The 230,686-nt window shown below is 47.0% G+C and carries 198 protein-coding genes, 1 tRNA gene and 3 riboswitches (2 of these 202 only partly in view); of the genes, 69 read left to right on the plus strand and 130 right to left on the minus strand.

Annotation, left to right across the window (positions count from 1 at the left end):
- From JYJ62_RS08450 to JYJ62_RS08470, 5 genes are all read right to left on the minus strand, one after another.
- On the minus strand, nucleotides 1-162 hold the 5' end (the start) of the coding sequence (locus tag JYJ62_RS08450; protein ID WP_205341773.1) for an NAD(P)(+) transhydrogenase (Re/Si-specific) subunit beta. It extends 1,290 nt beyond the left edge of the window; the window shows 162 of its 1,452 coding nt (coding positions 1-162); its start codon is at nucleotides 160-162; the stop codon falls past the left edge of the window.
- Between the two features lies 1 nt (nucleotide 163).
- Nucleotides 164-475 (minus strand): NAD(P) transhydrogenase subunit alpha, encoded by a 312-nt coding sequence (locus JYJ62_RS08455; protein WP_205341774.1) that lies wholly within the window; start codon nucleotides 473-475, stop codon nucleotides 164-166.
- A gap of 14 nt (nucleotides 476-489) precedes the next feature.
- Nucleotides 490-1,611 (minus strand): Re/Si-specific NAD(P)(+) transhydrogenase subunit alpha, encoded by a 1,122-nt coding sequence (locus JYJ62_RS08460; protein WP_205341775.1) that lies wholly within the window; start codon nucleotides 1,609-1,611, stop codon nucleotides 490-492.
- Nucleotides 1,612-2,068: 457 nt separating this feature from the next.
- Nucleotides 2,069-3,259 (minus strand): NnrS family protein, encoded by a 1,191-nt coding sequence (locus tag JYJ62_RS08465; protein ID WP_205341776.1) that lies wholly within the window; start codon nucleotides 3,257-3,259, stop codon nucleotides 2,069-2,071.
- A 220-nt stretch (nucleotides 3,260-3,479) separates the two neighbouring features.
- Nucleotides 3,480-4,085 carry a c-type cytochrome gene (locus JYJ62_RS08470; protein ID WP_205341777.1) on the minus strand — a complete coding sequence of 202 codons (606 nt, stop codon included), beginning with the start codon at nucleotides 4,083-4,085 and terminating at the stop codon, nucleotides 3,480-3,482.
- 231 nt (nucleotides 4,086-4,316) lie between these two features.
- On the opposite strand from JYJ62_RS08470, the gene yihA reads away from it, so the two are divergent.
- Nucleotides 4,317-4,997, plus strand: a complete 681-nt coding sequence (gene yihA / locus JYJ62_RS08475; RefSeq protein ID WP_205341778.1) for a ribosome biogenesis GTP-binding protein YihA/YsxC — start codon at nucleotides 4,317-4,319, stop codon at nucleotides 4,995-4,997.
- Nucleotides 4,998-5,117: 120 nt separating this feature from the next.
- Here the strand turns inward: yihA and JYJ62_RS08480 are convergent, their stop codons facing one another.
- The 34 genes from JYJ62_RS08480 to JYJ62_RS08645 all read right to left on the minus strand — a co-directional run bounded on the left by JYJ62_RS08480 (nucleotide 5,118) and on the right by JYJ62_RS08645 (nucleotide 40,567).
- A complete protein-coding gene (locus JYJ62_RS08480) occupies nucleotides 5,118-7,325 on the minus strand; it encodes a patatin-like phospholipase family protein (protein ID WP_205341779.1) in 2,208 nt (735 codons plus the stop codon).
- 122 nt (nucleotides 7,326-7,447) lie between these two features.
- Nucleotides 7,448-8,221, minus strand: a complete 774-nt coding sequence (locus tag JYJ62_RS08485; RefSeq protein ID WP_205341780.1) for a nuclease-related domain-containing protein — start codon at nucleotides 8,219-8,221, stop codon at nucleotides 7,448-7,450.
- A 152-nt stretch (nucleotides 8,222-8,373) separates the two neighbouring features.
- Nucleotides 8,374-8,448, minus strand: coding sequence for a hypothetical protein (locus tag JYJ62_RS15970; RefSeq protein WP_420042835.1), 75 nt, complete (start codon nucleotides 8,446-8,448; stop codon nucleotides 8,374-8,376).
- Nucleotides 8,449-8,488: 40 nt separating this feature from the next.
- On the minus strand, nucleotides 8,489-8,638 hold the full coding sequence (locus JYJ62_RS08495) for a lmo0937 family membrane protein (protein ID WP_205341781.1): 150 nt from the start codon (nucleotides 8,636-8,638) through the stop codon (nucleotides 8,489-8,491).
- A 586-nt stretch (nucleotides 8,639-9,224) separates the two neighbouring features.
- Nucleotides 9,225-9,300: transfer RNA gene (locus JYJ62_RS08500), tRNA-Thr, on the minus strand.
- A gap of 138 nt (nucleotides 9,301-9,438) precedes the next feature.
- A complete protein-coding gene (locus tag JYJ62_RS08505; protein ID WP_205341782.1) occupies nucleotides 9,439-10,677 on the minus strand; it encodes a methyltransferase in 1,239 nt (412 codons plus the stop codon).
- Entirely contained in the window at nucleotides 10,678-11,367 is a 690-nt protein-coding gene (locus JYJ62_RS08510; RefSeq protein WP_205341783.1) for an ABC transporter permease, read from the minus strand.
- Nucleotides 11,364-12,059 (minus strand): ABC transporter permease, encoded by a 696-nt coding sequence (locus JYJ62_RS08515; RefSeq protein ID WP_205341784.1) that lies wholly within the window; start codon nucleotides 12,057-12,059, stop codon nucleotides 11,364-11,366. Before JYJ62_RS08515 ends, JYJ62_RS08510 begins: the two co-directional genes overlap by 4 nt.
- A gap of 74 nt (nucleotides 12,060-12,133) precedes the next feature.
- On the minus strand, nucleotides 12,134-12,889 hold the full coding sequence (locus JYJ62_RS08520) for an ABC transporter substrate-binding protein (protein ID WP_205341785.1): 756 nt from the start codon (nucleotides 12,887-12,889) through the stop codon (nucleotides 12,134-12,136).
- Nucleotides 12,890-12,899: 10 nt separating this feature from the next.
- The gene (locus JYJ62_RS08525; protein WP_205341786.1) at nucleotides 12,900-13,676 is read right to left on the minus strand and encodes an ABC transporter ATP-binding protein; all 777 of its coding nucleotides are present in this window, start codon (nucleotides 13,674-13,676) and stop codon (nucleotides 12,900-12,902) included.
- Between the two features lie 153 nt (nucleotides 13,677-13,829).
- Nucleotides 13,830-14,249 carry a hypothetical protein gene (locus tag JYJ62_RS08530; protein ID WP_205341787.1) on the minus strand — a complete coding sequence of 140 codons (420 nt, stop codon included), beginning with the start codon at nucleotides 14,247-14,249 and terminating at the stop codon, nucleotides 13,830-13,832.
- A 30-nt stretch (nucleotides 14,250-14,279) separates the two neighbouring features.
- Complete coding sequence (gene gspD, locus JYJ62_RS08535) at nucleotides 14,280-16,421, minus strand: type II secretion system secretin GspD (protein WP_205341788.1); 2,142 nt, start codon at nucleotides 16,419-16,421, stop codon at nucleotides 14,280-14,282.
- Between the two features lie 59 nt (nucleotides 16,422-16,480).
- Entirely contained in the window at nucleotides 16,481-16,987 is a 507-nt protein-coding gene (locus tag JYJ62_RS08540; RefSeq protein ID WP_205341789.1) for a hypothetical protein, read from the minus strand.
- A complete protein-coding gene (gene gspM, locus JYJ62_RS08545) occupies nucleotides 16,984-17,574 on the minus strand; it encodes a type II secretion system protein GspM (protein WP_205341790.1) in 591 nt (196 codons plus the stop codon). The genes JYJ62_RS08540 and gspM overlap by 4 nt, the downstream gene beginning before the upstream one ends.
- Complete coding sequence (locus JYJ62_RS08550) at nucleotides 17,571-18,650, minus strand: PilN domain-containing protein (RefSeq protein ID WP_205341791.1); 1,080 nt, start codon at nucleotides 18,648-18,650, stop codon at nucleotides 17,571-17,573. The genes gspM and JYJ62_RS08550 overlap by 4 nt, the downstream gene beginning before the upstream one ends.
- 48 nt (nucleotides 18,651-18,698) lie before the next feature.
- The gene (locus JYJ62_RS08555; RefSeq protein ID WP_205341792.1) at nucleotides 18,699-19,502 is read right to left on the minus strand and encodes a type II secretion system protein GspK; all 804 of its coding nucleotides are present in this window, start codon (nucleotides 19,500-19,502) and stop codon (nucleotides 18,699-18,701) included.
- Nucleotides 19,499-20,092: a prepilin-type N-terminal cleavage/methylation domain-containing protein gene (locus tag JYJ62_RS08560; protein WP_205341793.1), complete on the minus strand. Its 594-nt coding sequence runs from the start codon at nucleotides 20,090-20,092 to the stop codon at nucleotides 19,499-19,501. Before JYJ62_RS08560 ends, JYJ62_RS08555 begins: the two co-directional genes overlap by 4 nt.
- The gene (locus JYJ62_RS08565) at nucleotides 20,089-20,511 is read right to left on the minus strand and encodes a type IV pilus modification PilV family protein (RefSeq protein WP_205341794.1); all 423 of its coding nucleotides are present in this window, start codon (nucleotides 20,509-20,511) and stop codon (nucleotides 20,089-20,091) included. The genes JYJ62_RS08560 and JYJ62_RS08565 overlap by 4 nt, the downstream gene beginning before the upstream one ends.
- Nucleotides 20,501-20,974 (minus strand): GspH/FimT family pseudopilin, encoded by a 474-nt coding sequence (locus tag JYJ62_RS08570; protein WP_205341795.1) that lies wholly within the window; start codon nucleotides 20,972-20,974, stop codon nucleotides 20,501-20,503. The genes JYJ62_RS08565 and JYJ62_RS08570 overlap by 11 nt, the downstream gene beginning before the upstream one ends.
- Nucleotides 20,949-21,374: a type II secretion system major pseudopilin GspG gene (gene gspG, locus JYJ62_RS08575; protein ID WP_205342080.1), complete on the minus strand. Its 426-nt coding sequence runs from the start codon at nucleotides 21,372-21,374 to the stop codon at nucleotides 20,949-20,951. Before gspG ends, JYJ62_RS08570 begins: the two co-directional genes overlap by 26 nt.
- 66 nt (nucleotides 21,375-21,440) lie before the next feature.
- A complete protein-coding gene (locus JYJ62_RS08580; RefSeq protein WP_205341796.1) occupies nucleotides 21,441-22,652 on the minus strand; it encodes a type II secretion system F family protein in 1,212 nt (403 codons plus the stop codon).
- A gap of 9 nt (nucleotides 22,653-22,661) precedes the next feature.
- Entirely contained in the window at nucleotides 22,662-24,350 is a 1,689-nt protein-coding gene (gene gspE / locus JYJ62_RS08585) for a type II secretion system ATPase GspE (protein ID WP_205341797.1), read from the minus strand.
- Between the two features lie 83 nt (nucleotides 24,351-24,433).
- A complete protein-coding gene (locus tag JYJ62_RS08590; protein ID WP_205341798.1) occupies nucleotides 24,434-27,808 on the minus strand; it encodes a class I SAM-dependent methyltransferase in 3,375 nt (1,124 codons plus the stop codon).
- Nucleotides 27,809-27,931: 123 nt separating this feature from the next.
- The gene (locus JYJ62_RS08595) at nucleotides 27,932-29,416 is read right to left on the minus strand and encodes a phospholipid carrier-dependent glycosyltransferase (RefSeq protein WP_205341799.1); all 1,485 of its coding nucleotides are present in this window, start codon (nucleotides 29,414-29,416) and stop codon (nucleotides 27,932-27,934) included.
- 31 nt (nucleotides 29,417-29,447) lie between these two features.
- On the minus strand, nucleotides 29,448-30,740 hold the full coding sequence (locus JYJ62_RS08600) for an ABC transporter ATP-binding protein (RefSeq protein WP_205341800.1): 1,293 nt from the start codon (nucleotides 30,738-30,740) through the stop codon (nucleotides 29,448-29,450).
- Nucleotides 30,730-31,512 carry an ABC transporter permease gene (locus JYJ62_RS08605; protein WP_205341801.1) on the minus strand — a complete coding sequence of 261 codons (783 nt, stop codon included), beginning with the start codon at nucleotides 31,510-31,512 and terminating at the stop codon, nucleotides 30,730-30,732. Before JYJ62_RS08605 ends, JYJ62_RS08600 begins: the two co-directional genes overlap by 11 nt.
- 44 nt (nucleotides 31,513-31,556) lie before the next feature.
- Nucleotides 31,557-32,441 carry a hypothetical protein gene (locus JYJ62_RS08610; RefSeq protein ID WP_205341802.1) on the minus strand — a complete coding sequence of 295 codons (885 nt, stop codon included), beginning with the start codon at nucleotides 32,439-32,441 and terminating at the stop codon, nucleotides 31,557-31,559.
- A 144-nt stretch (nucleotides 32,442-32,585) separates the two neighbouring features.
- A complete protein-coding gene (locus JYJ62_RS08615) occupies nucleotides 32,586-33,482 on the minus strand; it encodes a peptidylprolyl isomerase (protein WP_205341803.1) in 897 nt (298 codons plus the stop codon).
- A 4-nt stretch (nucleotides 33,483-33,486) separates the two neighbouring features.
- Nucleotides 33,487-34,251 (minus strand): hypothetical protein, encoded by a 765-nt coding sequence (locus JYJ62_RS08620; protein WP_205341804.1) that lies wholly within the window; start codon nucleotides 34,249-34,251, stop codon nucleotides 33,487-33,489.
- A 155-nt stretch (nucleotides 34,252-34,406) separates the two neighbouring features.
- The gene (locus tag JYJ62_RS08625; protein ID WP_205341805.1) at nucleotides 34,407-35,864 is read right to left on the minus strand and encodes a hypothetical protein; all 1,458 of its coding nucleotides are present in this window, start codon (nucleotides 35,862-35,864) and stop codon (nucleotides 34,407-34,409) included.
- Between the two features lie 411 nt (nucleotides 35,865-36,275).
- Nucleotides 36,276-37,823: a glycosyltransferase gene (locus JYJ62_RS08630; protein WP_205341806.1), complete on the minus strand. Its 1,548-nt coding sequence runs from the start codon at nucleotides 37,821-37,823 to the stop codon at nucleotides 36,276-36,278.
- Nucleotides 37,817-38,707 (minus strand): NAD-dependent epimerase/dehydratase family protein, encoded by an 891-nt coding sequence (locus JYJ62_RS08635; protein ID WP_205341807.1) that lies wholly within the window; start codon nucleotides 38,705-38,707, stop codon nucleotides 37,817-37,819. The genes JYJ62_RS08630 and JYJ62_RS08635 overlap by 7 nt, the downstream gene beginning before the upstream one ends.
- A gap of 13 nt (nucleotides 38,708-38,720) precedes the next feature.
- Nucleotides 38,721-39,605: a glycosyltransferase family 2 protein gene (locus JYJ62_RS08640; RefSeq protein WP_332461635.1), complete on the minus strand. Its 885-nt coding sequence runs from the start codon at nucleotides 39,603-39,605 to the stop codon at nucleotides 38,721-38,723.
- Between the two features lie 236 nt (nucleotides 39,606-39,841).
- On the minus strand, nucleotides 39,842-40,567 hold the full coding sequence (locus tag JYJ62_RS08645) for a hypothetical protein (RefSeq protein ID WP_205341809.1): 726 nt from the start codon (nucleotides 40,565-40,567) through the stop codon (nucleotides 39,842-39,844).
- Between the two features lie 904 nt (nucleotides 40,568-41,471).
- Between JYJ62_RS08645 and JYJ62_RS08650 the strand changes: the two genes are divergently transcribed.
- The 4 genes from JYJ62_RS08650 to JYJ62_RS08665 are packed head-to-tail and all read left to right on the plus strand — an operon-like array spanning nucleotide 41,472 to nucleotide 45,628.
- Nucleotides 41,472-41,819, plus strand: coding sequence for an EamA family transporter (locus JYJ62_RS08650; protein ID WP_205341810.1), 348 nt, complete (start codon nucleotides 41,472-41,474; stop codon nucleotides 41,817-41,819).
- Nucleotides 41,820-41,828: 9 nt separating this feature from the next.
- A complete protein-coding gene (locus JYJ62_RS08655; protein ID WP_205341811.1) occupies nucleotides 41,829-42,800 on the plus strand; it encodes a glycosyltransferase family 2 protein in 972 nt (323 codons plus the stop codon).
- Nucleotides 42,784-44,559, plus strand: coding sequence for an ArnT family glycosyltransferase (locus tag JYJ62_RS08660; RefSeq protein WP_205341812.1), 1,776 nt, complete (start codon nucleotides 42,784-42,786; stop codon nucleotides 44,557-44,559). Before JYJ62_RS08655 ends, JYJ62_RS08660 begins: the two co-directional genes overlap by 17 nt.
- A gap of 1 nt (nucleotide 44,560) precedes the next feature.
- The gene (locus JYJ62_RS08665; RefSeq protein ID WP_205341813.1) at nucleotides 44,561-45,628 is read left to right on the plus strand and encodes an acyltransferase family protein; all 1,068 of its coding nucleotides are present in this window, start codon (nucleotides 44,561-44,563) and stop codon (nucleotides 45,626-45,628) included.
- Here the strand turns inward: JYJ62_RS08665 and JYJ62_RS08670 are convergent.
- From JYJ62_RS08670 to hexR, 4 genes are all read right to left on the minus strand, one after another.
- Nucleotides 45,623-46,639, minus strand: a complete 1,017-nt coding sequence (locus JYJ62_RS08670) for a hypothetical protein (protein ID WP_205341814.1) — start codon at nucleotides 46,637-46,639, stop codon at nucleotides 45,623-45,625. The genes JYJ62_RS08665 and JYJ62_RS08670 overlap by 6 nt on opposite strands.
- Entirely contained in the window at nucleotides 46,614-48,032 is a 1,419-nt protein-coding gene (locus tag JYJ62_RS08675; RefSeq protein ID WP_205341815.1) for an MBOAT family O-acyltransferase, read from the minus strand. Before JYJ62_RS08675 ends, JYJ62_RS08670 begins: the two co-directional genes overlap by 26 nt.
- 17 nt (nucleotides 48,033-48,049) lie before the next feature.
- On the minus strand, nucleotides 48,050-49,744 hold the full coding sequence (locus JYJ62_RS08680; protein WP_205341816.1) for a hypothetical protein: 1,695 nt from the start codon (nucleotides 49,742-49,744) through the stop codon (nucleotides 48,050-48,052).
- A 91-nt stretch (nucleotides 49,745-49,835) separates the two neighbouring features.
- Nucleotides 49,836-50,702, minus strand: coding sequence for a transcriptional regulator HexR (gene hexR / locus JYJ62_RS08685; protein ID WP_205341817.1), 867 nt, complete (start codon nucleotides 50,700-50,702; stop codon nucleotides 49,836-49,838).
- Nucleotides 50,703-50,808: 106 nt separating this feature from the next.
- Here hexR and zwf point away from each other — a divergent pair, with 106 nt between their 5' ends.
- The 7 genes from zwf (at nucleotide 50,809) to JYJ62_RS08720 (ending at nucleotide 58,718) form a co-directional block, all read left to right on the plus strand.
- Entirely contained in the window at nucleotides 50,809-52,242 is a 1,434-nt protein-coding gene (zwf, locus tag JYJ62_RS08690) for a glucose-6-phosphate dehydrogenase (protein WP_205342081.1), read from the plus strand.
- A gap of 462 nt (nucleotides 52,243-52,704) precedes the next feature.
- Nucleotides 52,705-53,574, plus strand: a complete 870-nt coding sequence (locus tag JYJ62_RS08695; RefSeq protein WP_205341818.1) for a decaprenyl-phosphate phosphoribosyltransferase — start codon at nucleotides 52,705-52,707, stop codon at nucleotides 53,572-53,574.
- Nucleotides 53,571-54,527, plus strand: coding sequence for a lysylphosphatidylglycerol synthase transmembrane domain-containing protein (locus JYJ62_RS08700; RefSeq protein ID WP_232365750.1), 957 nt, complete (start codon nucleotides 53,571-53,573; stop codon nucleotides 54,525-54,527). Before JYJ62_RS08695 ends, JYJ62_RS08700 begins: the two co-directional genes overlap by 4 nt.
- The gene (locus tag JYJ62_RS08705) at nucleotides 54,524-55,825 is read left to right on the plus strand and encodes an FAD-binding oxidoreductase (RefSeq protein ID WP_205341819.1); all 1,302 of its coding nucleotides are present in this window, start codon (nucleotides 54,524-54,526) and stop codon (nucleotides 55,823-55,825) included. The genes JYJ62_RS08700 and JYJ62_RS08705 overlap by 4 nt, the downstream gene beginning before the upstream one ends.
- On the plus strand, nucleotides 55,822-56,577 hold the full coding sequence (locus tag JYJ62_RS08710) for an SDR family oxidoreductase (RefSeq protein ID WP_205341820.1): 756 nt from the start codon (nucleotides 55,822-55,824) through the stop codon (nucleotides 56,575-56,577). Before JYJ62_RS08705 ends, JYJ62_RS08710 begins: the two co-directional genes overlap by 4 nt.
- Nucleotides 56,574-57,227 carry an HAD family hydrolase gene (locus JYJ62_RS08715; RefSeq protein WP_205341821.1) on the plus strand — a complete coding sequence of 218 codons (654 nt, stop codon included), beginning with the start codon at nucleotides 56,574-56,576 and terminating at the stop codon, nucleotides 57,225-57,227. The genes JYJ62_RS08710 and JYJ62_RS08715 overlap by 4 nt, the downstream gene beginning before the upstream one ends.
- Before the next feature lie 27 nt (nucleotides 57,228-57,254).
- The gene (locus JYJ62_RS08720; protein ID WP_205341822.1) at nucleotides 57,255-58,718 is read left to right on the plus strand and encodes a hypothetical protein; all 1,464 of its coding nucleotides are present in this window, start codon (nucleotides 57,255-57,257) and stop codon (nucleotides 58,716-58,718) included.
- Between the two features lie 98 nt (nucleotides 58,719-58,816).
- Here the strand turns inward: JYJ62_RS08720 and JYJ62_RS08725 are convergent, their stop codons facing one another.
- The 7 genes from JYJ62_RS08725 to ompR all read right to left on the minus strand — a co-directional run bounded on the left by JYJ62_RS08725 (nucleotide 58,817) and on the right by ompR (nucleotide 68,706).
- Nucleotides 58,817-61,108, minus strand: coding sequence for a hypothetical protein (locus JYJ62_RS08725; protein ID WP_205341823.1), 2,292 nt, complete (start codon nucleotides 61,106-61,108; stop codon nucleotides 58,817-58,819).
- 22 nt (nucleotides 61,109-61,130) lie between these two features.
- Nucleotides 61,131-63,509 (minus strand): sulfatase-like hydrolase/transferase, encoded by a 2,379-nt coding sequence (locus JYJ62_RS08730; protein ID WP_205341824.1) that lies wholly within the window; start codon nucleotides 63,507-63,509, stop codon nucleotides 61,131-61,133.
- A gap of 113 nt (nucleotides 63,510-63,622) precedes the next feature.
- Nucleotides 63,623-65,164, minus strand: a complete 1,542-nt coding sequence (locus JYJ62_RS08735; protein WP_205341825.1) for a phosphoenolpyruvate carboxykinase — start codon at nucleotides 65,162-65,164, stop codon at nucleotides 63,623-63,625.
- Nucleotides 65,165-65,267: 103 nt separating this feature from the next.
- On the minus strand, nucleotides 65,268-66,161 hold the full coding sequence (gene hslO / locus JYJ62_RS08740; protein WP_205341826.1) for an Hsp33 family molecular chaperone HslO: 894 nt from the start codon (nucleotides 66,159-66,161) through the stop codon (nucleotides 65,268-65,270).
- A gap of 86 nt (nucleotides 66,162-66,247) precedes the next feature.
- Entirely contained in the window at nucleotides 66,248-66,637 is a 390-nt protein-coding gene (locus JYJ62_RS08745) for an RNA-binding S4 domain-containing protein (protein WP_205341827.1), read from the minus strand.
- Nucleotides 66,638-66,658: 21 nt separating this feature from the next.
- Entirely contained in the window at nucleotides 66,659-67,987 is a 1,329-nt protein-coding gene (locus tag JYJ62_RS08750) for an ATP-binding protein (protein WP_205341828.1), read from the minus strand.
- On the minus strand, nucleotides 67,984-68,706 hold the full coding sequence (gene ompR, locus JYJ62_RS08755) for a two-component system response regulator OmpR (protein WP_205341829.1): 723 nt from the start codon (nucleotides 68,704-68,706) through the stop codon (nucleotides 67,984-67,986). The genes JYJ62_RS08750 and ompR overlap by 4 nt, the downstream gene beginning before the upstream one ends.
- A gap of 186 nt (nucleotides 68,707-68,892) precedes the next feature.
- On the opposite strand from ompR, the gene JYJ62_RS08760 reads away from it, so the two are divergent.
- The gene (locus JYJ62_RS08760) at nucleotides 68,893-71,208 is read left to right on the plus strand and encodes a Tex family protein (RefSeq protein ID WP_205341830.1); all 2,316 of its coding nucleotides are present in this window, start codon (nucleotides 68,893-68,895) and stop codon (nucleotides 71,206-71,208) included.
- A 121-nt stretch (nucleotides 71,209-71,329) separates the two neighbouring features.
- Nucleotides 71,330-72,901, plus strand: coding sequence for a glutamate--cysteine ligase (gene gshA / locus JYJ62_RS08765; protein ID WP_205341831.1), 1,572 nt, complete (start codon nucleotides 71,330-71,332; stop codon nucleotides 72,899-72,901).
- 94 nt (nucleotides 72,902-72,995) lie between these two features.
- On the opposite strand, the gene JYJ62_RS08770 is transcribed toward gshA, so the two are convergent.
- The 4 genes from JYJ62_RS08770 to polA form a co-directional block, all read right to left on the minus strand.
- Entirely contained in the window at nucleotides 72,996-73,694 is a 699-nt protein-coding gene (locus tag JYJ62_RS08770; protein WP_205341832.1) for a PolC-type DNA polymerase III, read from the minus strand.
- A complete protein-coding gene (locus JYJ62_RS08775; protein ID WP_205341833.1) occupies nucleotides 73,691-75,628 on the minus strand; it encodes a DUF294 nucleotidyltransferase-like domain-containing protein in 1,938 nt (645 codons plus the stop codon). Before JYJ62_RS08775 ends, JYJ62_RS08770 begins: the two co-directional genes overlap by 4 nt.
- A 232-nt stretch (nucleotides 75,629-75,860) precedes the next feature.
- Entirely contained in the window at nucleotides 75,861-78,038 is a 2,178-nt protein-coding gene (locus JYJ62_RS08780) for a malate synthase G (protein ID WP_205341834.1), read from the minus strand.
- Nucleotides 78,039-78,361: 323 nt separating this feature from the next.
- Entirely contained in the window at nucleotides 78,362-81,163 is a 2,802-nt protein-coding gene (polA, locus tag JYJ62_RS08785) for a DNA polymerase I (protein WP_205341835.1), read from the minus strand.
- 220 nt (nucleotides 81,164-81,383) lie between these two features.
- Here polA and JYJ62_RS08790 point away from each other — a divergent pair, with 220 nt between their 5' ends.
- Entirely contained in the window at nucleotides 81,384-81,605 is a 222-nt protein-coding gene (locus JYJ62_RS08790) for a hypothetical protein (protein WP_205341836.1), read from the plus strand.
- Nucleotides 81,606-81,759: 154 nt separating this feature from the next.
- Nucleotides 81,760-81,990, plus strand: coding sequence for a hexameric tyrosine-coordinated heme protein (locus JYJ62_RS08795; RefSeq protein ID WP_205341837.1), 231 nt, complete (start codon nucleotides 81,760-81,762; stop codon nucleotides 81,988-81,990).
- A 42-nt stretch (nucleotides 81,991-82,032) separates the two neighbouring features.
- Here the strand turns inward: JYJ62_RS08795 and JYJ62_RS08800 are convergent, their stop codons facing one another.
- The 4 genes from JYJ62_RS08800 to glyQ all read right to left on the minus strand — a co-directional run bounded on the left by JYJ62_RS08800 (nucleotide 82,033) and on the right by glyQ (nucleotide 86,413).
- Complete coding sequence (locus JYJ62_RS08800; protein WP_205341838.1) at nucleotides 82,033-82,809, minus strand: lysophospholipid acyltransferase family protein; 777 nt, start codon at nucleotides 82,807-82,809, stop codon at nucleotides 82,033-82,035.
- A gap of 12 nt (nucleotides 82,810-82,821) precedes the next feature.
- On the minus strand, nucleotides 82,822-83,352 hold the full coding sequence (gene gmhB, locus JYJ62_RS08805; protein ID WP_205341839.1) for a D-glycero-beta-D-manno-heptose 1,7-bisphosphate 7-phosphatase: 531 nt from the start codon (nucleotides 83,350-83,352) through the stop codon (nucleotides 82,822-82,824).
- Nucleotides 83,353-83,414: 62 nt separating this feature from the next.
- Nucleotides 83,415-85,469 carry a glycine--tRNA ligase subunit beta gene (gene glyS, locus JYJ62_RS08810; RefSeq protein ID WP_205341840.1) on the minus strand — a complete coding sequence of 685 codons (2,055 nt, stop codon included), beginning with the start codon at nucleotides 85,467-85,469 and terminating at the stop codon, nucleotides 83,415-83,417.
- Nucleotides 85,466-86,413 (minus strand): glycine--tRNA ligase subunit alpha, encoded by a 948-nt coding sequence (gene glyQ / locus JYJ62_RS08815; protein ID WP_205341841.1) that lies wholly within the window; start codon nucleotides 86,411-86,413, stop codon nucleotides 85,466-85,468. Before glyQ ends, glyS begins: the two co-directional genes overlap by 4 nt.
- A 287-nt stretch (nucleotides 86,414-86,700) precedes the next feature.
- On the opposite strand from glyQ, the gene JYJ62_RS08820 reads away from it, so the two are divergent.
- The 4 genes from JYJ62_RS08820 to JYJ62_RS08835 all read left to right on the plus strand — a co-directional run bounded on the left by JYJ62_RS08820 (nucleotide 86,701) and on the right by JYJ62_RS08835 (nucleotide 91,762).
- The gene (locus tag JYJ62_RS08820) at nucleotides 86,701-88,107 is read left to right on the plus strand and encodes a coniferyl aldehyde dehydrogenase (RefSeq protein ID WP_205341842.1); all 1,407 of its coding nucleotides are present in this window, start codon (nucleotides 86,701-86,703) and stop codon (nucleotides 88,105-88,107) included.
- Nucleotides 88,108-88,131: 24 nt separating this feature from the next.
- Entirely contained in the window at nucleotides 88,132-88,677 is a 546-nt protein-coding gene (locus JYJ62_RS08825) for a twin-arginine translocation signal domain-containing protein (RefSeq protein WP_205341843.1), read from the plus strand.
- A 54-nt stretch (nucleotides 88,678-88,731) separates the two neighbouring features.
- Nucleotides 88,732-90,324, plus strand: coding sequence for a GMC family oxidoreductase (locus tag JYJ62_RS08830; protein WP_205341844.1), 1,593 nt, complete (start codon nucleotides 88,732-88,734; stop codon nucleotides 90,322-90,324).
- A gap of 136 nt (nucleotides 90,325-90,460) precedes the next feature.
- Nucleotides 90,461-91,762 carry an MFS transporter gene (locus JYJ62_RS08835; RefSeq protein ID WP_205341845.1) on the plus strand — a complete coding sequence of 434 codons (1,302 nt, stop codon included), beginning with the start codon at nucleotides 90,461-90,463 and terminating at the stop codon, nucleotides 91,760-91,762.
- Nucleotides 91,763-91,834: 72 nt separating this feature from the next.
- On the opposite strand, the gene JYJ62_RS08840 is transcribed toward JYJ62_RS08835, so the two are convergent.
- A complete protein-coding gene (locus tag JYJ62_RS08840) occupies nucleotides 91,835-93,604 on the minus strand; it encodes a putative bifunctional diguanylate cyclase/phosphodiesterase (protein WP_205341846.1) in 1,770 nt (589 codons plus the stop codon).
- Nucleotides 93,601-96,234: an ATP-binding protein gene (locus tag JYJ62_RS08845; RefSeq protein WP_205341847.1), complete on the minus strand. Its 2,634-nt coding sequence runs from the start codon at nucleotides 96,232-96,234 to the stop codon at nucleotides 93,601-93,603. Before JYJ62_RS08845 ends, JYJ62_RS08840 begins: the two co-directional genes overlap by 4 nt.
- 284 nt (nucleotides 96,235-96,518) lie before the next feature.
- Between JYJ62_RS08845 and JYJ62_RS08850 the strand changes: the two genes are divergently transcribed.
- The 9 genes from JYJ62_RS08850 to JYJ62_RS08890 all read left to right on the plus strand — a co-directional run bounded on the left by JYJ62_RS08850 (nucleotide 96,519) and on the right by JYJ62_RS08890 (nucleotide 103,981).
- The gene (locus JYJ62_RS08850) at nucleotides 96,519-97,016 is read left to right on the plus strand and encodes a GNAT family N-acetyltransferase (RefSeq protein WP_332461636.1); all 498 of its coding nucleotides are present in this window, start codon (nucleotides 96,519-96,521) and stop codon (nucleotides 97,014-97,016) included.
- Between the two features lie 87 nt (nucleotides 97,017-97,103).
- Complete coding sequence (locus JYJ62_RS08855; protein ID WP_205341848.1) at nucleotides 97,104-97,889, plus strand: sulfite exporter TauE/SafE family protein; 786 nt, start codon at nucleotides 97,104-97,106, stop codon at nucleotides 97,887-97,889.
- A gap of 9 nt (nucleotides 97,890-97,898) precedes the next feature.
- Nucleotides 97,899-98,696 carry a prolipoprotein diacylglyceryl transferase gene (lgt, locus tag JYJ62_RS08860; RefSeq protein ID WP_205341849.1) on the plus strand — a complete coding sequence of 266 codons (798 nt, stop codon included), beginning with the start codon at nucleotides 97,899-97,901 and terminating at the stop codon, nucleotides 98,694-98,696.
- Nucleotides 98,693-99,487 carry a thymidylate synthase gene (locus JYJ62_RS08865; protein ID WP_205341850.1) on the plus strand — a complete coding sequence of 265 codons (795 nt, stop codon included), beginning with the start codon at nucleotides 98,693-98,695 and terminating at the stop codon, nucleotides 99,485-99,487. Before lgt ends, JYJ62_RS08865 begins: the two co-directional genes overlap by 4 nt.
- 87 nt (nucleotides 99,488-99,574) lie before the next feature.
- Nucleotides 99,575-100,381, plus strand: a complete 807-nt coding sequence (locus JYJ62_RS08870; RefSeq protein ID WP_205341851.1) for a BPSS1780 family membrane protein — start codon at nucleotides 99,575-99,577, stop codon at nucleotides 100,379-100,381.
- A gap of 65 nt (nucleotides 100,382-100,446) precedes the next feature.
- Entirely contained in the window at nucleotides 100,447-101,397 is a 951-nt protein-coding gene (locus JYJ62_RS08875) for an adenosine deaminase (RefSeq protein WP_205341852.1), read from the plus strand.
- An 8-nt stretch (nucleotides 101,398-101,405) separates the two neighbouring features.
- Nucleotides 101,406-102,401, plus strand: a complete 996-nt coding sequence (locus JYJ62_RS08880; protein ID WP_205341853.1) for a DUF2157 domain-containing protein — start codon at nucleotides 101,406-101,408, stop codon at nucleotides 102,399-102,401.
- Entirely contained in the window at nucleotides 102,394-103,461 is a 1,068-nt protein-coding gene (locus tag JYJ62_RS08885) for a DUF4401 domain-containing protein (protein ID WP_205341854.1), read from the plus strand. The genes JYJ62_RS08880 and JYJ62_RS08885 overlap by 8 nt, the downstream gene beginning before the upstream one ends.
- Complete coding sequence (locus tag JYJ62_RS08890; RefSeq protein WP_205341855.1) at nucleotides 103,454-103,981, plus strand: GDYXXLXY domain-containing protein; 528 nt, start codon at nucleotides 103,454-103,456, stop codon at nucleotides 103,979-103,981. The genes JYJ62_RS08885 and JYJ62_RS08890 overlap by 8 nt, the downstream gene beginning before the upstream one ends.
- Before the next feature lies 1 nt (nucleotide 103,982).
- On the opposite strand, the gene JYJ62_RS08895 is transcribed toward JYJ62_RS08890, so the two are convergent.
- On the minus strand, nucleotides 103,983-104,426 hold the full coding sequence (locus tag JYJ62_RS08895; protein ID WP_205341856.1) for a DUF2269 family protein: 444 nt from the start codon (nucleotides 104,424-104,426) through the stop codon (nucleotides 103,983-103,985).
- 70 nt (nucleotides 104,427-104,496) lie between these two features.
- Nucleotides 104,497-106,011 carry a threonine ammonia-lyase, biosynthetic gene (ilvA, locus tag JYJ62_RS08900; RefSeq protein ID WP_205342084.1) on the minus strand — a complete coding sequence of 505 codons (1,515 nt, stop codon included), beginning with the start codon at nucleotides 106,009-106,011 and terminating at the stop codon, nucleotides 104,497-104,499.
- Between the two features lie 123 nt (nucleotides 106,012-106,134).
- Here ilvA and rpiA point away from each other — a divergent pair, with 123 nt between their 5' ends.
- From rpiA to JYJ62_RS08925, 5 genes are all read left to right on the plus strand, one after another.
- Nucleotides 106,135-106,815, plus strand: a complete 681-nt coding sequence (rpiA, locus tag JYJ62_RS08905; protein WP_205341857.1) for a ribose-5-phosphate isomerase RpiA — start codon at nucleotides 106,135-106,137, stop codon at nucleotides 106,813-106,815.
- Nucleotides 106,816-107,241: 426 nt separating this feature from the next.
- A complete protein-coding gene (locus JYJ62_RS08910) occupies nucleotides 107,242-109,479 on the plus strand; it encodes a TonB-dependent receptor (protein WP_205341858.1) in 2,238 nt (745 codons plus the stop codon).
- Nucleotides 109,480-109,481: 2 nt separating this feature from the next.
- Nucleotides 109,482-113,555 (plus strand): cobaltochelatase subunit CobN, encoded by a 4,074-nt coding sequence (gene cobN, locus JYJ62_RS08915; RefSeq protein WP_205341859.1) that lies wholly within the window; start codon nucleotides 109,482-109,484, stop codon nucleotides 113,553-113,555.
- Between the two features lies 1 nt (nucleotide 113,556).
- Complete coding sequence (locus JYJ62_RS08920; protein ID WP_205341860.1) at nucleotides 113,557-114,042, plus strand: MotA/TolQ/ExbB proton channel family protein; 486 nt, start codon at nucleotides 113,557-113,559, stop codon at nucleotides 114,040-114,042.
- Between the two features lie 4 nt (nucleotides 114,043-114,046).
- The gene (locus JYJ62_RS08925; RefSeq protein WP_205341861.1) at nucleotides 114,047-114,367 is read left to right on the plus strand and encodes a DUF2149 domain-containing protein; all 321 of its coding nucleotides are present in this window, start codon (nucleotides 114,047-114,049) and stop codon (nucleotides 114,365-114,367) included.
- A gap of 185 nt (nucleotides 114,368-114,552) precedes the next feature.
- On the opposite strand, the gene JYJ62_RS08930 is transcribed toward JYJ62_RS08925, so the two are convergent.
- Nucleotides 114,553-115,110 (minus strand): nitrous oxide reductase accessory protein NosL, encoded by a 558-nt coding sequence (locus JYJ62_RS08930; RefSeq protein WP_205341862.1) that lies wholly within the window; start codon nucleotides 115,108-115,110, stop codon nucleotides 114,553-114,555.
- 216 nt (nucleotides 115,111-115,326) lie between these two features.
- Nucleotides 115,327-116,250 carry an SdiA-regulated domain-containing protein gene (locus JYJ62_RS08935; protein ID WP_205341863.1) on the minus strand — a complete coding sequence of 308 codons (924 nt, stop codon included), beginning with the start codon at nucleotides 116,248-116,250 and terminating at the stop codon, nucleotides 115,327-115,329.
- A 160-nt stretch (nucleotides 116,251-116,410) separates the two neighbouring features.
- Between JYJ62_RS08935 and JYJ62_RS08940 the strand changes: the two genes are divergently transcribed.
- Complete coding sequence (locus JYJ62_RS08940; protein WP_205341864.1) at nucleotides 116,411-117,607, plus strand: class I SAM-dependent rRNA methyltransferase; 1,197 nt, start codon at nucleotides 116,411-116,413, stop codon at nucleotides 117,605-117,607.
- 193 nt (nucleotides 117,608-117,800) lie between these two features.
- On the plus strand, nucleotides 117,801-119,648 hold the full coding sequence (ilvD, locus tag JYJ62_RS08945; protein WP_205341865.1) for a dihydroxy-acid dehydratase: 1,848 nt from the start codon (nucleotides 117,801-117,803) through the stop codon (nucleotides 119,646-119,648).
- Between the two features lie 102 nt (nucleotides 119,649-119,750).
- Here ilvD and JYJ62_RS08950 read toward each other — a convergent pair whose 3' ends face one another.
- Both JYJ62_RS08950 and mgtE read right to left on the minus strand, forming a co-directional pair.
- Nucleotides 119,751-120,455, minus strand: a complete 705-nt coding sequence (locus JYJ62_RS08950; protein WP_205341866.1) for an MgtC family protein — start codon at nucleotides 120,453-120,455, stop codon at nucleotides 119,751-119,753.
- 164 nt (nucleotides 120,456-120,619) lie between these two features.
- Entirely contained in the window at nucleotides 120,620-121,975 is a 1,356-nt protein-coding gene (gene mgtE, locus JYJ62_RS08955) for a magnesium transporter (protein WP_205341867.1), read from the minus strand.
- 343 nt (nucleotides 121,976-122,318) lie between these two features.
- Here mgtE and hemF point away from each other — a divergent pair, with 343 nt between their 5' ends.
- Nucleotides 122,319-123,239, plus strand: coding sequence for an oxygen-dependent coproporphyrinogen oxidase (hemF, locus tag JYJ62_RS08960; protein ID WP_205341868.1), 921 nt, complete (start codon nucleotides 122,319-122,321; stop codon nucleotides 123,237-123,239).
- Nucleotides 123,236-124,048 carry a shikimate dehydrogenase gene (aroE, locus tag JYJ62_RS08965; protein ID WP_205341869.1) on the plus strand — a complete coding sequence of 271 codons (813 nt, stop codon included), beginning with the start codon at nucleotides 123,236-123,238 and terminating at the stop codon, nucleotides 124,046-124,048. The genes hemF and aroE overlap by 4 nt, the downstream gene beginning before the upstream one ends.
- A 3-nt stretch (nucleotides 124,049-124,051) precedes the next feature.
- Here aroE and JYJ62_RS08970 read toward each other — a convergent pair whose 3' ends face one another.
- From JYJ62_RS08970 to JYJ62_RS09025, 12 genes are all read right to left on the minus strand, one after another.
- Nucleotides 124,052-124,609, minus strand: coding sequence for an L-threonylcarbamoyladenylate synthase (locus JYJ62_RS08970; RefSeq protein ID WP_205341870.1), 558 nt, complete (start codon nucleotides 124,607-124,609; stop codon nucleotides 124,052-124,054).
- A 41-nt stretch (nucleotides 124,610-124,650) separates the two neighbouring features.
- Complete coding sequence (gene bcsC, locus JYJ62_RS08975; RefSeq protein ID WP_205341871.1) at nucleotides 124,651-128,196, minus strand: cellulose synthase complex outer membrane protein BcsC; 3,546 nt, start codon at nucleotides 128,194-128,196, stop codon at nucleotides 124,651-124,653.
- On the minus strand, nucleotides 128,189-129,292 hold the full coding sequence (bcsZ, locus tag JYJ62_RS08980) for a cellulose synthase complex periplasmic endoglucanase BcsZ (RefSeq protein ID WP_205341872.1): 1,104 nt from the start codon (nucleotides 129,290-129,292) through the stop codon (nucleotides 128,189-128,191). Before bcsZ ends, bcsC begins: the two co-directional genes overlap by 8 nt.
- Nucleotides 129,285-131,603 (minus strand): cellulose biosynthesis cyclic di-GMP-binding regulatory protein BcsB, encoded by a 2,319-nt coding sequence (gene bcsB, locus JYJ62_RS08985; RefSeq protein ID WP_232365751.1) that lies wholly within the window; start codon nucleotides 131,601-131,603, stop codon nucleotides 129,285-129,287. The genes bcsZ and bcsB overlap by 8 nt, the downstream gene beginning before the upstream one ends.
- A gap of 16 nt (nucleotides 131,604-131,619) precedes the next feature.
- Complete coding sequence (gene bcsA, locus JYJ62_RS08990; protein WP_205341873.1) at nucleotides 131,620-134,193, minus strand: UDP-forming cellulose synthase catalytic subunit; 2,574 nt, start codon at nucleotides 134,191-134,193, stop codon at nucleotides 131,620-131,622.
- Nucleotides 134,193-134,915 carry a cellulose synthase operon protein YhjQ/BcsQ gene (locus JYJ62_RS08995; protein ID WP_205341874.1) on the minus strand — a complete coding sequence of 241 codons (723 nt, stop codon included), beginning with the start codon at nucleotides 134,913-134,915 and terminating at the stop codon, nucleotides 134,193-134,195. The genes bcsA and JYJ62_RS08995 overlap by 1 nt, the downstream gene beginning before the upstream one ends.
- A 42-nt stretch (nucleotides 134,916-134,957) precedes the next feature.
- Nucleotides 134,958-135,152 (minus strand): BcsR/BcsP family cellulose biosynthesis protein, encoded by a 195-nt coding sequence (gene bcsR, locus JYJ62_RS09000; RefSeq protein WP_205341875.1) that lies wholly within the window; start codon nucleotides 135,150-135,152, stop codon nucleotides 134,958-134,960.
- Nucleotides 135,142-136,782: a cellulose biosynthesis protein BcsG gene (bcsG, locus tag JYJ62_RS09005; protein ID WP_205341876.1), complete on the minus strand. Its 1,641-nt coding sequence runs from the start codon at nucleotides 136,780-136,782 to the stop codon at nucleotides 135,142-135,144. Before bcsG ends, bcsR begins: the two co-directional genes overlap by 11 nt.
- Nucleotides 136,772-136,942: a cellulose biosynthesis protein BcsF gene (locus JYJ62_RS09010; protein WP_205341877.1), complete on the minus strand. Its 171-nt coding sequence runs from the start codon at nucleotides 136,940-136,942 to the stop codon at nucleotides 136,772-136,774. The genes bcsG and JYJ62_RS09010 overlap by 11 nt, the downstream gene beginning before the upstream one ends.
- A 10-nt stretch (nucleotides 136,943-136,952) precedes the next feature.
- The gene (locus JYJ62_RS09015; RefSeq protein WP_205341878.1) at nucleotides 136,953-138,554 is read right to left on the minus strand and encodes a BcsE family c-di-GMP-binding protein; all 1,602 of its coding nucleotides are present in this window, start codon (nucleotides 138,552-138,554) and stop codon (nucleotides 136,953-136,955) included.
- Between the two features lie 151 nt (nucleotides 138,555-138,705).
- Nucleotides 138,706-139,803, minus strand: a complete 1,098-nt coding sequence (dprA, locus tag JYJ62_RS09020) for a DNA-processing protein DprA (protein ID WP_205341879.1) — start codon at nucleotides 139,801-139,803, stop codon at nucleotides 138,706-138,708.
- Nucleotides 139,804-139,948: 145 nt separating this feature from the next.
- Nucleotides 139,949-140,968, minus strand: a complete 1,020-nt coding sequence (locus JYJ62_RS09025; RefSeq protein ID WP_205341880.1) for a LysM peptidoglycan-binding domain-containing protein — start codon at nucleotides 140,966-140,968, stop codon at nucleotides 139,949-139,951.
- A 151-nt stretch (nucleotides 140,969-141,119) separates the two neighbouring features.
- On the opposite strand from JYJ62_RS09025, the gene def reads away from it, so the two are divergent.
- From def to JYJ62_RS09050, 5 genes are read left to right on the plus strand one after another with little or no spacing between them, the layout of a single operon-like run.
- Nucleotides 141,120-141,629 (plus strand): peptide deformylase, encoded by a 510-nt coding sequence (def, locus tag JYJ62_RS09030; RefSeq protein WP_205341881.1) that lies wholly within the window; start codon nucleotides 141,120-141,122, stop codon nucleotides 141,627-141,629.
- 58 nt (nucleotides 141,630-141,687) lie between these two features.
- Entirely contained in the window at nucleotides 141,688-142,632 is a 945-nt protein-coding gene (gene fmt, locus JYJ62_RS09035; protein ID WP_205341882.1) for a methionyl-tRNA formyltransferase, read from the plus strand.
- Nucleotides 142,629-143,942, plus strand: coding sequence for a 16S rRNA (cytosine(967)-C(5))-methyltransferase RsmB (gene rsmB / locus JYJ62_RS09040; RefSeq protein WP_205341883.1), 1,314 nt, complete (start codon nucleotides 142,629-142,631; stop codon nucleotides 143,940-143,942). Before fmt ends, rsmB begins: the two co-directional genes overlap by 4 nt.
- 9 nt (nucleotides 143,943-143,951) lie before the next feature.
- The gene (gene trkA / locus JYJ62_RS09045) at nucleotides 143,952-145,325 is read left to right on the plus strand and encodes a Trk system potassium transporter TrkA (RefSeq protein WP_205341884.1); all 1,374 of its coding nucleotides are present in this window, start codon (nucleotides 143,952-143,954) and stop codon (nucleotides 145,323-145,325) included.
- 34 nt (nucleotides 145,326-145,359) lie between these two features.
- On the plus strand, nucleotides 145,360-146,811 hold the full coding sequence (locus tag JYJ62_RS09050) for a TrkH family potassium uptake protein (protein WP_205341885.1): 1,452 nt from the start codon (nucleotides 145,360-145,362) through the stop codon (nucleotides 146,809-146,811).
- Nucleotides 146,812-146,860: 49 nt separating this feature from the next.
- Here the strand turns inward: JYJ62_RS09050 and JYJ62_RS09055 are convergent, their stop codons facing one another.
- The gene (locus tag JYJ62_RS09055) at nucleotides 146,861-147,397 is read right to left on the minus strand and encodes a gamma carbonic anhydrase family protein (RefSeq protein WP_205341886.1); all 537 of its coding nucleotides are present in this window, start codon (nucleotides 147,395-147,397) and stop codon (nucleotides 146,861-146,863) included.
- 99 nt (nucleotides 147,398-147,496) lie between these two features.
- Between JYJ62_RS09055 and prlC the strand changes: the two genes are divergently transcribed.
- Together prlC and JYJ62_RS09065 are read left to right on the plus strand one after the other, a co-directional pair.
- On the plus strand, nucleotides 147,497-149,548 hold the full coding sequence (gene prlC / locus JYJ62_RS09060) for an oligopeptidase A (protein WP_205341887.1): 2,052 nt from the start codon (nucleotides 147,497-147,499) through the stop codon (nucleotides 149,546-149,548).
- 11 nt (nucleotides 149,549-149,559) lie between these two features.
- Nucleotides 149,560-149,847 (plus strand): YheV family putative zinc ribbon protein, encoded by a 288-nt coding sequence (locus JYJ62_RS09065; RefSeq protein ID WP_420042836.1) that lies wholly within the window; start codon nucleotides 149,560-149,562, stop codon nucleotides 149,845-149,847.
- Between the two features lie 50 nt (nucleotides 149,848-149,897).
- Here the strand turns inward: JYJ62_RS09065 and JYJ62_RS09070 are convergent, their stop codons facing one another.
- From JYJ62_RS09070 to nudE, 9 genes are all read right to left on the minus strand, one after another.
- The gene (locus tag JYJ62_RS09070) at nucleotides 149,898-150,902 is read right to left on the minus strand and encodes a cytochrome-c peroxidase (protein WP_205341889.1); all 1,005 of its coding nucleotides are present in this window, start codon (nucleotides 150,900-150,902) and stop codon (nucleotides 149,898-149,900) included.
- Between the two features lie 144 nt (nucleotides 150,903-151,046).
- On the minus strand, nucleotides 151,047-152,786 hold the full coding sequence (locus JYJ62_RS09075; RefSeq protein ID WP_205341890.1) for a SulP family inorganic anion transporter: 1,740 nt from the start codon (nucleotides 152,784-152,786) through the stop codon (nucleotides 151,047-151,049).
- Nucleotides 152,783-154,525 (minus strand): bifunctional protein tyrosine phosphatase family protein/NAD(P)/FAD-dependent oxidoreductase, encoded by a 1,743-nt coding sequence (locus JYJ62_RS09080; protein WP_205341891.1) that lies wholly within the window; start codon nucleotides 154,523-154,525, stop codon nucleotides 152,783-152,785. The genes JYJ62_RS09075 and JYJ62_RS09080 overlap by 4 nt, the downstream gene beginning before the upstream one ends.
- Nucleotides 154,526-154,541: 16 nt before the next feature.
- On the minus strand, nucleotides 154,542-155,405 hold the full coding sequence (locus JYJ62_RS09085; RefSeq protein ID WP_205341892.1) for an MBL fold metallo-hydrolase: 864 nt from the start codon (nucleotides 155,403-155,405) through the stop codon (nucleotides 154,542-154,544).
- 160 nt (nucleotides 155,406-155,565) lie between these two features.
- Nucleotides 155,566-155,769, minus strand: coding sequence for a YgaP family membrane protein (locus tag JYJ62_RS09090; RefSeq protein WP_205341893.1), 204 nt, complete (start codon nucleotides 155,767-155,769; stop codon nucleotides 155,566-155,568).
- Between the two features lie 114 nt (nucleotides 155,770-155,883).
- Nucleotides 155,884-156,210, minus strand: coding sequence for an ArsR/SmtB family transcription factor (locus JYJ62_RS09095; protein ID WP_205341894.1), 327 nt, complete (start codon nucleotides 156,208-156,210; stop codon nucleotides 155,884-155,886).
- Between the two features lie 244 nt (nucleotides 156,211-156,454).
- Nucleotides 156,455-157,636: a YbfB/YjiJ family MFS transporter gene (locus tag JYJ62_RS09100; protein ID WP_205341895.1), complete on the minus strand. Its 1,182-nt coding sequence runs from the start codon at nucleotides 157,634-157,636 to the stop codon at nucleotides 156,455-156,457.
- 90 nt (nucleotides 157,637-157,726) lie between these two features.
- Nucleotides 157,727-158,551 (minus strand): 3'(2'),5'-bisphosphate nucleotidase CysQ, encoded by an 825-nt coding sequence (gene cysQ / locus JYJ62_RS09105; protein ID WP_205341896.1) that lies wholly within the window; start codon nucleotides 158,549-158,551, stop codon nucleotides 157,727-157,729.
- On the minus strand, nucleotides 158,548-159,114 hold the full coding sequence (gene nudE / locus JYJ62_RS09110; RefSeq protein ID WP_205341897.1) for an ADP compounds hydrolase NudE: 567 nt from the start codon (nucleotides 159,112-159,114) through the stop codon (nucleotides 158,548-158,550). Before nudE ends, cysQ begins: the two co-directional genes overlap by 4 nt.
- Before the next feature lie 69 nt (nucleotides 159,115-159,183).
- Here nudE and yrfG point away from each other — a divergent pair, with 69 nt between their 5' ends.
- Nucleotides 159,184-159,846, plus strand: a complete 663-nt coding sequence (yrfG, locus tag JYJ62_RS09115; RefSeq protein ID WP_205341898.1) for a GMP/IMP nucleotidase — start codon at nucleotides 159,184-159,186, stop codon at nucleotides 159,844-159,846.
- A gap of 39 nt (nucleotides 159,847-159,885) precedes the next feature.
- On the opposite strand, the gene JYJ62_RS09120 is transcribed toward yrfG, so the two are convergent.
- The 8 genes from JYJ62_RS09120 to JYJ62_RS09155 all read right to left on the minus strand — a co-directional run bounded on the left by JYJ62_RS09120 (nucleotide 159,886) and on the right by JYJ62_RS09155 (nucleotide 166,540).
- A complete protein-coding gene (locus JYJ62_RS09120; RefSeq protein ID WP_205341899.1) occupies nucleotides 159,886-160,395 on the minus strand; it encodes a YgjP-like metallopeptidase domain-containing protein in 510 nt (169 codons plus the stop codon).
- 91 nt (nucleotides 160,396-160,486) lie between these two features.
- The gene (locus tag JYJ62_RS09125; RefSeq protein ID WP_205341900.1) at nucleotides 160,487-161,062 is read right to left on the minus strand and encodes a YceI family protein; all 576 of its coding nucleotides are present in this window, start codon (nucleotides 161,060-161,062) and stop codon (nucleotides 160,487-160,489) included.
- 35 nt (nucleotides 161,063-161,097) lie between these two features.
- Entirely contained in the window at nucleotides 161,098-161,655 is a 558-nt protein-coding gene (locus JYJ62_RS09130) for a cytochrome b (protein ID WP_205341901.1), read from the minus strand.
- A gap of 205 nt (nucleotides 161,656-161,860) precedes the next feature.
- Nucleotides 161,861-162,580 carry a pseudouridine synthase gene (locus JYJ62_RS09135; RefSeq protein ID WP_205341902.1) on the minus strand — a complete coding sequence of 240 codons (720 nt, stop codon included), beginning with the start codon at nucleotides 162,578-162,580 and terminating at the stop codon, nucleotides 161,861-161,863.
- Between the two features lie 30 nt (nucleotides 162,581-162,610).
- Nucleotides 162,611-163,324 (minus strand): RluA family pseudouridine synthase, encoded by a 714-nt coding sequence (locus JYJ62_RS09140; RefSeq protein ID WP_205341903.1) that lies wholly within the window; start codon nucleotides 163,322-163,324, stop codon nucleotides 162,611-162,613.
- A gap of 2 nt (nucleotides 163,325-163,326) precedes the next feature.
- On the minus strand, nucleotides 163,327-164,373 hold the full coding sequence (locus tag JYJ62_RS09145) for a DUF748 domain-containing protein (protein ID WP_205341904.1): 1,047 nt from the start codon (nucleotides 164,371-164,373) through the stop codon (nucleotides 163,327-163,329).
- Nucleotides 164,374-164,450: 77 nt separating this feature from the next.
- Nucleotides 164,451-165,767 (minus strand): LLM class flavin-dependent oxidoreductase, encoded by a 1,317-nt coding sequence (locus JYJ62_RS09150; RefSeq protein ID WP_205341905.1) that lies wholly within the window; start codon nucleotides 165,765-165,767, stop codon nucleotides 164,451-164,453.
- A complete protein-coding gene (locus JYJ62_RS09155) occupies nucleotides 165,767-166,540 on the minus strand; it encodes a 3-oxoacyl-ACP reductase (protein WP_205341906.1) in 774 nt (257 codons plus the stop codon). Before JYJ62_RS09155 ends, JYJ62_RS09150 begins: the two co-directional genes overlap by 1 nt.
- A gap of 46 nt (nucleotides 166,541-166,586) precedes the next feature.
- Nucleotides 166,587-166,682: riboswitch (TPP riboswitch) on the minus strand.
- Nucleotides 166,683-166,762: 80 nt separating this feature from the next.
- A riboswitch (TPP riboswitch) is annotated at nucleotides 166,763-166,870 on the plus strand.
- A gap of 95 nt (nucleotides 166,871-166,965) precedes the next feature.
- Here JYJ62_RS09155 and JYJ62_RS09160 point away from each other — a divergent pair.
- On the plus strand, nucleotides 166,966-168,405 hold the full coding sequence (locus JYJ62_RS09160; protein ID WP_205341907.1) for a sodium:solute symporter family protein: 1,440 nt from the start codon (nucleotides 166,966-166,968) through the stop codon (nucleotides 168,403-168,405).
- Nucleotides 168,406-168,493: 88 nt separating this feature from the next.
- Here JYJ62_RS09160 and JYJ62_RS09165 read toward each other — a convergent pair whose 3' ends face one another.
- The 3 genes from JYJ62_RS09165 to JYJ62_RS09175 form a co-directional block, all read right to left on the minus strand.
- Nucleotides 168,494-169,039, minus strand: a complete 546-nt coding sequence (locus JYJ62_RS09165; RefSeq protein ID WP_205341908.1) for a cytochrome b — start codon at nucleotides 169,037-169,039, stop codon at nucleotides 168,494-168,496.
- Nucleotides 169,036-170,100: a catalase family peroxidase gene (locus tag JYJ62_RS09170; RefSeq protein WP_205341909.1), complete on the minus strand. Its 1,065-nt coding sequence runs from the start codon at nucleotides 170,098-170,100 to the stop codon at nucleotides 169,036-169,038. Before JYJ62_RS09170 ends, JYJ62_RS09165 begins: the two co-directional genes overlap by 4 nt.
- Nucleotides 170,101-170,606: 506 nt before the next feature.
- Nucleotides 170,607-170,894 (minus strand): encapsulin-associated ferritin-like protein, encoded by a 288-nt coding sequence (locus JYJ62_RS09175; RefSeq protein ID WP_205341910.1) that lies wholly within the window; start codon nucleotides 170,892-170,894, stop codon nucleotides 170,607-170,609.
- Between the two features lie 263 nt (nucleotides 170,895-171,157).
- On the opposite strand from JYJ62_RS09175, the gene JYJ62_RS09180 reads away from it, so the two are divergent.
- On the plus strand, nucleotides 171,158-173,404 hold the full coding sequence (locus JYJ62_RS09180; protein WP_205341911.1) for a peptidase U32 family protein: 2,247 nt from the start codon (nucleotides 171,158-171,160) through the stop codon (nucleotides 173,402-173,404).
- A gap of 14 nt (nucleotides 173,405-173,418) precedes the next feature.
- Here JYJ62_RS09180 and JYJ62_RS09185 read toward each other — a convergent pair whose 3' ends face one another.
- The 10 genes from JYJ62_RS09185 to JYJ62_RS09230 form a co-directional block, all read right to left on the minus strand.
- Nucleotides 173,419-174,117: a glutathione S-transferase gene (locus JYJ62_RS09185; protein ID WP_205341912.1), complete on the minus strand. Its 699-nt coding sequence runs from the start codon at nucleotides 174,115-174,117 to the stop codon at nucleotides 173,419-173,421.
- A 101-nt stretch (nucleotides 174,118-174,218) separates the two neighbouring features.
- Nucleotides 174,219-175,634, minus strand: coding sequence for an FAD-dependent monooxygenase (locus tag JYJ62_RS09190; RefSeq protein WP_205341913.1), 1,416 nt, complete (start codon nucleotides 175,632-175,634; stop codon nucleotides 174,219-174,221).
- A 298-nt stretch (nucleotides 175,635-175,932) separates the two neighbouring features.
- A complete protein-coding gene (locus tag JYJ62_RS09195) occupies nucleotides 175,933-176,730 on the minus strand; it encodes a PhzF family phenazine biosynthesis protein (protein WP_205341914.1) in 798 nt (265 codons plus the stop codon).
- A gap of 161 nt (nucleotides 176,731-176,891) precedes the next feature.
- Nucleotides 176,892-177,206 carry a HigA family addiction module antitoxin gene (locus JYJ62_RS09200; protein ID WP_205341915.1) on the minus strand — a complete coding sequence of 105 codons (315 nt, stop codon included), beginning with the start codon at nucleotides 177,204-177,206 and terminating at the stop codon, nucleotides 176,892-176,894.
- A gap of 14 nt (nucleotides 177,207-177,220) precedes the next feature.
- Nucleotides 177,221-177,502, minus strand: coding sequence for a type II toxin-antitoxin system RelE/ParE family toxin (locus JYJ62_RS09205; protein WP_205341916.1), 282 nt, complete (start codon nucleotides 177,500-177,502; stop codon nucleotides 177,221-177,223).
- Nucleotides 177,503-177,641: 139 nt separating this feature from the next.
- Nucleotides 177,642-177,959, minus strand: coding sequence for a hypothetical protein (locus JYJ62_RS09210; protein WP_205341917.1), 318 nt, complete (start codon nucleotides 177,957-177,959; stop codon nucleotides 177,642-177,644).
- A 90-nt stretch (nucleotides 177,960-178,049) separates the two neighbouring features.
- Nucleotides 178,050-178,562: a hypothetical protein gene (locus JYJ62_RS09215; protein ID WP_205341918.1), complete on the minus strand. Its 513-nt coding sequence runs from the start codon at nucleotides 178,560-178,562 to the stop codon at nucleotides 178,050-178,052.
- The gene (locus JYJ62_RS09220) at nucleotides 178,559-179,611 is read right to left on the minus strand and encodes a hypothetical protein (RefSeq protein WP_205341919.1); all 1,053 of its coding nucleotides are present in this window, start codon (nucleotides 179,609-179,611) and stop codon (nucleotides 178,559-178,561) included. Before JYJ62_RS09220 ends, JYJ62_RS09215 begins: the two co-directional genes overlap by 4 nt.
- 52 nt (nucleotides 179,612-179,663) lie before the next feature.
- Nucleotides 179,664-180,338, minus strand: coding sequence for a hypothetical protein (locus JYJ62_RS09225; protein WP_205341920.1), 675 nt, complete (start codon nucleotides 180,336-180,338; stop codon nucleotides 179,664-179,666).
- A gap of 93 nt (nucleotides 180,339-180,431) precedes the next feature.
- On the minus strand, nucleotides 180,432-181,589 hold the full coding sequence (locus JYJ62_RS09230; RefSeq protein ID WP_420042837.1) for an IS91 family transposase: 1,158 nt from the start codon (nucleotides 181,587-181,589) through the stop codon (nucleotides 180,432-180,434).
- Between the two features lie 425 nt (nucleotides 181,590-182,014).
- On the opposite strand from JYJ62_RS09230, the gene JYJ62_RS09240 reads away from it, so the two are divergent.
- A complete protein-coding gene (locus JYJ62_RS09240; protein ID WP_269751408.1) occupies nucleotides 182,015-182,149 on the plus strand; it encodes a phage integrase N-terminal SAM-like domain-containing protein in 135 nt (44 codons plus the stop codon).
- Nucleotides 182,150-182,220: 71 nt separating this feature from the next.
- On the opposite strand, the gene bfr is transcribed toward JYJ62_RS09240, so the two are convergent.
- The 7 genes from bfr to JYJ62_RS09275 form a co-directional block, all read right to left on the minus strand.
- Entirely contained in the window at nucleotides 182,221-182,685 is a 465-nt protein-coding gene (gene bfr, locus JYJ62_RS09245) for a bacterioferritin (RefSeq protein WP_205341922.1), read from the minus strand.
- A 333-nt stretch (nucleotides 182,686-183,018) separates the two neighbouring features.
- Complete coding sequence (fba, locus tag JYJ62_RS09250) at nucleotides 183,019-184,083, minus strand: class II fructose-bisphosphate aldolase (protein WP_205341923.1); 1,065 nt, start codon at nucleotides 184,081-184,083, stop codon at nucleotides 183,019-183,021.
- An 81-nt stretch (nucleotides 184,084-184,164) separates the two neighbouring features.
- Complete coding sequence (locus JYJ62_RS09255; RefSeq protein ID WP_205341924.1) at nucleotides 184,165-185,328, minus strand: phosphoglycerate kinase; 1,164 nt, start codon at nucleotides 185,326-185,328, stop codon at nucleotides 184,165-184,167.
- Nucleotides 185,329-185,333: 5 nt separating this feature from the next.
- Nucleotides 185,334-186,395: an erythrose-4-phosphate dehydrogenase gene (gene epd, locus JYJ62_RS09260; protein WP_205341925.1), complete on the minus strand. Its 1,062-nt coding sequence runs from the start codon at nucleotides 186,393-186,395 to the stop codon at nucleotides 185,334-185,336.
- Between the two features lie 84 nt (nucleotides 186,396-186,479).
- Nucleotides 186,480-188,480 carry a transketolase gene (gene tkt, locus JYJ62_RS09265; protein ID WP_205341926.1) on the minus strand — a complete coding sequence of 667 codons (2,001 nt, stop codon included), beginning with the start codon at nucleotides 188,478-188,480 and terminating at the stop codon, nucleotides 186,480-186,482.
- A gap of 268 nt (nucleotides 188,481-188,748) precedes the next feature.
- Nucleotides 188,749-189,939, minus strand: coding sequence for a methionine adenosyltransferase (gene metK / locus JYJ62_RS09270; protein ID WP_205341927.1), 1,191 nt, complete (start codon nucleotides 189,937-189,939; stop codon nucleotides 188,749-188,751).
- 14 nt (nucleotides 189,940-189,953) lie between these two features.
- Complete coding sequence (locus JYJ62_RS09275; RefSeq protein ID WP_205341928.1) at nucleotides 189,954-190,955, minus strand: ArsR/SmtB family transcription factor; 1,002 nt, start codon at nucleotides 190,953-190,955, stop codon at nucleotides 189,954-189,956.
- 214 nt (nucleotides 190,956-191,169) lie between these two features.
- Here JYJ62_RS09275 and JYJ62_RS09280 point away from each other — a divergent pair, with 214 nt between their 5' ends.
- Nucleotides 191,170-191,361: a hypothetical protein gene (locus JYJ62_RS09280; protein ID WP_205341929.1), complete on the plus strand. Its 192-nt coding sequence runs from the start codon at nucleotides 191,170-191,172 to the stop codon at nucleotides 191,359-191,361.
- A gap of 95 nt (nucleotides 191,362-191,456) precedes the next feature.
- Nucleotides 191,457-193,625 carry a YccS family putative transporter gene (gene yccS / locus JYJ62_RS09285; protein WP_205341930.1) on the plus strand — a complete coding sequence of 723 codons (2,169 nt, stop codon included), beginning with the start codon at nucleotides 191,457-191,459 and terminating at the stop codon, nucleotides 193,623-193,625.
- Here yccS and JYJ62_RS09290 read toward each other — a convergent pair.
- The 4 genes from JYJ62_RS09290 to JYJ62_RS09305 form a co-directional block, all read right to left on the minus strand.
- Nucleotides 193,622-194,296 carry a DNA-3-methyladenine glycosylase gene (locus tag JYJ62_RS09290; protein ID WP_205341931.1) on the minus strand — a complete coding sequence of 225 codons (675 nt, stop codon included), beginning with the start codon at nucleotides 194,294-194,296 and terminating at the stop codon, nucleotides 193,622-193,624. The genes yccS and JYJ62_RS09290 overlap by 4 nt on opposite strands.
- Nucleotides 194,297-194,535: 239 nt before the next feature.
- Nucleotides 194,536-195,576 (minus strand): NADP-dependent oxidoreductase, encoded by a 1,041-nt coding sequence (locus tag JYJ62_RS09295; RefSeq protein ID WP_205341932.1) that lies wholly within the window; start codon nucleotides 195,574-195,576, stop codon nucleotides 194,536-194,538.
- A gap of 20 nt (nucleotides 195,577-195,596) precedes the next feature.
- Nucleotides 195,597-196,754, minus strand: a complete 1,158-nt coding sequence (locus JYJ62_RS09300) for an iron-containing alcohol dehydrogenase (RefSeq protein ID WP_205341933.1) — start codon at nucleotides 196,752-196,754, stop codon at nucleotides 195,597-195,599.
- A gap of 102 nt (nucleotides 196,755-196,856) precedes the next feature.
- The gene (locus tag JYJ62_RS09305; RefSeq protein ID WP_205341934.1) at nucleotides 196,857-197,444 is read right to left on the minus strand and encodes a TetR/AcrR family transcriptional regulator; all 588 of its coding nucleotides are present in this window, start codon (nucleotides 197,442-197,444) and stop codon (nucleotides 196,857-196,859) included.
- Between the two features lie 206 nt (nucleotides 197,445-197,650).
- Between JYJ62_RS09305 and JYJ62_RS09310 the strand changes: the two genes are divergently transcribed.
- Nucleotides 197,651-198,055: a DUF4878 domain-containing protein gene (locus JYJ62_RS09310; protein WP_205341935.1), complete on the plus strand. Its 405-nt coding sequence runs from the start codon at nucleotides 197,651-197,653 to the stop codon at nucleotides 198,053-198,055.
- A 30-nt stretch (nucleotides 198,056-198,085) separates the two neighbouring features.
- Nucleotides 198,086-198,739 carry a YiiX/YebB-like N1pC/P60 family cysteine hydrolase gene (locus JYJ62_RS09315; RefSeq protein WP_205341936.1) on the plus strand — a complete coding sequence of 218 codons (654 nt, stop codon included), beginning with the start codon at nucleotides 198,086-198,088 and terminating at the stop codon, nucleotides 198,737-198,739.
- Between the two features lie 60 nt (nucleotides 198,740-198,799).
- Here JYJ62_RS09315 and JYJ62_RS09320 read toward each other — a convergent pair whose 3' ends face one another.
- On the minus strand, nucleotides 198,800-200,089 hold the full coding sequence (locus tag JYJ62_RS09320) for a ferric reductase-like transmembrane domain-containing protein (RefSeq protein ID WP_205341937.1): 1,290 nt from the start codon (nucleotides 200,087-200,089) through the stop codon (nucleotides 198,800-198,802).
- A gap of 126 nt (nucleotides 200,090-200,215) precedes the next feature.
- Here JYJ62_RS09320 and ligB point away from each other — a divergent pair, with 126 nt between their 5' ends.
- Complete coding sequence (gene ligB, locus JYJ62_RS09325; RefSeq protein ID WP_205341938.1) at nucleotides 200,216-201,913, plus strand: NAD-dependent DNA ligase LigB; 1,698 nt, start codon at nucleotides 200,216-200,218, stop codon at nucleotides 201,911-201,913.
- A 267-nt stretch (nucleotides 201,914-202,180) separates the two neighbouring features.
- Nucleotides 202,181-203,656 (plus strand): DUF3360 family protein, encoded by a 1,476-nt coding sequence (locus tag JYJ62_RS09330; protein WP_205341939.1) that lies wholly within the window; start codon nucleotides 202,181-202,183, stop codon nucleotides 203,654-203,656.
- A gap of 64 nt (nucleotides 203,657-203,720) precedes the next feature.
- Here JYJ62_RS09330 and JYJ62_RS09335 read toward each other — a convergent pair whose 3' ends face one another.
- Nucleotides 203,721-204,131 (minus strand): c-type cytochrome, encoded by a 411-nt coding sequence (locus JYJ62_RS09335; RefSeq protein ID WP_205341940.1) that lies wholly within the window; start codon nucleotides 204,129-204,131, stop codon nucleotides 203,721-203,723.
- 267 nt (nucleotides 204,132-204,398) lie between these two features.
- On the opposite strand from JYJ62_RS09335, the gene ccoG reads away from it, so the two are divergent.
- Nucleotides 204,399-205,799 carry a cytochrome c oxidase accessory protein CcoG gene (ccoG, locus tag JYJ62_RS09340; RefSeq protein WP_205341941.1) on the plus strand — a complete coding sequence of 467 codons (1,401 nt, stop codon included), beginning with the start codon at nucleotides 204,399-204,401 and terminating at the stop codon, nucleotides 205,797-205,799.
- 36 nt (nucleotides 205,800-205,835) lie between these two features.
- The gene (locus JYJ62_RS09345; protein WP_205341942.1) at nucleotides 205,836-207,254 is read left to right on the plus strand and encodes a PLP-dependent aminotransferase family protein; all 1,419 of its coding nucleotides are present in this window, start codon (nucleotides 205,836-205,838) and stop codon (nucleotides 207,252-207,254) included.
- Here the strand turns inward: JYJ62_RS09345 and JYJ62_RS09350 are convergent.
- Nucleotides 207,251-207,637 (minus strand): MAPEG family protein, encoded by a 387-nt coding sequence (locus tag JYJ62_RS09350; RefSeq protein WP_205341943.1) that lies wholly within the window; start codon nucleotides 207,635-207,637, stop codon nucleotides 207,251-207,253. The genes JYJ62_RS09345 and JYJ62_RS09350 overlap by 4 nt on opposite strands.
- A 153-nt stretch (nucleotides 207,638-207,790) precedes the next feature.
- A riboswitch (S-adenosyl-L-homocysteine riboswitch) is annotated at nucleotides 207,791-207,891 on the plus strand.
- Nucleotides 207,892-207,915: 24 nt separating this feature from the next.
- Between JYJ62_RS09350 and ahcY the strand changes: the two genes are divergently transcribed.
- The 7 genes from ahcY (at nucleotide 207,916) to JYJ62_RS09385 (ending at nucleotide 219,222) form a co-directional block, all read left to right on the plus strand.
- The gene (ahcY, locus tag JYJ62_RS09355; RefSeq protein WP_205341944.1) at nucleotides 207,916-209,316 is read left to right on the plus strand and encodes an adenosylhomocysteinase; all 1,401 of its coding nucleotides are present in this window, start codon (nucleotides 207,916-207,918) and stop codon (nucleotides 209,314-209,316) included.
- A gap of 80 nt (nucleotides 209,317-209,396) precedes the next feature.
- On the plus strand, nucleotides 209,397-210,242 hold the full coding sequence (gene metF / locus JYJ62_RS09360; RefSeq protein WP_205341945.1) for a methylenetetrahydrofolate reductase [NAD(P)H]: 846 nt from the start codon (nucleotides 209,397-209,399) through the stop codon (nucleotides 210,240-210,242).
- A gap of 165 nt (nucleotides 210,243-210,407) precedes the next feature.
- Nucleotides 210,408-212,213, plus strand: a complete 1,806-nt coding sequence (locus JYJ62_RS09365; protein ID WP_205341946.1) for a DEAD/DEAH box helicase — start codon at nucleotides 210,408-210,410, stop codon at nucleotides 212,211-212,213.
- 193 nt (nucleotides 212,214-212,406) lie between these two features.
- Nucleotides 212,407-214,392: a BCCT family transporter gene (locus JYJ62_RS09370; protein ID WP_205341947.1), complete on the plus strand. Its 1,986-nt coding sequence runs from the start codon at nucleotides 212,407-212,409 to the stop codon at nucleotides 214,390-214,392.
- Nucleotides 214,393-214,530: 138 nt separating this feature from the next.
- Nucleotides 214,531-216,540 carry a DNA helicase Rep gene (gene rep / locus JYJ62_RS09375; protein WP_205341948.1) on the plus strand — a complete coding sequence of 670 codons (2,010 nt, stop codon included), beginning with the start codon at nucleotides 214,531-214,533 and terminating at the stop codon, nucleotides 216,538-216,540.
- 72 nt (nucleotides 216,541-216,612) lie between these two features.
- Nucleotides 216,613-217,797 carry a multidrug effflux MFS transporter gene (locus JYJ62_RS09380; RefSeq protein ID WP_205341949.1) on the plus strand — a complete coding sequence of 395 codons (1,185 nt, stop codon included), beginning with the start codon at nucleotides 216,613-216,615 and terminating at the stop codon, nucleotides 217,795-217,797.
- Between the two features lie 258 nt (nucleotides 217,798-218,055).
- Complete coding sequence (locus tag JYJ62_RS09385; protein WP_269751412.1) at nucleotides 218,056-219,222, plus strand: multidrug effflux MFS transporter; 1,167 nt, start codon at nucleotides 218,056-218,058, stop codon at nucleotides 219,220-219,222.
- Between the two features lie 95 nt (nucleotides 219,223-219,317).
- On the opposite strand, the gene JYJ62_RS09390 is transcribed toward JYJ62_RS09385, so the two are convergent.
- Nucleotides 219,318-219,800 (minus strand): hypothetical protein, encoded by a 483-nt coding sequence (locus tag JYJ62_RS09390; RefSeq protein WP_205341950.1) that lies wholly within the window; start codon nucleotides 219,798-219,800, stop codon nucleotides 219,318-219,320.
- 525 nt (nucleotides 219,801-220,325) lie between these two features.
- Between JYJ62_RS09390 and JYJ62_RS09395 the strand changes: the two genes are divergently transcribed.
- From JYJ62_RS09395 to JYJ62_RS09405, 3 genes are read left to right on the plus strand one after another with little or no spacing between them, the layout of a single operon-like run.
- Nucleotides 220,326-222,092, plus strand: coding sequence for an SLC13 family permease (locus tag JYJ62_RS09395; protein WP_205341951.1), 1,767 nt, complete (start codon nucleotides 220,326-220,328; stop codon nucleotides 222,090-222,092).
- 46 nt (nucleotides 222,093-222,138) lie between these two features.
- Complete coding sequence (locus JYJ62_RS09400; RefSeq protein ID WP_205341952.1) at nucleotides 222,139-222,351, plus strand: hypothetical protein; 213 nt, start codon at nucleotides 222,139-222,141, stop codon at nucleotides 222,349-222,351.
- Nucleotides 222,348-223,157 (plus strand): DnaJ domain-containing protein, encoded by an 810-nt coding sequence (locus JYJ62_RS09405; RefSeq protein ID WP_205341953.1) that lies wholly within the window; start codon nucleotides 222,348-222,350, stop codon nucleotides 223,155-223,157. The genes JYJ62_RS09400 and JYJ62_RS09405 overlap by 4 nt, the downstream gene beginning before the upstream one ends.
- Before the next feature lie 47 nt (nucleotides 223,158-223,204).
- On the opposite strand, the gene JYJ62_RS09410 is transcribed toward JYJ62_RS09405, so the two are convergent.
- The 6 genes from JYJ62_RS09410 to ftsY all read right to left on the minus strand — a co-directional run bounded on the left by JYJ62_RS09410 (nucleotide 223,205) and on the right by ftsY (nucleotide 228,929).
- Complete coding sequence (locus tag JYJ62_RS09410) at nucleotides 223,205-223,804, minus strand: pentapeptide repeat-containing protein (RefSeq protein ID WP_205341954.1); 600 nt, start codon at nucleotides 223,802-223,804, stop codon at nucleotides 223,205-223,207.
- A gap of 40 nt (nucleotides 223,805-223,844) precedes the next feature.
- Nucleotides 223,845-224,558, minus strand: coding sequence for an SDR family NAD(P)-dependent oxidoreductase (locus JYJ62_RS09415; protein ID WP_205341955.1), 714 nt, complete (start codon nucleotides 224,556-224,558; stop codon nucleotides 223,845-223,847).
- Between the two features lie 165 nt (nucleotides 224,559-224,723).
- Nucleotides 224,724-225,584, minus strand: a complete 861-nt coding sequence (rpoH, locus tag JYJ62_RS09420; RefSeq protein WP_205341956.1) for an RNA polymerase sigma factor RpoH — start codon at nucleotides 225,582-225,584, stop codon at nucleotides 224,724-224,726.
- A 128-nt stretch (nucleotides 225,585-225,712) separates the two neighbouring features.
- A complete protein-coding gene (ftsX, locus tag JYJ62_RS09425; protein ID WP_205341957.1) occupies nucleotides 225,713-226,729 on the minus strand; it encodes a permease-like cell division protein FtsX in 1,017 nt (338 codons plus the stop codon).
- Nucleotides 226,729-227,397 carry a cell division ATP-binding protein FtsE gene (ftsE, locus tag JYJ62_RS09430; protein ID WP_205341958.1) on the minus strand — a complete coding sequence of 223 codons (669 nt, stop codon included), beginning with the start codon at nucleotides 227,395-227,397 and terminating at the stop codon, nucleotides 226,729-226,731. The genes ftsX and ftsE overlap by 1 nt, the downstream gene beginning before the upstream one ends.
- Nucleotides 227,394-228,929 carry a signal recognition particle-docking protein FtsY gene (gene ftsY, locus JYJ62_RS09435; RefSeq protein ID WP_205341959.1) on the minus strand — a complete coding sequence of 512 codons (1,536 nt, stop codon included), beginning with the start codon at nucleotides 228,927-228,929 and terminating at the stop codon, nucleotides 227,394-227,396. Before ftsY ends, ftsE begins: the two co-directional genes overlap by 4 nt.
- A 148-nt stretch (nucleotides 228,930-229,077) precedes the next feature.
- On the opposite strand from ftsY, the gene JYJ62_RS09440 reads away from it, so the two are divergent.
- On the plus strand, nucleotides 229,078-230,418 hold the full coding sequence (locus JYJ62_RS09440; protein WP_205341960.1) for a M16 family metallopeptidase: 1,341 nt from the start codon (nucleotides 229,078-229,080) through the stop codon (nucleotides 230,416-230,418).
- Nucleotides 230,415-230,686, plus strand: partial view of a M16 family metallopeptidase gene (locus tag JYJ62_RS09445; RefSeq protein WP_420042831.1) — the beginning only. It continues 1,195 nt past the right edge of the window; the window shows 272 of its 1,467 coding nt (coding positions 1-272); the start codon lies at nucleotides 230,415-230,417; its stop codon lies off the right edge, out of view. Before JYJ62_RS09440 ends, JYJ62_RS09445 begins: the two co-directional genes overlap by 4 nt.

The following is a 230,686-nucleotide window of genomic DNA, read 5'->3' on the forward strand; positions in this document are numbered from 1 at the left end:
TTTCATAATCAGCGCCAACGTGGTCAGTACAGCAATGGCCATACCAATCATGCCAAACAGATTGCCACGTCGAGAGGATGTTGGGTGCGACAGACCTTTTAACGCCTGAATAAAGCACACAGAGGCGATCAAATAAAAGATCGTGATTACATTCATACTCATCTTATCCTTTCTCCACGGGCGCTTTAGCAGCCTTCTTCTTAAACATTTCCAACATACGGCGTGTCACTAAGAAACCACCAAATACGTTCACTGCCGCTAAAGCCACAGCCAAGGTACCCATGGTTTTACCCAAGGGCGTCACTGTCAACGCAGCGGCCAACATCGCGCCAACAATCACAATGGCGGAAATCGCATTGGTGACTGCCATTAAGGGCGTGTGTAAGGCTGGTGTCACATTCCAAACCACGTGATAACCGATATAAATAGCCAGCACAAAAATAATTAAATTGTAGATACCGTCAGCAATGTCCATCTATGCACCCTCTATTAAGCGTTATTACGGATGATTTCGCCGGCATGGCACATTAAACAAGCCGCCACGATGTCATCGTCTAAATTAAGGTGGAACTGGCCGTCTTCAGCAATCACCAGCTTTAAAAAATCCAGCACATTACGCGCATACAAAGCCGAGGCATCAGCAGGCACCTGCGCAGCTAGATTGGTGTAGCCAACGATGGTCACACCGTTATGGCTGATCACTTGCTCAGCCACAGTTAATGGACAATTACCGCCTTGTGCAGCCGCCAGATCGATCACCACGGAACCAGGCTTCATCGCTGCAACCGTGTCCGCTTGCAATAAAGTAGGGGCTTTACGGCCAGGAATCAGCGCCGTAGTAATGACAATATCGGCTTGTTTCGCACGCTCATGCACCGCTTGTGCTTGGCGCTCCATCCACGAGGCCGGCATAGGGCGGGCATAACCACCGACACCTTCGGCACATTCACGCTCTTCATCTGTAATAAAGGGCACATCAACAAATTTTGCACCCAAGGATTCAATTTGCTCTTTCACTGCAGGACGCACATCCGAGGCTTCAATCACCGCACCCAGACGTTTAGCCGTAGCAATCGCCTGTAAACCAGCAACACCAGCACCTAGAATTAAAATACGCGCCGCTTTAACCGTACCTGCAGCCGTCATCAGCATGGGCATAAAGCGGGGGTAATAATGCGCCGCCAGCAACACCGCTTTGTAGCCAGCAATATTGGCTTGCGAAGAAAGGACATCCAAGCTTTGTGCTCGCGAAGTACGCGGCGCTGCTTCCAATGCAAAGGCCGTCACCTGTCGTGCATTGAGCGCGGCAATGGTGGCATTACAAAAAGGGTTGAGCATCCCGACAACGACAGCCTGAGGCTGAATATACTCAAGCTCAGCAGTACTCGGGGCCACCACTTTAAGAACGATATCTGCAGCTAGAGCATCTTCTTGGCTGGCAATGCTTGCACCAGCCTCAGCATACGCTTGATCGGCAATGCTGGCGGTCAAGCCCGCTCCGCTCGCAACAGTGATGCTGTGACCTTGATTAATCAGTTTCTTTATCGTTTCAGGGGTTGCCGCTACCCGCGACTCACCGACCTGTGTTTCTCTTGGAATACCAATACGCACGACATGTCTCCTGCATTTTTTATAAATAGTAGGCGACACACTACGAATGGCATGTCGCTGTACGCGCCTCAAAGCCAACAAGCAGTTGAACACTGGATAAGTGCATCAATGAATAAGCGTGAAGTGGTCAAGCAGCGAGTGCTTGATACCTATGGCTGCAACACTAAAGATCGCACACCGAAACGGTACTTGTATAATATTCACACTATGACTTTTTGTTGTTATTAAGTCTAAGTACTATTATTTTAAACATAAAGCCTCGACAAATAAAACTAAAGTTTTATTGCTAAGCGCTAATCACTCTGAAAATCAGCGCTGAATAGCGCTAGAGATGGCGTACTTTGTGAAAGATAGGCAATTGCAAGAGCCTCTTGTCTATCTAGCGCGCTTTTATCGGTATAAAAAAACCACCCGAAGGTGGTTTTTTTAAGTAACAAGGTTAAAACTGCCTGCCAAACTAGCCTGGATGGCCATCCACGCGCGCTCGCCAAAGCATCGGTCCATAGCCCCAAACGTACGCAGCAAAACTCAGCGCCCAGCAAGTCGCCGCCAGCCACAAACCTGGCATATACGCCCAATCGACCAACACCACACGTGATAACGCGCCGAGATTAAACAGAACAAACGCCCACGTCATATATTTTGGTGGCTCTAGTTGCCGCCCAGTATGGCCCAGCGTCACACGAGCAATCATGCCTAAAATCAAACCACCCATCGCCCCAACAGTTAACGCATGCACCGCAAGACTCATATTGGCCAGCACTGAAAAGTGCCACAACGCCATTGCTATACATGCCACACCGATCCACGCATTAGCAATATGCAAAGACCACAGCAAAGGAACGTGCCAAATACCCGCGTCATACCAACGTACAATGCGGATCAGATGGGCAACACCTAAACCGAAAAAAGCGATCCCAATCAGGCTATTCGTCTGCATGGCCCAACCCAACATCAAGGTCACTGATAGCAATGCAGTACCCACTAATATAGCCCAGTCTAACGTCGGCCAAGGCGTCACACCGTCTTTACGTAGTAAGCCACGCTGAGTAAAGAACGGGATCACTCGCCCACCAATCATGCTCATCAGTGCTGCGACAAACCACACCCCGCCGACAGTGGCTTGACGTTGCAACTGATCATTGCCAGTAGCAATACCATACAAGGTGACGCCATTCGCGATGGCCAGCAGCACTAACACCACCACCAGCGGATAGTTACGTACCTGTCGTACAGGCCAGACACTACGCGCCATTTGTGCGGCCACCAGCGGCAAAAACAAACCATCCAATAACACTACGCACCAGACTGGCGCGCCGACCAGCCAAGCCACGCGCGCAGCAACCCAGAGCGCAGTCAACACCATCAACGGCTTACCTGAGAGCCCTGGAAACCCAGTCCAAGTTTGTACCGCCGTTAACAAAAAACCGGCAATAATCGCCGCAGCGAAACCAAACAACAACTCATGTCGATGCCACGACAACCAACCACCAGTCGGTTGCCAATCAGCAAACCAACCGTTTAAACCCATAATCCACAAAGGAATCGCCAGCATTGCTAAAACGCTGCCAAACAAGAAAAAAGGCCGAAAGCCTAAGCGGAAAAAAGGCGTAATAGCTAACGCCTGACGCCGATCAATTACATTCACAATCATTCTCCTCAACCCTGCCTGCAGGTTTTTACCTACCGGTAGAGCATACGTGTGCTCTATGAGGTACAGCATAGACCTGTTAATAAGAATTATTGCTAGATCAGGATCAAGAAGAATATCTTTTCTTTAAGCGTATGCAGCCTGCACAACGCACAGACATAAAAAAACCGCCGAGCAAATGAGCTGCTGGGCGGTTTTTTATTAATAGGCTAAGCTATTAATTCAAGCCATGAATGTAGCTTGATAAGGCTTTAATATCTTTATTGCTCAGCTTGGCAGCGATTGAACGCATTATCATTGCATCACCATCATTGCTACGATCGCCTTCACGGAAATCCGTCAGCTGTTTAGCAAGATACGCTTCATGCTGTCCATTGAGTTTTGGGTAAACTGCTAAATCAATACCAGCACCATTAGGCGAGTGGCAACCGGTACAGGCAGGCAGGCCATTAGCAATTTTTCCACCTTGGAAAAGCTGTTCGCCTTGCTTAACAACAGCAGGATCAGCTGCACCGACAGTACCTTTCTGACTTGAGTACCAAGCAGAAATATCTGCAAGGTCTTGCTCAGTCATGGCATCGAGCATACCGGTCATTTCTACCACTGGACGCAGACCAGACTTAATGTCATTCATTTGCTTAAGCAAATAACGCTCGCCTTGACCGGCTAGCTTGGGAAAGTTTGGTATCATGCTGTTTCCATCAGCATTATGACAGGCAGAACACATAGCAATTTTACCTTGACCTGCAACTGCATCTCCAGCGGCATGGGCTAAACCACTGATGCCTAAGGTCAACAACAGACTTACAATTAGTTTGTTCATCAGCTCTTCCAACTACGGCTAAACGTTATTTTTCCCCAGATTTAGTCAGTCATTATGCTGATCCGACTAATCTCGGCGCTTATAAATTATGCAAACAGTACCACAATCTACCACACAGACAACCTTTACAAATTGACCAGTAGCAATACGCACTTACAATCCGAAGCATTATATACTGCTCAGACTGAAACGGAAACGAACCTCTTGCAGCACTTTTTACTTGGATAACTTATGCAGCCTAAAAACCCCATTATTGGCCTGTGCCAACAAGCCAGCTTTCTCACCAGCGCGGCTCGTGTTGAGCAGTGTCCTGAAGATGAAGGCTACGAAGTCGCCTTTGCAGGTCGCTCGAATGCAGGCAAGTCCAGCGCACTCAATACTCTGACCCGCGCCAGCTTAGCGCGCACGTCAAAAACCCCGGGTCGTACACAACTGCTCAATTTCTTCAGTCTTGACGAAGATCGGCGTTTAGTGGACTTACCCGGCTATGGCTATGCCAAAGTACCTATTCCGCTAAAACTGCACTGGCAGCGTCACTTAGAAGCCTACCTCGGTAGTCGTAACAGTCTAATGGGCTTGGTGTTGATGATGGATATCCGTCATCCTCTTACACCTTTTGATTGCTTAATGCTGGATTGGGCGGCAGGCAGCCGTATGCCCATGCATATTTTGCTCACCAAAGCTGACAAGATGACTTTTGGTGCAAGTAAAGCCGCTCTGTTAAAAACGCAAAAAGATATACAGCAGAAATGGGGTGATACCGCCAGCATCCAATTGTTCTCCTCGACCAAGCGCATTGGTATTGATGAAGCACAGTATGTTTTAGCGGGATGGTTGCAGCTACTCGAGCCAACCGACTCTGACCTAACAGATGAAGATGATGACGACGAAGATGACTTTCTAGAGTCATAAGGCATCAGCCAGCGGCGCTGCACTGTCGTGACTTTGACCCTGCAGCGCCAGCCCATTTGATCATAAAACGGATTAACTCAGCCTACTGCGCCAGCGATGTTAAAAACCATCGTCACTCAACTAAAAGCTACGCCCTAAATTCAGATATAAGGCACTTTCATCGTCATCATTAATGCCATAACTTAAGTTCAGCGGCCCTAATGGGGTATCCACCGCAACAAACACACTCATCGCATTGATATAATCGCTGTCTAAGTCGTTAGCCTGATTCCATACCCGGCCACGCTCCAGAGATAAACCGGCATATACCGGCAATCTCAGTGAAAAAGAACGCACTGGCGTTAAACGGCGATAATAAATTAGGCGACCAATACTGACATTCTGCCCCGCTAAAGCATTTTCGCGATAACCCGATAACTTCTGCGCACCACCGATTTGATAGCTTGAGGTCACAACTTCCTTAGCATCCAAGGTTCGCCCATAACGCCCACCCACAATCCAAGTATTAGCGCCCCAATTTAGAGGCTTATTAAGCTCTATCAACCACTGTCGGTAACGCTCATCGGAACCCAATTCAGTAGCATGTTGTGTGGCAGAAAGGCGCAGCTCTTCGCCACTACGTGGGAAATTAACATTATCTAAACTATCAAACGCATATTGCAGCTGGTAATAACCTTCTTTAAAACTAAAATCGGGTAAAGCAGGGTCACCAATGCGCACATCAGCATTCCCCCAACCTGACCCCACACCAAAACGCACTTCCGCATTGGTGGCAATTTGTCGACCTAAATTAAAACCATAACGTATTCGCTGCAGTCGATATTCTGCAATCGGCGCACGCGCTTCGGTAAATTTAAGATTACGCACTTCACCATGCAGCCAGGACGAGAGAAAGTAGCGTGAGCCTATGTCCAACGGCTGATAAAACTCAGTATAGAGTTCTTGGTGGTCACCCATCTGCAGACGACTAAGCCACTCCGCACCCAAACGATTGATCCCGTTCATCCGAAAACTAGCACCAATATTAAAGACACTATCGCCGCGCAAATCATCCGACAAATTAAGACCTAAACGTAAATAATCAGTGCCGGTGCGCTTATCAGAGGCATTGATTACTAGCGCATGACCATCCTTTTCAGGCTGCAAACGGTACTCTACTCGATCAAAATATTCCAAGCCGTACAGCGTCCCCATATCTTTTTGTAACTGCTCAATATCCAACGGCTCACCAAGCGTTTGTCGGATGTAATAGCGAATCACTTCATCACCGACTTTCGAGGTATTTTGGATACGTACCGCGCTAATCAATGGTGCATTTTTAATTTTTTTAGCATTACTGGGTATCTTTGGCTGCTCTTGCAGAGGCTGAGTTAATCCAGCAAAACGCCATTGCAACGCATCAGTCGCGCGGTAACCGGCATCCATCATATCTTGCGCACGGGAAAAATCAGTCACAGCAAAACCGCTCAATGTTGGCTGCACTAAAATGTCGTGCGCCTGTAATGTCGCCAATTGCGCCTCAGAGTTACGCCTCGTGAGTAAGGCCACCGACTGATTTAGGATATTGAATACCGTTTGCAACGATTCTGTGGAGGCCAAGGGCGAACCAATATCCACAACGATGACCCGATCAACGCCCATCTGTCGAGCAATATCCACTGGGATATTATTAGCGATACCGCCATCCACCAATAGACGACCATCCACTTCAACCGGGGTTAATACCGCCGGAATAGACATGCTTGCGCGCACAGCTAAAGCCAGATGCCCTTGCGAAAACACCACCGCTTCACCACTAGCGATATCTGCGGCAACCGCTCGAAACGGTATAGGTAACTGATCAAAATCCTCTATCGCACCGGCACGGGCAAAGAGTTTTTCTAATAACAACGCGAGGTTTTGCCCTTGTAGCACGCCTAACGGCAAACCTAAGCTGCCATCATCACGAAAGCTGAGTTTTTGTTTGACTAAAAAATCACGATCATCTTGCTTACGTCGAAAGGGAATATCCTCACGCGGTGGCGCATCCGACAATGCTTGCTGCCAATCCAAGTCAGTCGCCAGCTTTTCTAATTCAGCAACCCGATAACCCGCGGCATACAAGCCACCAACCACCGCCCCCATACTGGTACCGGCAATCGCATCAATAGTCACGCCTTGCTCTTCTAAAGACTTAAGCACGCCAATATGCGCCAAACCACGCGCAGCACCACCAGACAACACCAGTCCAACGCGCTCGCGCTCAGCGTCAACGACAGGCTCAGCAAGGGTTGCAGTGGCTATAGAAAAGATAAGAATACTGGCAAACCAGCTTAAAAATCGATGCATATACTTCATCTCACAACAGCGCGGTCATGTTTAATAAAATAAGTCTAGCAGTTACGCAGCACTATGCATGAGCACAACACATTAGTTAAACATCAGCTCTGCTCGTTATAAACCTAGTATCACTAGGTCATACTTTGCACAGCTCGACAGGCTGGATAAGCCGAACAGCCCCAAAATGAGCGGCCTATATTGCTTCCGCGTTGAGCGGTGCGTAGAACCATGCTGCGGTCACATTTCGGACACTTTTTCTGAGCGCTCGGATGCAAGCGTTTCTTCAGCTGTTTAATATGCCGACGGTTTGTTGCCCGCGTCGGCTCAAGACGCGCGGACTGAATGGTAGCCAAAACCCTCTGCACTTCAGCCTCCGAAAGCACCTCCTCGCGAAATGACTTGATATAGGTTATGTAACCCCACCCACGTGTAACGTTAGCAGGCATCGCCGATTTAAACGTGCTGCGACCGACAAAAGCCACAACCGAATAAATAACCCGTGACGGCACGTCAAGCGTCGCTCTCAAGACCATAATATGTTTGTAATTTTGGCGCAGAGGGTTTTGAAATTTAAACGATGTATTAAAGAGTTGCTGAGTCCATTGTGCTTGATTTTGCGCGCCAAAAACCCACCCTTTTATATTTTTCGTTTCCACAACAAAGATACCAAAGCGAGATACAAAAATATGATCTATCTGCGTCGAACCCTCCTGTGTCGGCAAGGTTATATTGTGAATAGGGTGATATGTGCCGGCAGGAAGTCGAATTTTAGCAGCAAACTTGACCATAGTTTCACCAAGCACACCTTTAAACCAACGTGTTTTGAGGAAACCTATAATCAGTACAATAGGGATCAGCCCGTACAATGCCTGCAGAACAGCATATGCGGCTGGAGAATAGCTCATTAATTTTTACAACCTAACACTGCATATGAAATATATGCGCCAGAAATAAAAAATGTACGGCAACCCTTCGAGGAGTTCACCGTACATTTTAGGTAGCAGGCAATATTACTTGTTGCGGCGCAAACGTCCAAACAATTACGGCAACGAGACCGTCAACCAGAACTAAAGGACTCCATAATGCTCTCGCCCCATAAAACCAGAACTACACCAAGGACAAGTAGTACCACAGATATACTTTTGTTTATCTACGCTCCTAATGTCTGGAGGTCAAAGCGGCTTTCGGCCACTAATCACACGCAGCAAGACGATAATGACTGCGACGACCAAGAGAATGTGAATAAATCCACCGATGGTATAGGACGAAACCAATCCCAAAAACCATAAAATGATAAGTACCAATGCAATTGTATATAACATAGTTTGTATCCTTCCTTTGTTCGTTGTTACCACCGAACGCCAGACTCAGCGGTACAACAGCGGCAATAAATTGTTGTTAGTTTTCAAACTGTCCCTTTTGTTTAGCAAACCTTTTTCTATTTCGTTTCTTTTAGTTTTAGCGTTAGGTTCTCACGAAAATAAAAATCCGCTTTAACTCGTTTAAACCCACTTACTAGTGAGACCATGATCTTTTTATATTGTTCAAAAACTATTTACTATAACTTACGTACTAGTATCAACACACTCATAACCACCTTTCACTCCTCTAATGTCAAGTGTTATTTCTTATGACGACTCAACATGAGAGGAGTAAAAAACAAAACGTAGACAATGCACATCAAAAAGCTCAAGCGTAAAACGCGCTTCACAGATGGCAGTATCGGTGTTTCTCAGGAAGGGGCGACGAAGGAGGTGAGAAAAATATTACGCAAAGATGTACAGCGTAAGAAGCTGTGAGCTTAGCATTTTGACAGCAAACATGTCATGTGCACGACGTGCTGAGCGATGCCAAAACTCAAATAGCAGATACAAAAAAGCCCCGCATTTCTGCGAGGCTTTGTTTGTTTGGTGCCGGCACCAAGAGTCGAACTCGGGACCTACTGATTACAAGTCAGTTGCTCTACCAACTGAGCTATACCGGCAATGGCGGCTATTATATAGATTCAAAGCACCTTGTAAAGCCTTTCTGTAAATATTTTTAATTCTAGCAAATTCAAGCAGTTACTGAGGTTAAGTGAAATACGCTGTAACTCAGTAATGGCAGCATGTTGCGTAGTTTTTTAGGCGCGATGCGCAAGCAATAAAAGATTACGAGGCGTCAGCTCAGCCGCGCAAAACTCGCCCAGTTTAACAATAAAGCCCTGCTCTTGTAAGAACAGCGCTTGATCAAGCACAAGCCACAACTCCAGCGGCCGCCGAAATAGTCCGCGCACCAACTCTAAGTTACGCACCTGAGCTAAACGCTGCCAACCTTGCGCCTCCAGTATCGACCAGTTCTGCCCAGGTAGCGCAGGCAAGTTTTTTAACTTTGCAAGATCACCGCACCACTGAGCAAAAGATTTATTAAACCACGTTGAAGGTAATGAAGGGGTCGACAGGTATTCATCAACACCCCGTAACTCACGCTGTAAGAGATCAAAAGCTAAACGCCAAGCCATGGACTGATCACGCAAACGGCGCTCACGGATTGTCGCAGTAACGGTTGCCGTCAGCGGTAAGCCTAGATCGTCACGATCAAGTTGCAGTGCTGATGCTTGTCCTTGCTTGGAAAGCGCTTGATAGAAGTCCGCCTGAGTTCGGTTATAACAACAAGGCACCAAAGCTAAAGCAACAGTCTGTTGTGCACTGACCTGGCGAACTAAGTGAGTGTGCAAATCACCACAAGCATGCAAGGCCACTACCGTGCCACTGCGCTGCAACGGCACGGTACTCTCAATACTTATCACATCACACAAAGTATGTTGCGCATGCGTCAGATACTTTTGACTAATAGCTCGACCACTGCTGACCAGATCAGGGTTAAATTCTAAACATTCAAGCTTGGCATCTGGCCAAGCCAAGTAACGGCCAAGATGACCTTTACCTGCGCACCAATCCAACCAACCCTGAGTCTGCGTAAAAGATTGCTCAGTATCGCCATGCACAGCACGAGCAAACGCTTCGATCTGTTGCCATTTACGCTCAGTCACACCATTTTGCATACGCAGCGGGCGCGCACCCAGTACAGCCTGACTAAAAGTATCAACACTGCAGAGCTGCTGCGCTCGCTGCGCCCAACCGCCAAAAGGATGCGGTGCGGGTATAGAGTAGGGGTCAGCATGACTGTCTTCAGCATGAGCGAGACTGCGCGCCTGCAACCAGCTGGACAACTCTGGAAAATCTGCCTCCCAGCTTAACTGCTGCTGAATGAAAGGTTTTTCACGCCAAATACTGTGCTGCTCCAGCAAGAAAGTATTGAGCGCTACAAACCGCTCGTCCAGAGTGTCACCGCTTAAAAGCGAGGTATGGGTGGTTAGCACTTACCTGCCCTGCAACGCATCCACGCGCAGTTTGCGTTCAAGCCAACGAAAGACCTGAACCAAGATAAACGTCATCACCAAGTAGAACAGCCCCGCAGCAAAGAAGATCTCTACCGGCAAATAGGTGCGAGCAATAATAGTACGCGCCATCCCGGTCAGCTCCAGCAAAGTAATAGTGCTGGCCAGCGAACTGGCTTTCAGCATTAAAATCACTTCATTACTGTAGGCCGGCAAACCAATACGTGCTGCGCGTGGCAAAATAATATGCCACATGGTTTGCGCACGACTCATGCCTAAGGAACGCGCAGCCTCGACTTCACCCGGAGGCACCGCTTGAATCGCCCCGCGAATAATCTCGGCAATATAAGCAGCCGTATGCATGGTCATGGCAATCAGCGCACACCAGTAGGGATCGCGCAAATAGGGCCACAATGGTCCTTGGCGTATCGCATCAAACTGTGCCAAACCGTAATAGACCAAAAACAACTGCAGTAATAATGGCGTGCCGCGGAAAAAGAAAATATAACTAAACGGTAGTGCACGCACATACCAATGCCGTGAGGCACGCGCCATACCCATTGGGATAGCGATCAGCAAACCAACTAAAACAGCAATGGCAACCAGCTCTAAGGTTAAGTAGGCGCCTTCCAGTAATTTTGGCAGCCATTTAACAATCACATCCCACTTCATGCTGCACTCCTGCTAAAGCCGCGGTTGGCGCGTTTCTCAAAGGCGTGCAAGGCCAACATACTTAAAACGGTTAAGGTCAGATAAATGCAGGCTGCGACCATAAAGAAGGTGAACGGTTGTTTCGATGAAGTCACCGCAACTTGTGCAGTACGCATCACTTCCTCTAGTCCGACGACCGATACCAACGCCGTATCTTTCATCAGAATCATAAAGAGATTACCTAATCCCGGAATAGCAATGCGCCACATTTGCGGCAAGACCAATCGAAATAAAATCCGCGGCCGCGATAAACCCAGCGCTAAACCCGCTTCACGATGACCACGCGGGATAGCCAGCAAGGCGCCACGAAACACTTCTGTGGCGTAAGCGCCAAAGCATAAGCCCAACGCCAAGACACCAGCGGAGAAAGCACTGAGCTCCAATTCGGGGTAACCAATGCTTTCACCCAGCGCACGCACAAAACCGACTGAGCCATAATAAATCAACAACACCCAGAGCAATTCAGGAACACCGCGCACCATAGTTGAATAGGCATCGCCCAACAAGCGCAGTACACGATAGGGAGACGTTTTTGCTAATGCCCCGCCCAGCCCTAGACACAGACCTAATGCTAATGAGCACAGAGCGAGTTTAATTGTCATCCAAGCACCAGCAAGCAGTGCTGGGCCAAAACCATAGAGTTCGAAATTCATCAGAAATACTTGTGTAGGTCGTAAAGTAAAACCGCCACAACAAGGTGGCGGCTTTTTACAGCACGGTCTTAAAATTAATACACGTTAAATGGGAAGTACTTGTCATTGATGGTTTTGTAAGTACCGTCTGCAACAATTTCTTTTAACGCTGTATTTAAACGCTCACGTAACTCATCGTTGCCTTTACGCAGTGCGATACCGATTTTATCGTTATCAAACACTGGCTCACCTTTAAACTCATAGCTGGCACCGGCATCGCTTTTCAGCCATTCCCAGTTAACAAACTTGTCTGCTAGCACCCCATCTAAACGACCTGAAGCTAAATCAAGATAAGCATTTTCATTGGTATCGTACAGCTTGATATCAATTGCTTTGCCTAGATTATCTTCCAGCCAGTTACCGGCGATGGTTGCACGTTGTGCACCAATCACTTTACCTTTGAGGCTATCTTTGTCGACCTTAAAATCACTGCTCTTTGGCGCAATAAACTGCAAGCCGTTGGTGTAGTACGGATCGGTGAAATCTACTGCTTGCAAACGCTCTTCGGTAATTGACATCGACGCGGCTAAGAAATCAAATTTCTTAGCATTCAGCGCAGGAATAATGCCATCCCAATCGGAGATTACAACGCTACACTCAACTTTCATTTTTTCGCAGAGTGCTTTAGCAATATCCAAGTCAAAACCGACCACTTCACCACTGGAATCGATCAGGTTAAACGGAGGATAAGCACCCTCAGTACCAATTTTAAGTTTCTCCACAGCAAAACTTGCCGTAGCAAAGGACAAACTGGCCGCCGCCACTAAGAGTATTTTTTTATATTTCTTCATAGTTATTGCCTCAATGGTTATGACTGGACATAAATTGTTTACACCGCTCAGATTGCGGATTATTAAACACCTGCTCAGGTGTTCCCTGCTCTTCAACTAAACCTTGATGCAAAAATACAATTTCACTGGACACTTGTCGCGCAAAGCTCATTTCATGGGTCACCAACAACATGGTACGACCTTCATCAGCCAGCGCTCGAATCACACCGAGTACTTCTTGTACCATTTCAGGATCTAATGCAGAAGTAGGCTCATCAAACAAAATCACTTTAGGCTGCATCGCTAGCGTACGCGCAATCGCTGCACGTTGCTGCTGTCCACCCGATAACTGATTAGGGTAAACATGGCGCTTGTCAGCAATGCCAACTTTCGCTAGCAAAACCTCAGCAGTGGCAATGGCCTCATCTTTACTTAAGCCCAACACACGACGCGGCGCTTCAATAATATTATCGAGCACACTCATGTGCGGCCATAAGTTAAAGTTTTGGAAAACAAAACCGACTTGCGTGCGTAAGCGATTGATCTGCTGATTATTCGCAGCAACCAGCTGACCTTCACGATCAGTTTTCAACTGTAACTCTTCACCAGAAAAGAAAATTTGCCCACGATGTGGGTTTTCTAGCAGATTAATACAGCGCAAAAATGTTGATTTACCTGAGCCAGAAGAACCCAGAATCGAGATCACATCGCCATCATTAGCTGTTAAAGAAATCCCTTTTAAAACTTCTAAGTCGCCGTAGCGCTTGTGTAAATCACGTATTTCTAAGGCAGGGATGGCCTCAGCCATAAAAGGTCCTCTTTGAACGAAGCGCATAGTCATATACTAAGAACTATACTGATTGTGCATTATAAAAAACAAAAGCAGCTCTAAAGCCGCTTTTGTAGAACATATTTATGCAAAGTATACGTGTCGTCCACCCAAAAACAACACAATAAAGACCTAGTCGCCTTTAACGAACCACCACTTCCCTTCAGTACGAATCCATGTTTCTTTGCTAGCTCGCTCAATAGCCAAAGGTTTTTTAACCGAAAACCCAGGTCCAACGATAGTGATTTTATAAGTACTATCAACTAAAACATTGCACGTGTCTTCAACACACTCTGCAGTCTGCACATTAAAATCGAGTAAGTTTACCGAACCAGCATAATCAAGCTTAAACCTATCGAGTCCTTTAACACTACGGTATCCAGGCGACATATATGTATAAGCTTTCTCAAAATCAAGCTTCTTCAACGCCTCTAAACGTAATGCCGAACGGTGTTCAACAATCTCAGCATCAGTTTTTGTAGGCAATACGCTGCATGCTGAAAAAAATAAAACAGCCGTCAATAGCAGCCCAGTTTGTACAACAACTCTCATTATGCTTTCCTCTTCTGTATCGCCAAAATATTATTGATTCTGCGCTTCAAACTGCTCACGAAAGGCGTCAGCGACCCCTTGCATTTTACCTTGGAACTCTTCACCTACTTTAGCAAAGTCTTTGTATTGGTTAATCGCTCGTGGGCTGATCGTAATAAGCAACTCAGTGCGGTCGCCCCCTTCATTTTTAGAGCCAAACAATGGCCCTATAATAGGTAATTTAGACAAATAAGGTATGCCACTATCACCGTCTGTTGTTCGATCTTGAATTAACCCACCTAAAATAATCGTATCGCCACTTTGAATAGCGACGGTGCTTTCAATGCTGCGCTTCAAAAACGTACGCTGGCCTGTTGCCGCATCAGTAGCGCCAACATCGGTGACCTCTTGCAAGATGTCCATAACAACTAAGCCCCCAGCATTCACTCGAGGCTTAACTTTCAACTGCACACCGGTATCTTTTAACTCAACATTCTGAGTCAACACCCCAGTATTACTGGTATTCACTGTTTGACTGGTTTGAATAGGCTGCTGGTTACCAACCTGAATTGACGCCTCACGGTTATCTTGCACCAACACTGAAGGCGATGATAATGATTTTACTTTCGAGCGGCTCGCCAACATATTAATGACCGCACGCCAGTCAGAACCTGAGAACATATAAGAGAACCCAGGCACGGAGCGGCCCACAGTTCCGCCATCATTCATTGATAGCAAGCCACCTTTCTTAGCTAAGCCATCAACGCCCCCCTTAGAGTTAAAGAACCACTCAACACCGTAGTTCAACTCATCTTTAAGAGTTACTTCCCAAATTGACACTTCAACCAACACCTGCGCTGGCATTTTATCAACTTTATCTAATGCGGCACGAATACTGCGCCACTCTTTTGCGGAGGCCATAATCAGTAAACTATTATTGGCTTCATCAGCAACAATTCGTGTACCACCAGAAGTGGTTGCACCGCTGACACCCGAGGATTTTCCAGCACCACTGCCAAAAGAGCTGCCATCACCACTATTCAGCTCTGTTTGCTCTAAGCCTGGCGCTGTTGAACCGCTTGTAGAAGAAGACGCCGAGCCAGAACCTGAACCGCCAAAGATACGTCCTAATAAATCCGCTAGAACTTTAGCCTCGCCATTTTGCACGTTATAAACGTACAACTGCTCGCCCGCTTGCTCATCATCACTACCGCCTAAACCGACATGATCCAGTTTTTTCAACCAGGCACTAACGGTTGATAGTTGACTATTATTAGGGGCAACGATCATCACACTGTTGATTTCTTCAAGCGCCACCAGCTTTGCAGAACTGACCAAACCTCCCGCTTCAGTATTACCAAGCAATTGATTTAGACGTTCAACCAGCAGCTTAGAGTCCATATTAATCACTTCGTAAATACCGAATGACATACCGCTGAGCACATCGACATCAAGCATGCTCAATGTGCGTAATGCATTTTTCATTTGCGGAGCAGACGCGCCCAAAACTAAAATATTACGCAGTGGATCAACGCGCAGAATACTATTTTTCATACCTAGCGGAATGAGTATTTTCTCAGCCTCAACCGCTGACAAATAACGTAACGGTATAATACGTACACTGTAGCCTCGGGTTGCAACGGCTTCTTGCAGAGCGACAGGTACTTCACTGCGCAACCCTGTTGATTCGCCAACACGGTAAATACCATTCGTGCCTTGCACTAAGGCAATACCTTGAGCTTCAAGCGCTGACTCAAGCATATCTAGCATGGCATCTTCAGGGACAGGGTTCGTTGATACCAACGTAATCCGTCCTTTAACATCGCCCTCGATGGTGTAAGGCACTTTCAACATATCGCCTAAAATAACTGATAAGACAGCATCTAAAGGCGCATCTTCAAAGTTCACATTCACTGCGCCTTTAGTGGCGGTGGAGATAGGTGCGCGATTCGGGGCTTTTACAAAACCGCCTGTGCCACGCTGCTCCAGCAGTGTCTTACCCGCACGCTTAGGCTCATAAACATCCTCTAGCGCATCATGAGATACTTGCTCGTTAACTTTTACAAAGGGTGCTGGCTGCTGTTCAACAGTCGTTTTCGGAGGAGTTGCACAGGCGGATAAGACAGTAGCTGCACATACTAAAAACAAAGAGCGTAAGCGAAAACCAGCACGCATAGGGTTATATAAAGCCATTAATGAATCTCTCTAAAAAAACCAGCAAACGATAAAAGTATGTTTACTTAATACTTGTCTTATTGCGCTACAGACTCGAGCTTTATACTGTCTGGACGTTCACGGACAATACTCAACTCTACTATCTGATCACTCCCCTTTAGCATAACTTTATCCGCAGACACTTGATCAACAATCCAGCCATTCACCTCATCATCCTTGACAACCTTTTTAACTTTTTTATCAATGTCAAGCAAAGCAGTACGAACAGCACCTTGAACGATAATACCAAGCAACTTTACGCCATCAATTGAGCCCATTTCGATTACGCTAGACTCTCCATCAGCACTCTCAGGTTCAGCCACAGGAAGCCGTCCATCCCAAAATAGCGGAGACTCTAAAGCAATACTCGTATCGATTTCGACTACAGTATTTTCTTCAGGTAAGTCATACGGTTGCATATACGGAACTCTTACTGGCTGGACAGTAATAAAGTACCAAAACAATCCAGCTATCAAGCAACATGCAAAAATGCTTGAAATAAGCACGCGCGTCACTATCACTGAAAGCCTATTGTGTTTACTCATAGCTCGCCTCCTTGAGTAAACTCTGCCCGCACAAATGTTGTGACGCTCATCTGTACATTAAGTTGCTGTCGCTCAAGTTCGCCTGCTCGCGCCCTATAGGCTATTGGTGCAAAGCGTAACGTATCGATAGCTAATAACGGCTTATCAGTTTCTAACTCTTTTAAAATCTGCAACACAGATTCATAATCTGCAGTAAAATTAACTTGCACGCCCACGAGTAAATAATCATCTTTACGCTTTGCAGGCATGGGAGAAATCGTACGTAGTTGGCCATTGTTTTTGGCAACCTCAGCAGAGACACGCCGCTGCACATCTAGAGCAACAGCAGCGGGTTCCTCCAAGTCATACAACCAACTTGATAGTTCCTGTGTTTCAAACATCTGGAAAGCTTGTTGTAACTCTTGTTTAGATTCAGCAACAGCACCAAGCTGCTGCAATAACCGCGCGTCCTTGGTCAGCTCTAGCTGATACTGTTCATATTGACTCACTAATGGCGAGACAATAAAAGAAGCAGCCACTAACAGTATTAAAAGTAGAAGTGCGACACTAATCAAACTATCTCGATGATTTAAAAGACGAGCCTTCATTGCGTTTCATCACCTAATTTTTTCAAGGAAAACATAGCTGTAAACTGATCTTGTTCAGTACGCACATTCCTGTTTAACGACGACGTAAACTTAGCTCCAAAAAAGAACGGTGATGAATTTATTTGCTCAATTAAATCAACGACACTGGTACCTGTACCACTAATTGTTACGCTATCGTCCTGCAATGTTAAGTTTGTAATATAAATATTCTGTGGAACAACACGAGATAACTCATTAATAATTTGACTGGACCTAGCGTGCCGCTCACGATACTTAACAAAGTCATTTAGAGGCGTCAGCTTATCATCAAGTTTATTGCGCACATCCAGCAAGCCGACAACTTGCTGATCCAACAGAGCAATCTCCTGCTTACGCTCAAGCACCAAGACACGGGCTTTATACACAGGCGTAATCGCAGTCATCAGTAACGCTAATATTAAAACAATCAACAAAATGCCATTACGATTTAAACGTCGCCACCACTGCCCTGATACTCGAGGTTGGCCGAACAAATTACATGACTGCACACCCTCCTCATTGCTGTACACCCCTAAACAAGAGACAGTGCATCCCGTTAAGCGCTCTAAATGATCAACCCAAGGCTGCGCAACTGTTTTTAATATGGCAACAAATTCAACTTCAATCGTTCCAATCTCGCGATTTTCGCGTAACAATTGCACATCAAAAAATAGCTTATCAACTCCGAATGGTGTTAAACGACTTGCTTGATAAGCGACAATATCTCGTAAATTGTGGCGAGCTTGATAAGGCAATGTCAGCGTACGTCGCATAATTTGCGGCTCAGGCATTAGCAACTGCACTTGTAACATGCGCGGCGATTTAATATTACGAATCACATCGGCCCGTAAACTGTTATCTAAAGCAATATCAAGAGCATCTTCACCCAAAGAGGCAACAGCTGTGCGCCGCCCAGTTGCATCAACTTGTATAATATCAAGCTGCTGCCCCATCACTCGTGCTTCAATGCTGGGCGCCGGACGTAAAAAAGCAGCACCCAAGCCTGCAGGCATAATATCGCGAATACCACGCAGCCAGCGCTGAAACAAAGCGCTCAAATCAAATCCAAATAGCTGCAAATTGCCGACTTCAAATCGCATCAACATTTATTCCAATGAAAAATGTGCATTGTACTCATTCCAGCGAGCGATACGATAGCCTAACTCACCGTCTCCGAATGCAACACTGGCCTCTATTTTACGTTTATTCGCTGTACTGCTTAATTCAACCTGTACGCGAAAAACATCACCACCCTCTTCTTGAGCAGCCACATCAACGACTTCTTGCTCAGTTTGCTCAGCCAGCAGCGGATCAGTATCTGTCCCACCTAAGGCACGAACAAGAGCTGCTTCTGCAAAGTTAACATTAACACCTTGATGATCACTATCAACCGTAAACCAGCTTTGTACTTGCTGATAAACATCTGAAGTAATGTTTGGTAATTGCGATAGTTCAATAGTCGACAGCCATGGCCGCGCCTCAATAGTCGCACCTGACTGGCTATCATTACTTCCTTCACGTCGCTGCACAATGGACTCTGCGATAGCTGCTGCATCTTTAGCACCAGCGGCATTAAACACAGATTCTAAATCTTCAACAGATGCTGCATTTAAACTTAGAAAAGCACTTTCAGGTATAAAACGAAAACGCACCTGCATTGTGTTAAGACTTAGCTTATACACTTGACCTGTCATTTCTGACCAGTCGTAGGCCTCTGATTGCCGTATCGCAACCAAATAACTTAGTACGGCCTCAGCACCTGCGCGAGCTTGTACGCGCTGGACAATATCACTGGCAATATTACGATCAACTTTGACAGTTGCGGTAAAAGCCACTAACAATACTGTTAATAGCACTGTTATCCACAGCACAACGATCAGTACGACGCCTCGCTGCTCAACCACTTTCACTGATCTAACCCCAATGTACTGAGCGCAAACACCATACTTGGCCACTGCTTATCAGCGGCAGTTAGATGGACAGAAACCAGTTTAGGCAGCTCACCCTCAGGCATTTCATCAAGCCACTCGTCATTATAAAAATATGAAAAGCGCACAGACCACTTTTTACTGATTTGGGTGTACTCTGCTAACGCTAAAATATCATCAGCCGTGAGTCCTTCGGTTACGGGAGCAAAACGCGCCCAAATACCACCTCGCCCTTCAAAGTTATTGATCATTTCAAATAGAAAGTAGGCATCACCCACTGACATCGACAAAGGTGCAACATAGCGAATTCGTTCTGCACTTGCCGCAAATGCTGGTCGAGATAACATATCACCACCACCAACCAACATTGGCACAACTTGACCCAAATGACGATACAACAAAGCGCTCAACTGGCGCGGTTCTTCGGCATCAGCAATATAGTTTTCAGACGCTTGCCAACTGCGTACCCCCGCTCGAAAACCACCAAACAACACCATAATTAGTAGGCTCATTAGAGTCATAGCTACCAGAGTTTCAATCAGCGTAAATGCTTTTTGCTGTTTGAAAATCATAGTAGCTCCTCTTGCCCAAGACGCAGCGAGCTCAGTAAAAAGCTTTGAGTTTTCTCGCCAGATGGCCAAAACACTTCAACATCGACACGATACATAATGCCGCCTACCGCAGCTAATGGACCGGCAAACTCCCACGTAAATGGCACAATATCTACTTGCCAGTAAAACTCAGAGAACTGCTCATCACGTCCCTTATACTGAGCAGCTTGCAACGGTTGTAAGACCCCAACCTCAGCAAGCCTTGACTGCGCAACGATAGCAGCTTGACTGATTCGATCAACACGCACTAACTGGCTCATGCCTGAAGAAAAACCACTTAAAATCACTGATAAAAGTAATGCAGCCACCAAAAAAGCCACCAACACTTCTAGAATAGTAAAACCGCGCTGACTTTTTATAGTGCAGCCATTAGCTTTCATCAGTCACACTAACTCGGCCTGTCAGCCAATCAATATCAATATATACGGTGACCTTAGCGTCATTGATCGTCAGACGTCCTCCTGTAGACGAGCCATCAGGAAAAAAACGCACGCCGGCTTTACGCCCCCGAACCTCACGGCTTGCTACTTTTGCATGCATATTTATATCTTCAGGAAAAGCTTTTGTTTTATTTTTATGAGTCAAATATTGATGCTGCTCAACATCCACCCAAAACAACGTACTCTGTTGCTCGCTAACCGCTTTAGCTCGCGCTTGGCGCAAGCTAATTTGTACGTCACGAGCAACATCATCTACGGAAAGAACCATACTTTTACTGACATTAGGCACGACAACGGCCAAAGCCAAAGCAACAATAGTAAGTACAACCAGCATCTCAATTAAAGTGAAGCCGGCTATCCTAGATGACGTAGGACCTTTACTCCCAACTGCCAATTTCTGCATCTTCACCTTCGCCACCAACTTGTCCGTCCGCACCTAAAGAGTACAGATCAAAAGCGCCATGCTGGCCAGGAAAACGGTAAATATACTCATTACCCCAAGGATCTTTAGGTATTGCTGATTTACGTAAATAAGGCCCTTTCCAACGCGTTGCACCAGCCGGCTGCTCAACCAAAGCAAGCAAGCCAGCCTCTTGAGACGGATAACGCCCTACTTCAAGATGGTACATATCCAATGCGCCCGCGAGCTCTTGAACCTGCATACGAGCAGTATCAGTTTTTGCGCCACCAACGTATTTCATCACTCGCGGCCCAACCACAGACATCAGCAGTCCTAAAATAACCAAAACTACCAGCAACTCAATCAACGTAAAACCACGTTGACGTTGTCCATACTTTTTCATCATAAACCTCGTAAATAAACTTAAACACTATGGGCTAATGCCCACACAATCACCAAAACTAATCGCTTAACCAATCAATTCATTGACGCCTAAGATTCCCAATAAGATGGAAACAATAATTCCCGCAATTAAGACGCCAAGACTCAAAATCAATATAGGCTCTAATAAGGCCAATAAACGCTGAGTAACAGTGCTCACTTCGTCTTCATACAAATTAGCAACCTTCATTAGCATTTCTTCAAGCTGCCCCGTTTCCTCACCGACTTGCATCATATGCAGCGCTAAATCAGGAAATTGCTGACCCGCCAACAAAGAAGCACTTAACGATTTACCCTCTTTAAGAGCACCAACCGCAGTATCAAGTTCCTTACGTAACGTACGATTACTCACAGTTTCTCGTGCAATAGCTAAACCAGCCACTAGTGGCACGCCACCCTGCAGTAAAACACCCAAGGTTCTTGCGAAGCGTGTGATTTCCAGATTGCGTACTAACTCACCTGCCAACGGCCAGGAAAGTACTTGCTTATCAAATTTCTCGCGGAAATTTTCTTGTGCAAACAGATGCTTAGCAAAATAAAACAAACCGACACAACCACCGATTACCAACCACCACCAGTCGGCCATAAAGTCGCCCATGTTCATCACAATCCGGGTTGGCGTAGGTAATTGACCGCCCATATCGGTAAACAAATCGGCAAAGCTTGGCACTACATAGGCCAACAAAAAGACCAATGACAACACGGCCACTGATAATAAAATCAATGGGTAGGTTAACGCTGAGCCAATCATCTTACGCAAAGCTTTAGCGCGCTCTAAATACTCGCTCATACGTGTCAACGAAGCTTCTAAGCTACCGCTGGCTTCACCGGCTCGAATCATATTGATGTAAAAAGGTGAAAATTCAGCGCGTCCAGAGAAGGCTTCAGCGAGAGATTTACCCTTACGCACCTCATTACGAATATGCTGAATCAGTTCAACAGCACCTTCGTCACTCAGCCCCTCTAAAATATTTAAGCTGCGATCCAGCGGCAAGCCGGATGAGAGCATCACGGCTAACTCTCGAGTAAAATGCAACACGCGATCGCGCTCATTGCCTTTTTTACGGCTGCGCCTTTTTTTAACACCTTTAGCGGCCGGCTGACGTGTCTCACTGACGTCCATCGCCATTAGGCCATCACGGCCTAATGCCTCAACGACTTGCTCGGCAGAGGCCAATTCCATAACACCGTCAATCACTTTACCCGATGCATTAACAGCACGGTATTTAAAAAAAGCCATGCGGATGCCTCATCGAGAAGCCTGCGCAACACGCAATATTTCGGCAGTGGACGTTAGGCCTGCAAGAACTTTACTAAAGCCATCTTCAAACATACTCAGCATGCCATTCTCACGTGCAGTGCGATAAATTTGCTCGCTACTGGATCTCTGCAATACTTGATGGCGTACTTGATCGTTCATCAGCAATAACTCATGAATCCCCATACGCCCTCGATAGCCTGTATGTGCGCACTCATCACAACCTGTTGGACCGTACACGGTGACAGACTGGTCTGCCTCAACCATATGAGCAACGCCCATATTAGCGACTTCTTCGGCATTCATACTATGCGGCTGCTTGCAATGCGGACATAAAACACGCACTAAGCGTTGTGACATCACCGCATTCACTGTCGAGGTCAGCAAATAATCTTCCATGCCCATATCTAACAAACGGGTAATGGCACTGGGTGCATCATTGGTGTGCAACGTTGATAGCACGATATGCCCGGTCAAAGCCGCTTGAATCGCAATGCCGGCGGTCTCTTTGTCTCGAATTTCCCCGATCATCACCACATCAGGGTCTTGACGCAAAATCGAACGTAAAGCACTGGCAAAACTCAAACCTACTTTACTCGCGGTTTGAATTTGATTGACCCCTTCAATCTGATACTCAACGGGATCTTCCACGGTAAGGATTTTTCGATCTATAGTATTAAGCCGACTCAGCGCAGCATAGAGCGTGGTGGTTTTACCACTACCAGTTGGACCAGTAACCAAGAAAATACCGTTAGGACGTGCAAGTACCGCTTTAAAATCTTTTAAAATCTGTGGCGATAAGCCAATTGCATCCAAATCAAGATTGATACTTTGCTTATCCAGAATCCGCATCACCACACTTTCACCATGCATGGTTGGCACTGTAGAGACCCGCAAATCAATTGGGCGCCCTTGCATGCGTAGCTGAATCCGCCCATCTTGTGGTAAGCGTCGCTCAGCAATATTCAGCTTTGATAAGATTTTTAAGCGTGAAATTACCGCAGGCGCGAGTTGTGCTGAAGGTGTTTCCACTTCTTGCAGAACGCCGTCAATCCGGAAACGAATCGATAAATGGTGTTCAAAAGGCTCAATATGAATGTCAGAAGCGCGGCTGTCTAAAGCGCGAGAAAAAATACTATTCACCAGTCGAATCACCGGCGCTTCACTGGCCATATCACGCAAGCGCTCAACATCATCAACACCCGCAGATAGCGAAGAGTCAATTAGCGCTTCATTTTCTTCACGCTGCGCTGCTCCAGCGCCATATAAACGCTCGTAAGCATTTTCAAGCTCAGAACTGAGGGCTAAAACTGGCTCAATAATACGCTCTGTCGCCATGGCTAAAGCGCGCAAGATAAATGTATCTGAAGGATCAAGCATGGCCACTTGCACTGTCTTACCATCATCAGCAACAGGTAATACATGCTGTTCACGCATAAATGCTTTAGAGATAAGATCCTCAGCAAGAACAGGTTCTTGCGGGTACTCATCAGCTGTTAGCAACCGATACTCAAACCGATCAACTAAAATTTGTGCGATATCTTTCTCAGCGACTAAGCCAAGACGTACTAAAATTTGTGTGAGTTTACCACCGGATAGCTTTTGCACCTGGATGGCTCGCTGCAAATCTGCATCTGACAACTTTTTGGCAGCGACTAACCATTCGCCCAAATGCTGCATAGCTTATTTCACCTTTCTCTGTACATGCTGATTAACGAATGATTATACCTTTATAACGCCACAAATACCCTGTATCGAAACCGCTAAGAGCGCAGTAGCTTCTTAATATTTTGTTTCAAATTGTGCGGCATACGTGCAATTAATGGCCCAAGCAACTGATTGTGCAAGATCGCTGGCAACGCCTTACGAATAAAAGGCGAACGCACATCAGCGAAGGCAATATCTGCTTGCGAAGCGGGTAACGTACGCCAAAGACTATGCAGATCAAGATCCTCATTCAAACTGTAGCGAGGCTGTTCGATAGTCGCGGTATAATCTGCAGAATAGCCAAAAGCGGCAGTATCAGCGTCAACGATGACAAGCGGCTCTGGTGCACTGCCTTGCAGCAGCATGCGCTGAATTTCTAAAAAATGCGCGACAATATCAGTTGTAGACCGATCTGGCTGTACTAACCATGTCCACTCACGATCAACTAAGCGTCCGGGGAAGGCACCAATATCTGTAGCAACGACAGGTAAACCCGCCTCTAAAACGGCTGACAATGTGTAGCTGTAAGTTTCAGGACAACTGCCTGGAAACCAAACCACATGCGGTTTGATCTCGGCTATCAACTCCGCCAATTCGGCTTCTTGATAAGCACCGTGTGCCTGTAGATTGCTAAATGGCTTCGTGCGTAAAGGACGATAGGCATAGCCTAATAAGTGAAACTCTAAAGGCGCACGTAAGGCTCGAGCTTGCAGCGCACACGCTTCTAAAGTATCTGCACCTTTAAAGACACTCAACGCTCCTAAGACCAAAATACGTAACGGCTCATCAAGAGTACGACTTGGAACTGTCACGGCAATAGGCTTGAGTGATGGCTCATGCACAGCCCAAATAAAATTCGCACGAGGAAAATAACGCTGCATGCGCTGCAAGGTATCAGTGCTCGGTACAAATACACGTTCTGCACCATTTAAAAACTGTTCACCAAACTGACGCCACTCTTGAATACTCTGGTTTTCAGGGGCCGGACGTTTAACCAAGCACTGATTACAACCCTCTTCATCAGGCGCACCACAATAACGTCCATTTTCATCGGTTAACGTCACTTGTGGACATGCCAAGTAGTAGTCATGCACAGTGACATCGTAGCTGCAGGGTAACTCTTCAGGCATGAGCAAAATCGATTGTGGCATGCCGATCGTATGGTGATAATGCAAACGTGCCACCCCCATCCAGCGCAACGTATCCAATAGCTGTGGCATTTGCGAATAGGGGTCAAAGACTAAGCCTGCACGTTGCGGGTCAGAAAACGGTCGCAAATATACAGGGCCATTTTCATACTCTGGCGTCAACAGATACACATGTGCCTGTCCATTAAGCTGTGCAGCAAAATCGATCACATGCCGTTCTGTGCCGCCGCCGCGGCAGTGATTAACAACAACAACAACAGGTAATTCACTACGCTTAGCCAGAGCAGCATCAACGGCGAAACGCATAGAACGCGCAGGATTTTCAGCGATATGCTGCTGGATAACGGCATCGTAATGTGGATATAAACGTGTGAGTACTTTATGTCCATGACGTTGATGCTCGCTTTGCGTTTCAGCAAAACTAACGCCGCCTTTGTGGTAAACAAAGGTATCTCCGGTTAAAACATGCCGCCAACCACGCAACGCTGAACGCATACAGAATTCATTTTCTTCTCCGTAGCCACGTCCAAACAGCTTCGCGTCAAATGCACCCGCATCGTTTAGACAATCGCGGCGAATAAACATGCAAAAACCTACGGCAGTTGGAATGTCGACAATCTGTCCAGCATTCACTTCGGCAAAAACATTATCCAGCGCAGCAGGTGTGTAACCTTGAGGAAGCTCATTATCCTCACAGAAAATCGGGTAGCTACAAATGGTGGCATTATTAGAAAATGGCGTTACCGATCCAATTCGTGCGTTGCTATATGCCGCACCCTGCAAACGGTCTAGCCAATCATTGGAAACCTCGGTATCACTATTGACTAGCACGACATCATTTTCCGGATACAGCGCCATTCCACGATTAACCGTACCGACAAAACCTAAATTATGCTCATTGTGCAATAAGGTAAAACGCTGTGCATTTGCATTCAGCCACTCAACAAGCTCAGGTTCAGGACTGGCATCATTAATGACAACAATCTCTGCAGATGTTTGATAGGTACTGGCCAAAACGGACTCAACACAGCAGCGTGTATCCTCAAAACCACCGTACACAGGAATAACAATAGTGACTTTAGGTTTTTCAGGTATAGACACAACAGCGGGCAATGCAGCCTCAACAGGTAACTGCGCAAAAGAAACCGGCGAATAATTCACTGTACGCCCAGGGTAACCCAGCAGACGCATTAATTTATTGCGTATTCGCCATAGACGACTGTGCAACACCATGCGCGCTTGTGCATCAAGCCCTCGCAGCTGTTGCTCACTGTGAGTTAAGCTGTTTTGGCGCTCGGCTAACAGCTCAAGACCGTGATCAAATTGCATTTGCGCATTTTGTAACTGCGTAGCCAATACATGACGTTGCTGCTCAAGCTCACATACCTGCAGTTCATACTGCTGTTGCTGATCAAAATGTAAATGCTGGCTGGCATCCAAATCATTATTAAGCCGCTGCTGATCTGCTCGCAGCTCAACAATAAACGCATCACGCTGCTCAACCACACTCATCGCATGATGAAGTTGCTCACCGATTGAATTTAAATGCGTTTGTAAGCGCTGAATCTCCGCAGTGGTTTTGCGCAACTCAGCAGCATTACCCTGTTCATAGAAAAACTCAACCACAGCTTGCGGATGACTCTTTGCATACTCAAGAAAAGCTAAAACAGACTCAGGAACATCACTACCAACAGCTAATACTCCCAAGCCAAAAGCAAAGGGAAACTCAAATGCGGAATATTGCTTTTCCAGTTCAGCCCACAATTGCCAAACTGCAAAATCACTGTGACGTACATTTGTATCGTGAAACAGCACCACACCGCGCGCACTCATTTTTGGTAGCCACGACTCAAAGTCATGCTTAACCGCGTCGTAAGTATGTAATCCATCAATATGCAGTACATCTACGGAGCCATCAGGAAAATGCGCTAATGCCTCATCAAAAGTCATACGCAGTAAAGATGAAAAGCTGCTATAGCGTGGGTTATGCCAAGCCACTAAATCATCATAGACTTCACTGCTGTACTCACCAGCGTGCTCATCACCTTGCCAAGTATCGACAGCGTAACAACGCGTCGGCAATTGCTGCTGTACCACACCCTGGCAAAATGCACTGTATGAGTCACCTTTATGCGTACCCAGCTCAACATACACATTTGGTTTTGCCATATCCAACAAAGCTAAGGCAAAAGGAATATGACGATGCCAAGATTCGATATCGGTCAGACGCTCAGGAGCGGTCATCACTCCAGTATATTGAGACAAGCTAAATTGTGTATTCATAAATTACCGAATTATTTTACAAAGCTCTGTATACAAAAAAGAGCATAATATATAAAAAGCACTTATCAACTTAAAATTTTTCAACCCAATACTTAACACGTGCGCTAAGCATCTAGGCCTGACTTATTGGCACTGTACAGTTTGATGAATGATGTTTTGTCGCTCACAAGCGGCCTTATCAAGCGGTAAGCTGTAAGTCAAAGGCGCCACATAATAAAAACAGCCGGCAAGCGTTACAGCCAATATCACCACAGCTTTAAAAGATTGGCTAGAAAACCGCTGACTGATCTCTATGCACAATAAAAAAACCAACAAAAACACAATATAAGAAAATAACAGGCCAATAAAGTAGTGATATAAATACATCACTCGCTGCTCACTTAACCACCAATGCAGTGCCATAAAAGCCAAATAGGCAACGACAAAAACTTCTAAGAGCTGATAAATACTTTTACCACGCTCCGTCAGTTTCAAACCAAGCAACCGATGATAGATTATAAAAGCCAGTGCCAAACTTATAGCAAGCACACCAAGCGCCCAGCCTAAATGATTACCCGCTAACTGAACATAACGTGTGTAACCATTTGCAGAATCCCAGCGATAATTAATGTTGCGTTGCTCCAAAGGCCACATCCAGACTGGAGATCCTGTTTCTATAGGTGAATCCAAATCTAAAGTAGCAACGCCTAAATGCTCGCTTTTCATAAATGTATAGTAATCAACGATAGCATTGCCTAACACTTCAATATCTAGTGCTCGTGTGCCTTGTAAATACTCCAAGTAGACAGGCGACATAAATGTTGTATCTTTTGTATAGATAGGTGACGTCTGTTCAGGTAGTTGATCTGTGATCAGTACGCTGACATAGAAAATACTAGCCATCACAGCAACTGCACCAAAAAAAGCAGATAGCGCTTTCTTTAGTAGCTGCACAAAAAAATTCAAATCAACAGTTTTAAGCCGATAAAAATAACCCGTTTCTTTAAAAAACAAAAAAACAAAAAACACTGCCAACACTATAGCGTTAACCTTGACCATCACAGCCAGCCCACATAAACAACCAAGCCATGCATACTGCCAACTTTTTATAGGTTTATGACCGAGCCAGTAGCTAATGATACTCAATAAAAATAGTAAAACAAAAAATAGCTGAAATGCATCTAAATGTGCAGCTCTAAAATGTACTGCAAAGGCATTTTCAAAGATAAACAAGCTACTTAAAAACATCGCGTATAAAGTATTTCGAGTCAAACGCAGCGCAATAAAATAAAACACTATGCACGATAAAAACCCAAAAACAGTCGACATTAACCGCATACCAAAAAAACTAAAGCCTGCAGGCAAATCATCACCCGAAATGTATTTATCAAATACAAGTCGATGCTTATCAATATCAGCATTTGTATCAGCGAGCATCTCACCTGCAGCAATTAACATTTTACCAAGAGGTGGATGCGCTTCAAAATGCGCCACACCTTCAATATAACGTTGCGCAGAGGTTAAATGGTAATTCTCATCCCAGATGATATTTTGCTGAGTATCGTATGCAAAAAAATATACTAGCGACGAAAAAAGCAACACATTTAGCAGAGGTAAAATCTGGTCCACATGCGAGATCAAGCGTTTTTTATCTATCAGATTAACCACGAGGGGCAATCTCCGCACCGCCTTGCGCGACCACTTGTATCTCTTCTGCTTCGACGATAAAAGTAACCTCATCTAGAACTATAGTGCCCGTCAAGTGTGGACTGGCCTGTGATTTAAAAGCATAGGCATCATAAATCCAGTGATGCTGTACATGTGTATCTTGTGTTCCCGACCCTAAGGCTATGCCTACAGTGTATTCACCCGTTGCTAATAACGGCATAGCAAAAGTAAAACGTAAAATCTGAGTTTGCTCAGCCTTAATAAACACCCAGTTTTTAGCAAATTCTAAACTGTTTTCACCAAATAAAGGCTGTCCGAGGCGGTCACGCACAAAAAACCCCAGAATAGGTCGCTGAATATCTTTAAACGCTGTGCATTTAACCTCAAGAGTCACTTGTTGCGCACGGTCTAATAACATCAGCTCGCTGCCACTCTCTGACAAAAGACGACACGAAAGAATGTGCGCCTCACCTGTACCAAATTCACCTTGCGCAGTAATTGCATGTTCGCCTTGGCTCTCTGCTGTTGAGTCGTGATAGTCAGCATCGCGTTCTTGGTGCAATAAAGAAATATAGGCTTCACTTACCGGCTTTGCATCGCCTAGTAATTTCATACGACCTTTTTCCAGCCACAAGGCGCGGTCACATAAGCTAATAACCGAGTGCGTGTCATGACTGACGAAAATTAACGTGCCACGCGCCTTAAAATCACGTAAAAACCGCATACATTTCTGGGTAAAATAAGCATCGCCCACAGCTAACGCTTCATCAATCACCAGGATATCCGCATCAAGATGCGCGATCACTGCAAAGGCTAAACGCACAAACATACCACTAGAGTATGTTTTAACCGGCTGATCAATAAAGTCGCCAATTTCTGCAAACCGCAAAATCGAATCTAAACGTTCGTCAATACTGGCTTTGCTAAGCCCATATACAGCACAACTCATATAGATGTTTTCACGCCCAGTGAAATCCATACTAAAACCTGCGCCCAGCTCTAATAGTGCAGCGATACGACCCTTAATCTGCACGCTACCAGCCGTCGGCTCAAGAATTCCACATAACACCTGCAATAGAGTTGACTTGCCTGAGCCGTTACGGCCAATGACAGCGAGAGTCTCACCTTTTTTTATGTCCAATGAGACATCAGCTAATGCATAAATATGGGTTGGCTCACGCAATTGCGCACCAAATAGCACATTCATTAACCGATGCACAGGTGATTTATAAATATGGTAGGTTTTGCTGACGTTCTGAATGGATACCGCGGTTTCAAAGGACATCCGCAAACCCCTTACGCACTTTAGAGAAAAACCACAAACCGGCTGCAGCGGATAGAACTGCAGCCGTTAAATAGATCAAGTAAGCTGACAAACTTGGTAACTGTCCTAAAAACAATGCCCCCCGCCCCATCTCAACGGCATATGTCAGTGGGTTTAATAACAGCCAACTACGATATTGCTCTGGAATAGCTGAAGCAGGATAGAAGATCGGCGCCATAAACATCATTATCGTAATAAACATCGGCATAATTTGCGTGATGTCACGGAAGTAAACACCAATCCCAGCGATCAACCAGGCTAAGCCCAGTGCAAAAAAAACAATAGGCAAAAAAACAAATGGCAAAAATAATGTTTGCCATGGCCATAAGCCCTGAAAGAGCAAAACGGCTAGCAATAGCACAATTAAACTAATCAACGCATGAAAGGTACCGCTGATAACAGGCACCATGGGTAACAACCATAAAGGGAAAATAATTTTTTTAACATAACTGGCATGTTGCTGCATCAGAGAGGGTGCTCTCGACATGCTCTCAGCCAATACGCCATGCAAAATAATCCCTATAAATAGGTTGAGCGCAAAAGCAGTTTTACTGGTACCACCGTCACCCCAACGCGCTTGAAACACCATACTAAACACAAAGGTATACACCGCGAGCATAATAAGAGGTGCAACAAAAGCCCAAACACCACCCATCATAGAGTCTTTATAACGGCCACTGATATCTCGTTTAACCAGCTCTTTTAGTAAAAAAATATTATTTTTTAAGTCCATGCGATGCCTATGCTAACTCAAATAAATGCAGCCTTCGTCAGTGACTACTCTGTAATTATCTCATGTGCCCATGGCCATAAGTGCCATGCAGTAGCATCTTTTAGAATGGCAGACTCCAAGCAGCACGCTAAGCTTTGCGCAAGCTCATCCACACTATCTTGATGATATAACACTTGGATATTAACATTACGTGCCGCAGTGTTTAAATCCAGTACGGAAGTATACAGCACTACAGGTATTTTCTTCTTCACTACCAAGCGCAGTAAAGCACTCGCAAAATAGGCACGTTTACCCAATAGAGATACCTCAGCAGCATGCGCTGGATTTGTTGGAATATCAGGCATCACACCAACAGGCTGCTGATGACGCACCAAGCGACGCACCAAAGCGTTTAACTCGCTTTGTTCATCACCCACGCGAATAGGCTCTGTTTTAGTCAGACGAAAAATTGAGCGCAAACGCACCCAAAAGAACCAATAATTAAAGTGCTCGCCGCGAGCTGGCTTTGGCGGAGGTCGATATAAAGCCGCCATCTGCAAACCATGCTGTTGAAAATAGCGTAACGCCCAAAACCCTTGTCCATAATGAAAGGTTACAAACAAAACAGCGGGGTACTGCTGTGCATCAGGCAAAGGATCACCAGAAACATGCCAATAACGGCGCAACCAGCCCGAGGTTACACACCATGACTTATAGTAATCGACTAAATCAACTAAACGGTGCAGACGCATTTGTCGAATAGTAACGTCTTCGTTACAACCCATACCATGCAAGCGCATATTTTCTAATGCTTGCGTGTCAAATTCGCTGCTGCCTAAACCAAATCGCGTTAAAAAACGCAAGACTTTAAAGCTTAGCGCCCAGGGCAAGCACAATGCTAAAAACGCCAATAACAAATGTCGCGCAATATGCCTTAACTCTATCAACATGGTTATTTATGCGCCCATTAAATACGGTGGGATTTTATAACAAAAAAGCCGCATACGTTTAAGCATGCGGCTTAACAAAAACAGTGATGTCTGCACAAGTTTATCAAGCCAAACAATCTGTCGTGGTTGATAGACCTCAAAAAACTACTTCTGTTGCATTTTTTTCACAAAATCCTTCATAGCTTCTTCATCGACTTTGATTTCTGAGCTAGAACGGAATTTGCTAACAATTTCATCACGTTTTGCATCTTTAAAGACACGCTTTTGTTCGTCAATCAAAAATGGCTTAACATCATCAAATGGTTGCAGGCCTGCTTTACGCTTATCAAGCAGATGAATGATGTGATAGCCAAACGATGTTTTGATTGGCTGGCTAATTTCGCCTTTTTTCATAGCAAATGCTGCATTAGCAAAAGGCTCAACCATAGCTTCGCGCACAAAAAAGCCTAAATCACCAGAGTTATCTACAGCACTAGGATCATCTGAATGCTCTTTAGCTAAATCAGCAAAAACTTTTTTACCTTTTTTAGCTTCAGTATATAACTCTTGTGCTTTTTTCAGTGCAGCAGCATCATTTTGTTTATCACTAACTTCGATCAAAATATGCTCGGCACGCACCTGCGCAGGTACATCGAAGCGCTTAGAATCAGTTAAATAAGCTTCTTTTGCCAGAGCTTCATAGTTTGGCTCTTTTGCTGAGGCGTAATAATCATCAACCAAAGCTTCGGTAAGCAAACGATTATGACTATAATCCTGTTGCACTTGCACACTTGGGTTTTTATCCAGGCCCTTAGCCCGCGCAGCATCAGCCATTACTTTTATAGTAAAGTAATCAGCCAAAAAGCCACGCATATTCTTCTCTTTACCACGCATACTTCCCTGCTGAGTCTCGGGCACTAGATACTCAACAGCTGCCTCAAACTCTGCAGTAGTAACAGACACAGCGCCATCACTCAATAAAACTCTATCTGCAGAAAAAGCAAGCGGCAGTTGCGCAAAAAACCCAAAGAAAACACTAACTGCAAGTACTTTTTTTTTCATAAATTTATCTCGGCGTTCCTGTAACTTCTAAATAGTAAGCACAGCCATTTGACATAGCACAGTTACCTTTTGAGCTTGCTGTAACGCCTTGAGCACCACCGATGCCATCAGCCACATTTACATAATATGTACCAGCAGTTAACTTGCAGTACGTTGTATCTCCTGCAGCAGGGATGTTAGTCACATACCTCAGCGAGCTTTCATTTGAAATTGCAGATGAACAAGCACTACTCGAAAGCGCCGCTTGCCCAGGTTGCTCACTAACCCAGACATTAAAGCGCGCATTGCCACTACCTGGGTTCGGTCCAAAGGCCAATGTACCTACGTAAGAATCTGTAGAATTCACATTAATTTTATAATAATGATATTTTTCAGCCTTACCAACATAAGCACCTGCTCGCGGCACTATGGGGAAATTAAATTTAGCCCAACCACTTGAAAAATCCTTACCACCTGGTGCCGCTGTAACTGCTCCACCAGAAGAACTACTTGAACTGCTTGAACTGCTTGAACTGCTTGAACTGCTTGAACTGCTTGAACTGCTTGAACCATCTGAGCCAGAAGACTCATCACCACCTAGCCGTTCACAACCAGTGACTCCTATCAGTCTAACTTCATTGTTTTCAAAAGTGACCCGACTGACCTCACCACAGCGCTCCTCTCCAAAGAACAAAGGCGAAGATGTTGTACTGGCATTAGCCGTCATAAGTACAGCCGCACCAACACCTAAAGTGAGAGCACTAATTGCTACTGATAATTCTTTACGCATAAACTGATCCTCTGCTTTTTTGCAGGCCAACACACTAACATTACAGTAGGCTAGCATATTAAGAGTTTTTTTGCTAGACAGAATACTCACTTAAAATTTTATCTAAAAAAAACGGAGCCTTTAGGCTCCGTTTTATTCAACTAACTAGAAAATAATTATTTATCTAGTGTTGTTGTTGCTTTATGATCAAATGTTGCGCCGTAGTTAGACAATAGTCCGCCTACATCACCATTCTGAGTAACAATCACTGAGTGACCAATTACAGGTAAGCCATCTAACGCTGTAACAACTGGAGTACCAGTGTGTCCAATAAGAGCTAGCTTACGATCAGCAGCAGGCAATCCATTTGCAGCTGCAGTAAAGTCGATATCAATCCAACCCTGAGTATAAGCCGCATCAAGCGCTAGGTTATGCTGAACAAATTTACCACCTAACACATTACTACCAGAAATACTGAAGATGTTAGTCTCATGGCACAATGAAATAGTATTGTCAAATTCAGGCTGTGGAGAGAACTGACCTTCTTCTAACTGCAAGCGACGCTCTTCGTTGTCAGTGTAAACAACTTGAATTTTCTCACACGCTTGCGCAGTTTTTTTGTTCCATCCAGCTGTGAAAGGAGTCGCAACAGCATGCAGATCACCAGTAAGCAGACCATTCACATAGTGACGCTTAGTAGGGAAAGTGATAACCATATCTGTTTGCGCATTCAAAGCTGCACCAACGATATAGTCATTCTGGATGTTTTCTTTCATCAAGATAGCACTGACTGCATCATAACCATTAGCTACTGTCGCTTTACTACCGTCTTTAAATGCTACAGCAGGGAATACGTCAGAGAAGTTAGGTGAAGTACTACCTGGCTTGTAGTGACGAGCAGCAGGTAGAGTAGCATCGATTGTGTTATCAACTGCCACAGCATCGTAGCTTGACTGCCAACCAGCATCAACGTTTACCACTGCAGCTGTACCGTACAAACCACCTGTTGGCGGAGTTACACCAACTGCAGCAGAAGTAGCCCAAATGCCACCAGCATTAAACGCATTACGGACTGCATTACAGTCACCTGGAACGCCATTTACGTGTTCAATAGACTGCTTGACAGTTTTAGTACCAGTAAGCACTAAACCAGCTGGCAATTCACCCATTTCAATCAGCTCAACGTGACCAACGCGCGCACGGTCTAGACCCATGAACTTAGCATCAGTAACGTCTTTCTTACTACCAGCGCCGTATTCGAAGTTAACGAAAGGCTGACCTGCGGTAGGAATCTGACCCGCTGTACAAGAATTATCTTGTGTAACTAGTACTGGATTACCAGCTGCGTTAAGAGTAACAGCACCACTCCAAACATCATAAGGAGAGAGGTACAAGTTAAAGTCGAGAACCTCTTTAGAGTTCATGCCTTCAACAAAACGAACTTTTACTGCTTTGTATGCTGCAGTAGTGTTAGTAACTGACACTGCAGTTACGTTACCATTTTCAGCAGTATAAACTGGGTAAAGTAAAACTTCACCGTGGCCATCTTGGTTTACGTTTGCTGCGTGCGCAGATGCGCCTGCAACGATAGCGGTTGCTAATGCAATTGCTTGTGTTAGTGATTTCTTCATCACGATATATTCCTTCTGGGCTCTAAAGTTACGTGTTGTTTTAGGTGTTACTTTTAAACAGGTACTGATGTTAATCAGCTAATTTCCGTTTTGCAAGCGCTACCATCATCAAATTTTTATAATACTGCAGGCCGGAGTCAATATTTATCGCTATCAACAACAGCTCATGCACAGCATCACACTTTGTAAAAACTGTTTGCGCTACTCAATTGGAGCAAGCGCGCTCTACTTTTTAAGCAGTACTCTTATCGTTTTAAAATTGAGGCTTGACCAGCCAATCCGACCGGCCAAGCTCAACCAACACGATACAGAGCTGTTTTGCCGCTACTGCCTTAGAGCGAGGATGAGTATAGGTTTATTCATGAAGCATAGCAAGGGACAACTCGCCTGCACTGCTTAAGCCGACAGACGGAATCACTCATCCAGCGGTCCGCGGCTAATAAGTCGCTTAAATGCTCTCTGCCAAGTATAAGGTATACGGCGTATAAGAGGTGACAAAATAGGCGCTTGGCGCACCGCCAGCAAACCTCTCAACACCTTCTGCCGCCAGCTAGGCTCTGGGGTTTGCGCTAATAGCAAAGCATTGCGCAGTTCATTCTGCACATACGCTAACGTGGCCTGCTTTTGCGGCAAATGTTTCTGCACACAGCATAAGTAGCGACCCGAAGTTTTTACGACTGATGCACCTGGTATGCGCCCAGTCTCTTGCTGTCCTAAAAAATCATAATAGAACGCTGCTGGAGCACGCCAATGCCAAAAACCATAACCTTCAGGTGGTGCATCTTGTAAATGAAACTGGCGAATCTCATGCAACAGAGCAAGCCACTCTTGCGCACTGGCACTATGCATCAACAGCCAGCTCAGCGGCCGCCCTTGCAAGCGCTCTGGAAACACTCCAACATTGCTAGCCAACACAGGAAGACCTGCGCGCAAACCCACACTAAGGGTGTAGCTCCACGTTTCTGGACACTGCGCCGGCAACCATAATAGATGCGGTTCTATCTCGGCGACCAAACGTGCGACATTGGCGTCTTCATAAGCACCGAGCCGCTGCACATTGGCTGGCAGTGGCAAATGACAACTGCCAAGCAAGATAAACTCAAAAGCGTTTGTACTTACTAAGACTTGCTGTGCAACACGAGCCAGCACGTGCGCACCTTTTTCTGCTCCTAACATACCAAGACACAGCACACGCAGCGGCTCAGTATCCGCTAAAGCACGCAAACTGGGCTGCGGATACGCTCTAGCCCACTCGGCTTCAGGATGCGCTCTATATAGAACGTTGATCTGTCTCGCAAGTTGCGGCAAGCATTGCTGCAAGCGCTCAATCATTAATTCGCTCGGAACAATCACTCTTTCTGCATGCTCGGCCAATAACTGTAGAGCATCAGCAACAGCCTGCTTGCCTTTAGGCAGGGCTGACAAACCTTGTTTAAACCACGCAGGATCAAAACATCCTTTTGCGTTCACAAGACTAGGGTGCCCCGTGAATATACTATGGTCATGCAAAGTCAGATCATAAGGAATGCCCAACTCAAGCAGTTGCTTAAAAAAGCTTAAGGTATAGCCTTCAACATGATGTATATGCATACGTGAAATGCCTAAAGCTCGTAAGAACGCCCACAAAGCTTGTGCATCGCGCGGCCACTTAAAAGCCAAACGCATATACTGCTCTGCTGGTACGGCATCTTCATGCTGAGTTATATTTTGTGCAAAACTTGGGCACGCCAGCCCATCACGCACAGCGTCTAAGCAAGGTAGCGTTAAGCCCAACAGATTTTTATACAACATCGGACGCAACACAATGACATGCGCACGTCCTGCCAGTACCGTAATCAACTCTTGAACATGCCGCTCAACACCACCGCCCATGCCATGGCTTACCATCAATATCCGCGGCAAAGGAGAAGCTGTCAAAGCTTCTAAGCGTGCTTCTATGGCAGAAAACTCGTTACTTAGCATGCATCACCTTGCGCGACAGGCCAGCGACCATCAAACACACGTGGCGCATAGTCGAAATCTGTACAGGCTCGAGTATTATCGGCCAGTTGATCTTCTTTAGCCCGCGCCAATAAGGCTGACGACCAGTCAGTACGACCTTTAAAGTAGCGCATAAAATAAATACCGACATGCAAAAAAATCAAAGGTATAACAATAATACGTGGGCTTCGTTGATTATCGACAAAAACTCGTTGTGCTAACTGTTTGACACTCAACTGCTCGGCACCACCTAACTCATAAACCTGACCAATACTTGCTTGACTGTTTAACGCAAGTATCACGGCTGCAGCAACATCTGCCACATGCACTGGCTGACGTAGACCAGAAGATTGTGCTGGTATAGGCAAACAATGATAGCGCCGCGCAAAGCGTTGCATCACGGCGATAGTACCATCGCGGCCAACACCGTAAAGCATGGTCGGTCGTAATATTGTTAAGCGGTGTCCATCGCGCATCGCTAAGGCTTGAGCGTGTTGTTCGGCTCGAGCTAAACGCTCAGCTTGGTCGCGCTCACGCTCAGAAGGAGAATGCGCTTTAGCAGTAACACTGCAAGTGCTGATAGCAATGATTCGCAAAGATCGTGACTGTGAAAAAAGCGCCTGCTGCTCTAATAAAACTGGCAGCAACTCAATGGACGCCAAATGCAATAACATGTCTACCTGCTCTGGGATAGCTACAGACTCGGTCAAGTCAACATTAGCCCATACTAAAGAGGCAGTGTTATTCGTGACTCTGCACTGCTGGCGACTCCATGCGGTTACTTGATACCCATGTCGCAACAATAAAGGTAACAACACATCACCAATCTGCGAACTAGCACCAGTCACTAGGCAATTTCGATTCATAGGGCAAACCCGTTTAACGAGCAAATCGTACCCGCTTAATAAGGGCACTGAAAATCTGCGCACAAGCATGCGCCATAACTAAAGGCGCTAACAGAGGTATTAGGCTTCGCTGCCACCCACCGTGCTTATAAAAAAACCGCAGCATACTTTTATGCTTATGTATAATTACCCGTAAAGGCATATGCGCACTGCTAACACCCTGAGTATGCTCAATTGTAATAAAGGGTACAAAAAACACATCCCAACGCTGTATTGCCATGCGAGCACAATAATCTAAATCCTCGAAATGCAAGAAAAACCCTGTATCAAACCCCTCTATAGATTCATGCGCAGCACGACGAATTAACATGCAGGCACCAGAAATAGAACCCACTACTTGCACGTCTTGCGGTAGAGGTCTTAACGTATGGTTAAACTCTAGCCGATGAAAAACTTTATGCAGACGCAGGCCATGCGCTAACGTCAGCAAGGGCGTCGGTTGATCCCGACGACAGCCTCGTTGCTCGCTGCCATCAGGATTTACGACAAAACAACCTAAAACACCAGCTTGCGGATATTTCTGTGCGCACTCAAGTAAGCCATACAAACTATTTTCAGGCACATAGGTATCGGGGTTTAACAGCATAAAAAATGCTGTATTACTCAATACAACACCTTGATTAACAGCAGCAGAAAACCCTATATTCTGATCATTACAAACGACCTGAACTCGATCTTTAGGGAGCCCCTCAAGCAGCTGAAGACTGCTATCTACAGATGCATTATCAATAATAATGCAACGCGTGCGCAAACCTCTGCTCGCCAACACAGAATCGATGCAAGTGCGCAATGCGCTGCCAGCATTGTAATTCACGATAACAACGTCAAGCGCTGTAGTATTTAAGCAAGTATCCGTCACAATGATCCAAGTACACTGATAGAAAGGAATATGCTGCGCCGCTCAAATGCTGCACACCTGTTTAACCCACACATAATAAGAGGGCTACTTTAGCGTCATTTGAGCGTTGCGTTGTACATAAGTTCTAGTTTTTGACGAAAACGCACCGAGATACTTGGTTCAATCAACAGCGGTTTGTACAAAACCGCGCATTACACCAAAATATCCAGGCTGCCGCCAGCGTTAAATTGGTTTCTTCAATGTCTTTGAGGCAGTGTATCTTTTTGAGTAATACAACCTAACCACCAAAGGAAGCACGACAAAGCAGCAGCTAAAACAGCCAGCAAGCCCGGTAAAAACAAGACCGCATGTTTTTGCATTTCTATGTAACCATCACCGAATACTGATGAAAAGACAGCATAGCCACATGTCAAACCGCCCAAGCATGCCAAGAATAAAAAACCACGCAACTCACTCGCCAGACGCGAATACGGTCGAATACTCTTTATTAGTAACATCCATAACACTGGATTTATCAGCATCACGCTTACTACCAACCCTTTAAAAACAACCTCAGGCAGACGCATCAGCCAAGTGCTTGCCGCTATGCTTTGCGCAACCTTTAATTTAACAGTTGCAGTCTTACTATCGGGAACAATAACACCAAGATAGACAGGATAAAGAGGTCTAATTTCGCTTAGCCCACGCCACACTGGGGTAAAAAAAGTTGAGGGTTGGCTAGCGAATAACGATAGTAATTGGCTACGCTTAACATTAAAGACTTCAGGGCAAGGATGACCGTTAGCAAGCTCGGGGCTGTACCATGAATAACCAATCGCTACAGCACAGTGTTCCGGCAATCCTAAATGAGTAAGCGCCGCATGCTGGTCATTGGCCGCAGGTAGCACTGCCATTAAAAAGGTATTGGTCTTATTGGCTTTAAAAGCGCCAGTTTCCGGCCCCAAATGCTCCACATTAATCATGCTATAGACTATCGGTAACGCAATGCCCAAACTCAGGAAAACCAATACCTCTCGCCACGCTTGAAAGCGCACTAAGCTGATGACGGCAAAGATAACGCATAACAGACTGGCAAAAATACTCCACTGCAACTTGCTCAAACCTAACCAGCACAAAGAAAAAACCAACAACATTAAAAGCTTATAATCGCTTTTCTCTACGCTAGTAAGCCACTGTGCACCAAGAATAAAAATAAGCAGCATTGCACTGATCACAGAGAACTCTGCATACATAGTGTTTACGTAAGCAAGCACGCTCCAATCCAAGAAAACCAGCAAAAAAACCAGATAAGCAGAGACCCGCGTGTCACCCGCAAGATAAAAAGCCAGTAAAAAAAACGTAGCAAAGCATAACAATTTAACACCGGCATACTGCCAGTAAGGGACAACAGCACCTGGCTTATGTAAAAGCGCTACGATATGTGCAAAAAAGTTATCGGTTGAAAACACACAATGACTCATTTGCACATCTGCGTCATAGATTAAATTTGGCGATGGGGCAAAAGGATAACCACTGGTTTTCACAAGATCAGCATGGTTATGCCACAGCCCCATACAAGACGACTGCCGAATAAAGTCCGAGTTATTTGCATAGCCGATAACCGGGTCAAACAGAGTCATCCAGCATATAAAAAATATGCAAAGCACCAGTAAGACGATAAGAATATGTCGAAAACACGGATAATAAGCTCGCACACGGCGTCCTTGAGCAATAGCTAACTAAGAACCCAACACGATAGCGCATCGACGCCATCCTATAGTTGATAATCTTACATTCTCAAAAAGAACACACTATACTCAAAAGTCACGCTTAAATATGGCCTACAAGAGCATTTTATTGCTTAATTTATCCTTTACTGAGCTTCGCATGTCGACAATTATCATCGCTCTCACGTTACTCTGTGTCGCAGGGATTGCAGCTGGGCAAATTCTATTCAAAAAAGCTGCGATGCACTTACCCGCTCATCCACAGATGATAGATTGGCTGCTCAATGGTTGGTTAATTGTTGCTCTTATTTTATATGGCATCACTACCCTTCTCTGGATTTGGGTATTGCGTCACGCCCCTCTACATCTTGCTTATCCTTTTATGGCTCTTGCATTTATTATCGTTCCGTTACTCAGCTACTATTTTTTAGGTGAGCCCCTCAATACTAAAACGTTTATAGGCGGCGCATTGATTGTGATTGGCGTCAGTCTTAGCGTCGCTCATTAGGTAAACCGTATGAAAATAGCTGTTGCTATCCCATGCTATCGGGTACGTAAACATGTTCTTGAGGTTATTCAGCGCATTCCTGATTCTGTATATCGCATCTATGCAGTAGATGATGCGTGCCCAGACTCCAGTGGCAAGTACATTGAAGAAAACTGTACAGACTCACGCGTTACTGTTTTGTACAACAGTAGCAATCAAGGTGTTGGCGGCGCGGTGATCACTGCTTATCGACAAGCAATTCTAGATGGTATGGATATTGTCGTGAAAATAGACGGCGACGGGCAAATGAACCCACAGCTGTTACCTCATTTTCTACGCCCTATCCTCGAGGGGCGCTGTGACTATACAAAAGGCAATCGTTTTTTCCGCCTAGAGTCACTAAAAGATATGCCCAAGACACGCTTATTAGGTAACGCTGCATTATCATTTATCAGCAAAGCAAGCTGTGGCTACTGGAATATCATGGATCCAACCAATGGCTATACAGCTATTCACTGCTCGGTGCTACGCGAGCTACCGTTGGAAAAAATTGCTACTCGCTATTTTTTTGAAACCGATATGTTATTTAGACTCAACACCTTGCGCGCAGTCGTACGCGATATACCGATGGATTCGGTATACGCAGACGAAGAGTCAAATTTAAAAGTAACGAGTGCACTACCTGAGTTTCTTAAAAAAAATCTGTCGCGCATGTTTCGACGCTACGGCTATAGCTACTGGTTACGCGATTTTAATATTGCCTCAATTTATAGCGTACTAGGTGTACTGCTAGTTGGGACAGGCTCAGTATTTGGGCTAGCGCACTGGCTGCAAAGTACACAATCAGGGCAATACACCTCAAGCGGCACGGTAATGCTCGCTGCATTGCCTATCATCATTGGCGTGCAGTTTTTAATTGCCTTTCTTCAGTACGATATGAGTCGTATACCCAGCGAACCAATCGCGCCGCAATTACCAGGCAGCCATGATGAGAAAATTTAACACTATTACCCTGCCAAAATTTCGGCTGACAATAGCCATTAGCGTGATCACGCTCTCGCTCAGTATCGCTTATTTAATCTATGCAATGACATCCTCCCAGATGTTTGGCCTGCTCACGCTTGACGCCACAGCCAGCTACTTACCTTTAGCAAATAAACTAATTGCAGCACCGCTAACAGTTTGGCAAGACCCTACGGCCATTACAGTAGCACCTGGCGGTTATGCATATATGGCGTTAGTGGGGGCAGACCCCGAACGAATTTTTATTTTAAATATCATTTTAGCGGTGCTGTCATTATTTTTAATATTTGATCTATGCCGTAGACTTGGTGGACTTATTGCCGGTCTTGCCGGGGCAGTACTTTATAGCTTTTCACCGTTACTGATTGAGGTCATAGTCCCTGTTCTGAACGAGCCACCCTACCTTTTTTTCACCCTACTATGGCTCTGGGGAACAGTTTTAATTCGTGACAAACCTGAAAAAAAATGGCCGATAATCATTTCAGGCTTAGCTTTATTATGTTCAATTTTAACGCGTGCAATTTATTTTTATTGGCTTTTCCCTGCGATTATCACTTGCTTATTAATCTATTTTTTATCTAAAGAAGCTGAATTAAAGAAACTCTGCTTACGCATTCTAGTAGCACACCTTATTGCAGTTGCAGGTGCCGGAGCATACACGCTACACAACTGGCAAACGCATGGAACACCTATGATCGCGACAGGAAGCGGAACGGCTTTATATTTCGGCAGTAACCCTGTCACGCTAGGTTATGAACCACCCTATTTACGCATGAGCCATGATGAATGGATGGTAACCGATAGAAAAAACAGTCATCTCACGCCTTATAATGATCGACGGCTCGCATGGACTGCTAAGCAAATGCTTAAAGATATGCCAGCAGAAAATTTAGCAGGACTCTACATCAATAAGCTCGGAGCCATCCTCTTTTTTAGTCAGGCCAACTTAACGCCTGCGGTATTTAATGACCGAGCATTTAGGATATTCTTACTTGTACTTGCTGCTATTGGGTTTTTTTATAATAGACGAAGTTTATTAGCAATAATGCTGTTCTTTGTACTGCTGTACGTTACAGCTGTGCATGTGCCTGCAATGTACAACCAGCGCTATAGTATTGGTGCACTTGATTTACCCTTGACGCTATTAGCAGCTCTCGGAGTCGCCCATCTCGTCAGATGCTATTCAAGTAAAAAACTGATTGCCAGTACCCTACTTCTTATCTTAGGCGGTATCACCGCTGGAACACTGCATCAACGCTACAGTCCGCCGCTTATGCCGGAAATTGACAAAGGTATTTCTCATCTAGCCTTAAAAGCAACATTAGATAACCTTGATCACAAGGGCTTTGCAGGCAACCCTTTGGTTGAGTCAGCCACTTTTGAAGATACGTCTGCAAGTATTATCTGGAAGAATATTTCCAATTATAAACGTGGTGGCACCCCAGTGATATCCATAGACGTTTTAGAAATGGATAAACGTTGTAAAAAAATAGATTTAATTTATACCGATAAAAACCAAAATATTTGGCAATCATCAATGCCGCTAAAGAAATCAAAAGCACCTCTAACCCTTACTATCGGTAGTCTCTCTTTAGATAATATAGATAAACTTGAGAGCCAATTAGAAATGAAATTTAAGTGCCCCGCTAACTCAACACTTAAAATTGGCGATATAGCCTTGTATGTGTCTCAAGCAGGCTTATATTATTATGAAAAAATACCAGAAAATTTAAAATAACATGAAATCTTCTTCTGGCGCACATTATATTGGTTTAGACCATATTCGAGCAGTCGCAGCGTTTTTAGTGATCACTTGGCACTTTATTCATGCGGGCCATGGCTACCCTGTAGCTTTTGAAGGAGCGCCATTTATTTTCCCTCTGGCTATCCTCGATGAAGGACATACAGGCGTTGCGCTATTTATGGCACTTAGTGGATATTTATTTGCCAAACTATTAAACGGAAAAAGAATTCTATACACTCAGTTCATATTCAATAGAGCGCTACGGCTTTTACCATTATTATTTATAGTTATATTAATTAATTACATTATTCATAAAACAAACAATGGCGACAGCATTGCATTTATCAAAAATATACTAATAGGTATTGCTCTTCCTACTCTGCCTAATGGCGGATGGTCTATAACAATAGAATTTCATTACTACTTACTTATTCCAATATTTCTTTGGATTATAAGAAAGTCACCTATCAATCTTATTGCACTACTCGCTATTGCAATAAGCCTACGTATTATTTTTTATACCATATATGGGGAGTCACAGTCACTTTCGTACTGGACGCTTTTAGGAAGAATTGATCAATTCACTTTAGGCATGCTGGCATTTCATCTAAGGGATAAAATATATAAACAACATAGCTTATTTATTTTATTATCGGTAATTTTCTTATTATTTTATTGGTACTTTGATAGCAAAGGAGGTTTTTATCAAAGCCCTGCTTACCCCTCACCAAGTAAATTATGGATTTTCATACCCACCATAGAAGCAGTATTCTATGCGTTTTTAATTGCTTGGTATGACAACTCATTTAAACACTCAGAGGGGCGTTTATCAAAAATAGTAAGTCAATTCGGTAAGTTTTCATATTCATTTTATCTATTGCACTTTTTTATTGTATTTAAAGCATCAGAATTTATTCACGAAAACATAATGGATATTTCAAACTTTTATATCGCATGCCTATGGAGCTTAGTTTTTTATATCTGTATGTATCCCATCGGATATATTAGCTATAAATATATAGAGTCACCATTCTTAAAAACAAGAAAACCATATTTATTATAATAAATTTTCTTTTTTCAGATTATCAAATAAAAGTTTCGTGTAACGCTTTTTATCTCTATAATCTATATGTGACTCATCAGGAAGGACAAATTTCTCCATACCTGGTATATCTTCAGATAAAACACCTTTTATATCCATCTTACTTATAAAGGCATCCCAGTAAAGATGTCGTGGATAACCTTTATTAGAAAGCGTTATTTGCCGTCCATAAACAGGCGGATTATAAAAAATAACATCTCCACCTCTAGCCTTAATATCCTCAACCCATCTCTTAACGGGTCTTAAATCACTGAGCCACTGTTCTGGTGTAGGTGCAGGGTTATCGATAAGATCCTGACTAAGAATATTATAGAAATTATTTGCAAGTGCAGTACTATCGACTACTAAAAGATCAAGTTTACTATTTCTATTGGGCTGCATATTGGCGTTAGGCTTATTTGGCAAGCCCTGGTCTGAAAGTGATCTATTTATTAAACTTAGAATACCAAATTCTGGATTTGTAAAAATAAGTTTATTTTGTAAGTGGCTCAAAATAGTTTGATGAATATATTTATTTGGCGTAAACACGTCATGATAGTGATCAACATAGTACTGCTGCATAAAATGATTAGGCTCTGAGAGCCCACGGCTATCTATATCGACAATAATCACTCCATTAAAAGAAGTATCTTTGGCTAAATCTTTTAATGCCATCATGGGGTAGTGTCCGTTAATGGCTAACATAACGGGATAATACTCCTGCATATTATTCTTAATCCACTTCATATCGATGCCAAACAATGTTCGAGAGGCACCTAAAAAAACTAAGGGTTTTTTCTTACTTTGATACACTTTTGAGCGTTGCAATGCCCAAAGATCCTTAGTATCGACTACAGATGCGCTATAACCCATTGAACGAAAATAACGTTCATAACCGATCAAAACTAACACACTAAAGAAAAGGCTAAATATATAAATAAGCAACCAGTTTTTATTGAGCCAATGACTAGAATTGGAAGTATATAAATGCATTACTACCTCCAGGCGTTAACGAGATGAAGACCATTAGAAAAGAAATTAGAATTATTAGAAAAATAGGATTTAGCTTTTTAATTAACTCTTCAAATGATATGTTTTTGAAAAGAAGGTGAATAAACACTATAATAAAGAACACATATAGTGAAGTCTTATATTGTGCGCTTATCATTGAAAACCCAGACACTGCAGCATTAAGGTCAATTAACTTTAGCGTAAAAGAAGCCGCTTGAGTAACACTCTCTGCTCTAAACCAGACCCAAGCATACATAATTGCGAGCAATGTAAAAAACCAAGAAAAAACAACTATTACTAAATAAGGAACGAAGTGTAAATACTTAGTTGTTTTTTTCATAAACCGCTCAAAAATCAAATACGCACCGTGTAAACCGCCCCAAATTATAAATGTCCAAGCAGCACCGTGCCATAACCCCCCAATCAGCATGGTTAGTAATAGGTTTCTATAGGTAAATAATGTGCCTTTCCTATTACCGCCTAAAGGTATATAGAGGTAATCCCTCAGCCAAGTAGAAAGTGAAATATGCCATCGCTGCCAGAAGTCAGCAAAGCCAACGGCACTGTACGGATTACGAAAGTTTATAGGCAATCTAAACCCAAGACATAATGCAGCGCCAATCGCACATGTAGAGTAGCCTGCAAAGTCACAAAATATTTGACCTGTGAAAGCTGCAGTACCTATCCATGCATGCACAGAAGAAACATTATTTTCTGCAAATATCTGGTTAGCAACAGGGGCAAAAACACCATCTGCGAGTACCACTTTCTCAAAAAGACCCAGCAATAAAAGTGTAAGCCCGACACCCAATCCTTCAGCAGACGACCGTCTTGGCTGTTCGATTTGCTCGCGCATTTGAGTCCAGCGTACGATAGGTCCTGCGACTAATTGCGGAAAAAAGGCTACATATAACGAGTAATCTCGCCAATTCTGAGTAGGTTCGAATTTCTTCCTATAGATGTCTATACAGTACGATAAGGAGTGAAAGGTATAAAAGGAAATTCCAAGAGGCAGAATAATATTAAATTCATATTTGCCAAGCACGAAACCAAAGCCAGATAAAATATCATTAAGCGCATCAAGAAAAAAATTAATATATTTAAAATAAAACAATATACTTAAATTTATAAAAACAATTGAAATCAAATATAGTTTTCTTTTCCCTTTCTCACTTTTTGACATTTTCTTTGCTAGCCACCAGTCAATGGTTGAACTAAAAATCAACAATGGTAAAAATAGCGGATTCCAGGCAGAGTAAAAAAGATAACTTGAAAGTAATAGAATATTTTTCTTATGCTGCCATGAACTGAAATAGTTATATGCCAACAACACAATTGCAAAAAAAACAACAAAAGTTAAGGAGTCAAACTGCATATACTTTACTCGACATATTAAAGTTCACACACAAATTCATCTGAAACGCCATAAACATGAGTACTGCTATCTATTTTAGTATTGCTTAGCACGTAACCTATAAAGCCTGAATTTAGCGCTAAAGGATCAATAGCTTCAGCAACATCAGTGCGCTGGCTGCCAGTTAGAGCAAAGCCTACAACCTGATTACTACTATCAACAAAAACAATAGAGTCAGGGACTTTATGAAGGTTTTTATCGAAAGCCCACCCCAATACACGTGAATACCCCGATGAATTTACAACCTCTTCAATTTTATCTAAGTATATATCGCATTTTGTTTTTGGTTTAAGAGTAAATTCATCACCAAAATAATACATATCTTTAATATATTTTTCATTAAATATGGAGATACTCTTATCTTTAGCAGGCTTAATAATCGTAAAAAGACGATCTGTATTAAAGTAAACACGGTCAAGCATTTTGTCATCATGCACACCTAGCGCTGCAGCAACAGCGGCAACCTTATGTACATGCAAATGTACCGGGGTAGTTAATGCTCTTCCCTGTACAGGCAATAAAGCCAAGGGAAAAAACAAAAGTGCTATATATGTAAACGAATTACTCTTAACTCTCTTATAATTCATTGCTGTTAATATAACTAACAAACAACACCAGTTGAGGATTGCTGGCGTCATGTAACGGCTCGGTATGTTAGGATCGTAACCCGCTCTACCGAGTGAGGTAAGCAATGCTGTACCCCCGACAAAAACCAGAAAGGCAAGCAAGCCTGATAGCTTTAAATACTTCTCATCGTCGTTAACCCGAGAATACAAAATATACTTTAATGCCCACAAACAACCCAGTAAAAACACGCCTCCCATAGCCATAGCTAATCTTGAATAATTTACAAAAATACCGTAAAAAGGACCGCTCAAATATAATAAAAAATATCTAATAGTTTCTTTAGGATTATCAATAAAGCTTGAGAATAGAGAGGGATGCCCTGCAGGTTTTGTATAATCTATAAAATAAAAAAAGTATACGATACTCATAATTAAAGCTAATTTTGCAATATAACGCCAGCGCATACGAACTAACACTGCTAATGCAATCATTACTGGTAAAGCTAGCAAACCATTTGCCATAGTAACCGCTGATAGCATACCAAGCATGCAAGCCAATAAAAAAACTGGTAGCGAATTTTCTATTTTCGATTTTACTAGTGTAAGCATTGCCCAAAGCGGTAAAAGATAAGCCATATGAAATTGGCTTTGAAATGCCCAAGTATAGTTTTCACTCTGTAACCACGAAAAACATAAAACAATCAAAACGCCGGATACAGCATAATAAAGAAGCTTATCAGTATAATCTTTAACTAATCCACTTAGAACACTAATAAAAGTAACACATGTAAGCACACTAAATATCACGTTAAACGTAAACAAAAGAACCATTGAGCCTTTAAAATACTCAAGATCGAGCCAAAAAAAAGCTTTTGCTAAGACTATTCTATGCTCATTATGTAGCTCCCACCATGGCGTCCAGCCTTCATTAGCAGCTCGAAAATAAAACTCTAAATAACCATTCCACATATCCCAAAAAGGTACAGCAGAGTAATTATTATATGTACCAAAGGCAGTAGTAACAAAGTAGAAAAAAGAAAATAGAAAAATAATTACAACAAAAATCTTATTAAATATTAAATAATTTACATGTTTTTCATATAACATATTATTGCCTGTTGTCTATAAATCAAACTTATCTAAATCGTATTTTTTAATAAAAGACTAGATAGAAAAAGCTCTTGTAGGTTTTACATCACTAATTTTCAGGTGTTTTGGTTATTTTGGGTGATAACCGTAAACTACGCAAACTGCGTTTAACACTTTTCAGATGATTTACTAATGAAGGCCCGCGCGCCATAGCCACCCCCATCGCTAACACGTCAATCACCACTAAGTGAGCAATCCGCGAGGTCAACGGGGTATAAATCTCGGTGTCTTCTTGCACATCAATCGCCAAGTGAATACTGGCTAAATCGGCTAAAGGCGTATGACTGGGGCATAGAGTGATTAAAATTGCTCCTGTTTCCCGTACTAAATTTGCAGTGGTCAATAAATCTTTCGAGCGACCTGATTGCGAAATACAAATAGCCACATCAGTAGACTGTAAAGTCACTGCTGACATCGCTTGCATATGTGGGTCACTGTAGGCTGCAGCCGTTAGTAATAAGCGGAAAAACTTATGCTGCGCATCAGCAGCGACTGCACCTGAGGCACCAAAACCATAGAACTCCACGCGTTGGGCTTTGGCCATCACTGCAATAGCTTGCTCTAAGGCTTGCACATTAAGATGCTCACGCACTTCTATCAAAGTATGCAAGGTTGTATCAAAAATCTTTAATGCATAATCAGTAACTGCGTCATCCTCGCTGATCGCAAATTGTCCAAAACTCGCACCCGCCGCTAAGCTTTGCGCAAGCTTGAGTTTTAAGTCTTGGAAACCTTGGCAACCCACGGCCCTACAAAAACGCACAATCGTTGGTTCACTGACACCTACCACAGCTGCCAAGTCAGACATTGAGCTGTGCATTACCCCTGCCGGATCAGCTAAAACGTGCTGCGCTACTTTAACTTCTGATTTGCGCAGTGATTCGAGGGATTGAGCGATATGCTGTAACAGATTCAAAATGTTAGACTCATTTAGCGTGTGCCACAGTTATGTAGCGATTTTGTAGTTATACTACAACAGCTATTTATTCGCACGTTTTTCCCATAGGAGAGCAATCTTGAGCATGCCTTGTGACATGTTAGTATTTGGTGGCACGGGTGATTTGGCCCTGCATAAACTATTGCCGGCGCTGTATCACCTGCATCGCGAAAATCGCTTACCACAGGATATGCGCATCATTGGTATCTCTAGAAAATCACTCCCTCGCGAACATTACATTGACCTAGCCGGGCGTCACTGCCGCGCGCAAATTGAACGTAAAGATTTTTCTGAAACAAGCTGGCTAAGCTTTAGTGAACGTCTTGAATATTTCGCGATGAATGCCGAGCAAACAGCTGACTTTGGTCGTTTAGCGAGCTTTTTAGGTGTGAATGGTCAACGTGGCTGCATCTATTATTTAGCCACAGCACCACAACTGTTTGAAAGTATTGCCTCAAACTTGGCTTTGACCGGTTTAACCGGTGCCAATACGCGAATTGTTATCGAAAAACCGATTGGTCACTCCTTACAATCGGCATTGGCGATCAATGCCAAGATTGGTGAAGCGTTTAGTGAAGAACAAGTTTTTCGTATTGATCACTACCTGGGTAAAGAAACTGTACAAAATCTAATGGCTTTACGTTTTGCCAATGCTCTATTTGAACCCGTTTGGCGCGCAGCGCATATTGATCATGTACAAATAAGCGTGAACGAGACGATCGGTGTAGAGAACCGTGGGGAGTACTATGATCACGCCGGTGCTATGCGTGACATGCTGCAAAACCATCTACTGCAATTGCTTTGTCTCGTTGCGATGGAAGCTCCAGTGCGCTTTGATGCAGACTCGGTGCGCAATGAAAAAGTCAAAATTCTACAAGCGCTAAGACCCATAAGCGGTATGGATGTGCAAGATAAAACGGTGCGTGGGCAATATAGTGCAGGTCATGTCGGCGGGCATAATGCCTCAGCCTACTATTTTGAAAAAGGTGTAGATAACGACAGTGACACTGAAACTTTTGTCGCCTTGGAAGCAGAAATCGATAACTGGCGCTGGGCGGGTGTACCTTTTTACTTACGCACAGGAAAGCGCTTAGCGAAAAAAACATCCGAGATTGTCATTCAATTTAAACCCGTTCCGCACAGTTTATTCAACGACAGCCAAGCCAATCACTTGTTAATTCGCCTGCAACCAGAAGAGCGCATTAGCATTGAGTTAATGGCTAAAACGCCCGGCAAAGGTATGCACCTGGAACCCGTTGAATTAGAAATTAATCTAGCTAAAGCTTTTCAAGACAATCGGCGTTGGAAGGCTTACGAGCGCTTACTGCTGGATGTGATTGAAAACGATTCAACGCTATTTATGCGCCGTGATGAAGTGGAAGCAGCTTGGCAGTGGGTCGATCCAATTCTAAAAGGCTGGCAGCAGCATTACCAGCGTCCCAGGCCCTACCCAGCAGGTTCCAATGGGCCTGAGCAGGCGCACAGCTTGTTAGAAAAGAATGGCTGTGCATGGCACTGAATTATTCTATTTTATTACTGCAAGGCTAATACGATTAGCGCTGTACTTAGTGTTTAAAATAGAAAAGCAACTGTTGATAAACAACATAGCGGTGCATCCTAGAGTGAGACGAGACCTCATCATTCATCATAAATATTAAAAAACGGTGTAAGTGTAAGATTAAAGCGTCATGAATGAACTAAATGACAGTTAGTAATCAAAGAAGTTAATGCAGCATAGATAAGAAGGCTTGGTTTCAAGGCTATTATCCAACAGAATATGTTATGCTTTTGCATCGTTTAACGTAATATAACTTACTCGCACTGCGTAGAGTTTACGCTGCAAGCACTGTCGTTAAGCACAGTCTTTTTTGCTATTTGTATGACTACTTATACTTGGCAAGTACACGACGTTTCACACCTCACAATCTCAATGTAGAGTTTCAATTTTATGAAAAGCTGCTCGAGTTATGGATAAGCAGATATGTACTCGGTTATAAAGTTACTGCGCCCTCATCAGTATATAAAAAACGGATTTGTACTGCTGGGTCCGCTATTCGCTCACCAGTGGTCAACTCAAACATTAACTGAAGCTGCTCTGGCATTTTTTTCTTTCTGCTGCATGGCCAGTGCTGTTTATATATTAAATGACATCATGGATATTGATGCTGATAGAGAGCACCCCATTAAGCGCAATAGACCGTTGCCGAGTGGCGAGGTCTCACTATCGCTGGCAAAGCTCTTACTACTAGGGATGGTTACCGGGTCAATTTTACTCTCGCTAGCCGTTAGCCTTTGGGTAACGTTGTTTGTGTCGATCTACTTTGTGATGAATATTCTCTATTCATGGCGTCTCAAACATGTCGTGATTCTCGATGTGTTTATTATTTCAGCAGGATTTATGCTGCGTATATTGTCCGGCACAGTGGGTCTGGGCATTGCCCCGTCAGCTTGGTTACTTCTTTGTGGGTTGATGGTGACACTGTTTCTTGGTTTCTCAAAGCGCCGCGCAGAGTTGTTGATGCTAGAAAATTCTGATGGCAGCTCTAATCTAACCCGCAAGGTTCTTGATGATTACAGCCCTGCGGTATTGGAGCAGTTTATTTCTGTGACTGCTGCCTGCACTGTTCTCAGTTTTGGGCTTTATACAATGTCACCACAAACGATAGCTTTGCATGGCACTGAAGACCTGATTTACACCCTACCCTTTGTGATTTACGGTATTTTTAGATACTTATTTTTACTGCATAACAAAGCCAAGGGTAATGACACAGCAAAAGACCTGTTAACAGATTGGCACCTATTAGGAACGGTGCTTGCTTGGGTTGTCACAACACTGTGGGTGTTAGCGTGAATACTACTATTGCGCAACTAGATGGCTGGCGATTAAAAGCACTGATCTTATCTATTATCGCCGCCGCTGGTGGCTATTTAGCATTTTCTCTATGGGCTGGCTGGCAGGACGTTATCGATGCCTTTGTACATATTGGCCTGCTAGGTACGCTAATCACCTTATTGCTTTCTTTAGTGAATTACGGCTTACGATTTATTCGCTGGCAGATCTATCTTGGCAAGCTAGGGCATCGGGTTGCTTGGTTGCCTAGTTTACGCATTTATTTGAGCGGCTTTGCTCTCACAACTACACCAGGCAAAGCAGGAGAAGCCTTTAGAGGCGTACTACTCAAACAACGTAATGTACCATTTCCTGCTACTTTTGCAGCTTTAATCAGTGAGCGCTTGTCTGATCTTGTCGCTATTGTGTTGCTCACTTTAGTTGGCTTGAGTGAATATCCCCAAGCCAGAGGCATGGTACTTGTGGGGGTTATTGGTATAGCAGTGATACTTATATGTATCTCAAGTCGTACGGTACTGAGTTACGCTCATCAGTGGACTAGCGTTCGCACAGGGAAGCTATTCAAACTCTTAAATCAGCTTACTCATCTACTCAGAGAAGCTCGTCGCTGCCATACACCTAGCCTGTTATTACTAGCAACCCTAATCAGTGTCGTGTCGTGGGGAGCTGAAGCAGTCGCTTTTTACTTAGTATTAGAGTGGCTTGGCGCTGATATTAGTTTCTCATTTGCTATATTTGTTTACGCAATTTCAATGCTTGCAGGCGCGCTAAGCTTCTTACCCGGTGGGTTGGGGGGAGCTGAAGCAATAATGATTTCCTTACTGGTATTAAAAGGTATGACGATGCCAGCTGCGATTGCTGCCACTGTATTTATACGACTGGCGACCCTTTGGTTTGCTGTGCTAATTGGATTACTAGCACTTTATAAAAGCCGCAAAGGAGAAATCGTATGAGTACACTCCAATCTTGGAATCGTTTACCTAATATTGCATCAGATAAGATTCTCACCTTAACCGAACATGCAATTCCTAGCCAACACAGTGCTCCTCATCCTTTATTAGCACATGGCAATGGACGCAGTTATGGCGATGTTTGTTTGAATGATAAAGGCACATTATTACGTACTACTGCGCTTGACCGCTTTATTTCATTTGATCAAAGAAATGGTATTTTACGCTGTGAAAGTGGTGTGTCACTGCAAAGTATTCTGCAATTAGTTGTACCCCATGGATGGTTTTTATCGAGCACCCCTGGCACTCAATACGCAACCATAGGCGGAGCACTTGCCAATGATGTACATGGTAAAAACCACCATGCGCAAGGTAGCTTTGGTCATCATGTAAGAGCCTTTGAGCTTATTCGTTCGTCAGGTGAAGTGTTGCTGTGCAGTCCCGGTCGTAATACAGAGATGTTTAGAGCGACAGTTGGCGGACTTGGTTTAACAGGACTGCTGAGCTGGATTGAGATTCAGTTAATACCTGTAAATAATCCATGGATGTGGGTGGAGTCACATCGCTTCAATAATCTCGATCATTTCTGGCAACTCAACAAAGAGGCTGAACAGCAATGGCCTTACACTGTAGCTTGGATTGATTGCCTTGCAAGCGGCAACGCCAGAGGTAGAGGGATTCTCTTTACTGGCAAGCATGCAGCGAATCAGACCCAGCTTCCGAGCTATAAAGAGCGCAGTAAACGAGTTCCTTTTGATCCTCCGATATCTCTGGTGAACCGTTTAAGTCTGCGCAGTTTTAATGCTCTGTATTACCGCCAACCGGTAAAGCCACAGGGCAATCTGTGCCATTATGCACCTTACTTTTATCCTTTGGATGCCATCCAAGACTGGAATCGTATCTATGGACATAAAGGGTTCTATCAGTATCAATGCGTGCTACCTCCTGAGGTCGCTCGTGAAGCAACGGTTCAATTACTGGATGCTATTGCTCAAAGCGGTCAAGGCTCCTTCCTTGCCGTTCTGAAAACATTTGGCTCTCAAGCCCCGGTGGGGATGCTGTCTTTTGCCAGGCCAGGAACAACGCTTGCATTGGACTTTCCTAATTTAGGTGACAAAACTCTAAAATTATTTAATCGTTTGGATGCCATTGTCAGTGAGGCCGGCGGCGCACTGTATCCAGCTAAGGATGCACGTATGCCTGCTTCATTGTTCCAGTCAGGCTTTCCAGAGTGGCAACGTTTTTCAGATTTTATTGATCCTGCTTTTTCATCACATTTTTGGCAGCGTGTAACTTTATGAATAGTTTAAATCGTGTCGTAATTTTCGGTGCAACCTCGGCTATTGCTGAGCATACTGCGCGACAACTGGTACAAAATGGCGCCTCTGTGTATTGCATTGGCCGCAATACTGACAAACTCAATAGAATTATTGCTGATCTAAAAGTAAGAGCTGGAAGTGATCAGACGATTGACGGTGTGAGTGCTGATCTGTCAGATATAAACCAGCATCTCAGGCTCATAGAACAAGCCAGCGAAGCACTGGGTGGTCTTGATGCGGCACTCATTGCTCACGGTACGTTACCTGATCAAAAAGCCTGTGAGGCTGATGTCGAACTGACACTGCAAGAGATTCAAACCAATGCATTGAGCGTAGTAAGCTTGCTGTCTTTACTAGCCAATCAATTTGAAGCACAAGGCAAAGGTGTCATTGCTGCGATTAGCTCTGTGGCTGGAGATCGTGGACGGCAGAGTAATTATGTCTATGGTTCTGCCAAAGGCATGGTCAGCTTATTTATGCAGGGTTTACGTAATCGTTTAGCCAAAAAAGGCGTCTCTGTAGTCACTATTAAACCTGGTTTTGTTGATTCACCAATGACCGCAGATTTTGATAAGTCCGGGCCACTATGGGCTCAACCAGACGTCATTGCTAAAGGGATCGTGAATGCCATGCAAAAGGGTAAAGGCGAGGTCTATTTGCCGTGGTTTTGGTGGGGTATTATGCAGATTATCAAGCATATACCTGAAGCTATTTTTAAACGATTGTCGCTATGAATAAAGATATAACATCAGACACACATGTTAATGATACGCCGATAGCATTCTTTGACTTCGATGGGACGTTAACGACGAGCGATACCTTGATGCCATTTCTCAAGTTTATTTCAGGGAAACCTAAATATTATCTAAACTTACTGCTCGTTAGTCCTGTACTCGCTGGATACTTCCTTAAGCTCGTACGTAATGATATCGCTAAAGAAACAGTGCTTAAGCGCTATCTTGCCGGATACCATATCGATGAATTATTTATTTTAGGTAAACGTTTCTCTGAAGTGGTGATTCCATCACTCTTGCGTCCAGAAGGTATTGAACGGCTTAGATGGCATCAGGAGCAAGGACATGACTGCGTACTAGTCAGCGCTTCATTTGATATTTGGTTGAAATTTTTCGGAGAAAGTTTAAATCTGTCTCAGATTATTTCTTCTGAACTGAATACAAAATCAAAAATAGTCGATGGCAGTATTCAAGGAGTGAATTGCTACGGGAAAGAAAAAGCAGACAGAATAAAAGAATGGATTACTCTGGAAAATAGAAAACCCTCTATTACCTATGCTTATGGTGACTCAAGAGGCGATAGTGAAATGCTAAGCATGGTAAATAAAGGTTTTTTTATAAAGTCTGGAAAAGATTTTATTAGCATATAGCTCGTTTCAGATTAGGAGTTTATTGGAATGGTATCCAGCTTAAAAAATAGAAATCTTATTTCTGGCTTTTTTCTAACTTTGACCGCATTTTATTGTTTATTTTTTTTATATAAGCCTGGATTTATAGGCTACGCGAACAACTATGATTTCGTCAGACATTCATCCTGTATAGGCTTATGGAGTTATATTCCAGGTCACCCTAAAAAATCCGGACATGCAAGCTCACCTAGCGCTCAATTATTATATGACGGTGATATTTCAAAAGATTACTGCCTTCGCTCCTCTGACAATGTCTCATCATATATTCTTACCCGTTTTTTATCTGTAGGAGATATTGTAAGCTTTATTAACTTAAGTTCAATAAAGCTATTTTTTTTACTAGCCTTATCATTTCTTGCTATTTTAACAAGTACAGCAAGGCTTGTTCCCAGTATTTTCTTATTCAGCATCTTAAGTGAAGGAATATATCTTGCTTATGCCAATACATTATATGGTGAGTTTTCTGTTATTTCCGCATTTACATTAATTATTATATGCTCTTATAACTTAATTCATAAAAATAACAGAAAATACTCAACACTGCAAATAGCAATACTAATCATTGGAATTATATGGTTAGGTTTGAGTAAGCAACAGTGGTCTTATTTAACTTTATTATTACTATGCATTACGTCTTGGCTTGTTTATCATCGTACATTATTTAAAAAATCTGCTTTTATTTTTTTGTTCTTAAGCCTAGCCAGCATCTTTACTTTTCAGTTTATGAACAAGCATAACTTTGATAATGAAAAATCAATCAGCTCTGCAAACAAAATTAATACTTTTTTCTTTGCTGTACTTCCTGAAGCAACTGATAAAATTCAAGCATTAAAAGTTTTAGGTTTACCTGAGCATTGTAACGTTGATATAGGAATAAGTTGGTATCACCCTGAACAAAATGCTTTAAATAATTGTCCTGAAATTCAAAAAGTTAGTCGGGCTAGACTATTAAAACTATTTATTCAAGACTCTGCTACGTTTTTTATACCCATAAAAAAGTTCACAGAGGAAATGAGATTGTTTTACCCAGACTACTTAGGAGTGACTATTCCAGGTGATACTAATGCGCTTAAAAAACTCAACTATGTAACACGTTTCTCATTGAGTAATATAATTTTCAAGATAGAGTCATCCGTTTTTTTTACTATTGTCTTTATACTTTTTATTGCTTCTATTGCTACCGGTTTATTTTTATTATTTGTACCTAAAAAACCCTCTTTAGATCTAACGTCTAATCTATATTTATTCACCACAGGCGGTATTACTGTAGGATATTCGATACTGTCTTCGGTATTTGGTGACGGCTATTTTGAAGCGGCAAAGCATTCAGTGCTTTTTTTAGGGGGTGTATACCTACAGCTCATAGCTGTCTTATTTACTATAATTTTATATATTAAAAAGATAATAAAATATAAGAATAAAACCAATAAGAATCTGATCAACACTAATTAAAAAAATCTAACATTACAACTATTATAGGGCACACTAGCCGTTCAATTCGTCACAATAAGCTATGGCGAAACCATAACTATAAAACTTTTATACTCTGTTCAACGCGCAAAAATAATTCTATTAATTTTGATAGTTTCAACTCTACTTGGGGCTTTTATAACGAGCCTTAACTTCTCAACCTGCGGAGCTAATACATGTATTGGCCTCAATTGATACGTACTTACCGCGTTCTCATCATGCACTGTGGTTTGCTCTATACACTCCAGTACTGAACCATCCACTTCTAGTACTAGCCGAAGCTCATCTGTAACAAGACCGACAAACTCAATTTTTATCAATCCAGTCTGCCCGTACAAATAAGGCTGTGGGGCGTGCAGATCAATATGGCCTCCCACCAACTCCAACTGTAAGCCCTGTGTTGTAGCGTTTAACTGCCCGCCTTCACTATGCCATCCATCTAAACTGGCATAGCGTTGACTGCCAAATGTATAGCACTGCTCTCCTCGCGGAACGTCTGCATACATAAGCATAAAATCAATCACCGCTTGCTCTAGTGGTGTGTCTCGCAAGGCCATATGCGCGTTGAAGTAGTCCTTATCGATATCATGTGCAGTTGATCCGTTCCACGCCATAAGGTTGACCAACCGGGCCCGGTGATTAAATATTTCTCGTAAGCAATCCCACGCAAAACCATAGTCAGGTAAAACCTTAGGAGGGTCGCGTAAATCAGCAGGATTAAACTCAACAACAGCCCAATCAGGATCAAATTTTAGAATATTTTCAAAGAAAGATAATCTATTTTCAGTACGAATATTATTACGTGCGCTTTCGCCGTACAGAATCGCACCGATATGACCTGCGTCGGGCTTGCTACCTTGTAAAGACATTCCACCAGAATCATAGTTCTTTGCTGGGCTGTTCAGCGATAGGGCAAAAGGCTCAAAACTAAACTGTGGTGCAGTAAAGCCCTGGGAGGAATAAATAACATCGCTGCTGATACCTGTCTCTGACAACCAACTCGCTAAGTCGGAATAATGTCGTTGCACCATATGCCGCCTAAACTCCTCCCACAAATCAAGAAATTTATCCTTAATGCTCCATAGCGTACATATTTTATCTCGAGGTGGCGTGACATCATCCCAACAGGTGAATGTAGTATCTAGATAGACATTTAAGCTCTCTAAGCTAAATGGTGTGTGCTTAATCGTATTCCTAAACTCATTCGCGTATACCCCACTCGCAGAGAGCCAGTCTCTAAACTGCTGTAGCGAGGATGGATTGAAGTCATACCATTGCTCGCCTTCAAAGAAAGGGTTCTGATAGCAGTCCGGATCCAAGTTCGTGCCAATATATAACTCAGGATTATCTTGCGCAAACGTAGCAATAACTTCACCAGCCTGCTGTAAATTACGTTTTTTATAAGCACGGACAGTTTTGTTGTAATGACTTAATGTCAAAGATCGTGATAACTCAGGTGCAGACTCGGCACCCGTTAAATGCTTTAAGTAGTCATCAGGCATGACTTCATCACGCTGATTCCACTGACAGTTATTGGCATCCTCTTCTAAATGATCTGTTAGATCCCATTCTGGACAGGTTCCAGCCGCATCACTCCAAATACCACCATTTAGTCCAATTAAGCAGGGGATATTAAACTTTTTTGAATAGTTTAAAATATCAGTAAGACTATCAGCAACGACCAGCTTATTGTTTATCTGCTTGGTTGAGGCATTAAAGTCAGGATCAAACTGCCAATCATGCTGTGCACCTAAGGTGCTGCGCATATATAAAACAGGTGCCATAAAGCCTAGTTGACAATAGCCTATTGAAAAAGGTAATAATTTTTCTTTAAAGTCGCCAAAACCACCTAAGCTAATGTTACTACTGGCTACCGTAAAATAAAAAACCTCCGACTTATTTGGTTCGATTTCTAAATATTTTTTCTCATCAAACACTAAACTGCTAGCTAATAATTTTTTTGTATCACCAGCAAGGTAGAACAGCTCAACTTTAGTTGCACCACGATTATTAAAATACTGTAGATCAGCTGGTAGTTTGAGCTTAAAACCAGTTTTAATGTCTTGGCCTACTTCTGGAAAAACTGAGCACACATCTAGACGAATCAGATCAGGTTGGAAACGTTTAACAGCACAGTTATTTAACTCAACAACCAAGTCAAATGACTGAGGCTGACTGTATACCCAGCCTTCTAATTCAATAAAGTTACTAATCTTTCCTTTCGATATAAAATCAATAGAAAATCTCATATCAGCCGTATGATTAATAACTACGTCGTTAACATTTTCAGTTCTATTTTTTTTTCTTAAAAAAACATTACAATATATATTTTTAATATACTTTTTAAGAAAAATTTTAGATTTAATAATCATAGAAAATCTCAATTTTAAAATACTATTTCAAAACAATATTAATAGACTGACCGTTTTCACCAAGCAGCTCTAAAGACTGACCATCTTTATAAATTATTGATACATAAGCTTGGCGCCATGCGAGATCCGGCCATAGTTTTAAGTGACTACCCATCATATATTGTTCTAGACGTTGTCTGTTTTCGCACACTGTACTGTCATGTGAGATTAATAAGTAAAAATCTTCATTATGATCATTTAAAATCTCTCGAATATTTTTATCACTTTCAAAATTTTTAGATATTTGACATGTATCGAGCCTATGGATAATTCTTGGCTGTTTACCATTACTAAATCCAACTAGATTCACTCCTCGCATAAAGCCTTTTAGAGTGTGCTGAGATGAGCCATCAGAATAGGTTATAAAAGACTCACCGTCATCCACCCCGGCTACTGATTTTATAAGGATAGATTCATATAGCGAGTCATTGGACAAGACTTGATAATCTTCAATATTTGCACCATTACGTGTAAATCTATTTAAAATATTTATTTGCTTTTGATAGCTCTCTTGTGTGATTTTCTCACTTTGTTTTTTTAATTCATCTAAAATTTTATTTTTATTAATCTCAGTCACATCATTAATATTTTTAATAAATAGACTCTCACTACCTATACTGCCAATAGCGATGCAGTTTTTTAGCTCATCTAATTTTTGATTAGATTCAAAAATAGAACCGATTTTATTACATTGATCAATCCATAGAATTTTTCTTCCTTTTTCTTGCCCCTGCAAGTACTCACTTAATTTTTTTTCAGAATTAAATTCAAAGAGCACTTTATCAGTCAAATAGTTATCATCTATTAAAAACAATGCAGGGTATTTAACAACTTCTTTTCCAAAATAGGCTTTATTTTTTTCACCGTTAATTTTAATATCGTTAACAGCCTCTGGATAATTCCAAAACGATGCAACTAATGCGCTCGAAGAATTAAGATAACTGTTAAAGTCTTTATATTTTTCAATAAGCTTAGGTTTTTTTGTATTTAAAATATTTCGCCCAAAACCAAGCTCTTCAGACTTAAACCCAAGTAATGGCAGGATAGTTGCTGCGACATCGAGGATAGAACTTGGTGTATCAATAACAATCCCTTCCTGTAAGTCAGGCGGAATCATAATCAGCATATTTTTTCTATCGCCTTGGTTTAGTAAATCTGTAGCCGTGTTTTTCATGGCAAGGTGGTCATAACCAATCACAATTAATGTGTTTTTATCAAGGCCACTGGTTTGCAGATAGTTAACAAAGTCACTGATTAATTTATCAGAACAATGAACAATATTTAGAATTGCATTCTCACCATCGCCATAGCGATGGTCCTCACAGCTTCCCGACAGATGCCCTTTTGGATGATGGGTATCTAACGTGAGCATAAACAATGCAAATGGGTTATTCCGCTCAGTGTGCTCAGCAAGCTCTTCTTTAGCAATTGCAAATAAACTATCATCGTAAAGCCCCCAAGCTGATTGATAGCTTGCCTCTTCCAGCCTTGTACTGAGTTCAGCTCTACCCTGGACTGAGGAAAAGCCATGTGTTTTATAGAAATGGCCTTTTCCAGCAAACTCTAATGAAGCGCCACCAAGATAAGATAAGTCATACTTATTACGACGTAATACATCACCCATGCAGGTAGCACCACTTAAGAATTGTGGCATGCCTGACATAGCATTGCCCTGCGAGGCACTAAACAGAGGAACACCACATTGAGATGCAACCATTCCAGCAATAGTCCAGCCGGAATGTGTAACTTGCGCTACGTTTTTAAACACTACAGCATTATTACGTACTTTATTAAGATTAGGCAATAACCCAGGGAATAGACTTTCATTAAAATAGGTTTCTTCCAGACTTTCAGCATAAACATAAATTAGATTTAATGGCTCTTTAACAAAGTTTTCATTTACTTTTACGTAATCTTCACCATTAACAACACTGCCAGAAAATTCTGATTTAATTAAACTATATAAATTTTCAGAGGCCGGGCTTAAAGCGATTGCTAGAACTGACAATATAATTGGAAAGTTATTTATAACTTTATCATCAGAAATATATTTTTGTTTTCTAGCGATATCTTTAATTAAATAATAGAAAAGCCCTACAGTTGTAATTAATGCGACAGCAGCTAGAATTATAACGCCAGCATATTCTTGAAAACCAGCCTCGCCTAATCCATAGCGAAGATGATAAATGACAGACTCATCTATACCTTTATCTGTAAAGTAATCTGATACAGCATAAGTAATAGTAAGTAAAAAGCTTATTAATAATAAAAATAGTGTCAGAAGAGCAAATCTAAATTTTCTCTTCGACTTTAATATAAAGAATATAGCTATAAAAATACAGAGCGTTGAAAAATACATCATATCTATTAACTTTTACAATTAATCTTATTGTAATAAAAAAGCTGAGACTTGTATTAACAAGGCTCAGCTTTATTTTTTACTATAATTCTAGATTATTTAAATAGTCTGATGAATTACAGCTGCGGACCTGCATTTTTAATTGCATCAGTCACTTCAAACTTTTTAAAGTTATCAACGAACTTAGCCGCTAACTCTTGTGCTGCTGCATCGTACGCTGCTTTATCAGACCAAGTGTTACGTGGGTTAAGCAAGTTGCTATCCACCCCAGGTACAGATTTTGGTACGTCCAAGTTGATCACTGGTAAGTGCTCAGTTTCTGCACCGACTAATGTGCCACCTTGAATCGCAGCAATCACGGCACGGGTGGTTGGGATATTAAAGCGCTCGCCAACACCGTAGCCACCGCCAGTCCAACCGGTGTTAACCAGGTAAACTTTAGAGCCGAAGCCTTGGATACGTTTGATCAATAAATCAGCGTACTCGCCGGCAGGGCGTGGGAAGAACGGAGCACCAAAGCAAGTAGAGAAGGTTGATTTAATACCTGAACCTGAACCCATTTCAGTTGAACCAACCAAAGCGGTGTAGCCTGACAAGAAGTGGTACGCCGCTTGTTCGTTATTCAAGATGGACACCGGTGGCAGTACGCCAGTCAGGTCACAGGTCAAGAAGATCACGGCATTAGGCTCGCCAGCACGGTTCGCAACCACACGTTTTTCAACGTTTTCAAGCGGATAGGCGGCACGGCTGTTTTGCGTCAAGCTGTCATCGCTGTAATCAGGGACGCGTTCTTCATTCAGGACAACGTTTTCCAGTACTGCGCCAAACTTAATAGCTTTCCAAATCACTGGCTCGTTTTTCTCAGACAAGTCGATGCATTTTGCATAGCAACCGCCTTCGATATTAAACACAGTGCCCACACCCCAACCGTGCTCGTCATCACCAATCAAATAACGGCTTTCATCAGCAGAGAGCGTGGTTTTACCGGTACCGGATAAACCGAAGAATAAAGTGGTATCGCCGTCTTCACCCACGTTGGCCGCACAGTGCATAGGCAACACATCTTTAGCTGGCAGAAGGAAGTTTTGTACTGAGAACATGGCTTTTTTCATTTCGCCAGCGTATTGCATACCTGCTAGCAGAACTTTTTTCGCGGCGAAGTTAATCATCACGCAACCATCAGAATTAGTACCGTCACGCTCTGGTACGCACTCAAAGAACGGCGCATTAATCACTTGCCATTGCTCTCTGCTCGATGGATTAAACGCATCAGGAGTAATGAATAAGCAACGGCCAAACAGGTTGTGCCAAGCCGTTGTTGTGGTCATTTTAACTGCTAAATAATGCGCAGGATCAGAACCGACATGCACATGCGAAACAAAGTTTTCGCGCTCAGCTACATAGGCCTCAACACGGGTCCACAGTGCATCAAAGATACTCGGCGCAATCGGGCGGTTAATCGGCCCCCAAGCAATCTGAGCATCAGTGCTGGGCTCTTGCACGATAAATCGGTCAGCCGGTGAACGTCCCGTTCGATGTCCGGTTTCCACAACCAATGAACCATTTACAGCCAATTTGCCTTCGCCACGGCGAACAGCTTCTTCAATCAATTGAGCAGCACTAATATCAGTATACACAGCGGTTTTTGCTTGCGTCATGAGATCCCCAACGGCCCGAGCCGAGTCCTCCAGAAATTTTGTAGCACTTAAGCAAAAGCACTACAACTAAAAAGTTGCCCGCGATTATGCCAGAGTTATGCAATTAATGCACTGTACTCGAGGCATCAGTCGCATCTTGTTCAGCGAACATTTGCAGAACATCGGCTTCATTAAATAAATAACGTTCATTACAGAACTGACAATCAATCTCGATAGTGCCTGCTTTTTCTGCCAGCAACAACTGCAGATCTTCTAAGCCAAGACTAACCAAAGCCTGCACTGAACGCTCACGGGTACAGCTGCATTGAAACTTGACGTCAGTCGCGGGAAACAGGCGAACCTGATCCTCATGATACAAACGGTGCAAAATAGTCTCGTTATCCAGCCCCAGCAGCTCTTCAGCGGTCAAGGTTGCCGCTAAAGCAATCGCATGCTGCCAGCTTTCTTCACGCTCGTCAGTGTCGCGCACACGATCAGCAGGTAACTGCTGCAGTAACATACCGCGCGCGCGCTGACCGTCGGCATATAACCAAAAGCGTGTCGGTAACTGTGCTGAGTTAACAAAATAACTACTCAAGCACTCCGCCAAAGTTGCGCCATCTAAAGCAACCAGCCCTTGATAACGCTGCCCTTCACGTGGGTCAACCGTCAACGCCAGCACGCCTTCAGGCATCAGCTCTTGGAAGGAGGCAGCACTGCTAATTTTATCCGCATCATAGCGGGCAATCGCACGCAACTCACCGTCACTGGAGCACTCGACGACCAGCAAAGGTACTGCGCCACTGGAGCGTGCTTGCAACACCAATAAACCATCAAACTTTAGGGTATTAATCAATAAAGCGGCCGCCGCTAGCAACTCACCTAACAGAGCAGCAACGGGCTCAGGATAGGTGTGCTTGGCTAATACATGCGCATAGCTTTCTTCTAAACTGGCCAGCTCGCCACGCACATCACTGTTATCAAAAATAAAACGCTGGGTAAAATCAAAATCAGCCATACAAGACTCACAAAATATCGGTTTAGCATAAACCGTGATTAAAAAATTAACGTGTTTAGATCTAGATGGCCCGTATCGACGCCAGATTACTGATCTTTAAAACGATGAATCTGTCGACGTTGTTTTTTCGTCGGACGGCCGTCAGTCTGAATCCCTAAGGCTCCAGCCTTGCGTAAAGCGGCAGCGTGTTCGCGGGCAGTCACACTGTCTTCGGTTTCGCGATACAGTAACTGCGCTTGCGGTGCGCCACGTCGGACGGCGCTGAGCTGTTCAATCACGATAGTGCGCTCATCATAGCCAGCACGCAGCACCAGCTCATCGCCCACTTTCGGCTCTTTCGATGGCTTGCAGCGCTCACCACGGCAATGCACCTTACCGCCTTCAATGGCTTCTTTGGCAAGCGCCCGTGTTTTATAAAAACGCGCCGCCCACAGCCACTTATCGAGACGTACTTTTTCTTGCGTTTCATTACTCATTACTTCGATTCACCTGTGTTCTTACTTAGCACTGCGCTGTTCTGTTAACGCTTCATGTGCAGTAATTGGCAAGCAAACGCTTGCTTCGAGTCCGCCACCAGCACGATTATGCAGTTCAACACTGCCACCATGCTGTGCGGCGATACGCTTCACAATCGCCAAACCTAAGCCAGCGCCCTGTCCACCGCGTGCCTGATCGCCACGAATAAACGGATTAAAGATGCGCTGTAAGTCATCAGGATCAATGCCTGCACCACGATCGAGCACACTAATAGCTACATAAGGCGCCTGTTCGTCAGGCACCACTGAAGCAGCAATTTCAATACCTTTACCGCCGTAACGCAAAGCGTTCTCTAGTAAATTGACTAACATGCGCTTGATAGAAACCCGACGTAGCGGCAATAAAGGCATGGCCTCTAAACACACGCGGATGTCATGCCCTTGTTGGTTATATGGGGCAACCACCGAACTAATCAACTCATTAAGATCGCAAATCTCCATGGGCTCATCGCGACCATCACGAATAAAAGCTAAGAATTGGTCTAAGATCGCATCCATATCTTCAATATCGCGAATCATATCAGCGGTTAATTCGTTGTCATGATCCAGCAATTCAAGAGACAGACGTAAACGCGTCAAGGGGGTACGCAAATCATGCGAGACACCGGCCAGCATCAATTCGCGCTCGCGCCCCGCTTGCTCAACATCATCAGTCATCTGATTAAAGGCTCGATACACTTCCGCCATTTCACTAGCAGTGTCGATATCAACGGGCAAACGCACGCGGCGCCCCTGACCAAACAGACGTGCGGCAATCACTAAGCGTTTTAACGGTGCGCTCAGTTGGCGGACAAAAATCCAGGCCGCAGCCGTGGAGAGCAGACCAATACCTAAAAACCATGCGACTAAATTCCAGACGCGCTGACCACGCAGTGGATGCGGATACAACGGCACACGAATCCAATCCGGACCTAAACTGGGCGCACTGACCCACAACGACGGCGGCGACTGTGCGCGAATCCGTACGCGTGTATCCTCGCCCAACTCAGCACGCATTTGCTCTGTAAAGATATCGCTATACGGCCAATGCTGCTCACCTAAGGGGACTTCATATTCCTGAACCACCTGTAAGCCTGCCGCCCTGGCAATCGCGGCGCGCTCGCTGGCCGGCGACGCCCAGTAGGCACGTAACGTTAGTGCCGCACCATGACTGTATTGGCGATCAACCAGCACATCTTCATTGAGCATCAAATAGATTAGAGTTAGCGCTTTGGAAAAAAGTACAGCAAGCAACACCATCCATAGCGTGCGCGCAAAAAAGCTCTGCGGATAGAATAATGGCGCCTTCATGCCTTACCGTCTGGCACAAACACGTAACCAACGCCCCATACGGTTTGGATATAGCGTGGTTTCGATGGATCCGGTTCAATCATGCGTCGCAGTCGCGAGACCTGCACATCAATCGAACGCTCTAACGCATCCCACTCGCGGCCACGGGCTAAATTCATCAGTTTATCGCGAGTTAACGGCTCGCGCGCATGCTCAACCAAGGCCTTTAATACGGCAAACTCACCGGTGGTCAGCATATGCACTTGATCACCTTTACTCAGCTCACGAGTGGCCAAAGACAAGGTGTAATCACCAAAGGTGACGCTCGCATCTTCACTACCGGGCGCACCCGGTACGCTAGTGGCTTGGCGACGCAGCACGGCTTTGATACGCGCCAATAACTCACGCGGATTAAAAGGCTTGGCTAAATAGTCATCGGCACCCAACTCGAGACCATGAATACGACTGGCCTCATCACCCTTAGCGGTGAGCATTATAATCGGCACTTGATTATTACTTTCACGTAGTCTGCGGCAAACAGATAAGCCATCTTCACCGGGCATCATTAAATCGAGCACCACCAAGTTAAATAGCTCGCGCGCTAGGACACGGTCCATTTGCTCAGCATTTTCAACGCCACGCACCCGAAAGCCTTGCTCCGTCAAAAAGCGCTCAAGTAAGCGGCGTAAGCGTTCATCGTCATCGACAATAAGGATCTTTTCACCTTCAGGTACGCTCATGCTTTATCTACCTATTTAATTAATATTTATAGTGGCTAGTATGCCGTAATCATAGCCTGCATGTGTGCCGAGCATTGTTAGCAAATCTTACTTAACGGATGCGGTACTGGTTTGCTGAGTGATTTCGCCTATAATTAGCCTTTTAAAGCAGGCTTGTCCTGCTTTTGTACTGATGTAGGTAGCCTGATGGATAGCATAAGTTCTCGTATCGCCACAGAATTGGGCGTTCGCCCACAACAAGTGACCGCCACTATTGCCTTGCTCGATGAGGGTGCAACTGTGCCTTTTATCGCACGCTATCGTAAAGAAATCACCGGCAGTTTAGACGATACGCAGTTGCGTAATCTAGAAGAGCGCTTACGTTATCTGCGCGAACTGGATGAGCGTCGCACGTCGATCCTCGCATCGATTGACGAACAAGGTAAATTAACGCCAGAGCTGCACCAGGCCATTCAACTGGCGGATACCAAAACCCGTTTAGAAGATCTGTACCTACCCTACAAAAAGAAGCGCCGCACCAAAGGGCAAATTGCTTTGGAAGCCGGTTTAGGCGAATTGGCCGATGTATTATTTAACCATCCCAGCCATGATCCACAGATCGAAGCGGCACGCTTTATTAATCCGGAGCAGGGCTTCGCTGATGAAAAAGCGGTCTTGGAAGGCGCTAAATATGTTCTGATGGAGCGCTTTGCTGAAGATGCGACTTTATTAGATCGCTTGCGCCGTGTGCTGCAACAAGACGCCCTGTTACGCGCTCGAGTGATCGTCGGTAAAGAACACGACGGCGCTAAATTCAGTGACTACTTTGAGCATGACGAACTGTTTAAACGCGTGCCCTCACACCGCGCTCTGGCTATTTTCCGTGGCCGCAATGAAGGCTTTTTAACCGCTAGTTTAAGCCTCGGTGATGAAACACCCGGCAGTATGCACCCCTGCGAAATCATCATCGCTGAACACTTTGCGATTAAAAATCAACAGCGTCCTGCAGATAAGTGGCTGGCTGAAGTGGTGCGCTGGACGTGGCGCGTGAAACTCTCCAGCCACTTAGAGACCGATCTGTTTGGACAGTTGCGCGAGCAGGCAGAAACCGAAGCAATCAATGTTTTCGCGCGCAATCTCCATGATTTATTATTGGCCGCTCCGGCGGGACCACGTTGTACTCTTGGTCTCGATCCAGGTTTACGTACCGGCAGCAAAATTGCCGTAGTGGATGCCACCGGTAAAGTGCTTGAGACCACCACTGTTTACCCACATGTGCCGCATAATAAGTGGGATGAAACCATCGCTATTTTGACTAAGCTGTGCAAAAAACATCAGGTGCAATTAATTGCCATCGGTAATGGTACCGGTAGCCGTGAGTCGGATCGTTTAGCCATTGAGTTAGTAAAACTGTTACCTGAGCTGCGCATGAGCAAGGTGATGGTCAGTGAAGCTGGCGCCTCAGTGTATTCAGCCTCAGAACTGGCCGCGCAAGAATTTCCAGATCTTGATGTGTCACTGCGCGGCGCCGTTTCCATTGCGCGACGCTTACAAGACCCACTGGCCGAGTTGGTAAAAATCGACCCGAAAGCCATTGGTGTCGGTCAATACCAACACGATGTTTCGCAATCTCAACTGGCGCGCTCGCTGGATGCAGTGGTAGAAGATTGTGTGAACGCCGTCGGGGTTGATGTGAATACGGCGTCCTATGCACTGCTCGCACGTGTGTCTGGCTTAAATGCCACTTTAGCAAAAAACATTGTCACTTTTCGCGATGAGCATGGTGCTTTTATCAGCCGTTCAGCACTGAAAAAAGTGCCGCGTTTAGGTGATAAAACCTTTGAACTGGCCGCGGGCTTCTTACGCGTGATGAACGGCAAAAACCCATTAGATGCGTCTGCTGTACACCCAGAAACCTATCCTTTGGTCACCCGTATTGCCCAAGATACCAATCGTGATATTCGTTCACTGATCGGTGATTCAGCGTTTCTGAAACAACTGGATCCAAAGCGCTTTACTGATGAAACCTATGGTTTACCGACCGTCACCGATATTTTGCAAGAGCTGGATAAACCTGCGCGCGACCCACGCCCTGAGTTTAAAACGGCTGAGTTCCAAGACGGTGTTGAAAGCTTAAAAGACTTAACCCTAGGAATGGTTTTGGAAGGCGTCATCACCAACGTGACTAACTTCGGTGCTTTTGTGGATATTGGCGTTCATCAAGATGGTTTAGTCCATATCTCGGCACTCTCGGAAAACTTTGTCAAAGACCCCTATCAAGTGGTTAAAGCGGGTGACATTGTAAAAGTAAAGGTCATGGACGTGGATATCCCTCGTGCGCGTATTGCCTTATCCATGCGGATGAGTGATATCCCGGGTGAAAAGCCAGCCTCTCCGGCACGCGCGCAACAAGCTCGTAATGCTCCACGTAGCGAACGTCATGCTCAGCAAGATAAGCCGGCGCCGACTAACACAGCGATGGCGGCATTATTTGCCAAGGCAAGTCAAATTAAGAAAAAGTAATCGATGACTACCGTCATTTTTATACGTACAGGGTGTATAACCTACTAAAAGTAGATCAGCACCCTTGCACTCGGCAATCACCAACCCCATATTGCCACGATGCCCTATTGAGGAATTACCCTTGAGCGATACATATTCTCGTCGTCTGGCGCTGCTTAGCCAGCCCGAAGCTTTAGCACAGCTCAAGCACTGTCTGCATGGTATTGAGCGCGAAAGTTTACGCGTGGAGCGCAATGGCCGCTTGGCAATGACTGCGCACCCTAAAGTGCTTGGTTCTGCTCTAACTCACAGCAGTATCACCACTGATTACTCAGAGGCCTTATTAGAGTTTATTACTGAGGCGCACCCTGACTCAGCACAAACCTTAGCTGAACTGGAAGACATTCACCGCTTTACCGCCACCAATTTGGCCCAAGAAGTACTGTGGAGTCCATCCATGCCCGGACATCTGCCTAAAGAAGAGCAGATCCCGATTGCTGAATACGGCAACTCTAATATCGGTAAATTAAAATACGTTTACCGTAAAGGTTTAGCAGTGCGCTACGGCAAAACCATGCAATGTATTGCCGGTATTCACTATAATTTTTCTTTGCCTGAGTCGGTGTGGACGCTACTACATGATGCAGAAAAAGACACACGCTCAGCCGTTGATTATCAATCAGCACGTTATATTGGTTTGATCCGTAATTTTCGTCGCTACAGCTGGTTATTGATGTATTTATTCGGTGCCTCACCGGCATTGGATATCAGCTTTTTACGGGGCCGTGAGCATCAGCTGGATAGCTTTGATGAAGACACCTTATATTTACCATACGCCACCAGCTTACGGATGAGTGACCTAGGTTATCAAAGCAATGCTCAAGCGGGCTTAACGCCTTGTTATAACGAGCTGAGCAGCTACACCGATAGTTTATTGCGTGCCGTTAGCACACCTTACCCTGACTATCAAAAAATCGGCACCAAGCAAGGCGATGAATGGCTGCAACTCAACACCAATATTTTGCAAATCGAAAATGAATACTATTCAAATATGCGCCCCAAGCGCATCACCCAAGAGGGTGAGCGGCCAGTCGAAGCGCTGATTGCTCGCGGCGTGCAGTATGTTGAAGCACGCTGTATTGATATTAATCCGTTCTTACCTCTGGGTATCGATTTACCGCAAGCACGCTTCTTAGACACCTTCTTATTGTTCTGCGCGCTAAAAGACAGTCCTCTGCTCAGCGATATTGAATGCCCTGCTGCCACTGAGAACTTCTTGGCCGTGGTCAAACAAGGTCGCAAACCTAAGCTACAGCTCAATCGCTGCGGTGAGTCGCTGCCAATGCTGGACTGGGGCCTGGAACTGCTTGAGCAAATGCAGGACTGTGCGCAGTTACTGGACAACAGTTACGGTATCACTGAGCACAGCGAAGCCTTAGCTAAACAAGTCGAAAAACTGCACAACCCTGATTTGACGCCATCAGCACAAGTCTTGGCGAGCATGCGCGAGCAACAATGCAGTTTCAGTCAGTTCGCCTTGAAGCTCAGCTTGCAGCACGCGCAAACCTTAAGCACACCTGCTCTTGAGTCAAATAAAACGGCTCATTATCAACAACTCGCCGAACAATCACTGCAAGCCCAGCAAACCATTGAACAGCAGGATCAGAGTAGTTTTGATGACTATGTCGCCGAGTTCTTAGCTAGCGTTGAGTAACAGCAGCATCCTCAGTGCTGCGTACCATCGCAGTGCTGAGGTAAGCCACCTACCCGTCTCAGCTCTACACCCCGAGTCACTCCGGGTACTGTGGCTATAAGGTATTCTGCTGACGGCGTCGCCAATTCTGTAAGCTCACATCCAAATCTTCTAAGGTTTTAAGACCTTGGCGCTCAGCACGTTTAAGCAAAATCAGCATTAACTCAGCAGTCACCATGGCATCGGCACTGGCATTGTGGCGCTGCAACACCTGCAAGCCAAAGAAGCTGACCCAATCATCTAAGCCGGGATTGCGCATATTGTGCTCGGGGTAGAGCAGTTGCACGATCTCAGCCACATCATAAAAGGGATGGCGCAAGTGATAAGCAAAGGCATCATTCATTTCACGCACCAGCATGCGTTGATCAAAACTCGCATGATAGGCTAACAGTGGACTGCCCCCCACATACTCCATAAAGCTCAGCAACGCCTTTTCGGGACGCATCCCAGCAGCCACTTCACTGGGTGGTATTTGGTGAATCAAAACACTTTCACTCACCGCATGATTGGCGCGCCGCAACGTACAGCTAAACTGCTGACCTAAAGCAATGGCTGAGTTTTCAATGGTGACCGCACCAATCGATAAAATCTTATCTTTAAGGGTATTGAGACCACTGGTTTCTAAATCAACCACGACAAAACGTTGTTGAGCCAGTGGTTGCTGAGCGGGTATCGGCGCGGCTAATGCCGCTAAGCGCAGAGCGTCAGACTCACGCAGCTCGGGGCTTTTACGAAACCAATTAAGAATTTTCACAGCTGATACCGAAAGGTCAAGCTGGTTTGTAGACGCTGCGCTTGCCTAAAGGACTCACGCAAAATACGACGGTCTAAATGATTCAGTTCATCCGGATACATACGATTACTATAGGCCAACTCATTACGTGCTTGCTGTTGATGCTGTTGCATACGTATCTGCTGAATAAAATGATAGGCCTCAACATAAGCATCGCCATCCAGACGCTCAATCACGCCTTTACTGACCAACTGGCGAATACGCTCTGACGTGTTGCTACTTTCCACGCCATGACTCAAGGCCAACACGCGTACACCATCAACAAAGGGCGCTAAGCCTTTAATCTTTAGATCCAGAGTGTCTTTTTCGACGCCTTTTTTATCCAGCGAAAAGTTGCGGAATAATCCACCCAGCGGCGGCCTATTCTGTATGGCACTTTGCGCCATCATACGCTGGAACATATCGTTGCCGCGGATCATCGAGAGCAACTCACGACGCAAGGCTTGGCAACCGTCCACCGGCCCCCAAATAGCACGCAGATCAAAGAAAATAGTGGAATACAACAAGTTCTCTGGGCTTGCTTCTCGAACAATTTTACTGAAGCGGCGCGACCATTCTTGGCGTGATAAGCACAGCTCTGCATTACCTGCCATGATGTTGCCTTTGCATAACATAAAGCCGCAGTCATCCAACGCTAGGTTGATTTCTCGCGCAAGAGGCAATAGCTTTTGCCGCATCGCATTGGCTTCTTCTTGGCTGCTGGCTTCAAATAAAATCCCGTTATCTTGGTCAGTATAGAGGGTTTGCTCTTTGCGTCCCTCACTGCCAAACACCAGCCAGGTGAAGGGCACACCAGGGTCACCATGCTCCTCAATACACAGCTCGATAACCCGCGAAACGGTATGATCATTGAGCAAGGTAATTAAACGAGTGACCTGTTCAGAACTGGCGCCGTGGGCAATCATGCGGTCGACTAATGAGCGGATTTCCTCACGCAACTGCACCAGTTTCTCCACTGATCCTGCATGGCGTACGGCGCGAGCAAGATGGACTAAATCAACACGTTGCAATGAGAATAAATCACGCTCAGAAATCACTCCGACCAAACGCCCATCTTGCACTAGGCACACATGGGCAATATGCCGCTCGGTCATCGCCAAAGCCGCATCAAAAGCTGACGCGTGCGGTGGTAAATGGAAGGGATTAAGCGTCATCAACTCACTGATTGGCTGGCGTAAATCAGCATTAGCATCGGCGATCACTCGACGTAAATCACGCAAGGTGAAAATCCCCTGCGGGCGCTGCATTTCATCAGTAATCACCAAGCTTCCCACTTGCTGCTCATGCATCAACTGCACGGCTTTATGCAACGGAAAATGCCCTTCACAGGTGATAGGCTGGCGCATTGACAGCACCGATAAGCTGGTTTCCATTGAGTACTGGGAACCCAAAGTTTCTGCTGCACGGGTCTGTATTTGCTGATTAGATTGATCCAGCAAACTACTAATACCGCGTACCGAGAAATCACGGAACGCATTGCACTGAGAAAAGAGCTTAATAAAGGACGCTTTATCCAGCAGCAAGCAAAAAGTATCTTCTGCGGCAATATGCGAAGTACGTGTGGCTCGTTCGCCTAATAACGCGGCAATCGGAAAACATTCACCCGTGGTAATTTCAAAAGTGGTTTCCTGATTGCTATCTTGACCTTGGCGTCGCTCACCATAAATACGACCCTGCTTAACAATGTAAAAAAACTCCACCGGCCCGTCTTCTGGGATGATGATGTTTTCACCTTCAGGATAAAAACGCAATTGACAGTTTTCGACTAAAAAACCAAGATGGGTAAGATCCATCTGGTTAAAAGGTGGGTATTTTTGCAGAAACTCCAGCGTGCCTTGGATATTTTGTTGCACAGCTGTACGCCCTGTTTTTGCAAAGGCTTCACTTCTGCTCATGAAACACTCTCCTACTCTGTTAAGCCATCCTAAAGTTTTTGTCTAACAGCTCCTATTGGACGTAAGTGTCAAACAATTAGTGCTGTCAATTAAAACTTGGTGGCATGTTATTTTTATTGAACGGCGGCTATTTTTACAGGCTTGACTGCAATTGAACAGCACTTATACAAATCATAGTCAATAAAAAACCGCCCTAAGGCGGTTTTTTATCAACACTGTACATCTTTACAAATTATAAGCCATTTTTAGCTTTAAATTCGCGACGACGACGGTGCAGAACGGGCTCGGTGTAACCATTAGGCTGATCACGACCTTGCAGTACCAACTCCAGTGATGCTTGGAACGCAATGTTGTCAACAAAGTTCGCGGCCATTGGCTTATAGATTGGATCATTCGCATTCTGACGGTCAACAACGACAGCCATCCGCTGCATGGTTTCAACAATTTGCTCCTCAGTGACAATACCGTGGCGCAACCAGTTGGCCATGTGCTGGCTAGAAATACGTAGGGTTGCACGGTCTTCCATCAAACCAACATCGTTGATATCCGGTACTTTCGAGCAACCAACACTGTGGTCAATCCAGCGCACAACATAGCCCAAGATACCTTGTGCGTTGTTGTCTAGCTCGTTCTGAATCTCTTCAGCAGTCCAATCAGTGCTTGGCGCCAAAGGAATCGTCAGGATATCGTCTAATGAAGCGAACTCACGCGTCTTCAGCTCTTCTTGGCGCGCAAAGACGTCTACTTCATGGTAGTGCAGTGCGTGCAGAATCGCTGCGGTTGGTGAAGGTACCCAAGCGGTATTTGCACCGGCTTTTGGATGGCCAATTTTTTGCTCAACCATCGCGGCCATTAGATCCGGCATGGCCCACATACCTTTACCGATTTGTGCAACGCCTGACAGTCCTGTTGCCAGTCCTGTATCAACGTTCCAGTCTTCGTAGGCAGCAATCCACTTCTCACCGCGCATGGCTGTTTTACGAACCATTGCGCCCGCTTCCATAGAGGTATGAATTTCATCACCGGTACGGTCAAGGAAACCTGTGTTAATAAACACGACACGCTCTTTCGCTGCAGCAATACAGGCTTTCAAGTTGACTGTAGTGCGACGCTCTTCATCCATAATGCCCATTTTCAGGGTATGACGCGCCAAACCTAAAACATCTTCAGTGCGATCAAATAACTCATTAGCAAAAGCGGCTTCTTCTGGACCATGCATTTTTGGTTTAACAATATACATGCTGCCAGTACGACTGTTTTGACGGGTGGTATTGCCATTTAGGTTATGCATGGCAATCAAACTGGTGAACAGTGCATCCATAATGCCTTCTGGCATTTCATTACCTTGCTCATCAATAATCGCTGGGTTAGTCATCAAGTGACCAACGTTACGAATGAACAACAATGAACGACCGTGCAAAGTCACTTCGCCACCGTTTACTGTGGTGTAAACGCGATCTGGACTCATCACACGCGTAAAGGTTTTATCGCCTTTGGTAACGCTCTCCGACAGATCACCTTTCATCAGGCCTAACCAGTTACTGTAGACCAGTGTTTTGTCATCCGCATCAACCGCAGCGATGGAGTCTTCGCAGTCCATAATGGTGGTTAAAGCCGCTTCAACCAATACATCTTTGATACCGGCAGCATCGGTTTGGCCGATCATACTGCTTGCATCAATTTGAATTTCAAAGTGCAGACCGTTATTTTTCAACAGCACAACGCTTGGCGCTGCAGCATCACCTTGGAAACCAATCAGCTGTGCATCATCACGTAAACCTGTGTTACTGCCGCCTTTTAGGCTGACAACCAGTTTACCATCTTCGATACGATAGCCGCTTGCATCAACATGCGAACCAGCGGCCAACGGTGCAGATTTGTCTAGGAAAGCACGGGCATAAGCGATGACTTTGTCGCCACGTACTTTGTTGTAACCCTTGCCTTTCTCTGCGCCGTCTTCTTCACTGATCACATCAGTGCCGTATAGAGCGTCATACAAAGAACCCCAACGCGCATTGGCGGCGTTAAGGGCAAAACGTGCGTTAGTTACAGGTACCACCAATTGTGGACCTGCCATACGAGCAATTTCGTCGTCAACATTTTGTGTGCTGGCTTGAAAGTCTGCTGCTTCTGGCAGCAAGTATCCAATCTCTTGCAGAAATGCTTTATAGGCTACTGCGTCATGAGTTTGGCCCTTACGTGCAAGGTGCCACTCATCAATTTGTGCTTGTAAGGCATCACGTTTTTCTAGCAGGGCACGATTTTTCGGTGCAAGGTCTTTTAACACCTTCGTTGCGCCTTCCCAGAACTGCTCTGCAGTCAGGCCAGTGCCTGGAATAGCTTGGGTGTTAACGAAGTCATATAAAACTTTGGCGACCTGCAAGCCACCGACTTGAACGCGATCAGTCATTTTTGCCTCACTCTGCTTGGAAAAGCCTCAAATAAAACGGCCATTAGGCCATGTAGTGCATACAGATAAATACTACATGAATATTTGAAAAAAAGCAGAGAGAAATACGTAGCGCCGTTTTGTAAGCACTTTGTCACAGACAAAAAAAACTCCGAATCTCACAAGGGGGGAGAGATTCGGAGTATAAGTCCGGACTGCTAGGGGAAGTCCGGATATCTGCCAACATAAAACACATCAAGGAGTATCAACAATGGCCTTATCAGCCATCTATATACTCTGACTAAGCAAATCAGCAGATAGTTCCCAACTGTCATTAAATAATTTTAATGTGCCTGATCCCAATTATCGCCCACCCCAGCCTCAACGATCAATGGCACATCTAAGGTCGCACCAGCACTCATGAGTGGCAGCAGACCCGCGCGTAATTCATCCACTTGATCTTCACGGACCTCCAGCACCAGTTCATCATGTACTTGCAGAATAACCCGTGCATCAAGACCTGAATCAGCCAACCACTGGTCGACCGTAATCATCGCGCGCTTAATAATATCCGCGGCACTGCCCTGCATCGGTGCGTTAATCGCCGTGCGCTCAGCACCTTTACGGATAGCAGCGTTCTTCGCATTAATCTCTGGCAAATATAAGCGACGACCAAATAAGGTTTCCACATAACCCTGCTCGCTGGCTTGGGTACGTGTACGTTCCATGTAGTCCAACACGCCAGGATAGCGAGCAAAGTAGCGATCCATATACATCTTAGCTTGGCCACGATCACAACCAATCTGTTTAGCCAAACCATGTGCACTCATACCGTAAATCAAACCAAAGTTAATCGCTTTAGCGCTGCGGCGCTGGTCATTGGTCACCTCATCGAGTGGCACACCAAACACTTCTGATGCGGTGGCCTTATGTACATCACGATCATGACGAAAGGCATCGAGTAAACCAGGGTCTTGCGCCAAGTGCGCCATAATTCGCAGTTCAATTTGCGAATAGTCAGCGGCCAGTAACTTATAGCCTTTAGGCGCGACAAACGCCTGACGAATACGACGACCCTCGGCTGTACGGATCGGGATATTTTGTAAATTTGGATCGCTAGATGATAAACGCCCGGTCGCGGTGACCGCTTGGTGATAGCTGGTGTGGATACGTCCTGTCAGTGGGTTAATTTGCTCAGGCAGACGGTCTGTATAGGTACTTTTCAACTTGCTCAGGCTACGGTACTCCATCAGTAGCACAGGCAACTCATGACCTTGCTCAGCCAGTTCAGATAACACCGCTTCTGCAGTGCTAGGCTGACCTTTGGCTGTTTTGGAGAGCACAGGCAGACCCAACTTTTCATACAGCACCACGCCCAGTTGCTTAGGCGATGCCAAATTAAATTCTTCACCGGCAATTTCAAAGGTTTGCCGCTCAAGCTCGGTGAGCTTGGCCGCTAATTCTAAACTTTGCACACCCAACAAGTGCGCGTCGACCAAAGCACCGTAGCGCTCGATGCGCGCCAAGACGGGCATCAGCGGCATTTCAATATTATCCAACACCTCACGTAGCGGCGGGATGTCCTGCAACTCTTTGATTAAACGATTGTGCAAACACAAGGTAATCTCAGCATCTTCCGCAGCATAAGGCCCAGCAACGTCTAAGGAAATCTGATTAAAAGTCAGCTGTTTTGCGCCTTTGCCGGCAACATCCTCAAAACGAATGGTGCTGCGATTTAAATAGCGCAGCGCCAAATCATCCATATTATGGCGCGTCACTGTGGAGTTAAGCACATAGGACTCCAGCATGGTATCAAAACGCACGCCCTGCACATTAATACCGTAACGGGCCAGCACATTGATATCGTACTTACCGTTTTGGCAGACCTTAGCAATCGCTGGATCTTCTAACAAAGGACGCAAGGCAGCTAAAACATAATCTTGATCCAACTGCTGCGGTACACCCATATAGTCGTGGGCGATTGGCACATAAGCACCCTCGCCTTCAGCGACTGCAAAAGAAATACCCACTAAACGTGCTTGCTGGGCATCGACACTGGTCGTTTCGGTATCAAAAGCAAACAGCGTGGCTGTACTTAATCGTTGCAACCAGTCGACAAAGGCATCTTCCGTTAAAAGGGTGTGAAATGCCGCTTGATACTCAGGCTCAACTGCAGCAACTTCTGTGTCTATTGTCGGCTCAGCAAATAAGTCATCCACAGCGGAACGGGCTGCTTGAGCTTTTGGTTTGGGAGCCACTGCTGGCGTAGCACTACGACGACGGATTTCATCTTGCCAACTTTTAAACTGTAAACGCTCATACAGCTCCAGCAAAATATCATCTTGCGGTGGCTGCATCTGCATCTCATCAATATTAAGATCCAGCTCAACATCCAGCTTAATCGTGGCTAACTCACGTGATAAGTAAGCCATATCACGGTTGTCTAACAACTTTTGACCTAAGGTTTTTGCACCCCGAATCGGCAATGTAGCAACTTGATCGATACTGTTATAAATCGCATCCATATCACCCAAGCCCACCAGCAAACCCAATGCGGTTTTCTCACCAACGCCCGGTACGCCAGGAATATTGTCAGACTTATCGCCCATTAAGGCCAAGTAATCGATAATCAACTCAGGGCCAATACCAAATTTTTCCACCACTCCAGCACTGTCCATCGTGGTGTTGTACATCGTGTTAACTAAGGTGACATGACCATTAACCAACTGCGCCATATCTTTATCACCGGTGGAGATCACCACAGGGCGTTCAGCTAAAGTACTGCTACGCGCTAAGGTGCCTATCACATCATCCGCTTCCACACCTTCCACGCATAAAAACGGAAAACCTAACGCCTGCACACACTGATGTAAAGGCTCAATCTGTACACGTAAGTCATCCGGCATCGACGGCCTTTGCGCCTTATATTCAGCAAAAAGCTCATCACGAAAGGTCGGTCCCTTGGCATCAAAAATCACCGTAATCACGCTATCTGGATATTGCTTACACAAGCTACGCAGCATATTAAGCACACCTTTCACAGCACCAGTGGGCAACCCTGCAGATGTCATTAACGGTGGCAACGCATGAAACGCGCGATACAAATAAGATGAACCATCAACCAAAACTAAAGGGGCCTGAGACATGCGGATATTCAACCTTAACGAAAACACTTAATGATAAACACGATACGTGCTTAACAAGCATACAGGCAATCACTAACACCTCCCACTGTGCGGCGGGGTATTGGCAGCACCACCCAAGCTAAACTAGTGCAGAATCAGCTATCAATCCTAGATTTTGCTAGGATAGCAATTGCTGCTTATTGATTATGAGCATTCTCACCGTACAGCCTAGGAGTTTTAGATGAGTGAAAAACTTAACAGCGATGCACTGCAAGCGCTCAAAATTGCTTTCAACTATATGCCTAAAGCCATTGAAGTCACCAAATATGAATACGGCGAGCACTACAAAGTAGTTCTTGAGCATATTGAGACAGTTAAAGAAGTACTGCTAATGAATGATGTTGATCCGGAAGAAGTCTATGGCGAGGTCAACCCTGAACATACGCCGAACTCGTCATACTGAATAACGGCTCTTGAGTTAAGTTAAGAAATCCCGAGAAAAATTTGTCGCGCAAGCGCTGCTCTGGCAGAGTGTTTTATCGCTGCGCTAGCCGCGTATATGGCAACTCTGCCGCTTTAAGCACTGTTTAATAGACAATAATAAGAAGGGTATAACGATGACCGATACTTGGCTTCCTTCGCTAATCACCGCCACGCCTCAAGAAGGCTTTGAGCTGGCAATCACCCTGAGTCGTCGCGGCGTGAAATACACGCAACCAGATATGGAGACTCTAAAAGCATTGCGTAATGACTATGCACAATCTGCTGATGGACTAACGGCTGCCTCTCAAGTGATCGCGATTAACTTCCAAACCGTCTCTGCAGCCAATAACTACTGGCGCAGCTAATCTTGCACTGCTCAGGCGCAGCCACCAACTATACGCACCTGCTTACTTGGTCGCCTGCGCCTTAATGTCCGCAAGATTCTGTGCATCTAACGCACCAATCTCAAATTGCGTTTGTGCAATCCACTCAAAAGCGCGCTGATTGAGTTCGGCAATCGCGCGTGGGCCTTCACCCTCGATATACATCGCTGGACCAATCACTACATCAATCACCCCTGGTTTCTTACCCCAGCCGGCTTTCGGCCAAAACATCCCAGCATTATGGGCAATAGGTAGCACGGGCAAGCCAGCATTCGCCGCTAAAGAAGCACCGCCGCGGGAAAACTTACCGATTTGTCCTGTCGGAATTCGCGTTCCTTCAGGAAAAATCAGCACCCAACAGTTCTGTTGTAGACGATCAGCACCTTGTGTTGCCAGTTGCTTCAATGCTTGTTTGGGGTTTTCACGGTTAATCGCAATCGGCTTGAGCATGGCCATGGCCCAACCAAAAAAAGGTACGCGTAACAGCTCTTTTTTTAACACTTGGCTCAATGGCTGAAAATACGCTGATAAGAAAAATGTTTCCCAAGTGCTTTGGTGCTTAGACAAAATCACGCAACGCTGGCTGGGAATATGCTCAGCGCCGGTCACTCGATAGTCCAAGCCAATCAGGTGCTTCGCCAAACCCACGGCAAAGCGACACCAATACACATTGATAAAACGATAGCGTGCCGGAAAGGATAAAAACGGTGCGACCAGCAAGCCAATAGTGCACCAAATAAAGGCACTTAAACTCAGCAAAACGTAGAAAACTGCGATTCTTAATCCGTAGATAACGCCCATACTGTTCGGCCTTTAGCGTAGTAAATGATCGGCAACTGCTGATAAGTCAGCAAAAATTAAAGTAGTGTCTGGCAGCGGTTGTTCACGAGTCTGCGCGCCTTTACCGCTGCAGACTAAAACCGGCTGCGCATTGGCGGCAACAGCGGCTTGCAAGTCACGTAAGCTATCACCGACAAACCAAACGCCGTCCAGCGCTGTTTGATAGTGCTCAGCGACCTGCTCCAACAAGCCCGCTAATGGTTTACGGCACGTGCAGCCATCATCTGGACCATGCGGACAATAGGTAATTAACCCTAGATGACCACCACGTTGCTGTACTGCATCACGTAACACTTGATGCATAGAGTCCAGGGTCGGCACGCTATAGTAACCACGCGCTAAACCCGACTGATTGGTAGCCACTGCCACAGTCCAGCCTGCGCGACTTAGGCGTGCAATAGCATCGAGTGCGCCCGGCAACGGAATCCACTCAGCCACAGTTTTAATATAATCGTCTGAGTCGTAATTAATCACGCCATCACGATCGAGAATGATCAACTTCATGCTTAGTCCTTTAACTGGATGAACGCACGACAGGGCACGCACATCCAGTCTCTTGCAGAGTATTAATCCAACACAGAAATATCTGCTACACCTAAGAACAGTCCACGTAACTGTGCCAATAATGCATGGCGGTTAGCGCGGATATCTGGGTCTTCAGCGTTGACCATAACCGCAGTAAAGAAGGCATCAACCGGCTCATGTAAGCTCGCTAATCGAGTCAATGCTGCAGTGTACTGACGACTTGCTGCCAACGGCTGCACTGCTTGTAACGCTTGCTGTAAAGCCGCGTACAGAGCAAATTCAGTTGGACTATCGAAGTAGTGTGCTTGTACCGCTGTCGTTTGCTGCGTAGCACTTTTACCTAACAGATTAGACACGCGCTTATTCACTGCCGCCAAAGCTTGTGCTTCTGGTAAAGCACGGAAAGCCTGTACTGCCTGCACTCGCTGGTCAAAGTCCAGCGGTGACATTGGATGCAGTGCCCGCACCGCTTGGTAGACAGCCACATCAACGCCAGCATCTTCATACCGAGCACGCAGACGGTCAAAAATGAAGTCTTGAACCTGTTCAGCTAAACCGTTGCTATTGATTTTATCGCCGTACTGAGCAATCGCCATCGCGACCAACTCTGACACATCAACATCCAATTGTTTTTCAATCAGAGTACGCAAAATACCTAAAGCGGCACGACGTAATGCATAGGGGTCTTTACTACCGGTTGGCAACATGCCAATACCAAAAATACCCACCAACGTGTCTAACTTGTCTGCCACTGCTACCGCCGCACCGGTTAAGGTGGTTGGTAATTCAGCGCCAGCACCACGTGGCATATATTGCTCGTTAAGCGCTAGAGCAATATCACCTTCTTCACCATCATTTTGTGCATAGTAGAGACCCGCAATACCCTGCATCTCTGGGAACTCACCGACCATTTCTGTAGCGAGGTCACACTTCGACAACAAACCTGCACGCGCTGCATGCACAGGGTTGCCGCCAACTTTATCGGCAATAAAACCAGCCAGTTTGGAGACTCGAATGGCTTTATCGTAAACGCTACCCAGTTGCGCTTGGAATACGACATTCTTTAGACGCTCATTGAACGCTTCAAGCGGCTGCTTTTGGTCTTGTAAGTAGAAGAACTCAGCATCCGTTAAGCGTGGGCGTACAACTTTCTCATTACCTGAGATCACTTGTTGTGGATCACGGCTCTCAATATTGGCCACCGTAATAAAGCGCGGCAATAACGCACCATTACTATCGAGTAAACAGAAATACTTCTGGTTATCTTGCATGGTAATAATCAAAGCTTCTTGCGGTACATCCAAGAAGTGCTCTTCAAATGAGCAGACCAATGGCACCGGCCATTCAACCAACGCAGTCACTTCATCCAATAAGGCTGGCGGTACAATTGCTGTGCCCTGCTGCTCAGCAGCCAGCTCATCAATACGCTTTTGAATCAGACTACGGCGCTCAGCAAAATCAACCAGCACGTAGGCTTTCCGCAATGCTTCCACATAATCACTGGGCTGATTAAGTACCACATCAGTGTTGTGATGAAAACGGTGACCGCGTGAAGCACGGCCTGCGGTTTGCGCCAGAATGGTGCAATCAACCACATCACTACCAAACAGCATCACCAACCATTGGGTTGGGCGAACAAACTCTTCTTTACGTGCGCCCCAGCGCATACGCTTAGGAATCGGTAATGCACTCAACGATTCTTCGACAATACTCGGCAGTAAAGCAACCGTCGCTTGGCCTGGAATATGTTGTTCAAAGCGTAACTTAGCACCACTGCGATCAATTTCGCTGATATCAACGCCACACTTACGGGCAAAACCCAGTGCTGCTTTAGTGGGCTCGCCCTGTTCATCAAAGGCCGCTTGTAGTGGTGGACCATCCATGGCTTGGCTGCGATCGTCTTGACGCTCAGCCAGCTGGCTAATACATACTGCTAAACGGCGTGGTGCAGCATAGACTTGCACTTTACCGTGGCTTAGGCCGGCGGTTTTTAAACCTTTAGTGATGCCATCTCGGAACGCATTGGCTAAGGTATTGAGAGCTTTAGGGGGTAACTCTTCAGTACCTAACTCAACTAGAAAGTCACGTGCACTCATTGTTCAATCTCCAACTTAGCCAACACTTCATCACGTAATGCCTCCGTTGCCATTGGGAAACCCAGCTTGGCACGCGCTTCTAAATAACTTTGCGCTACGGCACGCGCCAAGGTGCGCACCCGTAAAATGTAACGTTGACGCTCTGTCACAGAAATAGCACGGCGCGCATCCAGTAAATTAAAGGTATGCGAGGCTTTTAAGACCATTTCATAGCTCGGTAGCGGCAGATTTAAAAGACTGAGACGACTGGCTTCACTTTCATAAAAGTCAAACAGCTCAAACATCTTTTCTACGTTGGCATGTTCAAAGTTATAGGTGGATTGCTCGACTTCGTTCTGGTGGAAGACATCACCATAGGTCACTTTACCGAACGGGCCATCCGTCCAGACCAAGTCATAGACTGAATCAACCCCTTGGATATACATCGCCAAGCGCTCGAGGCCGTAGGTGATTTCACCGGTCACGGGGTAGCACTCAATGCCACCGACTTGCTGGAAGTAGGTGAACTGGGTGACTTCCATGCCATTAAGCCAAATTTCCCAGCCCAAACCCCATGCACCTAAAGTTGGCGATTCCCAGTTGTCTTCAACAAAGCGGATATCGTGCACCAAAGGATCAATACCAATATGGCGCAAAGACTCTAAATAAAGCTCTTGAATATTGTCTGGATTGGGTTTGAGCACCACTTGAAACTGATAATAATGTTGCAAGCGGTTGGGGTTATTACCGTAGCGGCCATCGGTTGGACGGCGTGAAGGTTGCACATAAGCAGCGTTCCAGGTTTCTGGACCTAGAGCACGTAGAAAGGTTGCGGTATGGAAGGTGCCAGCACCCATTTCCATATCGTAGGGTTGCAGTACCACACAGCCCTGCTCAGCCCAAAAGCTCTGCAAGGTAAGAATCAGATCTTGGAAGGTACGCACGGCGGCGGTTGTCTGGGTCACGTTATTATATCCACTGTTAAAGACGGGCAGAAAGTTCGAGAGTATACCTCAAGGATGGCTATTTTCGCAGCGGGCATTCATCGCCACAGTGCACATTATTGATATTGGATTGCTTAGATTGTTCTGTCATCCGCTTAATCAATGCGCCACCGTAACGGCTTAGGCGTCCATCCTGCTGGCAACTGCGCTGTTATATTGACCGCTCAGTTCTCATCATCGCTATCACTTGACCGCTGCAAGCAAACCCTCTAAAACAGAGATCACATTGATTTCCGGCGAGCTAAAGCATGTCCAACAACACTCCTCTAGCTGCGCTAAACGACTTATTCAGCGTGCAACAACAGGCCTTTCAAGCGCAACCCATGCCCAACGCCAGCCAACGTATTGAATGGTTGCAGGCATTACGGGCTGTTCTCGCCAGCGAGCAAAAAACACTCGCCGAGACCATCAGCGCGGACTTCAGTCATCGCAGTCATGATGAAACGCTGTTAGCCGAATTAATGCCGAGTTTGCAAGGTATTGATTATGCGTGTCAGCGGATTAAACGCTGGATGAAACCCGCAAAACGTAAAGTTGGCTTAGCCTTTCAACCGGCATCGGCGCAGGTGGTGTATCAGCCGCTCGGCGTGGTTGGAGTGATTGTGCCGTGGAACTACCCGCTATTTTTAAGCATCGGCCCATTAACTGGCGCGTTGGCGGCAGGCAATCGGGTGATGATCAAGATGAGTGAAAACACGCCACGCACCGCGCAACTGCTCAAAGAATTATTAGCTCGCGTGTTTCCAGAAGATCTCGTCTGCATCGTGCAAGGCGAGACGGATGTGGCAGCAGCTTTTTCCGAGTTGCCGTTTGATCACCTACTGTTTACTGGCTCCACCAGCGTCGGCAAGCAGGTGATGCGTGCCGCAGCTAAGAACCTAACACCTGTCACCTTAGAACTGGGCGGCAAATCACCGGCGATCATCAGTGCTGACGTGCCTTTAGCCGAAGCGGCGCAGCGCATTGCCTTTGGTAAAACCGTCAACGCTGGACAAACATGCGTCGCGCCCGATTATATTTTAGTACCGCAAGCGCGAATGAATGAGTTTGTCGAAGCCATGCGCAACGCCGTACTCAAATTTTATCCAACCTTAGCCGACAATCCAGATTACACAGCGATTATCAATCCACAGCATCTACAACGTTTACAAAGCAGTATTGTCGACGCCACTCGCCAAGGCGCAACAGCGATAGCCATTCACCCAGAAGGCCAAGGCCAACGCTTGCCACTGACCTTACTGCTGAATGTCACCGATCACATGCGGGTCATGCAAGAGGAAATTTTTGGACCCATTTTACCGATTGTCGGCTATACATCACTGAATGATGCCTTAGCTTATATTCGCCAGCGGCCACGGCCTTTAGCGCTGTATTACTTTGGTTATCAGCGGGACGAGCAACAGTATGTTCTCGATAACAGTCATGCTGGTGGCGTCTGTATCAACGACACCTTATTGCATGTAGCACAGCATGACTTGCCATTTGGCGGGATTGGGCCGTCGGGCATGGGTCACTATCACGCTCATGAAGGTTTTTTAACTTTTAGCCATAGCAAAGCAGTGTTTAGCAAGCAGCGGTTTAATGCCGCTAAATTAATTTACCCACCTTATGGCGGCTGGTTACAAAAGCTGATTTTAAAATTCTTTTTACGCTAAGCGCACTGACTGCAAGGCCATCCCATGCTGCAACCTAGCCACAATAACGATTTTTCTCGACGCAATTTTCTTAAGCTCAGCGCTGTGTCAGCGGCAAGTTTAAGCATGCTCAGTTTGTCAGCCAGCCTGACCGGCTGCAGTCGAGAGCCTGCCAGCAGCGGCTTTTTAGTGTTGCGCAGCGATGATCTTGTCTGTCTTAGCGCACTGCTACCGGTGTTGTACGTTGGCGCGCTGCAGGCGCAGCAGATGCAGAGCCATGTACAAAACGCACTCAGCGCTATTGATCACAATTTAGCCAGTTTTTCCCCAAGCATGCGCAAACTAACGCTACAACTGTTCGACAGTCTAAATAACCCGCTGACTCGCGGTCCTCTGACGGGTGTCTGGGGCTCTTGGGCAAACGCGACCGCAGCAGATATTCAACAGTTTCTAAAGCGTTGGCAAAACAGTCGCTTCGATCTATTAAAAATGGGTCATAACGCCTTACTGCAGCTGGCCATGCTCGCGCATTATGGTCAGCCGAGCGCTTGGCAACACTGCGGCTACCCAGGCCCACCACTGTTGCATTAACTCAACCTTGCTCAGCAAAAATACTTTTATATAACAACCCTAACGAGAGCCGCTATGCCCATTGCAGACCCCTTCTTACACGGTATCGACAACGGCTGGCAGGTACGCAATGCGTCGTTATTAGAAAGCGATCTGCAATTGGAGTTCGACGTCGTCATTGTCGGCAGCGGTGCTGGCGGTGCAACCAGCGCTGAACTATTAAGTACTGCTGGCTTACGGGTATTAATCGTTGAAGAAGGGCCACTGCGCACCAGCAGTGACTTCAAGATGCAAGAGCCTGCCGCGTACGCAGAGCTCTATCAAGAAGGCATGGCGCGCATGAGTAAAGACGGCGCCATAACTATTATGCAAGGCCGCGCTGTCGGCGGTACTACGCTGATTAACTGGACCTCAAGTTTTCGCACACCACCAGCAACCCTCGAACATTGGGCGCGCGAACATGCGGTCAGCGGTTTAAGCAAAGAAGCGTTGCAACCTTGGTTTGAGAAAATGGAACAACGCCTCGGTGTCGAGCCTTGGCAAATAGCCGCCAACGCCAACAATGAAGTGATCAAACGCGGCTGCGACGCTTTGAACCTGAACTGGGCGGTGATTCCACGCAATGTGCGCGGCTGCATGAATCTAGGCTATTGCGGCATGGGTTGCCCGATCAATGCCAAGCAATCGATGTTGGTCACCTGTATTCCTGCCAGTTTAAATAACGGCGGCGCACTGCTGTATTTAGCCCGTGCCGAGCGCTTAATTATTGATAAGGATCGCGTGCAACACTTGGAATGCCACGCCTTAGATGCGCGTGGCGTAGAGCGCACTGGGCGCAAGATTACAATTCGCGCCAAGCACTATATTTTAGCCGGTGGCGCTATCAATACGCCGGCGATTTTATTACGTTCAAACGCCCCCGACCCTTATCAACGCTGCGGTAAACGCACTTTTTTACATACGGTTAATTTTTCCGCAGCACAGTTTTCCGAACCTGTTAACCCCTTTTACGGCGCACCGCAATCGATTTATAGTGATCACTTCCAGTGGCGCGATGGCGTTGACGGTCCCATTGGTTATAAGTTGGAAGTGCCTCCTTTACATCCCGCTTTTGCCGCAACAATCCTCGGCAGCTATGGCGAAGTCAGCGCGCAACGCATGGCGCAACTGCCACACACCCATATGATGATTGCCTTAATGCGCGATGGTTTCCATCCCGACAGCGCCAGCGGTACAGTGGAACTGCGCAGCGATGGCAGCCCCGTACTGGATTATCAAATGACCCCGTACACTTGGGATGGTATCCGCCGCGCCTATCACAGCATGGCTGAAATACAGTTTGCCGCTGGGGCCAAAAAAGTTTTCCCAGTACACGCTGATGCGGACTATGTAGCCGATTTAAACAGCGTACGCACACTGATTAACCGTCTCGACTTATCGCTGTATCGCACGCGCCTTGGCAGTGCCCATGTGATGGGCGGCTGCGCCATGAGTGACGATACAACGCTGGGGGTGACGAATAGCTCGGGAGGGCATCATCAGTTGGAAAACCTATCCATCCACGATGGCTCTTTATTTCCGACCAGCATTGGTGCCAACCCTCAGCTGTCCATTTATGCCTTGTGCGCTTTACTCACTGATCAGCTGATTCAGCGCCTCAATGTTTAGGATCAAGAACACATCAGACTTGGATAGCCGACAGACAAAACGACGCGTAAACTGATCATCACTCTCTGGGCTTTTATGTCTAGAACTGCTACTTATAGTCGCACACCATTCATGTTTTACCCTTGTGAGATTGCGCATGTCCGTTTGGAAGTCATTCCGCTCGCTATACTTTGCCACTTTGTTAATGCTGCTCGGCTCCGGTTTACTGAGCACCTATCTAGCGTTGCACGTTGCTGAACGTGCTGACGGCATCTGGGTGGGTGCGTTAATGACCGGCTTTTATTTAGGTTTGGTCTTAGGTGGCAAAATCGGTCACCGCCTTATTGCGCGAGTGGGCCATATTCGCGCCTACGTTGCCAGTGCCGGCATCGTCACTGCGGCGGTATTACTGCATGGCCTAACGGAAAATTTGTATGCTTGGCTGCTGCTACGGGTGCAAGTCGGTTTGGGCATGATGTGCATGTATATGGTGGTAGAAAGCTGGCTCAACGAGCAAAGTACCTCCAATGAACGCGGCATTGTGTTCTCCGGTTACATGATGGCTTCTTACCTCGGCATGGTCTTAGGTCAATTGGTGTTAGCCGCCGTGCCCGACCTGAACATTAACTTGCTGCTATTTGTCGCGCTGTGCTTTGCTTTATGCCTTGTTCCCGTCGCCCTGACCCGACGTATTCACCCCGAACCTTTGCGTCCAGCACCCCTTGAGCCGCGCTACTTTTTACAACGTGTGCCGTTATCCATGCTGACCAGCTTAGTCTCTGGTGCGATGGTTGGTGCTTTTTATGGTTTAGCGCCGCTATATGCCAGTCGGATTGGTTTGCCTACGCATATGATTGGTCTATTTATGGCCACCTGTATTGTCGCTGGCTTGCTGGTGCAAGGACCGCTGGGTTGGTTATCAGACCATTTTGAGCGGCCCACGTTAATCCGCGTTTGCAGTGCACTACTGATGTTGATTGCACTACCGCAGGCGTTATGGAGTGACTTGCCGCTACCCTTGGTGTTTGTCGGTGGCAGCTTATGCTGCATGTTGTTTTTTAGCTTATATCCGTTGGCAGTGGCTTTCGCTAATGACAATATTGAAGCAGAAAAGCGTGTCTCGTTAACTGCGGTGCTGCTGACTACTTTTGGTGTGGGAGCCAGTATCAGTCCATTGTTGGTCGGTGTGCTGATGAAAACACTAGGACCCAATATGCTCTACGTGGCGTTTAGTTTATGTGCCATGTTGATTGCTGTGCGCGTACGTCCGCAGGTGATTAGCGGCGAGCACCTCACGCAGGAAGCGCCTTTACAGCACATATTCATGCCGGATGGTATTACCAGTTCGCCCTTAGCCGCAGCACTTGACCCTCGTATTGAAGAAAGTCATGTGCAAGAACAGATGCAAGATTGCCCGCTGACCGATGTTGCTGAGTACTCTGAAGAGCAACACTATTAGTCAATCAGCACGCCACCGTTGCATTGCTTGGCTCAGCAAGTGCTCAATAGCCGCAGCACTGATTGACTGCTGCTATGACTCGGTAAACGCTGGGGTATCCGCAAAACCAGTCGAGACTAACTGTAGCATGATGTTTTCTTTGAGCGGCGGCGCAAATAAAAACCCTTGAATCAAATCACAACCCATCATTTTCAATAATTTAAACTGCTCAATCTCTTCGACACCCTCGGCCACGGTCGAGAATTGAAAATGGCGCGCCATATCAATCACGGTGCTGGTTAAACGCTGATCCTGCGCATTGGTATGCATTTCGGAGACAAAAGTACGATCAATTTTAATCACTGAAACAGGTAAATTTTTTAAATACGCCAGCGAAGAATAGCCCGTGCCAAAATCATCAATAGCAATACCCAAACCCGCAGCAGCGAGGCTGTGCAATTGTCGCATCGCTAACGGTATATCTTGCATCAAGCCGGACTCAGTGACTTCAACTTCTAAAGCATGGGTCGGTAAACCTGCCTGCTGAACAGTATCAATCAGCCACGCAGCAAAATCCGGCTCCATCAGCTGTGCACTGGCGACATTCACCGCAACAGTAAAATGGTCATCTACCGCCTGCTGTGCACGCCAGCGCACAATGGCAGCAAGCGCTTGCTGGATCACCCATTTACCAAGGCTGACAATAAAACAATTGGCCTCAGCAATGGGAATAAACTCTGCCGGCGACACCCGTCCAAAAACTGGATTGTCCCAACGCAGCAATGCCTCAACCCCACGCACCGCTCCGGTGAGCACATCAACTTTCGGCTGATACAGCAGGTGTAACTCATTATTATCAATCGCAGCGTACAAAGCATCACTGAGTTGATTTTTGCGCCACAAGCTATTTTCCAAGGTTTGATCATAGCCTTGCCACTGACTGTCAACAGCCGGCAACGCAACTGCAGCCATACGCACCATTTGCTCAGCGTTACGCTCAGCACTCGATCCACTCACGCCAATTCGCGCACGCACATGCACCGATAACTGCTGAACATTCAGTGGCGCTTGGATAACGCCCAACAAGCGCAGAGCAATCTGCTCAGCCAACTCATCACTGACGATGCTTTCACAGAGTACGACCCATTTATCCGTACTCCATACTCCCAGCAGGCGTATCGGCAGATCAGTTAGTTGCTGGACATGCACAGACAGTGCACAAAGAGCTTGGTCCATGATGTCATAGCCATGCAGACGACCCATTTCATCCAGTCCTTCTAAGGCAATAAAAAAGGTCAGCAACTCTTTTTCTTCACTGCGCAATTGGGTGATGGTTTCTAGAATGACATGACGATTCGGCAGTGTTGTCAACGGATCTTGGCGCGAGAGGATTTTCAGTTCACGCGTACGCTCTGTGACCAAGCTCTCTAGCAAATCAGCTTTTTTCATGCGCTCACTGAGCAGTCTCTGCAGCTGCAAGGTGTTATGGATACGTTGCAAGACTTCGATATGATTAAAGGGTTTGGTTAAAAAATCCTGTGCGCCCAACTGCAAGGCTTGATGACGAGTTGCTTCATCAATTTGCGCGGTTAAAACGATAACCGCCGGCGTTTGCTCACCCCACTGTTTAGTCAGCAACTCTAACAACTCGAGGCCGCTAATACGGGGCATACGAATATCCAACAAGATCAAATCAGGACGTTTTTTGTGCACCCGCGCCTCAACCTGCAGAGGATCTGTCATACCTTCAACAGTGCTATAGCCTTCATCTTCGAGTAGGTCCATCAGCAACTCAACATTCACTGGGTTGTCATCGACTACCAAAATATCAGCGCTACTAAAGAGCGCGCTAAGAGCGGTCATATAAGATCCTGTTGCGATAAAAGTTGTTGGATATGCTGTGTCAGCCTATTTAAATCAAACGGTTTACTGTAAAAACCAGCAAAACCTAATGCGCCCGTTTGCTGCTTATCTTGAACAGAGCAAGTGGCTGAAATAGCTAAGAGCGGTATAGAGCGGGTCAATGGATTATTTTTAAGCATACGCCCCAACTGAAAACCATTCATGCCAGGTAAATCAATATCGAGTAAAATCAGCTGCGGCGATCCTGAGCAGGCCAGTTCAAAGCCTGCTTCTGCCGAGCCGACACAGAGCAATTGCACATTACCCATATCACCGCATAACTCTTGCATCAAGCGCTGACTCCCTGGGTTATCTTCGATATACAGCACTTGGTATTTCTTAGGCAGCGGTTGATATGTTGCAGAATGAGACACGACAGCCGCATCTGAAATGCGCGGCGAAGCAACCGATAACAATGGCAATTCAAAATAAAAAACACTGCCCTCGCCGACCGTTGACTCCACATGAATATTGCTCTGCATCAAACGCGCCAGCTTGCGAGTTAGTGCCAAGCCAACACCCGTCCCTTCAATACTGCTGTGTTCTGCACCCAAACGATTAAAGGGTTCAAAGAGTAGGTCAAGTTGCTCCGCAGCAATACCTATACCGGTATCGCGGACACTAATACGCACCATTTCTTGGCGCAACTCACAGCTAAGAACAACTGACCCATCGGGTCGATTATATTTAATCGCATTACTTAATAGATTTATCAGAATCTGTTTAAGACGAGTGTAATCGGCCTCAACAAAGCAGTCTTGAGCCTCTGCGAATTGCACCTGCAGACTGATATTATGGCTGGAAGCCAAGGAACGAATAATATCCAACGTATCATCGATCACTTCTTGCAGATTAACCGGCTCAAGCGACACCTGTGTATAACCCGCCTCAATGCGCGCTAAATCCAACACTTCATTGATTAAGTTCAATAGATGCTGACCACTACGCAAAATCTGCTCCACCTGCCGCTGCTGACGCTCAGCCAGCGGCTGCTTACCGTTGCCTAGTAATTGCGCAAAGCCCAAAATAGCATTGAGCGGCGTACGTAGCTCATGGCTCATTGATGACAGGAAGTCAGTTTTCGCTTTACTGGAGCGCTCAGCCAAGTCACGTGCGGCTTCAATCTCTTCAGTAAAGCGCTTCTGCTCATTTAGTTGTCGATACAAATTAATCAACAATGCACAAGTGGACGTGAAAGGCTTAAGCCACTCAATCAAGCCCTCATCATAATCCTGAGCAGCATTAGCAATCGCATACATACCAATCACTTCACCACGGTCGACAATAGGCACGCCTAAATAACGGCGTAGTACTGGATGGCCTTCGGGTAAGGAACCGCCACGCGGGTCACTTAACATATCATTACTGAGTACGGTTTTCCCGTCGGCAAACACCTGTCCCAGCATGCTGTGTGGACCGCTCAGCAACATTTCTCCATCACGCAGTTGCTGCATCAACTGTCGGGTCGGCTCATTCCACGACAGATCACTGATGGCGTGTATTTTTAAAGCTGGCGCGCCTTCTTTAGTAATGACCTCACCAATTAATGCGTATTCGCTTTGGGTCAGATTTTTAAGCGCTTCTTTTAAAAACTGCCACAGCGTATTGCCCGACAGTAACGCATGGTAATCCGTCAGCCCACGGTGCAAGACTTGTAACAGTGAGCGCTCGTGTTGCTCGCGCGCGCGCGCCGCCGCTACCGCCCTTAAATCTGATAAAATACCGATAAACTCTCGATTAGCTGGCGCCGACGGATCACCATCATTCTGCACTTCACTGACAGCTAAGTGCACTGGAATATGTGTGCCGTCTTTATGCTGTGCAGCTACTTCGCGACCGCTGCCGATCACGTGCTGCTCACCGGTTTTTTGATACGTAGATAAATAGCCATCGTGCTGCGATGCCCAGTGCTCCGGCATCAACATTTTCACGTTACGACCTAAAACCTCCTCACGCTCATAACCCAGCATACGTAACGCTGAATCATTCAGCTGTAAAATGTGGCCATACCCATCAATACGCACAATACCCGCCGCTGCGCTTTCAATAATAGCGGCATAGCGAGCATTACTCGCGGCACTTTGCTGAGTCTGCAAAGCGAGCTGAATCGTACGAGAATGTAAATACAACAGTTGCTCAGCTTGGCGTGCTAATAAAATAAAAAGATGCTGATCAGCTTCGTTCAAGTGACGCGGCTGGGTATCCATCAAACACAAGGTGCCGACGTTAGCGCCATTTTCAGCACGAATCGGCATGCCGGCATAAAAACGAATATGTGGTTTACCAATAACGAAGCGACTGTTGGAAAAACATGGGTCTAAAAGTGCATCTTCAACAATAAACAGATCATTAAACTCAATCGCACAGGTACAAAACGAACCCTGTCGCGGTAGCTGGTTAGCACTCACACCAACACGAGACTTAAACCATTGTCGATGCTCATCCACCAACGAAACTAAAACCATTGGCATATCAAATAAGCTGGCAGCAACTTGAGTCAGGTTATCAAAGGCAGGGTCAGCATCAGTATCTAAAATCTGTAAATCGCGCAGAGCCTCTAAACGCTGTGCTTCAGTGTTTTGCAATGACATATCAAACATCAATTAGGCCCTCGGAGAGCAAAACCAGCAACAATGGGCAAATACTACAGCGATCATCTGCACAGGTGTTGAGCAAATAGCAGTATGCCATCTCGCTACGCTGCAAACCCATCGTTGAAAAGTCCAAGCATTAGCGGCCTACTGACACCCATAGCGCTTTATATTGTGAGAAGGGGCTGCTTTAGAGCACCATTCAGTATCGTTACAAAGCACATATAGACCTGACAAACACCTCTTAGCCCTTTAGAATGGCTTCTTTTTTATACGCCACTCACATGCATACATTACGCCTGATGCGCGCTGACGATTTACCCGAGATCATGGATATCCAGCTCGAGGTGTACAGCGATGCGCTGCAAGAAACACCTGAAATTATTGCCCAACGCTTGGCACAAGTACCTGACTTAGCGTTGGTCGCTGAAGATCCACAGGGTATTTGCGGCTACCTCTTTAGCTATCGCTCACGACGTGGTGCTGTTACGCCGCTGGACGGCTTATTTGTCGAGCCAGAACACAGTGACTGCTTATACCTGCATGATTTAGCTGTGGCACCACGGGCGCTCAAGCGCGGTATCGGTCCCAGTTTAGTCAAACATAAACTGCACATCGCCCGCCAAGCAGGCTTACAACACTGCAGCTTAGTCTCAGTACAAGAATCAGCGGACTTTTGGCAGCACTTAGGTTTTCAGGCACAAAGTCCTAGCAACCAAGATCAAGTTAACGCATTGGCATCCTATGGTGTGCCTGCTGTTTATATGCAAAGAACGCTGTAACACACAGAAAACTGTGTAACCTGCACCAGCCGTTATAATTGACACGGCTCAATAAACCTCATGAGATCAATCAGCAAGGACACTGTTATGGAATTTGCTCTTTATATGCTGCTCGGCGCTGCCGCAGGTGTGCTAGCTGGCTTATTTGGCGTGGGCGGCGGCATGATTATCGTGCCTGTTTTAGTCTTTAGCTTTAGTGCGCAAGGCTTTGCTCCAGAAGTATTAACCCATTTAGCAGTGGGCACTTCGTTGGCCACCATTGTCTTTACTTCAATCAACTCGATTCGCGAACATCACCGTCGCGGCGCGGTGCAGTGGGATCTGTTTCGTTGGCTGACCCCAGGTATTCTCGGCGGTGCTGCAGTGGGTGGTCTAACAGCGGCATTGATTAACGGCCCTATTTTACAAAAAATTATTGGCGTTTTTGCGATTTGTGTTGCCATTCAGCTGGCTCTTAATCTCACCCCAAAAGCGGCCCGCCCACAACCTAAGCGCCCTGAACTTATTGCCGCGGGTGGCGTCATTGGTTGGGCCTCAGCTATTTTCGGGATTGGTGGCGGCTCGTTAACCGTACCTTTTTTACTTTGGCGCAGCGTTGTCGCGCAAAAGGCTGTTGCTACCTCTGCAGCCTGTGGCTTCCCGATTGCGGTCGCTGGTGCGCTGGTTTTTATGGTGACCGGTTGGAATAACCATCAACTGCCTGAGTGGAGTTTAGGTTTTGTTTATTTACCCGCGCTATTCGGGATCGCCCTCACTTCAGTGTTTTTTGCGCGCTTTGGCGCCAAACTTGCGCACCGTCTGTCACCTTTGTTATTGAAACGTTTATTTGCCCTGTTGCTAACTGTTGTTGGCCTCAGTTTTTTGCTTAATTAAGGAACAATCATGCTGACCTTCCCTAATATTGACCCTGTGGCGATCGCCCTTGGGCCGCTAAAAATCCACTGGTACGGCTTAATGTATCTAGTCGGTATTGGCGGCGCTTGGTGGCTGGCCAGTCGTCGCTTGCAGCGCTTTGATGCAAGCTGGACGAAAGACACCCTCTCCGACTTCGTGTTCTGGGTGGCGATGGGCATCATTTTAGGCGGGCGCTTAGGCTACGTTTTATTTTATGACTTGGCGGCTTACATCGATAACCCGCTACTGGTGTTACGTATTTGGGAAGGTGGCATGTCTTTCCACGGCGGTTTTCTTGGCGTAATGCTGGCGGTCTGGCTGTTTGGTCGCAAGCACAACAAAAGCCTTTTTGAGCTGTTGGACTTTATCGCACCACTGGTACCGATTGGTTTAGGTGCAGGCCGTATTGGTAACTTTATTAACGCCGAGCTGTGGGGTAAAGCCACTGACGTCTCATGGGCGATGGTGTTTCCCACCGATCCAGAACAACTGGCTCGCCATCCGTCACAGTTGTATCAGTTTGCCTTAGAAGGCGTCGCGCTGTTTGTGATTCTCTGGCTGTATACACGTAAACCTCGGCCAACCATGGCAGTATCAGGCATGTTTGCTCTATTTTACGGTATCTTCCGTTTTATCGTGGAGTTCGTCCGGGTACCGGACGCGCAGCTGGGCTATCTCGCCTTTGATTGGTTAACCATGGGCCAAGTGCTGTGTATCCCGATGATCCTCGGTGGTATCGGACTGATTATTTTTGCCTATAAGCGTCAAGAGGTTGCTCAACAATGAAACAGTATCTCGACTTAATGCGGCATGTGCGCGACCAAGGTGTGGATAAAAACGACCGCACTGGAACGGGCACTCGCAGTGTCTTTGGTTACCAAATGCGTTTTGATTTAAATGCTGGCTTCCCTTTAGTCACCACGAAAAAATGTCATTTAAAGTCCATTATTCATGAGCTGCTGTGGTTTTTGCAGGGCGATACCAATATCAAATATCTGCAAGACAATGGCGTGCGTATTTGGGATGAATGGGCCGATGAAAACGGTGATTTAGGTCCGGTTTATGGCTATCAATGGCGCAACTGGCCAGCACCCAATGGCGAGTCGATTGATCAGATCAGTAAACTGATTGAGATGATCAAGAGCAACCCTGATTCACGTCGCCTGCTTGTTAGCGCGTGGAATCCTGCACTGGTTGACGATATGGCCTTACCGCCATGTCATGCGTTGTTTCAGTTTTATGTCGCCAACGGTAAATTAAGCTGCCAGCTCTATCAGCGTTCTGCTGATATTTTTCTTGGCGTGCCATTTAACATTGCCAGCTATGCATTGCTAACGATGATGGTGGCGCAGGTCTGCGGCTTACAGCTGGGTGATTTTATTTGGAGCGGCGGTGACTGCCATCTGTATTCCAATCATATGCAACAAGTTGAAGAGCAACTGAGTCGCGAAACGCTGCCGTTGCCAAACATGCGCATCAATCCTGCGGTCACTTCAATTTTCGATTTTAGCATTGAAGATTTTGAGCTGTGCAATTATCAAGCGCACCCGCATATTAAGGCGCAAGTCGCGGTTTAAAGCCGAGACAGTTGCCTACTCATGATTTATTCAGCAGTATTGTTTTTAACTACTGCTTAATAACATTGGCTAAAAGGACGTACTTCCATGAGTGATTTATCACAGCAAGCACCTGATTCGACTGCAGCAAGTCATTCACAGCTGCACACTACGCCACAAACCGTCAGCGCTGGACGCGGACTCAGCTGGCTACTTGAAGGCTGGGCTCTGCTAAGAACAGAGCTCGCCGTCTTTATTGCCATGAGTGTGATCAGCCTCGTTGCCATTTTTATCATTAACCTGATTCCAGTTCTCGGCAGCTTCGCCACAGCACTGTTATGGCCGGCGATGTTGGCAGGCTTTTTTCTAGCGTTTAAGCATGCCAAGCACCGGCAGTCGGTTACCGCCAACGATCTCTTTGAGCCGTTTAAAGCACCTGCTAGCCTGATCGGCGTGGGCGCGATGTATTTACTCGCCGGCATAGCGATTCTGCTAGTGATGATGATCGGTGCTTTTTTAAGTGCAGGATCATTCAGTGCCATCGCCAATGGGCAAGTTGACATGGCACAGATGAGTGTCGGTTTGGTTATTATGTTACTGCTCTCTATTCCCGCATCGTTGGCCGTCGCTATGGCCTTTGCTTTTGCACCTGTATTGGTGCATCAACATCAAATGCCGGTTATCGCCGCTATTAAACGTAGCTTTGTCGGCAGTTTGCGTAATATTTTACCCTTTATTGTTTTCTTTGTAGTACTGACACTGTGCTTTATCGCGCTTAGCATACTGATGGCTATCCCTTTAATCGGCTGGCTGATTAGTATCGTCGTAGCGGTTATTTACTTACCCTTATTCTGCGGCGCACTGTTTTGTGCGTATAGTGATATTTTTCTAGTTCAAACTCACTCCGAACTTTAATCCAGTAACAGTGCTGTACCCCGTTCATAGCGAAGTACAGCACTGCCATGATAGAGATTGACCTTATGTACGACTGGCTCAACGCGTTGCCCAAAGCAGAGTTACACTTGCACTTAGAAGGCTCACTAGAACCTGAACTGATGTTTCAACTGGCCGAACGCAATCGCATTCAGTTGCCATGGGACTCAGTAGAGACCTTACGTCAAGCTTATGCGTTTAATAACTTGCAGGAGTTCTTGGACATTTATTATCAAGGTGCCAATGTCCTACACACCGAACAAGACTTTTACGATCTGACTTGGGCGTACTTAAAAAAGTGTGAAGAGCAAAATGTGATTCACGTTGAGCCGTTTTTTGATCCACAGACCCATACGGCACGTGGCGTATCCTTGGAAGTAGCAATTACCGGAATCAGCGAAGCCTTGGGTGATGCGCGTGATTTATTAGGCATCAGCAGCGGTTTAATTCTCAGCTTTTTACGGCACTTACCAGAAGAAGAAGCCTTTGCCACTTTGCAACAAGCCATGCCCTTTCGCGATCTATTTTTCGCCGTCGGCTTAGACAGCGCAGAAATGGGCCACCCGCCGAGTAAGTTCACCAATGTCTTTGCCAAAGCCCGTGCCGAAGGTTTACTCGCTGTCGCGCATGCCGGTGAGGAAGGACCACCCGAGTACGTCTGGCAGGCACTGGATTTACTTAAAGTCAGCCGGATTGACCACGGCGTACGTGCGTGGGAAGACCAACGCTTAATGGCGCGCTTAATTGAAGAGCAAATCCCGCTCACAGTATGCCCGCTGTCCAATACCAAACTGCGCGTGTATCAAGATATGAGCGAGCACCCCATTTTACAAATGCTCGAACAAGGTGCGCTAGTCACGGTTAATTCTGATGATCCGGCGTATTTTGGTGGCTATGTGACTGAAAACTTTCATGCCTTGCACACTGATTTAGGTATGACTCGCCAACAGGCTCAGCGCTTGGCTGAAAACAGTCTAAACGCACGCTTAGCACCATAATCCCAAGCATGTCAGCGCATCGGCAGCAACTACTGGACTGGGTCGCTAGCGGTGATCTTGACGCCAGCAAGCTCGAGCAGGCTTTAGCTTTGAGCAATAGCGCACCTAGCGCAAGCGCTAACCTACGTTTCCTCAGTCGAGTCGTGCTGGCCTTTGCGGTGTTATTACTGTGTAGCGGCCTGATTTTTTTCTTCGCTTATAATTGGGATGATTTATCCCGCTACAACAAGTTTGCTATCGCACAAACAGCCGTATTGCTGTCGCTACTACCGTTATTATGGGTAGATATACGGCAACCGGCGGGTCAAGCCAGCCTCTTCGCGGCCAGTCTGTTAGTGGGTGCGTTATTGGCTCTGGTTGGACAAACCTATCAAAGTGGCGCCGACAGCTATCAACTGTTTTTAGTTTGGGCTGTGCTGATCGCACCTTGGGTGATGCTTACAAAAATGCCAGCACTCTGCTTGCTGTTGCTGGCGTTATTCAACCTTAGCCTCGTTTTAGCATTGAATGATCTGGAGATCGATCGGCTACTCGTGCCGTTTACTCATCCTGGCTGGTTATTGTTTGTCCTGAATGCTAGCGCCGCAGGACTTTGGCTTATAGCAACGCAGCACTTGCCACAAACACGTTTACTCCGTTGGGCAGGACGAATTATCAGCCTCTACAGCCTACTGATTCTGACTTTTCTCGCGATCGGCTATATCTACTCATGGTCAAACAGTGATGCACTAACACTGCCCGTTTGGACGGGGTTCAGCGCTCTATGGTTGTATCTCTATCGCGTTCGCCAATTGGATTTAATGATGCTCTCGGCGCTGATCATGGCCTCGATTGTCCTGTTAATAAGCATACTGGCACATGCATTAGCAGACTATATCCCCTTTGATGGCCTGTTTTTATTGCTGGCTCTGACGGTAATGGGATTATCCAGCGCTGCAGCTGTCTGGCTTAAGCGTCTCAATCAACACGCGCTTGTACTGCACAGAGCATCCACGTATGACTGATCGAGCAACGCTTTGGCAGCAGTTACAACAGGCCGAGCTGGTTGCAGGCGAGTTGCCCATAGAACCAGATAATCAACAACCGGCTTTTTTTCTGCGCCTCTTACTCGGCACCTCCGCGTGGTTATCCGCTCTTTTTTTCTGCATATTTATTGCTACTTTTTTTATTAGCGTTTTCTCTGTCACCCGTAATATTTGGATCATCGGTGCTATTTTATATGGGTTGAGCCTGTGGATAAGCCGTATCGCTAAAATCCCGCTGTTTGTGCAACAAGCGGTTATGGCTTGCAGTCTTGCTGGGCAAGCCTTGATTGTTTATGGTCTGCTGGAAAGTAACGCTAACAGTCAACTTAGCGCTGTAGTGATCCTGATCTTAGAGATGCTGCTGTTTGCCTTAACCGGTATCCGCGGTCAAAGAGCTGGCGCAATTTTTATCGCCTGCGCGGCGCTGCTTTGGCTGTTGGGTCAACATGCTTGGTTGTATGCGCTACCCGTACTCAGTGCTGCAACAGCTTGGCTATGGCTGCATCGATTACGCTGGCAGCAACAGGCAGCTTATCTACAACCCGCCACGAGTGGGCTTACCCTGGCCTTATGCTTAACGATTTTTATCACCTTACTGGCCAACAGCAGCGAGCTGTCTTGGTTACGTATCAGCAGCAACGACTGGCATGCACAATTATGGACTGCGGCTGCATTAAGCAGTGTCGTGTGTTTAGTACTAGCGTGGCAATTGATACAACAGAGTGTGCAACAGCCTAAACTGCGCTATATCGCTGCTTTTGTTAGTATTGGTGCTGCCCTAGTTAACCTTAAAATGCCCGGTCTTGCGCCCTTATGCCTGCTGCTATGCGTCGGTGTCGCTCGCGCCTATACGCGCCTGATTTGGTTAAATCTGTGCTGTTTAGTCATTTACCTGTTGCTTTACTACTACAGTTTAAACGAAACGTTGCTCTACAAGTCGCTACTCTTATGTGTCAGCGGTGCCGTACTACTCATTCTTTACAGCCTATTAATCCGCGTTACAGGCAACCTAGCGGTGGAGCACAATCATCATGCGTAAATGGTTGGTTTTGCTCTGCGCACTGTTAATCCTTGCGCTCGTAAACTGGGGTATTTGGCAGAATGAGCAGCTGATCGCTGAGGGTGAAACAGTCTTACTGGAATTGGTCCCAGTCGATCCGCGTTCATTAATGCAAGGCGATTATATGGCACTGCGTTTTGCTATGGCTGCGGCCATTCGTGAGCAGTTAGCTGACAGTAACGGCACTTTAAATGGGCATGTAATCGTGCAGTTAGATGGTAAGAAACGTGCCCGTTTAGTCGCGCTTGATCAGCAGCAAGCCTTACTGCCCGGACAACTGCGCTTGCAGTTTCGCTTGCGCAATGGCCAAGCCAAATTCGCCACCAATGCCTTCTTCTTTCAAGAAGGCACGGGCAACCTTTATGAACAGGCTAAATACGGTCTGTTTAGAGTTGGCAGCAAGGGTCAGCTGTTACTGACTCACTTGCTTGATGCTGAATTACAGCAACTTGGACAAGCGAAGCAGCTACAAACGACAGACGCAGCAACCAGCCTCTAACTTACAGCGGTTTAGCACCCATCAGAGCACTGATCGCCAGTAAAATCAGCACCACTAAAACAGCCCATAACACAGCAAAAACTTGTTGGCGGCCACTGGCATTATGCTGGCTGCGTAATTGTGTTTGCCAGCGCGTTAAGTTGTTGTAGAGAAAACCACCAAAGATAAACAACAGTGGCAGCAGGGCAATACTGAGCATTAACCACGTCTGACTTAAAGGCAGTCCCGATAAATGACTTAACCACCAACCGGTTGCGGGTAAGCTCGCGGCTAAAACAGTAAAAATTGGCAAGCTGATCACCCGAGTGCGACGCAACTTTTCTTGTAACACCTCGGGTTGCTTAGCGCGTGCACGCCAGACAATAACAATATGCGCAATAACCCCAAGGATCAGCAAAATCGCTGGTACACCGTGGCTGATGCGTAGCACTAAATAAGAATCCAAGCGTTGTTACTCCTCAAACCTATTTATCAGTAATAACCTTAGGCTGAGGTTCAGCCTAAGGGCGCTCACCCTAGCCTAAAAACAACTGATATGCAGGATTTTCAGTTTCATCCCAATATCGGTAGCCAATCTTATCTAAGGCTTCTGCTAACAACGGTTGCTCATCTTCCGGAATTTGCAAAGCGGCTAAAACGCGGCCATCGGCAGCACCATGATTACGGTAATGGAACATAGAAATATTCCAGCGTCCGCCCAGCTTATTTAAGAAGTTAAATAAAGCACCAGGACGCTCAGGAAACTCAAAGCGGAACACGCGCTCACTGGTCACTGCATCAGCATGACCGCCGACCATATGACGAATATGCAGTTTAGCCAGTTCGTTTTCAGTTAAATCGAGTACTGGGAAGCCTTGCTCACGCAAGCTTTCGACCAACGCGGCCCGCGGATCTAAGTCAGGATGGGTTTGCACACCCACAAAAATATGCGCAGTACCATCGGTGTGATAGCGGTAATTGAACTCAGTAATTTGCCGCTTACCGATCGCTTCACAGAACTGCTTAAAGCTGCCAGGTTTCTCTGGAATCGTCACTGCGATAATCGCTTCACGCTGCTCACCTAATTCGGCACGCTCAGCCACGTGGCGTAAACGGTCAAAGTTGACGTTGGCGCCCGAATCAATCGCTACTAAGTTTTCACCAACAATACCCGTACGCTCAACATACTTTTTAATTCCAGCGACCGCTAAGGCACCTGCTGGCTCAGTAATGGAACGGGTATCATCATAAATATCTTTCATTGCCGCACAGAGTTCATCAGTGCTAACCGTCACCACTTCATCGACATAATCACGACAAATAGCAAAGGTATGCTCGCCAATTTGGGTGACGGCCACGCCATCAGCAAACAGACCCACTTGTGGCAAAACGACGCGTTCACCGGCCGCCATGGCTTGTTGTAAACAATTAGAATCAACCGGTTCAACACCAATAATTTTCACTTCTGGGCGCACATACTTAATGTAAGCCGCGACACCCGCAATCAAACCACCACCACCACAAGGTACAAAAACCGCATGCAGTGGACCTTGGTGTTGACGCAGAATTTCCATCGCTACAGTGCCCTGTCCAGCAATCACATCAGGATCATCATAAGGATGGATATAGACAAAACCTTTTTCTTCGACCAACTTTAGCGAATGCGCTAATGATTCGGGAAAGGCATCGCCGTGCAATACCACTCGTGCACCACGTGCGCGGACCGCTTTGACTTTAATTTCCGGTGTGGTTTTAGGCATCACAATGGTGGCTTTAATCCCAAGAAACTTGGCCGCCAATGCCACCCCTTGCGCATGATTACCGGCCGAGGCGGTAACCACGCCGCACGCGCGTTCTTCAGCGCTAAGCTGTACAATTTTATTGTAAGCACCCCGAATTTTAAAGGAGAAGACCGGCTGTAGATCTTCTCGTTTAAGCAGAATTTTATTGCCTAAACGCTCAGATAACTGCGGTGCAGCCTGCAAAGGTGTTTCCTGCGCCACGTCATAAACGCGGGCATTTAGAATTTTTTTTACATAATGTTCGAGCATGATGGTGATCACTAAACTGTGCGACAAAGTCAAACAGTCTACTCCACCGCTGACAACTCAACCACATGCAGGCAGCGTAAGTCGCTATAATTGACATATATTCATATTTTCCCGGAGTCTATCGTGAATCAAGATCAACTCAAGCAAGCTGTTGCCCAAGCGGCAATCGACTATATTATCCCGCACCTCGAGCCACGCAGCATTATTGGTGTGGGTACAGGCTCTACGGCAAACTTTTTTATTGATTTACTGGCTGAGCATAAATATGACTTTGCCGGAGCGGTTGCCAGTTCCGAAGCCACTGCCGAGCGTTTAAAGCAGCACGGTATTAGCGTACATGACCTTAACTCGGTACAAGAGTTGGAGTTCTATATCGACGGTGCCGACGAGTGCAATAAATATCTAGAGCTGATTAAGGGTGGTGGCGCAGCGCTAACCCGTGAAAAAATTGTCGCAGCAGTCGCAAAAACCTTTATTTGCATCGCCGATGACAGTAAGAAAGTGGTTGTACTGGGTGAGTTCCCCCTGCCGGTTGAAGTAATTCCCATGGCGCGTAGCTATGTTGCCCGTGAATTGCTAAAACTCGGCGGCGATCCGGTGTATCGCACCGGCGTGGTAACAGATAATGGCAATGTGATTTTAGATCTGCACAATCTGCAAATCACTGACCCGCGCGGCCTCGAAGAAAAAATCAACAACATCGCCGGTGTAGTCTGCAGCGGTTTATTTGCCCAGCGCTCGGCGGATGTCTTACTACTGGGTACAAAAAACGGGGTGACGACTTTAAAAAAACCCGACCTCTAAGCCGCTCTATACACTTAAACAGCATACCGCTGCCCACTGCGCCGCTATGCTGTTTTACCCTCTGAAAAACACCGCACACTCGAACAACCACAGCACTAAAAAACGCCTTTAAGCCCACACTCCATACTTGAACACCGATTAACACATCATAAAAACTGCTGATATAACAACGGCAACAATAAACACATTCAAAAAAACCCACCGTTATTCTATTTAAATATATAAATATAAAATCCTGATATATATGACAACTTATGATTAATTAAAACCAACCTTATAAACAGATAAAATGACCACTCGCAAAATATCAAGCCAACATTAGTTGAATACCCCTGCGTCACTTTGCCTTTGCGACAAAGTGACGTATTGCTAGATAAATATTTTAAAATACCATACCTCTACTTAAAATCTAAGAGTGGATGTCATATGTTTTATTTATCTAAGAAATATCTACTACTACCGGCTGTCATATTATGTATAGATGCTTCTTATGCAGCTGACGACCCTTATACATTAAGAACTGTGACGACCTACAGCTCAGCTATTAATGATCGTTTTGATGCTTATCTACAAAACCCTTCCAGTTCCACATTTATCAGCGGTGAAGACATTGATGATCAGCATGCTAAAAATATTCAAGAAATACTAAGAGGCATTCCCGGTATCACCTCAGACTCATATGGCGACGGCGATGGCATAAAAATCAAAATACGTGGTATTGACAACCAAAGATATTATGGTGAACAGCCTGGGGTCGCTATCGTTATTGATGGCGTACCTATTTTTGAACGTACCGGTAAAGTTAATATTGATCTAGACAATATTGAATCGATTCGCGTGGTTAAGGGTGGTGCATCTTATTTGTACGGTGAAGATGCATTAGCCGGCGCTGTTATTATTACCACAAAAGGTGCCAAGGCTAAGAATGATATTACTTTAGACTACGAGAAAGGCTCATTTGGCTATAACAAAGAACTCCTATCAGCTAACTTTTCACAATCGATACTATCGGGTCGTTTCCAATATTCAAAACGAGAAACGGATGGCTATCATTATTTATCAGACCGAGATAGTGAAAGTTATTCGCTAAACTTTAATTTAAATTTAAGTGACAACTCAAGACTAAAATTCAACTATGAAGGAATTGATCTTTTCAGGGATGGCAATGGATATGTTAAGGGTATTACACAAGCCAAAGATGATCCAAAGGCAAAAAACGCAACCCGTGGTTATACACGCAATACAGACACAGATCTAAAGAGGTTTAACTTAACCTATTCTTATGATTTTTCTGACACAGGGTCTTTATCTTTAATAGGTTATCAATTTAAAGATGAAACGTCCTACTGGTCAGCCCCTGTTAGATTCGACGGCTTAGGCAAACCTGTACCTAATAGCTCTTATGATGCCTATGCCAATATAACGAACTATGAACAAACTCAGCGTGGCGTTAAATTAGAAATCAAAGAAAGCTTTGGTAATTTAGCCTTAATGGGTGGTTTAGACTTTAGAGACGATCAATTTGAAGACATAACCACCGCTAAACAAGATTACAAACACTCTCCTTCTCCTTTTGCACCCGTCATTACGCAAGGAACTGTTACCAGCAAAGGTGAGCGCACTGAGCGCACCAAGGCGGCTTACACTGAATTAAAGTACGCTCTAACAGATTTTACTACATTGACCGGCAACTACCGTTTTGATCATATTTCTCTAAACGACGAAGATAAATTAACCTTTGCAAAAGGTGACTCAAACTTTGATATCTCCTCTTGGCGCTTAGGCATTGATCAAAGTTTAACCGACAGAACCTCTGTGTATGCCGGTGTATCAACAGGTTTTCGAACACCTACCTTAAGTCAACTGTCAACCAATAATAGTGTTGACCCTGAGCATACCAGAAACTATGAAATAGGCGTGCGCAGTGAACAGCCTATATTGGGCTGGAACACCTCAATTAATGGTTCAATTTTTCATATGCGCCGTAAAGATTTCATCACGGATGTGGTTGAGCGAGACCCTAGTGGCGCTAGAGATACTAAGTATGACAATATTGGCGATGTTGTCAGCCAAGGAGTTGAGCTGGCTTTAAGTACTGATATTAAAAACGACTTATCTTTTGACCTTGCCTACACCTACTTAGATAGCTACTTTAAAAAATATGATGATTTTTACTTAGCTCTAGGTAATTCTCGCGGTAGCGAGGTAAGTAGCCATAATCAGTTAATTAACCCTAACAGCCAAGTATTCTTTAAGCATTACGATAATAAAAATAACCAAGTACCGAGAACGCCTAAGCACAGCGCTAACTTTAGAACCCACTGGCACCTTTATAAAGATTTTTATCTCACCGCAGAAGCTGACTATAAAAGCTCCAGCTATGCTGATGAAATTAGTCAAGAGAAAATAAAACAACGCACCTTATTAAATATCACTGCCAATTACAAAACTAATCTGCGCGTTTTTGGAAGAACTGATAGCCAAATTAATGCTTTCTTAAAAATCGAAAACGCCACCAATAAGCAATACTACAGTTCCGTTTATGGTTCTCAAGATTCCGCAGGTATCAATGGTATTTATGACGGTGTTTATAATTCCGAAGACTTATCCATTATTGTCGACCCAGGCCGCACCTGGTCTGCTGGCCTAACGGTGAGGTTTTAAGGATGGGTAAATTATTAAGTGCTATTTTATGTTGTTTAATGGCTATCAGCATGAATGCTTTTGCACAAAAAGCCAATGTCATTGTATTAACCTCTGAGTTTGTTATTGAAAATAAATTCAAACAGTTAGCGCTCTTAGCAGACAACAGCTCACTTAACTTTAATTATTATTATGTTGAGCAGCTGGACGGCAATACAGATTTTATCGAGCAAGCTGACTTTATTATTGTCGACTCGCCACGTACCAGTGACCAAGCCGTTATTGCCAGCCAGCTACAAGACCGCTTGCAAAAGGTCAGTACACCGCTGGTACAAATCCAGCGCATGACACCGCAGCAGCCGTTGCAGTATAGAAATTTAGCCTTTGAGCATGCGAAAGCGATTCAGGACTACTATTTGTCCGGCATGGAGAATAATCGACGTGCGTTACTGAGCTATATCGAGCATTACTTGCAAGGTGCGGATCTGTCTCTAGTGGAAAAACCGCAGCCGTTACCCGATGGCGGCATTTACCACCCACAAGCTGAGGGTAAAATTTTTGCTACTTTAGAGGAGTATCTCGCTTGGTGGCAGCAACAGCAGAAAAGTGATTGGCAAGACAAGTCAGTGATCGCCATGGAGACCACCTCCAGCTATATTGCCGATGCACAAACTGCACATTTAGATGCCGTTATTGATGCCATTGAACAAAGCAATGGCCTACCGATTGTCTATTATCCTAAATCTCGCTCACTGACTGGTCGACCTCGCCCGCCAAGCACAGCAGCCGCTGCCGCTGCCAGTGAAACAACTCAAGCAACAGTAGATTTCCCCAATCCCAAAACCCATCGTCGCCCTGTCGCTATTGAACCTTTGTTACAACTCGACAACCAGATGATTGCCAATGTGCTCTTGGTCAATACCTTTTTAGGCGGGGACACTGAAGGGCGTAAAGCTAAATACCAACAGCTCAATATCCCTGTTGTGCAAATCCTCCATTACCGTTCGGATAACTATGCAGCCTATAAGGCAGACAGTGCAGGTGTTGATAGTTTTTCGTTGCCCTTCACCTTAACCAATGCGGAATATATTGGCATGCAGGACCCGGTTATTTTAACCACTAATGAAGGCGGGGAAATGCTGCCAATCCCTGAACAGCTGAACGTGTTGGTGAATAAAGCCTTTAACTTGGCCAGCCTGCAACGCAAGGACAATCAGGATAAAAAATTAGCGCTGTTGTTTTGGAATCACCCTCCAGGAGAAACCAACCAAGGTGCCTCTAATCTGAATGTGCCGCGTTCTTTGGAAAAGTTAACCAGCGATTTACAAAAAGAGGGTTATCAGGTTAGCCCAGTCGCTGAACAGACGATTATTGATGCGGTAGCTGCAATGCTAAAGCCCAGCTATCGCCCTGACCACTTAGACGAATTAATGGACACAGCTTTGTGGAGCTTTCTGTCTCTAGAGGCCTATCAAGCTTGGTTTAAAACGCTACCCGAAGAGGTGCAGAGTGAAATCAATGGCTACTGGGGCGAAGCGAATAATTATGCTGGTTTAGTCGCGTATCGAGGCCAGCAAGGCTTTGTTATTCCACGTTTAGAAAGCGGCAATCTGATTATCATGCCGCAGCCCAGTCGTGGCGGTAATGACCCCAGCCAAGATAAAGATATCTTCCATGACGTTAAGGTGCCGATGCACCATTACTATGCTGCGGTGTATTTATGGATTCGTGAACATTATCAAGCTGATGCCATTATTCACTTTGGTACCCACGGCTCACAGGAGTGGTTGCCGGGTAAAGAGCGCGGTTTATGGGCCTATGATGCGCCTAATCTAGCGGTTGGCTCAGTGCCGGTCATTTATCCCTATATTGTCGATAATATTGCCGAAGCCATTCATGTTAAACGTCGTGGTCGCGGGGTGATTATTAGCCACCAAACCGCTCCGCTCTCACCGGCTGGCTTATCCGATGACTTTGTCACCATCAATAATTTACTTGAAGAGTATCAACTGCTGGATGAGGGCTTGGTCAAACAAAACAACCAAGCGCTGATTATCGAGCAGGTGGTCAAAATGAATATTCATCAAGACTTGGAGTGGGACGTTGCGAATTTACATACCGATTTTGCCGCATTCTCTAGAGAGTTAGAGAATTACCTCGAAGACCTTGGAGCGGCAATCCAACCTTTAGGCCTGCATACTTTCGGTCAAAGCGCCGAGTCCGATCACTTAACTTTAACCTTGATGCTGATGTTGCAAGAGCCTTTAGCAACAGCTTTAGGCTTGGATAACTTAGCAGCAGAGTTTAAGCGTGATTATAAGGACTTAAAAGAAACCTCCGCCTATCAATTTGTCGCACAACACATTGTGCAAGGCACTGCTCTCGACAAAGACGCAACGCCAGAGCAGCAAGCCTTGGTTAAAGAAGGTCTCAATCAGTTAAATAACTTAGCTGCGCATGTGGAAACAGACAGCCTGATGACCGCCCTAGCGGCACGCTGGATTGATCCATCCTACGGTGGCGATCCGGTGCGTAATCCTGATGCCTTGCCCACCGGGCGCAATATGTATGGCTTTGATCCTTCCAGAGTGCCAACCAAAGCTGCTTATACCGCCGGAATACAGGCGCTCGATGAACTGTTACTCAGCCATCAGCTGACTGAGAAGGAAACACCGAGCAAACTGGCCTTTACTATGTGGAGCACAGAAACCATGCGCCACTTGGGGATGCTAGAGGCGCAAATCTTCGCTGCTTTGGGGGTGAAACCGGTTTGGGATCGTGGCGGACGGGTGGTCGACCTTGAGCTAATTCCCTTGAGCGAACTGGGGCGAGCACGGATTGATACGGTGATCTCACTGACGGGCCTGTATCGCGATCAGTTTCCCAATTTAATTGAGCGTTTCAATCAGGCTATTGTAATGGTTGCTGAGCAAGACGAGCCGGCCGCCATGAACCCAATTCGCGCCAATACACGGCAAGTGCTGCAACGATTGTTGGAGTTAGGCTATCCAGAAGATCAGGCACATAACCTCGCGCTCACCCGAGTGTTTGGTACAGAGTCCGGTGATTATGGCACTCAGCTGCCGGAAGCCACACTGGCCTCAGATAAGTGGGAAGCAGACGATAATCAGCTTGCTGAGCTCTACTTGTCACGCATGTCTTGGGCTTATGGCCCAGATACATCACAGTGGAGCCAAAAGCCTGCAGCCGTCAACGGTCAAGCGCTGAATCTATATGCCGAACAGCTTAAGGGTACGCAAGCAGCTGTGTTCTCCCGCTCCTCAAATCTAAGAGGTCTACTGGATACCGACCATCCTTTTGAGTACCTCGGTGGTATTTCCTTAGCCGTGCAGCATTTAGATGGCGCTGCACCCAAGCTGTATATCGCCAATTTACGTGACCCCAATCGCGCTAAATTACAAAGCGCCGAGCGTTTTTTAGCCAATGAATTGCGCGCGGTGTATCAGCATCCCAACTGGCTGGCAGAAATGCAAAAAGAAGGCTATGCCGGCACCTTAGAACTGCTCAATACCATCAATAATTTTTGGGGTTGGCAGGTGATGGATGAACGCATCGTGCGCGATGACCAGTGGGAGGAGTTTCACCAAACCTATATTAACGATAAATATGATTTATCCCTAAAAGAGTGGTTTGAACAAAGCAATCCAGCAGCCATGGCGCAAATCGCTGAACGGATGCTGGAAGCTGTTCGCAAAGACTACTGGGACGCCAGCGAGCAAACCAAACAAGAATTGGTTGAGCTATACCAAGAGTTGGCCGCACAACATGATATCTACACCAGCAATGAAACCTTTAAAGCCTATGTGGCCGAACTGGCAGCTGGTTATGGCCTCTCCGGTGTAGCACCTGCTGCCGTTGAAGCGGCGGCACATCCAGAGCCAACAGACCCCGCCGAGGCAGAAACCAGCAACTCACCTTTAGAGCAGGTTAAAGGCCAAGAAATGGCTGAAATAGCCCCAGCAGAACCTGTTGAAACTGACCTTTGGTGGCTGTGGACTTTATTTATTTTAATCGGCTTAGGTGCTGCTTACCAAGCCATGCTCGCGCGTAGACAACGTATCTTCATAGGGGAATAAAATGGGTTTTATTGAATTAACTATGTACCAAATCGCTGGCATGTTTTTGCTGCCGGTATTTGCCGTGCTTGCCGTGCTCTTTGTCTATGCTTTGTTTGAACTAGGTCGGTTTTTGTTTGAAGTTGTACAGCGCCGCTTTAGCGCAAATATATCTAAACCACTAACCTGGTATTACCGTCAGCACCCCCAAGCAGATTTAGAACACTTAGAACTACAAGTACTAAAAACGCTTGAGCCTTTGCGCGTGGTGAGCCGCGTTTCACCGATGCTGGGTCTGATCGCCACCATGATTCCCATGGGCCCAGCACTAATGGGCGTCGCTTCAGGTGACTTTATGAGCGTCGCGGAAAACCTATCCGCTGCGTTCTCCGCGGTCATTATTGCCTTGATAGTGGCCTCAATAGTGTTCTGGATCCTTTCCGTGCGACGTCGTTGGTTGCTCGAAGAATTAAAGCAGCTAGTACCTATTGTTGAGCAGGGGGTTTAGTAGTATGAGTCGTTTAAAACTCAATATCCTAGAAGACGAAGATGACGATCCTATCGCCAGTACAGTGAATATCATTGATGTATTTTTAGTGGTGATTGCTGTGTTACTGGTTATTTTAATGTCGAATCCAATCAACCCATTTACCACGGAAGAAGAGATTATTGTGATTAAAAACCCCGGTAAACCGAATATGGAAATGATGATTAAGGAAGGCACTGAGCTAAAACATTACCAATCAACGGGTGAAGTCGGCGAGGGTCAAGGCAGTAAAGCAGGAATCACTTACCGCATGGAAGATGGCAGCATGATTTACGTGCCTGAATAGGCTGAAAAACCAAGGTATTTCTGCATAAAATTGATAAGGCATAGCCGGCCAAAATGCTCGTTTACTCTGTGTAAACTGCGTTTTTGAGCCGGTTTGTATCAATACTTAGACGCAAATAACCACCTAGCGGCTCCCACAACGCAGTTTAAGCAATGAGCCTGTCGGATGTCGTGCGCCCGTGAAGCTTAAGATTCGCGACCCCTGGCATATTTCTGAGTAAGCATGCTGGCATAGTCTTGCAGCGAAGCCGCCACAGCCTGATCAAAACTGATCAGCTGGCCACCGGCATCGGACATAACCGTTTCTGCAGCGGAACGCTGAGAAAAAGCGTACTTGCTGACCGGACTCATTACCGCACGCAAGCTAGAGCCAATCAGGTAGGTGGCAGAGGATGCTTCAATCAACGGCTTAGGCTCGCCCGCAACACCAAAATCCGCAGCATAAATAGTTTTGAAGCCGCGCTTGCGTTCGCGCAACATGGCCTCGCTGGCGCAGTTGATTGAGCAGATTCCTTCGGCATGGCCATCAGCATAGTGCAATAGGTGACGAGAGAAGTGGAACTGGCGCCGATCCATATTGCAAATAACGCAGCGCGGGTACTTATCCAGTTCATTGTCCAGCGGAGCTGCATCCGGCTGACTGGTCGACTCATCGACCGCAAATGCCTGACCGATTGACCCACCCATAGCTGCTACGCTGGTTATGGCCAGCCCAGCACCCTTTAAAAGTGTTCTGCGCTTCATGGATCTTTCCCCCGCTGATGGTTGTAAGAGTACCGCGCGCCCATTAACCAACAAGCCGCCACCCGATATTAGGGTACTGGACATCCATGGCAAGTGTGCATTTTGTCGCAGTACTATAAGAATACCGTTGAACCTACCTTATCTGCTGCAAACCATCTTGCACTATTAGGTTATGCCGTCATGGTTTGCGTACTGCTGCGCATAAGTTCTAGGATATTACGGTTTTTGAGCGGCCTTTTTAAACACATAAAACAAGTTGGGTTCACTGACAATATAAATAGTGCCTTGCCCATCCATCGCCACGCCTTCCGCTTGTTTAATGCTCCGGGTTAAGCCATTAAAGCCCATGGCTAAACTGATAAAGCTGACTGGATTACCGTCCTCATCTAACTCTAACAACATTCGGGACTCATCAGAGAGGACCAATAAGTGTCCAGTACGCTGATCAATCGCTAACGAAGAGAGATCGCGCATAAAGACCTGCTCAGATCGCAACTCTTGTAGAACCGGTACTGGCGTCTCAACGCCATCCTCTGCGTCTGGAAACGGTAAGCTAAATAAACCAAAGGGGCTGCGCTCCTTGGCCAATAATATGCGTTGATTACGCGCATCCCAAGCAACACCCTCAAAACCCTTATTACCACCCGCGTTAGCACCTAGACTGATAGATGGCAACGTATCACTATCAATAAACTGCGCATCCAGTGGTAAATAAAAGGCGGTTAACTGTCCACGGCGCTCATCAATAATGGCAATGCGCCCATCACTCAGTACTTCCACCCCTTCAGGATCAGAAAAGCCACGCAACTCAACTATACGTAGCACTTCACCCTCTAAAGATAACTCAACTAATTTTGGTACCCTGCCCGTCACAGTAAAGAGTGTATTACTCAACGGACTCCAGCTCAGTCCTGAGGTTTCAAATTTTTCCAGTCCCGGCAGCGGCTTGGCCTGAATTACCGCACGGTAACCTGGCAGCCAAATACTCTCGGCTTGCTGTTGAGCACTGGTGTTGTGCTCTTGCCACAAGAATACGAAGCGATCATCCCAATGAAAATAATGTAGGAGCCCCATTCCTAAACCTGTACATGCGGCAATCAATACCCACACTTTCGGCCGAACCTTGAATACTTTAAACATGCTAACAACCTTCTAATTTATTACTTAAAGCAAGCTATACAACGCCCATACGTCGAGCCAATATGGCAGGCTGTTATTAAGCGCCATATCCTACTGCGAAAATCAGACCCACGCTGAAGACAATCGTTATACTCTGCGCATTGTTTATTTGGAGATGTCCATGTCACTGCCTTCTTTACGCTTAAAATCTAACTCTGATCGCCGTTTACGTAGCGGTCATCTGTGGATCTATAGCAATGAAATTGATACTCAACTGTCGCCTTTAAGCGGTTTTAAAGCAGGTGATCAAGTCATTGTCGAAAGTGCTTCTGGCAAACAGCTCGGCGTTGCGCTGATGAGCCCACAGACACTGGTTTGTGCGCGTTTGGTTTCTCGTGATGTTGAACACCGCTTAGATAAGTCGCTGTTGGTGCACCGCCTCAATATTGCCTTGTCACTGCGCGAGCGCCTCTTTACCGAGCCTTTCTATCGTTTAGTGCATGCTGAAGGTGATTTATTACCCGGTCTTGAAATCGACCGTTTTGGCGACATTTTAGTGGTACAAATCACTGCGGCCTGCATGGAGCCACATAAAGATATTATTTTGGAAGCCTTATTACAGGTCTGCAAACCGACCGGTGTGTTATGGCGCAATGATTCCAATCTGCGCGATAGCGAAGGTTTAGAACGCTACTTAGCAGTGGCTTACGGTGATGTACCTGAATGGGTGCAACTGCTCGAAAATGATTTAGTGTATAACGCACCACTTATGCAGAAAAAGGCACTGGGCTGGTATTTCGACCAACGTTTTAATCGCCTCCAAGCGGCGGTTTACTGCACCGATAAACGTGTGCTATCGGTCTATAGCGATGTCGGTAGCTGGGCGATTCCGGCGGCATTAGCCGGTGCCAGCGAAGTCCTTTGCGCCGAAGCCTCTGCTCAGGCTTTAGATGCTTTAGAAAACAACGCTCAACTCAACGATATCGGCGAAACCCTACTCTGTGCTGAAGGTGATGTACTGGAAACCTTACAAGCACTGAAGCGCGATGAAGAACGTTTTGACGTGATTATCGTCGATCCGCCAGCTTTTATTAAGCGTAAAAAAGATCAAAAAACCGGTGAAGCGGGTTATCGCAAACTCTATGAGCATTGCATCCGCTTACTCAGCCGTGATGGTATTTTAATTTGCTCATCCCGCTCGCCGTTTTTCACTGAAGAAAGCATGCACAGCACTTTGCTGGCCAGTGCGCGCCATTTGGATCGCAATATTCAGATTCTCGAGCAAAGTGGGCAAAGCGCGGATCACCCGATGCACCCCGCCATCCCAGAAACCCGTCACCTGAAATACACCGTGTGCCGTATCTTACCCAACAGTTAAGCCGGTCCAGCACGCCACAGTTAAGCAAAACGCCGCTGCCCTTTGCCCACTTGCGCAGGGCAGCGTAGAATTAAACGATTCTCGTCACTACCCAAGGCGAGCCTAAGCATGCTTTGCCGATCGCACGGTCACCCCGCAGCAGCAGTAGCAGATGCGCTTACCGCCCTTATTTTATTTTTTGCAGGAAGTTCTGATGCCTGATTATCGTTCGAAAACCTCAACCTTCGGCCGCAATATGGCCGGTGCCCGTGCACTATGGCGCGCAACCGGTATGACCGACGAAGATTTTCATAAGCCCATTATTGCTGTGGCCAACTCCTTTACCCAGTTTGTCCCGGGTCACGTGCACCTGAAAGATATGGGCCAATTAGTCGCCCGTGAAATTGAGCGTGCCGGTGGTGTCGCGAAAGAATTTAATACCATTGCTGTGGATGACGGTATCGCCATGGGCCACGACGGCATGCTCTATTCACTGCCGAGTCGTGAAATCATTGCTGACTCCGTGGAATACATGGCCAACGCGCACTGCGCCGATGCCCTCGTGTGTATTTCCAACTGCGATAAAATCACCCCCGGTATGTTGATGGCTGCTTTGCGCCTGAATATCCCAGTGGTGTTTGTCTCTGGCGGCCCCATGGAAGCCGGTAAAACTAAGCTGGCCAGTCACGGTTTAGATTTGGTTGACGCCATGGTGATTGCGGCGGACGACGATGCTTCAGACGAAAAAGTTGCCGAATACGAGCGTAGCGCCTGCCCGACCTGTGGTTCATGCTCCGGTATGTTCACCGCCAACTCTATGAACTGTCTGGTTGAGGCTTTAGGTCTTGGCTTACCAGGCAACGGTACCGTTCTTGCCACGCACGCTGATCGTGAAGAATTGTTCTTAGAAGCCGGTCGCACCATTGTTGAGCTGTGCCGTCGCTACTATAAAGAAGGCGACGAATCTGCCCTGCCACGCAATATTGCCAACTTCAAAGCCTTTGAAAATGCGATGACGTTAGACATTGCTATGGGCGGTTCGACCAACACCATTCTGCACTTATTAGCCTCGGCGCAAGAAGCTGAAATGGACTTTGATTTACTGGATATTGATCGCTTATCACGTATCGTGCCTGAGCTGTGTAAAGTCGCCCCCAATATCAAAGATTATCATATGGAAGATGTGCACCGTGCCGGTGGTATCTTCAGTATTTTAGGCTCGCTGGCGCGCGGTGGTTTCTTGCACACTGACCTGCCAACTGTACACAGTAAGACCATGGCGGATGCGATTGCCAAATGGGATATCACCCAAACTGACGACGAAGCCGTGCACACCTTCTTTAAAGCAGGTCCTGGTGGTATTCCCACCCAGACCGCATTTAGCCAAGCCACGCGCTGGCCGACCTTGGATTTAGACCGTGAAAACGGCTGTATCCGTAGCGTTGAGCACGCTTACTCGCACGAAGGCGGTTTAGCTGTTCTGTACGGTAATATTGCTTTAGATGGCTGCGTAGTAAAAACTGCCGGAGTGGATGAATCTATTCACGTATTTAACGGCAAGGCGAAAATCTTTGAAAGCCAAGACTCTGCAGTACGCGGCATTCTCGCGGACGAAGTGAAAGCCGGTGACATCGTGATTATCCGTTACGAAGGTCCTAAAGGCGGTCCGGGCATGCAAGAAATGCTCTACCCCACCAGCTACCTGAAATCTAAAGGTTTAGGTAAAGAGTGCGCGCTCCTGACAGATGGCCGTTTCTCTGGTGGTACCTCGGGTCTATCCATTGGTCACGCGTCTCCAGAAGCGGCGGCTGGCGGTGCCATTGGTCTGGTTCAGGAAGGTGATAGCATCTTAATTGATATCCCTAACCGCAGTATCAATCTGCAAATCAGCGATGCTGAACTGGCTGAACGTCGTGTGGCACAAGATGCCAAAGGCTGGAAACCGGTTGAAGTACGCACTCGTAAAGTGACCACTGCATTGAAGGCTTACGCGCTGTTAGCGACCAGTGCTGACAAAGGCGCGGTACGTAACAAAGCTATGCTGGATGAGCTAATACCCTAGGCTCTAGTGCTTAACACGATTAAAGTGCGTTAAATAAAAAAGCCCCGATTCTGCAAAGATCCGGGGCTTTTTTGTACGGATAATCACTCAAGGTTATGCTAATTAAGCCAGATCATCATGCTCAGCCAAGAGTTTCCAACGCACTGACGTGACACTTTTCTCTAAACTAACGCGACTGACAATTTGTTCTAATTGCGATTGATGACCTGACTGCACCAGTACTTCGGCACTGACCAGCAAGCAATCGCTATCATCTAAATCTTTACTCAGCAGTGACTGCAAGGTGAATGACATATTACTCAGCGTATGCAGCAGCAATGTGCGTACATGCACCTCATCATCGCCATGGCAGACAATATGAATAGCATAACGCTGCTCAACTTCAGTATCGACAACGTTTAAACGGTTAATACGTAGCGCCGCATCACGTAGTAAGATATTAGCGCACAAAATCACCACGGCCCCCAACGCCGCTTCAAGCAGAAGCCCCATACCGCACAGCACACCAATTGCTGCCGAGCACCATAAGGTTGCCGCCGTATTCAGGCCTCGAATATTGAGGCCTTCGCGCATAATAACGCCTGCGCCTAAAAAACCAATCCCCGACACCACCTGCCCAGAAATACGCCCAGCACTGCTGAGATCACCGGTATACGCAGACACCAAGACAAACAAACTGGCACCGGAGGCCACCAACGCATTGGTACGCAAACCTGCCAATCTTTGTCGTAATTGACGCTCAGCACCAATCACTGCACCTAACATCATCGCCACAGCGACGCGCAGCACGAAGTTTTCCCAAACCATGCTGTTTACCTCTAAAAAATATATTGAGTAACAAAAGCGCTTTACAAGAACGCATGAGATACGCCAGCAATACCCTCTGCTACGCAAGCCATAGACATAGCAGAAGAGACTGCGATATGACGTTTTAAGCGCCAGCCGTAGCGTCTACGGCTGGCGCCAGCTACTTAAACAACTGCTACATCGGCAAGGAAATGAGCCGCAATAAACAGGTAGATCACCACGCCCACAGCATCACACACGGAGGTAATCAACGGCGCACTGGCGCTAGCAGGGTCAAAGTTAAATTTGCTGAGCACAAAAGGTAGGCTCATGCCGATCATACAACCGATCATTACGATGGTAACCATACTCAAGGCCAAGACCAAAGCGATGGTTTCATCACCACGGATATAACCTAGAACCGAGACGGCAGCGGCCATCGTACAACCGAGCGCTAAGGCAACTAAGGCTTCACGGCCGATCAAATAGAGCCAGTCACGCATCACTACTTCACCGGTAGCTAAGGCGCGTACCATCAATGTGGCAGACTGTGAACCAGCGTTACCGCCACTGTCGACCAGTAATGGTAAAAAGAATACCAAGACTAAGTTGGCGGCAATAATGTCTTCAAAGTGAGCAATACCGGCACCGGAAAATAAATTGCCAAACACCAGTAAAATCAGCCAAAACACCCGTTTGCGATACAGCAAACCAATACTGGCATCCTTTAAGTTACCAATAACCGTGCTGACACCAGCTGATTTATGAATATCTTCGGTGACTTCATCACTGGCCACGTCCATGGCATCGTCATAGGTGACAATCCCAACGAGCACGCCATCTTCATCGGTAATGGGTAACGCCAGTAAGTCATAACGGGCTATTTTCTTAGCAATGTCTTCTTGGTCTTCAGCAACCTGGCCGCTCACTACATCACTGATCATTAAATCTTTAATCGATCGACCAACATCGGCCAAGATCAAATCGCGCAATGACACCACACCCAATAACTTGCGGTTATCATCAATCACATAGGCTTGATAAATAGTCTCAGCATCAGGCGCTTCATTGCGCAATGAGGCCATCGACTCGGCGACAGTCATGTCTTTTTTCAACATGGCATAGTCAGAGGTCATCAACGCGCCGGCGGTGCCTTCGACATACGCAGACAACTTACGAATATCTTCACGCTCAGCTTGAGCCAAGGCGGGCAGCAAGGTATCGCGCTGATTTTGGTCAAAGCGTTTAAATAAGTCAGTACGCTCATCCGCCGGCATCTCGCTGACTATTTCAGCCAAAGTCGCACGCGGAAACTCACGCGCTAAACGCACTTGTTGCTCGGGCTCGAAATAGGTAAAAACTTCTGCGCGGTTGGCTAAGCGTTCGAGCAGTCGCCAGCATAAAGCAGGATCGAGCTGCTCTAGAACATCAGCCAGATCGACAGGACGCAAACTTTTAATCGCAGCAAGGGCGTTATCGAATTGATTATTTTTAATTGCATCGCTCAGAACGAGCGCGAGGTTGTTATGGGTATTGCTCATTGTGTCTCTCCAAGCGGCCTACATCGGGCAACTGAAGGAGACTACAAATCAGACAAGGCTGTTTTCAGTCAACAGGAAGCCGTCAGCAAACACGCTGATTTTAGTATGTGATGAAGTCCAACAGGGACTTATACAAGAACTTTCCATATAGCCTTTTATTTTCTCTGAAACCGCTTATGCGGCGGGCGAATACTAAGGGAAGTCTCCTGTAATAACAACCGCAGCGCAGTTTTACTTATTCAGTGAGCCGATGATTCTGATGATGGTATGCTTGGTTTAATTAAATAATTATTTTTAAATAAAATCTTTTGAGTGGTGCTGCGCACCCTGCTTGGAGTTTGTTTTGACAGCCACAATTGATGACGTAAAAACCTACTTACTGGATCTGCAAGAGCGTATTTGTGCTGCTTTAGAGCAGGCTGATGGCGGATCTTTTTTTGAAGAAAGCTGGCAGCGACCCGGTGGTGGCGGTGGTCGCACCCGGGTGTTAGAAAACGGTGCGTTGATTGAAAAAGGTGGAGTGAACTTCTCCCACGTCTATGGCGACTCATTACCGCCATCAGCCAGTGCGCATCGTCCAGAGTTAGCCGGCCGCTCATTCCAAGCCATGGGTTTATCCTTAGTGATTCACCCAGAAAACCCGCATATTCCGACATCGCACGCCAATGTACGCTTATTTGTCGCGGAAAAGCCTGGCGAAGAGCCGATTTGGTGGTTTGGGGGTGGCTTTGATTTAACCCCTTATTACGCCGAAGAAGAAGATTGCGTGCATTGGCATCAAGTCGCGCACGATGCCTGTGCGCCCTTTGGTGATACGGTTTACGCCGATTATAAAGCCTGGTGCGATCGCTACTTCTATCTCAAGCACCGTGATGAGCCGCGCGGCATAGGTGGTTTATTCTTTGATGATCTCAATCAGTGGGATTTTGCTACCAGTTTTGCCTTTATCCGCGCCATTGGTGATGCCTTTCTGGATGCCTATCTGCCGATTATTGAGCGTCGTCGACATACGCCATTTACTGAACAAGAGCGCGAGTTCCAAGCCTACCGCCGTGGCCGTTATGTCGAGTTCAACTTAGTCTTTGACCGTGGCACTTTATTTGGTCTGCAATCAGGTGGCCGCACTGAGTCAATTTTAATGTCGCTGCCGCCACAAGTACGCTGGGGTTACGACTGGAAACCTGTAGCCAATAGCCGCGAAGCACGTTTGACTGACTACTTTTTACAAGACCGTGATTGGCTGGGCGAGGCACGTGCACAATGAAATATTATGGCGTCTTTGGCAATCCCATTGCCCACAGTAAATCACCATTAATTCATCGTTTATTTGCCGAGCAAACTAGCCAGCAGATCAGCTATGAACCGCTATTGGCAGCGCTAGATGGTTTCCCTGAGGCGGTGGCGCAGTTTTTTAGTAATGGCAGCGGTGCCAATGTTACTGTGCCTTTTAAAGAACAAGCTTTTGCTCTTGCCGACCAGCTTAGCCAACGAGCGCAACGGGCGAAAGCGGTCAACACCTTAAAGAAACTCAGCGACGGCAGCTTGCTCGGTGATAACACCGACGGTGCAGGCTTAGTTAATGATTTACTAAATAACAACGTCGTCTTAGCTGGCAAAAAAATCTTGATTTTAGGTGCCGGCGGTGCCGTACGCGGTGTATTAGAACCGTTGTTAGCGCAAGGGCCAGCCGAGGTTTGCATTGCCAATCGCACCGTCGAAAAAGCTGAACAATTGGCGCGTGAATTTGCCGATTTAGGCCATATGACCGCGGCCGGCTACGACTGGATTGATGCACCAGTGGATATCATTATCAATGGCACATCGGCCAGTCTTAGCGGTGAATTGCCACCATTGGCCAACACGCTGGTGAAGGCAGATCACACAGTGTGCTACGACATGATGTACAGCAAGCAAGCGACTGTCTTTAATCAGTGGGCGCAACAACAAGGCGCCGCGCGTACTTTAGATGGCTTAGGAATGTTGGTCGAACAAGCGGCGGAAGCTTTTTATCTGTGGACCGCTGTACGTCCAAACCCAGCGCCCGTCCTACAACAACTGCGCGCACAACTTTAGCTGTCAAGCCGAACGCAGCACCTGCCCGCTACGCAAGTCGCGGATGGTGCTGGGCTTACTACTCTGACCCAGCTCGCCGTTGAGTATCGCATCAAGTTGGCCATGGAAATACTGCTCAATACGCAGTCGGCTTTTCGCTGGCGGCAGACCACTGGGATTGGCTGAAGTGGAAACCAGTGGACCGGTTTGCGCACAGAGTCGTGCCACTAAAGGATGAGCACTGACGCGAATCGCGACACTATCATGTGCGCCAGTAATCCATTCTGGCACACGATTCTGATGCGGCACTAACCAGGTATTAGGACCCGGCCAACTGGCGCTGAGCTGTGTCATCTCGCCGACCGTTAAACCCTCTAGCAACCAAGAAAACTGCTCAATACTGGCCGCCACTAAAATCAACCCCTTATGCTCAGGGCGCTCCTTTAAGGCCAACAAACGCGCCACTGCCGTCGCATTAAAAGGATCACAACCCAACCCCCAGACTGCTTCGGTAGGATAGGCAATCACGGCGCCACGATGAATTTTTTGCGTGATCTGTTGAATCTGCCAAGCACTGGTCATAATTTTTCTACATGAGTGAAATCCGACATTAAGACGCTATTTTACTTGAAGTCGGCATAAGGCGTTAAGGGTTCAATGGGTAATTTTAAATCACCCTGCCAAGGCTCAAATGAATAACGCACATAAAGCATGGCTCGACTCGGTGAGTAATCTTCACTGTAGCGCCAATCTAAGCCGGTGCCTAACACCCAATAATCATTCAAGCGGCGCTCGACTAAACCAGTGATGCTGTAACCCACACCACGACTTGACCCACCCTTAAAACTATTGCCGGCGATAAAGTCAGCATAAGACACATTCTGACTGGCCAAGTCTTGCCATGGATCGGCTATTAATCCTTGCTCAGGGTAATACGACATCTCTCGCGTTCGTGATGCAGAGACCGACACACTGCCTTCTAAGAGATACGACCAGTTGACTGTACGTCTGGCATAGCTGACGGGTAAGGATAGTGAGGCATATTGCTGCGGACTGTAATAACCACCATGGCCTAAAGTGTATTCACTCAAGTCCTTTTGATAACGCCAAAGCATCGTATTCACGCCAACTGTCAGTCTTTCATGCGGTGTATTAATCAGTCGGCGATAATAGCCGGCCATTAAGCGTGAACGGGTATTGTCAGCAACATTTTTTCCCTTTAACTGATGATGGCTGATATCGGCCCAAACACCATTGGCATTACCCTGATCCCAACTTAAACCCAGTGCAGCGCCATTGGCCATCACCCCACCCCACTCAATCCCCGTGCGTGGATCTTTCGCGCCAGCAAAGGATAATAAGGAGTTGGATAGTGGTCGGCGTGATGCCGTAAGACTCCAGCCGGTAGAACCTATTTTATCTGAGTAAGTAATACCGCCCACCCAGTTTTGCACAGTAAAACCATAAGGAGTACTGCCTACATCAAAGGATAATTGTTGGTTATACCAACCTGCAGCAAAACTGGTGCCGTCCGCTTTTTGTGTGAGCCCATGGCTACATCCGGCTAATGACTGCTGATTGCCTAAATTATCAGAGCCGGCAAACGAGCACGTACCAAAACGATCTGAGTAACGCCCATCAGCCGCTTTTTTTAATGTGCCAGCATCCAACCGTACATGGTCTGCACGTAAAAATGCTCGCCCGTCGCGCCAGGCAAACTCCGCATGCGCTATTGAGGTATTGGCGCTCAGCGCTGACAATCCCGAGGTACCGTCATTACGCCACGCATGGTCATTATGTAAGGTAAAGGTCGCTGTTTGACGCAAATATAATTGCGCGGCTTCGGCGCGTAGGCCGCGGGCTAACCAATCATCTTCGGCGCTTTCACGCATGGCGGTCGTGAATGCCACATTATCACGCGGGGTGCTGGCAGCAGTCGTTAACAGTTGCGCATCACGCATACTGGCAGCATATAAATCCAGCGCTTGCTGCGCATCTTCTTCAGCCGTCAAGCGGGCTAAATCGCGATAGAGCAACGCATTAGGTTCAGTCAGCAGGGCAGCTTGCTGTTGTAAAATATTTTGTGCTCGACTTTTTTCACCCACCAGCACCCATAAATTGGCCACGCGACGATACGTGTTAGCTGTCTGATTCTCAGCCGTCAACTCCGTACGGTCTAAAGCCTTACGTACTTGCTCAGTATTACCTTGTGCCGCCCAGTTTTCCATCTGCCCTAAACGCGCATCAAGATTGTCCGGCTCAACCTGAAGCACCTGCTCGTAATAGGTTAGCGATTTTTCATAATCACCCAGATCATAAGCCCATTGCGCCACTTGTAGACGCACAGCTTGCGATTGTGTGGCGCCTTCAAGCAGCGCAAATGCTTGTTGTATGTTGCCACTGTCATACAAGCGCTGTGCCTGATCGATCAGCTGTACATTGCGTACACGCATTGCTAAAGCATGCATGTCCTGCGTCCAAGCCGACGCAGGAATGGCATTTAACGTCGTTAGCGCAGCATCCCAACGATCCATTGCTGATAATAAAAGACCGTGCGCATAACGGCTGACTGGGTTACGCAGGTGCGCCGATAAATGCTGCTGGTAAGCTTCTAGAGCGACCGCATCCTGTCCCTGCTCCCGTAGCGCGACGGCTAGGCGATAACTGGCCCATGGGTCAGCTAGGTTCAATTGCTGGATTTGTCTTAATGCCTCTATCTGCTCATGCCAACGCCCCTCTTGTTGCGCCCGCTCAGCGCGCTGTTCAAGCAAGGTTATCTGTAGGGTCAGCTTAGTCTGCACAAACAGCCGAGCATTGCGCGGCTCGAGCGTTGTTAAGAGATTAAACGCTTGCTCTGTTGGCAATGTGGCGATGTAACGCAAGATACCCGCCTGGGCACTTTCATCCGCAGGAGACAAGCGTAGTGCTTGTGTAAAGTATGCCAAAGCCGGCTCCGGCTGCTGCATCGCCAAGGCAGTATCTGCTAAACCGAGCACAGCAAAAATACTGCGTGCATCACGTCGATAGGCTTGCTGATAAAGCTGCTGGGCGTGTAGAAAATCGCTACGTGCAAAGGCCTCATCTGCTTGATCTAATAATAACCAATATTCAGTCGAAGCAATTAAACTAATCCACTTGGACGTTTGATCATCACGCAGCTCTTTTTCTTTAGCTAAACGAAAATAGCGTAACGCTTGCGTGCGCTCTCCCATTCGTGAGTAAGCCAGTCCCAGTGCGCCATACAATTCGACATCATCTGGATAGACGCGAATGGCTTGTTTTAAGCGTGCAATGGATTGGCTATTATTGCCTTGCTCTAACAATCGCAAGCCCGCTTGCCCTGCCTGCCAAGCGGGATCACTCAGTAAGGCTATGTGTTTATCACGCTCAGCTTGCCCTTTCGATGCGATATCTAAGCCTACATAGCGTTCGCTAAAGTCTGCCCACAAATGTCGTGTCTGACTGCTGACCGGTAGGGTGATTAAATAGGCAAATTCTCGACTCGCAGCCCACTCAGCTTGAGCTTTTTGCTCGGCTAACTGATGCAAGTACTGCAAGGCTTGAGCTGTTCGATTGTCTTGAAAATGATAATTAATCAGTGCTTTTAACAGACCTGAATGCTGAGGAAATGTCTGTAAAAGCGCGGTTAACGCCACAATGGCTAACGGGCGCTGTACGGCTTGCTGAGTGCGAACCTGCCAGTACTCAACAGCAAGATCGGCATCTGGATAGTTGCCTTGCAATAACGTATCGTAAATTGTTCGTGCTTCCTCAAAACGTCCTGCTGCCGCATATAAGCGTGCTTGCGCTAATTGCTCACGCGCAGCGGGTTCCGTCAGCTTAAGCAAGAGTGCGCCCTGGTTATATAACTCAGAATCAGGCACCACCTGCTTAAGCTTCGCGAGCAGCTCAGAGGCACGTTGCAAATCATCTAGCCGTACCGCTAAACGCAGTTCAGCTAAAATCCCGCGTGGGTGATTGGGGTAAATACGGTATAAGCGCGCTAACGCATCTCTGACAATATCATCACGGTACAGCGCCTCACCCAGCTGAATCTGCTCCAACATATTTTTTTCAATACTGGCAACGGCTAAAGGCTCAAGACTGGCCTGTGCATAACCCACGCTCAACGTTATACAGGCGGCGATACTTAATAAGAGTTTATTCATTACAGTCCGCCCATGCAGGTACTAAATAGCCGTGCTGATCAAAAAAATAACGTTTTTCATCCCATCCTTTGCCAAATAACAGTAAGGCTTGATTGTAATAGCCAAGATCTTCGACAGAGGTGTGTTGTAAGCGTAGGCGCTGTTGTTGCGCCAACGGGGTATCGCTGAGTAACGGTAAAAGTGCCGCAGAAAAGCCCGGCGGCCCCATGCCTTCGGCAGTGCCTTGCAGTACATCAATGCTTTCTGCAGGTACAGCGTGTTGGTCAAGTGACAGTAAACCACGCTTAAAATGCTCTTTTAAGGCAGCGCTATCGAGACTATCGGGATGCAACATGCCCACCCATAAATACACTCGAATCGCATCGTAACTGCCCGTTTTTTCGTCATCTTGAGTAGCGGTCCAACGATCAGTTCGACTGACCCAATCAGGCGCCAGCCCGAGCGGCGCTGTTTCTATTAAAAACCGTGCTGTATTAGCGAGCAATTCTGTCCATGGCGTGCCCGGTTGAGCCTGCTCGATTCTGGCGAGCAATTGGGGTGGCACATAGCTGGGATTAAATCGCCAGCTCTCTTTGTGACTAAAGCCATATTTACCCGGCATCAGCAAATAACCAAAACCTGGGACGTTAACCACCTCTTCTCGCGCCATACGCTGCAGCATTAAGTGACCTAACACGGTATAGCTGCGCTCATCCCATAAACGTCCTGCTTCTAATAAGCTGTAGGCAATCCATAGATTAGAGTCGGACGCGGTATTAGTGTCTAAAACACGCCACCTATCTTCGCTGCTGCGACCCCAGAGCCAAGCAGGCAAATGCGCCGTTAAATCACCTTGCGCAAGATTGTCTTCGGTCCAGCGCACTAAGCGTCGAAACAGCAGTGGATCATTGTTGACGAGGGCAAAAAACATCGCATAACTTTGCCCTTCAGAAGTCGTAATGTGTCGCGGATCAGAGGCGTCAATCACTCGCCCCTGATCGCTAATCAGCATCTTTTGAAATACGCTCCAGTCATGCCATGACGTAGAGCATGTCTCATTGGCTTGTGCCAAGCTACAAACAAGCCCAAGCACTATGCCTACTAATACTCTACGCATCTTGTCCTAAACGTCTACGCGCAATCAGGCGAAGCATATGCCAACACAACACAGAGACCAGTAGCACGACAAAAAAGGCGACTCCGGCTAATAATAAAGGTCGGTCGGACAAGTGATACCAAAGCCACTTCCACCAAGGCAAATCACCAACGTAATACACAGAGCCAACACTGTGATAGCTGACCCCAGATTCTCGAATCAAGGCCACTGAGCCTTTGATCGCCTCTCGCTTGCCTTGGTCATTAAGCGCAGCGCTTAATAACGCAAAGTCTTCATCGCTACTGGCCAGCAATCCAACAATACTGCGCTGCGGATACACTTCAGATTGTAAGCCGATAACCGCTGCCATAGGTGCCAACGACTTAACATCAACAGCTGATAGAGGATCACGTTGACCCTGATCAGATTGAACAAAGTGACTGTTTTTCTCATCAATATTTATCTGTGGCTCACGCGCTTGACGCAAACGGCTTTGCGTACCCTGCATCAGTAAATGGGCATCAGGACGTTGTTTAATATCTGCTGGCATACTACCAATCAGCAACAGATCAGCATCAAGCTGACTGGCGGCTGCCCAGTCATCCATCACTCGGACTTTCAGCGCTGGATAGCCAATTTGAGCGCCCATTTTACTCAGCACTTCAAGCACTAAGCGGGTCTGTTGAGTCGTTGCTGCAGCAGATGCTACGACAACTGTTTCCGACAAGTCTGCCATGCGACTGAATGGAAAGGCACTGCCGGTAAACGTATATAAATTTGGCATGGCCAGATAATGATGAAAACCGGAAAAGTCGATTACTGAGTTCTCATCAATAGCAGCACGAATATTAACCGGCAATACTGTTTGGCATTTATCACGTTGCGCGCTACCCACTGTGCTAGCAAAGGAGAAATCAAAGCGTATCTGGTTGGTTAAGCCAACTTTAAGCGCAGGAATTAACAACCCTTGGTTAGTATTGGCTCTTTCATTATCCATTAACGGCAAACGCATTTTTGTTAACAGTCCCTGCTGGTTACTCGAGCGTAAGCTATAACTGTGTATGTAATTGTCGTTAATACTTAAATTGAGTCGCGAATCATCATTGTTGATGGGTGGTGAATAGCGATAAATGATAGATGTGGGAATACCGCTGTTACGCCAAATAAACAAGTCAGGTGGCAAATTAAGATTCAATATAATCGGTGGAGGTAACAGTCCTGACACCTCCAGTTGACCTGGGTAACTGCTCAGCTCAGAGAAAAACACAGGTCGCTCAGTGCTCACCCAATTGGGCGCATCATAAGGTTTACGCGGCGCAATATTTTTAACCTCATTAACGCTGACACTTTGCCCACGAAACAGCGGATTACCAATCGCTAGCGCTGAAGCTGCAGTCACTAAGTCGCTATCATCACGACCTAACACCAACAGCATTTTATAATATGGACTGTCCGGCAGACTGATTAAATCAACCACAGGACCCTGCACTTGCGGGTAATCCTTGAGAAAGTCTGGACGCTGCGAGTTAGTGGCAAAAACGATCACATGCTGCTGTGGCAAGTTGTTGTAATGCACTGGAAAGCTCAGCTCACGCCACTTGGCCTGAGTACCAAAGTAAGATGACAGAATCACGCTGGCTTGTAACTGTTGACTACTGGGTGCTTCAGCAAAGACAAAAGGCAACTCTTGTGCTCGCATATCACCTGCATCAAAAAAAGGTTCTGGAAAAAAAGAAAGATCATTGCTCAACGCTAATGCTTGCTGATTGACTCGCACTTGAGTTTTCTGGCTGATATCCAACCACAAGGAAGAGTGGGCTAAATCCTCACAAATATCGGTGTAATGTCCAACAAATTCTAAACGTATGCGATTAAATGTCATCATCATACGAGGGTCCAACGCGAGCGCTCGGCGCACTTGTTGCCCCGGTTCAGCATCGTCTATAGATACAACGCCCATCATCTCTTCATTTAAATACACGCGCAAATGAGACAGCTTTGGTAGCAATGCCGGTGACGGTGTAAAGACTAAATCCAATTCAGCGCTGGTCACGACTTGATCGCGACGCACCGTAAACTCCAGTTGCTGAGTATTATCGATACCCAACAATTTAAAGTTATCACCTTGCGCTAAACGGGTTAAGCCATATATATCGCTACGCAGTGGTGCTAAAGGCCGCGTCTCCAGCGTAGCGGGATCAAGCTCGATAACCGACTCTGCTGCAGCTAGGGGAGCCGCTGCGAGCTGCGCATAGGCAGTACTATATAAAAAACAGGATAGTAAGCCTGCTAGACCCATCTGCAACTTATGTAATAGAGGCTTGGACATCATGTTTAATGAACTCTTATTAGTAAACAATAGGGCGTGTGCGTGGTAAAAACGACATGATCCACAGCACCACTTGCGTCAACCGCTCAACAATCCAACTCAGTGGAAAAGGTAAATATTGAGCCAGATGCTGATAACCAGATAAGCTCAGCAAAACAATATCAGCAAAACTTTGCATCGGCCGATCTAGAGAAAAATCTTGATTATGTGTCAACCAAGCATCCGCTCGGGCAAAGGTACACTGCACAAAATTAATCTGTTGCTGTTTGCTCAGCGCTTCAAAATGAAGACCAATATAGCCATCAAGATTGCGACTGATGCGCCCTGGGAAGCTAAATTGTCGGGTGCCTCTCGCTAAGACCAACGTGACCCGCTCACCAACCGAGGGTGCTGCGCTACCGGCCAGCTTCAGACCCACACCTACGTCGGCATAGTCGGTTAAGGTGCCACTGTGCATATAGCCACTGGCATCTATAATATCGGCAGGCAAACGGGCAGTAATACGATGGCTTTGCCGGGTTTGCCGTACTTCTGCCGCGACACCGACAGCACCCCCTAAAACAATTAAGTTATACATCACCCAGAGCATGGTAATCAGCACTGTAGCTTGCTCATCCACAGGTCCGCTCCACAGCCGCCAGATACCAAAAGCTAAACCTAAGGCATTAAGCAAAGCTAAGAGCACATAAGGTTTAGCAATTTTCCAGTCGAAGTATTCATGCTCAATCAACCCCCCTTTAGCGGTGACATTAAAACTGCCTTTATTGGGAGAAAAGAGCGCAACGGTAGTGGGTCTGGCGATATACCAAGACAAAACAGTTTCATAAATTTCACCCCAAAAGCTACGTCGATAAGCACCTTGGATGACAGAGTTAGTTAAGCTGGCGTGGATCATATGTGGCAAGACATACAGCATAATGGCCAGCGCTGGTGCGTAAATGATATAGGAGTGAAATAACAGGAAAGCCAACGGCGCGGTTAAATAAATAATGCGCGGAATCCCTGCTAGAAAGTGCATCATGGCATTCAAATAGCATAACCGCTGAAAGGCATTTAAGCCTTTACCCAGTAACGGGTTGTCGGTACGAAAAATCTGCGCCATACCCCGAGCCCAACGAATACGCTGACCAATATGCGCAGAGAGACTTTCAGTGGCTAAACCCGCTGCCATAGGAATGCGCAAGTAGGCTGAGTTATAGCCATTACGGTGCAAGCGCAACGCGGTATGGGCATCTTCAGTCACAGTTTCTACCGCAAAGCCGCCGATTGACTCAACCGCACTGCGCCTTAATACCGCACAAGAGCCGCAAAAAAACGCCGCATTCCATAAGTCATTACCATCCTGAATCAGGCCATAAAAGAGCTCGTTCTCGTTAGGCTGTTTACCAAAATGGCCAAGATTACGCTCAAAGGGATCAGGGGAGAAAAAGTGGTGCGGCGTCTGCACTAACGCTAATTTTTCATCACGCAAAAACCAGCCGACGGTCAACTGTAAAAAAGAACGGCTGGGCACATGGTCACAGTCAAAAATAGCAACCAGATCAGCATCCGTATGCTTTAAAGCATTATTTAGATTACCTGCTTTGGCATGCCGTCCATCAGCACGCACGATATAACCAATACCGGCTTGCTCAGCAAAAATCCGCATCGTCTCACGCCGTCCATCATCCAACAGATGAATACGTAACTTATCGGCTGGCCAGTCCATACCTAGTGCGGCATACACCGTCGGTTTTACCACACTGAGATCTTCGTTATAGGTCGGAATCATCAGGTCAACTGTGGGCCATAAACGGCGATCAGCAGGTAATGCTGCAATCTTGCGATGTAAAGGCCAAGCAGTCTGGATATAACCCATCACCAAAACGAACCATGAATAGGTCTCAGCCACCAGCAAAATGATACCAAACACCAAGTCGAGCTTGCTGCTCCAATTTAAAGTTGAGGTATAACGCCACCAGATATAACGCGCAGACACCGTCAGCGATAAAATGATTAGCAACAAAGATGAAAAGCGGCCAGGCACACGTCGCACCAGCATGGCGGCGCTCCACAGCAACATCACAAAAACAAACTGAGCTAATAAGCTAAAGGGCTGAGTGACTAATAGGAGAGCTAATGACACCAGCACTATCCCAAGTGCAATCAGTACTAGTCGGTTGAGCCGTTGCTGAGCGATACGTCTGGCAAGGTGTCGGGGATTAAAAAACACAGGCCGCTGTAGAATCCGTGCGGTGACGGGACGCATTCCTTTCGCTAAAAACTGATGTAAAGAGCGCCGTTGCCGTAACACGGCGTCCCACATTTTTTTCAGACCCAGCGCAAAACTGTGAGTGTGCGTTGCTGGAATTCGTATAAACACCAACCACAACACTTGTATGGCGTAGCGTATAGGATCTGCTGGCTGATACGGTCTAAGGGTCAAATGCTTAAACCAAGGCTGATAACGCTGCCAAAGCCCTTGCCATGTAGGTCCTTCTAAACATAAAAAAACATATGCAAACAGCCACAATACGACAAAAACAGAGGCACTCACAGAACCCATCTGGCGCTGCTGAGCCGCTTGATATTGTTTCTGCAGCACCTCGATCATCAGAGTACTCCGCGCTGCACTAAACACCAGGTGGCTAAGCTGATCACGTCACAAGCCGCCGAGGCATTAGGAAAGTAAGTGGTTGCTGGCATTTTATGTGCAAAAGCGTCTTGTATGTGTAAATCCTGACGTACGCTAAGCGGTACCAAATGTGTCCCATAGCGGATATTCCAGTCCAGTAGAACCGCATCGCTTAAACGCTGCTGAACATTCAACTGGTTAACCAGCACTTTAGTTTTCTCAGCTAAAGGGTACTGTCCTAACAAGATATGACTGGCCATGTCGGCCTGCGCCACTAATACATTTAAGTCACTGCTCTCACATAAGCTGGCGTAGTGCGGAGTGTTGCTAGGCACATCAAAAATAACCCATGCATAACCTGTTGCAGCCAGTAGGTGCTGATTACTCCACAGCGCTGCACCATTGACCGTCATCGCTATATCAGCGGTTAATGTCGCTAAGCCATGGCGTCCATAAGGCAAGACATACAGATTATCTTTCACTTGATAGGTGTGTTGCTGCCAGCCACTGCCCTCGGCCTCACCAAACGCCCAACCATTGATGTCGGCATAAGGGATATTAAAATGCAGGCGTAAAAGATCACTTGGATTTAAATCAATCAGCAAGACTGACTCACCCATCAAACTCAGGGCATCAGCGAGCATGGCAACAATACTTGTTGTGCCGACTCCGCCGCGTAATCCACAAACAGTTACTTGCATCTACCGCCCCTTAAATCCAGATAAAATTAATTACACATAATTTTATGTCTTACTCCATGCATCCCACTCAGCAAGTAAGGGCCATTCTTCTAAATATTTCTTCCAGATTTCTACAGAGGCGATATCAATATAATTAAACGCCCCGGTATTGAGCTCTTTTTTTAACGACTCAATATCATCTGATAACATCACACTCGACGCTGCATCGGTCGTATTTGCATCTGTACTATGGGGCATATTTAACCCAATCACGCTGACCCAAACGAAGATAAGTCGCACCTTGATACGCCATCATCACGGTTCCACTATTTTCTGAGATTGCTTGCGTCTCTGGTAAGTCCAAGGTCAATGCTTGCCAGTCTGTTTGTGACTGAGCAAATATATCGCGGCTAATGACTCTAGAAATCAGCTCAGATAGCGCCAAGTAACTGCTCGGGGTGCTGATATGCAGTGTTTCATGAGGTGCAACTGAGGCATGGCCAAGCAAACGCACAGCCACCGGAATATGAGTAATCTCTGTCGTAGGGATTTCGCGCAAACCCGCCATTTGCATACGATCACCGGCTAATGCGGCACCATGTTCAGGAACAAAGATAACCATCACTTGGCGTCCACTGGCTTGGAGTTCGGCCATAAAGGCATCCAAGTCATCCAGTAATTTTTTTGCCCGAGCGGCATAAGGCGAAGAGCGGCTACCGCCATCGACCGTGGCCTCACGATTACCATCATGCAAACTAATACTGTTGTAGAGCAGCGCAGCAGCGGGTGAGTTTTTTTGCAACCGATCAAGCCACCATAATTTTAACGTATCATAATCGCCCCAAATAGGTGAGTCATCAAACGCTTTTAACTTAGGTTTTAGACCCTGCGGTATCATGGGTTTAGACGAAATACCGGCCAAGCCTAACTCATCAACAAACCCTTCAAACTCACCGGTATGATTAAGTGCAGCGCTATCCGCAAAGCCTAGCTGTTTTAAGTTTTCAAATAAGTAACATTGGCTATCTGCTTGCTGATACAAAGCGTCGTGTGCAGGTTGACCACAACTGGCACGCATTAATCTTAGGACAGCCGGGCCGCTATAAGCGGTAGCAGAATTAAAATTATCAAAAACAATATCCATTTTTGCGAATAATGGATGCTCTACAAGCTGACTCACCTCTAAATCTGACCAGGCTAATGAGCAGATATTGAGCAATAACAAATCAAACGGTACCGCATCTGCTAAGGGTAAAGAGAAGGTGGTCTGTCTACTTTTTTCTGCTTGGTAAAAGAGCTCAAGGTCTTTATTCAATAAGGTATTAATGTCGCCGCGACGTGGCTCTGTTGCTACGGGATTCTCGGTTGAGACATTTAAACGCTGCGCTACGGTGCTTGTCGCGTCCTGCCATGATAAACGTGGCAGTCCTGGAATGCTGGGTAACGCCACCAGCAATAAAGCCAAAAGACTCCAAGCGGTCATCCGCAGCCACTGCGCAAGAAACAAATACACCATTAGAAAAAGTAGGCCAGCACCCAATAGCTGCCAATTAATAAAGCGCAGCGTCAACTCCAACAAGTACTCACTAGAAAAATTCAGTACTTCAGGCTGTTCAAGTAAACGCTTAAAGGGCGGCAACCAACTATCGTAATATAACAAGGCTATCGCAATAGGTAAGGCCAGCACATTGCGTAGGCGATGCAGCCATCTTGGCCCAAGCGGAATTAATAAAAATGCGGCAAAAACTAGATTATAAAAAACATCAAAATGAATAGATCCCGCCCAATACAGCGCCAACTTCGCTAGAAAATAAAAATTCCAGCCAGCCAAACCACGCCATAAGTCGGTGCTGGTTGATTGAGGCTTCGCGTCAAGATTATTTACCACGAGGCGCCTCTTTTGCTGCTTCAGACGTACGACGACGACGCACCGCGTGCTCCTGTAAATAGCGCGCAGGTAACATGCGCACAGCTAACCAACGTCTGACTCTTTTAAACCACAAGGTCAAAACACAGCCACAGAGGGCACCCAGCAAAAATAATCCCATACTGATCACCCTAGAGTTTCCACTCATTATCACGACGTAATTGTAAGGGTTTAAGGTACGGCTTAAACATCATCGCGGTGAGACGGGTATGTTCGCTGTTGTCGTGGCTAAGATCAACGGTGACGTCTTCTGCTATCGGTTGCTCAACGTCAGCAGAGGTTTGGCTCATGTTATGTATTTGCAATCGCCGAATATGATCCTCAATACTGAGGCGCTCACTGTGTACTTGATGTGCAGCGATGATGTCTTTAAACGGTAAAGAAAATATTCTTTGTAGCGCAATCTCAACAAAACTAAACTGACAACCAAATAAAAACACATACACCACGCCATCAGCAGCGCAGGCTACATCACCTTTACGCAGCATTTTCAACTGTCTCAGCACCTGTGCAACAGTTAGCATGGGCACAGGGCGCATACTGACTAAAATACCTTCTGTTTCTGTAGCTGATGCACTCGCCAACACTGTTTTGAGATAGTTGGTAAACTCAAAAACCGAGATAACTCCTTTAACCTCAGGTGTTCTTACTTTAGCCAAAGCCGCTTCTAAGTTGTCGGTTAGTGGCTGAGTGCTTTTTTGGCTCTGCAGGTTTTGTAGCAGGCTAAAAAAACGCGCTAAGTGAGTGCCAGCAGCAACAACCAAATCTGCACCACACTGCTGCAGCAGCTGCTGCTCTTGATGACGTAACACTTGCTTCATTTCGCGCACGACCAAGGTCACCGCCACCCCTCTTTGCTGCCGCAAGTCATAGAGCATACGCGCTAATGGCTCAAGCTCATGACTGGCACATAAAGCAAACACAAAGGTACCGCGCGCGGTTATGTGCACTAATTTAACCAGCTCTGGCCAGTCTTCAGCAATACGCCATTTCTCAGCCATAAAAATAGGCGCACCTTCAAGCACACTGCGCTGTAGAAAGATTTCGCCCTGCGGCACATCAATTTGCTTAACCGGTGTTTTAACTAATTGAAACTCAGTATTTTTATCCTGCAGTAAAAACTCTGTAGCGCCTTGCACGCCGAGGCTATTGATCCAGTAGTCAAGCTGATAAACATAGCCGCTAGCCTGCTCTTGTACATAGGCCGCCCCCGATAAAAACCCACTTTCAAGCTGCAATCTTCGGCTGATGCGCGAAGCTTCTTCACCATAAGCCAAGACCAATAAGATGCAGCTATTACTTTCACACCAATCGCGCCAGCGCTTAAGTAGCGTACGGGTATTTTTTTCTAGCAGACTCAGCGCTTCTATTGGCAGCACGCATACGATCAGACGCTTGACAGGCTTAAGTTTACGATCTAACTGCTCAGTCAGATGCAGTACAGCTTTTGGCAGCTCACCTTGTAACGAATAACTACGCAACTCAGCCGGCCCCTGATCGTCTGCTAATGCCGAAATAACCGCTGGGATCTTATCGCAAGCAACCAGGACGGCACGGCTACGGTGATCTAAACCGGCCAACGTTTGTGCTGCAAAGCGCAAAGCATTGATATGACGATCAATGCTCAGCCAATAGACTGAGCCGGCCCGCATCTGTTGGTATTCCTGCAAGCAATCGGCGATGCCGAGAGAAGGCTCTACCAACCAGTTAAAGCTGCTTCGCAACGTACTCATAATTCCGCCAAAATCTAATAAAATATTACTTTAATACTTATCACTCAAGAGCGTGAAAGCTTAAATTTTATTTCTGGCAGACATCGTTTGGTGCCATATTGTCGGACAATATCACATAATTAATATTAATTAATCTAAAAGATAGTGACTATTACGCTCGATATAACCAGCGCCCTCCTTCGCAGACAACATTTCCTTCAAGTTCAAAATCAGTCAGCGTGGTTAGCACCTCTTGCAAAGGCAGTTCAGTTAAGCCAACCAACTCATCAGTACCCAGCGGCTGCACTTTTAACAGTTCAAGCAGCGGGTGTTGCAGTGCCAGTGATTGTTGTACGGCGGGCTGCACAGATGGTGCAGTGAATTGCCATCCTTGTAGCGAGGCTAAAATATCATCGACACATTCAACCAATAATGCACCATCACGAATCAACTGATGACAGCCGCGTGCGCCTGGTGCATGAATTGAGCCTGGAATGGCATACACTTCACGTCCTTGCTCGGCGGCTAAACGTGCGGTAATCAGCGAACCACTGGACGGGCTGGCCTCCACCACTAAGACACCTAACGAGAGGCCGCTGATAATGCGGTTGCGACGCGGAAAGTGGCTGGCATGTGGCGCACTGCGCAACGCCAACTCCGACACTAATGCACCACCTTGTTCAATAATCGCCTGCGCTAAACCGCGATGCCGTGCTGGATACATTTGATCAAGTCCCGTTCCCACCACCGCAATAGTGACACCTTCAACATCTAAAGCACCTTGGTGCGCCGCAGCATCCACTCCTAACGCTAAACCGCTGGTCACGGTAAAACCACCCTTAGCTAAGCTGCGGGCAAAACGTCGTGCGGTATCTAAGCTGGGTTGTGCGGCTTGACGGCTGCCAACAATGGCAATTTGCGGACGTTCCAAAATGGAGGGGTCACCTTGCACAAACAGCAGCGGTGGTGCCCCTGCTGTTTCTTTTAACAGTGCTGGGTACGCTGGCATATCATGTAAGAGGAGATGCTGCTGCTTGCGCTCTGCCCATCGCAAGGTCAGCAAGGCTTGATCGCGGACTCGATCACAGCGCCGTGCTTCTGTACTGCTCTGCGGCATACCGATAGCACGCCAGGCCGCAGCAGGGGCACTGAGAGCTGAACTGGCTGAGCCAAACACTTCAAGTAATTTATAAAAGCGTTGCGGCCCAATATCTGGAAGGCTATGCAAGCGCAGGCGCGCTTCAAGTTCTGCTGGAGAGCAATGCGTCATATCAACATCCTTAATTTAAGAGATAAATGACATCCTGTCATTCGTGCTATTCAGTGTAGTCAGCCCCTACTAAAAAGCAAAAAAACGCTCTGTTGCCAGAGCGCTTGATGCTGTTATTAAACGATTATCTAGCCAAAACCTGTGCCTAAGGGTTTTGAACTTTATCCATCACTGCCAGTTGACGACTGGCATAGAGGACTAAGCCATAGCTGAGCTTGTCATAGGTGCGAAATATCATTAGCAAACCAGAACGCTCATCGGGAATTTTTACCGACTCACCGCTCATACGATCACGCACCGTCTCACCGGTTTTATAAACCGCTAAAACATTGCCTTCGAGCAAGCCATCACGCGCGCCTTTATTAATGGTCACTACGTCAAACTGGCCAATTTGCGATACACCACGCGGCACATCAAGAATGACACCATTAATCTCGGTATTCGGCTCACTGGGAACAAATGTAGAGTTAATCGCCCGCTCTTCAGTGGAGAATAAACGATCAGCAATTCGCACTTCCTGGGTGGTGCGAGTTAACTGCATCGTGCTGACATCACCATCGACGGCAACCACTTCGCCACTACCGATATCATCGGCATTAATACCCAGAAACTCTTGAGTGATGGGGTCAATGTAGCTGCGACCTTGGCGATAAAGACCATAAATAGCATTGTCTTCAACCTCACCACGGACATAAATACGATCACCGCTGCCACTGACAACACGCTCGGCATTCCCAGCTACCACATAAGGCGCCTCACTGAACTCTGCTTTGCTATCAACAATACGATTACTCAACAGAAAACTATTGATAGCCCGTAACGGTATCGTGGGGATCGCTTCAGCCATTGGCGTACTGCGTGACTTAGGTGATAATTTAATCGTGCCACGACTGGCACCACGATTCAGCATGATACGTGGCTGGCCATCGACATACACAAGGCTTAAACGATCACCAGGATAAATTAAATGCGGGTTCGCCACTTGTGGGTTAGCATGCCAAAGCTCTGGCCACTTCCATGGTTTGCTCAAAAACTTACCAGAAATATCCCATAAGGTATCGTCTTTAACCACAGTATAACTGTCAGGATGGCCGTCTTTCAGCTGTACTTGTGCTTGCACTGCAGCAGTCACAAGTAGTAACAAAGCAAGTAATGTTTTCCTCATCCAGCGAATCCCTTTATCATATGTAATATAGTGGATCGCCTGATGACGATTCCAGAACCCAATCTTGGCTTTACCGCTATTTCTTCATTATGCTACGCATCATAGTAGCAGTGCTGTCTAATTTTACTCCAGAAGTACATTACCAACGCATATGGCAATTTTAAATATACTCGAATATCCCGACCCTCGACTGCGCACCATAGCTAAACCTGTGGCGCAGGTCGATGACGAAATCCGCACCCTGATTGATGACATGCTAGAAACCATGTACGACGCACCCGGTATTGGTTTAGCTGCCACTCAGGTCGATCAACATATTCGCTTGGTGGTGATGGATTTATCTGAAGATAAATCTGAGCCGCAAGTGTTTATTAACCCTGAAATTGAAGTACTTACCGATGAAACCGGGCTTTATCAAGAAGGCTGTCTCTCGGTGCCGGGCTTTTTTGAAGATGTGCAACGACCACAGCGGGTAAAAATACGTGCGCTAGATCGCAACGGTAAGCCCTTTGAGATATTAGCTGACGAATTGCTGGCCATCTGTATTCAACACGAATGCGACCATTTAAACGGTAAGCTATTTGTTGATTATCTGTCCTCACTCAAACGTAATCGCATTAAGAAAAAACTAGAAAAAATTCATCGCCAGCAAAAAGATTAAACGTTTTTCAAGTCACGGCTGCGCAGTGACACCTCCTTTGTCTTCGCAAGGTAATTGTATGTCTTCCTCTCTACGTATTGTGTTTGCTGGGACACCTGAGTTTGCCGCCAGTCATTTACAAGCGCTACTCGATAGCGAGCACAGCATTGTAGCGGTCTATACGCAACCGGATCGTCCCGCTGGACGCGGTCAAAAACTGACCCCCAGTGCGGTTAAGCAACTGGCAGTGCAGCATGCTATTCCTGTGCTGCAACCGGTTAACTTACGCAGTCCCGAAGCGCAGCAAGAGCTTGCCAACTTCAATGCTGATCTGATGGTGGTGGTGGCTTACGGTTTAATTTTGCCACAAGTGATTCTTGATACGCCTCGTTTAGGTTGCATCAATAGCCATGCCTCATTGTTACCGCGCTGGCGTGGTGCAGCACCGATTCAGCGGGCGATTGAAGCGGGCGATAGCGAAAGCGGCATTACTGTAATGCAAATGGAGGCAGGCTTAGACACGGGGCCCATGCTGCTTAAAGTCAGCACACCCATTCTGGCTACCGATACCGGTGGCAGCCTGCATGATCGCTTAGCTACACTCGGCCCCGATGCCGTGTTGCAAACCATCAAAGGTTTCGTGGATGGCAGTTTAAGCGCTGAAAAGCAGCTCGATGGTTTGGCCACCTATGCACACAAACTCAACAAACAAGCCGCGCTAATTGATTGGCAGCGCCCCGCCGCCGTCTTAGATTGCCAAATCCGCGCCATGTACCCCTGGCCGATTTGTCACAGTACGCTAGCCGGTGAAACACTCAAAATCCATGCCGCCGAACTGGCCGACGGCCAAGGTCAGCCGGGCGAAATTCTCAGCGCCGAGCGTGACGGTTTATTGGTCGCCTGTGGCGAGCAAGCTCTGCGCCTGACTCACCTACAACTGCCCAACGGCAAAGCCTTGGCCTTTAGCGATCTGCTTAACAGTAAGCAAGCGTTGTTCACTGTTGGTCAGGTATTAGGTCTATGAACCCTCGTCTCGCGGCAGCGCGTGCACTGACTGCTGTCCTCGCTGGCAAAGCCTCATTAGCCAGCAGCTTGCCGACACAACTGGAACGTGTTGAGCTACGTGATAGAGGTCTAGTACAAGAGCTAGCCTTTGGCACTGCCCGTTGGCAGCCGCGTTTATCTGCTTTAGCCTTAGCGCTACTGAGTAAGCCTTTTCGTAAAGCCGATCAAGATGTTGAAGCCTTACTCTTAATCGGCTTATACCAGCTGCTGTATACCCGTATTCCAGCACACGCCGCCATTGCGGAAACCGTTGGCTGCGCCACTGCACTGAAAAAACCGTGGGCCAAAGGCTTGCTCAATGCGGTCTTACGCCGTGCCCAGCGTGAAGCGGAAACGCTGCTGCCGACTCTTGAGAAAGATCCGGTGGTCTTAACTGCACACCCACGCTGGCTGCAAAAATCACTGAAAGCCTTTTGGCCAGATGACTGGCTGGCGATCTGTGCGGCCAATAACAGCCACCCGCCTTTTACCCTGCGGGTCAATCAACAGCAGTCCAGCCGTGAGGCGTATTTAGCGCAGCTGGCTGAGCGCAACATTGCCGCGCAACCAACATCATTTAGTCAAGACGGTATCACCTTAGCTGCGCCTTGCGATGTCATGCTCCTACCGGGCTTTGCCGATGGGGCGGTGAGCGTACAAGACGAAGCCGCACAATTAGCCGCGCAACTGCTGCTGCTCGAACCTGAGCAACGAGTCCTGGATGCCTGCTGTGCGCCGGGCGGTAAAACCTGTCATATTTTAGAACGTCAGCCACTATTACAAGAAGTCGTCGCGATTGATTTAGAACCGCAACGTTTAGAGCGGGTGAAAGAGAACCTGACACGCTTAAAGCTCAAAGCAACGCTACTGGCAGGTGATGCGCGAGCGGTTGATCAATGGTGGGACGGTCAAGCTTTTCAGCGTATTTTACTTGATGCGCCTTGCTCGGCCACCGGTGTGATTCGTCGTCACCCCGATATTAAACTGACCCGCCAAGCCGATGACATTGCCGCCTTAGCACAACTGCAAGGTGAGCTGCTCGACGCTTTATGGCCGACTCTCGCAGAAAACGGTATCTTGCTATACGCAACCTGCTCTACGCTACCCACAGAAAACACTGAGGTGATTGCCGCGTTTTTACAGCGCACCAGTGATGCACAAGAATTACCCTTCAGTGCAGAATTCGGCAAAAAGCAACCTCACGGCCAGCAACTGCTCGCTCAAGTCGGTGGGCATGATGGTTTTTACTATGCCCGTCTGCTCAAACAAGCGCCAGCACAGAGCACTTAAGGACATCGCATGAAAATTATTATTCTTGGTGCAGGGCAAGTTGGCGGTACGTTGGCAGAGCATTTGGCCAGCGAAGCCAATGATATTACCGTGGTAGATACCGATACTGAGCGCTTACGTGATCTGGGTGACCGCTTAGATATTCGTACCGTGGTCGGTCATTGTTCGTTTCCAACCATTTTGCGTCAAGCCGGTGCCGACGATGCCGATATGCTGGTAGCGGTGACCAACAGTGATGAAACCAATATGGTCGCCTGCCAAGTCGCGCATACACTGTTTCGCACGCCCACCAAGATTGCTCGAGTTCGCGAGTCTGCTTACTTAACCCGCTCTGAATTATTTGATACCGATGCCATTCCAATTGATGTATTGATCAGCCCCGAACAAGCGGTAACCAATCATATTAAGCGTTTGATTGAATACCCTGGCGCCTTGCAAGTGCTGGATTTTGCCGAAGGCAAAGCACAATTGGTCTGCGTACGCGCCTATTATGGCGGCCCGCTAGTCGGTCAAGAGCTGCGCCAATTACGGGAGCACATGCCCAGTGTTGAAACTCGTGTTGCTGCTATTTTCCGCCGTGACCGACCGATTTTCCCCACCGGCGATACCATTATCGAGGTGGATGATGAAGTTTTCTTCATTGCTGCTCGTGGCCACATTCGTGCGGTGATGAGTGAGTTACGCCGTATGGAAGACAGCTACCGCAAAGTTATTATTGCCGGTGGTGGCCATATTGGTGAACGTCTCGCTGAAGCGATTGAAAGCCGCTATCAAGTCAAAATCATTGAAATTAATGCGGCCCGCTGCCGTTATTTATCCGACAGTTTAGACACCACAGTGGTGCTGCATGGCAGTGCGTCTGACCGTGATTTATTGGTTGAAGAAAATATCGATGAAGTGGATATCTTCTTAGCGCTAACCAATGATGATGAGGCCAATATCATGGCCTCGTTACTGGCAAAACGTCTTGGTGCGCGCAAAGTGATGGCGATCATTAACAACCCGGCTTACGCTGATCTAGTGCAAGGCGGCGCGATTGATATTGCCATCAGTCCACAATTGGCCACTCTGAGCACTTTACTCTCGCATGTACGTCGCGGTGATATTGTCAGCGTTCACTCGCTACGCCGTGGTGCTGCAGAAGCCATTGAAGCGATTGCCCATGGTGATCGTAAATCCAGTAAAGTGATCGGGCGCAAAGTCAGTGAAATTCAATTACCACCGGCGACGACGATTGGTGCCATTATTCGTAATGACGAAGTACTGATCGGCAGCGAAGATATTGTTATTCAAGCCGATGATCACTTTATTTTGTTCGTTGTGGATAAGAAATATATCCGTGATGTGGAACGTCTGTTCCAGCCGGGCCTGACCTTTTTCTAACCGATACCCTGCGTATTTATAACGAGTAGCAAGCATGCACTTTGCCGCGATTGGTCGAATTCTTGGCGTTCTCTTGATGCTCTTCAGCGTCAGCCATGTGCCGCCACTACTGATTGCTTTGTATGATGACGGGGGTTCAAGCTCAAGTTTTGCTTGGTCATTTGCCATCACTTTATTGACCGGCTTATTTATTTGGCTGCCCGTGCGCCATGCTCGAGCGGAGCTGCGGGTGCGCGATGGTTACTTAATCACAGCACTGTTCTGGATCGTACTGGGCAGCTTCGGGGCCATCCCTTTTATGCTGTCACCCAGTCCAAATATGGGTGTCAGCGAATCGCTGTTTGAAGCCTTTTCTGGACTCAGCACCACGGGTGCCACGGTACTCACCGGCATTGATCAACTGCCACGCTCGATCCTCTATTATCGCCAGCAATTGCAATGGCTTGGTGGTATGGGCATCGTGGTCTTGGCAGTAGCGATTATGCCGATGCTGGGTGTTGGTGGCATGCAACTGTACCGTACGGAAATGCCGGGACCGCTCAAAGACAACAAGCTCTCGCCACGTATTGCCGATACCGCGAAAACCTTATGGCTGATTTATTGTGGCCTGACCCTGCTCTGTGCATTCGCGTATTGGGCGGCAGGCATGAACCTTTTCGATGCGATTGGTCACAGTTTTTCAACCATCGCCATTGGTGGTTTCTCTACTCATGACGCCAGTATTGGTTACTTTGATAGCGCGCTGATTGAGCTGATCTGTATCTTTTTTATGGCTGTTTCTGGGATGAACTTTGCCCTGCATTTTCTAGCCTTACGCAGCCGCTCGTTAACAGCCTACTTAAAAGATCCAGAGTGCCAAACCTATTTAAAGATTCTCGCCGCAGCCTTTTTAGTGACTGCCGCGGTCTTGATGATTTACAACCATCATGACGACCCTTTACTGTCGATTCGCTACGCTGCGTTTGAAGTAGTTTCTGTAGCGACCACTACCGGTTTTGGTATTACTGACTTCAGTGGCTGGCCCAGCTTTCTACCCTTTTTACTGCTGTACACCACCTTTATTGGTGCCTGTGCGGGCTCTACCGGTGGCGGCATGAAAGTCATGCGCGTCATGCTCCTGTACCGCCAAGGCCAACGTGAGATTCAGCGCCTGTTGCACCCCAATGGGGTCTTCACCATTAAACTGGGTAAACGCAAAGTCCCCGATCGCGTGATTGAGTCGGTCTGGGGCTTTTGTGTGGTGTATATGGTGACCTTCTTTACTCTGATGCTGGCGCTGCTGGCTTGCGAACTCGATCCGATTACAGCCTTCTCCGCATTGGCCTCTTGCATGAACAACCTCGGTCCAGCCTTAGGTGATGCCACCGCACATTATGGCAGCTTGCCAGACACGGCAAAGTTGATTCTGAGTCTAGCGATGATTCTCGGCCGTCTTGAGGTGTTTTCTTTATTGATTTTGTTATCGCCGGCATTCTGGCGCTATTAAACAGCAACGTGACAAGGCACTGCGGCCTTGTCACGCCGCGACACACGACTTATTCCTCTTGCGCCAGATAGCTCTCTTTTAAACGCACATAATTACCGGCACCATAAGTAAAGAAAGCCATTTCATCTTCAGTTAAAGCGCGCACTTGCTGCGCTGGACGCCCCATATATAAATAACCACTCAACAGATGCTTACCTGGCGGCACCAAACTGCCCGCTCCGAGCACCACATCATCATCGATCCGCGCACCATCCATCACAATCGATCCCATCCCAATCAAGATCCGCGAACCAATACTGCAACCATGCAATAAAACCTGATGGCCGATGGTGACATCCTCGCCAATCGTTAATGGATAACCCTGCGGATTAAAAGGTCCCGCATGAGTAATGTGCAACACGCTGCCATCTTGCACACTGGTCCGCGCACCAATGCGAATTGAATGCATATCCCCACGAATCACCGCTTGTGGCCACACCGAACAATCATCGCCCAAGTGCACATCGCCAATCACCACGGCACTGGGATCAATGAACACCCTACTGCCACACTGTGGTAATGTTTTGTTATAGATTCTAATCGACATAATAGAAAACCCTAAACCGCGCTGGCGCTGATTTGTATTAAGATAGAGTCATTATTGGCTGCAGCCAGCCATCCATCTTTTGTATTTACAGGTATTCCCGTGACTGATCAAGACAATCCTCTCCTGCAAGATTTTGACTTACCCAGCTACTCAGCTATCCGTCCTGAGCATATCGAACCGGCCATTGACACCATCCTCGCCGACAGTCGTGCGGCGATTGCACAATTATTAAGTAGCACACACGCGCCGACGTGGGACAGTTTAGTTTTGCCAATGGACGAACTCGGCGCACGCTTAGGTGAAGCGTGGAGCCCAGTCAGTCATCTCAATGCTGTGTGCAACAGTCCTGAGTTACGGGCAGCCTATGAAGCCTGCCTGCCTAAGTTGTCTGAATTTTGGACGGAGCAAGGACAAAACCGAGCCTTATTTGATGCTTACCAAGCGCTGGCCAATAGTCCTGCTGCTGAGCAGTTTTCGATTGCACAAAAAACCATTTTAGAAGATGAGCTGCGTGACTTCCGCTTATCCGGTATTGATTTAGAACCCGCCAAGCAAAAACGTTATGGCGAGATTCAAATGCGCCTCTCTGACTTGTCCAGTACCTACTCAAATAACTTGCTGGATGCCACCCAAGCCTGGACCAAGCATATTACTGATGAGCAGGCGTTAGCTGGCCTCACCGACTCAGCAAAAGAGCAAATGGCCCAAGCAGCACAAGATAAAGGGCTGGACGGCTGGTTAATCACCCTTGAGTTCCCCAGCTACTACGCCGTCATGACCTACGCTGATGATCGTCATTTACGTGCCGAAGTCTATCGTGCCTACAGCACTCGCGCCTCGGATCAAGGTCCCAATGCCGGTCAGCTGGATAACTCGCCAGTGATGGCTGAGATCCTCGATTTGCGCTTAGAACTGGCACAATTACTCGGTTTCAAAAACTACAGCGAGTTGTCGCTGAGCACCAAAATGGCGGAGTCCTCAGAGCAAGTATTGAGCTTTTTGCACGACCTCGCCGAGCGTAGCAAGCCCTTTGCCGAGCAAGATTTAACCGAGTTACGCGCTTTTGCCGCTGAGCAGCATGTCAGCGATTTAAACAGCTGGGATATCGGCTATTTTAGCGAAAAACTCCGCGAACAACGCTACGATATCAGCGAAGAAGAGTTACGCGCCTACTTCCCGATCGACAAAGTATTAAGCGGCCTCTTTGCCATTGTTGAGCAACTGTATGGCATCCAAATCACTGAACTGAGCGACTTCGACAGCTGGCACCCTGATGTGCGCTTGTTTGAAATCAGCGAGGACGGCAAACATGTTGGGCGCTTCTTCTTTGACCTTTACGCTCGCTCACACAAACGCGGCGGTGCTTGGATGGATGGTTCACGCGATAAGTATCGCGCCGCAAACGGTCAGCTGATCAATCCAATTGCTTACTTAGTCTGCAACTTCACTCCGGCCAGTCAAGGCAAACCAGCACTACTGACCCACGATGAAGTCACCACTTTATTCCACGAATTCGGCCATGGCCTACACCACCTGCTCACTCGTATTGAGTTTGCTGGTGCTTCTGGGATCAACGGTGTGGCATGGGATGCGGTTGAGCTGCCCAGCCAATTTATGGAAAACTGGTGTTGGGAGCCTGAAGGCTTAGCGCTGATTTCTGGTCATTACGAAACGCAAGACGTACTGCCCAAAGCACTGCTCGACAAAATGCTGGCCGCACGTAACTTCCAATCAGGCTTAGGTATGCTGCGTCAGCTCGAGTTTTCACTGTTCGACTTTGAACTGCACTGTAGCCATGGTGATGGCCGTAGCGTACTGGATGTGCTGCACGCGGTACGTGACCAAGTTGCCGTGATGGTGCCACCGAGTTGGAACCGTTTTGCTAATAGCTTTGCGCATATTTTTGCCGGTGGTTACGCTGCAGGTTACTACAGCTACAAATGGGCTGAAGTACTCTCGGCGGATGCTTTTTCGCGCTTTGAAGAAGAAGGCGTACTCAACCCCGTGACCGGCCGGGCTTTCCGTGATGCCATCCTTGCCAAAGGTGGCTCACAATCACCCATGCAACTGTTTATCGAGTTTCGCGGACGCGAGCCTGAAATTGATGCATTACTGCGTCACAGTTGCCTCAGCGACGACCATGCAGCATAACAGACGAGATGATCATGACTACGCCAAGCAATAGCACTGACACTGAACCTAAAAAGCGCTTTATCGCCGGCGCGGTATGCCCAGCCTGCGAAACCATAGATACCATTCGGATGTGGGAAGTCGATGGCGTTCCGCACCGTGACTGCGTCAAATGTGGTTACGGCGATACCTTAAATGCCGACGGTAATTCGATTCCTAATGAATTGGTCACGCGGGTCAATGTTAGCGCTCTGAAAAAGCCCAAGGAAACCACTGGGCAAGCGCTGCAGTTTTTCCCTAATCCAAAATTGAAAAAATAGAACGTTAGTTGCACCAATAAAAAACGGCCCTAAGGCCGTTTTTTATTCACTCAGGGAGCGACTTTCACAAAGGGCTCAGGGCGTGGTGTTGCCGGAGTAGATGGCGGCAACATCGGTATAGCAAAATGTGGCTGCTCACCGGTTAAGCTTTTCAAGAACGCGGTAATCTGACTGATCTCAGTTTTATCAAGCTTACGGCCCAACTGTAAACGCGCCATCACATCCACTGCTTCTTCCAAATTCCAGTAAGCACCGTCATGGAAGTACGGGTAGGTTAATTCGACGTTACGCAGAGTAGGCACTTTAAACTTAAAGCGATCTAAGTCATCTCCGGTCAAACCAGCGACACCTTCTGCGGGGTTAGTGGTGGTATAGGCTTCCACCAGACCCATTTTCTGAAAGGAGTTGCCACCCACAGCCGGGCCATTGTGACAAGCAGTACAACCCACATCTTTAAACAGTTGATAACCTGCTTTAGCCTCTGCCGTTAGCGCCGCTTCATCGCCTTTAAGCCACTTATCAAAGGGGGCATTGGGCGTAACTAGCGTTTTTTCAAACTCAGCAATCGCATCAGTGACTTCATTAATAGTGATTTTTTCAGTTTTATAAACATTTTTAAACGACTGCACATACTGTGGAATAGACACTAATACACCCACAGCTAAATCGTGAGTAAAGCCCATTTCCATAGGGTTAGCAATCGGGCCACCCGCCTGCTCTTGCAAGTCAGCAGCACGACCATCCCAAAACTGTGCCAAGTTCAAACTAGAGTTTAATACTGTTGGCGAGTTAATCGGACCTTCTTGCCAATTATGGCCAATCGACGACGGTAAATTATCACTACCACCCATGCTCAAGTTATGGCATGAGTTACAGGAGATAAAGCCAGACTTCGATAAGCGCGGATCAAAAAATAGCTGCTTACCTAATTCAACTTTTGCTTGATCAGTGATCACTGCAGGCTCAATCGGTTGAATCGGTTCGTTTTTTTGTGGTGCAGCAAAAGCACCAGCACTCAAACTGATAGTCAGTGCTAATACGGATAATCTAAGCATCAGGTTATTCCTCTATGGAATGTCATATCTTTCTTATAGCTAGCATGCTTGATAGCACATGGCCTTTATTTGACCTAAATCAATCAAACCAAGTTATTAGTTATAATTAATTGATAATAAAGTCTGACCACGTCCAAGCTTAATTTAAGTGGATAGCTCGGCGCTGCGCGCAACACTGGCAGGATCCAATGTTTGCATGGCCGCATATTGACTGACAAAGACCTGTCCACCAAAGTGCCGAAGAAACTCTGAGCGATGCAGTTGATCCATGACTGGGCCTTTCACCTCAGATAAATGCAACTGCACACCGGCCGCGGTTAAGCGTTCAGCAATGGCTTCCAAACTATCTAGAGCACTGGCATCGATTAGATTGACACCGGAACACATCAGCACTAAATACTGACAGTGTGGATACTCCACCATCAACTCGGTGATGCCTTCTTCTAGATAGCGAGCATTCGGAAAGTACAAGCTTTCATCAACCCGCAACGACACCACAAACTCGCTTTGAATCACTGAAAAACGCTCAATATTACGGAAATGCTCACTGCCGGGTAGCTGGCCAACCACAGCACTATGCGGCCGACTGGTACGCCATAAAAATAGCAGCAGTGACAAGCTGACACCCATCACAATACCGATTTCCACGCCCATCAACAGTACACCGAGTATGGTCGCCGCTTGCGCAATAAAATCTTGTTTAGAAAAACGCCAAGTACGCTTTAAAGACCCCAAGTCAACCAGACTTAATACCGCAACAATAATAGTCGCGGCCAACACTGCATGCGGTAAGTTATGGAATAAAGGGGTGAAAAATAACGCCGTAATAGCAATACCAATTGCCGTTAATACCCCTGCCATCGGCGTTTTAGCGCCAGCATCAAAGTTAACAATTGAACGAGCAAAACCACCGGTCACCGGAAAACCACCACTGACGGCTGCGGCAATGTTAGCTGCGCCTAAACCGACCAACTCTTGGTCTGGATCAATGCGCTCACGACGCTTCGCCGCCAACGTTTGCGCAACCGATACCGACTCAACAAAACCCACTAGGCTAATCAATACAGCGGCAGGCAATAACTGCATGGTTAGTTGCCAATCCATGGTGGGCAAGCGCAAGATCGGTAAGCCCTTGGGAATCGAGCCAACCACTTGTACACCACTACTTTCCAAGTGCCCGAAGGTAACCACCAATACCGAAGCAATAATAGTCAATACAGGGCCCGTTTTGGTTAAGCTATCTGCCCATACTGGTGTGCACCCTACAGCCAATAACGAGCTTTTTAAACGGGTACGTGCCAGCTGTAAAAACAGCAAGGACAAACCGCCAATAACTAGCGTCGGCACGTTTATATAAGGTATTTGCTCGGCTAATGATGGCACTAACTGCAAGACGGTTTGCCCGTCGGCTTTAACCCCTAAAATATGCTTAAGCTGGCTTAAAGCAATCAGTAAACCTGACGCACTAATAAAACCAGAAATCACTGGATGACTTAGGAAATTGGCTAAAAAGCCCAGTCGCAGCAGCGCCATCAACAACAAGATCAGCCCTGATAAAGCCGCCAACAACATCGCGGCACCAATATAAGCCGCAGACCCTGGAGGAAACATCGGTGCTAAGGCTGCTGCAGTCATTAATGAAATAACCGCGACCGGCCCCACCGCCAACGTGCGGCTTGAGCCAAAAATCGCATACAACAACAGCGGCGCGATACTGGCATAGAGTCCAGTAATCGGCGGTAAACCGGCCAGCATAGCGTAGGCTAAACTTTGCGGAATCAGCATCAAGGTAACAATCACCGCAGCCAAACCATCTTTGCCTGCGGTAACACGGTTATAAGAGGCTGCCCAGTCGAGACAGGGCAGCCAACGTTTTACATTCACTCTTTTTTACCTGCCTCAAAATCACAGGCCTGCTCTGCAACAGGCGCTTGTGGCTCATGATCAAGAAGCTGCGGCTTGGCTAACCACTCACGACCTTTGAGCATCATGTCGAAGTAAATGGTTGGCATGCAACGCGCTTTCAGCAGCCAAGCGAAACGTCGCGCAGTCCTTGGCTCGAGTGGAAAAGTAGGTAACAGTTTCCCACCATAGCCAAACTCAGCCAGTACCGCTTTACCGCGCTCAACCACTAACGGACAGGCACCGTAACCGTCATACACGGCACGCACACCACGACCGGCCAGTACTGCTAGGATATTTTCCGCGACCACTGGTGCTTGCTTACGTACCGCTGCTGCGGTTTTAGCATTAGGCGTTGAGCAGACATCACCTAAGCCAAAAATATTACCGTAGCGGGCATGACGTAAAGTGTCGTTATGTACCTCAAGCCAGCCTTCAGGGTTGGCCAAGACACTCTCACGAATAAAGCGTGGTGCGCGTTGTGGCGGTACCACATGTAACAAATTGAATGACTTTTCGATACGCTGCTGTTGGCCTTCAGCATCCGTGATCTTGAACCAAGCCTTACCTGCAGGACCATCCACTTCAACCAAGTCATGATGAAAATTCAATTGAGTTTTATATTTTTCAATATAAGTCATTAACGTTGGGACAAAATCTGCCACGCCAAATAAGGCACCACCCGCAGTACAAAACTCAGTATCAATGGCGTCTAACACGCCTTGCTTGAGCCACCAATCAGCAGACATATACAACGCTTTCTGTGGTGCGCCAGCACATTTAATTGGCATCGGCGGCTGCGTAAAAATCGCCCGACCTTTGCGCAGATTCTGTACCAGTTGCCACGTATAGGGGGCCAGTTCTAAGACATAGTTAGAGGTCACGCCATTCTTACCGAGGGTTTCACGTAAACCCTTAATAGCATCCCAATGCAGCTTTAAGCCTGGGCAGACAATCAACGTACGATAAGCAAGCTGACGCCCATCCTCCAAGACCACAGTGTTCTGCTCTGGCAAAAAGCCTGTTACTGCAGCGCGAATCCACTGGGCCTTCTCCGGTATACAAAGTTGCATCGCGCGTTCAGTTTGTGAGCGAGTAAACACCCCCGCACCCACCATGGTCCAGCCGGGCTGATAATAATGCGCCTCACTGGGATCAATCACACCAATACGCAGGTTTGCATCACGACGGAGCAAACTCGCTGTAACCGAACAGCCGGCAGCACCACCGCCCACCACCAAGACATCATAACGGTTACTCTTGGCCGCCTGCGCCGCATCGGGCACACACACTTGTTCAGTCCAGCGTTGCTGCAAACGCGGCACTAGACCGGTCAGATCATAACCAACTGTTTTGGCGGTCGCGAGAATGGCTGAGGAATCCAGATGATGCGCCTCACTCAGCGCCCATAGGCTGGTCGAGCGGGTACCGGTTCGGCAAAAAGCCAGTACTGGCCCTTTCACTTGGGCTAACAGCTGAGCAAAATCACTGACATTTTGATCACTGATTTGCCCAGCAATCACTGGGAGATAATGGTATTGCAAACCTAACGCTTGCGCTGCCGCGGCTATCTCAGCATTGCTCGGCTGCCCCTCACCTTCATCGTCAGGTCGATTGTTGATTACCGTTAGAAAACCCGACGACGCGACTGAAGCCATATCCGCCGGTTGCACTTGGCCAATCACGGATAAAAAAGGTGTGAGTTGTTTGATTGCTTCCATCGGTGAGGCTCCACAGCTACAGTGCGTTGAGAGGAATTTTCAAATAGCGTACACCATTATTTTCCGCAGGAGGAAACTCACCTGCACGCATGTTTATTTGCACAGATGGCAGTATCAGCGTGGGCATCGACAAGCTTGCATCGCGCTCGTTACGCATCGCCACAAACTCATCCTCGCTAATCCCTTGATGCACATGAATATTGTGCTGACGCTCAGCGACAACCGTAGTTTCATGACAGTATTCTTCGCGACCTGGCGCTTTATAGTCATGGCACATAAACATACGAGTACTGTCAGGCAGTTCGAATAAACGCTGAATAGAGGCATACAACATACGAGCATCGCCCCCTGGAAAATCGCAGCGGGCGGTCCCGTAATCAGGCATAAACAAGGTGTCACCGACAAAAACAGCATCGCCTATCAAATAACTTAAACAAGCAGGGGTATGCCCCGGCGTATGCAGCACTTGCACACTCAGCCCACCAAAAATTAAGCGATCGCCTTCGTTGAGCAAACGATCAAACTGGCTACCATCAGTGGCGAATGCCTCCTCCACATTAAACAGCTCAGCAAACACCTGCTGCACCGTTGTGATGTGAGCACCAATCGCTAGTTGCCCACCCAACTCTTGCTTAAGATAGGGCGCAGCCGATAAATGATCAGCGTGCACATGAGTTTCTAACAGCCATTCCACAATCAGCTGTTGTTCACGCACAAAAGATACTATTTTTTCAGCACTTGCAGTGTTGCTACGACCCGACGCCGGATCATAATCCAGCACCGAATCAATAATCACACAGGACTGCGAGGCAGGGTCACGTACGACATAGCTGTAGGTAAAGGTGACGGGATCAAAAAAAGTTGTCACTACAGGCCGCATAACACCTCCTCACAGAAATACTAAAGAAACTTATAAAGTATCATACACAATAAAAAGGAATATGCTTATAGCATTTGGGAATATAAAGACGAAGAACTCATCTAATAGCTATAAAAAAGGCACCTCGAAGGTGCCTTGATTACTGCATGCTGTACAGGTGTTATTTTTTATTGCAGCTTTTAGTACCACAGGTATTTAAACCAATGATGCTGTAGAGAGGGCAGCTGCCTAGTGCGCCAGTCACAATCGGCACAACACCTAGCCAACCCCACCAACCTATTGTACCGGTCAACGTTAGAACGACGAGAACAAGTCCGACAATAATACGCAAAGCACGATCAATTGAACCCATATTGCTTTTCATAATAATTCCTCACTGCTGCTTTCAAGATGTCACACTAGCAATATACTATACAGAGAGATAAATTGTTTATGCTTAAGCGATTTTTCTATGAGCCTGTCATATTGTGTTGAGAGGTTATTCAGCAACATCACTACAGAAGATGCCATATAGCGTTTCAATAATAGATAACGCCTGCGGACTACTGATACTGTAATAAATTTGCCGCCCATCACGACGGGTATCCACTAACCCTTCGCGGCGCAAAACACCTAATTGTTGAGATAAAGTGGGCTGGACAATTTTCAGACGTTCTTCTAGCTCGCCTACATTCATCTCGCCGTGCACCAGTTGGCATAACAATAACAGCCGATCAGGGTTACCCAGCGCTTTCAACAGCTGTCCTGCAGCTTCTGCATTATCACGCAATTGATCAATATCGATCAAAATAGCCGAGTTATTCATTTATTGCACCCTAAAGCAAGTCATAGCAGAATCATTTTGGCGGTGATAATCGATGCTCAGCAGCGCTCTCACCAACAAACTATTCTGCCTATTATTTATGATTACTATAACCCCACCTTTAAGTATTAAAAAATAGGGTGAGCAAGCATAAGCCAATAATGAAAAATAGTATAAATTTTCTATAGTGTAGGAGCATATTTTGCCCCTTTTACTGACCGCTTTGCATTGATACACAACAAGTATATTAATTTAACTTTTTTTCTGGAACAATCAAAGCCCAGACTAATCCCCATAACATGGCTCCAGCGCCTAACCAAAAGGCCCCTTGCAGCGTACCACTAGCAGCCAACCATAGCCCTGTTAACCACGGCCCAGTGAGCTGAGTAAAACCATACAATGCCACCAATGCCGCTGACAAACGCGGCCCCTGATGTGGATGTAAAGTGCGAGCGAGGCGCTGAGTTAAGAGTACCGTGCCTAAAAACGTTCCGCCCACCAATAAGGCACACAGCACAACACCCCACGCTGCCGGCAATAACAACACCGCCAAGACCCCGAGCAATTGCAAAATATAGTTGATTCGTAATGCTAGCGCATCACCAATACGTGCGCCCAACTTGTTCCAAATCCAAGGTGCCGGCAAGGTCGCCAACGCGACCAGCAACCAACTGCCATCAACTAAAAAGCTACCCGGTTCAAGTTGCAGACTCGCCAGCATCGGCAAAAAAGTCATCGGCAAAATATAGCCTAAACCAGCACCGGCATAGGATAAAAACAGCGGTGTGCTAGCACGATCAAACAAATGCGATGAAGGGGCTTTAGTGCTATCGCTGGGTAAGACAATCGGCGCAGGTATATCCAACACTGCCAGTTGTCGCCAGCCCCACCAGGCTAAAGGCACACTCAATAAAAAAGCGGGCCACCAGCGGTCGGCACCGTGCAGCCATTCTGCAGGCACCGCGACTAAGGCACTAGATACCAATAAACCTGCTCCCACACCGAGATACACCAAACCACTAGCAGTGGCACGACCATGACGCGCCAACCACTCCAGAATTAAGGATGGTGCTTGCACAAAAACGATACCGTTAGATATACCGTTAATTAAACGCAGCGCCGATAAACTTTCTGAGGTTTCTGCTTGGGTTTGCAGCAAGGTACACAGCACGTTAATTGCCAAGGCCCAAGGCAAGACTTTATGAATCTGCTCAACACGATGCCAGCGCATCGCCAATAACGCACCCAGTAAATAACCAAGATAATTCCAGCTGGCAACATCCGCGCCCTGTTTCAGGGTCAGCAACCCATCTTCAACCAGCCAAGGCAACAATGGCGTATAAATAAAACGCCCTAAGGTATGCACCACCAGCAAAACTACAGCGCCGGCAATAATCACCCGTAAGAGGTCTGGTGTTTTTTCAGTCATAATTATTTTCTTATTATTAAAGAGACAGTCTGCAGCGCTTTTACACGCAACGCTTTGCGACATTAGTGGTAAACCAAGTACCGTCGATCGTTATCCTTGAGTCGCTTGTAACTGAGCTAAGAATTGCGCACGCCACGTTGCCTGTTGCGGTAAAGCGACAAAGAATGGATTTAAATAACTCTCTTGCGCAGCATAGGTTAGCGGTTGCTCTTGCAAATTTAACACCTGACCACCAGCGCCCTCGAGAACACCTTGCGCGGCAGCAGTGTCCCACTGGGAAGTTGGAGCCAAACGCGGGTAGAGATCTGCAGCACCTTCAGCCATCTGACAAAATTTTAATGAGCTACCAACATTGACTAAATCCAGCGCTGGAAACGCATGCGCCAAATGCTGTAATAAAACCTCTTGCGCAGCGCTACTATGACGCTTACTCGCTACCACTACCAACTCATTTGCCGGTGCAATGCGCATCTGTAAAGTCCGTGTCGCACCCTGTGCATCTCGGCAACACGCACCAAACTCAGCACCGCCATAATAAATAGCACCGGTGACCGGCACGCCAACCACGCCAAAGATCACCCGTCCGTGTTCAATCAGCGCCACATTGACCGTGTACTGATCACTGCCGCTGATAAATTCCTTAGTACCATCCAAAGGATCCACTAACCACCAACGGCTCCACTGCTGGCGCTCGGCAAAAGAAATCTCGCAATCTTCTTCCGAGAGGACAGGGATACTGGGATCTAATGCCGCCAAACCTACTGCTAACACTTTATGCGCGGCAATATCTGCAGCAGTCACCGGTGAATCATCCGCTTTGGTTTGCACCGCCACATCAGCCCGCCAATACGGTAAGGTGGCTTGACCTGCTGTCTGCACCAACTCCAGTACAGCACTCATTAGTGGATGCATCATGGATGAAACTCTCCACGCTGCTGCAGCAAGTCACGCACGATATACATCGCTGCTAAAGCACGCCCCTCAGTAAACTGCGGATGCTCTAATAAACCCAGCAGATCGCGCAAATTCACAGTATCGACGCGCATCAGCTCAGGCTCATCACCCTCTAAGCGCGAAGGGTATAAATCACGCGCCAACACCACATGAATACACTGACTCATATAGCCTGGCGATAAGCTTAATTGGGCAATCAACTCCAAAGAGCGGGCAGCAAAGCCTGCTTCTTCTTGCAGCTCGCGGTTGGCCGCTTGCAAAGCATCTTCACCCGGATCAATTAAACCCTTGGGTAAAGACAGCTCATACGCCTCACTGCCTGCGCAGTACTCTTCAACCAACACAACGTTCTCAGCATCGATCATGGCGACAATCATCACCGCACCTAAACCACCGGCTTTACCACGCAAACGCTCATAAGTACGCTCGACGCCATTACTAAAACGTAGTTGTAACTGTTCAACGCGGAAAATTCGGCTGCGCGCCACTTCTTCGCTCGACAAAATGACTGGTTTTTCTCGCATAACAAAACTCCAAATGCTGATGCAGGTATCATAGCGCGCTTGAACGTACAGTTTTAGAGAGAATTATCGATGCAGCCACTACCTTGGGAGCAAATTGATACCGTTTTACTGGATATGGACGGCACTTTACTCGACCTACACTTTGATAATCATTTCTGGCTCGACTACTTGCCACAATATTATGCCGACAAAAACGGACTATCACGTGCCGCCGCTGATGCCTATTTACAGCCTTTATTTGCCTCTTATACCGGCCAACTGAACTGGTATTGCGTGGAATTCTGGAGTAAAACACTGGATTTGCCGATCAAGCAAATGAAACGTGACACGGCTCATCTCATTGACCTGCGGGCCAATGCCGATGCATTTTTAGCAGCACTGAAACACGCGGGTAAACGCAGCATACTGGTCACCAACGCACACCGTGACTCCTTGCACATTAAACTGGAAAAAGTGCACTTAGAGCCGTTACTAGATGTGATTATCAGCTCACATGATTACGGCTATCCAAAAGAAGATCAACGCTTCTGGAGCAGCCTTAGCCAGCAGATCGACTATCAGCCGCAGCGTAGCCTGTTTATCGATGACAGTTTACCGGTGCTGCGCAGCGCCCAGCGTTATGGCATCGGCCATTTACGCGCGGTATTGCAACCGGACAGCCAAGGTTCGGATAAAAACTGTGAAGAATTTATCCCGTCAACCGATCTTTTCGCTTTAGTCAGCAATCTATAAGCGCTGCTAACGATAGATTTGATGCTGGTGCAAGAGCTGTTACTGAGCAGCACGCTTTGCTTGCGTATCACGCCAAGTCAGGTAGATACGCAGATCAAACTCGTACTGATGATAAGCCGGCAGCATGTGCTGACAGAGTTTATAAAAAGCTTTGTTATGATCTTTTTCACGCAAATGTGCCAGCTCGTGAACAACAATCATCTGCAAAAACTCAGGTGGTGTGTCACGAAATAACGAAGCGATGCGAATTTCTTTTTTCGCCGTGAGCTTATTACCCTGCACTCGCGAAATAGCGGTATGTAAACCTAAGGCATGACGCAGCACATCCAGCTTGCTGTCATACAAGACCTTGTCGATATTCGGCGAGTTACGCAGGTATTGCTGCTTCAAATCCGTAGTAAACTGGTACAAAGCTTTATCACTTTGCACACTATGACGTTCAGGATAGCGCTGTTGCAAATAGACAGCTAACTTATCCTGCGCCAGCATATTACGCACCTGCGCTTGCAGATCGGCTGAGTAGGCTGCTAAGTATTTCAGTTCCAGCATCGCGATTCTATTCCTCTCAACATCAGCACTCAAAACAGCGCTGCCAAGCTCACTCAATCATGCGGATTGGCTTAGTTTAGCAAGTGCGCAATTACTGACGCACACCTTCGACTGACAAGGTCAGCTCAACACTTTCTGAGGCTGGGCCTAAATTCGCTTTAATACCGAAGTCAGCCAGCTGTAATGTAGTTTTGCCTTCAAAACCAGCACGGTAACCGCCCCATGGATCGTTACCCTCACCAATAAATTCAGCGTGAATCAGCACTTCTTTGGTCACACCATTCAGGGTTAAATCACCGATAATATCGGCCGTACCTTCGCCAGTGCTCAGCACACGTGTCGAGGCAAACGTCGCTTTTGGGTGTTTGCTGGTATTTAAGTAATCAGCACCGCGTAAGTGCTTATCACGCTCGGCATGGTTACTGTCGAGACTAGCGGTACGCAAGGTCACATTAACGTTGCTGGCTTCAGGCTGCTCTTGATCATAACTGAAGGTGCCCTCGAAATCTTTGAAGGTGCCATATAACCAGCTGTAACCCAGGTGACTGATTTTAAAGTTAACAAAGGCATGTTGCCCTTCTTGGTCAATGACATAATCGGCCGCCAGCGCCGCGCCACTGCTTAACACCGAACCTAATAGCAGTGCAGCAAGAGTTTTCTTAATCATGGTATTACCTCAATTTATATTCAATACAGCAGCAATTATTGCTTAGGCGCACAGCCCACTATTCGTTTTAGCGTTTCATCGCGATCAAACACATGGTGTTTAACAGCCGCTAACGCATGCAATCCGGCAAAAATAATTAACCCCCATGCCACATACAGATGGATCGCACCGGCGATATCAGCTTGATTGGGCAAGCCTGACAGCATTGCAGGGATCTCAAACAAACCAAAGACACTGACACCACGCCCTTCCGTTGTTGAAATCAGATAACCCGATAACAGCACCGTAAAAATTCCGACATAGAGTAACCCATGGCCTAAACGACTCAGTAAGCGCACACGTGCCGAGTGACTGCTTAGCGCGGCTGGCATGGGCGTCCACAACCGCCACAACACACGCAATAACATCAGCGCAAATACCGTCACACCAATACTCTTATGCAAAGCAGGTGCCGTACGATACCACTCGCTGTAATAGGTTAAATCGGTCATCCACAGACCTAGAGCAAACAAAGAAAACACCGCCACAGCTACCAGCCAATGTATCGCGACGCTGACTAAACCATACTGATTGGAAGAATTACGCCATTGCATGTAAGCACTCTCATAGGGTTGATGATGTCTATTGTAGTCAGATAAAGATTGATAAAAAGCGCTAATTACTACTAATAAGCATCAAATTTTTCGATACGTTGCGCTGCGCGACATAAAGCCTACCTTAAATATCTGACCCTAACATTTCATTTTTAGCAGAAGTAAAATCACCCTTATATATCCATCTCTGTATCGGTTGTAACACTTATAAAGATGTATACGCCTCAATTGCCGCTAACTCATCCACTGTCAGCGCTCGACTCTGCCCCAGTTCAAGTCCCGCCAAATTAAGAGGCCCAACCGACACACGATGCAACGCCAACACCTCGTTTTGAAAAAAACCAAACATCCGCTTCACTTGATGATACTTGCCCTCTACCAACGACAACCGCGCATGGTACTCAGAGACAATTTCTAAATCAGCCGGCTGCGTGGTAATGCCTTCATAGGCAAAATAAATACCCTGCTGGAACACCTGAATATACTCAGCAGTGACCGGCTTGGACAAGGTCACTTCATAGGTTTTAGCCAGTCGGGTTTCGGGCAAGCTGATCGTGCGCGACCATGCACCATCGTTAGTCAGTAACACCAACCCCGTGGTGTTCAAGTCAAGACGACCAACAATATGTAGCTCATCTTTGTGTGGATGCTCAATCAAGTCCAGCACCGTACGGTGCTTAAGATCCTTGGTTGCGCTGACCACTCCTTGCGGTTTATTCAGCAGCAGATACAGCGGCTGATGATCCTGTAAGCACTGATTATCTAACACCACGCGGCTGAATTGAGTCACTCGGTGTTGAATCGACTGCGCCACCTGCCCATCAACGAGAATACGTTTCTGTGCAAGTAACAGACGCACATCCGACAGTTTAAAAGTACTGTTTTGGCTAATAAAGCGATCAAGTCGGCAAGTTGTCGATTTCATACACCATCATCATTAAAATACAGCCGTGACTTAAAACGGACAGGGACACTGACCGTGAACGGGTTCAGCACGGGTCGGATGAGTAAAATATAAATCACTGGCGTGTAACAGCAAACGCTCAGCCAACTGTTGACTCTGTGCGCTGTGATACAAATCACAACCCAAAATCGGGTGCCCGATGCTTTGACTATGAATACGTAACTGATGGGTACGTCCCGTCAATGGATTAAATTGCACCAGAGTACGTAGCGGTTGCTCGAACCGCTGCACAACAGTGTAGTCACTGACTGCTTTTTTACCGGTTTCAAGGCAAATTTTAACCCGTGGAAAATGCTGTTTATCTTTGCCAATCGGCGCGCTAATTTGTCCCTGATCCTCAGCCAGCCATCCTTCCAGCATGGCCACATAACGCTTTGCAATCGTGCGTGCTTGGAACTGCTGATTGAGGTGTTGCGCTGACTGGGCATTAAGCCCTACCACCATAATACCCGAGGTACCCAAGTCTAAACGATGCGGCAACTTAGCGTCAGGAAATGCCGGAGTAACACCCGTTTGGCCATGCACTAGACGGTAGTGAACCGAATCCCAATTGAGTGGATTTTTACCCGACAAACTGAGTAAACCACTGGGTTTATTGATCAGCAAGATATCCTCATCTTGATACAAAATTTGCACAAACCCATCACACAACGGTGCAACAAAATCATCAACGATACGATACGTCGATGGATCAAGACTGATCATGATTACTCACGTCCAAAACGCGCTTCGTAAGCGTCTACGAAAGCGTTACGTAATATAGAGACAAACGCCTGCCAGGCACTGATATTTTTTTCATCTAAGCTGCCACTGATTTCAATCTGTGAGGCAATTCGATCTTTCGGTTGATTACGAAAAATCTGACCAACCGCCCCCACCACCGCTTGCCATGCCGCACTAAAGACGCCTTTTTCTAAGTCTTTTTGCAGATCAAAAATTACCACATTATTGAGAATCGGCTTAGCATAACCGCTCATCTGACCATCGACCGCTTCAAGCTCCATAATAAAATCACCAGAGCCTGATTTAAAATTAAAATGGCCGTACGCTTCAGCCAGATTATTAATACGCTGTAACTCAATATCAGTGACTTTCAAGTTAATCACAAAATCACGAAAATCACCCAAAGGATCAAGCTTGCCTTGCATGCTTGCGCTGGCATTCTCAAACAGCAGGCCGGTAAAGTTGAAGTCTGCAGGGACGGCATCCTGACTGCGATCAGCATTACTGAGATTGTTGAAAGCTCCGTTTAGCTCAGTTAACAACAAATGCACATTCGGCTCGGATTTAAAGTTGTGAAAATGCAGAGTGCCATTGTTCAGACCTAGCCTATCGATTCGGATCGGCACCAATTGCTGTAAAGCAGCCCGCCAATCTGTACCAGCACCCGACTGTGAATCTTTTTCATCACCATCGACAAAGTGCAGTTCCGGATTAATAAACTCGACTTCGGCAACCACCTTACCCGACAGCAATGCCTGCCAGCTGACGGATAAATCAATGCTATCGGCCTCAAAAAAGGAGACGGGCACCGCTTCGCTGACTTTGACGATTTCCATAGCATGAATGACGTAAGCACCGCGCAGTAGGGCAATATCCACATCAGCGATACGCCCTTGATAATCGCCCATCTCGGCCAGTTGCTCGTTGAGAGAGTTCTTAACTAAACCAGGCAGAGCCAAACGCAAGCCGATCAGCACTATCGCCACGATGACGAGAATACTGAGGCTATTGAACCCGTGTTTTTTTATCATGACACTGCAGTCCTCTATTTAATGCGCGTATGACCCTTAGCAAACAATCTATTCATTGGCAGCTGCAAGCAAAAATATCAAGGATGGTTAGGGCGCGCCAATCCTAAATGATCACGCAAAGTGGAGCCGGCGTATTCGCTGCGGAATAACCCGCGACGTTGTAATTCAGGCACCACGTGATCAACAAAGTTCTCAATCCCTTCAGGTAACGATGGCGGCATTAAGTTAAACCCGTCCGCTCCCTCGTTGTTGAACCAGTGCTCCATCTTATCGGCAATTTGCTCAGGTGTACCGACCATCGTGCAATGACCGCCACCCGCCGCTAAACGGCCCAACAACTGACGCACGCTGGGTTGCTCAGTTTCAATAATGCGCAAGATGGTACTGTAACGCCCTTGTGGTCCTTTGAACTCTTCCAGCGACGGCAATTGAGGGACTGGAGCATCCAGCTCCCAATTGGAGCAATCTTGCTCAGTAAATAAGCCTAACTGACGCAAAGAAGCTTCTGCCGGTAGCAGCTCATCCAATTCGCGTTGCTTGGCTAATGCTTCCGCTTCAGTGGAGCCGACATAGGTCACCAAGCCCGGCATAATCGGCACCTCAACACTGCGCCCCGCGGCTTTAACGCGTTGTTTGATATCACGGTAATAACTCTGCGCCGCCGGTAAATCATAGGCCACCGCATAAATCGCTTCAGCACATTGCGCGGCCAAAGTACGCCCCTGCTCCGAAGCACCCGCCTGAAATAAGACGGGATGCCCTTGCACCGGACGCGGTACATTGAGTGGGCCATCGACCTGAAAAAACTCACCGCTGTGATTGATTGGCTGCACTTTAGCGGGATCAGCGTAATGACCGTGACGGTCAAAGCTCAGCGCATCATCCTGCCAAGAATCCCACAGCGCCAGCACGGTTTGCACAAACTCTTCGGCACGACGGTAGCGCTCTGCATGCGGCGGCATGGCTTGATAGCCGTGGTTACGCGCTTCCTCATCAAACATTGAAGTCACGACGTTCCAGCCCATGCGACCACCGGTAATATGGTCCAAGGAAGCGACCAAACGCGCGGCATGAAACGGCGTGTAAAAAGTACTGGAGACGGTACTGATAAAACCAATTTTTTCCGTGGCACGACTCATCGCAGCAATCGCGGTGAGTGGCTCTAAATACCACCAGCTACCATCCGAAACATTCCCTGCCGAAGCGCCATCAGCAAAAAACACCGCATCAAGCTTGCCGCGCTCACAGGTTTGCGCCAGACGTTCGTAATAGCGAATATCACCCAACTGCTCCACCGAAGAATTCGGATGACGCCAGGCGGCACGGTGATGACCACAGCCAAAGATAAACAGATTGATATGCATCATGCGCTGCGCTGCTGTTGAAAGAGCCATCAGTTTTTCACCAATCCACCGTCCACGATTAAGTTCTGCCCAGTCACCGCGCGCGCCCAAGGCGAAGCAAAAAACAGTATGGAATCAGCAAACTCAGCCGGCGTAGTGACGCGACGCAGTGGTGTATTGGCAGCAATGTAATCAAATACCTCTTCAGGTGTAGCCGAGGAGGCATCAGTGGTGCGCAGTAAACCGCCGGAGACCATATTCACGGTAATATTATCCGGGCCTAAATCTTGCGAAAGGGTGCGCGTGAGCGATAACAAGGCCGCTTTGCCTGCGGTGTAATCGTGGTACGGCACCACTGGATTTTGAAATAAATTGGTACCGATATTAATAATGCGGCCAAAACCCACTTCACGCATACCTGGCAGCGCCGCTTGCGTAGTATTCAGTGCACCACCCACCACACCAGCAAATTGGCGATCCAAATCATGCCACTGCAATTCTTCGACGCGTGGACGCGCATCACCATTGAAGGAAAACTCAGGTAAGGCGTTATTCACCACGGTAGTGACAGGCATAGCAAAGTGCTCACGGGCTTGAGCAAACATAGCGTGTACTGCTGCGCGATCAGTCACATCCGCTTGCACCACTAACAACTTATCAGGTGCTTCGCTGGCTAATTTTTGCGCAGCCTCAGCACTGTTGTAATAGTTGATCACCACACGTGCGCCTTCACCTAAAAATGCGCGCACCAAATGCTCGCCTAAACCGCGGGCAGCGCCGGTAATGAGCACCAACTGTTGATCAAAACGAAGAGATTTTTGCATAGACACCTCAGAAGTGAGGCGAAGGTATGGATAGACAGACGGGAACTTAACCTGCAACTGACATCCCTTCGCCAGTATGAACTGGATCAGGTTCAACGGGTTTTATCTCAGCCCTGCATGCAGGACACCCCGTGCCGAGCGCAAACCATAGCACATCACAAGACCTGAACTGTAGAGACACCGATTTGAAATTGACAATTGCCTGCAAGCTTTCTACTCTGTCGAACGTCCTAGGGGAGCCAAACCACGGCTGAGATTCCGCATTCAATGCGGTAACCCTTCGAACCTGATCTGGGTAATGCCGGCGAAGGGAAGGAAAATGCCTGTTCTCTGCTTGCCTGTGCACGCCCCTTTCTTCGCTACTGTCCCAGAAGTACGCCCTCTTGGCGCTGATACGACTGCCTGACAGGCAAGGAAGAAGAATAATGCTAAGCCCCTCCGCTGCGATTACTTGGCTGATTGTATTCGCCATACTCTTCGCTGTACCTGGTCTGATTTACGCGCGCCGCAGCCAAGATAAATTGGATGACTTTCTGGTCGCACGTAACAGCCAAAGCAGTACCTCTACCCTGCTCACTCTATTAGCCACAACGCTGGGCACATGGATTCTATTTGGTCCCGCGCAAGCAGGCACATGGGGCGGAATTGGCGCCATCACCGGTTACGCTTTAGGGGCCTTGGTACCCAATTTAATCATGACGCAAATCGGTCCACGCATCCGCACTTTAATGCCTGAAGGCCACACTCTGACTGAGTTTGTTCTCGGCCGCTATGGCCGCGTGATGTATGCCTTTGTGTTGGTGATTATGGTTTTCTTTATGTTGATCAGCCTCACCGCAGGGCTTACTGCAATTGCAGAAATGGTCGCGTTATTGGCACCTGTGCCGCTATGGCAAACCGCAACGATCGTGATGGTCGCTACCTTGATTTACACCCTGTACGGCGGTTTACGCGTCACTATTTTTACCGACCGTCTACAGATGCTGGTGATTATTCCGTTTCTCATTGTACTGATCGGTTTTGGCTGGAAAGCCAGCGGCGGCATCACACCAATGGTGCAAAGTTTGCAAGAAAAAGCGCCACACCTGCTCAATCCATTTGATATGAATGGCTTGAAATCAGGCCTGACCTTTTTCCTCGCCGTCGTACTAACTGGGCTGTTTTACCAAGGCACCTGGCAGCGTATTTTTGCTGCGCGTAACAATCGCGTCATTCGCAACGGTTTTATTCTCAGCGGCCTCCTGAGTTTTCCAATTATTTTTATTATGGGGCTATTTGGACTGGCCTTTGTTGGAATGGACTTACCCGGTGATGGCTCAGTGGCGCTGTTCAGCGTACTGCTGAAAGATGTGCCACTGTGGTTTGCCATTGGCTTACTGCCCTTAGGCTTAGCCCTGATTATGAGCAGTGCTGATTCCACGATTAGCGGATTATCCAGCATCTTTGTCATTGATATTCGCCGCTTATTACCTAAGCTGAGCAATCACAGTTTATTGAAGTTATCACGCTGGTTAATTATTGTACTGTCGGTGCCGGTACTGGTTGCTGCGTCGCAGGGCTACAGTATTCTCTACCTGTTTTTGCTGGCAGATTTGCTCTGTTGCGCAGCCGCGTTTCCCGTATTTTTTGGTTTCTACAGTGCCCGCTACCAAAGCTATAACGCCGCACTGAGCACGCTAGGCGGATTAGTCGCTGGATTAATCATGTTCCCATCACCAGGCGCGCCCACCACCAACTTGCTGGAAGCGTTCCTACTGGCCACGCTGATCCCTGTGGTGATATCGCTGCTGCTGTTATTTGTACCCAGCAAAGCCCGTTTTGATTTTTCAATCTTGGCCCAGCGTGTGCGCCATTTGGAAGGGTAAAGCAAGCGAGCAGATCTCGACTCGAAGAGCAAACCGTCTCGAGGTAACAACAGGTGCTAACTCGACTGAGCCAGCACCTGTATGGTTGTTACTTAGGTGAGCGAAACTTAAACAGCATCGACGGCAAAACACTGTCTTGGCGAATCAAACCATGGTGTAGCGCAGCACTGATGTGCAGAACAATCACGCCAAACAATGACCAAGCAATAATGCCATGCGCTTCACGAAATAAACTGTACGATGCAATGCTTTCACTGACCAACATCGGCAGCTCAAAGGTACCAAAAAAGCTGACCGGCAAGCCCGCAGCATTACGCATTAACCAGCCTGAAATCGGCAGGACAATCATCAACACATAAAGTAAAACCTGGGTCGCTTTCGCGGCAAAGTGTTGCAGACCACTGAGATCACTCGGTAATGCCGGCGTCTGAATAAACAGACGATTGACTAAGCGCACACAAACCAGAATAAGCACCAACACACCAAACGACTGATGTAATTTGATCGCGCTATTTTGCCATGTAGCTAAACTTTGGATCATCGACACACCCAAAAAAAGCATGCTAATAATCAATACGGCACTGAGCCAATGCATCAGTTTGGCACTGGTTGGAAACGATTTTACATTGCTCATTGCTGTGCTCCTACGCCTTGCGACTCAAGTAAAATTTCACGCGCACGACGGCGATAGGATTCAGCATAAGCAGAACCTCGGGCATTTAAGATCGGGTCTGCAGTTGCTTGCATACCACGGGGTAATACCAGCGGATCAAAGTTAATGCCATCACAGGCGCCACCGTTTTGTGCATGCACTGCGCTGATCACCAGCGTACCGGCGTTAATAGTTTTACGCTCGGCAGGCCATGCAATAGTGGCATTGTTTTCATCGTCGCTAGCATCAGCAAAACTGACCATCAGATCAAAACGTACTGGATCATTTTCTAAACGTTGTGCAAGCTCCAACTGTAAAGCATCACGCTCACTGGCACTGATATCGTCAGCCATTGCCTGCGCGCTGGCTTGGGGTACTGCAGACCAACGTACAGCTTGGCGCTGACCTTTAGCGTCGAGCAAATAAAACGCATTGATACTGTGGTATTGCTCAGTGGCAAAACTGGTGGTTGGCGTATAACCCTGCTTCCACTGATTAAAGGCTGCTGTTTCTGGATGCGCGGCAAAGAAGGCTTTGATTTTCTCGCCATTCGGTTTGCCGGTCGTAGGATCAGGCGTTAGCACTTGGATTTGCTGATAAAAATCTTCCGGCGTACGCACTGCCATCACTGGCGGCGTATTCATTGCCGTACGCCAGCGCTGGCCACTGTCACTCGCAAAGCTCAACGCTAAACTGCGTACCGGTGCGGCTAAATCAGGCGCTAATGGATTACCGCCTGCAATCGAGAATCGGCCCACAAAAGGCTGCGCACCCTCTTGGAAAAACTCAGAGGTTGAATAAGGCGCGAGTAAACCGCTCGATACAAACTCGCCGGCCAAACACACACCCTTGGCATGTGCACGTCTAAAGCTGAATTGTGGCTTATTGTTTTCCTGCAAATTAACAAACTTCTGAGCAGTGGTACCGTGCCCACCAAACAGGCCTGCAGCATATAAAAAGCCAAAAACCAAACCAGCGATCAGCAAAAAAATAACGGCATAGCGCGTTTTAATGCTGCTTTTATTAGGAGTACTGTTGCTCATGTGAATCAACACCTTGTGCTCTGAAGTCTTGTTTTAAGACTTCATTCGAGGAAAAACGATCAATAAATACGGGCCAACTGACAGCCGACGCTGCAGACAATGCCGTGCAGATCAAATTGCAATAACGGAGCAATTTACAATTAAATGAAGAGGCTTCGCCCTAAGCATAATGACCTTGGGCGCGAGGAAAATAGAGTGGTTGCCTGCTCTACTCAGGCAAGAGCGCGCATGAAAAGAGGCATGACATTAATCGATTTCAGTATCGACAGGTAGTTTAGCAAGCGCAGACTAGTGAGCAATAAAATTTGTTTTATCAATACGATAGAGAATAACTATGCACGGCAGAATAGCCAGGCAAGGAATGGCAAAAGTGGACGCGAAAAATAATAGCGATCTTCTTGATGGCTGACCTGCGCAATACCAATAACATCATACGCAAGCCAGCCAGCGACAAGACTGTTTAAGACGCACAAGCAACCACTAGTCGCTTGGCGGGATGATATGTTTTATTTATGAGCAATCGTTTTATCGGTAAACAGATAATCCTTCAGCTCTTTATCTAAGACAGTGTCTCTTCTGCGAATCCACTCAAGCACCATCGCTGCGTGTTCTTTTTCTTCATCCCTATTGTGGATAAGGATGGCCTTTAATTCTTCGTCTTTACAGGCATCGACACGCTGGTTGTACCAATCGACTGCTTCAAGCTCTTCCATCAGCGATGTAATCGCTCTATGCATATCTCTTGTTTCGTCTGAGAGCTCTTCGATAGGCTCATGGTAACCTTCATTCGACATAGTATTTCCTCCATAGATGGGCAATTAGTTTTGCATAATCCTGAGCACAGTGACACCTTCTTTTAAGGCATCAAGTGATCATCGACCGCAAACCTCTACTACTTATTAGGGGCTCACTTGCAGGATAGGTTCAGTAATCACCCGAGCCAGCAGCGACTGTTGCGCCTAGCAGCATCGATTATTTGATAGTAATGCGTAGCCTGTACAGATAAAATTCTGCTCCAAATGACACCATTAGCCAAAAAAGACTGAAGTAAATTTGTATGACTAGAACACTAGAGCTATTAGCCCCAGGCGGCGATGTTAATGCGATTAAAGCGGCCATCGTCGCCGGTGCCAACGCCGTATATTGTGGCCTTGACACCTTTAATGCCCGTAACCGTGCGGCTAATCTGTCCTTTGATGACCTCACTGGCATCATCAAGCTGGCTCATAAGTACGACTGCAAGATCTTTTTAACCTTAAATGTGGTGATTTTAGAGCACGAAGTCGTCGGCATCATTAAGCTATTGAATAGACTGGTGAACAGTGGCGTTGATGGCATCATTGTCCAAGACCTTGGTTTGTTTAATCTGGTTAAAAAGCATTTCCCCAGCCTAGACATCCACGCCTCAACTCAGCTCACCACGCATAATGAAGGGCAAATTCAGTTTCTGTCTACAGTCGGTGCGACCCGTGTGAATCTATCGCGCGAGCTCAACCTGACGGAAATTAAAGCCCTCACAAAAGTCGCGCATGATGTCGACGTATTAACCGAAGTCTTTGTGCATGGCGCCTTGTGCATCGCCTTTTCTGGCCAATGTTATTCCAGCTCAGTCAGTGTCGGTAATTCAGGTAATCGTGGGCGCTGCAGTCAAGCTTGTCGTGATGAATACGAACCCACAGCCATGGGCAATAAATTCCCGCTGAACTTAAAAGATAACTCGGCTTATTTTGATCTACCTGAGTTGGTCGATGCAGGCGTCGATTCTTTAAAAATCGAAGGGCGAATCAAAGGCGCGCAATATGTACATACCGTGGTGGACAGCTGGCGCAAACAAATTGATACCTTTGTTGAAACAGGTTCGTTGTTAGATGACGACTCCAACCTCTACAAAGTATTTAATCGAGATTTCACTAACCTTTTCTTGAAAGGTGACATGAAAAAATCGATGTTTACTGATAATCCGCGCGATCATAGCTTTACCCATGCCAATCAAAAAAACAACGCTATCTCGGTTGTGCAAATTCAGGAAACCCAGCAGGCGTTGGCTGAAGAAAAAAACGAGATAGGCTTGCTTGTAGACGAAAAAATCAAGTATCTGAGCATCGCCAAACAAAACCTTGTCTTGCACTTTTCAGGCAAGCTCGGCGAGCCTTTAACCGTAACAGCGCTGGTGGCTGACGATAAAAAAATCATCGTGCAATCAAGTACGAATTTAACTCAAGCGAGTGAGTTAGGCCTTGACCCAGCCGTGATTGAAAAGCGTTTTAGATCATTTAACAACTCTGAATATCTGCTTAAAAGCTTTAATTATGAGGATTTAGACCCCAGTTTAAATATTTCTTTTCGAGAGTTAACCTCGCTAAAAAATGAACTGGCACTGCTCCTCAATGACTCTGTCGCTATTATTCCAGCAGTTGAAATACCGCCCTTACCTGATCATGCAAAGGTCGAAGAAAAACCAACCATGTCGCTGCTCATTGCCGACATAAAAGACCTCTATCTGTGCGATGAAACCGCTGCTGATGTGTATTTTAAATTGCCAGAAAGTTTTAAAGTGGGCGACCGTAAGTACATCGAACTGTTTTTAGACAACCCAAGATTAATCCCTTGGTTTCCAGCCGTGCTGATTGGTAAAGACTATCTCGAGTCAGTCAAGGTACTCGAAGAAGTACGCCCCAAGCGTATCGTCAGCAACAATACTGGCATTGCTTACAAAGCCTTTGAGATGGGCATTGATTGGGTGGCCGGGCCTTTCTTAAACACCACCAACTCGTATGCGCTATTAACCCTGCAAGAAGATCTGAATTGTAAAGGCGCCTTTATCTCTAACGAGATTAATCGACCGCAAATTCGTAACATTAAACGCCCTGCAAACTTTAAGCTGTTTTACAGCATCTATCACCCCATCCTCATGATGACCAGCCGTCAGTGCTTCTTTCAACAAACAGTCGGCTGTAAAAAACCAAGTATCGAAGACGGCTGCATGCTGAAATGCGAAAAGGCCACCTCGATTACCAATGTGAAAGGCATTTCTTTTGCCGTCGATAAACAGAAAGGTGGCTATCCAAGCATTTATAATCATGAGCAATTCTTGAACGTCGAGGCAGTGCATGATTTCTCACACTTGTTTGATGAGTTCTTTATCGATCTCACTGATATCGGCAGCGGCTCGAAAGAAAAGCTGGATAAAGTGCAGTTGATTCATCACTTTGAAAATGTATTGAATGGCATCGAAAAATCGAGCGTGCAGTTACATAAGATGGTCACCGTATCGACCAATGCTCAGTACACGCAGGGTTTATAAAAAGTAACAAGGCGTTAGTTTTGCCCTAATAAAAAGGTTTCTTGGCTCTCTAACCACAATGGATAGTGAGCCATGGCCTTGGTGTAGAGCAGCGTTTGTAAATGTCGGTTTAACCAGTCTCGACACTTTGGATAAGGCGATTGCACATACCATTTGCGGTCGACGCGAGCGAATTGCCGTACAAATGGCAGCACAGCATAGTCAGCCAAGCTGGCTCGATCGCCCATTAAATAGTGGCTTTTTTCTAATTTGCGCTCGAGCTCCGCAATAAAAACTTCACAGCGCTGACGGTCTGCCATTTCAGATTCTTTATGGAAGCGCTTCGCCAACTTATACGCCTCCAACTGCGGTTTGAAGTGTTGATCGTTTTTCCTGATCAGCTCTAACATCAATGCGAGCTGCTGCGGATCCTCTGCCCATAATAAATCTTGAGGGTCATTGCGCTTTAGCGCCCACAGCATGATCTCGATACTCTCATCAATCACAGTCACCTTCTGCTGCGGCACTTCACTACCTTCAGCATGATTAATTATTAATACCGGCACCGTACCCTTAGGCGATAGCGCTAACATGTCTGCAGGTTTATTTTTGGTGACCACCGCACGAATCAACACGGACTGCTGCGCCAACAAAATTCCTAAGCGCGCACGCATGGCATAGGGGCAATGTTGTAGGGAATACAAGAGAGGTAGATCTGGGCTGAATTTAGGCATACCTCAGCGTAGCAAAGTACAAGGTTTGTCGCGAGTCATAGAGCGTCAACTATCTAGGCTAACTGACGTAAAAAAGTCTGAGTTCTGTGTTTGCAGACGCTCTATTTTAAGCAACGGCCTCGGGGCTCATCGCTTTCATGCAATACCACCTCGGAATGTAAAAATTCTGCCGCAGCGGCTGAGTCTTGTACCTTAGTGGCACTGCGCGCAAGCATCTCGGCTTCAAACTCGGTTAACACGCGGTTGCGCAGACCGGCCTCGCGCCAGTTGGATTGTGGGCGACAACCTCTCACGATCACTCGTGCCAATGCCAGTGCATCTAACAACGCCTGGTTAGCCCCTTGGCCTTTAAACGGGCTCATAGGATGAGCCGCATCGCCCAGTAGAGTGATGGGGCCCATACCCGCTAATACATCCGCACTTAATAAAGCTCTGTCGTAGACCGGATAACCCGAGACTAAAGCGGCAGGCGTGGCCGCTAAAATCTGCGGAATAGGCGAATGCCATTGCGCGCGTTGACAGGCTTCTGCCTTTAACGCCTCAGCCCCTGCAGCACTTAAAGCTTGCGCTGCACTTTCTAGCATCGGAAAGCTTAATTGCCACATCACCGAGTCGGCAGCAAAAGGCATAATATACATGCGTTCATGGCCATTGGCGGTTTGAAATACTGTCGCTGAGTCGAGCAAATCACTGTCGACATCAGTCAGCGCAGTTAACGGGCAAATACCTAGGATAACGATGCAATCCAGATAACGTAATGAACTCGAATCATGACCTAAGACTAAGTGGCGCACCGCACTGCGAATGCCATCGGCACCCACCACTAAATCTGCGCTGGTCGTTTTTATCTCACCCTCGACCACAAAGCTTAACTCGACCCCCGCCGGCGTTTCTTGCAGAGCAACCAACTGATGACCCCACTGTACCGCCTTATGCGGATGCGGATGGACGGCCAATTGCTGCAGCAAAGCCAAGCGCAACGACTGACGGGCGATATGCACATTAGTACGCTTAGGCGCTTTAGTCTCATCGGCATGCAGCCAGTTTCTCACGCCCCACTCACCCAGCACTGTACCGTCGGTGCTGTGCATCACATGGCGAGTCGAGACCACGCCTTGATCAAGCGAGACAATGCCCAAACCCTCGATGGCCTTGCAAGCTTGTTGCAAAGTGAGGCCGTAACCCTGAGAGCGCGCGGAAAAATCGCTATCACGCTCATACAAGGTAAAAGGAATACCCCGATGCAAACAAGCCACCGCTAATGCCACGCCAGCAATCCCGCCGCCAATAATCGCGACGTGTGGATAATTTTCGGTATCGGCCACCGGAGGATGATCAGCCGCGCTCAAACCCGATCCAAGGCAACTTGGACAAGCTGATAAGTGCGCCCTCGGCCGCTCTGGCGCAGTGCCGCCCTGCTGTGCAAACTGCAGCAAGGCGGCCTGATAGCTCAGCTTCACTTTTTTACGGATATTCTGACGAACCCGCCCACGCCCTTGGCATTTAGGGCAAAGCATCCAACTGGGCTGCACTTGATTAATTAAGTTAATGTTAGGTGGTCCTCAACTCACCTCGCTAAAGCTAGGTGGTTCTTCTGTTCTAACGACGAAATTCAAGCGACTCACAACACTTGAAGCAAGGGTTAATGGAAATTGAAGCGCAATTCTGCCTGAAAATAGAGCTTATCGGGTTGGCTTAAATGCATTGTTAGGGCCCAACCCAATTATTGAAAAACAGCATGCGCGGCTTTGTAGTGAAGGCAAAGCTGCAACAGAAAAAGCATCGCCGTGCCTGCCTTGTTAGAAACTTGTGGCGTTACACTGTGATAGTTCCACTCAAGTACTGAACCGCATTGCCAGAAATAATCACCCTGTCGCCCGCTACCAAACAGTTGAGCACACCTCCTCGCTTTGAGGCTTGATAGGCAATCAGGTCATTTTTACCCAGCCGTTCGGCCCAAAGCGGTGCTAGGCCCGTGTGAATTGAGCCTGTGACTGGGTCCTCATCGCCGCCATTCGCAGGCCAAAAGTACCTTGATATAAAATCATAATCCTTGGATTCAGACCTGCATGTAACCACAACATCAAGGGGATTGAGCTGTTTTAAGGTCTCGTTATCACGTTGCACAGACAATACGTCAGACTCAGAATCATAAATTACGAAATAGGCTTGAGAGTTACAATAAACTTCTACCGGCGGGATAGAGAGACCAGCTACTAAATTATCAGGGATCGTTTCGACCTTCTCAGGTTTGGTATTCGGAAAGTTCATCTGAATTTGACCTGTTTCAGTTTTCTCGACCAATAGCTCTCCAACTGCCCTAGCTGAAAATTTAATGCTGGCTAATTCAGGGTTCTTGTTAAACAAGACAAAGGCAGAGGCTAAAGTTGCATGCCCGCAAAAATCAATTTCAGTGAGCGGTGAAAACCATCGGATCTGATAGGTTGATGCATCAGCTAAAACTAAAAATGCTGTTTCAGAAAGGTTATTTTCTGCCGCTATGGATTGCATTAAAGCGTCGGATAGCCATTCACCCGTAATGATTACTGCTGCCGGGTTCCCACTAAAAATAGACTCTGTAAAAGCATCTACCACTGTAATTTCGAGTTCCATACGACTGCCCTAGCTCCAATTATTTATAATACGAAACCCTCCGCTGACCCTTACGGAGCAAAGCGAAGAAAAGACCACCCGAGTGCCGCGTATTGCTAGCTGATAAATTTAGACATTGCCAACTCACTTGCAGAACCAAGTGCAAGCCATGCCTCTACTCATTATGCAGCGTGCAATGGCTTAATTTGGGAAATCTCGTCTTTAATCAGTTGCGCCGCCGTCCACAAGTCGACAGAGCGCTGCGCATTCAGCCAAAACTCTGGCGAGTTACCAAACAAACGGCCAAGCCGAAGTGCCATTTCAGGACTGACTGCACGGCGTTCGCGCAACAACTCATTTACCGACTGGCGAGACACCCCCAGAGACTCGGCCAGCCCTGCGACAGTTAAATCATAGTCTGGAATAAAGTCTTCTCGGAGCATTTCGCCAGGATGCGTTGGCTTTCGTTGCATGTCAGCAGTATTAGGAATAGTCATAGTTGTTACCTCATTCAATGGTAATCGCACACTTCGACGTCGTACGCATCACCGTCTTCAAAACGAAAACAGATACGCCATTGATCATTAATTGAAATAGCGTACTGTCCCTGCCTGTCTCTAGAAAGCGAATGGAGCCGATTACCAGGCGGCACTTTCAAGTCATCTAGTTGCTCCGCCAGATGCACATACTCCAGCTTCCGAGCAGCTCTTGAAGCAACATCCGAGGGGAACTTCTTTGACCGGCCTTTGGAGTAAAGCTCCTGAGTCCGCTTGTCTGAGAAAGTTCTGATCATGCTTGAAACAGTATTCCGTCACGTGACACGTGTCAAGCAGACAAAGACACGACTGCATAACGCCGCTAGCACGCGCGGCTACGGAATGGAGGCGAAGCCGCATGCAGTAGACGTCGTCATAACTGGCCTTGTTATAGGATTAACGCCAATTTTCGCTAATATTCACCTCAAAACGGACACGATGCGCGTTTTCTCGCGTTGTACCCTTTTCTGTATTAGCTCCGCCGCCGACATTTGCTAGAGCGACAAAAAACCCCGCTTTATCTTTCTGGTCTTTTGTTGCTGTCAGCGCCACATCAAACTCTACATTGCTAGAAGCACTTTTTTCTGAAACCTTTCGCCTAAGCTTAAATAGCTCGCCCGTTCCATTTTCCAATTTGGACAGTTCTTCATTTGCTTCTCGCACACCAAGAGCAATCTCAACCAAAGTACTTTTTATAAAGTCTTTAAGTTCCACGATATTTCCTTTACCTATAATAACGCTGAGCTCTACGGCAAATTTGGAGCGCAGCAGAAAATTTGTCCGACAGCAGTGCCTTGTTAACTGCTATTTATGCAAAGTATCAACTTTACCATCAACGTTTTTCTTTCTTAGATCATTTAGAAAGAAATAGTTAGCCAATATCACTCTAGAAACGGCATACAGCTGTGAAACCGTCAGTAAAGAAACAACAAAAAACGCCATATATTTTGAATAAAAAATCCACTTCCCAACAATTAACATTTTGGCGATAGGTACTGCAAACTGAACGAATAAAACAACCATTAATACGATTGCGGATACCATTACAATTTCCACTAGCTCACTTAAATAATCTGCATCAGTATCAGCATCTTTAAAGGCTTGATCAGAAACAGTTTTTCCTTGAAATGCACGACCTATAGCACGTGGGTAAATTATTGCTATCCACGCACCTATTATTGCGAATATTATTGAAGATATATTAAGAAGTGCACCTAAGGTATCTTTATAATCGGAATAACCTAAAGAAGAAACAGTATCTCTTAGGAAGTAGGTCGCGATAATAGAAAGCACCGCAAGTACAAGATACTTGGTCATTGCGCTACCGCCTCTTCTATTTCAAAAGCAGGATTATCCAAGGGTCTCAGTAAATCTTGCCTTTGAGATGTGATCGCAGATAATAAAGATCGTGGTTTTATTATCTGATTTTCATCTCTATTAATATTTATTTCTGCTGAAAAGGCGACACTAGTTCCATTAAGCATAACTCTTTTACCATCGTTATATATAAATCCCGCATTTCGAATTGAGCTTGCTGCATTTAATTCTGCATAATTACTTATTATTTGCCGGAGCTGCCTCTCTGTAGGCTCAAACTGTAGTTCGTGAGTAATTGTTCTTACTTGATTAAATGTTGGTGTGTTTCCCAGCAAACCTGAGAACACTCTCTCTAATGTCTTGCGATCATCTTCAACTGTATACTGAAGATTTTCTCTTTTTATAATTCGTCTAATTTTATGTAGGTTAGTCAGTAGCTCGGCTTCTAGTTCTTCCTGCTTTCTACCAAGAGCATGAAACTTTGAATGAACTCTGTGGCTTTGATCGGTAAACTGGCCATTCGGTGAGTAACCAATAACTGAACCTTCATCATTAATGACTCTATATGGCGATTTGTTTGCAAGAAATCCGTTCAAAAAGCAATCTAAATTATTCTTTCCTTGAACTGAATGATTAAATCTTACAGCCGCAAATACATTCCTCTCTGGTATAAACCAAAAATAACTAGGAAATCCAGGGATGGCAGGAGTGCTACCAAAACCAGTAGTTAGCATATCTGTGTTACCTGGTTTATCCATTGGGTTCATTCCATAGATCACGCCGTTGTCATTAGGAACTTCATTCCAAAGAATAAGAATACTATCTTTATTAACTTCGTTTTTATGCCAATTAGAAAAATATGTATTCCTTAAATCATTATCCGGATCGGCTTCATAGGTAGTCGTATTGACGAACTCTCGCCCATCACCGGCCCAAAGATTAAGCTTCTGGAGGATATCATCCAATCCACTAAATGCAGTTTGTGCGCCGCCTCGAAGATAAAATCCGCATTTTTTAATATCGAAAAACTTTATTTTTGCTTCTAACATTCATAATCCTTTGTATGACTTCTACCTTAGGCACCTGACGGCAGTTAACGCCTCAATCAGCCGCCGCTTTAGCGGTCGACTGCATTGATTTGTTAGGCATTTCTTGGGTTGTACTCGAAGCAGTAGGACTATTTACGCTCAATATGTAATTTGCGTTCGCAAGAGCTGAGGCCAGTCCTACTACTAGTACAAAGACCGCAAAATATTTAGATATCCGATAATTCCATTCGCCAGCCTTTACACGCTTCCACTCGTGCTTCAGAAGGGGCTTGCTAGCCTCACGAAGTGGCTCACATGCCGAGCGTGCCTCAGCCAACTCATTTTTAAGGTAATGCTTACGAGTCTGATTCAACGCAGCAAGAAAGGTATTATTTAAATCTTTGCCTTTTTTCCTTTTCTCTTGATCGTTAATTCGAAAAATTATGTCGTTATACGACTCGTTGACTTTTGCATACACTTCTTCCACATCCCTAGCCATTTCGAATTTATCTCTATGCTCTTCTGGCCGGGAAGAATAATGAATATATAAGGTGGATAAGTAAGTGAGCGATGAGATGTAGCAGGAAATTGACTCCCTAAGAGAGTTTACCCAGTCCTGCCTGAACTCAGAAATTTTATTTTCTTTGGACGCCACAAGATTAGTGAATGCAAAGAAGCCAGCAACAAGCGCTGCAAACATTGCACCTAGCAAAACGATAGCTTTTCCTTCGAACACTTCACTCAACATTCATACTCCAGTAGTGCCTAACGCTTAGATAACCGTCCTTGAACGCTTAGATAACCGTCCTTGCCTAACCAAAAAAAAGACCCATTCGGAGCTTTAGGACGTATTGTAAAAAACACCCGCAAGGGGCGGTTCATCGACTTGTTGTACAGAACCGCTGACACCAATGCTCAGCGCTTCTTTATTAATGGAAATTCCTTTTGACCTACGTGACCACCAGCGACGACTTAACTGCGCTGGCCCGCCACAGGTTTTGCAATAAACTACCATCGATAGCCGATCAACACTACTTGCATGCGGCATAGACTCGACCGTGCCGCACTCTTGCCGGCATCGCTGATAGAGTAACTTACTCGCCGAAGCATACAGTCCGTAATAACGAATGGTATGTAAACCTTTGGGCGGTACATGCTGAAGTAGACGAGTTATAAAATCTATTGGCTTGAGGCGTTGCTGTTTAATGCGCTTGTCACGGTGATCCAGATAACTCATCTTCACCACGTCAGCGGTAACCTGCTTTAACTGTCGTGGATCAACAGGCCCGCCTTTGCAATAACGCGCTAGATAAAGCACCACGCCTTTGCCATGCGCATAGCGCTCTTCAATACGCACACACCAATGCTTTTTGTACAGACTCCGATACATCGACCAAAACTGCGTGGCCGACATTGTTGGTGGCAAAATCAACTCTCCCGCATCAAACGCGGCTTTAATAAAAGACTGCAGCTTGCCACGATAGACCGAGCGAATCACCGCGCTGGGTACGAGGTAACTCCCTAGCGCCTTCCAGTCATTGTTTGAGTCAAGACCGCCCGCAGTCACCAAGCAATGTGTATGCGGGTGAAGTGTTAGTTGCCGTCCCCACGTATGCAGCGCTATTAGAATCCCAGGTGTGACACCGCCATGTCGCTGCTGCACGAGTAATTGCAGTAATGTTTCTTGGCTGGCTTTAAACAGAATCCGAGCAAATAGTGCTTCGTTATAACGCCACAGCGGTAAATACTCATGAGGCAAGGTGAAAATCACATGAAAGTGCGGCACGTCGAGCAAGCGCGCTTTTTGCTTTTCAATCCAGTCAAGGCGTTGCTTATGAGCGCAGACATAACAGCTGCGATGGCGACACGAGTGCAGTTGCTCTATCTCGGCATGGTTTAACTTGCAGCGGTAATAACTGGCACCCAGCGCACGTGTACGGCAATGAGTTAATGCATCAATTGCTTTGAGGTTTTTCAGCGGTTGCTTGGTATTCTTCAGTTAATCAGAGTAACAAGCAAACAGATTTTGTATCGCTCGACTGGACATATCCTTTGTCCTCAGTTGTTATATACACAACTTTAATTTTAATACTCTGCCGCGAAGCGGCTATGTGCAACATTATATTAGTAAGCATGCGCGTTTCGCCGTTAAGCCTACTTGGTTAATTTAACAGTAAGACATTGTTTATACGCAGCTTTTCCGCCCTTAGCAAGACAACTATCTGCAGCAATTCGTGCTTGCTCACATCTCTCTAAGTGAGTGCACATTAACCGCCTTTGCAAAGCGCCAATCCTTTATATTTATTGGCTCACGCTAAGTGCCAAGAGCATTAAGTGTGCATTGTTCAGTGAGAATCTGTGCACTTTACTTTTTAACAGCTACAGTGAGTCATAGAAAGTTGGTTTTGATAAAGGAGTATCAAAATGTCTAGCAGCCCTTTTCTTAATGCTATAAGTCAAGTAATGCGTCAAAAAGGCTATGCGTTAAAAACTGAAAAAACCTATCTGCACTGGATTAAGCGCTTCATCTTTTTTCATAGCAAACAGCACCCACAATAAACAAAAAACTGAGCGCACACACAAGGCATGGCTCAGTTCAATATCAATCATTTGCTGCTAAACGCCTGTATTTAGATCTGCGATTGCAGGTAGTTTTCTAAACCAAGCATTTCGATCAAGCGCAATTGCTTCTCTAGCCAGTAGGTGTGGTCTTCTTCGGTGTCGCGCAATTGCGATAACAACATATCGCGCGAGACGTAATCCTTGTGCTGCTCACACAGCGCCATGGCTTCGGTGAGGTTTTTCTGCACGCTGTATTCGAGGGCTAAATCTTTACGCAGCATCTCGGTTACCCTTGTGCCGTACTCAAAGGCATGCGGGCGCATATCTGGTGTGCCTTCAAGAAACAAAATGCGCCGCAAAATATCATCAGCGTGCTGGGTTTCTTCTTCCATCTCATGATTGATGCGGGTGTACAGATGAGTTAAACCGAAGTCCTCGTAGTACCGCGAATGCACAAAGTACTGATCACGCGCTGCTAACTCACCACGTAACAGCTCGACTAAACACGCAACAACTTCTGGGTGACCTTGCATAGCAACCTCCACTAATAACCAATGCAGCCATCATAAAACAGCAGTGTGCTAAATGCAGGTTTTTATGCTTCGGTACTCATGGCTGCCACAGTTGATATGTACACCGCATCGACACATGCCATTTATATGTCGATGAAACGGCATAATTTCAACATGAGATTTTTATATGTCGATAAAACACAATAATTTCGACATATAAACCTAACATCTTGACGCCATCGACATAAACATCGCGCAATCCAAATCAAAACAACGCCAAGTAAAAATCTGCAGCCAATAAAAAACCCGCCGACTCGTTGACCAAGTCGGCGGGTTCTGTGTCGCGCGATTATCTTACTTTATGTTTGCATACAGCTCGCCGCTGGCGTAACGCTGATACATTTTCTCTAAAGAAATCGGCTTAATTTTTGACGCATTACCAGCTGTACCGAAGGCTTCATAACGAGCGATACAGACATCGCGCATTGCGGTGACGGTTTCTGCGAAGAACTTACGCGGGTCAAACTCGCTTGGGTTAAGCGCCATATGACGACGCATCGCACCGGTTGAGGCTAAACGCAGGTCAGTATCAATGTTGACCTTGCGCACGCCGTGCTTAATGCCTTCAACGATCTCTTCCACAGGCACGCCGTAGGTTTCTTTAATGTCACCGCCGTACTGGTTGATAATCTGCAGCCACTCTTGCGGTACCGAGCTGGAGCCGTGCATCACCAAGTGGGTGTTCGGAATGCGCTTATGGATTTCCTTAATACGCTCGATGGCTAAGGTATCGCCGGTGGGTGGCTTAGTGAATTTGTACGCGCCGTGGCTGGTGCCGATAGCAATCGCCAAAGCATCCACTTTGGTTTTCTGGACAAAATCAGCGGCTTCTTCTGGATCGGTGAGCATTTGCTCCATATCCAAAACGCCTTCTGCGCCGATGCCGTCTTCTTCGCCAGCCATTCCGGTTTCTAAGCTACCTAAGCAGCCGAGCTCACCTTCCACTGACACGCCACAAGCATGGGCTAAGGCAACGGTGCGACGGGTGACGTCGACGTTGTAGTCATAGTCCATGGGTGTTTTGCCGTCTTCACCGAGTGAGCCGTCCATCATCACTGAGGAGAAGCCCAACTGAATCGAGCGCTGGCAAACATCAGGGCTGGTGCCATGGTCTTGGTGCATGCACACCGGAATATGTGGAAACTCTTCGATCGCCGCTAAAATCAGATGACGCAAAAACGGTGCGCCAGCATATTTACGTGCGCCAGCAGAGGCCTGCACGATTACTGGAGAGTCGGTTTTATCCGCAGCTTCCATAATGGCGCGCATTTGTTCTAGGTTGTTGACGTTAAACGCTGGTACGCCGTAGCCAAATTCGGCGGCGTGATCAAGCATTTGACGCATGCTAATAAGAGCCATAATTTTTCCCCGCAAGGTCATTAAAATCTATCCGGCTCACCCTATGTCAGCCGGTTACTGTCAGTTAACACGCAGGCTTCATTAGCCTTTTGCGCGTTCTTCTAAAATAGCTACGGCGGGCAATACTTTGCCTTCCACAAACTCAAGGAAAGCACCGCCACCGGTGGAAATATACGAAATTTTATCCGCAACATTATACTTATCAATCGCTGCCAGCGTATCACCGCCACCGGCGATTGAGAATGCATCGCTTTCAGCAATCGCTTGCGCCAGCACTTTGGTGCCATTGGCAAACTGATCAAACTCAAATACGCCAACTGGACCGTTCCACAGAATGGTTTTTGAGCTTTTCAACAGCTCAGCAAACTGCTTGGCGGTTTCTGGACCAATATCGAGAATCATATCGTCTTCAGCTACATCAGCGACGGCTTTCACTGTGGCTTCTGCGTCGGCAGCAAAGGCTTTGGCGACTACTACATCGACTGGCAATGGCACGCTCACTTTAGCGGCAATCGCTTTAGCTGTATCGATCAAGTCGGCTTCGTAGAGTGATTTTCCTACTGGGAAACCGGCAGCCGCCAAGAAAGTATTGGCAATGCCGCCGCCGACAATCAGCTGATCGCATAAATCAGCCAAGCTGGTCAGTACATCCAGTTTGGTTGACACTTTAGAGCCCGCCACAATCGCAGCCATAGGCTGAGCCGGTGCACCGAGTGCTTTGCCCAGTGCGGCCAGTTCCGCAGATAATAAAGGACCGGCACAGGCCACTTTGGCAAATTTCGCCACGCCGTGAGTTGATCCTTGTGCGCGGTGTGCGGTACCAAAGGCATCCATCACAAACACATCGCATAACGCGGCGTATTGCTGGGCTAAGGCATCGCTGTTTTTCTTTTCGCCGCTGTTAAAACGGACGTTTTCTAGCAGCACAATCTCGCCTGGCGCGACTTCAACACCATTGAGGTAGTCACGCACTAAGGGCACGTCACGGCCTAAGGCTTTGCTCAAGTAAGCAGCCACCGGAGCAAGGCTGTTTTCTTCACTAAACTGGCCTTCATCAGGACGGCCAAGGTGTGAACAAATCATCACTGCCGCGCCTTTTTCCAAGGCTAAACGGATGGTGGGTAACGCCGCCACAATCCGTGCATCACTTTGCACAACACCGTCTTTTACTGGCACGTTCAGATCTTCACGAATCAATACGCGTTGGTTGGTAAGATCAAGGTCGGTCATATTTAACACTGTCATGAATTTCAGTCCTTTACTGAGCGGTTAGTAGTACAGGCAACGTTCAAATAATGTTCAGCCACATCCAGCATTCGGTTGGCAAAGCCCCATTCGTTGTCGAACCAAGCGACAATATTGAGCATGCGCGAGCCACTCATCTGCGTTTGGCTGGCATCAAAAATAGCCGAATGCGGATCGTGGTTAAAGTCACAGCTGGCGTGCGGTAATTCAGTGTAATCAAGCAAGCCGTGCAGCGCACCTTGCGTCGCGGCCTGCTTAAACAGTTGGTTGATTTCTGCAAGCGTGGTGTCACGTTGAGTCTGCACAGTAATATCCAAGCACGAGACGTTTACTGTGGGTACGCGCATGGCTTTGGCTTGAATTTTACCGTTAAGTTCTGGCAACAATCGCTCGATACCGCGGGCTAAACCGGTAGAAACCGGCACCACCGACTGGAATGCTGAGCGTGTACGCCGCAGGTCTTTGTGGTGATAGGCATCGATTACCGGCTGATCATTCATCGCTGAGTGAATGGTATTGATAAACGCATGCTCAATACCTACATTTTGCTCCAATAACTGCAGCAAAGGCACGCCGCAATTGGTGGTGCAAGAAGCATTCGAGACAATCCGCTCGCTGCCGTTTAGGGCCGTATGATTGACCCCATACACGATAGTGGCATCGACATCGGCGGCGCTATCCATCGGCTGCGAGAGCAAGATACGCGGTACGCCAGCATCAAGAAAACGCTGGGCATCGGCGCGTGTGGTGTATTGCCCTGAGCATTCCAGCAATAGATCAATATCCAATGCGGCCCAATCAATCTCTTCAGGCTCGCTGGCACAGAGCACTTGCACGCAGACGCCATCGATATGCAGGCAATCACCATCCACCCGCACTTCGCCGGGAAAGCGTCCGTGGGTCGAGTCAAAACGAGTGAGGTATTCGATACTGGCTTGGTCGGCGACATCATTCAATGCGATGATTTCAAAGTTAGCACCCCCAGGGCGCTCACTTAATGCACGCAACACGCAACGACCGATACGGCCGTATCCATTAAGTGCAACTCGAAATGGGCGTGCAGACATGACAATCCTTTACCAAAAGCTTTACAGAAATAAACCGCGCAGAGCACGAAGCGCTACGCGGTAGAACAATGACACAACTGGCGCTTATTCGTCGTCGAGCAACTCGGCAGCAACGTTGAGTACGTCATCCAGAGTAAAACCAAACATCTCAAACAGCTGATTAGCAGGCGCTGACTCACCGTAGGTGGTCATGCCAATCACACGACCATCGAGGCCAACATACTTGTACCAAAAGTCTGCGTGTGCCGCTTCAATAGCAATCCGCGCGCCGACTTCGATGGGCAATACCGCTTGTTTGTATTCGGCATCTTGCGCATCAAATACGCTGGTGCACGGCATCGATACGACACGGACTTTATGACCTTGCTCAGTCAGTGCGTTATAGGCATTAACTGCCAAGCCCACTTCAGATCCGGTCGAGATCAAGATCAACTCAGGCTCGCCTGCGCAATCTTTTAAGATATAACCACCGCGCTCGATATCAGCAATTTGCTCCGCACTGCGCTCTTGATGATCCAGGTTTTGACGACTGAAGATCAAGGCACTTGGACCCTGTTTACGTTCCAGTGCGTATTTCCACGAGACGGCAGATTCAACCGCATCACAGGGACGCCAAGTATCAAGGTTCGGCGTCGTGCGTAAGCTGGTCAACTGCTCAATCGGCTGGTGGGTTGGACCGTCTTCACCCAAACCAATCGAGTCGTGGGTAAACACATAAAGCACACGCTGCTTCATCAGCGCCGACATACGCACAGCGTTGCGCGCGTATTCCATAAACATCAGGAAGGTTGCGCCGTACGGAATCAAGCCACCGTGCAGGGCCACACCATTCATAATGGCGCTCATACCAAACTCGCGCACACCGTAGAACATGTAGTTACCGGACGCATCAGCGTCAGAGATACCTTTACAACCTTTCCATAACGTCAGGTTAGAGCCAGCGAGGTCAGCTGAACCACCGAGTAACTCAGGCAGTAATGGACCATAGGCATTCAGGCTGTCTTGGCTGGCTTTACGGCTAGCAATGCTTTCGCCTTTGGCCGCTACTTGCGCAATATACTCTGCGGCTTTCTCAGCGAAGTCAGCAGGTAAATCACCGGCCATACGACGCTCAAACTCAGCGGCCAATTCTGGGAACTCGGCAGCATAAGCGGCAAAACGTACATCCCACTGCGCTTCGGCTTTGGCACCGGCTGCGTCTGCGTTCCACTCAGCATAGATATCAGCAGGGATTTCAAACGGACCATGCGGCCAGTTCAACTCTGCGCGAGTTAAGGCAATTTCTTCCGCACCCAATGGCGCACCATGACAAGTTTCTTTACCGCCACGGTTGGGCGAACCAAAACCAATTACGGTTTTGCAGCAGATTAACGTCGGCTTGTCGCTTTCACGCGCTGCTTCAATCGCTACTTCAATTTCGTCAGCATTGTGACCATCAACATTGCGAATCACATGCCAGCCGTAGGCTTCAAAGCGACGTGGGGTGTCATCACTGAACCAGCCCTGCACCTGACCATCAATGGAAATACCATTGTCATCATAAAATGCAGTCAGTTTATTCAGGCCTAAGGTTCCTGCTAATGAGCAGACTTCATGGGAAATACCTTCCATTAAGCAGCCATCACCCAAGAACACGTAGGTTTGGTGATCAACAATGTCATGCTTGGGACGGTTAAACTGCGCCGCCATGACTTTTTCAGCTAAAGCAAAACCGACCGCATTGGCTAAACCCTGACCCAATGGACCAGTAGTGGTTTCTACGCCTGCGGTATAACCATATTCAGGGTGACCTGGGGTACGGCTGTGCAATTGGCGGAAGTTTTTTAAATCATCCAGATTGACGTCATAACCGGTCAGATGCAGTAGCGAATACAGCAACATTGAACCGTGGCCGTTGGACAGGACAAAGCGGTCACGGTCTAACCATTGTGGATTTTTTGGATTGTGCTTCAGATGATCACGCCACAGAACTTCGGCGATATCCGCCATACCCATTGGGGCACCCGGGTGGCCACTGTTGGCTTTTTGCACAGCATCCATGCTGAGGGCGCGAATGGCATTGGCTCGCTCACGACGGCTGGGCATTACTGAATCTCCTGACGCTAAAATTAAAATAAAGACGGCTATTTTCGCCCACCTAAACGCAGGGGGCAACGTTTGCAGTAAAGCAAAGGCGCAATTATAACGGATAACCACAGAGAAGGCGGCATTAAAGACAGCGTAAAGTTACACAGGCACTGGAGGATGTAGAGTGTGAAGCAGGCTTTATCGTGTTGCTGGAGGCGTTTTAAATCATCAGCAGGCAAGGCACAACAGCCTTACGCAAGGCGCAAAGCTGTTGTTGTGAGGCGTTTCACAGTCCGGCAGCAGCGCGTAATGATTCAGCGCGGTCGGTTTTTTCCCATGTAAATGCGGTAAAGGTGTCATCCCCGACCGTCATTTCGTACGGCGTACGACCGAAGTGGCCGTATGACGCAGTGGCTTGGTACATCGGGTGCAACAAGTCGAGCATATTAGTAATGGCGTATGGACGCAGGTCAAACACGTCACGTACCAGCTTGATGATTTGCTCATCGCTGATTTTACCCGTACCAAAGGTATTCAAAGAGATTGAAGTCGGCTGTGCCACACCAATCGCGTATGAAACCTGAATTTCGCAACGCTCAGCTAAACCAGCCGCGACGATATTTTTCGCCACATAACGGCCCGCATAGGCCGCACTACGGTCTACTTTCGATGGATCTTTACCCGAGAATGCACCACCACCGTGGCGCGCCATACCACCGTAGGTATCCACGATAATCTTACGGCCGGTTAAACCACAGTCACCCACTGGGCCACCGATGACAAACTTACCGGTTGGGTTGATGTGGTATTGAGTATCTTTGTGCAACAATTCAGCAGGTAGTGTGTGCTTAACAATCAGCTCCATCACTGCTTCTTCGAGATCTTTTTGCGACACATCAGGACCGTGCTGAGTGGACAGTACCACCGCATCAATACCGACAACCTTGCCATTCTCATAACGACAAGTCACTTGACTCTTTGCATCAGGACGCAACCAAGGCAGCACACCAGTTTTACGGGCTTCAGCTTGACGCTCCATTAAGCGGTGGGCAAAAGTAATAGGTGCAGGCATTAGTACGTCGGTTTCATTGCTGGCATAACCAAACATTAAACCTTGGTCGCCAGCACCCTGATCTTCTGGGCTGACGCGGTCAACACCCTGAGCGATTTCTGCAGACTGCTTACCAATAATATTGATAATGCCGCAGGTGGCGCCGTCATAACCGACATCTGAACTGTTATAGCCGATATCAATAATAACATCGCGCACCAGCTGCTCTAAATCAATCCACGCATTGGTGGTGATTTCGCCAGCAACAATCGCCACACCGGTTTTCACCAATGTTTCGCAGGCTACACGTGCTTGTTTGTCTTCAGTAATGATGGCATCTAACACTGCATCAGAAATTTGGTCTGCAATCTTATCGGGATGCCCTTCAGATACAGATTCAGAAGTAAAAATCGAATATTCGCTCATGTCGGTTCCTTTAACTACCGGTGCGTGAGAGTGCTTCGTGAATCCGGCTTGGCAAAATGCCGCAGCTGAATTTGAAAGCCGTTTTTTAAACCCAAGTAAAGACTTTCACTGGGTATCAGTCCTGCGGCATTGGCCCACAAGGCCAGTTCATCCTGATCAAAACCTAACCATAGATCGCCGCAGGCCTGCTTGGCCCAATCTTGGTCGTGACGGCATAACTCTGTGATCAATAAACTGCCACCCGGCTTGAGCAATCGCGCCAATAAGCACAAAGCATCGGCTGGTGCTGCAAAATGGTGCAAGACCATATTGACCACAACACAATCTGCGGCGACGACGTCATCATGCAACGCATCCGCCAGTTGTAATTCGACATTCTGTAAACCATGCTTCACGCAGGCTTGTCGCGCCAGCTCAAGCATTTGCGGGCTGTTATCCAGCGCACGTACGTGTTGAAAACGGCTGGACAATTCTGCTAAAAAGCCACCGTCGCCGGGGCCCACTTCAATAGCCGTTGCCTCTGCTGAGAAAGTTAGTGAGTCCAACAACGCTAACAAACTGTCGCGAAACTGCGGCAAACCAGCGATTAAATCTTGGCGACTTTGAAAATCACCGGCCATACGCTCAAAAAACTCTTGGCTGGCCTCAGCACGCTGGGCATGCACATGTTTAATCCGTAAGGTGACATCCGCCGGTATCGGTAACTCATCTAAACTGCTCAACAGCGCATGATGCAGCCGCTCATCAGGACTCTGATTCTGCGGCAAGCTGCGACGATAAAAAATCGCATTGCCTTCACGCCGTGAGGTGACTAAACCGGCTTGAGTCAGCACTTTTAAATGATGACTGATCCCTGACTGGCCCGTGGCAAAAATATGGGCCAGCTCTAACACACCAAAAGAGTCATTACTTAAAGCACGCAATATATTCAGGCGCAAAGGTTCACCGGCCGCTTTACAAAAGGCAGCTAAGGCATCACTCGGACTGAAGATGGGGAATTGCGTTACGGTGCTCATAGGTTGCGCAGTTTAAACGCTGAAGATGAACGCAGCAACACCTATATCAACAAAAGTTGATATAGGTTAAAATTGTAAGGCGAGCTTTAGTACGCTAACCATCGGAACTGCACCGACAATTGTGTTGTTTTATGCATAACAGCTGCGAACTATTCATCATTTCGTCACTCTAAGTCGCTATAAAGTTGTTACACCGCAAACATGGAGTTGCATTATGTCTACCCTAAATGAATTGGCTGAACAGATCAGTTACCTCTACCCCCTTGAAGACACCCGTTATGGCATCCGCTATAGAATCGTCGATCAACTCGGCGGCACGACCGAGCTTGAGGCCGTTAGTGGTCAGCCGCGCTACGTTCCCACTCAGGCTCTTAAGGATCAAAGACTCTGGCGTAACCAAGCTTAAGCAGCAGACTGCTTGCCGTTTGTCGCATCTTGTGCCAGCCTAAAACTTTGCTTTACGGTTACTATCCAACCACCTGACTGGCGCAAGGATCATCTATGGGTTCGATCTCTTTAAGTCATTCTCTACGCCGTTTATGGGCATTAGAGCGCTTTGGTCCAAGCTTGCGTTTTTTTATCGCACTCGCTGGCTCAATGACCTGGTGCTGGTATAACGCCCAAATGGAATTGCTCACGCCGTTGTTTCTTGGCGTGATTGCCAGCGCCTTAGCTGAATCAGATGACAGCTGGCAAGGTCGGCTGTTTTCGCTGTGCGTCACTCTGGTCTGTTTTTTCTTCACCTCAGTCGCGGTGGAGTTGCTCTACCCTTATAAATGGCTGTTTATTAGCGCGTTATGTACCGCCACCTTCTGCCTAATTATGCTGGGGGCTCTTGGCGAGCGCTATGCCACTGTCGCCTATGCCACGTTGATTCTGGCGATTTACACCATGATTGGCTTAGAACAAAGCCGCGACGTTTTAGTATCGCTCTGGCAGCAGCCGATGCTTTTGGTGATCGGCGCAGCCATCTACGGTGTGCTCTCAGTTATTTGGTACGGAGTCTTTTCTCAGCAGCCTCTACAACACAGTTTGGCGCGCTTATTTCGTGAACAATGCAATTATTTAAAAGCCAAATCAGCGCTATTTGAGCCATTGCGCAATATGGATATTGAAGGTCATCGTTTGGCGATTGCGCGGCAAAATAGCCATGTCGTAGCCGCTTTAAATGATACCAAAACCATTATTCTGCATCGCGTCGATGGTCGCGGCAGCAGCAAGGTCAATCGCTATTTAAAGCTGTATTTTCTCGCTCAAGATATTCACGAACGCGCCAGCTCCTCCCACTACCCCTACCAAGAACTGTCGCAAGCGTTTTTTCATAGCGATGTCTTGTTTCGCTGTTTACGCTTACTGCGCCAACAAGGTGATGGCTGTAAAGCGCTGGCCAAAGCCATTGAGTTGCGTCAACCCTTTGATTACGGCGGCGGTCATAGCGCCGCACTAGAAGATTTACAAGGCGCGATTGCCTACCTAAAACAACAAAATAATCCCGAGTGGCGCGACTTATTACGCTCGCTGCGCGCGCTGGCTAACAACCTCAGCACCTTAGATCATTTGCTGCGCGATGCCGCCAACCCCGATGTTATTGCATTAACTAAAAACGATACTATTTTTGATCGTGACCCAAAAACCCTTAAAGAAGCCTTTGAGCGTATCCGTCAACATTTTAGTATTCACTCGCTATTGTTTCGCCATGCTTTACGCTTAAGCATTGCCGTCGCTGTCTGCTATGGCGTGATGCAAATACTGCATCCCGATCAAGGTTATTGGATCTTATTAACCACCCTCTTTGTCTGCCGACCCAATTACGGCGCCACCCGTATTCGTCTAGTCGAACGCATTATTGGCACCATCTTAGGGCTGGGTGGCAGCTGGGTGCTATTTGAACTGTTTCCCGAACTCTGGGTGCAAGCATTGATCGCAGTAGCTGCTGGCGTTGCCTACTTTGCCACGCGCACCACCCATTACAAGCTTTCCACCGCGTTTATTACCTTAATGGTGCTGTTCTGTTTTAACCAAATCGGTGATGGCTATAACTTATTTTTACCACGTTTAACTGACACGTTAATTGGCAGTGCGATTGCTGGGTTAGCCGTATTTTTTATTTTACCGGACTGGCAAGGTCGCCGTTTAAATGTAGTACTGGCACAAACCTTACGCAGCAACGGCCGCTATTTAAAACAAATCATGCTCGAGTACACCCAAGGTAAAACCGATGATATGGCCTACCGTGTCGCCCGCCGCGATGCACATAATGCTGATGCGGCGCTGTCGAGTACGCTGACCAATATGCTTAAAGAGCCTGGCTATTTTCGTAAACAAACGGATATCGGCTTCCGCTTTTTACTGCTCTCGCATACCTTGCTCAGTTACATCTCCGCGCTGGGTGCACACCGCGAAAAACTGGCAGATGCACCAACCTACCCACTGCTAAATCAAGAAGCACAGCTGCTCGCCGACAGTTTTGAGCAGATTGCAGAGAAATTGATTAAGCGCCAACCGGTTGAAGTGCACAGTGATATCGAGCAACAACAGTCCTATCGTTTGCGTGATTTACCCGAAGAAGAGGATGACACCTTGCGCCTCTTGCAAACGCAACTGCTATTAATCAGTCAGCAACTGGGTTCGATTCGCACCTTAGCCGCACACATCTTAAACAAAAGCTAAACACGCGCAGGATCAGCAGCGCCGAGCCGCCAGAAATCTTGCCCCTCGTGCTGGCCCCGACGCAAAGGGTTTTTAGTGCAATAAGCTGCGTAATCAGCATCGACAAAGCGATAGGGTAAATGCTCATCACGTCCTTGGCTAATGCCTAAACGACGTGCTTGAATAATCTCTTGTGGACGCAGCCCGCAGTCGTCAACGTAAAAGCACTGTGAGTCAAAACGTTGGTTATCCCACTCGGGCACCTTTAAGCCTAAGCTTTTACACAGTAAGGTTTGTCCACTACAGAGTTTATGCACAGGCCGTGGTTGGCCTTGGCGATCGGGGTTATTGGCTTGCAATATGCTCAAGGTCGACTCGGGTGATAACGCATCAAAATATGGATAACCCGATTTAATCAACACCGCATTACCCGGGCCTTGAGCACTGAAATTCAACGAATCGCCACCGCGTGAATAGTACATATAGATGGTGCCACCATCCTTAAACAAGGCTTGGCGCTTCTCGGTATAGCCCAACGAAGCATGACTGCCTTTATCGGTGAGCAGATAGGCTTCTGTTTCAATAATCCGCACACTGAGCCACACACCCTGATGGCAATAGCGAATGACCTTACCGAGCAAGGCAAGAGCCAGTTCGAGCGCGGGGCGATTAAAGAATGAATCTGGGAGCATAAGAACCTCTAAAACATGCCGCACGACCTACCTATTTTAAGCTCTCGCTAGATTTTACCTCAGGGTATGCTTGTAATAGGTGCGGTGAGTAACGCTGTGTTGCGACAAAATCAACTATTTTAGCGAGCGTGTCGAGCTGTCCTTCAGTACCTATTAGGCGCGGATGATCTCACGTAAACAGTCCTGCAGCGCAGAGAGAATCTATCGCACTCTCTACGCTGCAGCTCACCTAAGCTCTGTTACTGCTCTTCAGCACCCACTTGAATCACTAATTTACCAAAATTACTGCCTTGCAATAAGCCGATAAAAGCTTGTGGAGCATTGGCTAAGCCAACCACGCGATGCTCACGATAAGTGATTTTCTTATTGGCCAACCATTGCTGCATATCCTTACTAAACTCGGGATAACGTGGCGCGTAATCATCAAAAATGATAAAGCCTTGCATCGTTAAACGTTTCGTTAAAATGGTTCGCATCAACAGTGCCAAGCGATCGGGGCCTGGCTCTAAAGCAGTGGCATTGTAATGCGCAATCAGACCACACACGGGGATACGTGCCTTAGTATTGAGCAGGGGTAAGACGGCATCAAAAACTTTACCGCCGACATTCTCGTAATAAACATCAATACCTTGCGGACAGGCCTGAGCTAACTGCTCTGCAAAGTCTGGCGCATGGTGATCAATACAGGCATCAAAGCCTTGTACGTCAACAGCATATTGGCATTTTTCCACACCACCAGCGACACCCACTACACGGCAGCCTTTGATCTTAGCGATTTGCCCAACCGTCGCGCCCACCGGCCCTGTTGCCGCCGCAACCACCAAGGTTTCACCCGCTTGTGGGCGACCAATATCCAGCAAGCCCATATAAGCAGTAAAACCAGGCATACCTAAAATACCCAGCGCATAGGATGGATTCTTCGGGGCGTTACCCAGGGGCATCAAATCAGAACCATCACTGAGAGCGTAATCTTGCCAGCCTGTGTTCGCCAGTACCCAATCACCTGCAGCAAATTTTTCATGCTTGGAGCTCACGACACGGCTGACTGTCGCCCCGACCATGACATCATCGACCGCCACCGGTGCCGCATAGGACGGACCATCACTCATACGACCACGCATGTAAGGGTCCAGTGATAAATACACCGTACGCAGTAAGACTTGGCCTTCTGCTGGCGTTGGAATGGCCTGCTCTTCGAGGTGGAAATTCGCTGGCGTTGGCGCGCCATGTGGGCGTGAAGCCAAAACGATACGACGATTACTTTGTGTTGACTGGGTCATACAAGTTTCCTCAAATAACATTAAAGACTGGCTTCAAGCACACGACGGCTGACCGTCAGATCAATATCTTGGCGCTCGCCCAACTGCTGCATACCATGCTGCTCAAGTTGTTTCAGTACAGTTTCAACGGCCGCTTGCTCAAGGTTGTAATCTTTAAGACGCGTTTTTACCCCGAGGGTTTCAAAAAATGCACGGGTCTGCTCAATGGCAGCAGTAATACGCTGCTCTTCATCACCTTCACGCAGGTTCCAAACACGCTCGGCGTACTGCAATAACTTCTCACGTTTAGCGTCGCGGCGCTCTTGCATCATCGAGGGCAAAATAACCGCTAGGGTTTGCGCATGATCCAAGGCATACAAGGCTGTTAGCTCATGGCCAATTAAGTGTGTTGACCAATCCTGTGGTACGCCAGCACCAATCAAACCATTGAGCGCTAAGGTCGCCACCCACATTAAGTTCGCACGCACCTCGTAATCATCCGGCTGGCTCAGCGCCAATGGACCTTGCTCGACTAAGGTTTGCAGTAAACCTTCAGCAAAACGGTCTTGCACCGGTGCGTTGACCGGATAGGTTAGATATTGCTCAATGACGTGAACAAAAGCATCCACCACACCGTTGGCCACTTGGCGCTCGGGCAAGGTAAAGCTTTTGCTTGGATCTAGAATAGAGAACTTAGGGAAGACCAAATTACTATGGAAAGGTAGTTTCGCCTGCAGTGAGCGACGGGTGATCACACTACCGTTATTCATTTCTGAACCTGTTGCAGCCAGCGTCAACACCGTGCCAATCGGCAAGGCTTGTTCGATATCACGACCACTGTTGAGCAAAATATTCCACGGCTCATCTGAGTAAGGCACAGCAGCAGCAACAAATTTAGTGCCATCAATCACTGAACCACCGCCGACTGCCAGTAAGAAATCAATCTTCTCCTCACGTACAATTTGCACCGCTTCCATTAATTTCTCATAGGTTGGGTTCGCTTCAACACCGCCAAACAAAAAGACCTGTCGATCACCTAAGGCTTTTTTCACTTCATCTAAGGTACCGGTACGTTGCGCGCTTTGCCCACCAAACAGCACCATAACCTTGGCCTCTGCTGGTACTAAACTGTCTAATTTAGCAATGCGTCCTTCACCAAAGCTGATTTGTGTCGGGTTGTAAAAATCAAAATTAAGCATGGTATAAGTGACTCCTGGTTAAGGGTAACGATGGCCTTCAAATTAGACCAGTCGTATATTTTCAATATAAAAGAAGATCTGCAGCAAGCAGGCCCATACATCTCAACGACCCAGCAGGACCCTACGGGTCATGTGCAGCGCTTGCTCCATTGGCACACTGGTGCGATGCAATTTAGCCAGCAAGCTGGCGCCCAACCACACTTGATAGAGCATCACTGCCGTGGCCGGTGCATCAGTCACGATCAAAGAGCCATCGACTTGGCCCGCACGTATACAATCAGACAGCTGTTCAATAACTTTATCAGTGCCGTCACGCAGGGTTAAGCGCATTGCTTCTGATAAATCAGCAACTTCCGCGCTCAACTTGACGACTAAGCATTTTTGATCGTGGCAGACACCACTATTACACAGCAACCATTGCTGCCAATAGTCCAGCAAACGCTCAGCAACCGGTCTGCTCGAATCATTAAAAAGCTGTTTTTGCAACTCTAAATAGGCAGAAAAATAGGCTTCCAGCACTGCCTGACCGTACAATTCTTTGGATGGGAAATAATGATAAAACGACCCTTTAGGCACACCTGCGGTGCGTAAGATTTCATTTAGACCCACACCAGAGAAACCCTTAGCAGCCATAATTTGATGGCCGATTTCGAGTAAATGCTCGCGAGTATTATCATAAGAAGTTTTCATAGCCGTTAGAATAAACAAAAACAGACCGGTCGTCTAGTAAAATAAACACACGCAAGATACCGGCGAATACAGTCCTCGCTCGCTCATGCAAATACATCAGGATTAAAATCCATACGATCCGAAACAAACAGCCAAGAATTCACTTAAGCACGGCATGACAACAGCTATACTGCACAATATTATTTTATCTACTTAAAGGATTTGTCATGCACATGCTCCGCAATGGTTTGTTTATGCTACTTACCGCCGCCTTATTAATGGCCTGTTCAGCCAGCAACTCACCAGAGAAGGTGGCTCAAGACTATATTAATGCAGTGCTGGCCAACGATATTAATGGCGTGATGAGCACCTTACATATTCAAGCGGACGCGCCCAAAGAGCAAGATGCACTGATTCGCGGCAAACTCAGCATATTATTGGCTGACACCAGCACTCGAGTGATTCGTTTAGGTGGAGTGAAAAAAATTACCTACTCAAAACCTGAATACAATGCCGATAAAACACGTGCCAACCTCGTTGCAATCATCCGCTATAAAAATGATAACGCACCCAACAAAGAAGAACATATTGCGCTGGTCAAAACCGATGACGGCTGGAAAGTTTCGTTGTAAGACGAGTCAGCCAGTGAGTGTCAGTGTTTTATGCTAAACAGTTCGGCACGCATAGCTCAATACTCGGTGCGCAGCCTACTCGTGCTGGTTGCTATGTTGGCGTTGGCCACGCTGCTGTATATCGCTCAAGCGCTCGCCGTACGCCAACCATGGTCGCTACCAGTCCTGCCGCCGTTAGCGGTGGGTGATTGGGTGTTTCGCTTAGGGACGTCAGCTGAAAGCCAAATTATCCAGAGCCTCAGCATGGGTGAGTTTTCGCATATGGGTATGGTCGTCAGTCTGCAGCCAGAGCCCTTGATCGTGCATGCCACCACTGATGATGATCCGCTGCGCAGCAATCAAGTATTGGCTTCAACCCTCAGTGACTTTCTTGATCCAGCGCTGGCTCGCAGCTTTGCCATTGCGCGGCCTGTGTTTGTTACTGAGCAGGAAAGCCAGCGCGCAGCCACCTGGTTACTTAAACAACTGCAGCGACCCTTTGTTCTCGCCGAACGCAACACTGAGCATCTGTATTGCACGACTTTATTAGCGGATGCTCTGCGGCATACCGCGACAACTTTTCACCCAGAGTGGCAGCAGATAAACGCACCTTTACTCAGTGGCGAGTACTTGTTTCCCAGCGCTTTTGCTAATTACCCAGAGATTGAGTGGTTGTACCGCTCTAGCGATAAGCAGCAGCCTTAATAAAAAAGCCCCAACGACTCGAAAATCGTTAGGGCCTGCATAACTCACGGCGCTGAAACCTTAGCGCATTTGAAAGTACTCTTTATGAAAGTGTCGTGTTGAGCACCCCTGTGCCTGCATCCCTTTTTGTAAGGCATCGGCAAAACCTTGCGGACCACAAAACCAGACATGAGCAGCTGTAGACTGCTGTTGCAAGGCTTGCTCGGCACAGAGATGACCGTGTTCATCACTGTAATGCACATTCAGCGTTACATTCGGTACTGCCGCTGCCAAACGCTGTAGTTGCTCAGCAAATACTGCTTCTTCAGCATTTTTCACACAATAATATAAGGTCGCTTTTGGTGCACGCTCAGGGTGTGCTTGTAAGGATTCAAGCCAAGCAATAAAAGGGGTGACACCAATTCCTGCGCCAATCCACACCTGCTCACCACTCTCGCGCATATCAAAGCAGCCGTACGGACCTTCAACACGTACCGCGCGACCCACCTCTAACTCAGTCTGCAAACGCGTGGTGTAATCACCTAAGGCTTTAATCGCAAAGCTGACTTGACCATCGCCATGATCGGCACTGCTTACGGTGAATGGGTGCGCGCCTTCAAAGCGATCAAAAGTTAAAAAAGCAAACTGCCCAGGCTTATGCGACCACTGTTTTGGTAACTGACAGGTCACTTCCAGCACGCCACCCGTGTGTTGTTTAACACTGAGCACCTGGCCTTGGTAACGACGGGTCCGACCGATGCCGCCACTCAGCGCGATAAATGCACAATAAACACCCACCACTGTTGCAACCGCCAATAATAATCCAGCCGGTTCTGTCCACCAGCCCGCAGGCGCCAAGACCACACCGTGAAAAGCAATCAGCACATAGATCACCGCTAAGGCTTTATGCGCATAGCGCCAAAGATGGTAAGGAAAACGTTGCCATAAGGTGATGATCAGCATAATGCCCAGAATCCACACCGACCATTCGCCGATATCTTTAGCGGCATCGCGAAACACTTCTAGAAAGTTTTCGACACGCGGCAATTTCGCCTCACGCTCAAAAAACACCTTGAGTAAACTTTTCGATAATTTCAATAAGTAGTGACTGACTCCAAGCGAAATCGCCCAGATACCCGCCCACTTGTGCAGGCGATACATTTTGTCCAGCCCACCCAGTGGCTTTTCCAACCAACGCGGGCGTACAGCCAACACCATAATCAGCGACATCAAAATAAAAGAGCCAAAACCAGTCAAATAAATCAACTGCTTACGCCACCACCACACATCCATTGCCGGGTTATGCCCGTAAACGGTTAATCCCCAAGTTGCCAAGACCAATACGGCCACGCCATACATGATTTTTTTCATTACCATCGCCTCTAAACATCCTATCCCGAAGCTTAACGCTTACGTCTTAATTGAACCTTAACCCAGACACTGGACAATTCTTGGCTACACTGAATGAGCACTCATAATCAAGCAAGGATGCTCAGTATGTTTAGCTATAGATTACCTGCCCTGCTCTTCATCAGCACGTTTGTGCTCACACCTTTAGCCACCGCTAACTGCCCGTCATGGACGCCTGCCCAAGCTCAGCAAGAAATCAGCACCTTGCGTCAGCGCATCGCCGTTTGGGATCGCAGCTATCACCGTGATGCAACCTCGATGGTCGCCGATGAACTGTATGACCAAGCGCAGCAACAACTGCAGATATGGCAAGGCTGTTTTACCGATGCCGATGCCGACCCCGCACCAACAGCGGCAACAGCGCTCCAATCCGCACGCGGTAGCCTTGCTTTACCCTATAGCCAAATGGGCTTAAGCAAGCTCAGCGAAACCGCACTAAAGCAATGGATGCAGCAGCACGACGATCTGTGGGTGCAGCCTAAAGTAGATGGTGTGGCGGTCACCCTGCTTTACGAGAACGGGCAGCTGACGCAGATGCTCAGTCGTGGCGACGGCTTAACTGGACAAAACTGGTTGATGCATGCTCAGGCGATTGCCGCGATCCCTCAACACTTACAGACACAACAGGCCACGCTGACCTTACAGGGCGATCTCTATTTGCAGCAGCCCCAGCACATTCAAGCGCGCACAGGTGGCAGCAATGCCCGTTCACAAGTGGCCGGTTTATTAAACCGCCAACAGCTCAGCGCCAGCGAAGGGCAAACAATTGGCTTATTCGTATGGGAATGGCCCGACGGCCCACCAACAATGTCTGAACGTTTAACGGAGCTGCAGCGCTTGGGCTTTGTCGATAGCCATACCTACAGCCGGCCCCTGCAAGATTTTGCCGAAGCCAAGCACTGGCGCAATCATTGGTACAATTCGGCATTGCCGTTTGCCAGCGACGGTGTCGTGATTAAGCAAAGTCAGCGCACGATTAATTATCCACGTAGCCCTTATCCACCGGTTTGGGCAGTCGCTTTAAAATATCCATTACAACAAGCACTGACCTCAGTGACCCATGTCACTTTTAATATTGGCCGCAGTGGCCGCATTACCCCGATAGCGCACCTTAAAGCGGTACGCTTAGATGATAAAACCATTCGCAAAGTCAGCTTAGGTTCGCTCACCAAGCTTAAAAAGCTAGCACTGAATACAGGCGATCATGTTGCTATCGCTTTATCTGGGCATGCTATCCCCCAGCTTAAAGAAGTGGTCTGGCGCAGCCCGCAGCAGCAGAGTATTAAGCTACCGTCAGCAGAAAACTATCATGCGCTCAGCTGCTGGCAAGCCAGTCCCGACTGTCAGCAACAGTTTCTCGCCCGTCTGACCTGGTTGAGCGATAAGAAAACTTTAAATATGCACGGGATCGGTGCGCAAACATGGCAAGCGCTACTGGATGCTAAATACATCAGCCAGCTGACCGATTGGTTAGTACTTAGCGCTGAAGACTTAGCCAGCCTGCCCAGTTTTGCGAAAAAACGCAGTTTGCAAACTGCCCAGGCCTTTACCCAGGCCAAAAGCCAGTCTTTTGCTCGCTGGTTAAAAGCACTAGGAGCACCGCCAGCCGTCACTCCAAAAGCCACTGATAACTGGCAGATACTCAGCGCACTAACAGAGCAGGAATGGCAGCAACAACGCCATTTAAGTCGTAACTATGCCCAGCATGCTCGCGCCTTTTTTCAACATCCAGAGGTACAGGCGGTGGCTGTAAATTTACAGAAACATGGCATTAGTGGTTTCTAGTATCAGCGCATCACACTAACGTGGCTCGTAATCGTGAGTCAGCTAAACGAAAATATCCTCCAAAAGGCGTATTGCTGCAGTCTCTACTAATGCTCATCATACGAGCGTTTAATTAAGCTCGATCTCATAGAGCTGGTTCAATTGCGCCTTTGCGCCCCTCATAAAAATAAGAAACATTTGGCCAGGACAGTCTATGCATTGTGTTACTGCGCAGTAACTCTTTGCGCCTGTCTTTTTGTCTGACGCATCTATTAAAAGAGCAATAAAATGGCAAATGATGATTCTCAAAGTTACCGCGCTCTACATCGACCTCGTACTGAGTTTGCTTCCCGTCAAGCCTACTTAGAACACGAACTCACTATTATGTCGCCACGGCGCTGGCGCATGAATTTACCCTTTCGTGATTACCGTTTTGAAGCGGAAGACTGGGTACCGGCTATGGCGGCAACCATTGGCAAAATTGTCATGGTGGCCGCAATCGTTGCTGCATTTGCTGGCCCTCTCGGCCTGTCTAATGCATTTGTTATTGAAAATGCCCGTTATGAAATGTTGATTGCGGCGCTTTTATTCGTAGTGCTGTTCTCCGGTTTTCTTATTCCTACTGCCAACTTGGCAGGTACCCACGGTCCATTAATCCCTCTTGTACCCATTATTGTTGCCTCTGGCGGCCATCCGATGGCGCTGGGGATTATGATCGGCATTTTGGGTTTTATCCTCGGTGTATTTAAAGGCGGAAGCCTACTGGCGAGGTTAACCAGTGACGGTGTTTGCGGTGGGTTATTGCTATTTTTAGGCTTTATTGGCATGACGTCGCAAATCAAAAACCTGTATGCCTGGGCAGACGGTTTTGATATGGGCTATATCGCGTTTACCGTGGTGCTGGCCACTATTATTATGTATGCCTATTTAGAACATATTGGTAAGCGTTGGCTGGCGATTCCCTTGGGTGCGGTGCTCGCGGCAGTGATTGCCTTTGCTCTGGGCGCTCCTTTTGAGTTTTCCACAGAACCAGGCCTACCTAATCTTAACCCCGCGTACTGGTGGGGCGCTGAAACCGGCTGGAAACTCGGTCTGCCTGAGTTGCACCATTTTATTGCCGTAGCACCTTTTGCGGTACTGGCGATTGCCATGTGGTCACCCGACTTCTTAGGTCACCGTGCTTTTCAGCATCTTAATTATCCAAAAAATGCTAAGAAAGTGATCATGAATATTGACGACACGATGTGCGTGGCAGCAGCACGTCAAGTGGTTGGTACTGCTTTAGGTGGCGGTAATATCGCCTCATCATGGGGCACTTATATTGTCCCAGCAGCGATTGCTAAACGTCCGATTCCAGCCGGTGCGGTCTTGACCGGTTTGCTCTGTGTGGTTGCGGCAGTGTGGGGTTACCCAATGGACTTGGCGATTTGGCCGCCAGTGCTAAGTGTCGCCTTGATTGTCGGTGTTTATTTACCGTTGTTAGAAGCCGGTATGCAAATGACTCGTGAAGGTAAAACTTCGCAATCGGCAGCGATTGTGATTTTCTCTTCTGCGCTCGTCAATCCAGTGTTTGGCTGGTCGTTAACGGTACTGTTAGACAACATTGGTATCATTGGTGACAAAGAACGAGGACAGAAAATGACCCGTACTGACCGTTGGATTATTCCATCGATCGTGTTTATTCTGCTCTGTACTGTGATGGCTGGAATCGGCATGTTCCCAGGTATTCCGGCGCTCTTAGACTCATTCCGCCAGTTGCATTAAGCCTGCTAGCAACACTTGACCGGTCACCCATTGCGGTGTGCCCGGTCAGTCATAATAGACTCAATTAATACGCACGAAACTCTTTATGACACGACTCGCACGCATCCTCAACCGCTTGCACACGCAACGCCAGTACACTTTCATTCAAAGGTGGCTGTGTGGTGCTAGCAACTAAGCGCGCGGTGGTTCCTTCCAATGCTCGAGCCAGCTCTTGAAAACGCTCTTGTTGCTGCCAAACATCATCACGTGCCGAGGTTTTATCATCGTCTTTGACGCTTGGAAAATGCTGCCAAGGTTGCTTCGCTAACGTATCCAACTCGACTGCTTTTTCAATAAATAACGCTTCATCATACTTAATACGACCGCGTAACATACCGCCCAAGTCTTCGCTGACATTCAGCATTTCTTTGAAAATCGCCGTACGTTTGCCCAGCGGAGAATTGGGATCAACGCCACCGCAAGCAGCCAGACTCATTATTATTACTAGCAATCCACTACGCTTTAGCACATATCCACCTGTTTTAATTAGCCAAAAATAATTTATCAAATCGCCATCTGAATACTGACAGAGGCGCCAGTATCTGCGCTTAGCAACAACAATCCAAGTATAGGCTGTCAGGCCGCTGACAAAATCGCAAACTTGCCTCATCTGATCCGGTGTTTATTTTAAAATCTGCTGCTGTTACTCACGACCCTTTCACTTGATGATACGCACCTGCTACTCATCTATAGGGAGCTTCCCATGGGTCAACGTATTCCAGCACGACAGATCAACCCCAAACCAACAAAGAAACTGCCATCATCATTTGAAAAAACCATCATCACTCGCAGCTATCAGGGTCTTTTTCGAAACCTTCGTCTGTACAGTACAGCATTACTCTTGGCCTTATTTTTTATCACTGTGTGGCTCAACTGGGATGGTCGACAAGCCGTACTCTGGGATGTCGCGCATGGTCAATTCTACATTTTCGGTGCAACTTTTTGGCCGCAAGACTTAATTCTGCTGTCCGCGCTACTGATTATTTGTGCGTTTGGATTGTTTTTTCTGACGGTGCTCGCTGGCCGAATCTGGTGTGGTTACAGCTGTCCACAAAGCGTTTGGACCTGGATTTTTTTACGTATCGAACACATCACTGAGGGCGAGCGTCATCAGCGGATTAAGCTCGATGCCGCGCCTTGGTCATTGGTAAAAATCTTACGCAGAACCGCTAAGCACAGCCTTTGGCTTATCGTCAGTGCTGTCACTGCACTGACCTTTGTCGGTTATTTCACTCCGATCCGCGCGATGAGCCTCGATCTACTCAACTTCAGCGTAGGTGGATTAAGCCTATTTTGGCTGGCCTTATTCACCGCCGCCACTTACCTCAATGCCGGTTGGCTACGTGAACAGGTCTGTTTACATATGTGCCCGTATTCACGCTTTCAAAGCGTGATGTTTGATGACAGTACTTTATTAGTCTCTTATGACGCCCAACGCGGAGAAAAAAGAGGCTCACGCAAGAAAACCAGCGACGCCCAATCACTCGATCTAGGTGACTGCATCGACTGCACGCTGTGTGTGCAAGTCTGCCCAACCGGCATTGATATTCGTGATGGCTTACAGCTGGCCTGCATCAGCTGTGGAGCCTGTGTCGATGTATGTAACGATGTCATGACGCAAATGGGCTATGCACCGAACCTGATCAGTTACACATCAGAACGCGCGCTCGCAGGTCAACAAACACAATGGTTGCGCCCGCGCCTAATCGGTTATGCCGCCACGTTATTATTGATGTTTGCTGGGATCTATTGGGGCTTAGAGAACCGCGCATTAGTCGCCCTAGATGTCAGTAAAGATCGTCTGATGTTTCGCGAGAACAATGACGGACAGATTGAAAACATTTATCTGTTAAAAATCATCAACAAAACGCAACACCCGCAAGATTACCGTATCGACATGCAAGCACCGAAAAATCTACGCCTCAGCGCCCCCAAACAGGTACAGTTAGGCGCCGGAGAAATCGCCACAGTAGCCATTACTGTCAGCCAGTTAGAAGAGGCTTCTACGGCGTTAACACCGCTGATCTTTACTGTCTCAGACACGGCTAACCCGAGTATTTTCAGCAGCAGTGCCAGTAATTTCACAGCACCACTTGCGCGTTAATCGGGGGGGGGCCGTTGCAGCCATGGAGACACTGCTATGAAGCGCTATGAAAAACTGGCAGTAGAAATTGCGCAATTAATTCACACCGGCATTCTGGCTCCGGGAGAAAAAGCCCCTTCGGTGCGACAAGCCAGTCGCACCTATGGCATCAGCCCCTCCACAGTGTTTCAAGCCTATTATTTACTGGAAAGTCGCGGTTTACTGCGCGCCAAAGAACGCTCCGGCTACTTTGTACGTGACAACGGCATGCCACGTTTAGACGAACCACAACTGAGTCAGCAACAAATAGAAAGCCACGAGGTGGGTGTCAGTGAGTTGATTTTTTCGGTGCTGGATTCCTTGCGTGACGCAAGTACCGTGCCCTTTGGTTCGGCGTTCCCAAGCCCAGAACTGTTTCCACTGGCACGTCTCACGCGCAGTTTATCGAGAAGCATGAAAGCCATGCCCGCGCATGCCATTATCAGCGACATGACCGATGGCAATCCTAATTTACGGCGGCAAATTGCCTTGCGTTACAGCCGTAACGGAATGTTTTTACCGCCCAATGAATTAATCATCACCAACGGCGCTTTAGAAGCACTAAGCCTCTGCTTGCAATGCACGACCCAACCTGGCGATTTAGTTGCGATTGAAGCTCCGGCATTTTATGCATGCCTACAAATGCTTGAGCGCTTACAACTCAAAGCCGTAGAAATACCGGTGCACCCACGCGAAGGTATTGACCTAGGCAGTTTGCAGATTGCCTTGGAGAGTTTGCCGATTAAAGTCTGCTGGCTGATGAGTAGCTTACAAAACCCTCTTGGCGCAAGCATGCATGACGAGAAAAAACAGGCGCTGTACGAACTGCTGCGCACCCATCAAGTGCCGCTAATCGAAGACGATGTGTATGCCGAACTGTATTTTAGCGCGGCGCCACCCCGCTCGATAAAAAGCTATGACCGCTGTGGTTTGGTGATGCATTGCAGTTCATTTTCAAAATGCTTAGCACCCGGTTATCGCGTTGGCTGGGTCGCCGCAGGGCGTTTCGCAGAACAGATTAAGCGCTTACGCTTAATGACCACTATTTCACCGGCCATCCCATCACAAGCAGCCCTCGCAGACTACTTACAATACGGTGGATATGACTTGCATTTACGCCGTCTACGGCATGCCTTAGAAAATCAGCAAGCCTCGATGTTAGACGCTGCCGAGCGTTATTTCCCCATAGGAACACGCGTCACACGACCGCTAGGTGGTTACTTTCTATGGTTTGAGCTGCCAGACTCTATCGACTCGCTGATGCTTTTTCAGCAAGCATTACACGCGGGTATCAGTCTAGCGCCAGGGCCAATTTTCTCTGCCACGCAGCGCTTTAAAAACTGTATTCGCTTAAGCTACGGCTATCCTTGGGATGAGCGCAGCGAACAGGCAATGCAACAGCTCGGGCAGCTGATGCAAAAGATCACCGGTGCCTAAGCCGAGACTACAAATAAGCTGATAATTAAGCCGAGCCCCACAAACCAGACCAACGAGCGCAACAGTGCCCAATCAGCAATATAGCACCAAGTATACAGCACTCGACTGAACACAAAAGCGATGGCCAACTGGTCGATAAGCCCTTGTTCGGCAACCGCAGCCAGATGCGCAATAATCACTGCTGCGGCGAATCCTGGGGTGATTTCAAAGCCGTTTTTCTGGGCATTGTTAGCACGCTTAGCCGCACCTTGTGCGGTTGCTAAAAACTCTCGTGGATCATGATTGTGCTTGGGTTTAAAGCCGCCCGCACCTGATTTTGCAAACACAGTTGCTACATAGGGCAGAAGAAGAGCAATTAACACGCACCAATACGCAGTTGTCATAACTACTCCGAAAACAATTATTTTTATAGATTCAACCGCTACCTTAATACAAATATGTGCCAGAGACTTAATTCTTCAGCGCTTACCCCTTGGGCAATTGGCAAAGCCTCGCTATAATCAGCCGCGCATTACGGCTCAGCCGTGACCGCCAACAGATTCGAGGGGCGCTGCAGCAGGATTCTCCTGTCAGGCTCGAAAAAGTTGCCTTCCAGTTGTCTAGACAACTGCATATTTGCAAACGGCGCCCATTCGCTAATTACGAATGGAGAACTCATTTTATGAGCGCTGTTGCTGGTTTTACTGATTATAAAGTTGCTGATATGTCACTGGCCGATTGGGGCCGTCGTGAAATCATTATTGCTGAATCTGAAATGCCTGCCCTAATGGGTATGCGCAGCAAGTATGCGGCTGAGCAGCCCCTCAAAGGTGCGAAAATTCTCGGCTGTATCCACATGACGATTCAAACCGCTGTGTTGATTGAAACCCTGACTGAACTGGGTGCAGAAGTGCGCTGGTCCAGCTGTAATATTTTCTCAACTCAAGACCAAGCCGCTGCTGCAATTGCTGCCGCCGGTATTTCAGTATTCGCTTGGAAAGGCGAAACTGAAGAAGAATACGAGTGGTGCATCGAGCAAACCATCCTTAAAGATGGCAAAGCTTGGGATGCCAATATGATTTTGGATGATGGCGGCGACCTCACCCAAATCCTGCACGAACGTTTCCCGCAGATTCTCGACAACGTCCACGGTGTCACTGAAGAAACCACGACAGGTGTGCACCGTCTGCTCGATATGCTGAAAAAAGGCACATTGAAAGTACCTGCGATCAACGTCAACGACTCAGTCACAAAAAGCAAAAACGATAACAAATACGGCTGCCGTCACAGCCTCAACGATGCGATCAAACGCGGTACCGACAATCTGTTGTCTGGTAAGCAAGCATTAGTTGTTGGTTACGGTGATGTGGGTAAAGGTTCTGCACAATCACTCAACCAAGAAGGCATGATTGTTAAAATCTCAGAAGTTGACCCAATCTGCGCCATGCAAGCCTGCATGGATGGTTTTGAGCTAGTGTCGCCTTACATTGATGGTAACAATGACGGTACTGACGCCAGCATCGATAAAGCTTTACTGGGCAAAATCGATTTAATCGTCACCACTACTGGTAACGCTAATGTCTGCGATGCAGGCATGCTTAAAGCCCTTAAAAAGCGCGCAGTAGTGTGCAACATTGGTCACTTTGACAATGAAATTGATACCGCATTTATGCGCAAAAACTGGGCGTGGGAAGAAGTTAAACCACAGGTGCATAAAATTCACCGCAGCGGTGCTGGCGAATTTGATCCACGCAATGACGACTACCTGATTCTGTTATCAGAAGGCCGTTTAGTGAACCTGGGTAATGCCACTGGTCACCCAAGCCGCATTATGGATGGCTCATTTGCTAACCAAGTTTTGGCACAAATGCACTTATTTGAACGTAAATTTGCTCAACTAAATGCTGAACAAAAAGCAGCGGCGTTAACCGTTGAAGTATTGCCGAAAAAACTCGATGAAGAAGTCGCCCTAGAAATGGTGAAAGGTTTTGGCGGCGTCATTACCCGTCTCACCGATGTGCAAGCTGACTACATTGGCGTTGCGGTTGACGGCCCTTATAAGCCTGAAACCTACCGCTACTAAGTTGCCAAAAAGAGGGTGGCAGTGCTGCCCTCTTTTGCATTTCGGCGGCCCAAACACTTTGATATTTAGAGACCTGTTCTATGAGCAATCAACCTCGTATTAGTTTTGAGTTTTTCCCCACAAAAACCGATACTGGCCATGAAAAGTTGCTAACAACAGCGGCAAAACTGGCTACTTACAACCCTGAGTTTTTCTCTTGCACCTATGGTGCCGGTGGCTCAACTCGCGATCGCACTTTGAATACCGTTTTACAATTAGACGGCGAAATTAAAGTACCCACTGCACCGCACTTATCCTGTGTGGGTGACAGCAAAGACGATTTACGCGAATTACTGCATCTGTATAAAGATGCCGGCATCAAGCGCATTGTTGCTCTGCGTGGCGACCTACCGTCAGGTATGGGTATGGCCAACGGTGAACTGCGCTACGCCAATGAACTGGTCGAGTTCATTCGTCACGAGACCGGCGATCATTTTTATATTGAAGTGGCAGCCTATCCTGAGATGCACCCACAAGCGCGCGATTTTGAAGTTGATCTGCAAAATTTCGCTCGAAAAGTACATGCTGGATCAGACAGTGCAATCACCCAATATTTCTTTAATGCCGATTGTTACTTCTATTTTGTTGAGCGAGCGCGTAAACTGGGTATTGATATCCCAATAGTGCCTGGCATTATGCCAATTACCAATTACAGTAAATTGGCACGTTTTTCTGATTCTTGTGGTGCTGAGCTGCCTCGCTGGATACGCAAACAACTGGAAGCGTACGGCGATGATACGGCTAGCATTCAAGCCTTTGGTGCAGAAGTTATTACAAACATGTGCGAGCGTCTATTAGACGGTGGCGCACCTGGTTTGCACTTCTACACACTAAATCAAGCTGAACCGAGTTTAGCCGTTTGGGATAATCTCAAGCTTAACCGCTGAAACAAGGCCTAAGTGCCACTATAGCAATATACCTCCATCCAGTTTAATGCCCAGCGCAGGACATAATTCGTGGATGGGGTGCATAGTATTATCTATGCACTCGTATGGAGCATTTATAATTTTGCGCCCCAAAGTCGGCGGGTCGCCGACACACAGGAAGACTGCATGTCCTTTTCCTCCCTAGGTCTATCTCAGGCCCTGGTTAACGCCGTTGAAGCTGCCGGCTATACAACTCCATCGCCTGTGCAATTATTGGCGATTCCTCCGGCTTTGCAAGGCCGCGACCTGATGGTTGCTGCACAAACCGGTACCGGTAAAACCGGTGGTTTTGCGCTACCCATTTTAGAAATTCTGTTCCCTAACGGTAAGCCTGACCGCGAGCAGCGCCACCGTCCGCGCCAGCCGCGAGTACTGGTGTTAACTCCTACACGAGAGTTGGCCGCACAAGTGCACGACAGTTTTAGACTGTATGCTCGTGACTTACCTTTTGTTAGCGCCTGTATTTTTGGTGGCGTTGGCATGAACCCGCAAGTCAACGCGGTCGCCAAAGGTCTTGATGTCTTAGTCGCTTGCCCAGGTCGTTTACTGGATTTAGTTAACCAAGGCAAAATCGATTTAAGTGGCGTCGAGATTTTAGTTCTGGATGAAGCCGACCGTATGCTGGATATGGGCTTTATTCATGACGTGAAAAAAGTGTTGGCAAAATTGCCGAGCAAGCGCCAAAACTTGCTGTTCTCTGCGACCTTCTCGCAAGACATCACCAACTTAGCGGGCCGCTTACTACACAACCCTGAGCGCATTGAAGTCACGCCACCGAACACCACGGTTGAGCGCATTGAACAACGTGTGTTCCGTATTCAAGCGTCACTTAAGCGCGCACTGTTAGCGCACTTAATTACTATGGGTGCATGGGAGCAGGTGTTGGTTTTCACCCGCACCAAGCACGGTGCTAACCGCTTAGCGGAATACCTCGACAAGAATGGTCTAGCCTCTGCTGCGATTCATGGCAATAAAAGCCAGAATGCGCGCACTAAAGCCTTAGCCGACTTTAAAGCAGGCAGCGTACGTATCTTAGTCGCGACTGATATTGCTGCGCGTGGTCTAGATATCGACCAATTACCACACGTGGTGAACTTTGAACTGCCGAACGTTGAAGAAGACTATGTACACCGTATTGGTCGTACTGGTCGTGCCGGCCGTGCTGGTGAAGCCGTTTCTTTGGTGGCGCCTGATGAAGAGCGCTTGCTGAAAAGCATTGAGCGTATGACGCGTCAAAATATCGAAGAAGGCGACACCTTAGGTTTTGATCCAAGCAGTATTGAAATTGAAAAACCAGAAGCACGTGCACCTCGTCCAGTTCGTGGTAGTGGCCGCAGTAATACCCCGCGTGCGGCAACTGCAGACAAACCTAGAGGCAAACGCCCTGATGCGCGTCCGGCTGAACGTAGCGAAGGCAGCAGCACCGCCGCTAAGCCCGCACCACGTGCACGCAACTCTCGCAACACCCGTAATGAGCGTCCAGCGACTGCTAGCGCTAGCACAACACCCGCGCCATCAACGAATCGTGACCCTGAAGTGTTCCTTGATGATGCGATTGATAACTTCGGTAATAGTGTTGATTATGTCAGCCCTTATCAAAATAAAGGCCGTGGTCGTCGTCCCAATAGCAATGCGCCTGCTGCTGCCGGTGCACAAGCTCGTACAGCCCGCCCTGCGGCACGTACCGAGCGTAGCGCGAGTCCTGCCGCAGCCGATAAACGTCGACCTGCAGCAAAAAACCCGCGTAATAATCCACGTCGCGAAGACACGCGCTATGTCAGCAGCGAACCTGCTGTACGCGAAGCTCGCAGCGCACCACAACCTTTGATTATTCGTAAAGGTGAGCGTTTGCCAAGTCTTGAGCAACTGGAACAACTGGAGTCACGTTCACGCAAGGAAAAACCTGCGTTACTGACTTCGCATACAGATTAAGCCCTGACAAGCTGATCTGCGAATGCACAGAGCCCTCAATCGTTATCAATCACGATTGGGGGCTTTTTTTAAGCTAAAAACAGCCTAGATTTATAACGCAGTTTGACATGCGCCATAGACGCTTTATAAAAATAAAAACAAACAAACTGATACCATTGCGCTATATGTGATTTAGTACCCTTAAGGAACTCCCATGGAAACACCCTCTAAACGCAGTGAGACGATTAGTCCACCAGTGTTCTATACGTCCGCTATTCTTATTGCTGTACTGGTTTTATTTGCCGGCATTGCACCAGAAACTGCACAAAAATTTTTTGGCGATATGCAGGCATGGATCGTTGAAAACGTCAGCTGGTTTTATGTCCTTGCGGTTGCTCTCGTTCTGCTAGCCGCTATATTTATGGCGGTCAGTCGTTACGGTGATATCAAGCTCGGTCCAGACCACAGTCAACCGGACTATAAAAGCACCTCATGGTTTGCCATGCTGTTTTCTGCTGGTATGGGTATTGGCTTGATGTTCTTCGGTGTCGCCGAGCCGGTTATGCACTTTATTGCGCCACCAGTGGGTGACCCCAATACCGTAGAAGCCGCACGCGAAGCCATGAAACTGACCTTTTTCCACTGGGGTCTGCATGCTTGGGCTATTTACGCCGTTGTTGCGTTGATTCTCGCCTTCTTCTCTTACCGCCATGGCTTGCCGCTAACATTGCGCTCAGCGCTGTATCCATTAATTGGTGAGCGGATTTACGGCCCTATCGGCCATGCGGTTGATATTTTCGCCATCATCAGCACCGTTTTAGGTATTGCTACCTCGCTGGGTTACGGCGTTTTACAAATCAACAGTGGTTTTAACTACTTATTTGGCTTGCCGGTTGACACCAATATTCAAGTTATCTTAATTGTAGTGATTACTGCATTAGCCACGCTATCAGTGGCAACCGGCTTGGACAAAGGTATTCGGATTTTATCGGAAATCAACCTGTCCTTAGCGGTGATCCTCTTAGTTTTAGTACTGATGCTCGGTCCAACCGCGCTGCTGCTCAAAAGCTTTGTGGAAAACACCGGCGGTTATTTATCTGAGATAGTTAGCAATACCTTTAACCTGTTTGCTTACGAGCCAACCGACTGGTTAGGTGGTTGGACCCTGTTGTATTGGGGCTGGTGGCTCTCTTGGTCACCTTTTGTAGGTATGTTTATCGCGCGAGTTTCACGCGGCCGCACCATTCGTGAGTTTTTAACTGGCGTACTGCTGGTACCTACTGGTTTTACCTTCATGTGGATGACGGTGTTTGGTAACACCTCCATCAATATGATCATGAACCAGGGCATTACCAGCCTCGCGGATCAGGTCAACGCCGATACCTCCTTAGCCTTATTTGCGTTCTTAGAACACTTCCCTTTCTCCAGCGTACTGTCGATGGTCGCTGTCTGTATGGTGATTTTGTTCTTTGTCACCTCGGCTGACTCCGGCTCTTTAGTGATTGATATGCTCGCCTCTGGCGGTAAAACAGAAACACCGCTATGGCAGCGTATTTTCTGGGCCTCTTCAACCGGTATTGTCGCTATCACGCTACTGCTCACCGGTGGTTTAGGTGCATTACAGTCTGCAACCATTGCCAGTGCATTACCCTTCTCGATTATTTTACTGATATCGATTTGGGGCTTATTCAAAGCATTGCACCTTGACTCCACCAAGCGTGTGCTAAGGCATCAAAGTGCTACGCATTACTCGCGCAAACAGCAAAGCACTGGCGGCTGGCAACGTCGTCTACGCAGTATGGTAATGTTCCCGCGGCGCTCACACGTCAATCGCTTTATTGACGAAGTGATTCTGCCGGCTTTTGAAGAAGTCGCCGAAGAGTTGCGTAAGCAAGGCTATACCGTTGCGGTGGAAAGCCGTGACGATAAGCGTTGTAAGTTCGAAGTGCAGCATAACGAAGAAGTGAATTTCGTTTACGAAGTGCGCCCGCGTGCTTATGTGCGTCCTGACTTTATGGCGCAAGATGACGCGGATGAAGAGCGTGAAGAGCGCGAAGAACGCAAATACTTCCGTGCTGAAGTGCACCTGCTCGAAGGCGGTCAAGATTACGACATTATGGGCTGGGCTCGCGATGAAGTGATTGATGACATCCTTGATCAGTACGAACAGCACATGCACTTCTTGCACGTTGTGCGCTAACTTCACCGTTATCAAGGCACTCTGCTCGGAGTGCCTTGTCTTTTAGCCATAGGCTTATCAGCCACTGAAGGCTGCCTACTGCTGCTCGCCTCGCCACTTCAATGCTAGAATAGTGCCTTTCACGATTCGGGTCTGTTCATGTCTAAACTCAATCCGCGCCAACAAGAAGCAGTCAATTACATTAGCGGTCCAATGCTGGTGTTGGCCGGTGCTGGCTCAGGTAAGACCAGCGTGATTACCCGTAAAATTGCGTATTTAATTCAGCAATGCGGTTTCTCCGCGCGCCACATTGTTGCGGTCACCTTTACCAATAAGGCCGCCCGTGAAATGAAAGAACGGGTTTCTTCTTTATTACGCGGCGCTGAAGGCCACGGTTTAACCGTCTCGACCTTCCACAACTTAGGTTTAAATATCATCCGGCGTGAGCATGCTTTGCTCGGTTATAAGCCGGGCTTCTCGATTTTTGATGATTCTGATGTAAAAAGCTTACTCACCGATATCATGCAAAAAGAATACGCTGGCGACGATGGCGCTGATGAAGTTAAAAACCTCATCAGCAACTGGAAGAACAATTTAATCCTTCCCGAAGAAGCCTTAGAACTCGCACGCGGTGGCAAAGAACAAACCGCGGCCATTGTTTACAGTCACTATCAGCGCACACTAAAAGCTTACAATGCGGTGGATTTTGATGATTTGATTCTACAGCCGGTAAAGCTGTTTCAAAACCATCCAGAGGTGCTGGATAAGTGGCGCAACCGTATTCGCTATATGCTGGTGGATGAATATCAAGACACCAACACCAGTCAATATTTACTGGTGAAACTGCTGGTTAAAGAACGTGCGCAGTTCACTGTCGTCGGTGATGACGACCAGTCAATTTATGCGTGGCGCGGTGCCCGCCCAGAAAACCTCATGCAACTGAAAGAAGATTTCCCTTCATTAAAAATCGTCATGCTGGAGCAAAATTACCGCTCCACCAGCCGCATTCTAAAATGCGCAAATACTTTAATCGCCAATAACCCCCACGTGTTCACTAAAGAATTGTGGAGTGAGATGGGTCACGGTGATGAAATCCGCGTGATTCGTTGCCGTAACGAAGACGCTGAAGCCGAACGCATTGCCCTAGAGATTCTCACTGAGCACATGCGCACTCAACGTCCTTATAGTGATTTTGCCATTTTGTACCGCGGTAACTACCAAGCCAAGATTATGGAGTTGAAGCTACAAGTGCATAAAGTCCCTTATCGTTTATCGGGAGGCACCAGCTTTTTTGGACGTCAGGAAGTGAAAGACTTGATGTCGTATTTTCGTTTATTGGTCAATCCGGACGATGACAACGCGTTCTTGCGCGTGATAAATGTACCTCGTCGTGAAATAGGTTCGACCACTCTGGAAAAGCTCAGCGGTTATGCCACTGAGCGCAAAGTATCCATGTATGAAGCCTGTGCGGAAATGGGCCTCGGCGAACATTTAAGCGCGCGTTTCACTGAGCGTTTAGCACGCTTTAAACACTATATGGACACGCTACGCCAGCGCTGTTTTAGTGAAGATCCGATTGCCGCATTGAAAGAAATGATCATCGATATTGATTATGAAAACTGGATCAGGCAAAACAGCTCCAGTGAAAAAGCCTGCGAATATCGGATGAGCAACGTTTGGTTCTTAATTGAGGCGTTAAAAAACACCTTAGAACGTGATGACGAAGGCAAGATGACTATTGAAGAAGCTATCGCCAAGTTGGTATTGCGCGATATGCTGGAGCGCCAAGAAGAAGACGAAGATGGTGCCGAAGGTGTGCAAATGATGACCTTGCACGCCTCCAAAGGACTGGAGTTTCCTAGCGTTTATATTATGGGTATGGAAGAAGAAATTCTACCGCACCGCTCCAGTATTGAAGCCGATACCATTGAGGAAGAACGACGCTTGGCGTATGTGGGTATCACCCGTGCTCGACGCAATCTAGCCTTTACTTTTGCTAGTAAACGTAAGCAATATGGCGAAACGATCGATTGCACGCACAGCCGTTTTCTTAACGAATTACCTGCAGAAGACTTGCAATGGGAAGGTTTGGAAGAAGCCCCTGTCGAAGTTAAAGCCGCACGTGGCAATAATGCCTTAGCTGATATTCGCGCCATGTTAAAAAAATAATGTTAATGCCATCATTTATCTGTCATAAGGAATAGCGTTATTATTCAAAAATCCGCAAAAAACCCACTTAGTATGCAGCTGATCATCCTCCTCGCCTCTCTCAGTGCGTTGGTGGCTGCCGCGATAGACATGTACTTACCTGCTTTTCCCGTCGTCGCTACCAGCTTGAATATTAGCGAAGGGCAAGTACAACAAACTCTCACTGTGTTTCTGATTGGTCTAGGTATTGGTCAGGGCTTATATGGCCCCTTCCTAGACCGCTTTGGCCGACGACCACCCTTACTGATTGGTATCGCCTTATTTACCCTAGGCTCTTTAGCTGCTGCACTAACGACTAGCTTTGAAGGCTTGCTCTTTGCTCGATTCTTACAAGCGATTGGTGCAGCGGCAGGCTCAGTCGCCTCGCGTGCAGTGGTGACTGACACCTGTGACCCACAAAGCTCAGCCCGTATTTACTCAATGCTGATGCAGGTCATGATGATTGCCCCGATCACGGCACCGATGCTCGGCGGCTTGATTCTACTCTATGGCGAATGGCATCTGATTTTCTGGGCACTGGCTGTATTTGGTATTATCAGCGGTCTATTTACCTTGCGCTTGTTACCCGAAACTTTACCGGTTGAGCGCCGAGTGCCGCTGTCGATGCGCAGTATTGTGCGTAACTACGCGATACAGCTGAGTAATCCTAGCTTCCTCTTTTACACCTTAGCCACCAGCTGCACCTTGGGTTGCCTATTTATTTATATCAACAACTCACCGTTTATATTTATTAATATGTTTGCTCTGACGCCCAATCAGTTTAGCTACATCTTTGCCGCTAATGCGCTGGTGATGATTGGTATCAGCCAAATCAATCTACGCTTATTAAAACTGTACAGTGTCACACGGATTCTATTTATCGGCTTAGGCGGCTTTATTGCTATTGGTCTGCTACTGCTGGGTTTGGTGCAGTTGGGTTGGGCGGCGTTATGGAGCTATAGCATATTGCTCGGCTTAGGTATGGCTATGCTCGGTTTAATTACCGGTAATCTCACTGCAATGACCATGGCACATACCCAGCAACATGCCGGTATTGCCTCAGCATTGATGGGCTTAATCCAGTTTTTACTCGCCGCGACCATCGGTTTCCTAGCCAGCATTGCTGCGGCACCCTCTTTGTATACTCTGCCCGTCGCACTACTGGTGCTCGGTTTTGTTGCGGTGGGCCTATGCTTGATTGGCAGACGTTTTGCCCGGCAGGCAACACCTGACCCTTAGCCTGTCGCCAGCCAACGCACTGGCGGGTGTTCACCGCGATTAGATTGACGGATTGTCTTAGGAAGACATACATTGCAGGGTCTTGAAGAGTAACCTGCTGAAAATAAAACTGTACCTAGAAACAGTGCTTTAGCCGATATTCATACGGGCCTAAAAAACAATCAACCAAATACTCTCGTTCTGTTATTCATTCAAACAAGGAACACAGTTATCACCCAGCCAACGGCCAATAGCCCTCTCAGCTTACAACTGATTATCCTGCTTGCCTCACTCAGTGCACTGTCTGCTGCTGCAGTTGATATGTACTTGCCAGCATTTCCAACTGTAGCTAGTAGCCTCGGTATTACGGCAGGTCAAGTGCAACAAACACTGACGGTTTTTCTGATTGGTCTAGGCGTTGGTCAAGGCTTATATGGCCCATTATTAGATCGTTTTGGACGGCGAATACCCTTACTGATCGGCCTGAGCTTATTCGTACTCGGCTCATTAGCAGCAGCATTGACTACCAGCTTTGAAGGTTTGCTAGTCGCACGTTTCTTACAAGCGATTGGCGCCGCAGCGGGAGCAGTCGCCTCGCGAGCAGTAGTCACCGATACCTGCGACACGCACAGTTCCGCACGTATTTACTCGATGCTGATGCAAATGATGATGATCGCTCCGATCACCGCACCGATGCTCGGCGGACTCATTTTGTTATACGGTGAATGGCATCTTATCTTTTGGGTATTAGCGTTCTTTGGTAGCGCATGCTGGCTCTTTACCGCGCGCTTGCTTCCAGAAACCTTATCGGTTGAACGTCGCGTACCTCTGTCCACTCATAGCATCGTCCGTAACTATGCACTGCAGTTGCGCAACCCCAGCTTCTTTTTCTATACCTTGGCATCGGGCTGCATATTCGGCAGCTTATTCCTCTATGTCACAACCTCACCCTTTGTTTTCATCAGCATGTTTGGTCTAACCCCCACCCAATTCAGTTATATTTTTGCGAGCAACGCCATCGGCATGATTGTTATCGGTCAAATCAACTTACGCCTATTAAAGTACTACGGTGCCGCTCGGGTGCTTTTTATCGGTATCAGCTGCTTTATTGGCATCGGCGTTGTGCTACTAAGCTTAGTGCAGTTGGAGCGGATAGCGTTATGGAGTTACAGCCTGCTGCTGGGCTTAAGTGTCGCCATGCTGGGTATGATTCTCGGTAATTTAACCGCTCTGACTATGGCTCATACCCAGCAACACGCCGGTATCGCTTCAGCGCTGATGGGCTTAATGCAGTTCTTACTGGCCGCAATGATTGGCTTTTTGGTCAGCCTGACTGCGCCAACACTCAGCACTGTCCCGCTAGCATTGATAGTGTTTGGTGTTCTCTCGCTGAGTCTATGCGGGGTTGCTAGACGTTTTGCACGTCAGGCAACGCCTGATCCTTAAGCGCTGCTTAATGTGCTGATGTAACAAGTAAATTCGTTATAAGGGGGAGCAGATGAATTGCGCATACGCTCCCCCTTCAACCAGGTGAGTCATCTTTAATCAAAGGTGTTTTGACATAAAGATGCCGCCTCTCCAAATCCTTCAACTATCTGCTTATTTAAATCATTCAGACTTAAATTAAATCTATCCGCATAAACAGCTAAAGAGCTTGTGCTCATTTTTAAGTACCGTGCAAACAACATACAACCGCGTGGTTTATTATCTTCGCCTATTACTGAGTTATCACGTAATGCAAAATATGAATCGGAATAATGTAAAAACGCATCAACATAACAAGCTTTATAGGCTTGTTGTGCTTCATTATTTTTATCCTGCTTTTCAGCCACCATCTTTGACGCAGTACCCACGACACTGCCACACTCATAAATAGGCATTTCTCCTTGCCCTGCAGTGTCCCAAACGGCCTGAAAGCTTTTTTGGTAAGGTGTGGCTAAGTTAGGTTGCGTATTATTACTCGCTTGGCTCCAGCCACTTAATCCGAAACTCATGACAAATATCAATAACATCTTACTTTTCATCAAGCTCACCTTTATTTATTTCAATTTTTAAGTTTAATTTCAATAATACTGATTAAGAGCACCAATAAATATAAGTATATTTATTTATAAAGAGAAGCTCTTTCACCTATAAATTCCATCTTCCCTCTCCACGTAAATTGCGCAAAGCTTTTTACGATGAACTAGAGCGGTCGAATTCATCACCTGATAATCCACATCGTTGAACATTTTCCAATAAAGCTGTCAAACAAAGACCAGTCTGTGTTTTGCTTGGGTACAAAAATAACCATGCATAGACTCATCACTGAAAACTCAAATAATAAAGAGTAAAAGGATCAACCGAGCATGAAAATTATGCACTCGACCTACAAAAATACTGCTAGGCTCGTGACCTTATCCAGCTTAGCAATCACTGTTTGTCGAAGAGTACTTTTAAGCTCATACATTTTTATAGCTGCTCTTTAATCTGTAAAAACAGCTACCAAGCGCCCCTTGTGACTGTAGAAGACACCACTCTGCAGTTAAACACTGTTCTGTGAGACGCTTATGACTCTTGAAATTTTTCTCGTTTTGCTGATTACGCTGTCTGCTATGGTGCTTTTTGTTAGCGAAAAGCTGCGTGTCGATGCCATTGCTATTCTGGTGCTGGTCAGCTTAACGCTGTTAGATCTGATTAGCCCTAGCCAAGCGCTAAGCGGCTTTAGTAATCCAGCGACCATCACGGTTGCCGCCATGTTTATCCTAGCGGCCGGATTGCAAAACAGTGGTGCTCTTGGTGGCATCCAAAGACTGCTAGGTTCGGCACGCTCACCGCTGCATTTTATGCTAATGCTCTTCGGCTTAATCATTCTGATCGCCCCCTTTGTTAATAACACCGCTGTGGTGGCAATCTTTATTCCTATCGTGATTGCTGCCAGCTTAAAAGTCGGCCTGGCGCCTTCGAAAACATTAATTCCACTCTCCTACGTTGCACAAATGGCCGGCGTTTTTACCCTGATCGGTTCTTCAACTAACCTGCTGGTAAATTCGGTAGCCAAGGATCTGGGGCATCCAGGCTTTAGTATGTTCGAATTTTTACCTTTAGCAGCCATTTGCGCGGTCGCGGGCTGTCTGTACTTACTGACCTTTGGCCGTTGGTTATTACCTGATGTGCGCAGTGCCGATTTGGAAAATCTATACGAGTTTGGCCACTATATTAGCGAGCTAAAAGTCACCGAAGACTCAAAATTACTGGGTAGCACGGTTGAACAAGCTCAGCTGAGTAAAAACTACAATGTCTATGTTCTAGAGTTGTTACGTGAGGGTGAGAAGTACTGGTCGCCTCGCTCAGAAGAACTGCAAGTCGGCGACATTTTACTCACACGTGGTATCTGGTCTGATATTGAAGCACTGAAAGATGAACAAAAACTCGATTTCAACACACAAACCGATTTTCAACTGAAAGGTGAGAAACAAGACAAATCAGTCTTGGCTGAAGTGATGATCGCCCCGCAGTCACGTGCTGCTGGGCGTTTGCTGGCCGTGTTGAATCGCAGTTGGCGCTATAACGCTTCAGTAATGGGTGTGCAGCGCCGCGGGCAGGTCGTACGTAACCAGCTCAATAGTTTACGTCTGCGTATTGGTGATATTTTACTGATGGCTTTACCTGAAAAAGACCTTGCGGCACTGCGTAAAGATAAAAGTGTCATTGTTATTTCTCAGCGTGAAGCGACGCAGGACTATGGCTGGCGCGCGCCGTTTGCTGTTGCCATCATGGCCGCAGTGGTTACCGTGTCTGCACTGGGTTGGCTACCAATCGCACTCTCCGCACTCACCGGAGCCGTTGCCATGACACTGGCGGGTTGTATTCATGCCGATGATGTCTATGAAAGTACTGATTGGTCGATTGTGATCTTAATCGCTGGGCTGTTACCGCTCGGGATTGCCATGAGCAGTAGCGGTGCAGCACAATTTTTGGTGGATAACAGCATTGGTTTAGTCAGCCATTTAGGACCACATGTGGTGTTAGCGGTGCTTTACTTGATGGCTCTAGCGCTGGGTGAGCTGATGAGTAACTCCGCGGCAGCAGTCCTATTAACACCGATTGGTTTTTCTACGGCGCTGCTAATGGAGGCTGACCCAACCCCTTTTCTGATTGCCATTACCTTCGCCGCTTCGACCAGTTTTATGACCCCGGTAGGTTATCAAACCAATATGATGGTCTACAGCGCTGGCGGCTATAAGTTTAGCGATTTCATTAAGGTGGGTTTACCGCTAAATATGATTTTCTGGATCTTGGGCGTTATTTTCATTCCGATGTTTTGGCCGTTTTAAAAACACATATGAAAAGCTATTTATTCTTGTTGATAAGGACTTAAGCATGAACAAGCCAGATTTAAAAACAGAACTACGCGAGGCTTGGAATGAGTTCAATCAACTGATTATTAAATTGACTCCAGATTTTATTTATAAGATTTATAAAAATAAGCCCGTATTTTGGCTATTGCTGATTTTTGCCATAACCTTAGAAATCGTTATAGGTTTCTGGATTTATGGTTATTGGATTACACCTCAGAGTGAGATAGTAAAATGATTCGTATCGTTATATTTATATTTTTATTTATCATTTATATAGCTTTTAAAATAATACAAAAAACAGCACAGAAAACTATCGACACAGGTAAAGACGCTTACGACTCAATAAGAAATAGCAACAATTTTGAAGAGGCCTATCGTAACTTTTCAACCAACAGGTTTGCTCGAGCACGCTTAGGCATCCCCGAAGAAGTTATCGCTTTAATGGCTAAAGTATCTATCAGCGACGGCAAGACCAGTGGGCTTGAAGTTGAATACATGAGCGATATGATTAAAGCGATTGCTGCGGCAATGCTGGCGTCAGGGATGAGTGCGCCAGTTGTCGAAGGCGTTAAAACTCGATTATTTGAGCTCGCCAATCAAGCCAAGAAAGACGCTAATCCTGTGTCTTTCTATTGTGCAGAGCTTTCGCAGTCCAGCAAAGAAATTAGAACTCGGGCGTTTATGCAAATTTTGTCATTTGCCAGCCTTGACGGCTTATCAAGCAAGACCTCAGCCTTACTTTATGAAATTGGAGCCTGTTTAAGATTTACCACAGAGGAGCTCAATCATTTCATTAACAACCTTATGGGTAAAAACACCTCGCAAAATAATTCCATACAAGATCCATATCAGGTACTGGGCTGTAATGAATCTGATGAGTTCAGTGTCATAAAACAAGCTTACCGCCGTTTAGTTAAGCAACACCATCCCGACTACATGCATAGCAAAGGTGTGGATGACAGTGAAATTCGCAAGGCAACCGAACGAATGCAAGAAATAAACACGGCCTACGAAGAAATAAAAAAGCGCAGGCATGTTTAAATAACTCTAATGACTCTTAGCCCTTAGCCCTTAGCCCTTAGCCAAGCTCAGTCCAGCAACTCAATGCCCAAGCTCTCCAGCAAGTAGACCGCTTCATGTTTAGAAAACTTAGCGCCTTTCACTTGGTTTTCTAAGACATTGATTGAGTATTGTGTGGCTTCGGCAAAATTTGCGGATTGTAAATTGGTGCGCATAAACAAGCTGTGAGTAAAATCGCTGTAGGTCATCACTGCATGGGAAAAATCGCCTTCACGAAAATCCACATCATGTACTTTACATTCATCTAACACGAGGCCTTGTAAGGTCAGGCCAAAAAAGGATGAATCGTTCAGAATGCTTTGACGAAAGCTGATTTCAAAATCTTTATGATAAGCAGACCAGGTCGCACGCGTCCAATCAACGCCAACCAATTTGCACTCTAGAAAACTGATCGTGAAGAGTCGCGTATAAGGCACGCTGATTAAACTCAACTGGCAACGGGTAAAGCTACAGTTAATAAAATTGCAGCTTTCGAATGTTGCACCGCTAAAATTACAATCAACAAAAATACATTCTTCAAATTCGCTACCGACGCAGATCCAATCCGCCAGATCTAAATTCTTAAACGTCTCTTCAAAATACTGCTGCTTATTTTCTATTGTGTTCAATGCAACCTCAACTTACATGCATGACTCTGCATAGATACATTTAAAATGGCAAGACGCTAGCATCCCAGTTCAACAATGTACCACTGTGCTCCGGTGTCAGCGCATCACGCACTTGTAGTAGACGCTGGGCGGTCTGCTCTGCTGTTTGTAGCTGACCCTGCGGTAGATTGCGTTGAAACGGCTCTGACAGCGGTGTATCGGTAGTACCTGGGTGTACAGCAACAATACACGCGCTAGGGTTGAGTCTAGCCACTTCAAGGCTGACATTTTTCACCAACATATTCAGCGCTGCTTTACTGATGCGATAGCTGTACCAGCCGCCTAAACGATTATCGGTAATACTGCCCACTTTTGCGCTAAGCACTAACACTTTAACCTGTGGCGTGCGACTTAAATAACCAAATAAACTGCGTAGATACTGCGCGGGAATAATCACATTGCTGTGTAAACGTTGCGCCAATTGCTCACTATCTAACTGACGGATAGTTTTCTCTGGCATAGCGTTGGCATCATGCAGAACACCATTACAGATAAAAATCGTTTCGGGTTGCTGCTGCAAAGCGTGCTCAATGCACTGCTGACTGCTGTCTTCGCTTTGTAAGGCATCTTGATACCAGAACCATGCGCTATGGTCCGGCGCAGACTGGCGGCTGATCACACTCACAAGCGCACCATCAATGCTGCACTGCTGCGCTATCGCTTGACCAATATGGCTGCCACCGCCAATAATCAAAATGGATTTAGACATAGACATGCATTTATCCCCTATTGCGTATTCACTGTATGACTATTGCGCCACTTTAGCCTGATGCAGCGATGAACTGTAGAACAGGGTCTACTCGATTCTGCCTGACTGATCATTAGACAATAAAAAAGGCGACTGTTTAAGGTCGCCTTTTTGTCATCCTGAAGCTATCTATTACGCAGCAATACTGCCTTTAAGTTTCTTCATAGCATTTTTTTCCAACTGACGAATACGCTCTGCAGATACGCCATATTGTGCAGCAAGATCATGCAGCGTGACTTTCTCATCAGATAACCAGCGTTGCTGCAAAATATCACGACTGCGTTCATCCAGCTCACCTAACGCTTCGTGTAGGCTGCTACTGTCATTATCAGTCTGATTAGACGCTTCCAACTGTAAAGCTGGATCATAGCTGTGATCTTCTAAATAATTAGACGGCGACTGATAGGCGCTTTCATCATCGTCACTATCGGACGGATCAAACGACATATCATGTCCGGTTAAACGGCTTTCCATTTCACGCACTTCACGTGCTTCGACACCCAATGAGTCAGCTACAGCAGTGACTTCATCATTGGTCAGCCACGCTAAGCGTTTCTTATGGCTGCGTAAATTAAAGAACAATTTACGCTGTGCTTTAGTGGTCGCAACTTTAACAATGCGCCAGTTGCGTAACACATATTCGTGAATTTCAGCTTTAATCCAGTGCACAGCAAAGGATACTAAACGCACACCCATTTCTGGGTTAAAACGCTTAACAGCTTTCATTAAGCCGACGTTGCCTTCTTGAATTAAATCGCCTTGCGGCAAGCCGTAGCCTGAATAACTGCGCGCGATATGCACCACAAAACGTAAGTGGGCCATAACCATTTGGCGGGCAGCATCTAAATCCTGGTGATAATACAAACGCTCACCCAAGTCACGCTCTTGCTCAACGGACAGTACCGGAATCGAGTTGACTGAGTGTATATAAGCCTGCAGGTTCGCACCTGGGCTCAACATTTGAGCGGTTTGTAATGCAGTCGTGGTGGTCATAAATATCCTCCAACGGGTGACAATATCTTAAACAATACTATTAAATATAAGACGGCAATGACGCCATAAAGTTCAATGCTTGTCGCGTATAAAAGACGCGCAAAGCCTTATCTCATAACGTTGAACAACTAACGCGGTGATAATTCCCGCAGGTGCCGTGCCACAGCCAACCAAGCACCGATGTAACCCAGTAATACTGCACCAAGTAATAATGAAAAGCCATCTTCAATTGGCACACCGGATAAACTGAACTCACTGCCATACAATTGCGCCAGCTGCACCACTGAATCATTCAGCCAATTCAGCCCATAGGCCAGTAGCAGCCAAGCCATCACTCCACCGACTAGGCCATATAAAACGCCCATATACAAAAACGGACGTCGTACATAGCCATCAGTACCACCCACCAGCTTAATCACTTCAATTTCAGTACGGCGGTTTTCAATATGCAGACGAATGGTATTACCCACCACCAACAATAACGCAGCAATCAGTAAAACTGATAACCCAAAAATAAATTGCTCACCCATTTGTAAAATTGCCGCTAGGCGCTCAATCCACATCAGATCGAGCTGGGCTTGCTGCACTTTTGGCATGTTTTTCAGTTCATCCAGTAACGCTACCAAAGCATCTTTATCAATCACTTCAGGGGTTACTAAAATACTGCCGGGTAACGGATTGTCTGGCAGCTCACGTAAGGCTTCACCTAAACCAGACTGTTCTTGAAACTCGGTCAGTGCCTGCTCTCGACTGATCCACTGTGCTTCAGCCACATGCTCATGTTCGGCAATCTTATCGCGCAGCAGTTCGCCATAGGTGTCGCCAGCATCCAACTCTAGGAACAGTGAAATTTGTGCTGCACGCTGCCATGAGCCACCGAGCTGACTGACATTTTCTAACAATAGCGCTAAGCCCATCGGTAAGCTTAAAGCCACCGCCATCACTAAGCAGGTGAAAAAGCTACCCAACGGCTGTCGAACTAAACGGCTGGTACTGTCAACGCAGCTGGCACGGTGATTTTCCAACCACGCGCGCAACTGATTACGAAACCCTCGGGTATCCGATAACGTTGCTTGCACTTGGTTTTTTGTCGTGGCACCGACACGCTCGCCGGGCTGGTCTGGGGTTACGCGGGCAGAACTCATTACACAGCCTCTCCATCGCCAATTAAGCGTCCACGTTGCAAGGTCAGCATGCGGTGGCGCATGCGTGCAATTAAGGCTAAATCATGACTGGCAATTAATACCGTGGTCCCCAACTGGTTGATATCCTCAAACACAGACATGATTTCTGCAGCTAAACGCGGATCAAGGTTTCCAGTCGGCTCATCGGCCAACAATAAAGCGGGTTGATGGACAATGGCCCGAGCAATGCCTACTCGCTGCTGTTGACCGGTGGACAGATCGGTTGGTGCTTGTAGGGCTTTATCTTTTAAGCTGACACGCTCAAGTGCCAAACTGACACGCTGATTAATCTCGTCTTGTGGTAAACCCAAGATCTGTAAGGGCAAGGCGACATTAGCAAAGACACTGCGATCAAACAACAACTGGTGATTCTGAAACACCACGCCAATTTGGCGGCGCAAAAAGGGAATCTGCGAATTAGTGATGGTGGCTAAATCTTGCCCTGCTAGGAGCAACTTACCCGCAGAGGGACGCTCCATCGCCAACAGTAAGCGCAACATGGTACTTTTACCCGCCCCAGAATGACCGGTAACAAATAAGAACTCACCACGGCGCACACGAAAACTCAACTCATGCAAGCCAACATGCCCGTTGGGGTAACGTTTTGCGACCTGCTCAAATCGAATCATGCAGAATCCTTTTCGGCAAACAGAGCTTTAACAAAATCATCGGCAACAAAATCACGCAAATCATCAATGCCTTCACCCACGCCAATATAGCGCACGGGGATACTGAAGTGCTTAGCCAAAGCAAAAATAACTCCACCTTTGGCGGTGCCATCCAGTTTAGTCAAAGCTAAGCCGGTTAAAGGAATCGTTTGATTAAACTGGCGGGTTTGATTGATTGCGTTCTGTCCAGTTCCCGCATCCAGTACTAACAGCACTTCATGCGGCGCGCTGTCATCCAGCTTACTCATCACCCGAGCGACTTTGCGTAACTCTTCCATCAAATTATCTTTAGTGTGCAAACGCCCTGCTGTATCAGCAATCAGCACATCAACACCACGTGATTGTGCCGCTTGTACCGCATCAAAAATGACTGAGGCTGAGTCAGCGCCGGTATGCTGAGCAATCACTGGGATTTTATTGCGCTCACCCCAGACTTGCAGCTGTTCAACCGCGGCAGCACGGAAGGTATCCCCCGCCGCCAACATGACTTTCTTACCTTCTTTTTGCAGGCGTGACGCCATCTTCCCGATGGTCGTTGTTTTACCGGCACCATTGACGCCGACAACTAAGATGACATACGGCTTTTTATTGGCCGTTATGCTTAATGGCTGCTCAACCGGACGCAGTAATTCGGCCATTTCCACTTGTAAGGCTTGGTACAACGCACCACTATCAGCCAGCTCTTTACGGGCGACGCGCCGCGTTAAGTTGCCCATAATTGCTGCAGTGGCTTCCATACCAACGTCAGCCGTCAGCAGACGGGTTTCCAGCTCTTCGAGCAGATCATCATCAATTTCTTTTTTACCCAAAAACAAGCTGGCCATGCCTTCGCCAAGGCTGGAGCTGGTTTTTGACAGACCTTGCTTTAAGCGCGCAAACCAACCGACTTTATTGCCTTGCGGTTTACTTTGCCCAGCGAGATTAGCGGCCAGTGCAGGAACATCAGCGTCTATGACTGCTGTTTCAGTTACCACGACAGCTGTCGACTTCGGCTCGGCAGCAGGAGCAGGAGCAGGAGCAGGTACAAGAGTATCCTGACGCTCTGATTGAGCAAAGTCCGCAGGCGCAACCTCTGTGCTTACAGCGGTATAAGATTCTTGATCCTGCGGCTCGAGTACTGGTGCAGACTCAAGCTCAACAACGGCTACGGTCTCCGGCTCAACAGTGACTAATAGCGGTTCAACGCTGACAAGAACCTCAGGCTCTACCGGTAGCTCGCAGTCCTCAGCTTCAGCTACTGAGGCTGTCATCTGCTCAGTATCAGCCTCGACAACAGACGGCTCAACTGTTACCGATTGCTCAGGTTCCGCAGCTGGCGTAGGCTCAACTGCGCTAGACTGTTCAGCCTTTGGCTCAGTCTTCTTTCTGCCAAACCAAGAAAACAGACCTTTTTTAGCAGGCGCTGCAACGTCAGCCTGCGAGTCTGTAGAGGGTACTGAATCAGCGCTAGACGCTGGTTTTTTTGATTTTTTGTCGTCGCCGGAACCAAACATAGAAAAAGGCTATCTCAGCTATTCACCACACCGACACCCATTTTTAAATAAAAATATGCCAATGTGGTGGTTAATAAAATGGTTGCGTATCCTAGCATCTCTAAGCCTCTGGTAGCTAAACTCAGAGTGCAGTTTAAAAGGTTTAAACATGAATACTTATTTACGTTACATCGTACTATTTTTATCCAGTGCTGTTATCACACCCTTAATGGCACAAAGCGCTACCACCGAGTTCAGTTTAGACAACGGACTTAAGGTCATTGTTCGCGAAGACCACCGTGCTCCTGTGGTGGTGAGCCAACTATGGTACAAAGTCGGCTCCAGCTACGAAGTTCCTGGCAGCACCGGTCTCGCTCACGCGCTAGAGCATATGATGTTCAAGGGTAGCAGCAAATTAGGCCCAGGCGAATCTTCGCGTATTTTACGCGAGCTTGGCGCCGAAGAAAACGCTTTTACCAGTGATGATTACACTGCCTATTACCAAGTATTGGCCCGTGATCGTTTAGAGGTCGCTCTGGAAATGGAAGCCGATCGACTGGCCAGTTTAACCTTGCCAGAAGATGAGTTTATCCGCGAAATTGAGGTCATCAAAGAAGAGCGCCGGATGCGCACCGATGACCGCCCCAGCGGACTCGCCTACGAGCGCTTTAAAGCCTTAGCTTATCCAGCCAGTGGCTATCACATCCCCACCATTGGTTGGATGCACGACCTAGATCGTATGACCATTACTGATTTGCGCGAATGGCATGAACGCTGGTACTCGCCCAATAACGCGACTTTAGTCATCGTTGGTGATGTGCAGCCTGACGAAATCAAAACCTTGGTCACGCGCTATTTTGGCAAAATCCCAGCACGTCCTTTACCAGCAGTGAAGCAACCACTGGAACTGGCAGAGCCTGGGCAACGCAGCATCACCTTGTATCTAAAAACTCAGTTGCCCAGCTTAATGATGGGCTTTAATGTGCCCAGCTTAGCCAGCACTGACAAACCCAACGAAGTGCATGCGCTACGCTTAATCAGCGCCTTACTGGATGGCGGCAATAGCGCACGCTTGCCTGCACAACTGGAGCGCAAGCAAGAGTTGGTGGCTGGAGCCTCGGCTTGGTATAACGCTTTTTCTCGCGGTGACAGCCTGTTTGTTTTATCCGCCACCCCGAACGTGCAAAAAGACAAAACCTTGGCACAGGTTGAAACGGGTATTTGGCAGCAACTGAAACAACTGCAAGAGACAGCGCCGAGTGCAGCTGAATTAGCTCGCGTACGGGCTCAAGTACTCGCCTCTGAAGTCTATGAACAAGACTCGATCACCAGCCAAGCGACACAAATCGGTCAGCTGGAAAGTGTCGGTCTCTCTTGGCGTGTTAAGGACAGCGATTTAGCTGCATTAGAAGCGGTCACTCCAGCAGATATCCAAGCAGCTGCACAAAAGTTTTTTACTGCAACACGACTTACCACAGCTTATATTCACCCTGAGGAGGCACGCCCATGATGTCCCTGCGTATGCTTAGCACCGGCCTTATCAGTGCTGCCTTAATTTTCAACGCGGGCTGCAGCACCTTAGAAAGCGCGCAATCAACTTTACCTGCCCCTGTCGAGCAGCGTATTAGCAGCTTGGCCGCGCTGTCCAAGCAAAATCCAGTCACGCGGACGCTCGATATCCAAGAGTGGCAGACCTCCGCCGGTACTAAAGTTTTATTTATGGCCGCACCGGAATTACCGATGTTTGATTTGCGCTTAACCTTTGCCGCCGGTAGCAG

Source organism: Denitrificimonas caeni (assembly GCF_905120345.1).
In the GTDB taxonomy this organism is placed as follows: Bacteria; Pseudomonadota; Gammaproteobacteria; order Pseudomonadales; family Pseudomonadaceae; genus Denitrificimonas; species Denitrificimonas caeni_A.

Bases quoted from the DNA above. Each gene is read 5' to 3' on its own strand.
- JYJ62_RS09295 (WP_205341932.1), bottom strand. From the start codon at position 195,576: ATGACCCAGTCAACACAAAGTAATCGTCGTATCGTTTTGGCTTCACGC.
- mgtE (WP_205341867.1), bottom strand. From the start codon at position 121,975: ATGAGCAATACCCATAACAACCTCGCGCTCGTTCTGAGCGATGCAATT.
- aroE (WP_205341869.1), top strand. From the start codon at position 123,236: ATGAAATATTATGGCGTCTTTGGCAATCCCATTGCCCACAGTAAATCA.
- JYJ62_RS08840 (WP_205341846.1), bottom strand. From the start codon at position 93,604: ATGACCGCTCTTAGCGCGCTCTTTAGTAGCGCTGATATTTTGGTAGTC.
- JYJ62_RS09140 (WP_205341903.1), bottom strand. From the start codon at position 163,324: ATGATCAGTCTTGATCCATCGACGTATCGTATCGTTGATGATTTTGTT.
- JYJ62_RS08820 (WP_205341842.1), top strand. From the start codon at position 86,701: ATGTCCAACAACACTCCTCTAGCTGCGCTAAACGACTTATTCAGCGTG.
- JYJ62_RS08485 (WP_205341780.1), bottom strand. From the start codon at position 8,221: ATGAGCTATTCTCCAGCCGCATATGCTGTTCTGCAGGCATTGTACGGG.
- JYJ62_RS08745 (WP_205341827.1), bottom strand. From the start codon at position 66,637: ATGAGTAATGAAACGCAAGAAAAAGTACGTCTCGATAAGTGGCTGTGG.
- def (WP_205341881.1), top strand. From the start codon at position 141,120: ATGGCAATTTTAAATATACTCGAATATCCCGACCCTCGACTGCGCACC.
- metK (WP_205341927.1), bottom strand. From the start codon at position 189,939: ATGAGCGAATATTCGATTTTTACTTCTGAATCTGTATCTGAAGGGCAT.
- JYJ62_RS09255 (WP_205341924.1), bottom strand. From the start codon at position 185,328: ATGACAGTGTTAAATATGACCGACCTTGATCTTACCAACCAACGCGTA.
- JYJ62_RS08560 (WP_205341793.1), bottom strand. From the start codon at position 20,092: ATGATTTTCAAACAGCAAAAAGCATTTACGCTGATTGAAACTCTGGTA.
- JYJ62_RS08655 (WP_205341811.1), top strand. From the start codon at position 41,829: ATGAAAATAGCTGTTGCTATCCCATGCTATCGGGTACGTAAACATGTT.
- bcsC (WP_205341871.1), bottom strand. From the start codon at position 128,196: ATGAATAAACTCTTATTAAGTATCGCCGCCTGTATAACGTTGAGCGTG.
- JYJ62_RS09330 (WP_205341939.1), top strand. From the start codon at position 202,181: ATGGCAAATGATGATTCTCAAAGTTACCGCGCTCTACATCGACCTCGT.
- polA (WP_205341835.1), bottom strand. From the start codon at position 81,163: ATGTCTCAGGCCCCTTTAGTTTTGGTTGATGGTTCATCTTATTTGTAT.
- gspD (WP_205341788.1), bottom strand. From the start codon at position 16,421: ATGGCTTTATATAACCCTATGCGTGCTGGTTTTCGCTTACGCTCTTTG.
- JYJ62_RS09155 (WP_205341906.1), bottom strand. From the start codon at position 166,540: ATGCAAAAATCTCTTCGTTTTGATCAACAGTTGGTGCTCATTACCGGC.
- JYJ62_RS09090 (WP_205341893.1), bottom strand. From the start codon at position 155,769: ATGAAAAGCAATATGGGTTCAATTGATCGTGCTTTGCGTATTATTGTC.
- metF (WP_205341945.1), top strand. From the start codon at position 209,397: ATGAGCAATCAACCTCGTATTAGTTTTGAGTTTTTCCCCACAAAAACC.
- JYJ62_RS08730 (WP_205341824.1), bottom strand. From the start codon at position 63,509: ATGATGTATTTTTCAACGCTCTGTATTTTTATAGCTATATTCTTTATA.
- JYJ62_RS08835 (WP_205341845.1), top strand. From the start codon at position 90,461: ATGTCCGTTTGGAAGTCATTCCGCTCGCTATACTTTGCCACTTTGTTA.
- JYJ62_RS08950 (WP_205341866.1), bottom strand. From the start codon at position 120,455: ATGGTTTGGGAAAACTTCGTGCTGCGCGTCGCTGTGGCGATGATGTTA.
- JYJ62_RS09320 (WP_205341937.1), bottom strand. From the start codon at position 200,089: ATGAAAAAAATCATGTATGGCGTGGCCGTATTGGTCTTGGCAACTTGG.
- JYJ62_RS09150 (WP_205341905.1), bottom strand. From the start codon at position 165,767: ATGGCTCTTTCAACAGCAGCGCAGCGCATGATGCATATCAATCTGTTT.
- tkt (WP_205341926.1), bottom strand. From the start codon at position 188,480: ATGCCCAGCCGTCGTGAGCGAGCCAATGCCATTCGCGCCCTCAGCATG.
- JYJ62_RS08845 (WP_205341847.1), bottom strand. From the start codon at position 96,234: ATGTCATTGCAAAACACTGAAGCACAGCGTTTAGAGGCTCTGCGCGAT.
- rep (WP_205341948.1), top strand. From the start codon at position 214,531: ATGTCTAAACTCAATCCGCGCCAACAAGAAGCAGTCAATTACATTAGC.
- JYJ62_RS08525 (WP_205341786.1), bottom strand. From the start codon at position 13,676: ATGGCTGAGGCCATCCCTGCCTTAGAAATACGTGATTTACACAAGCGC.
- JYJ62_RS08520 (WP_205341785.1), bottom strand. From the start codon at position 12,889: ATGAAGAAATATAAAAAAATACTCTTAGTGGCGGCGGCCAGTTTGTCC.
- JYJ62_RS09070 (WP_205341889.1), bottom strand. From the start codon at position 150,902: ATGCTTAGATTATCCGTATTAGCACTGACTATCAGTTTGAGTGCTGGT.
- JYJ62_RS08800 (WP_205341838.1), bottom strand. From the start codon at position 82,809: ATGGGCGTTATCTACGGATTAAGAATCGCAGTTTTCTACGTTTTGCTG.
- JYJ62_RS09080 (WP_205341891.1), bottom strand. From the start codon at position 154,525: ATGGAAGCAATCAAACAACTCACACCTTTTTTATCCGTGATTGGCCAA.
- JYJ62_RS08660 (WP_205341812.1), top strand. From the start codon at position 42,784: ATGATGAGAAAATTTAACACTATTACCCTGCCAAAATTTCGGCTGACA.
- ilvD (WP_205341865.1), top strand. From the start codon at position 117,801: ATGCCTGATTATCGTTCGAAAACCTCAACCTTCGGCCGCAATATGGCC.
- JYJ62_RS08610 (WP_205341802.1), bottom strand. From the start codon at position 32,441: ATGTTGATAGAGTTAAGGCATATTGCGCGACATTTGTTATTGGCGTTT.
- JYJ62_RS09050 (WP_205341885.1), top strand. From the start codon at position 145,360: ATGCACTTTGCCGCGATTGGTCGAATTCTTGGCGTTCTCTTGATGCTC.
- JYJ62_RS08850 (WP_332461636.1), top strand. From the start codon at position 96,519: ATGCATACATTACGCCTGATGCGCGCTGACGATTTACCCGAGATCATG.
- JYJ62_RS08635 (WP_205341807.1), bottom strand. From the start codon at position 38,707: ATGAATCGAAATTGCCTAGTGACTGGTGCTAGTTCGCAGATTGGTGAT.
- JYJ62_RS09310 (WP_205341935.1), top strand. From the start codon at position 197,651: ATGCACATGCTCCGCAATGGTTTGTTTATGCTACTTACCGCCGCCTTA.
- JYJ62_RS08580 (WP_205341796.1), bottom strand. From the start codon at position 22,652: ATGGCTTTTTTTAAATACCGTGCTGTTAATGCATCGGGTAAAGTGATT.
- ahcY (WP_205341944.1), top strand. From the start codon at position 207,916: ATGAGCGCTGTTGCTGGTTTTACTGATTATAAAGTTGCTGATATGTCA.
- JYJ62_RS08885 (WP_205341854.1), top strand. From the start codon at position 102,394: ATGACTGATCGAGCAACGCTTTGGCAGCAGTTACAACAGGCCGAGCTG.
- dprA (WP_205341879.1), bottom strand. From the start codon at position 139,803: ATGACGCATTGCTCTCCAGCAGAACTTGAAGCGCGCCTGCGCTTGCAT.
- JYJ62_RS08830 (WP_205341844.1), top strand. From the start codon at position 88,732: ATGCCCATTGCAGACCCCTTCTTACACGGTATCGACAACGGCTGGCAG.
- JYJ62_RS08705 (WP_205341819.1), top strand. From the start codon at position 54,524: ATGAGTACACTCCAATCTTGGAATCGTTTACCTAATATTGCATCAGAT.
- JYJ62_RS08480 (WP_205341779.1), bottom strand. From the start codon at position 7,325: ATGCATCGATTTTTAAGCTGGTTTGCCAGTATTCTTATCTTTTCTATA.
- bcsZ (WP_205341872.1), bottom strand. From the start codon at position 129,292: ATGCGTAGAGTATTAGTAGGCATAGTGCTTGGGCTTGTTTGTAGCTTG.
- JYJ62_RS08495 (WP_205341781.1), bottom strand. From the start codon at position 8,638: ATGTTATATACAATTGCATTGGTACTTATCATTTTATGGTTTTTGGGA.
- glyS (WP_205341840.1), bottom strand. From the start codon at position 85,469: ATGAGTGCACGTGACTTTCTAGTTGAGTTAGGTACTGAAGAGTTACCC.
- ompR (WP_205341829.1), bottom strand. From the start codon at position 68,706: ATGAGCGTACCTGAAGGTGAAAAGATCCTTATTGTCGATGACGATGAA.
- lgt (WP_205341849.1), top strand. From the start codon at position 97,899: ATGCTGACCTTCCCTAATATTGACCCTGTGGCGATCGCCCTTGGGCCG.
- JYJ62_RS09125 (WP_205341900.1), bottom strand. From the start codon at position 161,062: ATGATTAAGAAAACTCTTGCTGCACTGCTATTAGGTTCGGTGTTAAGC.
- JYJ62_RS08715 (WP_205341821.1), top strand. From the start codon at position 56,574: ATGAATAAAGATATAACATCAGACACACATGTTAATGATACGCCGATA.
- JYJ62_RS09400 (WP_205341952.1), top strand. From the start codon at position 222,139: ATGAACAAGCCAGATTTAAAAACAGAACTACGCGAGGCTTGGAATGAG.
- JYJ62_RS09205 (WP_205341916.1), bottom strand. From the start codon at position 177,502: ATGATCAGAACTTTCTCAGACAAGCGGACTCAGGAGCTTTACTCCAAA.
- JYJ62_RS08920 (WP_205341860.1), top strand. From the start codon at position 113,557: ATGGGTTTTATTGAATTAACTATGTACCAAATCGCTGGCATGTTTTTG.
- ligB (WP_205341938.1), top strand. From the start codon at position 200,216: ATGTTTAGCTATAGATTACCTGCCCTGCTCTTCATCAGCACGTTTGTG.
- JYJ62_RS09185 (WP_205341912.1), bottom strand. From the start codon at position 174,117: ATGCCTAAATTCAGCCCAGATCTACCTCTCTTGTATTCCCTACAACAT.
- JYJ62_RS09145 (WP_205341904.1), bottom strand. From the start codon at position 164,373: ATGATAAAAAAACACGGGTTCAATAGCCTCAGTATTCTCGTCATCGTG.
- yrfG (WP_205341898.1), top strand. From the start codon at position 159,184: ATGCAGCCACTACCTTGGGAGCAAATTGATACCGTTTTACTGGATATG.
- JYJ62_RS08890 (WP_205341855.1), top strand. From the start codon at position 103,454: ATGCGTAAATGGTTGGTTTTGCTCTGCGCACTGTTAATCCTTGCGCTC.
- JYJ62_RS09370 (WP_205341947.1), top strand. From the start codon at position 212,407: ATGGAAACACCCTCTAAACGCAGTGAGACGATTAGTCCACCAGTGTTC.
- bcsA (WP_205341873.1), bottom strand. From the start codon at position 134,193: ATGATCGAGGTGCTGCAGAAACAATATCAAGCGGCTCAGCAGCGCCAG.
- trkA (WP_205341884.1), top strand. From the start codon at position 143,952: ATGAAAATTATTATTCTTGGTGCAGGGCAAGTTGGCGGTACGTTGGCA.
- yccS (WP_205341930.1), top strand. From the start codon at position 191,457: ATGGGTTCGATCTCTTTAAGTCATTCTCTACGCCGTTTATGGGCATTA.
- rpoH (WP_205341956.1), bottom strand. From the start codon at position 225,584: ATGACCACCACGACTGCATTACAAACCGCTCAAATGTTGAGCCCAGGT.
- JYJ62_RS09055 (WP_205341886.1), bottom strand. From the start codon at position 147,397: ATGTCGATTAGAATCTATAACAAAACATTACCACAGTGTGGCAGTAGG.
- JYJ62_RS08570 (WP_205341795.1), bottom strand. From the start codon at position 20,974: ATGCAGAAATTGGCAGTTGGGAGTAAAGGTCCTACGTCATCTAGGATA.
- zwf (WP_205342081.1), top strand. From the start codon at position 50,809: ATGCCTTGTGACATGTTAGTATTTGGTGGCACGGGTGATTTGGCCCTG.
- JYJ62_RS09290 (WP_205341931.1), bottom strand. From the start codon at position 194,296: ATGCTCCCAGATTCATTCTTTAATCGCCCCGCGCTCGAACTGGCTCTT.
- JYJ62_RS08680 (WP_205341816.1), bottom strand. From the start codon at position 49,744: ATGTTATATGAAAAACATGTAAATTATTTAATATTTAATAAGATTTTT.
- JYJ62_RS08605 (WP_205341801.1), bottom strand. From the start codon at position 31,512: ATGGACTTAAAAAATAATATTTTTTTACTAAAAGAGCTGGTTAAACGA.
- ftsE (WP_205341958.1), bottom strand. From the start codon at position 227,397: ATGATTCGATTTGAGCAGGTCGCAAAACGTTACCCCAACGGGCATGTT.
- JYJ62_RS08825 (WP_205341843.1), top strand. From the start codon at position 88,132: ATGCTGCAACCTAGCCACAATAACGATTTTTCTCGACGCAATTTTCTT.
- ftsX (WP_205341957.1), bottom strand. From the start codon at position 226,729: ATGAGTTCTGCCCGCGTAACCCCAGACCAGCCCGGCGAGCGTGTCGGT.
- JYJ62_RS08650 (WP_205341810.1), top strand. From the start codon at position 41,472: ATGTCGACAATTATCATCGCTCTCACGTTACTCTGTGTCGCAGGGATT.
- gspE (WP_205341797.1), bottom strand. From the start codon at position 24,350: ATGCAGCATTTGGGCGAATGGTTAGTCGCTGCCAAAAAGTTGTCAGAT.
- JYJ62_RS08600 (WP_205341800.1), bottom strand. From the start codon at position 30,740: ATGTCCTTTGAAACCGCGGTATCCATTCAGAACGTCAGCAAAACCTAC.
- JYJ62_RS09365 (WP_205341946.1), top strand. From the start codon at position 210,408: ATGTCCTTTTCCTCCCTAGGTCTATCTCAGGCCCTGGTTAACGCCGTT.
- JYJ62_RS09440 (WP_205341960.1), top strand. From the start codon at position 229,078: ATGAATACTTATTTACGTTACATCGTACTATTTTTATCCAGTGCTGTT.
- JYJ62_RS08970 (WP_205341870.1), bottom strand. From the start codon at position 124,609: ATGACCAGTGCTTGGCAGATTCAACAGATCACGCAAAAAATTCATCGT.
- JYJ62_RS08775 (WP_205341833.1), bottom strand. From the start codon at position 75,628: ATGAGCAGAAGTGAAGCCTTTGCAAAAACAGGGCGTACAGCTGTGCAA.
- JYJ62_RS09390 (WP_205341950.1), bottom strand. From the start codon at position 219,800: ATGAAAAGTAAGATGTTATTGATATTTGTCATGAGTTTCGGATTAAGT.
- cobN (WP_205341859.1), top strand. From the start codon at position 109,482: ATGGGTAAATTATTAAGTGCTATTTTATGTTGTTTAATGGCTATCAGC.
- JYJ62_RS09415 (WP_205341955.1), bottom strand. From the start codon at position 224,558: ATGTCTATGTCTAAATCCATTTTGATTATTGGCGGTGGCAGCCATATT.
- JYJ62_RS09200 (WP_205341915.1), bottom strand. From the start codon at position 177,206: ATGACTATTCCTAATACTGCTGACATGCAACGAAAGCCAACGCATCCT.
- JYJ62_RS09190 (WP_205341913.1), bottom strand. From the start codon at position 175,634: ATGCTTTGCCCTAAATGCCAAGGGCGTGGGCGGGTTCGTCAGAATATC.
- JYJ62_RS09025 (WP_205341880.1), bottom strand. From the start codon at position 140,968: ATGAGGAAAACATTACTTGCTTTGTTACTACTTGTGACTGCTGCAGTG.
- JYJ62_RS08540 (WP_205341789.1), bottom strand. From the start codon at position 16,987: ATGAGTAAACACAATAGGCTTTCAGTGATAGTGACGCGCGTGCTTATT.
- JYJ62_RS08645 (WP_205341809.1), bottom strand. From the start codon at position 40,567: ATGATTAATGTGGAGCATTTGGGGCCGGAAACTGGCGCTTTTAAAGCC.
- JYJ62_RS09405 (WP_205341953.1), top strand. From the start codon at position 222,348: ATGATTCGTATCGTTATATTTATATTTTTATTTATCATTTATATAGCT.
- JYJ62_RS08925 (WP_205341861.1), top strand. From the start codon at position 114,047: ATGAGTCGTTTAAAACTCAATATCCTAGAAGACGAAGATGACGATCCT.
- JYJ62_RS09275 (WP_205341928.1), bottom strand. From the start codon at position 190,955: ATGAGCACCGTAACGCAATTCCCCATCTTCAGTCCGAGTGATGCCTTA.
- JYJ62_RS09335 (WP_205341940.1), bottom strand. From the start codon at position 204,131: ATGAGTCTGGCTGCTTGCGGTGGCGTTGATCCCAATTCTCCGCTGGGC.
- JYJ62_RS08620 (WP_205341804.1), bottom strand. From the start codon at position 34,251: ATGCGTAAAGAATTATCAGTAGCAATTAGTGCTCTCACTTTAGGTGTT.
- bcsB (WP_232365751.1), bottom strand. From the start codon at position 131,603: ATGATGTCCAAGCCTCTATTACATAAGTTGCAGATGGGTCTAGCAGGC.
- epd (WP_205341925.1), bottom strand. From the start codon at position 186,395: ATGTCTGCACGCCCATTTCGAGTTGCACTTAATGGATACGGCCGTATC.
- JYJ62_RS09220 (WP_205341919.1), bottom strand. From the start codon at position 179,611: ATGTTAGAAGCAAAAATAAAGTTTTTCGATATTAAAAAATGCGGATTT.
- JYJ62_RS09100 (WP_205341895.1), bottom strand. From the start codon at position 157,636: ATGACTGAAAAAACACCAGACCTCTTACGGGTGATTATTGCCGGCGCT.
- JYJ62_RS09120 (WP_205341899.1), bottom strand. From the start codon at position 160,395: ATGCTGGAACTGAAATACTTAGCAGCCTACTCAGCCGATCTGCAAGCG.
- JYJ62_RS08735 (WP_205341825.1), bottom strand. From the start codon at position 65,164: ATGACGCAAGCAAAAACCGCTGTGTATACTGATATTAGTGCTGCTCAA.
- JYJ62_RS08665 (WP_205341813.1), top strand. From the start codon at position 44,561: ATGAAATCTTCTTCTGGCGCACATTATATTGGTTTAGACCATATTCGA.
- JYJ62_RS09280 (WP_205341929.1), top strand. From the start codon at position 191,170: ATGTCTACCCTAAATGAATTGGCTGAACAGATCAGTTACCTCTACCCC.
- JYJ62_RS08615 (WP_205341803.1), bottom strand. From the start codon at position 33,482: ATGAAAAAAAAAGTACTTGCAGTTAGTGTTTTCTTTGGGTTTTTTGCG.
- JYJ62_RS08780 (WP_205341834.1), bottom strand. From the start codon at position 78,038: ATGACTGATCGCGTTCAAGTCGGTGGCTTGCAGGTCGCCAAAGTTTTA.
- JYJ62_RS08855 (WP_205341848.1), top strand. From the start codon at position 97,104: ATGGAATTTGCTCTTTATATGCTGCTCGGCGCTGCCGCAGGTGTGCTA.
- fmt (WP_205341882.1), top strand. From the start codon at position 141,688: ATGTCTTCCTCTCTACGTATTGTGTTTGCTGGGACACCTGAGTTTGCC.
- ftsY (WP_205341959.1), bottom strand. From the start codon at position 228,929: ATGTTTGGTTCCGGCGACGACAAAAAATCAAAAAAACCAGCGTCTAGC.
- JYJ62_RS08530 (WP_205341787.1), bottom strand. From the start codon at position 14,249: ATGAGAGTTGTTGTACAAACTGGGCTGCTATTGACGGCTGTTTTATTT.
- gmhB (WP_205341839.1), bottom strand. From the start codon at position 83,352: ATGAAGTTGATCATTCTCGATCGTGATGGCGTGATTAATTACGACTCA.
- bcsR (WP_205341875.1), bottom strand. From the start codon at position 135,152: ATGCCCCATAGTACAGATGCAAATACGACCGATGCAGCGTCGAGTGTG.
- ilvA (WP_205342084.1), bottom strand. From the start codon at position 106,011: ATGCTCGAACATTATGTAAAAAAAATTCTAAATGCCCGCGTTTATGAC.
- JYJ62_RS08515 (WP_205341784.1), bottom strand. From the start codon at position 12,059: ATGAATTTCGAACTCTATGGTTTTGGCCCAGCACTGCTTGCTGGTGCT.
- JYJ62_RS08875 (WP_205341852.1), top strand. From the start codon at position 100,447: ATGTACGACTGGCTCAACGCGTTGCCCAAAGCAGAGTTACACTTGCAC.
- JYJ62_RS09010 (WP_205341877.1), bottom strand. From the start codon at position 136,942: ATGGGATTATTTTTGCTGGGTGCCCTCTGTGGCTGTGTTTTGACCTTG.
- JYJ62_RS08750 (WP_205341828.1), bottom strand. From the start codon at position 67,987: ATGAAGGCGCCATTATTCTATCCGCAGAGCTTTTTTGCGCGCACGCTA.
- JYJ62_RS09170 (WP_205341909.1), bottom strand. From the start codon at position 170,100: ATGAGCAACAGTACTCCTAATAAAAGCAGCATTAAAACGCGCTATGCC.
- nudE (WP_205341897.1), bottom strand. From the start codon at position 159,114: ATGCGAGAAAAACCAGTCATTTTGTCGAGCGAAGAAGTGGCGCGCAGC.
- JYJ62_RS09215 (WP_205341918.1), bottom strand. From the start codon at position 178,562: ATGACCAAGTATCTTGTACTTGCGGTGCTTTCTATTATCGCGACCTAC.
- JYJ62_RS09130 (WP_205341901.1), bottom strand. From the start codon at position 161,655: ATGCAATGGCGTAATTCTTCCAATCAGTATGGTTTAGTCAGCGTCGCG.
- JYJ62_RS08470 (WP_205341777.1), bottom strand. From the start codon at position 4,085: ATGAACAAACTAATTGTAAGTCTGTTGTTGACCTTAGGCATCAGTGGT.
- JYJ62_RS09095 (WP_205341894.1), bottom strand. From the start codon at position 156,210: ATGAATAACTCGGCTATTTTGATCGATATTGATCAATTGCGTGATAAT.
- JYJ62_RS08910 (WP_205341858.1), top strand. From the start codon at position 107,242: ATGTTTTATTTATCTAAGAAATATCTACTACTACCGGCTGTCATATTA.
- JYJ62_RS09225 (WP_205341920.1), bottom strand. From the start codon at position 180,338: ATGTTGAGTGAAGTGTTCGAAGGAAAAGCTATCGTTTTGCTAGGTGCA.
- JYJ62_RS08670 (WP_205341814.1), bottom strand. From the start codon at position 46,639: ATGCATTTATATACTTCCAATTCTAGTCATTGGCTCAATAAAAACTGG.
- JYJ62_RS08725 (WP_205341823.1), bottom strand. From the start codon at position 61,108: ATGATTATTAAATCTAAAATTTTTCTTAAAAAGTATATTAAAAATATA.
- JYJ62_RS08940 (WP_205341864.1), top strand. From the start codon at position 116,411: ATGTCACTGCCTTCTTTACGCTTAAAATCTAACTCTGATCGCCGTTTA.
- JYJ62_RS09085 (WP_205341892.1), bottom strand. From the start codon at position 155,405: ATGCGGCCTGTAGTGACAACTTTTTTTGATCCCGTCACCTTTACCTAC.
- JYJ62_RS08995 (WP_205341874.1), bottom strand. From the start codon at position 134,915: ATGCAAGTAACTGTTTGTGGATTACGCGGCGGAGTCGGCACAACAAGT.
- JYJ62_RS08590 (WP_205341798.1), bottom strand. From the start codon at position 27,808: ATGAATACACAATTTAGCTTGTCTCAATATACTGGAGTGATGACCGCT.
- fba (WP_205341923.1), bottom strand. From the start codon at position 184,083: ATGGCTCTTATTAGCATGCGTCAAATGCTTGATCACGCCGCCGAATTT.
- JYJ62_RS08720 (WP_205341822.1), top strand. From the start codon at position 57,255: ATGGTATCCAGCTTAAAAAATAGAAATCTTATTTCTGGCTTTTTTCTA.
- JYJ62_RS09015 (WP_205341878.1), bottom strand. From the start codon at position 138,554: ATGAGTACGTTGCGAAGCAGCTTTAACTGGTTGGTAGAGCCTTCTCTC.
- JYJ62_RS08675 (WP_205341815.1), bottom strand. From the start codon at position 48,032: ATGCAGTTTGACTCCTTAACTTTTGTTGTTTTTTTTGCAATTGTGTTG.
- JYJ62_RS08865 (WP_205341850.1), top strand. From the start codon at position 98,693: ATGAAACAGTATCTCGACTTAATGCGGCATGTGCGCGACCAAGGTGTG.
- JYJ62_RS08870 (WP_205341851.1), top strand. From the start codon at position 99,575: ATGAGTGATTTATCACAGCAAGCACCTGATTCGACTGCAGCAAGTCAT.
- JYJ62_RS09165 (WP_205341908.1), bottom strand. From the start codon at position 169,039: ATGAGCAATGTAAAATCGTTTCCAACCAGTGCCAAACTGATGCATTGG.
- JYJ62_RS09300 (WP_205341933.1), bottom strand. From the start codon at position 196,754: ATGCTTAATTTTGATTTTTACAACCCGACACAAATCAGCTTTGGTGAA.
- JYJ62_RS09350 (WP_205341943.1), bottom strand. From the start codon at position 207,637: ATGACAACTGCGTATTGGTGCGTGTTAATTGCTCTTCTTCTGCCCTAT.
- JYJ62_RS08630 (WP_205341806.1), bottom strand. From the start codon at position 37,823: ATGCTAAGTAACGAGTTTTCTGCCATAGAAGCACGCTTAGAAGCTTTG.
- cysQ (WP_205341896.1), bottom strand. From the start codon at position 158,551: ATGATGCATCCACTAATGAGTGCTGTACTGGAGTTGGTGCAGACAGCA.
- JYJ62_RS08760 (WP_205341830.1), top strand. From the start codon at position 68,893: ATGGATAGCATAAGTTCTCGTATCGCCACAGAATTGGGCGTTCGCCCA.
- JYJ62_RS08510 (WP_205341783.1), bottom strand. From the start codon at position 11,367: ATGAAGTGGGATGTGATTGTTAAATGGCTGCCAAAATTACTGGAAGGC.
- JYJ62_RS09180 (WP_205341911.1), top strand. From the start codon at position 171,158: ATGACTAGAACACTAGAGCTATTAGCCCCAGGCGGCGATGTTAATGCG.
- JYJ62_RS09160 (WP_205341907.1), top strand. From the start codon at position 166,966: ATGCTAAGCCCCTCCGCTGCGATTACTTGGCTGATTGTATTCGCCATA.
- JYJ62_RS09395 (WP_205341951.1), top strand. From the start codon at position 220,326: ATGACTCTTGAAATTTTTCTCGTTTTGCTGATTACGCTGTCTGCTATG.
- JYJ62_RS09195 (WP_205341914.1), bottom strand. From the start codon at position 176,730: ATGGAACTCGAAATTACAGTGGTAGATGCTTTTACAGAGTCTATTTTT.
- hslO (WP_205341826.1), bottom strand. From the start codon at position 66,161: ATGGCTGATTTTGATTTTACCCAGCGTTTTATTTTTGATAACAGTGAT.
- gspM (WP_205341790.1), bottom strand. From the start codon at position 17,574: ATGAAGGCTCGTCTTTTAAATCATCGAGATAGTTTGATTAGTGTCGCA.
- JYJ62_RS09175 (WP_205341910.1), bottom strand. From the start codon at position 170,894: ATGTCGAATGAAGGTTACCATGAGCCTATCGAAGAGCTCTCAGACGAA.
- rsmB (WP_205341883.1), top strand. From the start codon at position 142,629: ATGAACCCTCGTCTCGCGGCAGCGCGTGCACTGACTGCTGTCCTCGCT.
- JYJ62_RS08710 (WP_205341820.1), top strand. From the start codon at position 55,822: ATGAATAGTTTAAATCGTGTCGTAATTTTCGGTGCAACCTCGGCTATT.
- gspG (WP_205342080.1), bottom strand. From the start codon at position 21,374: ATGAAAAAGTATGGACAACGTCAACGTGGTTTTACGTTGATTGAGTTG.
- ccoG (WP_205341941.1), top strand. From the start codon at position 204,399: ATGGGTCAACGTATTCCAGCACGACAGATCAACCCCAAACCAACAAAG.
- JYJ62_RS08930 (WP_205341862.1), bottom strand. From the start codon at position 115,110: ATGAAGCGCAGAACACTTTTAAAGGGTGCTGGGCTGGCCATAACCAGC.
- JYJ62_RS09380 (WP_205341949.1), top strand. From the start codon at position 216,613: ATGCAGCTGATCATCCTCCTCGCCTCTCTCAGTGCGTTGGTGGCTGCC.
- JYJ62_RS08795 (WP_205341837.1), top strand. From the start codon at position 81,760: ATGACCGATACTTGGCTTCCTTCGCTAATCACCGCCACGCCTCAAGAA.
- JYJ62_RS08455 (WP_205341774.1), bottom strand. From the start codon at position 475: ATGGACATTGCTGACGGTATCTACAATTTAATTATTTTTGTGCTGGCT.
- JYJ62_RS09135 (WP_205341902.1), bottom strand. From the start codon at position 162,580: ATGAAATCGACAACTTGCCGACTTGATCGCTTTATTAGCCAAAACAGT.
- JYJ62_RS09305 (WP_205341934.1), bottom strand. From the start codon at position 197,444: ATGAAAACTTCTTATGATAATACTCGCGAGCATTTACTCGAAATCGGC.
- JYJ62_RS08790 (WP_205341836.1), top strand. From the start codon at position 81,384: ATGAGTGAAAAACTTAACAGCGATGCACTGCAAGCGCTCAAAATTGCT.
- yihA (WP_205341778.1), top strand. From the start codon at position 4,317: ATGCAGCCTAAAAACCCCATTATTGGCCTGTGCCAACAAGCCAGCTTT.
- bfr (WP_205341922.1), bottom strand. From the start codon at position 182,685: ATGCAAGGTCACCCAGAAGTTGTTGCGTGTTTAGTCGAGCTGTTACGT.
- JYJ62_RS09315 (WP_205341936.1), top strand. From the start codon at position 198,086: ATGCTAAACAGTTCGGCACGCATAGCTCAATACTCGGTGCGCAGCCTA.
- JYJ62_RS08935 (WP_205341863.1), bottom strand. From the start codon at position 116,250: ATGTTTAAAGTATTCAAGGTTCGGCCGAAAGTGTGGGTATTGATTGCC.
- JYJ62_RS08695 (WP_205341818.1), top strand. From the start codon at position 52,705: ATGTACTCGGTTATAAAGTTACTGCGCCCTCATCAGTATATAAAAAAC.
- JYJ62_RS09345 (WP_205341942.1), top strand. From the start codon at position 205,836: ATGAAGCGCTATGAAAAACTGGCAGTAGAAATTGCGCAATTAATTCAC.
- JYJ62_RS08880 (WP_205341853.1), top strand. From the start codon at position 101,406: ATGTCAGCGCATCGGCAGCAACTACTGGACTGGGTCGCTAGCGGTGAT.
- JYJ62_RS08565 (WP_205341794.1), bottom strand. From the start codon at position 20,511: ATGAAAGCTAATGGCTGCACTATAAAAAGTCAGCGCGGTTTTACTATT.
- JYJ62_RS09240 (WP_269751408.1), top strand. From the start codon at position 182,015: ATGTCTAGCAGCCCTTTTCTTAATGCTATAAGTCAAGTAATGCGTCAA.